The organism is Paenibacillus sp. plas6 (genome assembly GCF_057221655.1).
Window position 1 is genome coordinate 2,122,672 of record NZ_CM170151.1, and the last position, 230,686, is coordinate 2,353,357.

At 39.8% G+C, this 230,686-nt stretch carries 193 protein-coding genes, 17 pseudogenes and 1 riboswitch (2 of these 211 running past the window's edge); of the genes and pseudogenes, 145 read left to right on the forward strand and 65 right to left on the reverse strand.

The window, feature by feature from the left end; all coding sequences use genetic code 11:
• The 15 genes from AC2TDL_RS09580 to AC2TDL_RS09650 all read left to right on the forward strand — a co-directional run.
• Positions 1-1,026, forward strand: the 3' portion of a protein-coding gene (locus tag AC2TDL_RS09580) for a baseplate J/gp47 family protein (protein ID WP_484700706.1). Its footprint begins 54 nt before the window's first position; only the last 1,026 of its 1,080 coding nucleotides appear in the window; its start codon lies beyond the left edge, outside the window; its stop codon occupies positions 1,024-1,026.
• Positions 1,019-1,603, forward strand: a complete 585-nt coding sequence (locus tag AC2TDL_RS09585; RefSeq protein ID WP_484700708.1) for a putative phage tail protein — start codon at positions 1,019-1,021, stop codon at positions 1,601-1,603. The genes AC2TDL_RS09580 and AC2TDL_RS09585 overlap by 8 nt, the downstream gene beginning before the upstream one ends.
• Positions 1,600-1,884 (forward strand): ketopantoate hydroxymethyltransferase, encoded by a 285-nt coding sequence (locus AC2TDL_RS09590; RefSeq protein WP_484700710.1) that lies wholly within the window; start codon positions 1,600-1,602, stop codon positions 1,882-1,884. Before AC2TDL_RS09585 ends, AC2TDL_RS09590 begins: the two co-directional genes overlap by 4 nt.
• A complete protein-coding gene (locus tag AC2TDL_RS09595; protein ID WP_484700712.1) occupies positions 1,885-4,581 on the forward strand; it encodes a pyocin knob domain-containing protein in 2,697 nt (898 codons plus the stop codon).
• A gap of 14 nt (positions 4,582-4,595) precedes the next feature.
• A complete protein-coding gene (locus tag AC2TDL_RS09600) occupies positions 4,596-5,852 on the forward strand; it encodes a hypothetical protein (protein WP_484700715.1) in 1,257 nt (418 codons plus the stop codon).
• 15 nt (positions 5,853-5,867) lie between these two features.
• Entirely contained in the window at positions 5,868-6,485 is a 618-nt protein-coding gene (locus AC2TDL_RS09605; protein ID WP_484700717.1) for a hypothetical protein, read from the forward strand.
• A 44-nt stretch (positions 6,486-6,529) separates the two neighbouring features.
• Entirely contained in the window at positions 6,530-6,778 is a 249-nt protein-coding gene (locus AC2TDL_RS09610; RefSeq protein WP_484700719.1) for a hemolysin XhlA family protein, read from the forward strand.
• A gap of 13 nt (positions 6,779-6,791) precedes the next feature.
• Entirely contained in the window at positions 6,792-6,998 is a 207-nt protein-coding gene (locus tag AC2TDL_RS09615; RefSeq protein ID WP_484700721.1) for a holin, read from the forward strand.
• Entirely contained in the window at positions 6,985-7,722 is a 738-nt protein-coding gene (locus AC2TDL_RS09620; RefSeq protein ID WP_484700723.1) for an N-acetylmuramoyl-L-alanine amidase, read from the forward strand. Before AC2TDL_RS09615 ends, AC2TDL_RS09620 begins: the two co-directional genes overlap by 14 nt.
• A gap of 641 nt (positions 7,723-8,363) precedes the next feature.
• Positions 8,364-9,977 (forward strand): peptidoglycan DD-metalloendopeptidase family protein, encoded by a 1,614-nt coding sequence (locus AC2TDL_RS09625; protein ID WP_484700725.1) that lies wholly within the window; start codon positions 8,364-8,366, stop codon positions 9,975-9,977.
• Positions 9,978-10,134: 157 nt separating this feature from the next.
• The gene (yycF, locus tag AC2TDL_RS09630) at positions 10,135-10,887 is read left to right on the forward strand and encodes a response regulator YycF (RefSeq protein WP_484700727.1); all 753 of its coding nucleotides are present in this window, start codon (positions 10,135-10,137) and stop codon (positions 10,885-10,887) included.
• Positions 10,888-10,892: 5 nt separating this feature from the next.
• Positions 10,893-12,746: a cell wall metabolism sensor histidine kinase WalK gene (walK, locus tag AC2TDL_RS09635; protein WP_484700729.1), complete on the forward strand. Its 1,854-nt coding sequence runs from the start codon at positions 10,893-10,895 to the stop codon at positions 12,744-12,746.
• Positions 12,743-14,074: a YycH family regulatory protein gene (locus AC2TDL_RS09640; protein ID WP_484700731.1), complete on the forward strand. Its 1,332-nt coding sequence runs from the start codon at positions 12,743-12,745 to the stop codon at positions 14,072-14,074. Before walK ends, AC2TDL_RS09640 begins: the two co-directional genes overlap by 4 nt.
• Before the next feature lie 62 nt (positions 14,075-14,136).
• Positions 14,137-14,874: a two-component system regulatory protein YycI gene (yycI, locus tag AC2TDL_RS09645; protein ID WP_484700733.1), complete on the forward strand. Its 738-nt coding sequence runs from the start codon at positions 14,137-14,139 to the stop codon at positions 14,872-14,874.
• Between the two features lie 38 nt (positions 14,875-14,912).
• Complete coding sequence (locus AC2TDL_RS09650) at positions 14,913-15,719, forward strand: MBL fold metallo-hydrolase (protein ID WP_484701120.1); 807 nt, start codon at positions 14,913-14,915, stop codon at positions 15,717-15,719.
• Here the strand turns inward: AC2TDL_RS09650 and AC2TDL_RS09655 are convergent.
• Positions 15,670-15,903 carry a hypothetical protein gene (locus AC2TDL_RS09655; RefSeq protein ID WP_484700735.1) on the reverse strand — a complete coding sequence of 78 codons (234 nt, stop codon included), beginning with the start codon at positions 15,901-15,903 and terminating at the stop codon, positions 15,670-15,672. The genes AC2TDL_RS09650 and AC2TDL_RS09655 overlap by 50 nt on opposite strands.
• Positions 15,904-16,109: 206 nt before the next feature.
• On the opposite strand from AC2TDL_RS09655, the gene AC2TDL_RS09660 reads away from it, so the two are divergent.
• The 3 genes from AC2TDL_RS09660 to AC2TDL_RS09670 all read left to right on the forward strand — a co-directional run bounded on the left by AC2TDL_RS09660 (position 16,110) and on the right by AC2TDL_RS09670 (position 19,099).
• The gene (locus AC2TDL_RS09660; protein ID WP_484700737.1) at positions 16,110-17,381 is read left to right on the forward strand and encodes a S1C family serine protease; all 1,272 of its coding nucleotides are present in this window, start codon (positions 16,110-16,112) and stop codon (positions 17,379-17,381) included.
• A 190-nt stretch (positions 17,382-17,571) separates the two neighbouring features.
• Complete coding sequence (locus AC2TDL_RS09665) at positions 17,572-17,862, forward strand: hypothetical protein (RefSeq protein WP_484700739.1); 291 nt, start codon at positions 17,572-17,574, stop codon at positions 17,860-17,862.
• Positions 17,816-19,099: a serine hydrolase domain-containing protein gene (locus AC2TDL_RS09670; protein ID WP_484700741.1), complete on the forward strand. Its 1,284-nt coding sequence runs from the start codon at positions 17,816-17,818 to the stop codon at positions 19,097-19,099. The genes AC2TDL_RS09665 and AC2TDL_RS09670 overlap by 47 nt, the downstream gene beginning before the upstream one ends.
• A gap of 281 nt (positions 19,100-19,380) precedes the next feature.
• Here the strand turns inward: AC2TDL_RS09670 and nspC are convergent, their stop codons facing one another.
• Both nspC and AC2TDL_RS09680 read right to left on the reverse strand, forming a co-directional pair.
• Positions 19,381-20,508 carry a carboxynorspermidine decarboxylase gene (nspC, locus tag AC2TDL_RS09675; RefSeq protein WP_484700745.1) on the reverse strand — a complete coding sequence of 376 codons (1,128 nt, stop codon included), beginning with the start codon at positions 20,506-20,508 and terminating at the stop codon, positions 19,381-19,383.
• Between the two features lies 1 nt (position 20,509).
• Positions 20,510-21,748 carry a saccharopine dehydrogenase family protein gene (locus AC2TDL_RS09680; RefSeq protein ID WP_484700748.1) on the reverse strand — a complete coding sequence of 413 codons (1,239 nt, stop codon included), beginning with the start codon at positions 21,746-21,748 and terminating at the stop codon, positions 20,510-20,512.
• Between the two features lie 1,132 nt (positions 21,749-22,880).
• Between AC2TDL_RS09680 and AC2TDL_RS09685 the strand changes: the two genes are divergently transcribed.
• Entirely contained in the window at positions 22,881-23,051 is a 171-nt protein-coding gene (locus AC2TDL_RS09685; RefSeq protein ID WP_484700753.1) for a CxxH/CxxC protein, read from the forward strand.
• Positions 23,052-23,531, forward strand: coding sequence for a 23S rRNA (pseudouridine(1915)-N(3))-methyltransferase RlmH (gene rlmH, locus AC2TDL_RS09690; RefSeq protein ID WP_484700755.1), 480 nt, complete (start codon positions 23,052-23,054; stop codon positions 23,529-23,531).
• Between the two features lie 633 nt (positions 23,532-24,164).
• Here rlmH and AC2TDL_RS09695 read toward each other — a convergent pair.
• A pseudogene (locus AC2TDL_RS09695) lies at positions 24,165-25,205 on the reverse strand (recombinase family protein); the annotation flags it as partial.
• Entirely contained in the window at positions 25,195-25,791 is a 597-nt protein-coding gene (locus AC2TDL_RS09700; protein WP_484700757.1) for a helix-turn-helix domain-containing protein, read from the reverse strand. The gene AC2TDL_RS09700 and the pseudogene AC2TDL_RS09695, both read right to left, overlap by 11 nt.
• A 121-nt stretch (positions 25,792-25,912) precedes the next feature.
• Here AC2TDL_RS09700 and AC2TDL_RS09705 point away from each other — a divergent pair, with 121 nt between their 5' ends.
• Positions 25,913-26,152 carry a hypothetical protein gene (locus AC2TDL_RS09705; protein WP_484700761.1) on the forward strand — a complete coding sequence of 80 codons (240 nt, stop codon included), beginning with the start codon at positions 25,913-25,915 and terminating at the stop codon, positions 26,150-26,152.
• Positions 26,153-26,191: 39 nt separating this feature from the next.
• Positions 26,192-27,247 (forward strand): hypothetical protein, encoded by a 1,056-nt coding sequence (locus AC2TDL_RS09710; RefSeq protein ID WP_484700763.1) that lies wholly within the window; start codon positions 26,192-26,194, stop codon positions 27,245-27,247.
• 366 nt (positions 27,248-27,613) lie between these two features.
• Here the strand turns inward: AC2TDL_RS09710 and AC2TDL_RS09715 are convergent, their stop codons facing one another.
• The 6 genes from AC2TDL_RS09715 to AC2TDL_RS09740 all read right to left on the reverse strand — a co-directional run bounded on the left by AC2TDL_RS09715 (position 27,614) and on the right by AC2TDL_RS09740 (position 30,505).
• On the reverse strand, positions 27,614-28,396 hold the full coding sequence (locus tag AC2TDL_RS09715) for a hypothetical protein (RefSeq protein WP_484700766.1): 783 nt from the start codon (positions 28,394-28,396) through the stop codon (positions 27,614-27,616).
• 85 nt (positions 28,397-28,481) lie between these two features.
• Positions 28,482-29,084 carry a RadC family protein gene (gene radC, locus AC2TDL_RS09720; RefSeq protein ID WP_484700769.1) on the reverse strand — a complete coding sequence of 201 codons (603 nt, stop codon included), beginning with the start codon at positions 29,082-29,084 and terminating at the stop codon, positions 28,482-28,484.
• Between the two features lie 115 nt (positions 29,085-29,199).
• Positions 29,200-29,379, reverse strand: coding sequence for a hypothetical protein (locus tag AC2TDL_RS09725; RefSeq protein ID WP_484700771.1), 180 nt, complete (start codon positions 29,377-29,379; stop codon positions 29,200-29,202).
• 66 nt (positions 29,380-29,445) lie between these two features.
• The gene (locus tag AC2TDL_RS09730) at positions 29,446-29,622 is read right to left on the reverse strand and encodes a hypothetical protein (protein WP_484700774.1); all 177 of its coding nucleotides are present in this window, start codon (positions 29,620-29,622) and stop codon (positions 29,446-29,448) included.
• 7 nt (positions 29,623-29,629) lie between these two features.
• A complete protein-coding gene (locus AC2TDL_RS09735) occupies positions 29,630-29,881 on the reverse strand; it encodes a hypothetical protein (RefSeq protein WP_484700778.1) in 252 nt (83 codons plus the stop codon).
• A gap of 264 nt (positions 29,882-30,145) precedes the next feature.
• Positions 30,146-30,505 (reverse strand): helix-turn-helix domain-containing protein, encoded by a 360-nt coding sequence (locus tag AC2TDL_RS09740; protein WP_484700781.1) that lies wholly within the window; start codon positions 30,503-30,505, stop codon positions 30,146-30,148.
• Positions 30,506-30,811: 306 nt separating this feature from the next.
• On the opposite strand from AC2TDL_RS09740, the gene AC2TDL_RS09745 reads away from it, so the two are divergent.
• The 8 genes from AC2TDL_RS09745 (at position 30,812) to AC2TDL_RS09780 (ending at position 42,950) form a co-directional block, all read left to right on the forward strand.
• Positions 30,812-32,626 (forward strand): S-layer homology domain-containing protein, encoded by a 1,815-nt coding sequence (locus AC2TDL_RS09745; RefSeq protein WP_484700784.1) that lies wholly within the window; start codon positions 30,812-30,814, stop codon positions 32,624-32,626.
• Between the two features lie 70 nt (positions 32,627-32,696).
• Positions 32,697-34,019: a hypothetical protein gene (locus tag AC2TDL_RS09750; RefSeq protein WP_484700787.1), complete on the forward strand. Its 1,323-nt coding sequence runs from the start codon at positions 32,697-32,699 to the stop codon at positions 34,017-34,019.
• Complete coding sequence (locus AC2TDL_RS09755; RefSeq protein WP_484700790.1) at positions 34,016-34,549, forward strand: hypothetical protein; 534 nt, start codon at positions 34,016-34,018, stop codon at positions 34,547-34,549. The genes AC2TDL_RS09750 and AC2TDL_RS09755 overlap by 4 nt, the downstream gene beginning before the upstream one ends.
• Positions 34,550-34,644: 95 nt before the next feature.
• Positions 34,645-35,268, forward strand: a complete 624-nt coding sequence (locus tag AC2TDL_RS09760) for an ankyrin repeat domain-containing protein (protein WP_484700793.1) — start codon at positions 34,645-34,647, stop codon at positions 35,266-35,268.
• Positions 35,269-35,611: 343 nt separating this feature from the next.
• On the forward strand, positions 35,612-37,831 hold the full coding sequence (locus AC2TDL_RS09765) for a UvrD-helicase domain-containing protein (protein WP_484701122.1): 2,220 nt from the start codon (positions 35,612-35,614) through the stop codon (positions 37,829-37,831).
• A 45-nt stretch (positions 37,832-37,876) separates the two neighbouring features.
• Positions 37,877-39,169 (forward strand): DUF6602 domain-containing protein, encoded by a 1,293-nt coding sequence (locus AC2TDL_RS09770; RefSeq protein ID WP_484700797.1) that lies wholly within the window; start codon positions 37,877-37,879, stop codon positions 39,167-39,169.
• Between the two features lie 207 nt (positions 39,170-39,376).
• The gene (locus tag AC2TDL_RS09775) at positions 39,377-40,357 is read left to right on the forward strand and encodes an AAA family ATPase (RefSeq protein ID WP_484700801.1); all 981 of its coding nucleotides are present in this window, start codon (positions 39,377-39,379) and stop codon (positions 40,355-40,357) included.
• 7 nt (positions 40,358-40,364) lie between these two features.
• The gene (locus AC2TDL_RS09780) at positions 40,365-42,950 is read left to right on the forward strand and encodes a S8 family peptidase (protein WP_484700805.1); all 2,586 of its coding nucleotides are present in this window, start codon (positions 40,365-40,367) and stop codon (positions 42,948-42,950) included.
• 138 nt (positions 42,951-43,088) lie between these two features.
• Here the strand turns inward: AC2TDL_RS09780 and AC2TDL_RS09785 are convergent.
• A pseudogene (locus AC2TDL_RS09785) lies at positions 43,089-43,319 on the reverse strand (transposase); the annotation flags it as partial.
• Between the two features lie 482 nt (positions 43,320-43,801).
• Positions 43,802-44,683 carry a LysR family transcriptional regulator gene (locus tag AC2TDL_RS09790; protein WP_484700808.1) on the reverse strand — a complete coding sequence of 294 codons (882 nt, stop codon included), beginning with the start codon at positions 44,681-44,683 and terminating at the stop codon, positions 43,802-43,804.
• Positions 44,684-44,800: 117 nt separating this feature from the next.
• Between AC2TDL_RS09790 and AC2TDL_RS09795 the strand changes: the two genes are divergently transcribed.
• From AC2TDL_RS09795 to AC2TDL_RS09835, 9 genes are all read left to right on the forward strand, one after another.
• Positions 44,801-45,541, forward strand: a complete 741-nt coding sequence (locus tag AC2TDL_RS09795) for an SDR family NAD(P)-dependent oxidoreductase (protein WP_484701123.1) — start codon at positions 44,801-44,803, stop codon at positions 45,539-45,541.
• A 17-nt stretch (positions 45,542-45,558) separates the two neighbouring features.
• Positions 45,559-46,473: a DMT family transporter gene (locus AC2TDL_RS09800; protein WP_484700813.1), complete on the forward strand. Its 915-nt coding sequence runs from the start codon at positions 45,559-45,561 to the stop codon at positions 46,471-46,473.
• A gap of 18 nt (positions 46,474-46,491) precedes the next feature.
• The gene (locus AC2TDL_RS09805) at positions 46,492-46,908 is read left to right on the forward strand and encodes a VOC family protein (RefSeq protein ID WP_484700815.1); all 417 of its coding nucleotides are present in this window, start codon (positions 46,492-46,494) and stop codon (positions 46,906-46,908) included.
• Positions 46,909-46,993: 85 nt separating this feature from the next.
• Entirely contained in the window at positions 46,994-47,836 is an 843-nt protein-coding gene (locus tag AC2TDL_RS09810; protein ID WP_484700817.1) for an alpha/beta fold hydrolase, read from the forward strand.
• Entirely contained in the window at positions 47,836-48,021 is a 186-nt protein-coding gene (locus AC2TDL_RS09815) for a hypothetical protein (RefSeq protein ID WP_484700819.1), read from the forward strand. The genes AC2TDL_RS09810 and AC2TDL_RS09815 overlap by 1 nt, the downstream gene beginning before the upstream one ends.
• Before the next feature lie 17 nt (positions 48,022-48,038).
• Positions 48,039-48,914, forward strand: coding sequence for an alpha/beta fold hydrolase (locus AC2TDL_RS09820; RefSeq protein WP_484700821.1), 876 nt, complete (start codon positions 48,039-48,041; stop codon positions 48,912-48,914).
• 67 nt (positions 48,915-48,981) lie between these two features.
• The gene (locus AC2TDL_RS09825) at positions 48,982-49,512 is read left to right on the forward strand and encodes an HXXEE domain-containing protein (protein WP_484700823.1); all 531 of its coding nucleotides are present in this window, start codon (positions 48,982-48,984) and stop codon (positions 49,510-49,512) included.
• 346 nt (positions 49,513-49,858) lie between these two features.
• Positions 49,859-50,818, forward strand: a complete 960-nt coding sequence (locus AC2TDL_RS09830) for an IS30 family transposase (RefSeq protein WP_484700825.1) — start codon at positions 49,859-49,861, stop codon at positions 50,816-50,818.
• A gap of 183 nt (positions 50,819-51,001) precedes the next feature.
• Positions 51,002-51,622: a C40 family peptidase gene (locus tag AC2TDL_RS09835; protein WP_484700827.1), complete on the forward strand. Its 621-nt coding sequence runs from the start codon at positions 51,002-51,004 to the stop codon at positions 51,620-51,622.
• Positions 51,623-52,071: 449 nt separating this feature from the next.
• Here the strand turns inward: AC2TDL_RS09835 and hepT are convergent, their stop codons facing one another.
• The gene (gene hepT / locus AC2TDL_RS09840) at positions 52,072-52,416 is read right to left on the reverse strand and encodes a type VII toxin-antitoxin system HepT family RNase toxin (RefSeq protein ID WP_484700829.1); all 345 of its coding nucleotides are present in this window, start codon (positions 52,414-52,416) and stop codon (positions 52,072-52,074) included.
• 58 nt (positions 52,417-52,474) lie between these two features.
• The gene (mntA, locus tag AC2TDL_RS09845; RefSeq protein WP_484700831.1) at positions 52,475-53,080 is read right to left on the reverse strand and encodes a type VII toxin-antitoxin system MntA family adenylyltransferase antitoxin; all 606 of its coding nucleotides are present in this window, start codon (positions 53,078-53,080) and stop codon (positions 52,475-52,477) included.
• 558 nt (positions 53,081-53,638) lie between these two features.
• On the opposite strand from mntA, the gene AC2TDL_RS09850 reads away from it, so the two are divergent.
• The 7 genes from AC2TDL_RS09850 to AC2TDL_RS09880 all read left to right on the forward strand — a co-directional run bounded on the left by AC2TDL_RS09850 (position 53,639) and on the right by AC2TDL_RS09880 (position 63,249).
• Complete coding sequence (locus AC2TDL_RS09850) at positions 53,639-54,994, forward strand: SLC45 family MFS transporter (protein WP_484700833.1); 1,356 nt, start codon at positions 53,639-53,641, stop codon at positions 54,992-54,994.
• A 150-nt stretch (positions 54,995-55,144) separates the two neighbouring features.
• Entirely contained in the window at positions 55,145-56,137 is a 993-nt protein-coding gene (locus AC2TDL_RS09855) for a LacI family DNA-binding transcriptional regulator (RefSeq protein WP_484700835.1), read from the forward strand.
• A 77-nt stretch (positions 56,138-56,214) separates the two neighbouring features.
• Positions 56,215-57,879 carry a glycoside hydrolase family 13 protein gene (locus AC2TDL_RS09860; protein ID WP_484700837.1) on the forward strand — a complete coding sequence of 555 codons (1,665 nt, stop codon included), beginning with the start codon at positions 56,215-56,217 and terminating at the stop codon, positions 57,877-57,879.
• A gap of 443 nt (positions 57,880-58,322) precedes the next feature.
• Positions 58,323-59,303 (forward strand): hypothetical protein, encoded by a 981-nt coding sequence (locus AC2TDL_RS09865; RefSeq protein WP_484700839.1) that lies wholly within the window; start codon positions 58,323-58,325, stop codon positions 59,301-59,303.
• A 351-nt stretch (positions 59,304-59,654) separates the two neighbouring features.
• Positions 59,655-60,362 carry an SAM-dependent methyltransferase gene (locus tag AC2TDL_RS09870; RefSeq protein ID WP_484700841.1) on the forward strand — a complete coding sequence of 236 codons (708 nt, stop codon included), beginning with the start codon at positions 59,655-59,657 and terminating at the stop codon, positions 60,360-60,362.
• A gap of 186 nt (positions 60,363-60,548) precedes the next feature.
• On the forward strand, positions 60,549-61,964 hold the full coding sequence (locus tag AC2TDL_RS09875) for a tetratricopeptide repeat protein (RefSeq protein ID WP_484700843.1): 1,416 nt from the start codon (positions 60,549-60,551) through the stop codon (positions 61,962-61,964).
• Positions 61,965-62,055: 91 nt separating this feature from the next.
• The gene (locus tag AC2TDL_RS09880) at positions 62,056-63,249 is read left to right on the forward strand and encodes an IS256 family transposase (protein WP_484696305.1); all 1,194 of its coding nucleotides are present in this window, start codon (positions 62,056-62,058) and stop codon (positions 63,247-63,249) included.
• A gap of 335 nt (positions 63,250-63,584) precedes the next feature.
• On the opposite strand, the gene AC2TDL_RS09885 is transcribed toward AC2TDL_RS09880, so the two are convergent.
• The gene (locus AC2TDL_RS09885; protein WP_484700845.1) at positions 63,585-64,352 is read right to left on the reverse strand and encodes a GGDEF domain-containing protein; all 768 of its coding nucleotides are present in this window, start codon (positions 64,350-64,352) and stop codon (positions 63,585-63,587) included.
• A 113-nt stretch (positions 64,353-64,465) separates the two neighbouring features.
• Positions 64,466-64,759 (reverse strand): hypothetical protein, encoded by a 294-nt coding sequence (locus tag AC2TDL_RS09890; RefSeq protein ID WP_484700848.1) that lies wholly within the window; start codon positions 64,757-64,759, stop codon positions 64,466-64,468.
• 273 nt (positions 64,760-65,032) lie between these two features.
• Between AC2TDL_RS09890 and AC2TDL_RS09895 the strand changes: the two genes are divergently transcribed.
• The 4 genes from AC2TDL_RS09895 to AC2TDL_RS09910 all read left to right on the forward strand — a co-directional run bounded on the left by AC2TDL_RS09895 (position 65,033) and on the right by AC2TDL_RS09910 (position 68,902).
• Complete coding sequence (locus AC2TDL_RS09895) at positions 65,033-65,443, forward strand: YjdF family protein (RefSeq protein ID WP_484700850.1); 411 nt, start codon at positions 65,033-65,035, stop codon at positions 65,441-65,443.
• Positions 65,444-65,678: 235 nt separating this feature from the next.
• Positions 65,679-67,019, forward strand: a complete 1,341-nt coding sequence (locus AC2TDL_RS09900; RefSeq protein WP_484701125.1) for an amino acid permease — start codon at positions 65,679-65,681, stop codon at positions 67,017-67,019.
• A 142-nt stretch (positions 67,020-67,161) separates the two neighbouring features.
• Positions 67,162-67,803 carry a TetR/AcrR family transcriptional regulator gene (locus AC2TDL_RS09905; RefSeq protein ID WP_484700853.1) on the forward strand — a complete coding sequence of 214 codons (642 nt, stop codon included), beginning with the start codon at positions 67,162-67,164 and terminating at the stop codon, positions 67,801-67,803.
• Positions 67,804-67,957: 154 nt separating this feature from the next.
• On the forward strand, positions 67,958-68,902 hold the full coding sequence (locus AC2TDL_RS09910; RefSeq protein WP_484700857.1) for an NAD-dependent epimerase/dehydratase family protein: 945 nt from the start codon (positions 67,958-67,960) through the stop codon (positions 68,900-68,902).
• A gap of 167 nt (positions 68,903-69,069) precedes the next feature.
• On the opposite strand, the gene AC2TDL_RS09915 is transcribed toward AC2TDL_RS09910, so the two are convergent.
• Positions 69,070-69,204 (reverse strand): YfhD family protein, encoded by a 135-nt coding sequence (locus AC2TDL_RS09915; RefSeq protein WP_484700860.1) that lies wholly within the window; start codon positions 69,202-69,204, stop codon positions 69,070-69,072.
• 261 nt (positions 69,205-69,465) lie between these two features.
• Positions 69,466-69,960 (reverse strand): substrate-binding domain-containing protein, encoded by a 495-nt coding sequence (locus tag AC2TDL_RS09920; protein ID WP_484701127.1) that lies wholly within the window; start codon positions 69,958-69,960, stop codon positions 69,466-69,468.
• Positions 69,961-70,012: 52 nt separating this feature from the next.
• Between AC2TDL_RS09920 and AC2TDL_RS09925 the strand changes: the two genes are divergently transcribed.
• The 5 genes from AC2TDL_RS09925 (at position 70,013) to AC2TDL_RS09945 (ending at position 74,448) form a co-directional block, all read left to right on the forward strand.
• A complete protein-coding gene (locus tag AC2TDL_RS09925; protein ID WP_484700863.1) occupies positions 70,013-70,357 on the forward strand; it encodes a hypothetical protein in 345 nt (114 codons plus the stop codon).
• A 69-nt stretch (positions 70,358-70,426) separates the two neighbouring features.
• Positions 70,427-71,611, forward strand: a complete 1,185-nt coding sequence (locus AC2TDL_RS09930) for an IS256 family transposase (protein WP_484696077.1) — start codon at positions 70,427-70,429, stop codon at positions 71,609-71,611.
• Between the two features lie 56 nt (positions 71,612-71,667).
• On the forward strand, positions 71,668-72,552 hold the full coding sequence (locus tag AC2TDL_RS09935) for a methyl-accepting chemotaxis protein (RefSeq protein ID WP_484700865.1): 885 nt from the start codon (positions 71,668-71,670) through the stop codon (positions 72,550-72,552).
• A 23-nt stretch (positions 72,553-72,575) separates the two neighbouring features.
• Positions 72,576-72,713: a hypothetical protein gene (locus tag AC2TDL_RS09940; RefSeq protein ID WP_484700867.1), complete on the forward strand. Its 138-nt coding sequence runs from the start codon at positions 72,576-72,578 to the stop codon at positions 72,711-72,713.
• A 172-nt stretch (positions 72,714-72,885) separates the two neighbouring features.
• Complete coding sequence (locus AC2TDL_RS09945; protein WP_484697438.1) at positions 72,886-74,448, forward strand: IS1182 family transposase; 1,563 nt, start codon at positions 72,886-72,888, stop codon at positions 74,446-74,448.
• A 122-nt stretch (positions 74,449-74,570) separates the two neighbouring features.
• Here the strand turns inward: AC2TDL_RS09945 and gnd are convergent, their stop codons facing one another.
• On the reverse strand, positions 74,571-75,980 hold the full coding sequence (gene gnd, locus AC2TDL_RS09950; RefSeq protein ID WP_484700869.1) for a decarboxylating NADP(+)-dependent phosphogluconate dehydrogenase: 1,410 nt from the start codon (positions 75,978-75,980) through the stop codon (positions 74,571-74,573).
• A 361-nt stretch (positions 75,981-76,341) separates the two neighbouring features.
• Positions 76,342-76,659: a hypothetical protein gene (locus AC2TDL_RS09955; protein WP_484700871.1), complete on the reverse strand. Its 318-nt coding sequence runs from the start codon at positions 76,657-76,659 to the stop codon at positions 76,342-76,344.
• A 103-nt stretch (positions 76,660-76,762) separates the two neighbouring features.
• Here AC2TDL_RS09955 and AC2TDL_RS09960 point away from each other — a divergent pair, with 103 nt between their 5' ends.
• The 5 genes from AC2TDL_RS09960 to AC2TDL_RS09980 are packed head-to-tail and all read left to right on the forward strand — an operon-like array spanning position 76,763 to position 81,164.
• Entirely contained in the window at positions 76,763-77,476 is a 714-nt protein-coding gene (locus AC2TDL_RS09960; RefSeq protein ID WP_484700873.1) for a lantibiotic protection ABC transporter ATP-binding protein, read from the forward strand.
• Positions 77,476-78,234, forward strand: coding sequence for a lantibiotic immunity ABC transporter MutE/EpiE family permease subunit (locus AC2TDL_RS09965; RefSeq protein ID WP_484700876.1), 759 nt, complete (start codon positions 77,476-77,478; stop codon positions 78,232-78,234). The genes AC2TDL_RS09960 and AC2TDL_RS09965 overlap by 1 nt, the downstream gene beginning before the upstream one ends.
• Position 78,235: 1 nt before the next feature.
• Positions 78,236-78,973 carry a lantibiotic immunity ABC transporter MutG family permease subunit gene (locus AC2TDL_RS09970; RefSeq protein ID WP_484700879.1) on the forward strand — a complete coding sequence of 246 codons (738 nt, stop codon included), beginning with the start codon at positions 78,236-78,238 and terminating at the stop codon, positions 78,971-78,973.
• 22 nt (positions 78,974-78,995) lie between these two features.
• Entirely contained in the window at positions 78,996-79,688 is a 693-nt protein-coding gene (locus AC2TDL_RS09975) for a response regulator transcription factor (protein ID WP_484700882.1), read from the forward strand.
• Positions 79,689-79,709: 21 nt separating this feature from the next.
• Positions 79,710-81,164: a sensor histidine kinase gene (locus tag AC2TDL_RS09980; protein WP_484700885.1), complete on the forward strand. Its 1,455-nt coding sequence runs from the start codon at positions 79,710-79,712 to the stop codon at positions 81,162-81,164.
• Positions 81,165-81,211: 47 nt separating this feature from the next.
• On the opposite strand, the gene AC2TDL_RS09985 is transcribed toward AC2TDL_RS09980, so the two are convergent.
• The gene (locus AC2TDL_RS09985; protein ID WP_484696043.1) at positions 81,212-82,171 is read right to left on the reverse strand and encodes an IS30 family transposase; all 960 of its coding nucleotides are present in this window, start codon (positions 82,169-82,171) and stop codon (positions 81,212-81,214) included.
• A 335-nt stretch (positions 82,172-82,506) separates the two neighbouring features.
• Positions 82,507-82,596: riboswitch (cyclic di-GMP riboswitch) on the forward strand.
• A gap of 228 nt (positions 82,597-82,824) precedes the next feature.
• Here AC2TDL_RS09985 and AC2TDL_RS09990 point away from each other — a divergent pair.
• Positions 82,825-84,822 (forward strand): methyl-accepting chemotaxis protein, encoded by a 1,998-nt coding sequence (locus AC2TDL_RS09990; protein ID WP_484700887.1) that lies wholly within the window; start codon positions 82,825-82,827, stop codon positions 84,820-84,822.
• A 54-nt stretch (positions 84,823-84,876) separates the two neighbouring features.
• Here the strand turns inward: AC2TDL_RS09990 and AC2TDL_RS09995 are convergent, their stop codons facing one another.
• On the reverse strand, positions 84,877-85,539 hold the full coding sequence (locus tag AC2TDL_RS09995; protein ID WP_484700890.1) for a phosphatase PAP2 family protein: 663 nt from the start codon (positions 85,537-85,539) through the stop codon (positions 84,877-84,879).
• Between the two features lie 252 nt (positions 85,540-85,791).
• On the opposite strand from AC2TDL_RS09995, the gene AC2TDL_RS10000 reads away from it, so the two are divergent.
• The 8 genes and pseudogenes from AC2TDL_RS10000 to AC2TDL_RS10035 all read left to right on the forward strand — a co-directional run bounded on the left by AC2TDL_RS10000 (position 85,792) and on the right by AC2TDL_RS10035 (position 96,919).
• A complete protein-coding gene (locus AC2TDL_RS10000; protein ID WP_484700892.1) occupies positions 85,792-86,517 on the forward strand; it encodes a 3-ketoacyl-ACP reductase in 726 nt (241 codons plus the stop codon).
• Positions 86,518-86,675: 158 nt separating this feature from the next.
• Positions 86,676-88,223 (forward strand): annotated as a pseudogene (locus AC2TDL_RS10005) (IS1182 family transposase); the annotation flags it as partial.
• Between the two features lie 737 nt (positions 88,224-88,960).
• The gene (locus tag AC2TDL_RS10010; protein WP_484700896.1) at positions 88,961-89,749 is read left to right on the forward strand and encodes a PAS domain-containing protein; all 789 of its coding nucleotides are present in this window, start codon (positions 88,961-88,963) and stop codon (positions 89,747-89,749) included.
• A 303-nt stretch (positions 89,750-90,052) separates the two neighbouring features.
• Positions 90,053-91,681, forward strand: a complete 1,629-nt coding sequence (locus AC2TDL_RS10015; protein WP_484700900.1) for a sensor histidine kinase — start codon at positions 90,053-90,055, stop codon at positions 91,679-91,681.
• Entirely contained in the window at positions 91,656-93,260 is a 1,605-nt protein-coding gene (locus tag AC2TDL_RS10020; protein ID WP_484700902.1) for a response regulator transcription factor, read from the forward strand. The genes AC2TDL_RS10015 and AC2TDL_RS10020 overlap by 26 nt, the downstream gene beginning before the upstream one ends.
• Positions 93,261-93,609: 349 nt before the next feature.
• A complete protein-coding gene (locus tag AC2TDL_RS10025) occupies positions 93,610-95,016 on the forward strand; it encodes a sugar ABC transporter substrate-binding protein (protein WP_484700904.1) in 1,407 nt (468 codons plus the stop codon).
• Between the two features lie 71 nt (positions 95,017-95,087).
• Positions 95,088-96,059 carry a carbohydrate ABC transporter permease gene (locus tag AC2TDL_RS10030; protein ID WP_484700906.1) on the forward strand — a complete coding sequence of 324 codons (972 nt, stop codon included), beginning with the start codon at positions 95,088-95,090 and terminating at the stop codon, positions 96,057-96,059.
• On the forward strand, positions 96,056-96,919 hold the full coding sequence (locus AC2TDL_RS10035) for a carbohydrate ABC transporter permease (RefSeq protein ID WP_484700908.1): 864 nt from the start codon (positions 96,056-96,058) through the stop codon (positions 96,917-96,919). The genes AC2TDL_RS10030 and AC2TDL_RS10035 overlap by 4 nt, the downstream gene beginning before the upstream one ends.
• A 135-nt stretch (positions 96,920-97,054) precedes the next feature.
• Here AC2TDL_RS10035 and bglS read toward each other — a convergent pair whose 3' ends face one another.
• Both bglS and AC2TDL_RS10045 read right to left on the reverse strand, forming a co-directional pair.
• Positions 97,055-97,756, reverse strand: a complete 702-nt coding sequence (bglS, locus tag AC2TDL_RS10040; protein ID WP_484701129.1) for a beta-glucanase — start codon at positions 97,754-97,756, stop codon at positions 97,055-97,057.
• Positions 97,757-97,855: 99 nt separating this feature from the next.
• The gene (locus AC2TDL_RS10045) at positions 97,856-99,427 is read right to left on the reverse strand and encodes an extracellular solute-binding protein (RefSeq protein ID WP_484700910.1); all 1,572 of its coding nucleotides are present in this window, start codon (positions 99,425-99,427) and stop codon (positions 97,856-97,858) included.
• 173 nt (positions 99,428-99,600) lie between these two features.
• Between AC2TDL_RS10045 and AC2TDL_RS10050 the strand changes: the two genes are divergently transcribed.
• Positions 99,601-101,040, forward strand: a complete 1,440-nt coding sequence (locus AC2TDL_RS10050; RefSeq protein WP_484696056.1) for an IS6 family transposase — start codon at positions 99,601-99,603, stop codon at positions 101,038-101,040.
• Positions 101,041-101,316: 276 nt separating this feature from the next.
• Positions 101,317-102,699: an NlpC/P60 family protein gene (locus tag AC2TDL_RS10055; protein WP_484700912.1), complete on the forward strand. Its 1,383-nt coding sequence runs from the start codon at positions 101,317-101,319 to the stop codon at positions 102,697-102,699.
• Between the two features lie 459 nt (positions 102,700-103,158).
• On the opposite strand, the pseudogene AC2TDL_RS10060 reads toward AC2TDL_RS10055, so the two are convergent.
• A pseudogene (locus AC2TDL_RS10060) lies at positions 103,159-104,517 on the reverse strand (IS4 family transposase).
• Between the two features lie 394 nt (positions 104,518-104,911).
• Here AC2TDL_RS10060 and AC2TDL_RS10065 point away from each other — a divergent pair.
• The 5 genes and pseudogenes from AC2TDL_RS10065 to map all read left to right on the forward strand — a co-directional run.
• Positions 104,912-105,342: pseudogene (locus AC2TDL_RS10065) on the forward strand (transposase); the annotation flags it as partial.
• Positions 105,343-105,369: 27 nt separating this feature from the next.
• A pseudogene (locus AC2TDL_RS10070) lies at positions 105,370-105,538 on the forward strand (IS5/IS1182 family transposase); the annotation flags it as partial.
• A 17-nt stretch (positions 105,539-105,555) separates the two neighbouring features.
• Positions 105,556-105,678, forward strand: a pseudogene (locus AC2TDL_RS10075) (DJ-1/PfpI family protein); the annotation flags it as partial.
• Positions 105,679-105,866: 188 nt separating this feature from the next.
• On the forward strand, positions 105,867-106,514 hold the full coding sequence (locus AC2TDL_RS10080; RefSeq protein ID WP_484700914.1) for a TetR/AcrR family transcriptional regulator: 648 nt from the start codon (positions 105,867-105,869) through the stop codon (positions 106,512-106,514).
• A gap of 7 nt (positions 106,515-106,521) precedes the next feature.
• Complete coding sequence (map, locus tag AC2TDL_RS10085; RefSeq protein WP_484700916.1) at positions 106,522-107,268, forward strand: type I methionyl aminopeptidase; 747 nt, start codon at positions 106,522-106,524, stop codon at positions 107,266-107,268.
• A gap of 289 nt (positions 107,269-107,557) precedes the next feature.
• Here map and AC2TDL_RS10090 read toward each other — a convergent pair whose 3' ends face one another.
• Positions 107,558-107,959 (reverse strand): hypothetical protein, encoded by a 402-nt coding sequence (locus tag AC2TDL_RS10090; RefSeq protein WP_484700918.1) that lies wholly within the window; start codon positions 107,957-107,959, stop codon positions 107,558-107,560.
• Between the two features lie 480 nt (positions 107,960-108,439).
• Between AC2TDL_RS10090 and AC2TDL_RS10095 the strand changes: the two genes are divergently transcribed.
• A complete protein-coding gene (locus AC2TDL_RS10095; protein WP_484700921.1) occupies positions 108,440-108,613 on the forward strand; it encodes a hypothetical protein in 174 nt (57 codons plus the stop codon).
• 53 nt (positions 108,614-108,666) lie between these two features.
• On the opposite strand, the gene AC2TDL_RS10100 is transcribed toward AC2TDL_RS10095, so the two are convergent.
• From AC2TDL_RS10100 to AC2TDL_RS10110, 3 genes are all read right to left on the reverse strand, one after another.
• Complete coding sequence (locus AC2TDL_RS10100) at positions 108,667-109,479, reverse strand: CPBP family intramembrane glutamic endopeptidase (RefSeq protein ID WP_484700923.1); 813 nt, start codon at positions 109,477-109,479, stop codon at positions 108,667-108,669.
• Positions 109,480-109,809: 330 nt separating this feature from the next.
• Positions 109,810-111,144, reverse strand: coding sequence for a sensor histidine kinase (locus AC2TDL_RS10105; protein ID WP_484700925.1), 1,335 nt, complete (start codon positions 111,142-111,144; stop codon positions 109,810-109,812).
• A gap of 1 nt (position 111,145) precedes the next feature.
• Positions 111,146-111,832 (reverse strand): response regulator transcription factor, encoded by a 687-nt coding sequence (locus AC2TDL_RS10110; RefSeq protein WP_036628261.1) that lies wholly within the window; start codon positions 111,830-111,832, stop codon positions 111,146-111,148.
• Positions 111,833-112,043: 211 nt separating this feature from the next.
• On the opposite strand from AC2TDL_RS10110, the gene AC2TDL_RS10115 reads away from it, so the two are divergent.
• The 12 genes from AC2TDL_RS10115 (at position 112,044) to AC2TDL_RS10170 (ending at position 123,444) form a co-directional block, all read left to right on the forward strand.
• Positions 112,044-112,259, forward strand: coding sequence for an SHOCT domain-containing protein (locus AC2TDL_RS10115; RefSeq protein WP_115311194.1), 216 nt, complete (start codon positions 112,044-112,046; stop codon positions 112,257-112,259).
• Positions 112,260-112,327: 68 nt separating this feature from the next.
• Positions 112,328-113,359, forward strand: a complete 1,032-nt coding sequence (locus tag AC2TDL_RS10120; RefSeq protein ID WP_036623458.1) for a DJ-1/PfpI family protein — start codon at positions 112,328-112,330, stop codon at positions 113,357-113,359.
• A 43-nt stretch (positions 113,360-113,402) separates the two neighbouring features.
• Positions 113,403-114,047 (forward strand): DUF2306 domain-containing protein, encoded by a 645-nt coding sequence (locus AC2TDL_RS10125; protein ID WP_036623456.1) that lies wholly within the window; start codon positions 113,403-113,405, stop codon positions 114,045-114,047.
• Positions 114,044-114,814 carry a DJ-1/PfpI family protein gene (locus AC2TDL_RS10130; RefSeq protein WP_051985478.1) on the forward strand — a complete coding sequence of 257 codons (771 nt, stop codon included), beginning with the start codon at positions 114,044-114,046 and terminating at the stop codon, positions 114,812-114,814. Before AC2TDL_RS10125 ends, AC2TDL_RS10130 begins: the two co-directional genes overlap by 4 nt.
• Positions 114,815-115,159: 345 nt before the next feature.
• Entirely contained in the window at positions 115,160-115,474 is a 315-nt protein-coding gene (gene trxA / locus AC2TDL_RS10135; RefSeq protein WP_036623452.1) for a thioredoxin, read from the forward strand.
• Between the two features lie 24 nt (positions 115,475-115,498).
• Positions 115,499-116,401 carry an NAD(P)/FAD-dependent oxidoreductase gene (locus AC2TDL_RS10140; protein ID WP_036623451.1) on the forward strand — a complete coding sequence of 301 codons (903 nt, stop codon included), beginning with the start codon at positions 115,499-115,501 and terminating at the stop codon, positions 116,399-116,401.
• A 110-nt stretch (positions 116,402-116,511) separates the two neighbouring features.
• Positions 116,512-117,420, forward strand: coding sequence for a methyltransferase domain-containing protein (locus tag AC2TDL_RS10145; protein WP_484701130.1), 909 nt, complete (start codon positions 116,512-116,514; stop codon positions 117,418-117,420).
• Positions 117,421-117,498: 78 nt separating this feature from the next.
• Complete coding sequence (locus AC2TDL_RS10150; RefSeq protein WP_036628256.1) at positions 117,499-118,884, forward strand: DHA2 family efflux MFS transporter permease subunit; 1,386 nt, start codon at positions 117,499-117,501, stop codon at positions 118,882-118,884.
• 122 nt (positions 118,885-119,006) lie between these two features.
• Entirely contained in the window at positions 119,007-119,408 is a 402-nt protein-coding gene (locus AC2TDL_RS10155; RefSeq protein WP_484700932.1) for an Rrf2 family transcriptional regulator, read from the forward strand.
• A 432-nt stretch (positions 119,409-119,840) separates the two neighbouring features.
• Positions 119,841-119,990: a type II toxin-antitoxin system HicA family toxin gene (locus AC2TDL_RS10160; protein WP_227872737.1), complete on the forward strand. Its 150-nt coding sequence runs from the start codon at positions 119,841-119,843 to the stop codon at positions 119,988-119,990.
• 176 nt (positions 119,991-120,166) lie between these two features.
• Positions 120,167-121,606 carry an IS6 family transposase gene (locus tag AC2TDL_RS10165; protein ID WP_484696056.1) on the forward strand — a complete coding sequence of 480 codons (1,440 nt, stop codon included), beginning with the start codon at positions 120,167-120,169 and terminating at the stop codon, positions 121,604-121,606.
• Positions 121,607-122,034: 428 nt separating this feature from the next.
• A complete protein-coding gene (locus AC2TDL_RS10170; protein ID WP_484700935.1) occupies positions 122,035-123,444 on the forward strand; it encodes a glycoside hydrolase family 18 protein in 1,410 nt (469 codons plus the stop codon).
• 133 nt (positions 123,445-123,577) lie between these two features.
• Here AC2TDL_RS10170 and AC2TDL_RS10175 read toward each other — a convergent pair whose 3' ends face one another.
• The 4 genes and pseudogenes from AC2TDL_RS10175 to AC2TDL_RS10190 all read right to left on the reverse strand — a co-directional run bounded on the left by AC2TDL_RS10175 (position 123,578) and on the right by AC2TDL_RS10190 (position 128,129).
• On the reverse strand, positions 123,578-124,444 hold the full coding sequence (locus AC2TDL_RS10175; protein ID WP_484700938.1) for a tetratricopeptide repeat protein: 867 nt from the start codon (positions 124,442-124,444) through the stop codon (positions 123,578-123,580).
• Between the two features lie 14 nt (positions 124,445-124,458).
• Positions 124,459-125,415 (reverse strand): ATP-binding protein, encoded by a 957-nt coding sequence (locus tag AC2TDL_RS10180; RefSeq protein WP_484700940.1) that lies wholly within the window; start codon positions 125,413-125,415, stop codon positions 124,459-124,461.
• A gap of 238 nt (positions 125,416-125,653) precedes the next feature.
• Positions 125,654-126,313 (reverse strand): annotated as a pseudogene (locus AC2TDL_RS10185) (glycosyltransferase).
• Between the two features lie 187 nt (positions 126,314-126,500).
• A complete protein-coding gene (locus tag AC2TDL_RS10190; RefSeq protein ID WP_484700942.1) occupies positions 126,501-128,129 on the reverse strand; it encodes an MFS transporter in 1,629 nt (542 codons plus the stop codon).
• A 281-nt stretch (positions 128,130-128,410) separates the two neighbouring features.
• Between AC2TDL_RS10190 and AC2TDL_RS10195 the strand changes: the two genes are divergently transcribed.
• Entirely contained in the window at positions 128,411-129,709 is a 1,299-nt protein-coding gene (locus AC2TDL_RS10195) for a Na+/H+ antiporter NhaC family protein (RefSeq protein WP_484700944.1), read from the forward strand.
• A gap of 143 nt (positions 129,710-129,852) precedes the next feature.
• Here the strand turns inward: AC2TDL_RS10195 and AC2TDL_RS10200 are convergent, their stop codons facing one another.
• From AC2TDL_RS10200 to AC2TDL_RS10220, 5 genes are all read right to left on the reverse strand, one after another.
• Complete coding sequence (locus AC2TDL_RS10200; RefSeq protein WP_484700946.1) at positions 129,853-131,361, reverse strand: nitrilase-related carbon-nitrogen hydrolase; 1,509 nt, start codon at positions 131,359-131,361, stop codon at positions 129,853-129,855.
• Between the two features lie 209 nt (positions 131,362-131,570).
• Positions 131,571-136,733, reverse strand: a complete 5,163-nt coding sequence (locus AC2TDL_RS10205; protein ID WP_484700948.1) for a rhamnogalacturonan lyase family protein — start codon at positions 136,731-136,733, stop codon at positions 131,571-131,573.
• Between the two features lie 301 nt (positions 136,734-137,034).
• Positions 137,035-138,063, reverse strand: coding sequence for a spore photoproduct lyase (splB, locus tag AC2TDL_RS10210; protein ID WP_484700950.1), 1,029 nt, complete (start codon positions 138,061-138,063; stop codon positions 137,035-137,037).
• Positions 138,056-138,307, reverse strand: coding sequence for a transcriptional regulator SplA domain-containing protein (locus AC2TDL_RS10215; RefSeq protein WP_484700952.1), 252 nt, complete (start codon positions 138,305-138,307; stop codon positions 138,056-138,058). The genes splB and AC2TDL_RS10215 overlap by 8 nt, the downstream gene beginning before the upstream one ends.
• 133 nt (positions 138,308-138,440) lie before the next feature.
• On the reverse strand, positions 138,441-139,970 hold the full coding sequence (locus AC2TDL_RS10220) for a methyl-accepting chemotaxis protein (RefSeq protein WP_484700954.1): 1,530 nt from the start codon (positions 139,968-139,970) through the stop codon (positions 138,441-138,443).
• Positions 139,971-140,555: 585 nt separating this feature from the next.
• On the opposite strand from AC2TDL_RS10220, the gene AC2TDL_RS10225 reads away from it, so the two are divergent.
• Entirely contained in the window at positions 140,556-141,527 is a 972-nt protein-coding gene (locus tag AC2TDL_RS10225; RefSeq protein ID WP_484700956.1) for a cation diffusion facilitator family transporter, read from the forward strand.
• 65 nt (positions 141,528-141,592) lie between these two features.
• On the opposite strand, the pseudogene AC2TDL_RS10230 reads toward AC2TDL_RS10225, so the two are convergent.
• Both AC2TDL_RS10230 and AC2TDL_RS10235 read right to left on the reverse strand, forming a co-directional pair.
• Positions 141,593-141,833, reverse strand: a pseudogene (locus AC2TDL_RS10230) (transcriptional regulator); the annotation flags it as partial.
• A 6-nt stretch (positions 141,834-141,839) separates the two neighbouring features.
• Positions 141,840-143,933 (reverse strand): methyl-accepting chemotaxis protein, encoded by a 2,094-nt coding sequence (locus tag AC2TDL_RS10235; protein ID WP_484700958.1) that lies wholly within the window; start codon positions 143,931-143,933, stop codon positions 141,840-141,842.
• A 136-nt stretch (positions 143,934-144,069) separates the two neighbouring features.
• Here AC2TDL_RS10235 and AC2TDL_RS10240 point away from each other — a divergent pair, with 136 nt between their 5' ends.
• Positions 144,070-145,029, forward strand: a complete 960-nt coding sequence (locus tag AC2TDL_RS10240; protein WP_484696043.1) for an IS30 family transposase — start codon at positions 144,070-144,072, stop codon at positions 145,027-145,029.
• Between the two features lie 210 nt (positions 145,030-145,239).
• On the opposite strand, the gene AC2TDL_RS10245 is transcribed toward AC2TDL_RS10240, so the two are convergent.
• The 7 genes from AC2TDL_RS10245 to AC2TDL_RS10275 form a co-directional block, all read right to left on the reverse strand.
• The gene (locus AC2TDL_RS10245) at positions 145,240-145,947 is read right to left on the reverse strand and encodes an ABC transporter permease (RefSeq protein ID WP_484696044.1); all 708 of its coding nucleotides are present in this window, start codon (positions 145,945-145,947) and stop codon (positions 145,240-145,242) included.
• A complete protein-coding gene (locus AC2TDL_RS10250) occupies positions 145,944-146,657 on the reverse strand; it encodes an ABC transporter ATP-binding protein (RefSeq protein ID WP_484696045.1) in 714 nt (237 codons plus the stop codon). Before AC2TDL_RS10250 ends, AC2TDL_RS10245 begins: the two co-directional genes overlap by 4 nt.
• A 54-nt stretch (positions 146,658-146,711) precedes the next feature.
• A complete protein-coding gene (locus AC2TDL_RS10255) occupies positions 146,712-147,224 on the reverse strand; it encodes a PadR family transcriptional regulator (RefSeq protein ID WP_484696046.1) in 513 nt (170 codons plus the stop codon).
• Between the two features lie 177 nt (positions 147,225-147,401).
• Positions 147,402-148,910, reverse strand: coding sequence for a methyl-accepting chemotaxis protein (locus tag AC2TDL_RS10260; RefSeq protein ID WP_484696047.1), 1,509 nt, complete (start codon positions 148,908-148,910; stop codon positions 147,402-147,404).
• A 206-nt stretch (positions 148,911-149,116) separates the two neighbouring features.
• Positions 149,117-149,965, reverse strand: a complete 849-nt coding sequence (locus tag AC2TDL_RS10265) for a carbohydrate ABC transporter permease (RefSeq protein WP_484696048.1) — start codon at positions 149,963-149,965, stop codon at positions 149,117-149,119.
• Positions 149,966-150,862 (reverse strand): carbohydrate ABC transporter permease, encoded by an 897-nt coding sequence (locus tag AC2TDL_RS10270; protein ID WP_484696049.1) that lies wholly within the window; start codon positions 150,860-150,862, stop codon positions 149,966-149,968. It abuts the gene before it with no gap.
• A gap of 81 nt (positions 150,863-150,943) precedes the next feature.
• Entirely contained in the window at positions 150,944-152,290 is a 1,347-nt protein-coding gene (locus tag AC2TDL_RS10275; protein WP_484696050.1) for an ABC transporter substrate-binding protein, read from the reverse strand.
• 261 nt (positions 152,291-152,551) lie between these two features.
• Between AC2TDL_RS10275 and AC2TDL_RS10280 the strand changes: the two genes are divergently transcribed.
• Positions 152,552-153,619 (forward strand): GntR family transcriptional regulator, encoded by a 1,068-nt coding sequence (locus AC2TDL_RS10280; protein WP_484696051.1) that lies wholly within the window; start codon positions 152,552-152,554, stop codon positions 153,617-153,619.
• Between the two features lie 88 nt (positions 153,620-153,707).
• Here the strand turns inward: AC2TDL_RS10280 and AC2TDL_RS10285 are convergent, their stop codons facing one another.
• Both AC2TDL_RS10285 and AC2TDL_RS10290 read right to left on the reverse strand, forming a co-directional pair.
• Positions 153,708-154,406 (reverse strand): ABC transporter permease, encoded by a 699-nt coding sequence (locus AC2TDL_RS10285; RefSeq protein WP_484696052.1) that lies wholly within the window; start codon positions 154,404-154,406, stop codon positions 153,708-153,710.
• A pseudogene (locus tag AC2TDL_RS10290) lies at positions 154,399-154,968 on the reverse strand (ATP-binding cassette domain-containing protein); the annotation flags it as partial. The pseudogene AC2TDL_RS10290 and the gene AC2TDL_RS10285, both read right to left, overlap by 8 nt.
• A gap of 96 nt (positions 154,969-155,064) precedes the next feature.
• Between AC2TDL_RS10290 and AC2TDL_RS10295 the strand changes: the two are divergent.
• Positions 155,065-156,398, forward strand: a protein-coding gene (locus AC2TDL_RS10295) for an IS3 family transposase (RefSeq protein WP_484696053.1) whose coding sequence is annotated in 2 segments (ribosomal slippage) — positions 155,065-155,449 and positions 155,449-156,398 — 1,335 coding nt in all. Because the reading frame shifts where the segments join, the coding sequence is not laid out codon by codon here.
• Between the two features lie 37 nt (positions 156,399-156,435).
• Here the strand turns inward: AC2TDL_RS10295 and AC2TDL_RS10300 are convergent.
• From AC2TDL_RS10300 to AC2TDL_RS10315, 4 genes and pseudogenes are all read right to left on the reverse strand, one after another.
• A pseudogene (locus AC2TDL_RS10300) lies at positions 156,436-156,792 on the reverse strand (ATP-binding cassette domain-containing protein); the annotation flags it as partial.
• Positions 156,793-156,881: 89 nt separating this feature from the next.
• Positions 156,882-157,814, reverse strand: coding sequence for a sensor histidine kinase (locus AC2TDL_RS10305; RefSeq protein WP_484696054.1), 933 nt, complete (start codon positions 157,812-157,814; stop codon positions 156,882-156,884).
• On the reverse strand, positions 157,729-158,523 hold the full coding sequence (locus AC2TDL_RS10310) for a response regulator transcription factor (RefSeq protein WP_484696055.1): 795 nt from the start codon (positions 158,521-158,523) through the stop codon (positions 157,729-157,731). The genes AC2TDL_RS10305 and AC2TDL_RS10310 overlap by 86 nt, the downstream gene beginning before the upstream one ends.
• A gap of 488 nt (positions 158,524-159,011) precedes the next feature.
• A complete protein-coding gene (locus tag AC2TDL_RS10315; protein WP_484696056.1) occupies positions 159,012-160,451 on the reverse strand; it encodes an IS6 family transposase in 1,440 nt (479 codons plus the stop codon).
• A 174-nt stretch (positions 160,452-160,625) separates the two neighbouring features.
• On the opposite strand from AC2TDL_RS10315, the gene AC2TDL_RS10320 reads away from it, so the two are divergent.
• The 8 genes from AC2TDL_RS10320 (at position 160,626) to AC2TDL_RS10355 (ending at position 170,088) form a co-directional block, all read left to right on the forward strand.
• Complete coding sequence (locus AC2TDL_RS10320) at positions 160,626-161,966, forward strand: ABC transporter substrate-binding protein (protein WP_484696057.1); 1,341 nt, start codon at positions 160,626-160,628, stop codon at positions 161,964-161,966.
• A 79-nt stretch (positions 161,967-162,045) separates the two neighbouring features.
• Positions 162,046-162,918: a carbohydrate ABC transporter permease gene (locus tag AC2TDL_RS10325; RefSeq protein WP_484696058.1), complete on the forward strand. Its 873-nt coding sequence runs from the start codon at positions 162,046-162,048 to the stop codon at positions 162,916-162,918.
• A gap of 7 nt (positions 162,919-162,925) precedes the next feature.
• Positions 162,926-163,753, forward strand: coding sequence for a carbohydrate ABC transporter permease (locus tag AC2TDL_RS10330; RefSeq protein WP_484696059.1), 828 nt, complete (start codon positions 162,926-162,928; stop codon positions 163,751-163,753).
• Between the two features lie 18 nt (positions 163,754-163,771).
• On the forward strand, positions 163,772-165,592 hold the full coding sequence (locus tag AC2TDL_RS10335) for a sensor histidine kinase (RefSeq protein WP_484696060.1): 1,821 nt from the start codon (positions 163,772-163,774) through the stop codon (positions 165,590-165,592).
• Entirely contained in the window at positions 165,564-167,114 is a 1,551-nt protein-coding gene (locus AC2TDL_RS10340; protein ID WP_484696061.1) for a response regulator, read from the forward strand. Before AC2TDL_RS10335 ends, AC2TDL_RS10340 begins: the two co-directional genes overlap by 29 nt.
• Before the next feature lie 6 nt (positions 167,115-167,120).
• The gene (nagZ, locus tag AC2TDL_RS10345; RefSeq protein WP_484696062.1) at positions 167,121-168,707 is read left to right on the forward strand and encodes a beta-N-acetylhexosaminidase; all 1,587 of its coding nucleotides are present in this window, start codon (positions 167,121-167,123) and stop codon (positions 168,705-168,707) included.
• 188 nt (positions 168,708-168,895) lie between these two features.
• A complete protein-coding gene (locus tag AC2TDL_RS10350) occupies positions 168,896-169,468 on the forward strand; it encodes an LOG family protein (RefSeq protein WP_484696063.1) in 573 nt (190 codons plus the stop codon).
• 2 nt (positions 169,469-169,470) lie between these two features.
• Positions 169,471-170,088, forward strand: a complete 618-nt coding sequence (locus AC2TDL_RS10355; protein WP_484696064.1) for an NAD(P)-dependent oxidoreductase — start codon at positions 169,471-169,473, stop codon at positions 170,086-170,088.
• A gap of 71 nt (positions 170,089-170,159) precedes the next feature.
• Here AC2TDL_RS10355 and AC2TDL_RS10360 read toward each other — a convergent pair whose 3' ends face one another.
• On the reverse strand, positions 170,160-170,729 hold the full coding sequence (locus tag AC2TDL_RS10360; protein WP_484696065.1) for an ABC-2 transporter permease: 570 nt from the start codon (positions 170,727-170,729) through the stop codon (positions 170,160-170,162).
• Positions 170,730-170,834: 105 nt separating this feature from the next.
• Positions 170,835-171,308, reverse strand: a complete 474-nt coding sequence (locus AC2TDL_RS10365) for a YhgE/Pip domain-containing protein (protein WP_484696066.1) — start codon at positions 171,306-171,308, stop codon at positions 170,835-170,837.
• Positions 171,309-171,441: 133 nt separating this feature from the next.
• On the opposite strand from AC2TDL_RS10365, the gene AC2TDL_RS10370 reads away from it, so the two are divergent.
• The 6 genes and pseudogenes from AC2TDL_RS10370 to trpB all read left to right on the forward strand — a co-directional run bounded on the left by AC2TDL_RS10370 (position 171,442) and on the right by trpB (position 178,187).
• Positions 171,442-172,032 carry a TetR/AcrR family transcriptional regulator gene (locus AC2TDL_RS10370; protein WP_484696067.1) on the forward strand — a complete coding sequence of 197 codons (591 nt, stop codon included), beginning with the start codon at positions 171,442-171,444 and terminating at the stop codon, positions 172,030-172,032.
• A 159-nt stretch (positions 172,033-172,191) separates the two neighbouring features.
• Positions 172,192-172,770, forward strand: coding sequence for a sigma-70 family RNA polymerase sigma factor (locus AC2TDL_RS10375; RefSeq protein ID WP_484696068.1), 579 nt, complete (start codon positions 172,192-172,194; stop codon positions 172,768-172,770).
• A complete protein-coding gene (locus AC2TDL_RS10380) occupies positions 172,760-173,734 on the forward strand; it encodes a hypothetical protein (RefSeq protein WP_484696069.1) in 975 nt (324 codons plus the stop codon). Before AC2TDL_RS10375 ends, AC2TDL_RS10380 begins: the two co-directional genes overlap by 11 nt.
• Before the next feature lie 151 nt (positions 173,735-173,885).
• Positions 173,886-174,867: pseudogene (locus AC2TDL_RS10385) on the forward strand (Gfo/Idh/MocA family protein).
• Between the two features lie 471 nt (positions 174,868-175,338).
• Positions 175,339-176,856: a malate:quinone oxidoreductase gene (locus AC2TDL_RS10390; protein ID WP_484696070.1), complete on the forward strand. Its 1,518-nt coding sequence runs from the start codon at positions 175,339-175,341 to the stop codon at positions 176,854-176,856.
• 164 nt (positions 176,857-177,020) lie between these two features.
• Positions 177,021-178,187: a tryptophan synthase subunit beta gene (gene trpB / locus AC2TDL_RS10395; RefSeq protein WP_484696071.1), complete on the forward strand. Its 1,167-nt coding sequence runs from the start codon at positions 177,021-177,023 to the stop codon at positions 178,185-178,187.
• A 139-nt stretch (positions 178,188-178,326) separates the two neighbouring features.
• Here the strand turns inward: trpB and AC2TDL_RS10400 are convergent, their stop codons facing one another.
• A complete protein-coding gene (locus AC2TDL_RS10400) occupies positions 178,327-179,958 on the reverse strand; it encodes a rhamnogalacturonan lyase B N-terminal domain-containing protein (RefSeq protein ID WP_484696072.1) in 1,632 nt (543 codons plus the stop codon).
• Between the two features lie 326 nt (positions 179,959-180,284).
• On the opposite strand from AC2TDL_RS10400, the gene AC2TDL_RS10405 reads away from it, so the two are divergent.
• On the forward strand, positions 180,285-180,572 hold the full coding sequence (locus AC2TDL_RS10405; protein WP_484696073.1) for a hypothetical protein: 288 nt from the start codon (positions 180,285-180,287) through the stop codon (positions 180,570-180,572).
• A 110-nt stretch (positions 180,573-180,682) separates the two neighbouring features.
• On the opposite strand, the gene AC2TDL_RS10410 is transcribed toward AC2TDL_RS10405, so the two are convergent.
• The 3 genes from AC2TDL_RS10410 to AC2TDL_RS10420 form a co-directional block, all read right to left on the reverse strand.
• Positions 180,683-181,057, reverse strand: coding sequence for a hypothetical protein (locus AC2TDL_RS10410; RefSeq protein ID WP_484696074.1), 375 nt, complete (start codon positions 181,055-181,057; stop codon positions 180,683-180,685).
• A 20-nt stretch (positions 181,058-181,077) separates the two neighbouring features.
• Complete coding sequence (locus AC2TDL_RS10415; protein WP_484696075.1) at positions 181,078-181,488, reverse strand: hypothetical protein; 411 nt, start codon at positions 181,486-181,488, stop codon at positions 181,078-181,080.
• 123 nt (positions 181,489-181,611) lie between these two features.
• Complete coding sequence (locus AC2TDL_RS10420) at positions 181,612-181,824, reverse strand: MauE/DoxX family redox-associated membrane protein (protein ID WP_484696076.1); 213 nt, start codon at positions 181,822-181,824, stop codon at positions 181,612-181,614.
• Between the two features lie 225 nt (positions 181,825-182,049).
• Here AC2TDL_RS10420 and AC2TDL_RS10425 point away from each other — a divergent pair, with 225 nt between their 5' ends.
• The 4 genes from AC2TDL_RS10425 (at position 182,050) to AC2TDL_RS10440 (ending at position 186,639) form a co-directional block, all read left to right on the forward strand.
• A complete protein-coding gene (locus tag AC2TDL_RS10425; RefSeq protein ID WP_484696077.1) occupies positions 182,050-183,234 on the forward strand; it encodes an IS256 family transposase in 1,185 nt (394 codons plus the stop codon).
• Positions 183,235-183,365: 131 nt separating this feature from the next.
• Positions 183,366-184,325: an IS30 family transposase gene (locus AC2TDL_RS10430; RefSeq protein ID WP_340834498.1), complete on the forward strand. Its 960-nt coding sequence runs from the start codon at positions 183,366-183,368 to the stop codon at positions 184,323-184,325.
• Positions 184,326-184,581: 256 nt separating this feature from the next.
• On the forward strand, positions 184,582-185,211 hold the full coding sequence (locus tag AC2TDL_RS10435; protein WP_484696078.1) for a winged helix-turn-helix domain-containing protein: 630 nt from the start codon (positions 184,582-184,584) through the stop codon (positions 185,209-185,211).
• A gap of 327 nt (positions 185,212-185,538) precedes the next feature.
• Positions 185,539-186,639: an LCP family protein gene (locus AC2TDL_RS10440; RefSeq protein WP_484696079.1), complete on the forward strand. Its 1,101-nt coding sequence runs from the start codon at positions 185,539-185,541 to the stop codon at positions 186,637-186,639.
• A 156-nt stretch (positions 186,640-186,795) separates the two neighbouring features.
• Here the strand turns inward: AC2TDL_RS10440 and AC2TDL_RS10445 are convergent, their stop codons facing one another.
• Positions 186,796-187,401 carry a hypothetical protein gene (locus AC2TDL_RS10445; RefSeq protein ID WP_484696080.1) on the reverse strand — a complete coding sequence of 202 codons (606 nt, stop codon included), beginning with the start codon at positions 187,399-187,401 and terminating at the stop codon, positions 186,796-186,798.
• Between the two features lie 285 nt (positions 187,402-187,686).
• On the opposite strand from AC2TDL_RS10445, the gene AC2TDL_RS10450 reads away from it, so the two are divergent.
• From AC2TDL_RS10450 to AC2TDL_RS10545, 20 genes and pseudogenes are all read left to right on the forward strand, one after another.
• Positions 187,687-188,436, forward strand: coding sequence for a methionine ABC transporter ATP-binding protein (locus AC2TDL_RS10450; RefSeq protein ID WP_484696081.1), 750 nt, complete (start codon positions 187,687-187,689; stop codon positions 188,434-188,436).
• A complete protein-coding gene (locus tag AC2TDL_RS10455) occupies positions 188,429-189,091 on the forward strand; it encodes a methionine ABC transporter permease (RefSeq protein ID WP_484701133.1) in 663 nt (220 codons plus the stop codon). The genes AC2TDL_RS10450 and AC2TDL_RS10455 overlap by 8 nt, the downstream gene beginning before the upstream one ends.
• Before the next feature lie 25 nt (positions 189,092-189,116).
• Positions 189,117-189,956, forward strand: coding sequence for a MetQ/NlpA family ABC transporter substrate-binding protein (locus AC2TDL_RS10460; protein ID WP_484696082.1), 840 nt, complete (start codon positions 189,117-189,119; stop codon positions 189,954-189,956).
• Between the two features lie 188 nt (positions 189,957-190,144).
• Positions 190,145-190,861, forward strand: a pseudogene (locus AC2TDL_RS10465) (SDR family NAD(P)-dependent oxidoreductase); the annotation flags it as partial.
• A 68-nt stretch (positions 190,862-190,929) separates the two neighbouring features.
• The gene (locus AC2TDL_RS10470) at positions 190,930-191,619 is read left to right on the forward strand and encodes a helix-turn-helix domain-containing protein (RefSeq protein ID WP_484696083.1); all 690 of its coding nucleotides are present in this window, start codon (positions 190,930-190,932) and stop codon (positions 191,617-191,619) included.
• 20 nt (positions 191,620-191,639) lie between these two features.
• Positions 191,640-192,509 (forward strand): annotated as a pseudogene (locus AC2TDL_RS10475) (IS3 family transposase); the annotation flags it as partial.
• An 80-nt stretch (positions 192,510-192,589) separates the two neighbouring features.
• Positions 192,590-192,781: pseudogene (locus tag AC2TDL_RS10480) on the forward strand (SDR family oxidoreductase); the annotation flags it as partial.
• A gap of 245 nt (positions 192,782-193,026) precedes the next feature.
• Positions 193,027-194,838 (forward strand): cache domain-containing sensor histidine kinase, encoded by a 1,812-nt coding sequence (locus tag AC2TDL_RS10485; RefSeq protein WP_484696084.1) that lies wholly within the window; start codon positions 193,027-193,029, stop codon positions 194,836-194,838.
• A gap of 3 nt (positions 194,839-194,841) precedes the next feature.
• Positions 194,842-195,612 (forward strand): response regulator, encoded by a 771-nt coding sequence (locus AC2TDL_RS10490; RefSeq protein ID WP_484696085.1) that lies wholly within the window; start codon positions 194,842-194,844, stop codon positions 195,610-195,612.
• Positions 195,613-195,712: 100 nt separating this feature from the next.
• A complete protein-coding gene (locus AC2TDL_RS10495; RefSeq protein ID WP_484696086.1) occupies positions 195,713-197,053 on the forward strand; it encodes an extracellular solute-binding protein in 1,341 nt (446 codons plus the stop codon).
• Between the two features lie 137 nt (positions 197,054-197,190).
• Positions 197,191-198,072, forward strand: coding sequence for a carbohydrate ABC transporter permease (locus tag AC2TDL_RS10500; RefSeq protein WP_484696087.1), 882 nt, complete (start codon positions 197,191-197,193; stop codon positions 198,070-198,072).
• A 13-nt stretch (positions 198,073-198,085) separates the two neighbouring features.
• Complete coding sequence (locus AC2TDL_RS10505; RefSeq protein WP_484696088.1) at positions 198,086-198,937, forward strand: carbohydrate ABC transporter permease; 852 nt, start codon at positions 198,086-198,088, stop codon at positions 198,935-198,937.
• Between the two features lie 246 nt (positions 198,938-199,183).
• The gene (locus AC2TDL_RS10510; RefSeq protein WP_484696089.1) at positions 199,184-201,253 is read left to right on the forward strand and encodes a bifunctional aldolase/short-chain dehydrogenase; all 2,070 of its coding nucleotides are present in this window, start codon (positions 199,184-199,186) and stop codon (positions 201,251-201,253) included.
• A gap of 92 nt (positions 201,254-201,345) precedes the next feature.
• Positions 201,346-202,110, forward strand: a complete 765-nt coding sequence (locus tag AC2TDL_RS10515; protein ID WP_484696090.1) for a DeoR/GlpR family DNA-binding transcription regulator — start codon at positions 201,346-201,348, stop codon at positions 202,108-202,110.
• 36 nt (positions 202,111-202,146) lie between these two features.
• Positions 202,147-202,899 (forward strand): (Fe-S)-binding protein, encoded by a 753-nt coding sequence (locus tag AC2TDL_RS10520; RefSeq protein WP_484696091.1) that lies wholly within the window; start codon positions 202,147-202,149, stop codon positions 202,897-202,899.
• Positions 202,880-204,385: a LutB/LldF family L-lactate oxidation iron-sulfur protein gene (locus tag AC2TDL_RS10525; RefSeq protein WP_484701135.1), complete on the forward strand. Its 1,506-nt coding sequence runs from the start codon at positions 202,880-202,882 to the stop codon at positions 204,383-204,385. Before AC2TDL_RS10520 ends, AC2TDL_RS10525 begins: the two co-directional genes overlap by 20 nt.
• The gene (locus AC2TDL_RS10530; protein ID WP_484696092.1) at positions 204,378-205,115 is read left to right on the forward strand and encodes a LutC/YkgG family protein; all 738 of its coding nucleotides are present in this window, start codon (positions 204,378-204,380) and stop codon (positions 205,113-205,115) included. The genes AC2TDL_RS10525 and AC2TDL_RS10530 overlap by 8 nt, the downstream gene beginning before the upstream one ends.
• Positions 205,116-205,145: 30 nt before the next feature.
• Positions 205,146-206,612, forward strand: a complete 1,467-nt coding sequence (gene rhaB / locus AC2TDL_RS10535) for a rhamnulokinase (protein ID WP_484696093.1) — start codon at positions 205,146-205,148, stop codon at positions 206,610-206,612.
• Positions 206,613-206,745: 133 nt separating this feature from the next.
• Positions 206,746-208,005, forward strand: coding sequence for an L-rhamnose isomerase (gene rhaA, locus AC2TDL_RS10540; protein ID WP_484696094.1), 1,260 nt, complete (start codon positions 206,746-206,748; stop codon positions 208,003-208,005).
• A gap of 221 nt (positions 208,006-208,226) precedes the next feature.
• On the forward strand, positions 208,227-210,569 hold the full coding sequence (locus tag AC2TDL_RS10545; protein WP_484696095.1) for a heavy metal translocating P-type ATPase: 2,343 nt from the start codon (positions 208,227-208,229) through the stop codon (positions 210,567-210,569).
• A gap of 163 nt (positions 210,570-210,732) precedes the next feature.
• Here the strand turns inward: AC2TDL_RS10545 and AC2TDL_RS10550 are convergent, their stop codons facing one another.
• Entirely contained in the window at positions 210,733-211,284 is a 552-nt protein-coding gene (locus AC2TDL_RS10550; protein WP_484696096.1) for a hypothetical protein, read from the reverse strand.
• Between the two features lie 222 nt (positions 211,285-211,506).
• Between AC2TDL_RS10550 and AC2TDL_RS10555 the strand changes: the two genes are divergently transcribed.
• Both AC2TDL_RS10555 and AC2TDL_RS10560 read left to right on the forward strand, forming a co-directional pair.
• Positions 211,507-212,340: a helix-turn-helix transcriptional regulator gene (locus tag AC2TDL_RS10555; RefSeq protein ID WP_484696097.1), complete on the forward strand. Its 834-nt coding sequence runs from the start codon at positions 211,507-211,509 to the stop codon at positions 212,338-212,340.
• A 136-nt stretch (positions 212,341-212,476) separates the two neighbouring features.
• The gene (locus AC2TDL_RS10560) at positions 212,477-213,748 is read left to right on the forward strand and encodes a TraB/GumN family protein (RefSeq protein ID WP_484696098.1); all 1,272 of its coding nucleotides are present in this window, start codon (positions 212,477-212,479) and stop codon (positions 213,746-213,748) included.
• Positions 213,749-213,935: 187 nt separating this feature from the next.
• On the opposite strand, the gene AC2TDL_RS10565 is transcribed toward AC2TDL_RS10560, so the two are convergent.
• Positions 213,936-214,325, reverse strand: a complete 390-nt coding sequence (locus tag AC2TDL_RS10565; RefSeq protein ID WP_484696099.1) for a helix-turn-helix domain-containing protein — start codon at positions 214,323-214,325, stop codon at positions 213,936-213,938.
• A gap of 130 nt (positions 214,326-214,455) precedes the next feature.
• On the opposite strand from AC2TDL_RS10565, the gene AC2TDL_RS10570 reads away from it, so the two are divergent.
• A complete protein-coding gene (locus AC2TDL_RS10570; RefSeq protein WP_484696100.1) occupies positions 214,456-214,728 on the forward strand; it encodes a hypothetical protein in 273 nt (90 codons plus the stop codon).
• A gap of 175 nt (positions 214,729-214,903) precedes the next feature.
• Positions 214,904-215,185, forward strand: coding sequence for an alpha/beta-type small acid-soluble spore protein (locus AC2TDL_RS10575; RefSeq protein WP_484701137.1), 282 nt, complete (start codon positions 214,904-214,906; stop codon positions 215,183-215,185).
• Positions 215,186-215,322: 137 nt separating this feature from the next.
• On the opposite strand, the gene AC2TDL_RS10580 is transcribed toward AC2TDL_RS10575, so the two are convergent.
• The gene (locus AC2TDL_RS10580) at positions 215,323-216,189 is read right to left on the reverse strand and encodes an aldose epimerase family protein (RefSeq protein ID WP_484696101.1); all 867 of its coding nucleotides are present in this window, start codon (positions 216,187-216,189) and stop codon (positions 215,323-215,325) included.
• A gap of 141 nt (positions 216,190-216,330) precedes the next feature.
• Positions 216,331-217,065: a glucose 1-dehydrogenase gene (locus tag AC2TDL_RS10585; RefSeq protein ID WP_484696102.1), complete on the reverse strand. Its 735-nt coding sequence runs from the start codon at positions 217,063-217,065 to the stop codon at positions 216,331-216,333.
• Positions 217,066-217,318: 253 nt separating this feature from the next.
• On the opposite strand from AC2TDL_RS10585, the gene AC2TDL_RS10590 reads away from it, so the two are divergent.
• The 8 genes and pseudogenes from AC2TDL_RS10590 to AC2TDL_RS10625 form a co-directional block, all read left to right on the forward strand.
• Positions 217,319-220,132: a glycoside hydrolase family 3 protein gene (locus AC2TDL_RS10590; RefSeq protein WP_484696103.1), complete on the forward strand. Its 2,814-nt coding sequence runs from the start codon at positions 217,319-217,321 to the stop codon at positions 220,130-220,132.
• Between the two features lie 189 nt (positions 220,133-220,321).
• Positions 220,322-221,149, forward strand: a complete 828-nt coding sequence (locus tag AC2TDL_RS10595; RefSeq protein WP_484696104.1) for an alpha/beta fold hydrolase — start codon at positions 220,322-220,324, stop codon at positions 221,147-221,149.
• Between the two features lie 190 nt (positions 221,150-221,339).
• A complete protein-coding gene (locus AC2TDL_RS10600) occupies positions 221,340-223,499 on the forward strand; it encodes a methyl-accepting chemotaxis protein (protein WP_484696105.1) in 2,160 nt (719 codons plus the stop codon).
• A 145-nt stretch (positions 223,500-223,644) separates the two neighbouring features.
• Complete coding sequence (gene copZ / locus AC2TDL_RS10605; protein WP_484696106.1) at positions 223,645-223,851, forward strand: copper chaperone CopZ; 207 nt, start codon at positions 223,645-223,647, stop codon at positions 223,849-223,851.
• Positions 223,852-224,091: 240 nt separating this feature from the next.
• Positions 224,092-226,287: pseudogene (locus AC2TDL_RS10610) on the forward strand (heavy metal translocating P-type ATPase); the annotation flags it as partial.
• Between the two features lie 121 nt (positions 226,288-226,408).
• Entirely contained in the window at positions 226,409-228,037 is a 1,629-nt protein-coding gene (locus tag AC2TDL_RS10615) for a protein adenylyltransferase SelO (RefSeq protein WP_484696107.1), read from the forward strand.
• Between the two features lie 210 nt (positions 228,038-228,247).
• Positions 228,248-229,795, forward strand: a pseudogene (locus AC2TDL_RS10620) (IS1182 family transposase); the annotation flags it as partial.
• 263 nt (positions 229,796-230,058) lie between these two features.
• Positions 230,059-230,686 carry the 5' portion of a hypothetical protein gene (locus AC2TDL_RS10625; RefSeq protein ID WP_484696108.1) on the forward strand. 137 nt of this gene lie beyond the right edge of the window, so the window shows 628 of its 765 coding nt (coding positions 1-628); its start codon is at positions 230,059-230,061; its stop codon lies off the right edge, out of view.

Below are 230,686 nucleotides of genomic sequence, written 5' to 3' on the forward strand. Positions count from 1 at the left end.
AGCGACTCGCTAGATAAGCGAGAGGGAAGTGTTATTTATGATGCGCTGGCGCCAGCAGCAGCGGAGTTAGCACAAATGTATATTGAGTTAGACATTAACTATAAGCTTTCCTTTGCAGATACGGCTAGCGGGGAGTATTTAACAAGAAAAGCAGCGGAGTTTGGTGTCAATCGTAATTCAGCTACTCCAGCAATTCGTCGAGGACTTTTTTATAACGCCAGTAATGCTTTAATCGATGTTCCAATAGGCAGCCGCTATGCTCTGAATGAATTGACCTATACGGTTAATGAGCGACTAAGCACAGGTGTGTACAGGTTAATATGTGAGCGCACTGGCACAATAGGAAATGAACATTTTGGTTTACTATTGCCTATCGACTATGTAGCTAATTTAGCTAAAGCAGAGCTAACTGACGTGATTGTACCTGGTGAAGAAGAGGAAAGTGACGAAGCACTGCGGCAAAGGTTATATGCAGCGGTTAACGAGCCTGCATTTGGCGGGAACGTTGCTGACTACCGTAAAAAAATTAACACTATCTCAGGAGTAGGAGCAACTAAAGTTTATCCAGCATGGAATGGCGGCGGTACGGTGAAATGCACGATTATTGCTTCTGATTGGTCTGTGCCATCATCCTCCCTTATTAAAGAAGTTCAAACTTTTATTGATCCGACAGAAAATAGCGGCGAGGGAATTGGTGTAGCGCCTATTGGACATGTTGTCACCATTGCAGGTGTAAGCAGCCAGACAATTAATATAGAAACAACTTTGTCGCTTGCTAATGAAGTATCTGCTTCCCAAGTACAAGCCGATGTCGAAGCTGCTATTGAGGCTTACTTGCTTGAATTACGTAAAGATTGGGTAAATCAGCAGCAACTGACTGTCCGCACTGCACAAATTGATGCTAGGTTGTTGACTGTAGCTAATGTTCAGGATGTGGCAAATACTAAAATTAATGGACAAGCAGCAAACCTTACACTTGCAGAAGATGTCATTCCGATTCTGGGGACGGTGATTATTCATGACTAAGCGAATTTTGCCCTATCTTCCTGATTATTATCTGTTGATTGAAGATTTTAAACAGCTAGACCAAACAGAAACGGTTGAGCTCGATCAATTGCAAAATGCAGTTGATCAACTTTTTAAAGATCAATTTGTTATGACATCTAGTCTTCAAGCAATAAAGCGCCGTGAGCAAATGCTCGGCATTCAAGCAGACTCAACAAAAGAAACATTAGATTTTCGTCGACGTCGTATTCTTAATCGTTATCAGACTAAACCGCCATTTACATTACGGTACTTGCAACAGCAACTTGATAAATTAGTCGGTCCTGGAATGACAATTGTTTCAGTTGATCCTCAAAATTTTGTTCTCACAGTCACTGCCAATATCGATAATGCAAGTGTGTTTCGTGAGGTCCATTACACGGTTGAGACAATCAAGCCAGCGAATTTAATTTATCAGCAAAATACTGCTTTAAATAATTCTATTGAAATAGAAGAAAAAATTAGCATGCAGAAAATGAATTGGAATTATAAGCTAGGCAGTTGGCTTTTGGGGAGCAAACCTTTTGTAGTCTATGGACAGGAGGTAATTGTGAAATGATTACACCAACCTTATTAAATGGTATAGCGACTTATGTAAATAGCAGAGTAGCCAAGGTCATACTTAATGGTAGCTATGAGATTACGAATTTTAAGGTGAAAGAAGTTACTGAAAATAAGCTTGCATTAAATTACATCGTACCTGCAACAGGAGTAAGCTTGATCACTAGCATTGAGTTAAAAGATGCTAGTGGCAATACGCTTTCCTCTAATTCGGTTAACATTCCAATTGTGGCCGATCATTTAATGCTGCAAACAATAACAATAAAGGAGGCGGTATAGTTGGCTAAAACGAATTGGCAAATGGATGATACAGTCTTGCCTCAAGATCTGAATGATATTGGGCAGGAAATTAATGATTTAAAAGCAAATGGCTCTGTAACTGATGATCGGATTGGCGACCGTACGATAAATGACACAACAGCCCCAACCTCTAACACAGGTAAGCTTACAGCGTTGTTAGGGTGGTTTGCTTATATGGTAAAGGCGATAACGGGCAAATCTAGCTGGAGCACTCCGCCAGCTACAACACTCGAAGCTGCTAAGTCTCATATGGACAACACAACAGTGCATATTACAGCTGCTGAGCGGACAGCTTGGAATGGAAAGGCATCCACAGCAGTTGCAACTACCAGCTCTAATGGGTTAATGAGTGCTGCTGATAAAACGAAGCTTGATGGCGTTGCTACAGGAGCAAACAATTATGTGCATCCAACAGGCGATGGTAATTTACACGTTCCTGCTACTGGCACGAGCAATAATGGAAAGGTGCTGAAAGCAGGAAGTACAGCAGGGAGTATCTCTTGGGCAACTGTTACTAAGGCAGATGTGGGATTAAATTCTGTAGAAAACTTCGCTGTTGCAACTCAAGCAGAAGCTCAAACTGGTACTGCAAATAATAAATATATGACACCGCTGAGAACTAAAGAGGCAATAGATAAAAATATAACTGATTTTAGAATAGTGCTAGGCGATATTCAACTTAGTACAGATAGTTATATTAAACTTGCAGAATTGAGCCCAACAGCAGCGGTAGGTAATGGAATGTCTTCATTGACATTACTGGTTAGCGGTATAGGTATATTTGGGGCAAATACTTCTGGTACTGCAATTGTTCAGTTCGGTACAAGGGTGAATTCAAATTTAAGAGTAACTTTGCTCGACAATGCTTATAATGGAGAATTCAAATTTGGATATGTTCCAGAATCGTCTAGTTCAAGTGGCAAAGTAGAATTATGGTTAAAGCTTCCGCCGTACAATCATCGTATGTCTATAACTGTTTTGTCTCGTGAAGGCAATGGGACAACATTTTATACAAATCCAACCCAAACAACTACTGTACCAACAGGTATAGTATACACAAGCCCTATTGAGTATGCGGCTAAGAATGGTGTTTTGCAAAATAATTTAAATTCAGAAATGCACAATGGATGGAAAAGATATACCTTAATGGCTGAGTTTGGTGGTCTAGCAACTGATACGTTTCAGGAATTGACTGCAAAAATGGCTAATAATAGCGAATATGTTACAGGTATTAGTACTAATTATGCTTATACACCTGCCAATGCTACCATTGGGATTTTACATGTAATTAAATATGATGCCAATAGAATAATTGGTTATATGTATACAGGAAGAACTGCCTACAAATGTGCAGTATTAAATGGCACATTTACTGATTGGCATCACACATATGATTCTGTACCAATTCCTAATGGTGCAAATTTGAATAACTATACAATACCTGGAATATACCATACAGAAACTAGCGCAGTAGCTGCAACAGTTTTAAATATACCTACTGGTTTAACAGGATCGTTCAACTTAGACATCAAAAGAACAGCTGCTAATTGGATTTTTCAAACGTTAACTGCACTGACAGGTGAAGTATATGTTAGATGGAGAAATGGAGATTTAAATTCCTGGAGTTCTTGGCAAAAATCATTGCCATCTGGTTTAGCAGCTGAAGTTGGTGTTGTAGGCGATACTCTTGTAAAGAGAAGTGCTACAGGGTGGGTTTCAGGTTTAGTATTTCAATCAACAGTTGCAAATGGTACGCCTCCTCTTAATGTAGCAAGTAAAACAATGGTACCAAATCTTAACGCTCAATATCTCAATGGATTAGAATCGGGTTCATTTTTTACAAAAAATAATTTAATTCCTGATAATTCTAATCTAAATGATTATAAAACTGAAGGAAGTTTTTATTGTCCATCTAATGCTTCAGTAGCAACACTTTCAAATTCGCCAACTACAGAAGCTTTTAATTTGCAAGTTTATAGACACGCTGGAAATTTACAAGTACTAACTACATTCCAAACAAGTTCAAGTAATGGATTAAAACAATGGGTAAGAAATTTTTATAATGGCACATGGGGACCATGGATTAGAGTTCCATTAGCTGATGGATATTTATATTCTAATCTTAATGCTGACAAATTAGATGGTTATCATGCAGATATAAATTCTTCTGCAAGTACAATAGCGGTAAGAGATGACAATGAGATATTAAATTCGAGATATATGCGTGCCACTGATGGTCATTTTTATTCTAAAGTTCCTAATTATTCAAGTGCATTAGGTTGGGCACGCGGTTTAGTTTTTGAAGATCACGCTAATTCTTCAACTGTATTAGGTTCATTTGGATTGTTTGGTTCTGGAACTAGTACAACTAGGTTGTATATGGCAGTAGGTTCCCAGCCATATATGAACGAAAATGGTATATATGTTTATAACAACGGCTATATCGGATTAAGAAAAGCTACTCCACAAGTACCAATAGATGCTAATGGGAAAATTAGAACAAACGATCAATTTGAGAGTACAGTTGCCAATGGCACTGCTCCACTTGTTGTTACTAGTAAAACAATGGTCAACAACCTAAACTCCGAACGTGTCAACGGCATCAAAATCTTTAACACACTTACCACACCAGTAGGTGCCCAAGCTGGTGATCTATGGTTCCCGCCAACTTCTTAAGGGAGGGATGTAAATTGAATTACAATCTTACAATACCTATCCCCCTTGATCCAGTTAATTGTCTTAATATGGGGCGATATATCGTATTAGACAATGGTTGGTTTGTCTGTGTATCTCGAATAGCCGCAGGTCAGCATAATATCTATGTATCAAAAGACAACGGTACAACGTGGACAGTGCTATGTGTTTGGAATATATCGGCAGGGGATATTTCTGATTACTCTGTTGTAGTTGACGAACCTGTACATGCAGGAGGTAACAAAGTTTATCTTATGATGAATGGGTACAGTGGGAACAATAACTCGTCGGCAGGACGATTATATACAGTAACCTTTGATGCTACAGCGGTTACACCAACTACAAATCTACAATCTATGGCAAGTAGTCTAACTGGCATAGGTCTATGGAATACATTAAAAGAGGCAATCTATAAAGGCGGATATTATTACACTCTTTTAACTGACCTTACTTATAATGATACGACGCCAACGAGATATTACAGGTTAAAAGTTGATACAACTGGTAATGTTGGTTTAGGAACTAATCTGGCAAATTTTTCAGGCAGTGCAAATGTCCGCGGTAGCTGTACATTTTATGTCCTTGATAGTGGAGAGGCTTGGGTTTTCTATTCAAGTTCTCGAACGTTGTATTTAAGAAGACGAAGCAGTACCGGAACATATCAAACCGCACAAACTATATTTAATCATCCTACGGGAACAAGCCAAGCAACATATCTCGAATTAGAAAAAATACGCGTAGTAAAAAGAGAATCTAAATACTATATTTTTATGTCTTGGTTTAGAAGTGGACAAGCTACAAAGGACTTTGGCTATATTACAACCGAGGACGGCATAACTTTTACATCTTATGTTTCGCTTTACACCTCAACAGATACATTAAACAATCCAATACATTTCGATGTAGCTTTAGTTAGCACTACCTTTGGTATTGCACTATCAATTCCAAAGTCGGGCAATATGGTGTTACATCTAGCTAAATTAAAAAACGATGATACATTCCAGATTTATGAGACTGCAAAACAAGGTATTATCAAAATACTAAATATACGAGCACACAATAAGCTAATAACTATGTTCGTAAAAGATAGTACAGCAGGCTATCATCTAACTTTTAGACTTGGGGTGGATGGGATTAAAAGATTTGACGGAGTTAATTGGGTGAACATTGACCAAGCTTATAGACTTAACTCAGCATGGGACTACAATAACGGCAAAAGACATAATGGCACTACTTGGAAAGATATTATATAGGGAGAGTGAGTTTTAATGGCAATCCAAAAATCAATTACATTACCAAATGGTATTGTTGTTCCAGAAGCTTATACGGTGATTATGCTAGCGCAACGAAATAAAGTTGCTAATCGTATTGAAGCAGAAGTCCATATTTACGCAAATGAGCAGCATCGTTGGAATTGTAATGAGAATAACCCGCCGCTACAACGGTTTTTGCATCTAATTGAGAACAATAAAAAACAAAGAATTGATACCACAATAGGATTTACTTTAACAGGAGAAGGAACATTTGAGATTGCAAATGGCAACAACCCATTAATTGACATTGAGGTTACCGAAGAAACATCAGTTGATGATATTGTACAAGTCATCAATGATTCAGAATTAGGTATCATTGCCACATCAACAGAAGGAGAAATTATTACACTTACTGTTGGAGAAACGTTGCAAGGCTCTGCAGGTGCAGAATTAAAGGTAATAGGTGATAATGTCACTATCCAATATCAAACTGTCGGTCAAGATGAAGTTCCTTCACAATTAGATGCTCTAGAACCTGACGCACTTAAAGCGGCGAATATGAGCCTAGAGCAAGCAATTTACAATCACATAAAAGCGACAAGACCAGATTATGAAGATGCAATTGATGTATAAATAATCGAGGTCTTTTTTATTGTCAAAATTGGGAGGTGTGGGGTATGCAAGGGATTGAAAATGAGGTGTTACAGCGCATAACAAGACTTGAAACAAAAGTAGATGAAATGGACGAGAAGCTTGATCGAGCAATTCGAGCTAATGAAACAGCGGTTAAAGCACATGAATTAGCACGGTCGGCACATCATCGTTTGGATAAAATTGAAGATAACCAAAAATGGCTCTGGCGAACATTCGCTGGAGCTATTATTTTGGCGATTTCTGCTTTTATTATTAGCGGAGGACTAAAATAAGAGGAGGCAATAAATGATGAAATGGCTGAAAGCAGCAACCCTTCGGGCAATTAAAACAGCAGCACAAACTGCAATTGGAGTAATAGGAGCAGCAACAATGTTTAATGAAGTGAATTGGTATATAGTCGGCAGCACAGTTTTGCTTGCAACAATAACCAGCTACTTAACAAGCTTAGCAGGACTGCCAGAGGTTGATGGTGAGCGTTATGACAAAGCCTAAGTACACTTATCGTCAAGACCATATCCCCAAATCAACTGCATATAACCGTCGTCCTGGTTTAACACTTAATGCAACGGCAATTACCATTCATAATACAGGCAATCCTAACAGTACTGCGGCAAATGAACGAGCATGGTTAACAAATCCTGGAAATACTCATACAGCATCGTATCATATTGTTGTAGATGCCAAAGAAGCCATTGAAGTAATCCCTCTAAATGAAGTAGCTTGGCATGCGGGAGATGGCAGTAAGCCCGCAAGCGGTAATCGCACATCAATTAGTATTGAGATCTGTGAGCGGGATATAGATGAGGGGGAATACGAGCAGACGCTTCACAATGCAGCAGCTGTTGTTGCACAGTTACTGTACGAGCGAAACTGGAATATTGATTCATTACGCAGACATTATGACTGGAGCGGGAAAAATTGCCCTAGATTAATGAACAGAGACGGGCAATGGACAGGTTGGGCTAGTTTTCTTAAATTAGTTACTTCTAGCTTACAGCAGCTAAAAACGAATAGCGTTGTTAGTCAGCATTCCAAGCAACAGGATGAAATAGCGACACTAATTGTAAATGGAAAGGAGCTGACTCAAAAAGGTACAATTAAAAACGGAGTCACATACGTTCCTGTTAGAGCGATTGCCGAGGCATTAGGTATCAAGGTAGCTTGGGATAGTAAAGCTCAAGCAGTTTATCTATATACTGCCGATAACCATTCATAATAACATCAAGCATACTAACAATTATTCAAGATCTTATAGCAAGGTTTGCTTTACTTTGAAAGGGATCTTTATCATGTCTTTTTTAATCCATGGAGCTGCCAGCCTAGCAGGTTTAATGAATATCGACTGCTAAGCCTGGCAGCTAATATGTATTTAAGTTTTTTATTATTAAAATTATCTAATTTACATTTCATGAGTGGCAAAGAAATTTGCAGTCCTCAAAAAAAGTACTGTTCAATAAACCTATCCACATTTTTCTATCCCCTAATACAGACACAGAAGCACAATTTCCACTATTTCTATCATCTTTATCTCAATTTACCCTTATGTCAAAATATTATTTTTCAATGATACTTTTTGTGAATTATTTTATTTAATTGCATATTAAATAGAAAGTAATGTATTCTATTAAACTAATATTTTCAGAGAAAAATCATAGAAGCGTTATCAATTCTAAAAAAATATTAATGTGGTATTGTTTGGGTAAAGGTTGCTGTCATTCTTAACATTATGTTAAAGTATAAAACAGGTGAATTGACAATTTAGTAGGTCTTTTTACCTGTTTCGATATGACTATTTTTAAAGAGACTATTATATATCAGTAAAAAATAGAACATGCAAAGTGAGAAAAGGAGATTATCATGACCAGATTCGGAAACCTGAGTCGTGTGAGAGAATACGCTAGTAAACTAGTTAATAGATTTAAGCGTAATCGCTCCTCAGAAGACTCACAGAATGAGCCAATTGAGTCGAATGATACGACTGAAGCGGTAAAATCATCAACTCCACTTTGGCGAAAAAAATCAGTATTAACGATTAGCTGTGCAGTTATTGCTGTAACAACAGCAACAATTATAGGAATCCAACAATACAAGCAATATATTCATAATAATACATTTGAAATTTTTCATGTCTATCAAAACGGTGAGTACATAGGTAGTGTAGATGATGTCGCTGCTGTACAAAACTTAATTGATGAAGAGCAGTTAGAGCTAGCAAATAATAACCCTGGCATCAACATGGAGCTTAATACGGGCGATATTACTTATGAAAGCGAGACTGGCTTTAAAATTGTTGCTAATACGGAAGAGACTTTGAGCAAGTTAGAACAATCATTTACTTCAAATGCGGTTGGGATTGCGATCGTCGTTGATGGTAAAACATTAGGTTATGTGAAAGACGAAGAAGCTGCAGCCAATATTTTAAGCCGTGTTCAGAAGCAATACGCGCCACAGGCTGAAACGCAAGCTGAGACAAGAAAGTTCCAGGCACTATCGTTCAATGCTAATGAGGCTGAAGCTACTGAAGAAGCTGAACAGTCTGCGGAGCAAGAGGTTTTAGAAATTGGTGATTCAGCAACAAGCGTTAAAGAGGTTAAGTTTGTTGAATCTGTAGAGCTTACAGTGAATCAGATTGAGCCTACAGATATTGTTGACGAAGAAGAACTGTATAAAAAGATTATGGATGGCAGTACAAAGCCAACGAAATATATTGTACAAAAAGGCGATTGCATTGGCTGTATTGCTCAAAAGTTTGGAATTTCCGAGCAAGTCATTTATGAGAACAACCCACAAATTGTAGGGGATAGAATTACTGCTGGCGAGGAACTTGATTTAACTGTTCGCATGCCAGAAATTACAGTGAAAACTGTAGAGCAACTTGTGGAAGTAGAAGAAATTGGGATTCCAATCGAATACGTTGAAAATAAAAACATGCGTGAAGGCGAAACGAAGACGATCCAAACAGGTCAAGTGGGAAGTCAACGTTTAACTTATGAAATAACGAAGGAAAATGGCTACATTATTTCCGAGGAGCTAGTTTCTAAGGAAGTGATTAAAGAAGCAGTTCCGACAATTATTGAAAAAGGTACAATGGTTGTTGCTGGGGTTGGTACGGGACAATTTGCATATCCTGTTTCTAACCATCGCGTATCTAGTAAGTACGGCAAACGTTGGGGCCGTATGCATTCAGGTGTAGATTTTACTGGAGATAAAAGTATTAAAGCGGCCGATGGCGGTGTAGTTGAGTTTGTTGGCACTAAAAATGGCTACGGCAAAACGATCATTATTGACCATAATAACGGATACAAAACGCTTTACGGTCATCTGTCCTCCTATAATGTTAGCGAAGGAGACAAAGTGGAAAAAGGTGACAAAATTGGCGTAATGGGTAACACAGGACGTTCAACAGGTACTCATTTGCATTTCGAAATTTGGGAAAATGGTTCGACGGTTAATCCGTTGAAATACTTATAGATTGTGACGAATAAAGCTGAGTTTAAGAGGATGGATTTCTTCTTAAATTCAGCTTTTTTTTATAAATTAATTGCGGTTAAAGTCTACAGTACTAAGGTATAAGAAGCCAAGCTATGGTAAAATAAAAAGTAATGAGAAAAAAAGGCGGTGTTGGCACATGTACGGCAAAGTTTTAGTGGTAGATGATGAGCAGCCGATTGCGGATATATTGAAGTTTAGCTTGGAAAAGGAAGGTTACGAGGTTATATGTGCCTTTGACGGACAAGAGGCAGTATCGTTAGCTTTTTCAGAGCAACCTGATCTAATGCTGCTTGACTTAATGCTGCCTATTAAGGATGGCATGGATGTTTGTCGCGAGGTACGTTCTCGGCTTAATATGCCGATTATAATGCTAACCGCAAAGGATACGGAAATTGATAAGGTGCTTGGATTAGAGCTTGGAGCCGATGATTATGTTACAAAGCCGTTCAGCACAAGAGAACTGCTTGCACGTGTAAAAGCACATTTGCGACGCCAAAAGAAAATTAGTCAAGGTGAGCAAACTGCAAGTGGACAAGAAAGCAACGGCAATAATTTAGAGCAGCAGGAACAACAAGGCCTAAAATTATTTAATCTATTTATAGATACAGATATGTACGTATTGTACAAGGATGGAGAGCCTGTAGAATTAACCCATCGCGAATTTGAACTTGTACATTATATGGCGAAAAATTGCGGGAAAGTTATGACGCGAGAGCATTTGCTGCAAGCTGTATGGGGCTTTGAATATTTTGGAGATGTACGCACAGTTGATGTGACGATTCGTCGGTTAAGAGAAAAGATTGAGGACGATCCGAGCAAGCCAGAATATATTTTGACTCGACGCGGTCTAGGTTATATGATGCGTAATCCTAAATTTGGGAGTATATGATGAAAGTGAAAGCAAAGCTCAAATCGTTTTTTCAAACGGTGCAAGTCAAGCTTGTCATTATCTATGTGTTGCTAATTTTAGTAGCAATGCAGTTGATCGGCGTTTATTTTATAAGCACGGTTAAGGCATCGCTTGTCAATAACTTTACGAATAATCTTAAGGAGCAAGCTGATATTTTAGCAAAATTCGCTGCCCCAAGCTTATCGCCTGCCATTGACAGTAATAGTGATGTAACCGAGAATACAACGGAGGAGCTAAACCTTGTTGTACGTAATTTATTTAGTATAAGTGGGGCAGAGGTGCAGGTGCTTGACAGTAACGGGAAAATTGTAGCTACCTCGTTGCAACTACATCAATCCTATATCGGTCAAAAAAACAAATCATTAGCCGTAAGCCGAGCGTTGCAAAACATATCGGATAATGAAGAGGAGTTTATCGATGAGGATGGTACACGCAAAAAAATGATTGCTGTACCAGTAACAAACAATGAGAAGGTTGTTGGTGCGGTTCATATTGTAGCATCTATGACGGAAGTATATGATACGATGAACCGCGTAAATCAGATTTTTTTCTCAGGTACAATTATTGCTCTATGTTTAACAGGTGTGCTAGGAGTTATATTGGCGCATACGATTACACATCCGATTCAGGGTTTAACTCGACAAGCGGAGCTCGTGGCAGAGGGCTATTTTGATATGAAAGCACCTGTGCTTGGTAATGATGAGATTGGTCGCTTAAGTATGGCTTTCAACGAAATGACGATTCGTCTCAAGGAAGCATTGTCTGCTAATGAGGAGGAGAATGAAAAGCTAAGCTCTGTTCTTTCAAATATGAGTGATGGCGTGCTTGCTGTGGATGAAAATAATAATGTAATTGTTTGGAATAAGCGAGCGCTGGAGATACTTGAGCTTGGTACGCTGCACGATGCGCAGCTTCCTGTTGTGCTTGGGTTAACTGAGGAGCAAATAGCTAATTTAAAGCAGGGGCGCACGCAAAGCTTTATTCTTAGGAAGGATCGTCATGATGAGCAAATTGCAGATGATGAGGAAAGTATTTTGCGAGTAACGCTTTCTCCAATTCATCGCCGAGATCGTGGAATTACAGGAGCAATTGCTGTATTACAGGATGTTACTGATCAAGAGAAGCTAGAGCATTCTCGTCGTCAGTTTGTTGCTAACGTGTCGCATGAGCTGCGTACACCGCTGACAACGATTAAAAGTTATGCAGAGGCGCTAAACGATGGTGCTTTAGAAGAAAGGGAGCTATCTGAGCGCTTTGTTGGAGTTATTCGTAATGAGACGGAGCGAATGATTCGACTTGTAAGTGATCTGCTACATCTATCTAGATTGGACTCTAATCAGGCACCACTGCGTCGTCAGAAGACAAACATTCGTGAAATGCTAGATGAAGTAGCAGATCGCTTTTCCTTTCAGCTCAGAAAAAAATCGATTTCGATTAGTGTAAAAGTGGATCGCAATCTGACCGAGGTATGGCTTGATCGTGATCAAATTGATCAAGTGTTGGACAACTTAGTGTCAAATGCTGTGAAATATACAGGCGATGGCGGGAGCATTTCACTTACTGCAACATCGTCAAAGGATCGGACTTATGTTGAAATAAGTGTGCAAGATACAGGTATTGGGATTCCTGCTAAGGACTTGTCACGAATTTTTGATCGCTTTTATCGTGTAGATAAGGCTCGTTCGAGGAGCATGGGCGGTACAGGATTAGGCTTGTCGATTGCCCGGGAAATAGTAAAGCATCATGGTGGTAAAATTATGCTTGAGTCTGAGCTTAATGTAGGTACGACAGTGACCTTCAGCATACCTTTATTGCAGGAAGGGGGCAAAACCAAATGATCGAGCGAATAAAGACAGCTGTTTTGATCGTTTTGGTAGCATTAAGCCTCATCCAGACGTATTTTCTTGCTTATCGTATGCCTTGGCTGGGAACAACAACATTAACAGACCAGGACTATGTCAATACGGAGCTGCTGGGGCACAGTAGTAACGTTGAGCAGGTAATATTTCCTGAGGAGCTCATTTTGCATTTAGGAAATGACGAACATACGATCATTTATCCCAATACCCAATTTTATGAGATCATTTTGCGACAACGCTTAGCAAACCGAGAATTTAAAGGATTCGAAGTCATCTCTGCTGGCGAAGCAAACTGGGATGAATTGCGTCGTCAGCATAAAGGGATTGAGCTTAGCTTTACGGCAGGGATTTCATTAGAACTGCTCAAAAAGCTGCTTAAGCTAAATGCTGAAGGAATTGAGGATAGTGTACAGTTTACAAGTATATATATTTATTCGTTAGAAGATACCGAAGAAGTACAAGCATACTTTTTTGACCAGAAGGGTGCTATTGTTTATCGGGCATTGCATGTTGATTTAACGGTTAAAGATATTGGTGACTATATTGGGTTTGGTCAGTTTTTACCGAGATATGAGTATATCTCAAATCAGCTCTATGTTGCTAATGAACCAATTCAAGTTACGGAATATTTGTATCGCTACGATATATTTACACCTGAGCAAATGCAACGCAGCTTGTTTTTTGATTCTAGTACAACAAGAGCGATTGTTAATCGTTCGGGTGCACAAATTTATACTGATGGAAAGCGTGGGTTAAAGGTAGAGCAGAATGGGCTATGGATAAACTACACGAACTCCGTTGCATCGCAAACGAATAATGTGCCAGAAAGTGAGAATGTATATTTGGCAGTTGATTTTGTCAACCAGCATGGCGGTTGGGATTCTAAGTATCAGCTTGTCCAAACACCTATTAATGAGCAACGTTATGCTCGTTTTCGTAAATATATTGAGCAATTTCCTGTTATTGACATTAGCCCGTTTAATTACGGTTTTATTCAAGTAGGCATACAACAAGGCTCTGTATTTGAATATGACCGTTCACTAATTAAACTGCCATATATCGCCGAAAGCAAAGAAATACGCTGGTTATACGGTGGTGAGAAATTGCATAATCAAATCGCAGCTTATTCCAAGGTGAATGATATTGTTTCTATTTATCCAGCCCTCAAGGTCGTGCCGCTTTCTGATTCAATGCTGCAATTTAGTCCAATTTGGGCTGTGATGCTGCGTGATGGCAGTGAAGAAATGCTTATGGAGGCAATGCCTAGCGGATTTAATCCAGAAGCATTAGGCAGCAATCCGCAATAAGCTTGCTTTAAGAAGAAGGAAGTTAATGATATTTGTTATATAAAAGAGAGAGGTGAGATTGGTTGGATTGGGGTAGAGCTAAAACGGTTATGATTATATCTTTTCTACTGCTAAATATATTGCTTGGCTACCAGCTGTGGAAGGAGGTCCGCGCTCAGCTCAATGCGAATCCCAATTCAGCCGAGCTTCCTGCCGATAAGCTGCAAATTATGCAGGAGAAAAAAATTACGTTATCGACGAACTTGCCATCTGAAACACCAATGATGGGCGACTTAACATATTTGCTGCAATCTGATGTTATTGACAAGCGAGAACCGACGTTGATTGATCCGCCAGTTGATAGTGCGATCGTCTTTAATGAAAAACAGTTAAATAGCACATTAGGTGAACTTATTCCTAATTTATCGGAATATGGCTATGATGTTCATAGCAGTCGGGATGGGGTGTTTGTTATGCATTATATGGTAGATAGTCGCCCTATGTTCCATACGAAGCTGGAGTTGTATAATAGTAATTTGAAGATAACTGCCTATTTGCAAGACCGAGTTCAAATAACGAGAACAGGGGAAAAGCAACAGGTGTTGGCGGCATCTAAAATTGTTTCAAGCTTAATTGAAACTTATCTTGAACCAAATTCAGTTATTGTCGATATTCGCTTAGGCTATTATGGGCAAATTTTCGACTCGGAGGTTCAGGTAGCAACACCAGCATGGCGCGTAATGCTGGATGATAATAAAATTTATTATGTTGATGCCATTAGTGGTGAGGTATTAACAGACAATATGGAGGACAAGCTGTAGCAGTTCAGTCAGCCATGGGAGAGGATCTGAAGGAAACAATGACGTTACGTTTTACAGTGTTAGCAAGTGGTTCAACAGGAAATGCCACGATTATTCAAGGTAAAGATCGAACCGTTATGATAGATGCAGGGTTAAGTGCGAAAAAGCTTGATGAATTAATGAAGCAGCAAGGAATATCTGGACATCAGATTGATGCTTTGCTGGTAACACATGAACATTCGGATCATATTAAGGGGCTAGGCGCATTTGCACGTAAATACGATCTTCCGATTTATGCGAATGAGCCAACATGGGATGCACTTCAGCGTCATGTCGGCTCAATCAGTCCGGATAAACGGATGGTTTTTCAGAGCGGGGAAGAATTGCGTTTTGGCAGCATGTGTGTGCATAGCTTTCCGATTTCACATGATGCGGCAGAGCCAGTTGGCTACACCTTTGAAGAAAATGGCTATCGCCTAGGTGTAGCAACTGATCTAGGTTATCTTAGTGATAAAGTAAAAGCTAAAATCATTGATTGTGATGTACTTGTGTTAGAATCCAATCATGATACTGAAATGCTGCGCATGGGACGTTATCCTTGGAATATTAAGCGTCGAATATTAAGCGATATTGGTCATTTGTCTAATGTAGCTGCAGGAGAAGCGCTGCTAGAGCTTATGACAGATCGAACGAAGCGAGTTTATCTTGCGCATTTAAGTCTAGATCATAATATGATGGATTTAGCAATGATGACGGTAAATACTATTTTCGAGAATAATGGAATATTTTATAAGCGAGAGGAATTTCCACTCCGTCCTACTTTTGCTGATCGGCCAACGCCTTGGGATGAGATAGCTCGGCAATAAGCTGCTCTAACGTTTGATCAATGCGTTGTATCATTCGAGTAAGTTCACGGTCATTAATAATTCCTTTATTGGTCAAAAGTGCAATAAGCCCATTGAGCGTGAGCAGGGTTTGATAATGCTCTTGCTTAAGATCAGCGAGTTGTGCAGCTAGCTGTACTTGCTCAAAAGCATGGGTCGTAGACATTAATATTCAGCCTCCTAATTTAATAGCGTTTGGATCGTAATTCAGATCATTCTGTCTGTTAGAAAAAAACTTATGATCAAGACGCTATTGATTAATTGCTTGATAAATATCGAAGTGTTTGTACATTATTACTATTGTAGTCTAATCTCACAAAAACATTCCTATTTTTTGTAATTGGTTAGCAAAATCGGAGGGGAGTGCGCAATATGAGCTTGTTTGATGATGATTTTTATTCTTCTAAAGTATCTCGTAAAGCGCTGAGAGATCCTTTTAGACTAAAACAGCGTAGAGGCAGAGGGCTAGGACGTCTAGTAAAGTCTAGAGAAGTAAAACTTGTTTTAACATCAGTTATAGCAACGGTAATTGTTATGGTTACTCTGTATTTTCTCGTTGGCGGTATCTCCCCTTCGTCTAAACAGCTATCTAACTATGACCTTTCTGCACGCGCGGTGCAAGCTAGCGACATGATTCGTCCCGCAGTAGTAAGCATTATTAATGAGCAAAAGTTTTCCTTGGAGCTAAAGGGTGGCGTGCTTGAGCCAGACAGTGAGCAAAGCGGGGTATATCGAGAAGCAGGCGTTGGTTCAGGCGTCATTATACGCAAAGATGGAGATGACGCATATATCGTAACCAATTATCATGTAGTAAATTCTGCACATCGGGTTCAGGCAGTATTAACGACTGGTGAGAAGCGTGAAGCTCAGATTATAGGAATGGACCAAATTACCGATTTAGCAGTACTTAAAATTAACGCAAAAGGGATTGAAGCAGCTGCTCAAATCGGAGACTCCTCTAAGTTAAGAGCGGCAGAGTTTATAATTGCAATGGGAAATCCGCTTGGTATGGGTGAGTCCATTACATTTGGTGTAGTGAGTGTCACACGTGAAACGGTACCTGTGTCGCTGAGTCAGAATGGGGTGCTGGATTGGGAACAAGAAGTAATTCGTGTTGATGCAGCGATTAATCAAGGAAATAGCGGTGGACCTTTAGTCAATTTGAACGGTCAGGTTGTCGGTATTAATAGCATGAAGGTGAGCAACTTTGGTGTAGAAAGCATCGGTTATGCGATTCCGATTAACAATGTAATGCCTGTCGTGGAGGAATTAATCAAAAAAGGTTATGTTTCTCGCGTGTTTCTTGGTGTAGCAGGCCTAGACCTGCAGCAATATTGGAGCCGTCAACAGCTTGAAGCAGATGAGGGATTAAAGAAAGACTCCACATTAGATTTACCTAAGGAAGTTTATGAAGGGATTATGGTGACGGAAACGTCAGGACCAGCCGAGGCAGCAGGCCTAATGAACGATGATGTTATCGTTAAGTTAGATGATACGAAAGTGACAAGCATGCGAGATTTGCGCAAATACTTATATAGTCATAAGCAAATTGGCGATGAAATTGTTGTTCATTTTTATCGCGGTAAGGAGCAAATGAAAACAACTGTAATATTAGGCGAAAATAAGCCTGACGCATTGAAATAGAGCGATCAATTAGGACATTTAAGCCTGCAATAATCAATGATTGTTAATCAAAAAGTAACTTGAAATAAATAAGCAGCTAGTGCAGTTTTACATCTTTAGTGATATTGCTGTACGGGCTGCTTTGTTTATTTACTAGCAATTCCTCAACACATATATGAATTTTTCATTATACTAGAGGGGGGACAAACTATTGTCATATTTTCGACGATTACTCTTTAGTGTACTTACAGTTGTAGTAGCTGCTTTTTCTTATACTAGCTACACTGCAATTGCCGAGTCTGCCTTGCTGCCTGAGGATCAATTCATAGTTAACAAAATCGATCAGTACCTGCAAGCTGAAATGGCAGAATCTAATATTCCAGGTCTAGCCTTTGGAATCGTAAAAAATGATGAAATCATTATGTTAAAAGGTTATGGTATTGCAAATCGAAATAATGAGCCAGTTACTCCACAAATCATTTATTTTAGCTTCCGTAAGTAAGTCTTTTACTGCATTAGCAATATTACAATTAGCAGAGCAAGGATTTATAAATTTAGATGCTCCTATCGCGTCATATCTTCCAACATTTCCTTCAGAGAAAATTAAGCATTCTGAGCTTATCACAGTACGTCATTTATTAAATCAAAGGAGTGGTTTTACAGAAGCGGATGGCATAAAAGATCTTGCCGACAGAACAGACTATTCCCTTGCAGAGCGATTTTTAAATCATAAAAAGCTGCAACTAGCAGCTAAACCTGGAGAACAATTTGCCTATTCTAATTTAAATTATACGTTGCTGGGATGGATAGTAGAAAGTGTCGCGAATCAATCATTAAACGACTATTTTGTGGAAAATATTTTTACACCATTACAAATGACAAATAGTTTTACTAACTATGAGCAAGCAAAGGCACATGGACTTGCAGAAGGGTACCGTTTTTGGTTTGGCAAGGCAATATATACACCAACATTTTACTATGCAAATGATGTTGCAACTGGTTACGTAATATCCTCTGCTGAAGATATGCTAAAGTATTTAAGGGCGCATATAAAAGCGGCTACCTTAACAGATGAAAATTCTGTGGTAACCCAATATGCAGTATCACAGCTATTTAATCCGATTGTTAGTGTGGATAATTCAGAAGCATATGGTATGGGATGGTATATTGATCCGGAAAGAAAGATTAAATATCACCCGGGTGATATTGAGCATTTTCATTCGGAGATGGGCATTGTTAATGCCAACGGTACCGATTGGGGAATCGTTTTATTGACAAATGCTAATAGTGCATTGCTCTACTCACAAGTTGTATATCAAATATTTGATAATATTGTTGAAATGATTCAGAATGAGTCATATGAGCCAATAGTGGCTGGCAGTGAATCCCCGCAAGTCTTGTATAATATAATCATTTTAACTCTTATAGCTGTAGCTATCCTTCAATTTTATGTTGATTATCGTATTCGCAAAACAAGACGTGTTGCTAAGCGTCATTTACTTAAGCTATTGATAATACCAACTATAGTAAAGCTTGGAGTTATCGTCATTTTACTGATTGGCTTACCTTATTTTGTTCAGTCACCATTGTCGGTAATTGTATTATATCAGCCTGATCTTGGCTATTCCTTGATTTTAATCAGTCTATTGACTGTTGTGGCCGTTATTATACACAGTATAGGCTATTATTTAACTTTTTTACGTAGCAGGAATAAGGATGTTTTAAATGCTCAGAGTTAAGTATACAAATTAATACTGTAATAATTGCTGGCTGGGAGATTTCAGTGTGTAATCGCTCGAAAATAGCGGTAATCTTCTCCAGCTTTTGTTTGCCTATATTTCTGAAGCAATGGAGATTCTTCAAGCAAAGATATTTAGAATAAAATAAAGGAAAATATAGAATAAAAGCTAATAAAAAAGACCCTTTCCCAATATAAATATGGGAGAGGGTCTGGCTGCAAGATTACAATACAGCTTTATAGTAAAGCAATCATTAGCTAAATAAATCACTATACGTTAGCTTAAGCGAGTCTCACCTTAAAGTCATCGTAGCCAAATTGACGTACCACTTCGCAATGACCGTCTTTATGTTTAACTGCGATTGCAGGAAGCGGCATGCCGTTAAATGTATTGGTTTTGACCATTGAATAAATCGCCATATCACCAAATACTAATCGATCTCCGCTTTTCAAAGGCTGGTCAAAGGAGTAGTCACCAATGACATCACCAGTAAGGCAAGTTTGCCCGCCAAGGCGATAAGTATATGGTTTCTCTCCTGGTTCTCCTGAACCGAAAAGTGGAGGACGATAAGGCATTTCCAATACATCTGGCATATGACAAGTTGCAGAAGTATCAAGAATTGCGATTTGAACTCCATTTTCATGAATATCAAGCACAGAAGTTACAAGGTAACCAGCATTAAGCGCAACGGCCTCACCTGGTTCAAGATACACTTGCAAACCGTATTTATCTTGCATTCTTTTAATGCAAGCTTCAAGAGTTGCAATATCATAATCCTCGCGCGTAATATGGTGTCCTCCGCCGAAGTTAATCCATTCCATCTGAGGCAACCACTGACCGAATTTTTCTTCAACAGCATTTAATGTTGTAAGCAAATCATCGGAGTTTTGCTGACATAATGTATGGAAGTGTAATCCAGAAACACCTTCTAGTAAATCAGCGCGCATTTGATCAGCCTTAGCACCAAAACGAGAGCCAGGTGAGCATGGATCATAAATTTCATGACCAATTTGCGTAGAGCATTCTGGATTAATGCGCAAACCTACTTTTTTGCCTGCTTGCAGAGCTTTATTCTTAAACTTTTCTAGCTGAGAAAAGGAATTAAAGATAATATGATCGCAAATTGAAATAATTTCATCAATTTCATCTTCACGATATGCAGGGGCAAAGACATGGTTTTCTTTGCCCATTTCCTCATATCCAAGGCGTGCCTCAAACAAGCCGCTAGCAGTTGTACCGTCCAAATATTGACCGATCAATGGATACATAGTCGTCATTGAGAACGCCTTTTGCGCAAGGATAATTTTTGCTCCTGTGCGCTTCATAACACCATTTAAGATCTTAAGATTTTTTTCCAGAAGTTCAACGTCGACTACAAAACATGGAGAAGGCAAATCTTCAAAGCGCATCTTAGCGAACCAACTCCGGTTGTTTTGCTGATTCTTGCTCACTGTCAACTAGAACTGGATTAAAGTCTTCTTTCCATGGTAGTCCCCATTTATTCAATTCTTCCATGAATGGATCTGGATCAAATTCTTCGATATTCCAAACGCCTGGTTTATTCCATTTGCCAGTTAGAATCATAGCTGCACCAATCATCGCAGGAACGCCAGTTGTGTAAGAGATTGCTTGAGAACCAACCTCTTTATAGCACTCTTGATGGTCGCAAACATTGTATAGATAGTATGTTTTAGATTCTCCATTTTTCTTACCTTGGAAAATACAGCCGATATTTGTTTTACCAACAGTACGAGGTCCAAGGGATGCTGGATCTGGCAACACTGCTTTCAAGAATTGAAGTGGAACAATTTGTTTTCCTTCAAATTCAATTGGTTCAATGGATGTCATACCAACGTTTTCAAGCACTTTCAAATGAGTAAGGTAGCTTTGTCCAAAAGTCATGAAGAAGCGAATACGTTTTAGACCAGGAATATTTTTAGCAAGTGATTCAAGTTCCTCATGGTATAGCAAGTACATATCTTTTTCGCCAACCTCTGGGAAGTTGTAAACTCGTTTAATTTCCATTGGTTTTGTTTCGATCCATTGACCATTTTCCCAATATCTACCGTTTGCAGATACTTCACGGATATTAATTTCAGGGTTGAAGTTTGTTGCAAATGGATAGCCATGATCGCCGCCATTGCAATCTAGAATGTCAATATATTCGATTTCATCAAAATGATGTTTTAGGGCATATGCAGAGAATACGCCAGTTACACCAGGGTCAAAGCCGCTTCCTAGAAGCGCAGTAATACCTGCTTTTTCGAAACGCTCACGGTATTCCCATTGCCATTTATATTCAAATTTCGCAGTATCTTCTGGTTCATAGTTAGCTGTGTCTAAGTAATGTGTTTTGGTAGCTAAGCAAGCTTCCATAATCGTAAGATCCTGATAAGGCAGGGCCAGATTCATGACAATATCAGGTTTAACTTCTTCGATTAGAGCAATTAGCTCTTCAACGTTATTAGCATCTACCTGTGCTGTAGTAATTTTTGTTTTACCGCCATCTAGTTTTGCTTTTAAAGCATCACATTTAGATTTTGTACGGCTTGCAATACAAATCTCTTTAAATACTTCACTGTTTTGAACACATTTGTGGATGGCTACTGAAGCTACACCACCGCAACCGATAATTAGCGCTTTGCTCATTGATCTACTCCCACCTTTATTTGATTTATTATAGTAACAAAGAAATCTAAATCTTCCGGATCCGCGTATGGTTCACTTGCCTTAATTGCTTTATCTATTGAGCAAACAAAAAAAGCAAGTGCAAATACGCATTGTCGCGCACCACACTTGCTTTTGATATAATCACTAATTAAAAAGCTCAATCAAACATGCCATTAAAGTAATGGTCTTACTTACGTAAGAAGGCTCTTTAATATTCGGAACATATCATTTTAAGGGATCAGAGTCTATATAGCAAATAATTACTTTTACCACTCTTATTGACCGTTTCACAAGTTGATGTGCGAATGCACTGGTTGTAAAGTAACCAACTTATAAAATTTGAGCTTTTAACTCAATCAATAAGGCAACCAAAAGTTGCCAATCGGCATTTGACCCGGCTGTCCGTATGGCCTTAACATCTTAACGATGTGGTCAAAAATTATCTGCTTCCATGATCCAGATATATTGAATACATATTAGCTTTCTCCATTACCTACCCTCCTATATTAGCATAAACTGCGAAAATGGGAAGAGGTATTTTAAAAATTTTTTAAAAATTTTTTTGGAAAAGTGAGAAAAGTTGTTTCGGCAAGGTTTTAGAACAACGTATCAGCATAAAGTGAACTAATTATATTACCTTTACTAATGCCTAATCGAATATAGTCATTTTACCAATTGAAGAGTATCTATTTCATTGATTCTTTGCTACAATAGCTGACTTTAAAAAGTAACAGATAGAAAAATGAGTTAGCTCTTCTATAAAAATAGACTGTATTCCGTAGTGGTAGTCACGCTTTTTACAAGAAATACGCAGTGTTTTAGTAAGACATACAGCGACTAATAGGAGGTAGTGTTATATGTATGTAGCTAATGAAAAAAGTGTGAAGATTTTAACAATCATTTTTTTGTGAGCTTGAAAATGATAAATGAAGGAAAGACGTGATGAAATGAATAAAGTGATACATACTAAAAGCAATACTAACAATGGTGCAGGAAGTTGGGGTTTATCAGATGGATTATTGGATTAAGTATGAGCTTTCATACAGCATCGGCCTTATAATTATGGTATGCTAACAATAAGACAAGAACTTTGGATAAAGGAAGATAATCTATGTATTGTGTATGTAAAGAATGTATTGAACAAGCGATTGAACGATTTGTTGATGAATTTGAGGATGCACCAGATATGGTGGACTTGAAGGAAACAGAATTTGCTAATTGGGATCCTCCACGTAAATGTGATTTGTGCGAAAAGGCCGCGGCTGAAGTGCTGGTGGTATAGATGCATATTCAGATCATTGCGGTTGGTAAGCTTAAGGAAAAATATCTTACGATGGGGATAGCTGAGTACGCAAAGCGCTTGGCTCCATATATTAAGCTAACGATTACTGAGCTACCAGATGAAAAGGCACCTGAAACGATGAGCGCTGCTGAGGAAGAGCAAGTCAAGGTGCGTGAGGGTGAGAGAATTTTGGCGCAAATTAAGCCGGATGCTCATGTAATTGCGATGGCCATTGACGGCGAGCTTTGGTCGAGCGAGGAGTTAGCTTCGCAGCTGGACAAGCTTACTACCTATGGTAAAAGTCATATTGTGTTTGTAATCGGCGGCAGCAATGGGCTGTCGTCCGAAGTGTTGAAGCGGTCTAACCAAAAGCTCAGCTTTGGCCGCATTACCTTTCCTCACCAATTGATGCGGCTCGTGCTCGTCGAGCAGGTCTATCGAGCGGTGAAGATTAATCGGGGTGAACCGTATCATCGCTAATGGTAAAATATTATGGGAGTTCATCACCTCCCCTAGCATGGTTTTATGAAAATTTGATGGGTTAACATCATCCAGCCAGCGCGGATCGAAGTGGATAAAATCAATATCGTAAATCCTTCTCAACAATTCATAGGAGTCGGACTGGAGAGCATCAATTGTGAAATCAAACAGCAGATTGATCTGAGTCACTCGCCGTCCGACTTTCCTGGGGGCATCTTTTGTAATCTGAATATCTTTGATGATCAACCGGAGAAGCGATTTTTGTTCATCAGGCTCGACGCTCATCAGCACATTGTAGAAGTCTGAAAGCAGTTTTTTCAATGAGTCAAAGTCAACTGGTTCCAATTGCTGGTTGTCGATTTTGATGAGCAATTCCTCACGTTGTTTATAGAGGGCTTTAAGTTCGTCCTGGAGTGCGATCAGATTAGGCTTGAACATATCTAAAAGCTCGGTATCCGTCAGGATTTTCTCCTTGAGGTTATCAAGTTTTTTCTGCGTTTTTGCAATTTTGCTTTCGAGGAAGTTTTTCTCTTCAAGAAGTGGTTTCTCAGCGTGAAGTCTGTCCGAATTGATCTTTTCCACCAGTTTGTGTAGCAAAAAATCATTTGTAACGATTCGGGACAGCTCATCAAAAACCTGTTGCTCAGCTACGTCAGCGCGAATTCCGTGAGGACTGCAAGCGGCTTTTCCTTTGTTGTGGTGTTGTCCGCAATTGTAATAGCGGTAGGTTTGACCAGATGAACCTTTAGAACGGCCCGCAACCATACCATATCCGCATTTAGGGCATCGTAGCAATCCTGCAAGAATAAATGGAGTGTGAGAACGTACAGGCTTATATGAACGCTTCTTCATGATTCGCTGAACATTTTCCCACTGTTCAAGCGAAATAATCGGGTCATGAGTACCATCGGCCAATATATATTCTTCATTTTTCCCTTTTCGCCGCTTCTCCGCCCAATTTTCCAATTGATTGAATCTGATCTTTCCAATGTAAATCGGGTTGGTCAAGATGTTTTTGACGCCAAGGACATTGAACAGATTATTCTTTTTGGTCCGGTAACCCATTTCGTTAATGCGGCGTGTAATCGCCTTTAATCCCATTCCTTGCTCTGCATAATCGAAGATCGTGCGGACAATTTTGGCTTCCTCTTCGTTGATAAAAAGCTCTTTGTTTACGGCATCGTAACCTAAAACGATACCGCCGTTGTACTTTCCCTGTTTTGCGCGCTGGGTCATACCCAGTTTCGCGCGTTCAACAATTGTGTTTCTTTCAAGTTCTGCAAAGGAACACATCATTTGAAACATGGTTCGCCCAGCAGGTGTTGTAGTATCGACATTTTCTCTTAAACTGATAAGTTTGGCGTTATTGTTTTCAAAGGTTTCACTGATCTCCAATGCATCTTTTAACTTTCGAGCCAGACGGTCAATTTTATAGACCATGATGACATCATATTTTTTGTCTCTTACATCTTTGAGCAGTTGTTTCATCTGGGGACGGCCTTCTATGCTTTTGCCGCTGGCTCCTTCGTCAATATATCTGGCTACAATTTCGATATTGTGAAGTTCAGCGTACTTTTCAATTTCGGAGAGTTGAGCCTGAATACTGTACCCTTCCGTTGCCTGCTCTTCCGTGCTCACACGAGCGTATAAGGCCGCTGTCTTTCTAATTGTCATCCTTCTTCCTCCTCGGTTCCTCCAAAATTTCGGTCTTCAATTCGATCAGGAACGGTTCGATTTTTTTCATGGCGGCCTGAGAACCAAAATGTTCAAAATATATGCGGATAAAAACCATAAGTTCCGAAAATAAATCGTACATTTGCCGGTCATAAGCAGTAGAAGAAAGCCAATTCATCAAGTTGATTCGTTCCCGTAATTCAACCGGATCATTTATTAAATGCAGTTGGTTTAATGTTTTTACCGCGAAATCATGAATGGACGTATCGTCCCTGCTCAATGGTTGTAACGGCAAGCTTTTCTTTAACCACTCATCATAATGAATCTTAACTTGATACTTGTGGCATGCAGAAATGAGATCGAGCAAGATTTGCCGGAATTGGGCCTGATAAGTCAGGATAATGATTTGCTCCATGTCAATATCAAGAGCCTTGGCTAATTTCTCTGCATTCTCGAACGAAGGTGCATATTTGCCGTTTTCGATATCGCGGATGTAAGTGTGTGATACACCAGTCATCTCGGAAAGTTCCCGGTAACTTAATTCTTTCTTTTTTCGCATTGACTTGAATAAGTCTGCTATGTTCATAAACTCACCTCATAAATAGTATAATCGTAAAATAAAATATTTACAACAAAAAATATCTGTGGTAAATATAATAATCAAGCAACGTAAATATTTTATTTTACATATGGTAGGGGTGATGACTATGAAACGTACGCCGTTCCAGCTCATTGATAAGGATACAGCGATTGTTCCTGATGAAGTTTATCCGTATGAAATACTACAGGAACAACGACTTGCGGAACGAAACTTTGTATCCAAGCTGTCGAAGATTGTAGACCATTATTTGCACCAAAAAAGAGATAATTCTGGCGAGTTGAAGCGGGAAAATGAGGTTTCTCAAGGAGAGGAAGCAATGAACCTCTCACTAGCAACTAATAGGTGAAAAACTGTTCGGGACTGCGGACAGAAAGGAGCAGAGATCATGATAGATACTGTGAAGTTTGACATTAAGCTCATTCTTACAGAAGAACAAATTGATAATATCTCATGGACGGATATCAGAAAAAGGCTGAAAAACAACATGGTTAGATGCGAGTTATTCAATACACAAGATGACACTCAGCCGCGAATCATCTATTCCTTTAGGGAAGATGATATGAATCGTGCATGGTTGAAAGTAGAGTTGTCTCTGCCGCGCTTTTTGTACGGAAGCAACGTATATGAAGTGAAACAGGTCGATATTAAACCGGCGATGAAGAAACTGAGACGGTATGTAGCAGAGACATTGGCGGTGCCGCTTTCACAAGTGCCGCATTACGATGAGTGGGAGGTAGAAAAACTGCATTTCTGCAAAAACTTCGATGTTGGGCCGCACTTACAGCATTATTTGAGACTGTTGTCTAGCATGAAAAGGCCTGGAAGATATAAAACTATACCCTACACCGCCGCCGACAGCAACAATTTGGAGTCCGTAGTATTTCAGAGTAAGTCGAAAAAAAACAAAAGGGTATGCAAATTCTACGATAAGCAGGCCGAGGTAAAAGAACGGGGAACTGGCCCAAACAAGAACAAGCATTTACAAGAAGCAGAAGGTATTCTGCGCTTTGAAATTGAACTATCCAGCTATGAGATGAGAAAGCAAAACCGTGGAAGGCTGGCTAAAGACCTTCTGACTCCTTCGTTTGCAATTAAAACGCTTCAAGATGAGCTCAGATCATTGGGTCTTTCGACGCCGATCAAGCAATCGTCGATGAAAACAATGATTGATACCATCAACAGTACAAACCATAATGTCAGGACAAAGAGCATGTTGATAGCGTTTCTTACTGAACTGCACCTGAATGGAAAGGAGTATTGTAAACAGAAATATTCTCGAACTTCATATTACGACAACTACAACAAACTGAAGGAAATTCTCGGGATGGATGAAATTCTCTTCTCAGACATTAGTCTTCCGCCGCTCAAAGTTCACAAAAACTCATTCAAAAACAAAAAGAGTCGTTCCACCAGCGGGCACGCAGGTAAAACGACCAAATGAAAAGCCTAATTGGAATTATAGCATTTCAGTCGAATAAAGAATAGAACAAAATCAGAAACGGATAATCGGAAGCCCCGCACTTCGGCTTCAACAAAAGTGAAAAGTAAGCCGTCAAGGCCGAGGCGAAGCCGAGCTTGTTTCAGCCTTGACGAGCGTCTATAATCGCCAACCCTAAAATTAGGCCACAGCGTTAGCTGGGGCTCGCCTCACCGGCGAGGTGAGGGAGTGCAGGGGCGACAGCTCCTGCGGGCCCCCTCAGGGGGCAGTGGGGGTGGTTTGTTAGAATCTATACGGCAACGAGGGCCGCGAGCGGAGCGAGCGGCCCATCTTCCCGTTAAAGGCAGGTACGTTGTATTGCATGCAATCTCAAATTGCATATACGTGAAAGGTCAGTTTCGATACTCTGGGAAGCATGTATGCCAATTGCATCGGCAGAGGAATGATGTATGAATCTGCATCTGATACTACGTTGATTTGGTGCGAATAGCACGGCAATGGTTCGAATGTTTTGTGAAACAGCCGCCACACCGCCGACCGGATGTAGATTTCGTCTCCGGCTGTAGCTACATGCACAGTCATTTCGTCGGAAGACAATGCAACAAACGCCGGAAATCTAAGTCCATTCTCCAGGTCAAGCAACAGGTCAACTGAGGCCGTTTGGCCGATGAACAGTCTTGCCGCACTGCCGGAAGCATAGAAGCTTCCAAAGCCCGGATTTTGGCCGCCAAAGACGCTTTTCAGGTATTCAGCAATATGGCTTGACAGGTTCAGTACATCCTCATGGCTTTGACCAAGCACTTTAACATCGACGAACAGCATTCGCCGCTGATGATCAATGAGAAAACTGCATGATGGCGTGGTTGAGAGTTCTGCAAAGACTGCCGTATTCCAGCCGCATCCCATCTGCACAGCTTGAGCAAAGTACGCAAAGCGAATCTGCTGATCGCGGTTTAATCTCTGCATAAGCCGGATTTGGAAGCGGGCACCGGTCAAGACAGAAGTGCAGACCAACGGTTCATCGCCATATGCCGCCGCGCCAATGCAATCTTCGGGTCTCGATGTATGAACGGCAAGCATCGTCGGCATAAATCCCTGTGACTCTGAATCAACACTGTGATTCGGCGAATATTGCAATGCATGTATGATCATAAGCGATATCCTCCTGTGTATTGATATAAGAGGCGTGGTATCGCCGATTTGCATGGACCGGAAATACCACGCCGCATGGAATGTGTTAGATCAAGCCTTGTTCTTTAAGGCTGTAGAACTGATTGCCGCCGATGACGATGTGATCAAGAACGTCGATTCCGATGATGTTTCCGCTCTCCACAAGCCGCTTTGTAATCTGGATGTCTTCGGAAGACGGGATCGGATTGCCGCTCGGATGATTGTGGGCCACAATGATCGAAGCACTGCTCCGTTTGATGGCCGCTTTGAACACCTCTCTCGGATGGACAATCGAAGCGTTCAAACTGCCGATAGAGAGCGTTTCTTTTGCGATAACACCGTTCTTTGAATTGAGAAATAGCGCGACAAAGTGCTCTACTTGCAAATACCGCATTTCCGGAATCAGCAATTGAGCAACATCGCGGGGTGAGCGGATGATGTACGGCGCTTCAGCAGGCGCATTCAGTTTCTTCGCCAGTTCCAGCGCGGCCAGAATCTGTTTTGCACGCACCTTGCCGATGCCCTTGATCTGCATCAATTCCTGTTCAGTAACCGTCATCAGGTCTGCAATCGACGGGAAGCGGGTGAAAAGTTCCTCCACAATATAGGAATCAGGGCGCTCGGCCAATGTTTGTGCAAACAGGCTTTTGATGGTTTCATAATGATTCATCGTTTCGTACCTCCTGAACATGCAAAAGAGGGAAACCGTGGCCGGCCTCCCTCTTGCGTATTTAGATAGGGTTGAGATAAGATGAGAACAAGATGATTTTTGTTAGTCGCTCCGGTTACCGGGCGGCTTTTTCTTTTTCGATCTGTTCGATCTCCAGTTCAATGAGCACCAGTTTCGTGAGTACGCGGGCATACTGCATGCCTTCCTCTGTATGCATCGGGGCATCCTTGTCCATCGTGCGTTTCACCGACAGCCAGAATTGTTTCTGCTCCTGAAGCTTTTGCAGACGGTCCATGTTCAGGTCACCTCCTTCGCGTGGTAATAAAAAATCCGTCCATCCATCGCCCGTATCGAGCAATGACTAGACGGATACTTTGCACTTCACGCGGTACGTGATCAAAACCTCAACCTTTCCGTTCTTCACGGCAACAACAGCGTATTTGTCGTTGTCGATCCGAACGCTGTACACAAAGCCTTTCAGCTCGCAGAAACCGAGATATTCCTTTTGGCTGTTGCGTTTGAATGCCTGATAATCCATCTCCGACTCACCTCCTTGTTTTGGTCTGGAACCGGCGGTCACTTTGCGCCAGCACGTTTCCGATGCGATTGCAGATGCCGGTTGAAAAATACTTCTCAAAGTACCGCCGCATGAAATAGGCCGCTGTCTCATCGTCCAGCTCCCAACAGCGTCTGAACCATGCGTACAGCAACGTGCCTGCGATTCGCACATTGCCGTTGGCAACCAGCCTCTTCAGCAACGTCTGCAATTCTTCAGGCAATCCCCCGCGTACAACCATTGACGTTCACCTCCTTTCCATGTCTGCTCGACGATCCTGTGATGGGCAAGCCTCTCACCTTGCCGCATGTCCTCGCTGTCGAATGATTGCCGGAAAACAAAAAAAGGACTGCTATCTGCCAGATCAGCAGACAACAGTCCTATGCAACCGGGTGGGGCATGAAACGGCAGGCCCCTCCTTCAATTATGCATGGGGGTACCGCCGGAAAATGTATATCATTTTTTCCTCCATATAGTGCCGGTTATTGCCGTACAAATAATATTTTCAACGGTTCTTCCGGTCGATGGTGTTCAGAAACTCGCGGGCTACTGTCAGAACAAAGTCCACTTCTTCAGTCTGACGCTTGCTCAGCAAAGTGATCAAGTCTTCGATCTTGTGATGTATTTCGCCTTTCCCGGGATGGTCCGTGATTTCATCTATATCCTCAAACAGTTGAGCGGGTTTTACACCCAGTGCATTGATGATCTTGCCTAACGATTCCAGCGATATATTGCGTGCACCGCGCTCAACATCACTTATGTAACTGAAGCTGAGACCGGATTGTTCCGCCAGACGCTCCTGCGTCATCCCTCTTAACTTTCGTACCTTTCGGATTTGTTCACCTACCATTTGCTTGAATTCCATTCTGTATCACCTCTACTTCAGCTTAGTAGAGTGCGAAGGCGACTTTTATCCTAATATAGTGACAGTGATACTACACTTAAAAGTGTAGTTTATTGTATAATTGCCTTAGGCCGATCTGCCAAGATTCAACAATTTCCATCAAGGGGGGATACATTTCAGTCATCGTAAAAATGAATGTGAACCATTCATGAGGGTAAGTCATGCCAATCATGATTATGCCCATCCTGGTCTTTTTTATTTTTCTTTCAGTCCATGGCAACACAGATCATTTGTTAAGAAGATGCATGGCTTTACGGAGGGATGAAAATGGTGCATAAGAGAATCACATCTGCACTGCTGGCAATTCTCATGATATTCGGCTTAACCGGAACCGTATTGGCGGCACCGGTTGAATACGGCGAAGAGCTTCAGAACATGCCGGTGAACACGCCGACAGTTTCATTCAGCGATTTGCCGAGCACCCATTGGGCGTATAAATACATCGCGGACCTGGTGAACAGGAAAGTGTTCGAAGGTTATCCGGATCATAAGTTCCGCCCGGACAGGACGATATCCCGCGCTGAATTTGCAACCATTATCGTCAAAGCGGCTGGACTGCAACCGAAGAAGGTCAACTATTCTTCGTTCAGCGACGTCAAGGTGACGGACTGGAGCTCGCCCTGGATTGAGACCGCCAAAGACTACCTTACCGGATACAGAACGGCAAACGGCGAGTACATCTACAATCCGACAGCACCGGCGCTTCGGGAAGATATTGCCGTCGCCATTGTCAAGCTGAAGGGGTACGATGTCGCGCGTCTGGCCAACCGTTCCATCATTGAAGCGATGTTCACGGATTACGAGGGCATTTCGGAAAGCGCAAAGGACTACGTTGCTATCGCTGTCGAGAACGGCATTGTTTCGGGCTTTCCCGATGAAACGTTCCGCCCGCAAAACAGCATCACCAGGGCCGAAGCCGCCGCAATGCTTTGGCGTGCATTTATGTACGGCAACGACAACAAAGGCGTCGGAGGAGGCGAACAAACCGCGCCAACCACAACAACGCCGGTAACTGAGCCAGATACAACGCCGGTTGACCCGCAATCGCCTGCACAACCACAACAGCCTTCACAAGGGACGAAATTCAGCGTGGATACGCTTGTTGGCGGGACCGGTCAAGGAGATGTGGACGGGCCTGTACATACGGCGAAAATTAACGAAGTGGACAGTCTGGCCGTGGACAAGGACAACAATGTGTATTTTCTCGATGAGGGGGCCCGGAAAGTACGCAAATTCGATATTTCCAACGGCACTGTGAGTACAATCCGGCAAGTGGATGCTTCATTTGACTGGGACTATACGGAAGACGGGAATGTCACCCGTATCAGCCACACACAATTTGTTCCCAAAAAACTGGCTTACAGCTTTGCAAACAACCGACTGTACCTTCTTGGATATGCGCGGGCCGGATACGAACAACCGGAAGAATACTTTACGGAAATTTTTGAGTTGACGCCCGAGGTCAAATTATCGGCTTATGAAAACTACATTGCAGATACTGCAAGCGCGGGGGCAACAAAATATCCCTTCTTCCGGATCAATAATGACAACGAGTTTATCTACGGCAGAGGCGGTGACGATGATTATTACGTTTACAAGAATTCCAACATCTACAAAGCAAAGATGAACGCTCAAGCGGAATTGATCGGCACTTCAAAAGACAATACATCGGTGCCCTTCAGTTATGATCGCTACTCACGCCCGACATTTCCGATGGATGTCATCAGCACGGATGACAGCATTTATGTGTTTGACAGCGGCGTCAGGCATAATTCATTCGACCCCAAAAACCGATTGACCCGGATTCAACTGTTTCCGCGAAAAGTCGAAACCGTGATATCGTTTGACAATATGACCTTTGATTCGGTAACCGTCCAAAACGGCAAGTTTTATCTATCCAGCGGCACCACGATCTACGAACTGACGACGGAAGGCAAACTGACCACCTTTATTGACGGAAAAGACCTGACCTACAATGACGGCAATCCGATCACAAAAATCAGCCATATGGCCTTTGACAGCAACGGAAACGTCATTGTTTTCGACGACGGCAACAAGGCTATCCGGCGGATTAACCTGTAGGTATATACCAGTTTTGGGGGAGCGATCTGCTCCCTTTCTTTTTACAGATGGCGGCGAAGGGGGTTCAGATATGAACAGGAAATACTTTTGCCAACGTTGCCGTGATTTCCACGATGTAGTGAGCGGCATCGGCATCAAACATTTGCCGCACAATCTTTCCAAACGGGATATTGCCAACTTCATCAATGTAGCCACAACCATCCCCACCTATGAAGTTGTCACAGGAGGCATTCCGGGAGTCTTCGAAGGCACGGATGCCTTTGTCCGCGAGGTAAAGATCGCGCAAACTTTGCAAGACAAATTCCCTAACATGGACGCCTACAAATCAGCCGACGGCTTGAAGGACTGGCTTTCCGAACGCATACAGATGAGCAACAACGCAGGCGCTAATGCGCTGAGCCGCATTCAGGGCGATGCCGCCGGGGAAGTGGATTTCATCAGAGAAATGCAGGGTGGCATCCGCAATTTGTTTACCAAAACGGATTTTCCGCGCAATGCGGATGGAAGGATCATCAGCAACAATCCCGGCATCGATGCTGTTGAGATCAACCGGTTCACAGGAGATATCGTCAACGAGTACCAGATCAAGACATTGCGTTCTGCGGACAGCATTGACCAGACGCTGGAGGACTTTCTGAACAACGGCCATTACAATCCGACAACCGTGCTTGTCGGCCCGCAGGAATTGATCGACCGTGCGCATGAGCTTGGCATACCGAATCCGACCAAAGTGATGGGAACGTTGCAGGACAATCTGCAATCCGCACAAGAACTGAGCGACAAGATTTTGAACGGACAACTGGCAGTCGGCATGACTCCGGGGGCGGTTGCCGGAGAATTGATCAGCGGCGCAGGCATCGGCGCGGCCATCTCCGTCACCGTATCCGGGCTGATTACATACTTGCGGTACAAATCCGGCAACATCACGTTCGATGAGATGAAATCGAAATTGGCCAAAGATGGCGTCAAAGGAGCCGTAACAGGCAGTGCGCTGGCGGGATTATCGCTCTTTATTCCCGGAGGGTTGATTGGAGCGGGGATCGGCTACACCGTCGGCTTTGCGCTTCGCCGGTTGCTCGATGAAGCATATGGCGACGGTATGTTCGGCGAAGTCATGAAGCTGACCGGGGCCGTTCACGCCAATGTGCAAATGGTAAACAACGGAGCGGTTTATATCGCGCATATTTCCGAAATGAACAGCCATGCATTGGCCAGAGCGGTCACTGCGGTTGACGAGTTGTACAATGACCGTCTCCAGGCTGACGACATCTATACCCGGTTGGAGCGGGTTCATGACAACGGCATGCGGATCGATTACAGCGAATCGGCGGAAAGCATATTTGCCAGGCTGGATGCGATGCGCAACCTGATGAAAGGGGAGGAATCACCTTGAGCCAATTACCTGCAAATGCAGTGAGCATTCCAAATAAGCGGCAGGTACAGGAGACCATCAAAAACAATCCGCGGCTTGTGGACGAATCACAAGTGCGGTCGATCGTCAATGAATGTCTGTCTCAACTTGCCAGTATTGAATACAGGCTGGACAGGCTGGAGAATCGGGGATTTCTGGGACGCATGTGGGATATCGTCAGCGGCCAAACGCACCGGGAAATGATTTCGCTGATGCGCGACTTGTCCCAGACCCAGCAGACGACAATCAAACTGGTGCTGACGCTGGCGATGTATCATGCGCAAAACGTAAAAGTCATGGACGAAATACTGGATGAACTGGATCGGGCAAAAGGAGTGCATACAAGAACGGCTTCGCATATCGAATTTTTGTACGAGCAGGTGCAGTTGATACGGGACATGAACAGAAAACGCCAGCCGCAGATCAGAAACATCCGCAGATGGGCGTTATCCGCCGCGCTGATCGGTTTCATTGTATTGTTCCTCTTTTTGTGGATTCGATACCTGGCATAAGCTCAAAGAAGGTTTTCACGCATGCGCTGACCATTCGCTTTGAAGATCAAATCAGGAGTTTTGACGGTTCTTAATTATAATGAGGTAATGTCAGCATGAAATGGATAAAAGCTTTGCTATGGATCTCCGCGATTGCCGTCTGTACGGTTCTCGTTTACAGCGAATTCAATCCGAAAGAGACACGATTGGCCGCCGCCGTGGAGAAAGGAGATATCAAAGCGGTGGAACGTATGCTGAAGAAGGGCGCTGACCCGGATGCATACGAAGGCAGATCGCTGACGCCGCTCAACATCGCCTTGATGAACGGCGATATCGAAATGGTGAAGCTTCTGTTGAAGTACGGTGCAGACCCGAATGCATTTGGCGAACTGAGCGAAGCCGAGATGGCTCCTCTCACCCTTGCTGTTGTCTACAGCAAGCGACCGGCTGATGTCCTTCGATTGCTGATCGACGCCGGTGCCGATCCCGCGAAAGATTTTTTTGCGTTGCACTCAGCCATCGAGAAAGGCGATCTGGATGCAGTGAAGTTGCTTGTCAACGGCGGCGGTGATATCAATCAAGGACTGCAAACAGCCGCAGGGACCAATCAGGTAGAGATCGTGAAATATCTGCTGGAAGCTGGCGCCGATCCGAATCAGGGTGTAATGCTTGCAAAAATCACACACAACGAAGAAATACTGCGATTGTTGATTGAAGCGGGTGCAAGTGTTACAGAATAATTCGGAAGATATTTTCATTGAGTTCGTTACAATTTTCGATTTTTTCGGATATATGAATAGTGGATGCAGGGCAGTTGGCGGGATTCGTGCCAACCGCTCTGCTTTTTGTTTAGATTCCCGGCAGATTCAGCGGTTTAGCAAGGAGGAGCGGGAAAGAGGTCGGAATATCGAAGAATCACTCCCAATTCAAAGTTCGGGAAAAAGTCTCAATAAGCTATGGTAAAATTAAGGGTGCCAAATGTGACAGACGAACTACGCCAATTGGATTTAAGGTGATCATTTGAGTAACCCATTTTATAAAACACCGCTCGGAGCGGGAAGCCGCACGATACCGAATGCGGACATGGCCACAACGAAAACAAGCAAGAACTTGATATCCAATGCCGAAAGCGACGCTTCTTTCTTTCGCTCGCTGGAAAAGCGGGGGATATATCTGAATGAACCGCAAATCCAGGTGGTGCGTCATTTCAAAGGTCCTTTGCTGACACTTGCGGGAGCGGGATCAGGGAAAACCTCTGTTTTGGTATGTCGGACAGGCTACCTCGTTGCTGTCCACAATGTCGATCCGAGAAACATTCTGTTGGTGACGTTCTCGAAAAAAGCGGCGGAGGAAATGCGCGAACGAATCGCACGATTGCCCGGCCTGAACGACACCATCGCCGAAACCATCCAGGCACGGACGTTTCACTCGTTCTTTTTGCAAATCATTCGCAAGCATGGCGTGACACAGGATATCTTGAGCGAAACACGCTATCAGCATATCCAGATCAAACGCATTTTGCGAGAGATGGGCCTGCAGGACGAATATCAGCCGGAGTCACTGCTGTCTTTGTTGTCATCGTACAAAATGCAGATGGTCGACGTAGACAGCTTGCCGGAATCGAGTGATGAAGAAAAAGAATTGAAGCAAATATTTACCGAATACGAGAAATGGAAAGCCGATCATGACAAAATCGACTTCGACGATGTGTTGCTGACGGCTTACAAACTACTTCAACAGAAGCCGTCGCTGTTGGCCGCGTTGCAGAAACGATTTCTCTATGTCATGGTCGATGAATTTCAGGACACCAACATGGTGCAGTACGAATTGATCAAGATGATAGTCAATCCGCATTGCAACTTGATGATCGTCGGCGACGATGACCAAACCATCTATTCATTCAATGGCGCTAGGAATGAATTTATTCTGAACTTCGACAAGGTGTTTCCGAACGCCAAGACGATTACGCTGGATATCAACTATCGCTCCACGAGCAGTATTGTCGGACTCGGCAACGAGATTATCAGGCATAACGCGCGGCGGAAAAAGAAAACGCTGAAGGCGACCAGGCAAAGCAAGTCGACTCCGCAATATCTCCGTCCGAAAAATACCGATGATGAGGCGGAAACCATCACGGATTACATCCTGTATCAAACTGGTCAGGGAAAGCGGAAATTCGGCGATTTCGCCGTCCTCTTCCGTTCAACGAGCAACAGCCGGGCAATCATCGAACAGTTTGTCCTGGAAGGCGTTCCGTTTGTCGATTACGGGAGCGAGGAATCATTCTATGATCATTGGATCGTCAAGCCGCTCATTGAACATATTCGTCTTTCCTTAGACCACAAAGATTATGAAGCAGTGGAGGGAATCTTGCCGACGTTGTATATCAACCGTGAACAAGGCATGCAATTCATCCACGAACAGGAGTCAGTGCAGAAGAAGAAGTGGCCGCTCATCCATCTGATGTCATTTCCCGGCCTCAAGGATTTTCAGAAAGAGAAGCTCATGGAACGGCTGAAGCTTATCAAGTCGCTGAAATCTTTGAAACCGCTGGATGCGATTCGACAGATGCGCCGAGAGTTCTACGATCAGTATCTGGAAACGAACAAACGTAGCAAACTGACGCATCACAAGGAAACGTTGCGCGAAACGCTGGATGAGTTGGAATCATCGGCGAAAAGGTTTTCGTCTATTGAAGAATTTGTTGCTTTTATCAGGGAAGTCGCGGAAAAACGGAAAGCGTTGAATCACCGTCACAACGATGCAGATGACGACAAAGTTTCATTGATGACGATCCACAAATCCAAAGGGCTGGAGTTCCCGGTAGTATGCTTGATTGGAGCATCCGAAGGCAACATGCCTCACAGTTCCATTTTTGATGCAGAGCGTATGGACGACGTGTTCACAGCGCACAAAGGCCGCGATAAAGTTATCACTGCGCTGGAAGAGGAGCGTCGATTGGCCTACGTGGCTGTCACCCGCGCCAGGGATGAGTTGATTATCAGCTCGCCGGCATATTATCGAGGGAAGAAGTCGGCGGTATCGAGATTTATACTGGAAGCTTTTCCCCAACGCTCAATGAGCGGCGCAGGAGCACAGCAACAGCAACCAGCGGCAAACAGAACTTCCTCTGTCAAAAGGACAATAACCGAAACCGTCTATGCATGGATTTGTACTAGTGAAACGTGCAACGTATGGAAACGCATCAGAACATATGAGGAAGCGGAATTGCCATCAAAAGAATGCCCTTTGTGCAAATCGCTGATGGAAAAAGGAAGCAAGGAAGTGATTGTGTTGTATTAAAATAATAATATTCAGCATTCCCAAGTTTATTGGAGGTTGATTTTTTTGATAAAGAACGTGGCAGAACTCTTGCATAAGTTAATTGAGAAGGAAAAGGAAAAATTAAAGGAATTTGATTATATTAAGCATGGAACAATTATAGGAAATATGTATGAAGGATTAACAACTTCTATTTTACAAAAGTCATTACCCAAAAATTTAAATATTCAAGTTGTTTCAGGCATAATCGTAAACAGTAAAGGGGAACTCAGTAAACAAATTGATTGCATGATAGTTGAAGGCGAAGGGAGAAAAGTACCGTATTCCAACGATTGTATATATGATTTTTCACAAGTTTTAGCAGTTATTGAGATTAAAAAAAACTTGTATAGAAACGAGCTCATTGACTCATACCAAAAAATGAAGCGAATTTTTGATATCAGTGACGTTACTCCAATAAACATACGTGGGGTAAGGGATGCGTTTAGACTTATTGTCAAAAAGGAACTTCCTGATAAAAAAGAACTCGTGAAGTTGGATTTAACCGAGCAAATGATATACCATACTCTCATTATGGAAGAGGTACTACCTTTAAGGATTGTATTCGGATTTTATGGTTATGCATCCGAATTCAGCCTAAGAGAGGCTTTCTTTGAATATATTATGGAGAATATTACAAGTGATACATCAAACCCCAAAAAAGGTTTTGGCCCTAATAACTTTCCGAATTTAATAGTTTCAAACAACTCGTCGTTAATAAAACTAAATGGAATGCCATATGTTGGGGAATTAGACGAGAAAGGATGCTGGAATTTGTTTGCATCAACGACAATAAATCCTTTGCTATTATTTTTAGAATTATTTTGGACTAGATTAACTTACAAATATAAAATTTCAACAGAGATATTTGGTGAAGATTTAGAATCAGAGATCATGAAAAAATTTATTTCTGCAAAAGCAATAAAAGCAGATGGTCATATAGGGTGGGAATATATTTATCACAATGTAAGTAAAGAGGAGTTAGAGCATACGGATGAATCGTATGAATGGCAACCGGCTGAATTAGATGATCAGGAATATGTAATTATTTGCTGGTTATGTGAAGGAGAAAAACTGAATGTAAAAGAAGATTTCTTTCAAGAATGGCTCGAAAAGGAAGGGCGAAAATTGGAAAATATCATTAGTAGCCTCAAAAATAAAGGCTTAGCTTATCTGAATAATGACGATGAACTAGAATTATTAACTGATGAATGTGCTGTAGTAATAGTGGGTGGGAAAGCATACGCCGCAGAAAATAAAAGTGGAAGACTGACAAGATGGATGTTAAAAGAGACGCAAAAATTGAATAAGAATTCTTAAATCGGTCAGGAACATATGTCCAAAGGCCAAGCCATGATATTGTAGAAGCTCATTATGCTTAACCATAATGTACATATAAAACTGGGCAGGATAAGCGAGTTTACTGTCGAAAAATACTAGGGTTCGCAATAACGCTTTGATTAGGTGTTTAATACATTAGAAATATGACCTTAATATTAATATTCGACCAGAAAGGATGTGATAACAATGGCACGTGCAGATCTGCTTTATAAAATTGTAACAGCCGGGGCTCAAGGCGATATGAAGTTGTTTCATCGTGCTGTAGAAGCTTTAATTGCAGAAGAAAGGAACAAACAGCACCATGTATTAGCTGATCGGCTAACTGAAGGGCTAAGATCGTCTAAATTACTCGCTAAAGATAGCCCAGCACTTTTTAATGATGGGATTAGAAATTTTTTTTATGAAAGTGTACCGAACAGAAGATTACACGAATTGATTATCCCTGAAATTGTACTTGATGCTTGCAAAGAATTAATTGAAGAACAACATAGATATGAATTACTACATTCATATAACCTTGAACCACGAAATCGATTGCTTTTTACCGGCCCACCAGGTAATGGTAAGACGTCCTTAGCTGAGGCAATTGCGACAGAATTAATGGTGCCAATGTATACAGTAAGATACGAAGGGATAATCGGTAGTTATTTAGGTGAAACAGCTTCCAGATTAAAGCGGATGTTTGACTATATTCGTACTCAGAGATGTGTATTATTTTTTGATGAATTTGACGCATTAGGTAAAGAGAGGGGCGATCAGCATGAAACGGGAGAAATCAAGCGAGTAGTAAGCTCGTTGCTTTTACAAATTGATGATTTACCTAGTCATGTTGTCGTAATAACAGCTACAAATCATCCTGAACTTTTAGACCGAGCTGTGTGGCGAAGGTTTCAAATCAGACTTGCACTAAATAAACCAGAACGACCCCAAATTGAGGAATGGTTAAAAAGGTTTCAGAACAAAATTGATCAACCATTAGGGTATACATTAAAAACGCTTAGTGAAAAGCTATATGGTCTCAGTTTTGCCGAAATTGAAGAATTTGGTTTGGATATACAGAGAAGATACGTCTTGTCAATGCCAGCTTCCGATTTGAAAACCATCATCCGAGAACGACTAAAACAATGGGAAGCAAAGTATAAAATTGAGTCGAGTGAATTAGGGTGATGAGTATATGACAGAAAGACCATTAATCATATTTCCGCACGCGAGTAAAGCTAAAAAGGAAACAAGGAATCCGTTTCCACCCAGTAGGCCAATTACTCCTTCTGTACAAAGACAATTTGAACGTTTGAATCCTAAATTTGTTAGATTAGAGCAGGCCTTTGAAGAACATAGAGCAATACTTCAAACTAATTTAGCAGGTGCATTGCCAGAGCAAGCAGTTGTATTTGAAACTGTGGATACAATCGATAATTTTATAAATGCTGTGAAAAAGATTGAAGGACTTGATTGGCTGGCAGAATGGGAAAGAGAAATAATGCCTGATGAAGATTTTTATTTTGAGGAAGAGGGGGAAAGAAAACTAGATAAGCAAATTGGTGGGCGGCTTTTTTTGATCATGTCTGATCAACAAGCAATGAGAGAATTAAAGTCTTTATGGAGAATGTATCAAAACCAAGAGTCTTTTCCGCACGGCAAAAAAAAGTGGAGGAATTTGTTCAGTCTTTTAAAGGATGTTAGACCTTGGAGTGTAAATGACCGATTTGAAAATACAGGGTTTTTAGAGGAATGGAATGAACGAGTCTCCGCGGGGCAAGAAACAATCAAGTTTGAGATTGAACTGTGGTTCAGAAGCAATGAGGAAAAAAGAAGAATTTCTTCACAAAATATAAGAACTTTAATTGAACAAGCACAAGGTAGAATTATAACTGAAGCGATAATACCTGACATAGCTTATCATGCGATTTTAGTAGAAACACCAATTAATGTATTTAGGGACATTTCAGAGAACACTGATGTTCAATTTATTCGTTCGGAAAATGTTATGTTTTTTAGGCCTGTCGGACAAGCTATGATGATAATACCACAAGAAGAACCATCTGTAGAAGATTTGTCTGATAGAATTCAGCCAATTGAAGAAAGATTACTTGATCCAATTGTTGCGTTGTTTGATGGCATGCCACTTGAAAATCATCATTTGTTAAGAAATAGACTAATCGTTGATGACGTTGACAATTTTGCTAGTCAGTATTCACGTACACATGAACGAGTTCATGGAACTGCAATGGCATCACTAATAATTCATGGAGAGTTAGATGAAAAAAATGGACCATTAGATCGCCCGATATATGTTAGGCCTATAATGGTACCTGATGAACGGGATTGGCGTGAAATAAGGGTTGAATGTGTCCCTTTGAATGAATTGCCAATCGACATAATACATAGATCTGTTAGAAGATTGTTCGAGACAGTAAATGGACAATCTCCTGTGGCCCCCACTGTTCGAATAATCAATTTATCAATAGGTGATAGTTCGAGGCCCTTTGATTTTTCTGTTAGTCCATGGGCAAAATTACTAGATTGGTTGTCCTATAAATATAAAGTTTTATTTATCGTTAGTGCTGGTAATTTCACTGATGGAATTACTCTTGATGTACCGCGAGATAGTCTTGAAGACTTGTCGCCAGAGCAGTTATCTAATCACATTATAAAATCTATTTATAGCAATGCTCATAACAGAAGATTACTTACTCCTTCAGAATCTATTAATAGTATTACTGTCGGGAGTTTACATGACGATTCCTCTCAAGTGGTTGCCTTGGGGAATCGAAAGGAATTATTGAATATTAGGCCTATGGTTAGTCCGGCTACCAGAATAGGATTAGGCTATCGTCGATCTATAAAACCAGATATAGTCCTAAAAGGTGGTAGACAATTATACATGGATGATCCATTCGGTCGCGATCACTTTATAATAAGTCCTTCGACACTACCTCCAGGGCAGAAGGTTGCTCATCCTGGTAAACAAGGAGAATTGAATTCAACAATTTATATGCGTGGCACAAGTAACGCAACTGCATTAGCAACGCGATCAGCTTCTTTGATTTATGAAAAAATTGATGAATTACGGCGAACACAAGCTGGTGGAGAGCTTGTAACAGATGAATTAATTACAGTAGTAATTAAAGCCTTATTAGTCCACGGGGCTAGCTGGGGTAATCTCTTTCAATCACTTCAAAGAATCCTGGGTGATGACAACAATAGGTTAAGGGATCGAGTCATACCAAGGTTAATTGGATACGGTTCCATTGATTTAACACGGGTATTAGAATGTAACGCACAAAGAGTTACACTTTTTGGTTGTAATTATCTTTCTAGGGATGAAGCTCATGTATATTCGATTCCATTGCCACCATCTTTAAGTAGTAAGGCTGTATGGAGAAAATTAACTGTGACTCTTGCATGGTTTTCTCCAATAAATGCAAAAAGTCAAAAGTATAGGCAAGCACATTTATGGTTTGATCCACCAAAAGATGAGTTGGGTATTAATAGACTTGAAGCAGACGGAAACTCGGTAAGGAGAGGAACTGTTCAGCATGAAATTCTTGTAGGTGAACAAGCGACACCCTTTATAGATGGTGACATACTTGAAATTAAAGTGAACTGTCGTCAAGATGCGGGTGGCCTCAATTCCGCTGTGCCATATGGAATTGCATTATCATTAGAAGTAGCTGAAGGACTCGACATACAAATATATGATGAAGTCCGTGATCGGATCCGCCAAGCTGTGCCGATACGTTCAAATCCAGAACTTTAAGGAACGAAAGGAGAGGCCATAAGCCCCTCCTTTCGTTTATTCAGTTTACCATATCAAGTGATACGCTGAACCGTACCATAAGTAAAGCGAATAAGACCACTACAACATGTTTATTATGTGTTTGGTGGTCTTAATTTTTTAGGAGATTGTCAAGTTAAGAGTTAAGTGTGACAATTCTTCCATAATTGCCTCGTGCGAAGTTTTACAATTCAGACATCTGCGAGGTCTATGGTTAATTAAATCCAATGCACATGGAAGTTCAGCTTGATCAACGGTGTTTAAGTCGTACTTCTTAGAGAGAAATTCTCGGAGAAGTCCATTTGCATTTTCGTTGCTACATCTTTGCCAAGAGGAATATGGATCAGCAAATACCGTCAAGCCATGCTCTTCTAACAATGCTTGCTATGCATGGTTTAAGCTGATAGTCCTTCTGTGCTTCAGTAGCCTCATATGTTGAGGAAAGACTCGTCATGCGCTTAAGCTCACGAGACACTGTAGAATGATGACAGTTTCATAAAGAATCTAAGGTTCAACTCATTAGTACTACAAAGTTGATTTCTGAACAAAGTTAACGTTTTAAGTTCTTTCTTAATAAATCTGTAATATGACTTTCTGTAGGTTTATCAAACATAATAACTTCATCAAACCTTGTCCATACAGCCTGATTCAGTAATTTCAGATGTTAGTAGAACTGATAAACAACGTTGAACCTTATCAAGTGACGTAAATCTTTATAGAGTCAAAGAGTCGGTTAATAGAATTAATAAGCAAAACATTGATCTACTGATTACTAATAAAGCATAATTTCGTGAACCAACATGCCAAAACAGATGTGGCTTGCTTTTGTATTGTCAAGCAAACGTTTCTTGCAAATATTGATAAAGCTTGCGGCTTGCCAGTTGCAATGGGTATGCCGATTCCTTGCATAAAATTCCAAAAGTCATATGAATGAGACTTCCATTGATCTTTCTAACAGTTACCCCTTTTATATTCGGATCAACTGTAATTTTAGGTACAAGTGCAATTCCTAGCCCGCTCTGAACATAAAATTTCAATGCCGTCATACTTCCGATCTCCATAGTATCAAGTGCTATATTCCCTTTTTCTTGCATGGTCATTTCCAGCTTCCTGCGATAAGGGCAAGTCGATTGTGTAATGAGCAGACGATACCCTTGAAAGTCTTCCGGTTCAATGACCTCTTTTTGCACAAGTGGATGATCTTCTGGCAATAATGTTACGAATTCTTCTTCAAATAATGGCTCAAAATATAAATCCGCTCCCAAGCTTGATGCTGCTGTGCAAATCGCAAAATCGAGTTCCCCTCTAAGTACCTGTTCGCAAAGGTGTGTTGTACTTGAGATGACTACAGAAATATGTATTTTGGGGTACATAGTCATAAACTTCTTCAGAATATCAGGTAAACGGTAACTTGCTGTAGGTTCTGTTACCCCAATTCGTATATGTCCTGCTTCACCAGATTTTAAGTCAGATAAGCTGTCTTGAAGCTGCTCCATATTCCTTACAATTTGCAGACTCTGTTCGTAAAGCAATTTTCCAGCTTCTGTAAGATAAACTTCTTTTCCGCGTTCGATTAGCCGAACACCTAATTCTGATTCAAGTTTTTGGATTTGCATTGTAACTGTCGACTGTACATAGTTCATTTCTTGAGCAGCTCGATTAAAGCTTCCGTGCTTTACTATCATTTGAAACGTTTTTAGCGTTTTAAAGTCCACAGAACATTCTCCTATCCATATTCAAAAAAATTGAATTTACCGTTCATTTAATTCAATTATACAAATTAAATGAATAGAATTACAATGGTTATAAAAAAGCAGGAGAGTGATTTTTATATGAAATTAATGAACAAAGTAGCTCTTGTTACTGGAGGTGGAACTGGAATTGGTAAAGCAACCAGTTTTGAGCTGGCTAAACGAGGAGCAACCGTGATTGTGAACTATTCGCGTTCTGAAGTTGATGCGATCGAAACAGTGCAAAAGATCAACAACGAGGGTGGGCGGGCTGTAGCTATTCAAGCAGATGTATCGAAAGATGAGGAAGTTAGAGCCATGGTCCAAAGCGCCGTGCAGCAATTTGGCACAATAGATCTGCTCGTTAATAATGCTAGTATCACTAGACATATTCAAATGGATGATCTAGAGGCAGTGACGGAGGAGGTATGGGACGAACTGATCAATGTGAATGTAAAGGGGATGTTTAACTGCGCTCGGGCGGTTGCTCCTTATATGAAGAAAATGAGCAGGGGAGCGATCGTCAACTTAGGCAGTATTGCCGGACAGACCGGACTAGGGTCTTCACTTCCTTATGCCGTATCCAAAGCGGCTGTTCACGGTCTGACGAAATCGTTAGCAAAAGCATTGGCTCCCGACGTTCGGGTTAACTGTATCGTTCCAGGAGCTGTTGCTACAAGATGGTGGGAAGGTAGGGAAGATCAAATGAGAAAGCTTGCCCCTCACCTTCTCTTAAAGCGTATTTCGACTCCCGAAGATATAGCAACGATGATCTGTGCAGCCTTAGAGCAGGAAGCGATGACTGGACAAATTATTACAGTCGACAGTGGACAAACCTTGTAACATTACGGGAGGCAAATGTGATAAACAAATTTCAATATATCTTTCTTGTACTCTTAACAACTTTTCTAATGGGAGTTGCCTTTCCGATCGGAAAAATAGGACTGTCATATGCGCCACCTTTTTTTCTGATGGGAATTCGTTACATATTGGCAGGTGGTTTGTTTGCGGTTATAGTTAGAAGAAAGCCATTACCTAGTAGTGGTCGGATGTGGTTGCAAGTATTCATCATTGGGTTACTTCAAACTACCGTTGTCATGAGTTGTGTTTACTATAGCATGAATTGGATTACGTCCAGTGAATCTGCAATTATTACTTTTACAAATCCGCTTTTAGTAATCATTCTAGGAAGCCTTTTTACCAAATCATTGTACCGTGCTCGTGAATGGAGCGGAGTTGCCATAGGTTTTCTAGGAGTGTTTCTAACATTCGGTTCTCACATGGATATTAACCCGGGTACCTTTATTGCTTTTCTAGGTGCGTTCAGCTTTGCAATTGCGACGTTATTAGTTAAACGTTGGGGTCACAATTTTCATATGGAAGTTTTTACCGCTTATCAAATGCTTGCTGGCGGGATCGGACTGCTAATTTTAAGCCTATTCTCAGAGAAACCTTATTTTATTTTTACGATGAGATCAATTGAAATTTTATTGTGTCTTGTTATTTTATGCTCCATCGTTCAGTTCTCGACTTGGTTCTATTTACTTCAGAAAGGAGATCCTGGGAGAACCAGTTCTTTCTTGTTCCTCGCACCATTGTTTGGTGTACTATCCAGTTGGTTATTACTTAGTGAACAGATGGAATGGTATGTCGGTGTTGGTGGGGCATTCATTTGCTTAGGAGTATTTTTAGTAAATTGGAGCGGAAAAGGCGTAAAGAGGCTGATTAAAAGCAATAAGCAAAAAATCGATAGCTGTTATTCTACCAAACCCTAGAAAAGAGGTATTAATACCATGCGTAAACGAATTGCACCGAGCACTAGCATTGTCATCGACCGTCTTGATCATATAGTCCTTACCGTTCATAGTCTGGAAAGAACGATTGAGTTCTACGAGAAAGTATTAGGAATGGAGGTCGTTCAGTTTGGCGGTGGGCGGTACGCGTTGCAGTTTGGCAATCAAAAAATTAATTTGCACGAGTGCGGACATGAATTAGAACCGAAAGCAAATACACCATACCCGGGATCGGCAGATCTGTGTTTTATTACAAATGTATCAATGGACGATGTGATTCGGCATTTAAATCGTTGTGATATAGCGATTGAAGAAGGACCAGTAGATCGCACTGGCGCAATAGGTAAAATCCGTTCTGTCTATGTGCGTGACCCAGATCGGAATCTGATCGAAATTTCAAATTATGTATCGGAGTGAATGCATTGATAAATTTGGTGAGAGGTCAACAAGCGTAAGCGTTATAGGAGAGATTTTCTATTATTAAAAATAAGGGGATATTCACTTGAGATTATTTACAAAATCTGATTTTAAAATCTCGAATCAAGGAATTAGCCGTATTGAACAGGTTACTATCGGAGGCGTTCGTCAAAGTATTCTAATTCAGACGGAAAAACCAGGCAGTCCAGTTCTATTATTTATTCATGGTGGTCCTAGTATGCCTGTTCCTGGTGTGTCGAATAGGGGGACTGATTATGCATTGGTCACCACGACAATGGAGCTAGTTAAGCATTATACGGTTATTTTCTGGGATCAACGTGGTACAGGAAAATCTTTTTCTAAAAATATCCCGCAAGAAACGATGAATCTAAACCAATTTATTAATGATGCTAAGGAGTTAACGGATTATTTAAAGGCTCGTTTCCATCAAAATAAAATACATCTTCTTGCCCATTCTTGGGGAACGATAATTGCTTTAAACCTTGCCAATAAATATCCTGAAAATTATTATTCATACACTGGATTTTCTCAAATAATTAACTGGGTAGAGAATGATAAATTAAGTTACAAGTATTTACTGGAACAAGCTGAAAAATCAAATGATAAAAAAGCTCTGCAAGAACTTTTGAAGTTAGGCGAGCCGCCATATTTACAAGATTTTAAGCAATGGTCTTTGCTGCGAAAATGGCAGTTTAAATACAAGACAATGTTATATGATGCCGGTGATAAAAAATCTGCAACATTATCCTCAAGCCTCAAAGTGATGCTTCACTCACCAGATTATTCTCTAATGGACATTTACAATTCACTTGTACGTGGCTTTAAATTAGCTTACTCAGAAGAAATGCTACAGGATATTAATACGTTTGATTTTTTACAGAGATCCCGAGATTACAAATACCTGTAATGTTTATTCACGGAAGTAAAGAAAAACATATTATGCCAGAACTGATCACACGCTATTTCGAAAACCTTGATGCTCCCCGTGGGAAAACCTTATATTGGTCCGATAAATCCTCTCATGTTTTTCATCTTGATGATGCGAGGGAAAATGAGCAAAGACTGCTTGAGTATTTACAAAAAGCGCAGTAGAAAGGTTGTGGAATGAAATGAACCATCATTTTGTTGAAGTTGCTCAAGGTCACAAGCTGCATTATGTACGGGAAGGATTGGGTGAACCAGTTTTGTTGCTGCATGGTTGGCCTGGATTTTGGTACGACTGGTTTAAGGTGATTCCGTTATTGCATGACAAAGCAGATGTGATCGTGCCGGATTTTCGTGGATTTGGGCTATCTGACAAGCCTAAAATGGATGCTGTCATTGGATATAGTCCAGGGACGTTAGCAGGTGACCTTATTTCTTTACTGGATTACCTTGGCATTAATCAGGTAACCGTCGCTGCTCATGATATTGGTGCAACGGTTGCTCAAACGTTGGCGAAAACATTTCCTTCTCGTGTGAAATCGTTAATCTTATGTAATCCTCCGTATCCTGGCATTGGTGCGAGAAGGTTTGACCCCGCGATTCAACCCGAGTTTTGGTATCAGCATTTTCATAACCTGAAGTTATTCGAACAGCTGTTCAGTAATGAGCCTGAACAGGCACGAAAATATGTTCGTTACTTTTATGAGTATTGGTCTGGTAGTAAAGGAACAAATATTGAAGAAGATGAACTTCAGCCAATTCTGGATATGTATGCTCAGCCGGGTGCATTGGTTAGTAGTATTATGTATTATCAAGCAAGAGCTAGAGATAAAGCGAAACAAGCTAGCGGTAATATTCAAAGTCCACCAGTCATGCAGAGAACCTCAGTTCTTTGGGGGGAAGACGATCCAGTAATGCGGGTAGAATGGTCAGATCGTTTGCCTCAGTTTTTTGATAACTTCACCATAAAACAGTTGCCCGGTATCGGTCACTTTGTTCCAATAGAGGCACCTAAGGAAGTTGCAATGGCAATTCTCGAGCATTTACAGCAATTAGAATAGCAATGTGATAAATAAAGACTAACAATGACCAATTTGAAGTGACTTCAAAGTAAGGAGGTACATCTTCTTGGATGTTTACTTTGAACTATCAAGAGAAACATTAATATGGCTATTTATTGTTGCTTTTCTATTGCATGATTTAGAAGAAATCATTATGGTTGAATTCTGGATAAAGAAAAATAAAGAAAAAATGCTCTGTAAAGTTCCTAAACGATTTCGGACAAAATTAGATAACGTGCTTACCATTACTAGCGGTCAATTTGCAGTTGCAGTACTACTTGAATTTATAATTTTTATTCCTTGTACATATATTGCTGCAGAACAAGGAAAGTATTTTATATTTCTGGCGATTAATACGTTATTTTTTCTACATGTATTTACTCACATAGGACAATCTCTATATTTAAAATCGTATACACCTGGAGTAGTAAGCGCAGTTTTGATTACTCTGCCCTATACATTGTATTTGCTTCATAAGTTGATTACATGGGAACTTGTAACAATGAATCAAATTCTATTAAGTATGCCAGTTGGTTTGCTTGTGATTCCAATAGTGTTGATGGGGCATGAACTGGGAAGAAGAATAGTTCCAACTTAGAGTAGTAAATTGGAAAATTTACCATAGCGCTGCGTTCCAAATAGTCTGAAATACTAACAAATTCGAATATGAAGAAACCACTCCATGGCGAAGTGGTTTTTTTATTTCAGTTCTTAGTTGAATTTAAGCCTCTGCCGAACTATTCCACTATCCAATAATTAAGTGAATCTAAAAACTGTTCTGCTGACAAAGCTAGAAATAATAAATAGTACTATAAATTCTGTAAATTAGATAACTTTAATATTTAAGAAAGATTGTAATATGAAGTGCGACACCTAAAAAAATAACTCATGACGAATTCGTGTAGAATGAAGTTACCAGACACCACCTACAAGGAGAACTCGTCATGAGCTATACACATCTTACCATAAACGAGCGTACAAAAATAGAAACATTATTACATTTAGGATGGAGTGCAAGAGCCATTGCACAGCAGATCAAGCGCCACCATTCTACGGTTTCTCGTGAAATACAACGCATGAATAACCACTCTTCTACTTATGAGGCTAGCGACGCACAAGCCGATTATCAGCACAAGCGGATGCAAAGTAAACCAAAAGGAAAGTGGAACAAAGACAGAGCACATTACCTTACTCAAACTCTGGCTGCAACATGGTCTCCAGAACAAATTGAAGGTCGAATGAAACAAGACGATCCTGAGCACGCGGTATCCTTCAAAACCATTTACCGCTGGATTTACCAAGGTAGGCTAGTCCAAGGGAACACCATCTTCTTACGACAGAAGGGAAAGCGTAGAAAGCCTCGTGAAAGCAGAGGTCGCTTTAATCTCGGGTTATCCATCAGGCAACGTCCAAAAGAAGTGAAGCAACGTGAATCCTTTGGTCATTGGGAGCTTGATACTGTCGTTTCTAGCCGTGGTAAAAGTAAAGGCTGCTTGGCTACTTTTGTTGAGCGAAAAACACGCTATTACCACGCTGTAAAAATGCCAGACCGTTCAGCGGCATCTATGGAGCAAGCGGTTGCTACGGTGCTAGAAGAACTCGCGTTGCCTATGCTCACAGCTACCGTTGACCGTGGAAAGGAATTCGCCTGCCATCAAGCATTGTTAGAAGAACACGGCTTGATGGTTTACTTTGCTGATCCTTATTCATCTTGGCAAAGAGGCAGTAACGAAAATGCCAATGGGCTTCTCAGAGAATTCTTTCCTAAGAAGTTCGACTTAAACACGATAGATCAAGCTGAACTTGAATGTGCTTTAGATTTAATCAACCATAGACCACGTAAATGTCTAGGTTGGAAAACTTCTCACGAAGCGATTATGGACGAGTTGTCGCACTTAGCTTGACAATCTATCTTAAACACAACTAATTGTGGTATGTTTATAATAAATAATTGGTAAATAATCACGATTATTTTAGTAATAATTAATAATCATAAAAGTTATTCATCTTAATTTTTAAGAAAATGTAACATTATTTTTTTACATATGAATCATAGTGCAAATTGATACAGGAGGTTTAATAAAATCATGATTAAATTGGCAAAAACAGTAATGGTTATTACTTTAAGCATGTCCATATTATTTTCAGCAGTGTCTAAGGCATCTGCTGCTACATACACGGTAAAAAGTGGTGATACATTATATAGTATAGCAAAACAATATGGTACCACTTACAAAGATATAATGAACCTAAATGGAATGAAAACTACTTTTATTAAAGTAGGTCAACAAATAAAGATTAATGATATAGCAACTACATCCTTTTCAGCAAAAAATAATACAACAACAGCATTTGGAACAAAAGCTGTAGATGTAGCTAAACAATATGTTGGAGTACCGTATGTATTTGGAGGATCTACTCCTTCTGGGTTTGATTGCTCTGGATTAATCCATTATGTATTTAAAGAAGCTGGAAAATCAATTAGTCGGAAATCTGCTGCCGGCTACTATGAAATGGCTAAAAAGGTAAAAACACCACAGGTAGGTGATTTGGTGTTTTTTAGTAACACCTATAAAGCTGGTGTATCTCATGTAGGAATTTATCTTGGTAATAATAAAATGATTAGTGCTCATGGATCTACAGTAAATATTACAACCATCCAATCAAGCTATTGGAAGTCACATTTCACTGGTTATGGACGTATTTAGATGAAGTGACTGGAAGATGACACAGTTGTCTTATTACGCAATAAAAAAAGTGCTTGGAAATTTGGATGCGGGAGGAGTGGGAAATATGATGTACCACCAACCCTTCGAACATTAATCGAATTAGGGAAAGAACTTGGTGAGCCTGAACATTTTTGTTGCCCCTTTGTCTGCTTATAAAACACATAAGTCTTTTGAAATACACCAAGATACTAAACTTAATTTAGCAGCTTTAAAAGCATATTTTTCTACTGCATCAATCCCACCACAGTATACTACTTTTCGAGATAACAGCTTCATTATGTTCTATCAGATGAGGCGTTGTTAAGAGAAGTTGTATTAGAGGCTATGTTAAATATAGGCCTTATCAATGAAGTGAAAAGATTAGCTTCAATTTAAAAATTCCACCTAACAAAAGTAGTAATTTCTACTTTTGTTAGGTGGAATTTTGTTTACATTTCTATTTGTAAAATGATTTTCGTAAAATCTTTAAAATCATCAATATGCTTTTCTAGGATGGCTTCTAAAATCGCAACTTCTAATGCTTGGTAGTCATGTACAGCAATATTTCGGAATCCAACCATATTCATTAATGTTTTTGCAATTGCTGAATCAATTAATCCAGCTTCCTCTAGAAGCTTAAAGCCGTCACGACTTGCTTTAGGAACACCTAGTTTACGTTCGCTTACAATATGCATTGCTAAATAGATACTTGCCTCGCATGCACGTTGAATATTTAAAATAATACTATCTTGCTTTGTGAAGTCTTTTAAATTTTCAGGATTGCCCTCGTACACTTAATAATGAATTCGATTTACACAGCGTTCAATTGTAGTCGTTTTATTTAAGATTACATCATTCATCGCCCAAAACACTTCCTCTTTCTTTAATACTTTCAATCACACCAGCACGTTGTTCACTTAATGTTGCATACATACTATAGGCGCACATTTTTTGGCGTGTAAATTCATTTTCATCTTGAATATAAATTGGTTTACCTTGAGAAAAAATTTGCATCGTGAATACAGTATCGATTTGTTTAATATCAACTAAATCTACTTCACGACCAGCGATTTCAGCTAATTCATTTGCTAGTAAAAAACGTTCATAAGATGATAAATGCTCATTGCTGAAAAAAGCTAAGTCAACATCGCTATCAAGGCGACTAGTACCTTTTGCGAACGATCCAAATAAAATGATGAAAGCCGGATTTAATTTGTTTTGAATTGTTTCGATTAGCTGCTTTTCGATATTTGTTTCAAGCATGTTATCATCGCCTTTTTCTTTATTATAAACGTTGGCGACAAAAACCGCACTTATACTTATTACAATAAAGAATAAAGGTGCGATTCTGATATAGAAGAGCACCTTTTTAGTTTGAGAAGAAATTATTTTATTACATGTACAAAAATTGCTGCCTTTTGCCCTAAAGTTTAGAGAAAATGAAATGGTGATTTTCAATTTTTAGCGAACAACTTGAACCGATAAGGAATCAAGTGACCGCACTTTATCTATAGACGGCTCTTCTGAAATAGACGCACTTTGTGGATTTAATTGAAAGCACAGTTTAATTGATATAATAAAAGTTATAACAGGAAGCGACTCCATTAGGAGGGGGTTATCTTTACGTAACGTGAATATAAAAGGTGTCATAAAACTGTGCTATAATACATTATTATAGGAAGTGTTGAAATTGATTTCAAAAGATCTTCTTTATCATGCACTCGATATATCATTTTCTAAATTGAAAGTGGATTAGTTCCAATTTCAATTTTTTATTGTGAAATAACATAAAAAGTACTACAATATAAGTTGGTTTTAGGCGTGTTGATGGTATCTGAAACAGTTTGTAAGCGTTATTGCTTATTTACAAGAGTGATGAGATAAGGTGTTGATTGGTTTTTTTTGATTCGTTTGAAATCGATTTCATATGAATCAATACAACATAATAATCCTCCTAAATCGTATCAGTCATTAACAGCTCAGAGAACCAAAAAAATTTAATTTGGAGGATTCAGAATGGTAACACAATCTGAACAAGTCTGTAGTGTAAACGCTAAAAGACACTTACCTAGGCTGCCAATCAGTATGATTTGGATGATTAGCTTTGGCTTTCTAGGTGTTCAAATGGCTTTTTCTTTGCAAAGCTCTAACATGGGGCGTATCTTTCAAACCATTGGTGCTGATCCGCATTCTTTAGGATTTTTCTTTATATTGCCTCCATTAGCGGGCTTGATTGTGCAACCGATTGTAGGTTATCTTTCAGACCGAACTTGGATGCCAAAACTGGGAAGGCGTATTCCTTATTTAATAGTAGGGGCTTTAGTCGCTGTTATCGTTATGTGTTTATTGCCTAACTCAGGCAGTTTTGGGTTTAATACGACAGTTGCATTAGCTTTTGGAGCTATTACGCTCTTGTTTATGGATGTGGCATCTAATGTAGCGATGCAACCTTTTAAGATGATGGTTGGCGATATGGTTAATGAGGAGCAAAAAGGTTTTGCATACTCTATTCAAAGCTTTCTTTCTAACAGCGGTTCAGTGTTAGCGTGTATATTCCCGTATGTGCTTACGTTTTTAGGTGTTGCGAACACAGCACCAGATGGTGTCGTTCCAAAGTCAGTTGTCGTTTCTTTCTATGCTGGCGCCATAATTTTAATTATTTGCAGCTTATTTACAGTGTTAAAGGTAAAAGAATACTCACCTGCTGAATATGCTGCTTACCATGGAATTGAGCTTAAACCAAAGAAAGAAAAGGAAAACATCTTTACTTTGCTTCGTAAAGCTCCAAAAATCTTTTGGACAATTTCAGTAGTTCAACTATTTTGTTGGATGGGCTTTCAATATCTATGGACATACGGTACGGGAGCAATTGCCGATAATGTTTGGCATACAACGAACGCTTCTAGTGCAGACTATCAAACTGCAGGTAACTGGTTTGGTATTCTTTCAGCAGTACAATCGATTGCAGCAGTAATCTGGTCACTTGTATTATCTCGTATTTCTAATCAACGCCATAAAACTTGGTATGCACTAAGTTTGCTTATCGGTGCGGTTGGATTTGCTTCAATATTTTTTATTGAAAGTCAAAATCTATTGCTGGTTTCATTCTTCTGTGTTGGTGTTGCGTGGGCAGGGATGATGATGTTCCCATTCACTATGCTAACCAATGCTTTATCAGGAGATAATATGGGGACGTACCTAGGCTTGTTTAACAGTAGCATTTGTATTCCGCAAATCATTGCGTCCTGTGCAAGCTTTGCAGTATTTCCACTGTTAGGTTCTTCGATGCCAGCTATGTTGTTTGTTTCAGGTATATTACTTCTGCTTGGAGCAATTTCCGTATCCTTTGTGAAACAAACATTTATTGAGTAACAACTATTCCGTATATGGAGTATATTTTCATACATTAAGGTTAATTAGTCGTATGGAAGCGTCAATGTCCTTTATGTTTTGATGCTTCTTTTTACCTTTTGTGTATAACGCTCTATAATTACACTAAAAGAATAGTTTGGAGAGAAGGTTATGCCTAATATTAACGATGTTGTTCGATTATCAGGAGTTTCAAAATCAACAGTATCTAGAGTTATAAATAATTATCCACATATTTCACCTGAAAAACGAGAACGAGTATTACAGGTGATGAAGGAGATTGGTTATACACCAAACGTTTCCGCTCAAAAATTACGTGGAGTTGCTGGGAAAATAATTGGAGTTATTATTCCAAGAATTGTAAACCCATATTTTTCTTACTTAGTGGATTCAATTGAAAAAGAAGGGTATAAACGAGGATATCAGACGGTTATATTTCAAAGTAATGAGAATCGTGAACGTGAAATCGATTTTCTCAATTTATTGCAGCGTAAACAAGTGGATGGTGTGATTATGACTGCCTATGAGAATGATTGGGAAACAATAAAAAAGTATTTAAAGTTTGGTCCCATTGTACTTTGTAATGAATATATGTCTGAACCCTTTGTTCCAACAGTAAAGGTTGATCAATTTACTGCTTCGTACGAAGGAGTAAAACATTTATTAGATCATGGATATCGCAAAATAGCGTATTGCACAGGCGGATTATTTAATGATTCTGGAAAATACAAGGATAGAAATCATGGTTATGAAAAAGCATTAACTGAGGCTGGGATTGAAATCAATCCTAGTTGGCTTTTTATCAAGCGACATACGATTGATGATGGAAGAAAGGTATTGCACCAGATCTATAATATGCAAGATCGGCCCGATGCTATTTTTACAGGCAGTGATGAAGTTGCTGCAGGGATCATTATGGAAGCACGAAAATTAGGCTTGCGTATTCCAGAGGAACTCGCGGTCATTGGTTTTGACGATCAGCCGCTTGCAGAAATGCTTATGCCTGAATTAACTACCATCAAACAACCTGTAAGTGATATCGGATTTATGGCAATGGATTTACTTATTAATCGTCTGGAGGGCAAGGAAGTAGAGAATAAAATCTACACATTGCCGTTTCAATTAGTGGTTCGTAAGTCAACCTAATGTTAATTAGAAATGCGTTTATGTTGTAATAAACTATCTCTTTTAGTGAATTATATAAATGAAATGAGGTCAAGAACATGAAAAAAACGTGGTGGAAAGAAGGAGTAGCATATCAAATTTATCCTCGCAGCTTCGTTGATACTAATGGAGATGGTATCGGTGATCTTCGAGGAATTATTTCAAAACTTGATTATCTTAAGGAACTAGGAATTGATGTTATTTGGATTTGTCCAATTTTTAAGTCGCCGAATGATGATAACGGTTATGATATTTCTGATTATAAAGACATAATGGAAGATTTCGGAACAATGGCGGATTTCGATGAGTTGCTTGAGCAAGTGCATGCACGCGGCATGAAACTGATCCTCGATCTTGTTATTAACCATACATCTGATGATCACCCATGGTTTATTGAGTCGAGAAAAAGCAAGGATAATCCTTATCGTGATTATTATATTTGGAGAGACGGCAAGAACGGCAAAGAACCGAATAATTGGGAAAGTATTTTCCATGGTTCTGCATGGGAATATGATGAATTAACGGATCAGTACTATTTGCATCTTTTCTCTAAGAAACAACCCGATCTTAACTGGGAAAATCCTACGGTTCGTAAAGAGTTGTATGAAACAGTAAACTGGTGGCTTGATAAAGGGATTGATGGTTACCGAGTCGATGCAATTTCACATATTAAGAAAAAACCAGGTTTGCCAGACTTACCAAACCCAGAAGGTTTAGAATATGTATCTTCATTCCCTTACCACTTAAATCAACCAGGCATTCAAACATTTTTAGAAGAGCTGTATCGTGAAACATTTTCTAAGTATGACATTATGACAGTTGGTGAAGCCAATGGCGTAACGACTGCTGATGCTGATGAGTGGGTCGGCGAGAAAAACGGTAAGTTTAATATGATCTTTCAATTCGAAGCTAATGGTCTTTGGGGCCAAGATACTGGCGGGAAATTGGATCTATTAGCGCTAAAAGAAGTATATACTCGCTGGCAAAATGCGCTAGAGGGCATGGGATGGAATGCGTTATTTATTGAAAACCATGACTTGCCTCGTTCTGTATCTGTGTGGGGTGACGACAAAAACTATTGGTTAGAATCAGCAAAAGCGATTGCTACATTATATTTCTTCATGCAAGGTACACCGTTTATTTATCAAGGTCAGGAAATCGGGATGACTAATGCTAAGTTTGATTCAATAGATGATTACGACGATGTATCTGCCAAAAATGCGTATCGCATTGGATTAGCAAACGGTAAGACGCATGAGGAACTAATGGCACCAATTTGGATCAATGGTCGAGATAACTCACGTACTCCTATGCAATGGAATGCTGAGTTGGGTGCAGGTTTTACAACAGGCTCCCCTTGGCTTAAGCTAAATCCGAATTATAAGGAGATTAATGTTGCTGCTCAACAGCAAGATAAGCATTCGATCTTAAACTATTACAAAAAGATGATTCAATTGCGTAAAGCTGATGAGCTGCTTATTTATGGGAAATACGATTTGATTCTGCCAAATGATGAGCAGGTATATGCATATACACGTGAATGGAATGGCGAAAAAGCTGTAATCATTGTCAATATGTTTGGTCGTGAAGCAGAGATTACGTTGCCTGAGCAGTTAAACAGCTATAAGTTCGAATTAGTGTTAAGCAATCTTGATCCGAAAGCTGCCTATACACAGCAAATGACACTCGCGCCGTATGAAGCACGAGTTTATCGTTCAAAATAATGCTTTACGGTGAACTGAATCGCAAATTAAAGCGTTGGTCAAATAAATAGTGAGTTTATGAGTCTGCTCACAACGTGGAAATGATACAAAGAGGGTGGGACAAGACCTAGCCTCTAAAGCAAGCAAACGGTGAAATCTGTGTCTAGATTTCACCGTTTGCTCATTTTAGCTCAGTTTTTGTATTGCTAGGCCTACGTTCGTAGTATATATTTTCCTAAGTTTACTGCCATTAAGGTAAGTCCAATCTCGTGTTCTGCCTTTCGTTTTCCACGAACCCAAAAACCAGTGAAACCCAAATAGCCTTCAAGAATCCAAACACTAGCTCTACGTCAATTTTACGTTGACGGTAGATATCCTTTGTTTTTTTTGTATTAATTACATCGACAACCACCAATTTCCTCAACTCGTTTGGATAACACTCGAATCGTTACATCTGATTGTTTGTGTTTACCAATGATGGGTATGTAAGCTTAACGGATAGTGTATTTGTTGAGCATGTGTATCCTAAATATGAATACTTATTGTTAATTAACGGGATTTTAGCCGGACCTTATGCTAGTGATTTTGAATTGAGTACAATTAAGACAATTAACGCCCCTTATCCCGATTTTTATGAGCAAAGAAATAACAATATTAAACGTTTAGTATCAAACGAATTTTCCAATATGCAATTCACTGAAGCTGAACAGAAATATTGGTTGGAGAAAAATAAAGATGTGGTGACACCAATTGAATATGGATACACGGAAGGTTGGACTGAATTTCTTTTCGCAGAGGAATTTTTAATATTTGTTTTATTAGCTATTATGATTTGCATATCGCCCATTTTTTCATATGAATATCAAACAGGTGCTGACCATATTATTTTTTCATCAAAATTAGGAAGATCACAATCAATTAGAGCTAAAATAGGCTCAGCTTATCTACTTGGTACATTAGTGTTGACATTAAATTATTTAATTATATTAGTTATTATAGCTTTGACTTATGGTCTGGAGGGAGCTTCATTGCCTGTTCAAGCTGTTCATAATACGAATCCTTACTCATGGACTATTGGACAGTTTGTACTCGTTCAAGTGGCTACTGGATATTTATTAATGTTTGGCCTAATTGCTTTAACATTATGGCTATCTGCAAAATTAAAAACAGCCTTTGCAACAATAATTCCTTCAGTTCTAATATTAATGGTACCTATGTTCCTGAAACGTAACGATACTGCTAGTACATGGAATCATATTCATAGTTTATTACCGTTTCCATCATTAGGAAGTTCATTAGGCAACGATGAACTAACTTACACTTCTTTTGCTCTTGGAAATATTGTGGTAGATGTGTTTAGCATGCGTCTATTCGTTTATGCTATGTTAGGTTTTATATTAATTTTCTTATCTAGAAAAGCATTTAGAAATCATCAAATAGCTTGATTGAGAAAAATAATGTACGTTACTTTTGAAAATGTCTCTTACATTCGTTACGAAGAACCGTATCATAAGTAAGCGCGTTTTTTTCTGAAATAGAGAAATAGCATCATCCCTATGGATAGGATGGTGTTATTTTTTTAGATAGACATTTGATATTTTTATATTAATTAAAGTATATTGAAATTGTCTGGGAATTTATTGATTCATTATAAATGAAAAATTACGTAGAACGAGCTACTGCAAACAATTAAGATTTCAAATTGAAAAACATGCAAGCAAAAAGTAGTGTGATTTCATAAAAATGAACATATTTATTTTCCAAGCATTAGACTTTGAAGAAAAGGTTGGAGAAAAATGAACAGTAACAAGTATAAAGATTATTTTACAAAAGACTATTTGATGGGGCCAAATTCGATACGACTTCTCGAGGAGTTCCTAGTTAAAAATCCAGATGCCATAACGGGTGGAACAATTCTTGATCTTGGCTGCGGTAAAGCACTAACATCGGTTTATATTGCCAATGAAACGAATGCAAAGACTGTCTATGCAACAGATTTGTGGATTTCTGCAACAGAAAATTGGAAGACAATACAAGAGTGGAAGCTTGAGGATAAAATGATCCCAATTCATGCGAACGCACTAGACTTACCTTTTGCGAATGATTTTTTTGATGCAATTGTGAGCATTGACTCCTACCATTATTACGGCTGTGAGAAAGAATTTTTTGCAAAAAAAATGCTACCCCTTTTAAAAAATGGTGGATACGCACTAATTTGTGTTCCTGGTTTGAAGTCAGAGCTTGAACAAGTACCAGAAATTATGAATGAGTGGCTTGAAGATGCTGTTGATACATTCCACAGTGCAAGTTGGTGGGGAAAACATATTCAACAAGGCTGTGATGATTTAATCGAGGTGACGGTATATGAATCCGATCAATTCGAAGCGTGTTGGCAGGATTGGATAAATACGGGGCATGAATATGCGTTAAATGATGCGAAATTTTTAAACCGTGGCTTAAATGAGTTATTAAACTTTGTCATGATTGTTGTTCGAAAAAAATAGTAACCGTTCAGCTAAATATAAAAACATAAATGCTCTTAATGACATGCTTTGCAAATTTCTTAATTTAATTTTAAATCGGGTAATATTTTGTAAATCAATGTCCTAATAATAGGGCGAGTTATGGTATAGTTGTCTTATTATGAAATGAATAATGTTTCGCATCTAGAATTTACAGGAGAGTTTATAATGAGCTATTTATCTTATGATTTAAAATCTATTGAAACAGAAATAAGAGACATTTATAGTAAATCGGCATCTGTATCGAAAAATACTGGAAGTATGGCTGCCTCGCTTAAATCTTTACAGTTGATCATAGACAATGGATTTGCAGAAGTGCAGTCTGGTCTAGCTGGAGTTTATCAGCAACTAGATGATTTAATTGATGTTATGATAGATTTTAGAAATATACAATTTATTCAGAATGAACAGAGGAATCAATTTCTGGCAAGTATAGATGCAACGCTAAAAGCACCTAATAAAACGAGCGCCAATGAAAAGTATGAAATTAGCTTAGAGCTTGTTAGTAAAAATAAGCATGAAACAGCAATTAAATTTTTAAAGGAAACTATTGAGTTAAATCCTTTACATTATCGCTCATACATTCAATTAACTTTAACCTTACTAAAAATAAAAAATTATAAAGAAGCAATTTATTATGCAAAGGAAAGCATTAATTTTTCCCCCGATAATAATGAAATATTAGCTTACTCCTATTCTTTAACCGCCCAGGCCTATGAAAAATCAGAAGATTACAAACAAGCTTTACACTATATTAATCAAGCCATAAACTACAGTTATCACTCCAGCTATGGCTATGCAAAAGCAAGATACTTTGCCTTATTAAACGATGTTAATCAAGCAATGACTGAGTTAAAGATAACTATTGAAAACGATCATAAGTATTTCGCAATCTCCTTAGTAGATCAAGCCTTCCATCCATTTCACAAAGAGTGCGAAGAACTTCTTACGGCTATGAAGGAAGAAATAGAGTCTAAATTAAATCAAGGTATAGCCCAAATGGAGGCAATTAAATTTCACGAATTTAGCAACATAAGATTGCCTGATTGTGAGTTGGAATATAACGGATTTAATAATTCGATCATAGATTACAGATACAAGCATTTACATCCTAACTTTAATGAATATAAAGCTATTTATGTTACTGGAGTTGAAGGAGACAGAGTAAAATATAGCTACAATAGTTTATTAGATGAGTTTCATATATATTATGCAAAAATATTTGAATTTTATAGTAAGCAGCTACCATTAATTAAGCAATTAAAGGATTCAAACACTTTCGTTGATTATTATAAATCCTACAATGAATTTCTCTATTTCAAAATGGAGTTCAATCAATTAGTAAATCACATTTTAAAATTTGTGCAACAATTTAAAGAAAAATCTTCAATCGCCGAGACAATATTTAAAGAGAACCTTGAACTTACAAGAGAAATTTCTAGAACAACTAAACAAAGACTGCAAAGTGAGCAGAAGAAAAAACTGTTTAATGTTTTAGGGGTAGTAGGAGCACTTATTCTTCCCCGTAAACTACAACATGACCATACAGCGGAGCGCTGCTTGAAAGAGCTTTATCAGAGATAACGTACAATTAAGTTCGCAAATATAAAAAAGGAAAAGTCATCGGTACCTCCGAATTGGTAAGTGTCGAGCAAACCAGAAGGAGAGATAACCGATGACCTACCCTCATTTTAATGGAAACTTAGAACAAATGCTATTGCAATTTATGTCGGAGCAGGACCCGATGTTATCGATGCTACAATGGCTATGTGAGCAACTCATGGAAGCAGAAGTTACAGCGAAAGTACAAGCTCAAAAATCTGAGCGCACAGATAGCAGAGAGGCTTACCGATCAGGCTACCGTGTGCGTCGTTTTGACACGCGTATGGGTACGATGTATCTCTTTGTTCCGAAGTTGCGGAAAGGAGGCTATGTGCCGTTCTTTGTCACAGAGAAATCACGTTCAGAAACCGCCTTGCTTCAAGTGATTCAGGAAGCCTATATTCAAGGCGTATCCACGCGCAAGATCAAGAAGCTTGCAAGCTCATTAGGCATTGAATCCATTTCAGCTAGTCAAGTCTCTCATATTACCAAAGAGCTCAACGAGCAAGTAGAAGCCTTCCGCAACCGTCAATTAGCCGACACATATCCTGTGCTGTGGGTCGATGCCTTGTATGAGAAAATTCGTGATGGGCATCGTGTCGTAAACATGGCTGTGCAGGTTGTCATCGGCATGGATCTAGAAGGTAAACGTGAGATCTTAGCGATTGAACCGATGCTGGAAGAGTCCGAAGCGACCTACAAAACGCTCTTTGAAGGACTAAAAGCTAGAGGGCTACAAGACGTTTGGCTTGTCGTAAGTGATGCTCACAAGGGGCTCTCTAAAGCCATTCGTGAGTCATTCCTTGGTTGTTCTTGGCAACGTTGTAAAGTTCATATGATGCGCAATGTCTTAGCGCATATTCCAAGTCGTGACAAAGAGAGATTTGCTGCTAGACTAAAACAAATCTGGTTACAACCTGATTACCAAACTGCTTTATCTTACGCTGAGCATCTCATGGATACGGAGGAAAAACAGTATCCTGCTGCGATTCAAACGTTAGAGGAAGGACTTGAGGATACCCTGCAATTCTTCCACTTTGAAGAAATGGACAGTCGTAAAATATCCTCTACCAACCTACTTGAACGCTTAAACAAAGAGATACGAAGACGTACGCGTGTAGTGGGGGTATTCCCCAACCAGGACTCCTACATTCGCTTAGTCACTAGTTATCTGATCGAGTACAGTGAGGAATGGTCTAGTGGACGTTCCTACATTCATCCTAAGATTATTCAACAAATTCAAGAAAAACGACTACTTGCTGCATAAACCGATGTGAGGTACTGATGCTTTTTGCGAACTATATTTGACACTAACTTATCAGAGGGTAAAAAATGTTATGGAGGAAGCAAGGAAGAATGTTGAAAACGAAGGAAAACATACTGCAGCTATCCAACGTTTCTGTGATGAAGTGCTCCTGCATAATGCGTTTCCAAGCACTTTAGTTTAAAGGTGAGTATCTTAGTTTATATTAAATAGAGGTTAATTATTTTATTTGCTTGTGATTGATGTCACCGTGGGTTTTCAAATTACGGTTGTGATTACCCGCGGTGGCATTTAAATTTCAATTTATATTGTAATTTATTGTAGTTGCAAAGCTTTAATTATGAAGATTTCCCTTCTATTTGACTCCGAAAAATACCATTTCGTCCGTTAATTTTAGCCTTGTAAAGGGTCTTGTCACAATTGGTATAGAGCATCTCCAACTTCGTCGTATCGTTGGGAATGATGGTGATAATACCCATACTAATCGTATATGTGACTGGTAAATTAGGGCTAATTTTATTGTTTAGTGATAGTTTTATGCGTTCGACAATTTTATTCGATTCTGCCACATCTTTTCCAGGCATTAGAATTCCAAATTCATCGCCTCCATAACGTCCAAACAAATCTTCTTTGTCTAAATGCTGATTAATTTGCATAGTAAGGTCCTGAAGGACCTGGTCCCCTATATGATGCCCAAAAGTATCATTAATGCTTTTAAAACGGTCTATATCAAAAAGAACGTAGGATATAGACATTCGTTTCTTAGCACAATTAACGAGATTTTGCTTCGCTCTCTCAGTAAATGTTCTACGATTTAAGGTGCCTGTTAAATCATCGTAGCTAGCAAAATGCATTAACTCTTTATCTACTTTTTCCTTCATTAACAGAATAAATCCAATACTTCCTAAATTCGAAAAAATATAAATAGATATCAATGAGATTAATTGGTAAGTTCCAGGAGTATATAAACTTGTAGAAGAAGCGGTTGTGACAAGTGCAACTCCCCCTCTGACCAAAGAAGCTATTACTGCAATAAGGTATACACTACCGATAATTCTCATAAGTGGAGTAAGTGCTTTCCCGAAAACTAGTCGATAAATTGGCATATAAATTGCGGCAGTTACAAAGGAACAATATGCAATTCGAATATTCTCTTTGTTATAAAAAATGAATATTAGTTGAAAACCGACAATACTAAGTAGAGTCAGAATTAGATATACTACTTTTTAGGTTTACTTAATTTTTGCTTTAAGCTCAAGAAAGAGATTGTTTCTAACGTATAGCCAATAAATAGCAGTGGATTAGCAAGAGAGATGGAAAGAAAATTAAACTCCCCTCCTCGAAAAATCATACAAAACCACGCTATTGTTTGAATACATTTTGCTAAAAAGAAGGTATTGGCTATTAAATTCTTTGAATGTTTATGTTCATAAGCAATAATTAAGATTATTGTAAATAAGTAGCCTATTCCAAGCAAGAGAATGATTGCTTTCGTATCTAATAATAAATTCATAATAAGCCACCTATTATAAGTAAGTTGTTAACCCTTATGATTATAACACAAGTATTAAAGGATTTAGTCTAAGTTAATTTCTTTTTAGCTTTTAACATAATTGTTCTAATTGATGGTAATTTTGTAATCCGATATAATAATTTTGAAACGAAAAAACACGGTCTGGTTGGTAGTCCAGACGCATGTAGGTTCATTCTCCTTTGAACCGCATGTCAGTAACCTTCCCCCCTCGGGATGTCCATCGTTTCGATTTTTTTAGAGGGGGATTTTTTTATGAAACTTACAGTTTTTCATGACGGACAATACTGGGTTGGAGTTTTGGAGGAGCAACATCTAGGCAAGCTGCGAGCAGCAAAATATATCTTTGGCAGTGAACCGAAGGACGAAGAGATTTTGAAGTTCGTCTGCCAAGACATGATGCAAATCGTTTGTGGGCTTTCAGAGGAAGTAGCTGTTAAGCATTCAGAAACAAAACGGATTAATCCCAAGCGTCTTGCAAGACGGGTAGCGGAAGAAATGCGAAACAAAGGAGTGTCCTCTTTTGCGCAAGAAGCTATTCGGTTGGAGCTTGAAAAGCGGAAGCGGGAGAGACAAACGATTACCAAACAACAGCTTCTGGCTAAATTAGAACGCAAACGGGAATTAAAAATCTTAAAAGCAAAAGAAAAGCATCGCGGTCGATAACCCCAACCTAATTAAAGGGCACCTCAAAAAAGGGTGCTCTTTAAATTTATGACGTAAAAATGAATATTGGCAAAAATCATTCACACAATAATCAAGGTAAGAATGTTGTCAAAAGCGCTGGGTCATATATAATGATATGTTATGAGCAAAATCATTAGTGAAAGAAGAGAGAAGAGGAAATGACGTGACGAACAACCAAGAATTGAAAAGAGGCCTTAGAGAGCGTCATATTCGTATGATTGCCTTGGGCGGCACAATTGGTGTTGGACTCTTTATGGGCTCTGCAAGCACCATTAAGTGGACAGGACCTTCTGTCATGATTGCCTATGCAATCTCAGGTATTTTTATATTTTTTATTATGCGTGCGATGGGTGAAATGCTATATGTAGAGCCTAGTACAGGATCATTTGCTACATTTGGTCACAAGTATATTCATCCATTGGCAGGTTATATGACGGCTTGGAGTAATTGGTTCCAATGGGTTGTAGTTGGAATGGCAGAAATCGTAGCAATTGGGGAGTACATGAAGTACTGGTTTCCAGAGTTGCCTGGCTGGATTCCAGGGATTATTGCGATGGTTATGCTCGGTGCAGCCAACTTGTTTTCAGTAAAATCATTTGGTGAGTTTGAATATTGGTTTTCATTAATTAAAGTAGCCACCATTGTTCTAATGATTGTTGCCGGCTTCGGTCTTATTTTTTTTGGAATTGGAAATGGTGGTGCAGCTATTGGACTATCTAATCTTTGGAAAAATGATGGGTTTTTTACTGGTGGCTGGACAGGCTTTTTCTTTGCACTTTCTTTAGTGTTAGGTGCTTATCAAGGAGTAGAATTAATAGGGATTACTGCTGGTGAAGCAAAAGATCCTCAAAAGACGATCCCAAAAGCGATTCAAAGTATTATTTGGCGTATTTTAATTTTTTACATTGGCGCAATCTTTGTTATTGTAACGGTATATCCTTGGGATCAGTTAGATACAATTGGCAGTCCATTTGTTGCAACCTTTTCAAAGATTGGCATAACAGCAGCAGCGGGAATTATTAACTTTGTTGTTATAACAGCTGCAATGTCTGGCTGCAATAGCGGAATTTACAGTGCAGGGCGAATGCTATATACATTAGCAGTAAACGGACAAGCACCTAAGTTTTTTATGAAGCTTTCTAAAGGCGGTGTACCATTGCTGGGTACAATTGGTGTATTAATCGGTTTACTAATTGGTGTTATTTTAAGTTATATTGCACCAGAAAATTTATTTGTGTACGTATATAGTGCAAGTGTACTTCCTGGTATGATTCCTTGGTTTGTTATTTTGATTAGCCAAATTAACTTTAGAAAATCGAAGGGGTCTGAATTAGCCAATCATCCATTTAAGATGCCATTTGCTCCAGTATCCAATTACGTAACTATTGTATTTTTAATTATGGTGCTCATTTGTATGTTGTTTAATAACGATACGCGAATCTCACTAATTGTTGGGATTATTTACTTAATCATTATTGTGACTAGCTTTTTCGTATTAAGAATAGGGAAACGCTCATCAAGGGAAGAGGCAGCTAATAACTCCTTAGATAAGTAATATAGGGATAAAAGGTGACTAAATTACGGTCACCTTTTATTTATTTTCATACTAAATCCTACTTGCCTTTCTTTACAGTAATAGTTAACAAACATATACTTATTAACAAAGGTAAATAAATTAACTTGAGAGGTTGATAATAGTGGCCATCACGGATATATCTCTGAGAGAGATTAAAAAAGCTAGATCGAAGTTGGCGCTCTATGAAGCAGGTATTGCACTAATGGAGGACAAGATGTTCCATGAGGTGATGTTAGAGGATATATGTCGCAATGCAGAAGTATCAAAGGTAACTTTTTTTAAGTTTTTTCCGCAAAAAGAAGATTTGCTTATTTATTTTATGCGAGTTTGGTTAACAGAGCGTATCATTGAGATTGAGACACAACAGCTTAAAGGTTTTGCAGTGATTCGTCATTTGTTACATATGGTTGCTAAACAGACTGAGAAAATGTCGGGCATTTTCCCCAGCCTGATTTCCTTTCTGGCTCAGATGAACATGCATCCGCGCATGCAGGAACTAAGTGAGGCGGAAGTACATTTACTCTTTCCAGATCATGTGGAAATTGGCAGACGCACACCGAATATGTATGACTTATTCACGAAAGCTATGAAGGAAGCGGAGGAACAGGGCAAACTGAAGCAAGGTATTTCCGTTGATACTGCAGTAAAGATGTTGTTTACTATTTTTTATGGTTCATTTTTGACAGCACAATTGTATGCATCCAGAGATATTATCGGCTCCTATGAACTGCATTTGCAATTGTTGGAGAATAGTGAAAGATAAACTCTTGAAAAACTATGTTTAAGCCAGTCTCTAACTCTGTTGCTTTATTCCCCAAAAATTAAAAACTTAACTCAAATAAAGTTATTTACTTGAATTAACTATTTGAATATAATTAACATTAGATAATGGAAAAAATTTGAACGAGGGGATGAAGATGCGTAATCGCGGAGAGTTACATGTTGTCATTGGCACCGGTCCGTTAGGGATGGCTGTTATGGAGGAGCTACTTAAGCAGAACAAAACGGTGCGTATGGTCAATCGCAGCGGCAGTGCTAATGTACCTCCCGAAGTAGAGATGATAAGAGCAGATGCAACGGTTAAGGAGAGTATAGAAAAGGCATGTTGCGGTGCATCAGTCGTATATCATTGTGCCAAGGCTCCTTACACGGAGTGGCCAAGCAAATTTCCGCCAATTACAGAAGGGATAATTGAGGCGGCTGCTAAAGCAGGAGCAAGGCTTGTTTATGCTGATAATCTATATATGTATGGTCAGACGAGAGAGGTATTGACGGAGAATTTGGCGGCAAGAGCAGTCAGCCGCAAGGGGATTACACGAGCGTGTATGGCGGATGCGATTATGGAGGCGCACCGCAAAGGGCTGCTGGAAGCTTCAATCGGACGGGGATCTGATTTTTATGGACCAGGAGTGCTTGACTCTGCACTTGGAGAGCGGGTGTTTATAGCAGCACTAAATGGTTATGCAGCTGAGGTGCTAGGCAATATTGATACACCACATACGTATATTTATATTCGTGATTTTGCACGAGGGTTAGTGACACTTGGACAGCGAAATGAAGCTCAAGGTGGTATATGGCATATTCCAAGTGCGGAGCCGATCACGACTCGAGAAATTATTACAATGATATATAGGCTGGTCAATAAGCGGCCGAAGTTTCGAGTTGCGCCTAAACTATTAGTGTCATTAATGGCTATGTTTAACGCAAATATGCGGGAGATTAAGGAAATGCTTTATCTCTATGAGCAACCTTTTATCGTATCTCATAGCAAATATGAGCAGGCTTTTGGGGCTGTTGTCACATCACATGAACAAGCGGTGCGAGAAACGCTGGAATGGTTTAAGAAAAGAATAATGCCATAATATAAAAGACACAAAATCAAGAGCAAGTTATTGTGCGAGTGACAAATAAGAGATTGGAACGAATCGATCTCTCTAAAGCAATCAAACGGTGAAATCCTAACATAGATTAGATTTCGCCGTTTGATTTTTAAGGCTCTGTTTTTCTAGTACTATTCAATTGATGTGAGTTATGAGTAATTATCCTTTTTAATCTCTTGGGCAAATTCTGTTTGAACTTCGTTAGGAGCTATTGTTTGATTTTTTGGTGTCTGCGGTAATGAATTTTTATTTTTACTTTTACCACGGTTATTATTTCTTCCCATCTTCTTCACTCCATTCACTTAGTATGGTTTTAATTTGTATCGAGAGCTGTTTTTTTATTACATAATAGTATTTACAAAATTTTCACTAAGGGGAAAATGAATAGGGAAAAGCATATTAAGGCGTTAACGGTATAAGTTTGAAGCGGGTTATAGCAAACAAAAAATGAGTGGGGCATTCAAAAGCCAGTGACAGCTGACTTCTGAATGCCCCATTTCTGCTTATGAAATTACAATCGCAAATGATAAAGTATTCAACTGCTCCTACTTTCCATACACTTGTTCTTCAGTTAAATAACCTTCAGCAATAATTGTCTCGCGAATATTTTCCTTTGTGACGACTACTGGCTCAAGTAAAATTGCAGGAACATCTATTTTTCCGTTATTAACGGTAGTCTCAGTTCCAATTTCTTCGCCCTTAGCCATCTTGACAGCTAAATCTGCTGCTTGATTAGCGATAATTTCCGCAGATTTGAAAATTGTCATCGTTTGAGTTCCTTTTGCAACTCGACGAACAGCCTCTAAGCCTCCATCTTGTCCACTGACAGGAACAGTTCCATCTAGGTTAACGGACGCTAATGCATTAACCACTCCTGCGGCGATTTCGTCATTTGCAGCAATTACTGCGTCCACTTGATTATTATTTAGCCTTAACGCCTCTTTCATATTTTCATTGGCGATATCTCCTCTCCAATTTTTCGTAAATTGCTCATAAACTAACTTAATATCGCCTTTATCAATCAGTGGTTGAAGTACAATGTGAGATTATATACAACAAGATTAGGCAGCATGAATGGAGGAGAATAATCTCATGGAAAATGGTTATTTTTCATTTAATACCCAACAAGTACATAAACTAAACCTAAAAATTACTTACTTTATGGTCGCTTTAATTATTTTGCCATTAGTTATTACTCATGGAGTAAAAGATTCAACATTATACATTCTAGCTGCTATTAGTGTAATAGGGTGTGCGTTTTTAAATTATTTCTTAAAGACCCCGGATACACTAAAGGCATTAGTCTTCGCGGCATTACCTGGTACAGTAGTTTTTGCTTTATTCTTTTTGGATGGTTATGCATTAAATAAGCATTACTTTATGTTAATGACAGTAGTAATGGCAGGAGAGTATAAAATATTATGTGTAAATGAATAAATGCAAAAGGAAGACCTTTTCTTGTAGAATTGAGTTACCACACAAAATTCACAGAGAGAGGTCTTCCCTATGAATCATTTTACAACAGATTTAGTCCAAGCTCTAGTTACAAAACAAGATGTGACTGAAATTTTTCGTATTCACCTCGAAAGAGCGATGAATCACTTGTTAACAACCGAGTTAACCGCCTTCCTAGATTACGAAAAGTATGATCGTGCAGGCTTCAATACAGGCAATTCTCGTAACGGCAGCTATACACGTACGCTCCATACGGAATACGGCGATCTGCACCTTCAAATCCCTCGTGATCGTAATGGAGCGTTCAAGCAGCAGACCGTAGCACCCTACAAGCGATCCAACGACACGTTAGAATCGTTTGTCATTCATATGTTCCAAAAGGGCGTAACCATGACTGAAATCGCTGATCTGATCGAGAAAATGTATGGGCATCATTACACCCCGCAAACCATTTCTAACATGACGCAAGTGATGGTAGGGCATGTGGATGCCTTCTTGAAACGCTCGTTAGCTACACGCTATGTCTGCGTCTATTTGGATGCAACCTACATTGCTGTAAAGCGTGAGACCGTTTCGAAAGAAGCGGTTTACTTAGCTGTTGGCATTCGCGAAGATGGTTCTAAGGAAGTGTTAAGCTATGCCATTGCTCCAACCGAGTCTGCTTACGTGTGGAAAGAGCTTCTGCAAGACCTTCGAGAAAGAGGCACAGAAGAAGTGCTACTCTTTATTTCTGATGGATTAAAAGGCATGGTTGATGCCATTTTCGAGGTCTTTCCAGGTGCCAAATACCAAACCTGTTGTGTTCATCTTGCTCGCAATCTTGCTCATAAAGTGCGTGTGTCTGATCGTGCTGAGATCTGTGATGATTTCAAGACCGTATACCGTGCAAAAGATGAGCAAGCTGGTCGTGAAGCACTAGAACGTTTCTGTGATAAGTGGAAAACTGCTTATCCTAAAGCAACGAAAGCCTTAGTGGAGAATCCCTATATCTTCACGTTTTACAGCTTTCCACAGTCGATTTGGAGAAGCATTTACTCTACTAATCTTATTGAATCCTTTAACAAGCAGATCAAGAAATATACCAAGCGGAAAGAGCAATTTCCTCATGAAGAAGCACTAGAAAAATTCTTAGTTTCACAGTTCGAAGGCTATAACCAACGCTTTGCTACAAGATGTCATATTGGCTTTGATCAAGCTCGTGCAGAACTACAAGCCATGTTCAAAAGCAACACGTAATTCAATTGCTACAAGTAAAAGTTATTTTTATTTACACAAACTTCTTGACGCTACCAATGGCAGCGATCTATTTTAATCGGAAAATATTAATTATCTATGGTGTTATAGTAGATATTTATATAATATTGCTTTATCTCTTTATACTAGATGAATTTTTAGGAGTAGATAATAGGTTTGTTGTTTTTATCATTTTATTCTTCATGTATAGCGGAATTATTTATATGTTGAATAAGCTGAATCAATGGGGCGGCAAGCTTGTTAACGAGTCACAACAACGTGAGCGGGAATCTGCACAGCATTTAATAGAGGCGAAGCAATTGGTAAACAGTATTGAACAAAGTGCTTCTACATTGGGTGCAGAAACAGATGGTGTAACAGAAATAGCAAACAATTTAGCTGCTGTGAGCAATACCATTTTGAATTCAACTAAGCAAATTTCACAGTCTATTCGAACAGAAGTTGACTCTATCTCAACTATGCAGAATGTGATGCATCAATCTAAATCGGAGCTTTCGCATACTGTTTCTTTATCGCAAGAGGCAATGCAGCGCTCGCAACAAGTAAACAATGAACTAATTTCAAACGTGGAAAACGTGTCACGCGTAACACAGCATATGGATGAATTAAGCGATGCAATGAACTTAACGGTTTCTACGATGGAAGATTTACAAAACAGTTTACAAACAATTAACGAATTACTAAGTGCTATAAAAAATATTTCTGATCAAACTAATTTGCTCGCCCTAAATGCTGCCATTGAAGCAGCACGTGCAGGTGAACATGGTAAAGGCTTTGCTGTCGTAGCAGATGAAGTGCGTAAATTAGCAGAAGAAAGTAAAACGGCTGCTTCAAATATAACGGAAGTAACGACACAGCTTTTTACCAAATCTTCAGCAGCGCAGTCACAGTCTGTACTTGGTCCCAGTTTAGTCATCTGCTAAATGAAATTGACAGAATAACTGAAATGTCCCAGAAAAACAAAGAGGAAACTGAAGAAATCGTATCTTCGATTTACGAAGAGCATAAATTATTAGAAGCAATCGGAAAATCAATTGGCAAACTTCTAACGTTAAACCGTGAGCTAATTGACTTAACTAAATAATCAAATGATAAGAAATTAAAAGAGGCTGGGACAAAATAACCCAGCCTAACTAAAAACGGCGGTGACGTTTACGAAAGTAAAATGTCATCGCCGTTAAATTTTTAAACACAAAAGGAACACCATCTGTTAAAATTTTAGTACTCCTACAAAAACATTAAAGAAGGTGTTCCTTATGTACAAACAGTATAACATGAACCAATTAGTTTTGCCTCTAAATTTAGAAGTTAAATTAAATGAAAAAGATATTGCGTTTGCCATTCATCATTTGGTCGAAAGTATTCCCGATGAAGCGTTTCGTTCGTTTGTTCGTCGTGATGGTTGTCCATCCTATCATCCTCGCATGATGCTCAAGATCATTCTATGTGGCTACACCCAATCTGCCTTTTCTGGTCGTAAAATTGAAGCTCTAACGAAAGACAGTATTCGGATGATGTGGTTGGCACAAGGCTACGAACCTTGCTACCGCACAATCAATCGTTTCCGTGTTCATCCTGAGATGAAGGAATTAATCCGCCAGTGCTTTGTTCAATTTCGCTCGAAGTTAGTAGAAGAAAAGATCATTCACCAAGAAGCGATTTTCATTGATGGTACAAAGATTGAAGCGAATGCCAACAAGTTTACGTTTGTATGGAAAAAAGCCGTGGACAAGCATCATACTCGTCTAATCGAGAAGTCGAATCAATTGTACAACGAGTTATTGGAACAAAAGATTATTCCAGAGCTCGAACATGAGCAGGAACTCTCTACGGAAAACTTGTTGGAGATCGCAGAACACCTCGAACACGTGGTTGAAAGCTATACAGAAAAGATGGAAGCATCCGAAAATACGAGCGAACGAAAGCAATTACGAAGCAAGCGTAAAGTGCCAAAACAAATGCTCAAGCAAGTCCGTGAATGGATTGAACGAAAGAAAAAATACAAGCAGCATCAACAACAGTTTGGAGATCGAAACAGCTATTCGAAAACCGATCCGGATGCGACGTTTATGCGGATGAAAGATGACTATATGAAGAATGGTCAGTTAAAGCCTGGATACAACGTACAAATTGCGACAGAAGGACAATATACACTGGCGTATGGGATCTATCCTAATCCAACAGACACGAAGACGCTCATTCCTTTTCTTAATGAAATTGAAAACCAATACTTCGACTTACCTACCTACATCGTGGCGGACGCAGGCTATGGAAGTGAACAAAACTATGAGGATGTCATCACCAATCGCAAGCGTGTTCCATTGATGAAGTATACGATGTATGAGCGCGAACAAAAGAAGAAGGTAAAGAACGATCCCTTTCAACCGAGAAACTGGCAGTACGATACGGAGGAAGATCGATATACCTGCCCTAATGATCAATATCTCACCTTTCAACGCTATGCTACTCGTAAAGATAAAGGCGGGTTCCAACGTCAGTTTAAGATCTATTCATGTTCGGATTGTACAGGCTGTTCCTTCCGAACAAGCTGCACAAAGGCAGGAGAAGGACGAAATCGACAACTGTTAATAAACGATCGTTGGGAACAACAAAAAATATATGTACAAGAACAGCTTTCAGAAGAAAAAACAGGTGAACTCTACCGTCAACGTAAAATCGACGTAGAGCCAGTTTTTGGATTCTTGAAGGCTAATTTAGGTTTCACTCGTTTTTCAGTTCGTGGAAAACGAAAAGTAGAACATGAGATAGGACTAGCCTTAATGGCAGTAAATTTAAGAAAATATGTGTTACGAACGTAGACGAGTACAGAGAAAATAGAACTTAAAATAGGAAAAAGGTGAAATCCACTTGCGGATTTCACCTTTTTCTTGCTTTAGAGACTAGTTATGTCCCAGCCTCTTGTTTTTGTTTATATTAAATATTAGTTGCTTTGCCATTCTGTGTGGAAGATACCTTCCATATCATTACGTTCGTAAGTGTGTGCACCAAAGTAATCACGTTGTGCTTGCAATAGGCTTGCATTTGAATTACCTGTGCGGTAGCTATCGTAGTAAGTTAGTGATGCACTTAAGCATGGTAATGATAAACCAGAAGTAATACCTTCAGCTACTACTTTTCGCAATCCAGATTGATACTCTTTTACTTTTTCTGCAAAGTAAGGAGCAATCAATAAGTTATCCAGATCTGGTTGAGCTTCATACGCTTCGCTTATAGTGTTTAAGAATTGAGCACGAATAATGCAACCGCCTCGGAAAATTAGAGCAATATCTTTTAAAGGCAAGCCCCATCCAAAAAGCTCGGAAGTCATTTTATATTGTGTAAAGCCTTGTGCATAAGCGCAAATTTTACCCATAAATAACGCTTGTCTAATGTATTCGAACCATTGATCTTTATCAAGGCTTTGTAATTCAGATTGTGGACCAGAAAGAATATTTTCAGCAAAAGTTCTTTCTTCTTTTAAAGAAGAAATGTAGCGGGCAAACAATGACTCTGTAATAATTGATGACGGAACACCAGTATCAATTGCTTGCATGCTTGTCCATTTACCTGTACCTTTTTGCCCTGTTTTATCGAGAATGACATCGACTAGAGGCAAGCCAGTGATTTCATCCTTTTTGCGTAAAATTTCTGCAGTAATTTGGATTAAATAGCTATTTAGTTCGCCTTCATTCCATGTATCAAATATATCAGCAATTTCATCGACAGATAAACCTAATCTATTTCTTAACAATGTATAAGCATCTGCTATTAATTGCATATCGGCATATTCAATACCATTATGCACCATTTTTACAAAGTGTCCTGAACCTTTTGGACCAAGATAAGCACAGCAAGGGTCATTGCCCACTTTAGCCGCAATTTTTGTTAAAATTGGAGCAACTTTATCATAAGCCACTTTATCGCCACCAGGCATAATTGCTGGACCAGTTAATGCTCCTACTTCTCCTCCTGAAATACCTACGCCCAAATATTCGATTCCTTTTGCTTTTAGTTCATCATATCTGCGCTCAGTATCTTTATAGTGCGAATTACCGCCATCCATGATAACATCGCCAGCTTCAAGATATGGGACTAGTGAGTCGATTACAGAGTCTACTGCTTTGCCTGCTGTAACCATCATGAAAATTTTTCTTGGGGTTTCTAAGGATTGCACGAACTCTTGAACTTCATAGTAAGGTTGGATAGATTCACCGTTAAGTTTGGCAACTAATTTATCGGTTAAGTCTCTTGTGTAGTTATATACTGCGACTTTCTCCCCATGATTAGCCATATTTAAAGCGATATTACTTCCCATTACTCCTAAACCAATAACACCAATCGAGTTTAACATATTTTCTAGCTCCTGTTTCTTTGATGAAATGTAGAAAACCCTCACTTATTGACTCAGAAAGCTCCAAGAAAATAAGGAGGATTTTACTGACCAAAAATACATTTATTTTAAACTAAACGAACAAGCTTAGCAAGACATAATTGCTATTCATCTACATAATTAAAAGTTTTAAGCAAAATCTAAGCTGCTAGTGCTTACTTTGTGAAAATCAGAATGTATATTAATACGATTCACAAATTATATTCTTATTATGTCTATAGTTTTGGCTTCCACACCATTAAAATCATTTAAATAATCGTTATAATTGTTGCCAGTATACCAAAAATATTCCATTACTTAGATGCTCGCGCAAACTCTGGCGTCAGTGTTTGCTGCTTCGAAGAACGTTTACCGTGCTTAATCTTCGCAGTTGGCAGCGGCAGTAGCGCCACACCCCAAATGATGCCGCATAACATAAACAATCCGTATGTGTAAACATCGGAATTTGAATAACCAGTGCAACGACTCCATGTAAAGCAGACCATAGCATATCACTATATACATAAGGATCTCCCGGTTTGATTGGTTGCTGGACTTGAGCGTATTTCACCGAGTTAAACAATACTTGAAAGGCAGCCATATGTTGTACTTCTTCCCCTTGTTTTGCCTCGATTAAATATTCTACTCTCCACATAAACATTAGTTGGTAATAAGTTGAGCATTTAAAAGTTTATAGTTTCTTTATTTTTGCTTGTTAGGATGATTTCAGAAAAAGGAACGCAAATAAAGAAAGGATGTTGAATATGCAAGATTATATTTTACAGACCAATGAGGTCAGCAAACGATTTAAAGATCAGATCGTCGTTGACGGTGTATCGTTGAAGGTACGAAGAGGAACGGTTTACGGTTTGCTCGGTCCGAATGGAGCAGGAAAAACCACCTTGCTAAAAATGATTGCAGGCTTGCTGCATCCGAGTGACGGGAACATTCAGTTTGAGGGGGAGCCGTGGAGCCGAAAAAGTCTCGAACAGATTGGAGCTTTAATTGAAGCACCTGCTCTATACGGCAATTTAACGGCTCGTGAAAATTTGAAGGTGCATACGATGATGTTAGGTCTTCCAGAGCAACGAATTCAGGAGGTATTAGAAACAGTAGACCTCGCTAATACAGGAAAGAAGCGAGCATCACAATTTTCACTGGGCATGAAACAACGGCTTGGCATTGCGATAGCCTTGCTGAAACGGCCGCGCCTGCTCATTTTAGATGAGCCAACAAACGGTCTCGATCCGCTTGGAATTCAAGATTTGCGTCATTTGATTCGTACGTTTCCTGAACAAGGAATTACAGTTGTATTATCTAGTCATGCATTAACGGAAGTGGAGCAAATTGTCGATGATATCGGAATTATTAGTGGCGGCAAGCTAAGATATGAAGGCCGTTTAGAGGGGAAAGTAGATTTAGAATCATTGTTTATGAATGTAGTGCTTGAAGCAAATGGAAGGAAGGCGATACGCTAATGAAAAATATGGTCATATCTGAATGGATGAAATATAAACGGAGCTTTGCAAAGAAGCTCGCACTCGTTGCCCCATTATTCTTCGTATTATATGGGGGTATTGTAAGCTTTTATTTGCCAGAAAAAACTAAGCTGCCATGGGAAATGCTGCTTACGATGATCTTTAATTGGTGGCCTGTTATTTTCATTCCGCTTGGAATTTCACTGTTTTGCACTTTGGCGGAACTGCGCGAGAAGAAGGCTGGTAACTATCGCAGCATTCGCTCAAACAACATTAATATTTTCAAACTATGGTTCAGTAAAATAACGGTCATTGGTTATTATATGCTGCTTTCGTCTATTGTTTTGATAATAGCTGCTTTAATTACAGGTTTATGGATAGCAGGTGGAAATATTCCGTTTTCTAAAATGATTGAAGCAAGCTTGCTTATTTGGCTTGTTGCGCTCAGCCTTATTCCGCTTCATCTATTTGTATCAGCCCATTTTGGAGCTTTTGCAGGTTTGATATTAGGAATAGCGGGTATGTTTGTTGGTGTGCTAAGCGCTCCAGAAGCTTATTGGATATACGTTCCATGGAGCTGGCCAACTCGACTAATGGCTCCGTTAATCGGTGTTCATCCAAACGGTGTTACGCTGGAAAGTGGGGATCCATTGCTAGATCCTTCAGTTATTCCAATAGGTCTTACTTTATCAATTGTGTTTCTGGTTGTCACAGCAATTATTAGTGCTTATTTATTTTCAAAAAGAGAGGTGAAGTAGTATGACATCGTTGCGCTTACTGCGGGCGGATTGGCTTAAAATGAAACGGACACCGCACCGCTGGGCGCTCCTTCTTGCGCCTATCGGATTTGCGGTATTAATCGTTTGGTACTTTTCCTCATTTCGCACGACACCAGAGCTTGCTTTCAAAATTTACAGCGCCTTTTTTGAAGGCTGGGCCTCCTTTTTGCCACTTGCTGTAGGAGTTATAACTGGATTAATTTGCTTGCAAGAGGAGCATGCTGGTCGCTTCAGTGCCGTGCTTGGCTCACCAGTATCTAAAACATTTATTTATATTAATAAATTAGTACTCATTGTTGTCCTCCATCTTGGCAGCAATTTAATCTCTGCAACACTTTTACTACTAGGCATGAAGTATGGATTGCATATCGAAATCATCGATGCTAACTTATTTTATAAAGGAGTACTGCTTGTTGTATTGGGATCATTGCCGCTGTTTGTGTTTCACTTATGGTTAAGTTTTGCTGTTGGGCTCGGTGCCAGTATAGGGCTCGGAGGCGCTGGCTTATTAATTGCTGCGATTATAGGGGCTACCAGTGTCGGTGATCAACTTTGGTCGTTTGTGCCGTGGGCTTGGCCTGTGAGACTTGTGTTGAGTCCAAATGATTCACAAGTGATTTTCCAAGGACTGTCTTTAGCGCTATTGCTATTTGTTGCACTTACTATTGTTAGCACGGTATGGTTTCATCAATGGGAAGGACGGAAGCATGAGGAGTAGGAAAATATAGTGGGGTGTTTCGATGAGTTGTATTTTAATTATTGATGATGAAGAAGCTCTAGTTGCACTGCTCAAGGAAGAACTAGAGGACAGAGGGCATACGGTGCTGACTGCATTTGATGGTGCAGAAGGAGTGCGTCAAGCTAAGCAGCTTCCAGATCTAATCATTCTTGATATTATGATGCCGAACATGGACGGTTTTGAAGTATGTCGGGCAATTCGGGATGAAGTGATGTGCCCGATAATTTTTTTGAGTGCGAAGCAGTCGGAAGCCGATCGTATTAAAGGTTTTAATCTCGGCGGAGATGATTATGTGCTTAAACCATTTGGTTTGCGTGAATTACTTGCAAGAATAGAAGCTAATTTGCGGCGAGAACGGCGTGCGCAGTATCTAAATGCGGAACAGAAACGAACAAAGCTATTTTTTGCAACATTAGGTTTGGATTTGAAAGAAAGAGCTATAACGATTGATGGGCATCCTGTTCCGCTTACTCGAAGAGAGTATGATATTATCGAATTACTTGCAGTGCATAGCGGACAAGTGTTTTCTCGAGAACAGATTTACGAAAAAGTATGGGGATACGATGCAGAAGGAGATTCATCTACTGTAGTGGAGCATGTGAAAAAAATTCGCGCAAAAATCGCGGCAATTGATCCAAACACCGAATATATTGCTACGGTTTGGGGGATTGGTTACAAGTGGAATAAAAAATAGAATCCAAAAGGAGTAGGTGTTGTGAAAGGCAAACCACTGAAATCCCAATTCCGGATAACGATTGTACTAATTGTACTTTTTAGTTTATTAGCAACAATCGTGACCTATATTATAGGAATTTTGCTCTTTAATTATTTACTTAGCCATGAAAGATTTTTTCCAGCTAATCATTATGAAACGCAGTTGCCAAACATAGAAAACTATATAAAGCAGCAAAACAGTGCGTTGCTGGAAACAGAGGCGAAAGCGGAACTTGAACAGATCATCCCACTAGAAGGAATAGACTATCAAGTGTTAGATGCCAAAGGAAATTTCTTATACGGTTCAGTAAGGGGTTCGTTTCTTAAGCAGCCAAGTGAGCTGTTTGAAGTGTTAAACACGAGATTTTCAGCCAAAGGAAAATATGTTTTAGCAGTACCTATTATTAGTCAATACGGTGATTTGTCTGGTGCTGTACTGCTTGCCTATACGCTGCAAGTTTCTTCAGAAAACGGCAGTGGACAGCTTTGGTATATGATTTTAATTGGTGCAATGGCGATGGCACCTTTTGCTTATTTTGTATTGGCGATCATTATTTTTTCGAAACGGTTCGTTGCTCGAATTAATCAACCTTTGCAAATGCTAATGGAAGCAGCCAATCAAATTAAGCAGAAAAATCTAGATTTTGAATTAAGCTATCGTTCTAATAATGAGCTGGGACAATTGTGCATTGCCTTCTCTGAGATGAAGGACGAACTGAGACGCTCATTATCTGCACAATGGCGAATGGAAGAAGAACGGAGAGCGATGACGGAGGCTTTGGCGCATGATTTGAAAACCCCGCTTTCGCTTATTTTAGGATACTCAGAGGCTTTACTTGACGATCAGCAACTAGAAAAACGAGATAAACAGTCGAGATATTTAAAAATTATTAAAGAAAATGCGGAACGAAGTTCTGCCCTAGTGCGGCAAATGCTTTATGTTACTGATTTAGAAAACTCAAATAACGATCTTGTCTTAGATACTAAACCAATTGCTCAGTTCATTCAGCAGAAAGCTTCAAATTATGAATTACAAGCCAAGCAACGCGGTGTGAGCATTATAACAAATATTTACGGTGAAGCAGATAAATCTGTTCGGTTCGATATTGATAAGATGGAGCGCATATTAGATAACATTGTGTCAAACAGCTTGGAGTATACGCCGCAAGGCGGTCAGATTCAGATTGATGTTACGGTTCAGACTAAGCGTGCTTCTGTTGTTATTAGTAATACAGGACCTAGTTTTAGTGGAAAAGATTTGGAGCATATGTTTACTAGATTTTATCGAGGGGATGAAGCTCGCGGCGGTAAAGGCAACCATTCTGGACTAGGGCTCTATATTGTAAAGCAGCTTGTTGAAAAAATGGGAGGAACGGTAAAAGCATTTAATTCAGAGTCTGGGAAGGCTTGTATTTCTATTGATTTTGAAATAGATTCTGAGCAGCCTAAAGGTTAAGCAACAGACCTTCAGGTTTGCCCGAATCTTTTTTGCTTGATAGATTGTCAAGCTAAGTGCGACAACTCTTCCATAACTGCCTCATGAGAAGTTTTCCAATTCAGACATTTGCGTGGTCTATGGTTAATTAAATCCAAAGCACATTGAAGTTCAGCTTGATCAACGGTGTTTAAGTCGTACTTCTTAGGAAAGAATTCTCGGAGAAGTCCATTTGCATTTTCGTTACTGCCTCTTTGCCAAGATGAATATGGATCAGCAAAGTATACCGTCAAGCCATGCTCTTCTAACAATGCTTGATGGCAGGCGAATTCCTTTCCACGGTCAACGGTAGCTGTGAGCATAGGCAACGCGAGTTCTTCTAGCACCGTAGCAACCGCTTGCTCCATAGATGCCGCTGAACGGTCTGGCATTTTTACAGCGTGGTAATAGCGTGTTTTTCGCTCAACAAAAGTAGCCAAGCAGCCTTTACTTTTACCACGGCTAGAAACGACAGTATCAAGCTCCCAATGACCAAAGGATTCACGTTGCTTCACTTCTTTTGGACGTTGCCTGATGGATAACCCGAGATTAAAGCGACCTCTGCTTTCACGAGGCTTTCTACGCTTTCCCTTCTGTCGTAAGAAGATGGTGTTCCCTTGGACTAGCCTACCTTGGTAAATCCAGCGGTAAATGGTTTTGAAGGATACCGCTTGCTCAGGATAGTCTTGTTTCATGCGCCCTTCAATTTGTTCTGGGGACCACGTTGCAGCCAAGGTTTGAGTAAGGTAATGTTCTCTTTCTTTCGTCCACTTCCCTTTAGGCTTGCTTTGCATGCGTTTGCGCTGGTAATCTGCTTGCGCATCGCTAGCCTCATAAGCAGAAGACGAGGTATTCAAACGATGAAGCTCACGAGACACCGTAGAATGATGGCGTTTGATCTGCTGTGCAATGGCTCTCGCACTCCAGCCTAAATGAAATAATGTTTCTATTTTTATACGCTCGTTTATGGTAAGATGTGTATAGCTCATGACGAGCCTCCTTGTAGATGGTGTGTGGTAACTTCATTCTACACGAGTTTTCGTCATGGGTTATTTTTTTAGGTGTCGCACTTCATATTACAATCTATCGCTTTTATAAATTCTATTGTTTTTAAGTTCATTCGTTATAAGTTAGTAGAAAATAATTGATAAATCAAAAAACAATCTATTAGAACTATGATAAATTTCGCAGTAATTGTAAAAATATAGTATATAAATAAGAATAATTACCTATATAAAAACAATTAATAACTTGATGTGATGTTTGTTACTCTTTATAATCAGAAAGAAATTTATATTTAATAAATCAACTTGCTTTAATAACTGAATAACAAAGGTACACTCATCGAAAGATGGGGTCACAAAGTTATAGGGGCTAAGGTGGAAAATTTCCGCTACGCCAGCCAATTGCCGAATAACGAAGGGTAGACTTTTCTTTGTTTCGGGAGAAGTCTATTTTTTTTGTTATAAATAATGCTTAAGGAGGCACAAAGTCTACAAAAGAACAACTAGAAGGAGGCTTACGCTAGTAGACAACTATAAAAGTTGAATATTAATTATCTTATATTATCAAGCAATCAAGCAATAAAGTAACAGATATCACGACTAAAGAGGTGTATCGCTATGGGAAAAGCTAGGATTAATTGGATAAAAAGATTAGGCTCAATCAAATTAAGAAGCATCAAATCGAAACTTATTATAGCTTTTATAGTTGTATTATTAGTACCAAGCTTGGTGGTTGGACTAACTGCTATCAAGTAGCAAAGTCAAAGGTAGAGGAAGAAATGGCTCAAGCTGCTCATTCTAATGTAACTCTTTTTAATCGGTACATAAACGATACCATTTCTCAAACTGTACTTGATATGGAATATATAGCTGACAGCATAACACCGGATATGTTAGAAGGTGGAGATCAGGCGCCAATACGTAAAGTGATGGAAAGTTATAAAGCATTGCATCCTGAAGTAGACGCCTTATTTTTAGCAACAAAGGATGGCACGAAATTTTTCCGTGAGCCCAATCAAGTTGCAGAAGGATATGACCCTACAACAAGATCATGGTTTAAAAAAGGTTTTGAAAATGTAGGAAAAGCGATTCTCGATGACCCACATACATCTGCTAACACAGGTACTCAAGGGGTTATTGCTATGAAAACGACGAGTGATGATTCAGCAATATTTGGCTTTCAAATCGACCTTAATCAATTATCGGAAAGTCTTAAGGATATTCAAATAGGCGAGAATGGTTATATTCAAATCACTGACCAGAACAAAATTATGATCGCTTCCTCAAGAGAAATTGCAGTAAAACCTGGGGAAGAATATACTGGTGCAGCTGTTGAAGCATTATATTCATCGGATTCAGGTGAGCTTAGATATAAATCAACTGAAAATTCTAGCGAAGAAATTGCTTATTATGTTACAAATGAATTTACAGGCTGGAAAATAGCAGGGATTGTTAATGCACAAGAGTTCAAAAAGGTAGCCGATGGCATTCTCTTTTCAACCTTAACAATTATGCTTATTATGTTAGCATTTGGCGTAGTGATTATGATTTTTATCATTAGAAGTATTAATAAACCGATGAACCAACTTATTCATCAAGCTAAAGTTATTAGCAGCGGGGATTTAACTCAACCGATCGTTCTAAATACGAAAGATGAGTTCGGAGATATAGGCAGTAATTTTGAGGATATGAGACTGTCGCTGCGTCAGCTTATTAATGAAATTCGAGATGCTTCAAGCCAATTAGCTGCTGCTTCTCAACAACTTAATTCAAGCGCTGAAGAAACGTCGCAAACGACAGCGCACATATCTGATTCAATACAGGATATTGTGGAAGGAGCAGATCAGCAGTTAAACAGCGTAGCCGTCGGTGGTGAAATGATGGGCAATATTTCAGCTAGTGTGCAGGAAATTAGCGCCAACCTATCGTTATTAAGCTCAAATGCCAACGCTACTTTGACAAGATCACAAGAAGGCGGATCATCTGTTATGGCTGTAATCCAACAAATGGAATCAATTACAAGCAATGTTGAGGTTTTGTCAAATGATATTAAAGAGCTAGGTTCTAAGTCAAGCCAGATTGGTGACATTATTAAGCTAATTACAGATATTGCAAATCAAACGAATTTACTTTCATTAAATGCAGCAATTGAGGCTGCAAGAGCAGGGGAGCATGGCAAAGGATTTGCCGTTGTAGCAGCCGAAGTCGGTAAATTGGCGGAAACGACATCCAAATCAGCGAAACAAATCACACAGTTAGTATCTGACACACAAGTAGTGACAAATAAAACAGTTGCTGCTGTCGATGATACTTCAAGAGAAGTAGTGAACGGTCTAGGTTTAGTAAGACATACTGGTCAATTGTTTGAATTGATTCAGAATTCAATATTAGAAGTGAATAATCAGACAATGCAGGTTCAAACGAATTCAGAAGAAATTTCTGAAGCCATTGAAAGTATGGTAAATTCATTTGAATCAATTACACAGATCGCTACTACATCATCGGATAATACCCAATCAATTTCAGCAGCGTCTCAACAACAGCTTGCCTCAATGGAAGAGATAACAGCAAATGCTGAATCTTTATCGAAAATGGCTGAGGAACTGCAATCATTGATTGAGCGGTTCAGAGTGTAGGTTTCGCAATGAACAACGAGGGCTTATTGAAAGCCCTCGTTTTTTTACAGCGACTTAACCATTTAATGTAACACGGTTTTCATTATGACCGGTGACAAGAACTTTTTCTTTTTTATCTAGGACATAGTAAAGAGCTCTATACGTAATCTCTGCTAGGACAATACCGCCAATTACGTCAACTAGCGAATGCTGCTTAATAAACATGGTAGAAGCAATAATTCCCCAAAAAATAATTGAGAAGAAAATTCTTAAGCCAATTGATAGTAGCTTATGACGGTACATTGTAATGAATAGCAAATATGATGTTAAACAATGGATGCTAGGAAAGCAATTAACGGGCTCGTCATTGCTGTAAATAAATTCAACAAGTCTATCAAAGATGTTATGATCCGAAATTATCGGACGAGGCATGTGAGTAGGAAATAAAATGAAAATAATATTGCTCATTGTTACAGCGATATTATAAGTGATAATCGTCCTCCAGTATAAGGCATGATTGGTTATACCAATATAAATGAAGGCTAAGTACAGAATAAGCATCCAGGCTGCATAAAATATAACAAACCATGATAAATAAGGGATGCGATCATCAAGCGAATTGTTTATGGGGGTAGCGCTATGTCTCATGAAAGAAGCTATGAGCATGTAGATTAGCCCTTGCCCGGCAATAGACAGAATCGCAAGCAAATGTCGATATTTTTTTATAAGTAAAATCATGACGTCCTCCTAGTTGCTGGATAACTATCTATATTTTACTTTATGTTTAATATTTGAGTACTAGACTATAGTCTAAATTTGGTGAACTATAGGTATTGAATGGGAATTTAGGGAGTAAGATAAGTTGTGATTGTACATAAATTTGTTATAATGGATGAACATTATTCTAGATGAAATAACCTAAAGTTAATTCATTCTAGATGTAATAAAAATTTTAAGCGAAAACCGTACATATAAAAGGAGAGATAATCATTGGCACAATCAATTAAAGGTAAAGTGGCATTTATTACTGGTGCTGGACGAGGGATCGGTAAAGCAGTTGCGGTTGCATTAGCGAAAGAAGGCGTACATGTCGGCTTGATGGCTAAAACTGAGGATGCATTAAAGGAGGTTGCTCAGGAAATACAGAGCTTAGGGATAAAGGTTTCTTATGCAGCCGTTGATGTTTCTTCCTTAGAACAAGTTGAGCAAGCGATCGCTAAGCTTACTAAAGAAATTGGTACAGCAGATATTTTAATTAATAATGCAGGTATTGGTACATTTGAAAAACTTGCTGACATGGATCCTGTATTATGGAAGCAAATTATTGATGTTAATCTTATGGGTACTTATTATGTTACACGTACTGTTCTTCCGCAACTCATTGAAAAAAATAGCGGAGACATTATCAATATTTCGTCAACTAACGGCTTAAATGGCGCTGCTGGCTCAAGCGCATATAGTGCATCAAAATTTGGTGTAATCGGACTAACTGAATCATTAGCACAAGAAGTTCGTCGCAATAATATTAGAGTGACAGCCTTAGCTCCAAGCACAATTGCCACAGATTTGGCGAAAAGCACATCATTAATTCCAGACGGTAAAGAAGAGCAATATATGCATCCTGAAGATATCGCTGAATATATTGTTGCGCAATTGAAGCTAAGTCAACGTATGTACATCAAAATGGCTAGCATGCTTAATACGAATCCATTCTAAGGGAAAAGAGCCTGGGACAAAACCCAGCTAAATGAAAGAAAACTCCTGGTGCTCTACAAAGTAGAATGCCAGGAGTTCATTTTTTACATACAAAAGGAACACTTTCTGTTAAAATTTAAGTATCTTACCCCAAAAATTTCAAAAGAAAGGTGTTCCTTATGTTTAAAGATTATAACATGAATCAATTAGTTTTGCCTCTAAATTTAGAAGTTAAATTAGATAAACATGATATCGCATTTGCCATTCATCATTTGGTCGAAAGTATTCCAGATGAAGCGTTTCGTTCGTTTGTTCGTCGTGACGGTTGTCCAGCCTATCATCCGCGCATGATGCTCAAGATCATTCTATGCGGCTACACTCAATCTGCCTTTTCTGGTCGTAAAATTGAAGCTCTTACGAAAGACAGTATTCGGATGATGTGGTTAGCTCAAGGCTATGAACCTTGCTACCGTACGATTAATCGTTTCCGTGTTCATCCTGTGATGAAAGACTTACTCCGCCAGTGCTTCGTTCAATTTCGCTCGAAGTTAGTGGAAGAAAAGATCATTACCCAAGAAGCGATGTTCATTGATGGAACCAAAATTGAAGCCAATGCGAATAAGTTCACCTTTGTATGGAAAAAAGCCGTGGACAAACATCATGCTCGGCTCATTGAAAAGTCGAATCAACTGTACAACGAGTTATTGGAACAAAAGATCATTCCAGAGCTTGAACATGAGCAAGAACTCTCTACGGAAAACTTACTGGAGATCGCAGAACACCTTGAGCGAGTGGTTGAAAGCTATACAGAAAAGATCGCAGCATCCGAAGATACGAGTGAACGAAAACAATTACGAAGCAAGCGAAAAGCACCAAAACAACTACTCAAGCAAGTCCGTGATTGGATGGAACGAAAAAACATGTACAAGCTTCATCAACAACGATTCGGAAAGCGCAACAGTTATTCCAAAACCGATCCTGATGCAACCTTCATGCGAATGAAAGATGACTACATGAAGAATGGACAATTGAAGCCTGGATACAATGTACAAATTGCAACCGAAGGACAATACACACTGGCTTATGGTATCTATTCCAATCCAACGGACACCAAGACGCTTATTCCTTTTCTTGATGAAATTGAAACCCATTATTTTGACTTGCCTACCTATATCGTAGCGGATGCCGGATATGGAAGTGAGCAAAACTATGAGGATGTGATCACGAAGCGCAAGCGTGTTCCATTAATAAAGTATACGATGTATGAGCGTGAGCAAAAGAGAAAGTCTAAAACCGATCCATTTCAAACAAGTAACTGGCACTATGATGCCGAAAAGGATCGTTATCTTTGTCCAAATGGACAGGAACTAACGTTTCAACGCTATACCATACGCAAAGATAAAGATGGGTTTGAGCGACAATTCAAGATCTATGCTTGTGCGGATTGTACAGGATGTCCTTTCCGATCCTCATGTACGAAAGCACAAGAAGGAAGACACCGACAACTGATGATCAATGCACGTTGGGAACAACAAAAAACCTATGTAAGAGAGCAGCTTTCAGGAGAAAAAACAGGGGAGATCTACCGTCAACGAAAAATTGACGTAGAACCAGTTTTTGGATTCTTGAAGGCTAATTTAGGTTTCACTCGCTTTTCAGTTCGAGGAAAACGGAAAGTTGAGCATGAGATTGGACTTGCCTTAATGGCAGTAAACTTAAGGAAATATGTGCTACGAACGTAGCATAGCATTAGAAAAACAGAGCCTAAAATGAGCAAACGGTGAAATCTTTGAACAGATTTCACCGTTTGCTTGTTTTAAGAGACAAGTTTTGTCCCAGGCTCTTTATTTTATTATTTAAAATTACTTAGCAGTCACTTTAGGAGGATTTGTTTGATAAATCGGTAGAGACGATATGTAATCGGGAAAAAATGTCGAATTAGTCCTATAAGTTATTATATTGAGTAATACATAAACCGCTTTTTTAGACGAAAGCGGTTTTGGTCAAATATTAACATTAGAATTTATCAGCGCCTTTAAGCTAAATATGGCATCATTTACCTTGTATTCTCCTAAACAATTGATATAATTTAGTAAATCTCGAATTTTGTCGTTTTTTATCGAAAAATGATTTTGAAAACATAGTTTATACCTCAATAGTTCTTCGGCGAAGCTATTGGAATGCAATATACCAAGCTATCGATCTATTTTTAATTGAACTGCTTTGAGGCAGATGTAGTAGTTGCTATGACATTAACTGTGCCCTTCGAGCAAACTTTATATTCCGCTTGTCAAAACTGTATTATAAGAAAACATCTGCATTAAGCTGATCGATACATATAATACAAACTCCCCTTACTCTGAATCTCTTGGAAAAGTACTCAAAAAAGTACTTTACAAGATAATAATATTCTAACTTTACTCATACCACTATAAGAACTGACATAATTAAGGAGCGTAAAATTATGACTTTACTAGATAAACTAAGAGGAAGTTCAACCAGAGAAGGAGCAATACAAGTTAATGAAGGTCATTTTATAAGAACTTTAAAAACATATATAGAATTGGCTGAACGTAATGAAGAAGATGATTTTCCTAAATTTAGAAATAAAGAAATAAACGAAATCATTAATCGTCTTTCCGCTCTAATCCATAGGCGTGAAAACTACTATAAATTGAGATTAAATATGCTTACCGAGGCTGTTAATATCGGCTTGTGGGAGATGGAAGTTATAAATGGAGATCCAATCAATCCAAATAATCAATTTTGGTGGTCAGCACAATTTAAACGAACTCTTGGCTTTAAAGATGAGCATCATTATCCGAATGTTTTAAGCAGTTGGAGCAAGCAATTGCATCCTGATGATCTAGAACCATTATTAGCGGCTTTAACGAATCATCTCAATGATCAATCAGGGCAAACTCCATACAATATAAAATTTCGATTGCGCTCCAAAAATGGAGAATATAGATGGTACCAAGCAGGTGGAGAAACGATACGTGACGAAAATGGAGTACCATTAAGAGTAGCAGGAACAATTCGTGATATAACTCATGAGGTAATGAAGGAAGAAGTCATGCGACAAGTTAATATGCAAATGGAAGGCTTATTAGTTTCGATTAACGAAATTGTACGCGGAATTGTTTCTGTAATGGAACGAGCTCAACATATATCGGAAGTACAAGAGCAATCTCATCAAGCAGTGATGGAAGTGAAAGAAAAAACAGAAGCATCAAAGGAGATTCCTAACTGATGAAAACGGTTGGACGATTGTCTAACCGTTTTGTTATGTTTACAAAGAAGTAAAAGAATAGGCGTATAAAACATACTAATTTTTTAACATCTCTTATATTTTATTAACTATTTTAAGCACCGTTTAATTAATTGTGCAATATTATAGTCAGCTTAATTTTTTTATTATAGTATAAAATAATAATGCCTATAGGGACTGATAGCGTTGAAGAATAAATTCAAGTTTCCCCTATCTTTAAAGTTCTCGATCGTATTATTTGTGTTATTGGGCATTGCAGTTGCACTTAATGGACATTCCTATCGAGTGAGTATCCATGTAATTGAAAGCGATATTCAAAAATCGTATTATGAGCAGCTGCAATTTTTATTATTTCAACTGGACAGTCAGGTAGATAATTTGGCTGCCAGCTTGTTAGAGCTAGAGGAAGATACCACTACTAAGCAATACATCAACACTACCGCCCCCGAGGATTTATATGATCTAAATACGCTGCGCTTTAATATGCATGAACGAGTAAAATTGCATAGTGCTTCTTCAAATTGGCAAATGGAAATTAGCGTTTTTTTGGAGTCAAGGAATGAGGTTATTTCAACAAATCCAGATATTGTTTATGAAGATCTTGCAGCATATGAACTAAATGATACGAGTAGCGGGATATGGAGCTATTATCCAAGCAAGAATAATAATGCAAACTATTTTTCACTGCTTCATTCCTCGTTAGATTATTCTATATTGGCACGGATTCCTGATACGTATATACGCGATATGCTTAAGAACTTTCAGCAGAAGTCAAATCGTCATACGTTAATGTATCATTCGCTTTATGGATTTATTGGCATACCGCCTGAGGAGCTGGAAGGCTGGGAGCAGCATATCAATTGGCAGAAGATGCAGCAGACTGGAAAAGAAATTTTAACGATAAATGGAAAACGTGTATTGCTCAATTATGCACCGGTAGAAAGCTTAAATTGGGTAATGATTGATATGGTTTTGCTAGATCAGGTTGTATTGCCAATCAAGGAAAGCAATCAATTTTTTGTGCTAGGTATAGTAGCCATGCTTGCTATTGGTGTTGTAATTTCGGTTCTTATTTATCGACAAATTCAGTATCCGATAAACGAGCTCGTGCAGAAGCTAAAGGATATTCGTTCAGGAAATTACTCCTCTCGCTTAGAAACGAAGCAGCGAGATGAATTTCAAGAGGTATTTTCAGGGTTTAACAATATGGCTGAACGTATTCAAGAGTTAATTGAAAAGGTATATGAGGAGAAGCTGCGTTTAAAGGAAGCCGAACTTAAGCAACTGCAGGCACAGATAAACCCGCATTTTTTATATAACTGTCTGTTTTATATTAAAAATATGGCAAAAATGGGCGAGGATGAGCAAGTTGTTGCGATGGCGCTTAATCTTGGTGAATATTATCGCTATACGACTCGTTTGGAGAATCCTCTTGCAACAGTACGAGAAGAAGTAAAGTTTTTGCAAAATTATTTAAATATTTTAAGCTTTCGTCGACCAATCCAATATGAAATTGACATTCCGGATAGGTTAATGGAAATGTCAATACCACGGTTGTTTATTCAACCTTTAGTTGAAAATGCTATTCACCATGGTATTCGTAATAGTGAGCAAGAGGGACAGATCCGAATAGAGGGCTCTATGATAGAGGGAGGCTTTATTATTAGCGTGGAAGATTCAGGAGACTGTCTCGATGATAGTACGATTGAACAACTTTATGAAAATGTAAATCGTCCGCTTACCCCAGATATCGGTTTTGGCTTATGGAATACCTGTCAAAGGGTGACCAACCTTTTCTTGCCTGGTTCAGGGCTGGAGTTTGAGAGATCAAGTTTGGGCGGATTAAAAGTATCGATTCGTTGTATTATAGAATCTCAGGAGGATACAAATGCTAAGCTTGCTAATAGTGGATGATGAAATGACGGTTGTTGATACATTGGCGTCTACAATTGATTGGGAGCATCTGGAGATTATGACGGTTTACAAGGCTTATTCTGCTATAGATGCTTTAAACATTTTAGCGGAGCATGCGGTCGATATTGTAATTGCTGATATTAATATGCCACGTATGACGGGGATTGAATTGGTCGCGCAAATTCATAAAAAATTTCGACATGTAAAGGTGGTATTGCTTTCAGGCTATGCGGAGTTTGCCTATGCCAAGCAAGCCATTAATTACGGGGTGTCAGATTATTTGCTAAAGCCAGTATCTGATGAGGATTTAATAGCCGTTATAGCCAAGCTAGTGACACGAATTAAAGAGGAATGGCAGGAGGTTATTTCAAAAAAGCGCTTTGTTCATACGTTAAAGGAAAACCTGCCAATCTTAAAAAATAAGCTGCTCAATGAAATATTAACTGGCAGAACGAAGCTTAATGCCTTATCTGATTTATTGGAGCTTTATGAGATGCCGTTCCGTTTTGGTGATGATATTTGCATTACCGTTATACGCATTGAGGAGGGCTTATCCGATTTTAATGAACAGGACATATATTTGCTGGAATATGCCATTATGAATATAGCTGTTGAAATGTTTGGAGATTTCTATGATCTATGGTCTTGCAAGGACGCAAATGGCTGTTTAGTGCTGCTTGTCCGCAATAAAATGACTAATGACATCGATAGTGCGGAGGAATCTAAAAAATATTATACCTTAGCGATGCAACTGCAACGCAATATTGGTTATTACTTAAAGCGTGTTGTTTCTGTTGTTGTTAGTAAATGGGGCAAATTCCCCAACGACATTAGCGGATTATATAGCCAAATGACAGAATATATTCGTTGCAAGCTTGCGAATGAATCGGGCTATTTTTTATCAGGTGAGCTGGCAGAGGATTTATATGTACAGCAACCGCTGCATCAACTGTACGAGACGCCAACGCTGCATCATTTATTAGAAAATCGCAGATGGGATGAATATGAGAATAAATTAAATAGATTAATACACGATATGAGGCAGGCAGAGAAATTATCAGAAGAGCATGTTCGCGAAGCCTATACAGTTATTGCCGGTTCATTTTATTTTTATGCCCATAAGCATAATCAATTGCTAAGTGAATTGGTTGGAGGTACTGCAATGCTTAATCGTACGATTCATTCTGTTCAGCAGTTAGCAGATTGGGCGAAATTTATGCTGGAAAAGATTAGATGCGGCGATCAAGCAGAGCAGCGAAGCTTGCGAGAAAAGATGACGTTAAAAATAAGGAATTATATTGATCGAAATTTAAGTACAGCATCATTACAGACTATAGCTGATGCGGTTTATCTTCATCCCGTCTATTTATCGAGACTATATAAGGCTGAGACTGGTGAAGGGATAAGTGATTATATTAAAAGGCAGCGAATGCTTAAAGCTGTTGAAATGCTAAAAGATGATTCACTAAAAATATACGAAATTTCAGAGCTGCTAGGCTTTAAAAATGCAGCATATTTTAGCAAACTTTTTCGTGAAGAATATGGCATGACGCCAATTGAGTTTCGAGAACAACTATAAAAGTTAAAAAAAGCTTCTTCATTAGGTCAGCTTAAAGCTGCAAGGTGGAGAAGCTTATTTATTTTTTAGTACAAATCTTATTTTTTTAGTGGAATAGCTGAAAACGCATAACAATAGGCACTAACACCTTTTGAGAGATTAGTCAATAAACCTCTACTAATGTTGAAATCGAGTTATTTAGTCGTTCATAGCTTAACTTTACAATAATGATCGAGCACAGGCTTATCACATAGCGGTGTCTGTTCTGATAGTCAATACTGCAGATTGCTTGGAGAACAGCGCACGGAATGGCTTTCATTCATTATTAGTCTGTCATTTATAAAAATATGGTGTTAATGGGGGATTGAAGATGAGTAAGAAGCGAATTAGTTTTATGTTGCTTTCATTTGCGGTCGTTACAAGTTTAATGTTATCTGCTTGCGGCAACAGCTCTAAAACGAACAGCAATACAAATGTCGCACCGACCAATGCAAATACAAACTCAAGCGACACTAATGCAACTGCTGATGGTGAGGATGTGACACTTACAGCTTGGATTATGCCTAATAGTCCAAAGCCAGACTCTGATTTTATGAATATTATGCAACCATACCTAGATCAACATCCTAATGTGAAATTAGAAGTTACAGTGCTTGACTGGGGTTCTGCTTGGACAAAAATTACTACTGCGGCAACAAGCGGGGAAGGGCCTGATATTTTGCAATTAGGTACAACCTGGGTGCCTGCAATTGCAGCGATGAACGGTATTGAAAATTTAACAGATCGTGTTAATGAAGTAGGGGGAGAAAGCAGCTACTTGCCAGCAAGCTGGAAAACTACAAAAATCGATGGCCAATCTGATGTTTATGGCGTTCCTTGGTTTGTTGATGCTCGTGCTCTATTCTACCGCAAGGATGCACTTGAGAAAGTAGGTTTAGATGCTGAAACAGCATTTAAGGATTGGGATACATTTAGAGAAACGTTGCGCAAGTTAAATGGCGTAGAAATCGAAGGTGAGAAGCTAGTAGCCTTTGGTGTGCCAGGTAAAAATGACTGGAACGTACCGCACAATATTTTCCCATGGATATGGGCAGCTGGCGGTTCAATTTTTAACGAAGATAATACAAAATCAACCTTCAATGATGAAAAAGCACTTCAAGGCGTAATGTATTACACTGGTTTAGCGAATGAAGGTCTTGTAGATAAAGCGTCTCTTGAGAAAAACTCTTCCCAAATCGAAAGCGATTTCTCAGAAGGTAAAAGTGCAGTTATGGTAAGCGGTTCTTGGATGATTAAAAACTTCTCTACGCCTTCAGAAGATGGCGGTGTTGCTGAGAAGACTGCTGCACAAAATTATGGCGTTGCTGCACTTCCAGCGGGACCTGCTGGCCAAGCAACATTTATTGGCGGAAGTCATCTAACGATCTTTAAAGGTTCTACAAATAAAGAAGCTGCTTGGGATGTAATTAAGTATTTATCTGATAATGAAGCTCAGCTTGCTTATGCTCAAGCTTCTGGACAATTGCCTGCTAAACTAGCTGTGATGGAGCAACTAGCTGCATCTGATGAAAATTATAAAGCGATGGTAGAGGCAACAAAATACGGTGTATCTTATCCATCTGTCCCTCAGTGGGGTCCTAGTGAAACAGCGCTTGTTAAATATTTCGGCAACATCTGGGATATTGTAGCGGGTGTAACAGGCACCTACAGTGAAGCAGCAATTCAACAGCAACTTGATGAAGCAGCTAATGAAGTAAATGCGATTCTAAATCAGTAAGAGCAGATAAATAAATGAGTGCTATCAAGTGTTCGCTTGATAGCACTCTTCATTAGAAGGAAGTGATAAATGTGGAAGCGCAAAAAGTTTCCGTTCAACCCAAAACTACACTTAAGACAAGATTTAAGCGAAGCTTTAAGGAACATCGGGTTGCCTATTTGTTTATTTTGCCTACCTTTATTTTTATGCTTATGGTTCATATTTTACCAATGATTCAAGGCATCATTATGTCCTTCTTAAAGCTTAATCAATTCACACTTAATCAATATTTGAAGGCTCCATTTGCAGGATTAGAAAACTATACGAATTTATTGTTTAATGAGTCTAACCCTGTTCGCCAAGGCTTAGGTTATGCTTTACGGAATACAGCAATCTACAGCGTAGTAGTAACGTTTGCTGTTATGGTGATTGGACTGTTAGTCGCTATATTGTTAAATCGTGATTTTCCAGGCAGAGGAATAGCCCGAACTGCCATGCTGCTTCCTTGGGTTGTACCTTCTTATGTTGTAGGGGTACTTTGGGGCTTTATGTGGCAAAAAGAAGGAATTATTAACTACATTTTAGTGGACATTCTGCACTTAATGAGTGAAAAGCCATTCTGGCTCATTGGTCAAAATACAATTTGGGCAATTATTATCCCAACGGTTTGGAGAAGTTGGCCATTTATTATGGTTGTATTTTTAGCTGGTTTGCAAACGATTCCAAATGATTTGTATGAAGCATCAAGAATCGACGGTGCAGGCAGATTAAGACAATTTTTTAGTATTACACTGCCGATGCTGAAGCCAATTATTGCCGTTCAGCTTCTATTCCAAATTATTAACAATGTGTATTCCTATAACATTGTTGCGATGATGTTTGGCAATGGAGCAGGATATCCAGGTAAATGGGGAGACTTGTTAATGACTGCTTTAACAAGACAGACCTTTGGCTATTGGTCTTTCGGTGTGGGAGCAGCAGCATCATTCCTATTAATGGCTTCTATGCTGATCATTGTCGGTATTTGGTATCGAATCTTTAGATCGGAGCTGAGAGCAGAATGAACGTAAAAGTGAAAAGAAAGAGAAGAATCGAGTATCATCTGTTAAATGTGCTCACTTGGTGTATTGTTGCCGTTGTTGTCTTTCCAATTTTTTGGATGGTTAAAGTATCTCTGCACACAAACGGAGAAATTTTACAGGGAATTACGAGCATTACTATTCCAGACCCGCAATGGGAAAACTATAAAAATCTTTGGGAAACTGTTAACTTCGGGCAGTTTTTTCTTAATAGCTTAATTATTTGTACGACAACGATGGTCATCTCGTGCTTCTTGGCAGTTTTAGCGGGGTATGCTCTTGCCAGATATAAGTTTCCTGGCTCAGGATTGTTTGGAATGAGTATTATTGGTACTCAAATGATACCAGGCATTATGTTCCTCTTACCAATTTATTTATTATTTTTAAGTATTAAGGACAACTTTGGCATTCCGATGGTGGATACGTATTGGGGAATGATCTTAGTATATACGGCATTCTATACGCCGATGAGTATTTGGATTATTCGCAGCTTTTTTGTTGCGATACCGAAGGAGTTAGAGGAATCTGCACGTATTGACGGCTGTAATCGCGTACAAGCCTTTTATCGAATTATTCTTCCATTATCCCTGCCAGGCATTGTAGCTATGTGTGTATACATTTTCTTGACTGCTTGGGATGAGTTGTTGTTTGCATGGGTGTTGACGACAACGCAGAACGTACAAACAATTCCGGTCGGTATTCGATTGTTTGTTGGACAGTATACAAACCGATATGACTTATTGATGTCCGCAGCTACAGTTGTTACTCTTCCAGTCATCATTACGTTCTTCTTAACGCAAAAATACTTTATTAGCGGCATGACAGCAGGAGCGGTAAAAGGCTAAAAATGATTAGCTATGTGATAATCTAGCGTACAAAGGAACAGTGAAACAGCATTCTCCAGTTAGGTAGGGAAAAGCTGTTTCTTTTTTTAATTAAAAAAGCACCGAGCTTGTCGCATCGGTGCTTTTAGCATTAGCCTATTCCTCTGTATATGGAGTGTACTTAATCCATTCATATTCTGCTGTCAGCGGTGAGGTTCCGTCATAAGCGCCGAGCCATTCATCGACGCCGATCCCATTCCATAGGTTCATCATAATTTTCCCTGGTGTGACAGGAAGGTTTTCGGTAGCAGTATGAACCAGCTGATCATCGATATACCAGTTAATTGCGTCCTTCGTCCACTCAAAAGCATAATTATGAAACTCCTCTGAAGCATCATAACCAAGATCAATGATTGCTTCATGCTCGCCAATGCCATTAGTAAAATAGTTAAGTTGAACCTTTGTTGTGTCCTTGCCAAGAAATTCAATGTCGATTTCATCCCAAGGTGTGCCAAATGACGGACCAGTATAAATGAAGAAGGAGGAAACGATGCCAATATTTTTAGCGGGTTTCATTCGCACCTCATATTTACCATAATGATAAGTTTCTAGCGTCTTATATTCTGAACAGCTTACGTTGCCAAGATCACTACTTGTTAAAGATAGTTGCATTGTACCGTTGGAGAACTGAATATTGCTGGCATCCCATGCACAATTGAAAGGATTGCCATTAGAATAACCGCTTGAAATTTCCCATTTTTCCGTATCGTGCTCAGATAAGGAATGCGTCCATGTCTCAATATTATCCTTTTGTGAGCAACCAATTAGCGATAAGGCTACAAGCATAACAAGTAACATTTTATATTTCACGTCAACACCACTCCATCCTTTTTTTCTAATAACATTTTAGATAGAAAGGGGAGGGTAATTAAACAATAATAATTCAACATTGTTATGTTATTCTTTACTAGTTTCATTGAGCGAATGATACCATTGATTGACCTCAGCAGTAATTTGATCACCGCCGTTAGCCTTCCAATACTGCACCAGTTTATCAAAGTAAGCCAATGGCTTCTTGCCATAGATGATTTGGACATAGGCTTCATGCAAGGTTTGCTGTAATTGATCTCCTTTTTTCTGCATTGTTGGTGTAGGTGGACCATTAAATTCATTAAGCAAGCGGCTCGGCAGCATTTGCTCAAGTGCGGGTTTTTCAGTTTCAGCAATCATATCGGTCCAGCTAGAGGGAATTCGCGCTCCGTCATAGGTGAGTGTATATGCTGATACATCAACGTAACCTCCGGGAATAAGCGAGCGATCTAAGGTTGGCTCTCCGTTCACTACAGTATAGTCATAATCCTCAGCCATACCGAAAGCATAGTTTCCTTTTCCGATGCCTTGTGTTTCGTAAAGTTCATTCATATAACGGAAAAAGGCTTGCGGATTTTTAATGTTTTTATTGATTAGCACTGCTCCATTTCTAGGCAAAGTGGCACGATGATATGACAAGCCCGTAGGTCCTTGAGGCAAAGCAATTGCGATAAATTTTGCTTCTGGATTTTTTTCTGTCAGCATATTAAGTGGCCAGAAACGCATCCAGTGCGGGCCTACGATGATCCCTGTTTTCTCCTGTGAGAACATTCTCGCAGCAGACACCTCATCCTGCCATGAGGCTTCATTTGGGAAATAGCCTGCTTCCCGCCATTCGATTAGTTTGGCTAGGCCTTGCTTTGCCGCAGGGTGAATCGATCCCAATTGTAGCTCGTTTGAATCTTGAAAAAAATTCCATTGTTCAGGAAGGGTGCCAAACATTCCAAATACCCAGCTTATATCGGCCATCCATGTGTTAATCGTATTACCTAGACTGACAGAAATTCCGTAAGTGTCATCTAGACCATTTTGATCAGGATCTTCATATGTAAAAGCATGAAGCACCTTCTCCAATTCCTCTAACGTTGTAGGTGGCTGCAAACCAACGTTTTCAAGCCAGTCTTCTCTAATCCATAGCAAAGGATCAGAATTATAATCATAGTCAAGGATAGGGATTGCGTAGTGTTTTCCATCACGTTCGTAAGGATACCAAACTGAAGGATTTTCATTCATTGCATTTTTCCAAATGGGTGAAGCATATTTTTCAAATAAGTCATCAACAGCGAGAAATTGTCCCGAATTGATTAACTGATGAACGACATCTGTACGTACGGGAACGATGTCAGGCATTTCTCGATTGTTTAATAACTGAAGCTTTAATTTTGTGGAAAACGTGTTATCCGGTTCAGTCCATAAATACTGAATATCAATACCAAGCTTTTCAGACACTGTGCGAGTGTGAATATTATCCTCGATACTTTCACCGTTCTTAAAGCTAAGGGATGGACGCAAGCTGAACACGGTCGTTAAAACTTCTGGTTGTTGGATGCTTTCAGAACGGTCATTTGCAGAGCGCCATTGCAGTAACGATTTAAAGAAAAATGCTGTTAATATGATAACGAAGGCAAAAATTATAAGGAGTAACCGCATTCTTTTCATAATATCCCCTCCCAAAGCCAGTACGTATTGTAAAAACTTTATATATATAATTGAGGGTTTTCCTTGATATATAAGTCTCGGAAAGCAAAAAACTTGCCACCCCCATAGTTTTAGGTTAAAAGTAAGGTTACCACACCGAACACTTAATCCCAAACAACTAGGAAGTGACAAGTTTGTATCCTCAATTATTAACCTATTTACTTGAATTTATCAAGTACCAAGATCAAATTATTAAAACTTTACTTACTCTTCTTATCGGTAAAAACATGTTTGATAAACCTAAAGAAGAGCCAATCAATAAACCATATCGTAAGCTTCAGGTGGATGATCTTCCGATCAACGAAACTCTTCAGAAGCTTGATTATCGAATCCTTCTAACAGAATACCTAGAGAAAAACGGTAAACATCTAAAGCCTGTTCAAAGGCGTTTGAATGCAAAGACGACTGTACCTAAATCTATGAACTGTCCGAAGTGTGGTGCTCCATCGGATTATCTTTATGCCAATAATGGGGGCAAAGGACAGTATCAATGTAAGGTATGTTCCTGTCTGTTTAATGATAAGAGCCGCTATTTGAAAGAGGCCATTTTAAAGTGTCCTCATTGTTCTAAGACTCTTGAAAAAATCAAAGAGCGAAAAGACTTTAACGTGTTCAAGTGTAAAAATAATGATTGTCCCTATTACCAAAAGAAACTAAATGGTATGTCTTCGAAAGAGAAGAGACAGTTTAAAAAAGATCCTCAATCCTTTAAGTTAAGATACATTTTCCGGCAGTTTCACATCGATTTTCAGCCATTGTCTAAGTCTTCCCCCAAAAAGCCCAAGGTTGATTTATCCAGGCTGTATGCGTCGCCACATACTTTGGGGCTCATTTTAACCTATCATGTCAACTATGGACTTTCGGCCCGTAAAACAGCTGCACTCATGAAAGATGTACATGGGGTAAGCATATCGCATCAAAGTATTTTAAATTATGAGAATGCAGTTGCCCTAATACTTAAGCCTTACGTAGATTATTATCCCTACGAACTTTCTGACCAGTTCTGTGGAGACGAAACCTACATCAAGGTGAATGGGCGTTGGCATTACTTGTTTTTCTTCTTTGATGCGGTAAAAAAGATTATTTTGTCTTACCCAGTATCGCCAAATCGGGATACAGTGTCAGCAATCCGTGCCATTGATGATGTCTTAATGAAACTGAAAGAGATTCCTAAAGATCTTACATTTGTGGTGGATGGCAATCCGATTTATCTCTTAGCTCAGCACTTTTTCGCTCAACACGATATTCAGTTCGACATCAAGCAGGTTATTGGACTTACCAATGAAGATCCTGTGTCAACGGAGTATAGGCATCTCAAACAAGTTATCGAAAGACTAAATCGCACATTTAAAGGCAATTATCGTTCAACACACGGGTTTGGATCCGAACAAGGATCTGTTTCTTTTGTGACCCTGTTTGTAGCTTACTTTAACTTTTTAAGGCCTCATTCTGCATTAGAAGGTAAGGTGCCAGTGCTTAATCCAGAGTTACTGCAGCTCCCGAATATGCCTGCGAGATGGACTAAACTGATCGCTTTAGCACAACAATGGATTAACGAACAACAACCAGCCTAACTTTTTGGTTTAGCAGAGCCCGAAGTAAAAACGAGCAATCGGCGGAGCGAACTCTTGACAAACCGAACTAGCCAATGGTTTAAAATGGAAAAACCAAGGGCTATTTAGCATGCCTTCTTTTTGTCCCCGTCGCCCTTGTTAAAGTAGAGTCAAACCATTGGCGTGTTTGTCAAGAGCGATTGCGTGGCCTTTCCACCCAACAAATGGGAGACGACCCGAACACCTATTGAGTTTTCATAGAACTTTTGACACTACCGTTCTTTCGCTCATAAGCTGGTGAAGCCGCATGCAGGTGTATCCGGGCGTGTCAAAACGGGCGGCAAAGTCATCAAGGTGCTTTCCCATTCAGTAAAACCGATTCATCAGTCTAGCCAAGAAAAAGGACAGGTCCATAATCCGACAGATAGGATGAAACATAAAGCCAGGGAAGCGCAAAAAGCAGCCTTTCGATTGATGACCATGCACCGTTCAAAGCAGCGGCTGCAAGCTGTTGCCAGATGGAACATTCGCATGATTCGTGTAGCGGAGAAAATGACTGCGGTACTCGCCAAAGGCATGATCGCTCTTTTAGGTGTTAGCGGTACGGTGATCATCTTGCTATGCATCATGATGGCTGTTGCTGCGGTTGTATCATCTCCTTTTGGCATCTTTGTCTCCAGTGATAATACGGATAGCGATGTATTGCCGCTTTCTGACATCGTACAAGACATCGACAACGAATTTGCTGTCCGACTGGAGGACATACGTCGGGATGCAGGCTCAGTGGATCGTGTAGAAATCCATTATCTCGGAAGCGCTGATAATACTCGCATCGATAACTGGATGGACGTCATCGCGGTCTTTGCGGTTCGTACCGTAATGGACAGCGAAAACGGCATGGACGTAGCCACACTGGACGCCACTCGGGTGGATGTGATTCGCTCCGTCTTTTGGGACATGAATCAACTGGACTCTTACGTGGAAACGATTGAACACAGGGAAACGATTACGGTGGAACATGAAGATGGGAGCACGAGTAAGGAAACGATAACCTGGTATGAATCGGTATTGCACATTACAGTTGCCAGTCATACTACTGGGCAGCAGGCCGACATCTACGACTTTACAATCGAACAAAGAGAGATCATGCATGAAATGTTGTCGGCGGAGTTCCGCCCGCTCATGTTCGCGCTTCTCGGTAAAGATATGGATGTTGGGTTAACGACTGAGCAGCTTGAAATCGTTTATCACGATCTGCCGAAAGGGGAATGGGGCGGTGAAGCTGTCCGCTTGGCATTGACTCGCTTGGGCGATCCATACAGTCAAGTTTTGGCCGGGCTAGACCGCTATACAGATTGCAGTTATCTTGTTCAATGGGTGTACCGGCAGTTGAGCATTCAGTTGCCGCGGACGGCGGCTGAACAAGCCAGACATTGTGTCGATAACGGGTGGACAATCCGTTTTGAAGATTTGGCTCCGGGCGATTTGGTCTTTTGGAGCTATGCCAGCAATGGTCGGTTTATGGACATTACCCATGTTGGCATCTATGCCGGAAACGGCAAGGTCGTCGATGCTTCATCCACTCGCGGACAAGTGGTTTACCGGAATTTGTTTGACGCCGATCAACAGGTGCTGTATGGGCGGCCGTTTCAAATGAACGTACAAAATGTTTATAGCTAAAAACAAAGTAACCCCGGGGAAAACTCTCCCGAGGTTACTTTGACCGATGCTTTCGGATTATAATTTCATTATAAACGATTATTGTCTCTACCGCTACTATTGTCTATTTCTAATGGTTCAAATAAATAGTTAGTATTTTACTTGGGCCGAGGTGCTAGTTGCGGTTTCTAAAATTCTGTTCCTCTCTTTGATAGTGGCTGTTGTCACCACTCTGTAGGTGTTGCCCGAGGTAACGTAATATTCTTTTTCAAAACTAATGACAATGTTTGTTCTGTAACGGGTATCCAATCCGCAAAAAGCGACTTCATAAGAATCAGAAAAGATAGTAACATAATAATTTTGATCTCTTCTGTTACATATTCTGATTTCAATCGTCATCATATAGTAGACAACATGATATTGCTTCAGTATCTTTTTCTGATAGCTATGAAATTTAATGGGAGGGAAGGGTTATGTAACTCAACTTTCGCAGCATGAAATGGGCAAACAGGCCTTGATGTAGCTGGGTAAAGTTGCAATCCATTGCTGGAGTTGACGTTGAATCAGAGCCGAAAGCTTTTTTCCTGCTTTCGTAGTGATTTCGTTGATCAGGATCGAGCAGTTGCTGCAAGGCGATGGCCCAGTCCAATGTGCCAACTTCGTCGCACAACACATAAAACAGACCGCCGAACGAGCGAGCATCCGTACTTTGCCGATGCTGCCAGGCCAGCAAAATATAGCGGGAGAATACAATCGTCGTATGGCTGATCAGTAAATCATAGGAGCGGCCTTGAAACTCCTTCTGCAAACGAAGCAGCGACTTGGTGCACTTGAAGAAGACCTCGATGCCCCAGCGGATCCCGTAAATACGGATCACGTCCTCCACGGAGAGGGAAAGATCCGTCGTTAGCACCGCGAGCCATTCGTTCTTCTTCGTGCGATGACGGACGAATACCACGTGAACCGGTATGCCGGAGGCAAGCTCGGTTCGAATCGAACGAAGGATGCCTCGTTTCTTGCTTTGCACCGGAGACGCTGCGGTGTATAGTTCTTTGAGCGACAGCTTCCGGCCTTGAACAAGGAAACGCTTATTGTCGTTCTTGACCATGCCGATCACGTCGAGCCCGCGGGAGGCGATCTCGCCAATGAGGGGCGCGTGCGTGAACCAACTGTCCATCAAGACATAGGAGGCCGTGGCTCCGGCGGCAAGCGCGCGATCCAACATCGATACAATCACCTGCGGAGCCGACAGGAGTGCTTCTTGACGTCGCTTATACCCGTTCGTCCGTTTGTCGATCTTCTCGTTCATGCCGTTAATGGCAGATTTGCCGGAACTGAGCAGCGCGAAGTCCAGCGGCAGGAAGGTATGGCCGTCGGACCATCCCATGGTGAGCATACGAAATCCCTTGTAATAAGCGCCGGTGGCATGATCTTTGAACCTGGCCAGCAACTCAACGGCTTTGCTGCGGTTGCGTTCGAACATGGAATCGTCGACGATGAAGACGGTGTCCGATCTGCCGACGTAAGCACGCTGACCTTCTGCACCGTCGCGACGCTGAGCGACGTCAGAAAACGACGCCAGGCAAAGCCTGCATGGTTGAGGAAACGATAGACGGCATCCTTGCCGGGAAAGGAGTCGCCCTTGCTGCTCTCGAGCAGTCGAAACCAATTCTTCTGGTGAAACAGAAGGACAAAGACGAGTTGGAATAGCCGAGCACAGCTAAAGCCAAATCGCTTACGGAATCCGGCTTGTTGAAGATGTTTCATCACTTTCAGTTCTTGAAAAGCAGGCTTTAATTCGTTTGGCAGTTGATTCAGATCGGGCTGATGGTCTATCATGATGGTTCTGTCTGGTAGTGATGGCTTGACACTCTCACTTTACCAAACGAAGTGGTGTTTTTCTATTTTGGCAAGCTGGCTATTCAACAGACCGTAAGACCGTTCTACAACTGGTTTTACATTGATTTTCTAGGTGCAAAAGTTGAGTTATGTAACATAAAAGAAAATCAAGGAACTCCGTTGCCTACTGTAATCGCTTACTCTTTTGTTAAAACAAAAAATGTTAGGAGCTATTCCTGTAATGAATTATATTGATCTTTGAAAAAGAAGAGTACCTCCAGTATTATGGGGTTCGGTCGAGTAAGCATAAGGGATTCGGGATTTGTATGTCGAAATCATATGCAAAGGAATCTTCGGAAAACAGCCCAAAATCCTTGCAGAAGGAGCGATGAAAATGTTCAAGACGACAGCACACCTCGACAATCAATTGATCCTGCCTGGCGATTTCTTTCTTCCCTTCGGCGGAAAACTGGATGAAGGGAATCGCTGGGTTCAGTTGGCTCAGTTGGTGTCGTGGGCGGCGGCTGAACAGAAATACGGTCGTTTCTTCAAAGACACCTTCCGCGGTCAGCAAACGATCAGCCTGCGGATGGGCTCGGCGCGCTGATCATTCAGGAGCGCATGCAGTTGACCGATAGAGAAACCCTGGCGTCGATCAGCGAGAATCCCTATATGCAATACTTCATCGGTTTGCCCGGATTTGTCATGAAGCCGCCGTTCCACCATTCCATGATGACGCATTTCCGCAAACGTCTGACGGACGTGCTGGCCGAGCTGAACGAGATCATCGCCACCGAGGGCGCGAAGGAAATGAGAGACGATGACAACGATCCAAGCAACGTGATCGGCGGCGCCACCGGAAGCGTCCGAACTTGAGACCGATGAGGCCATCGATTCCACCGCGGCGTCGGAAACGCCAGAACAACCGAATCAAGGGACACTGTTGGTGGACGCCACCTGCGCCCCAGCGGATGTGGCGTATCCGACCGATCTGAATTTGCTGAATGAAGCGCGGGATAAAAATCGTTCAGCAAACCCGAATCAGGGCCCCAAATCGCGAATGCTGTAGAACAGTTATTCGAGTACGAGAAAAGAGGCACGGTGTGGCGAGCGGAAGGCATTGCGCCAGTCGACTTTAATATGAGTCCAAAATCGCCCTAATCTGTACAACTTGCTGCCTCGCTTTTATGACACAACGAAAGACAAAATCATCGTTTAAAAAAGCGAGCTCCCTTTCTCTACATGGGGCTCGCTTTTCGAGATTCGCAGCTGAGCAAAGTTCAACTAACGTTATCCGTGAGGAGCTTAATGCTGCTACTGCCGCCTGAATATTTGCATATCCCCGCCCCATGCGTTATTATATTTTCATCGACAAATTTGCAGGTCTATACAAGGAGGTTCACACGCCTATGAGCCCCCGTACCAAAGAACAAAATGAGCTGATACGCATGCAGCGCAGAGAACAGATCCTGGACGCCGCCGCGCACGCCTACTTCCGCACGGGAGGCAGCTTTGATATTCGCGACGTCGCCCGCGAGGCCAAACTCGGTTACGGCACGGTATACCATTATTACCCCAACCGACATTTATTAATCGAAGATGTGCTGGATAGCGGCTTCGAGCGATGCGAGCAAGCCCTGGCAGAATGGGCGAATATCAGAGGCGGAAGCCCGAATGATAGTCAACTGTTGACGTATTGCAAGGCGTTGCTCCGGCTGTGGCAGTCGGATGCCCGCGCATATCTCGTCTACAAAATGGCGGCGGAACATTATGCAGGCTTGCCCGAGAGAGATCGGCACCCCGCCAAGAGACGATTCATGGAACGCTTGTACGTCCCGCTCCAATCGATCGCCCGGCGCGAAGACGACAGCGTCGACCATATGCTTGTCGTGCTGGTCGGCTGCAGCGGGCTACGCTACTATACGGGCGCTTCCGAGTTGGACGTCGATCGAATCGCCCAACTCGCAATGCAAGCTATTACGAAGGAGGAGTCCTGATACGAACATGATTATCCTAAAAAGCAAGCATGAAATTGAGGCCATCCGCAAGGCATGCCAAGTGGTGGCCGAATGCCATCGCACGATCGCCCCGCTCATCAAACCGGGCATCACGACGAACGAGATTGATCGCATATTCGAGGACATTATTTTGAAGCATGGCGCCAAGCCATACGAGAAGGGCTACAAGGGCTATCCATATGCGACGTGCGCCTCCGTCAACGACGTGATCGCGCATGGATTTCCTAGCGATAAGCCACTTGAGGAAGGCGATATCGTGACGATCGACACGGTCGCGGAGCTCGACGGCTGGCTCGGCGATTCGGCCTGGAGCTATGCGGTCGGGAAGATCTCGCCTACGGCCGAGAAGCTGATGCGCGTCACGAAGGAATGCCTTGACCTCGGCATCGCGCAGGCGCAGCCCGGCAATCGGCTCGGTGACGTGACAAGCGCGATCCAGCGGCATGCGGAGTCGCACGGCTTCGGCGTCGTGCGCGACCTTCTCGCCCATGGCATCGGCCGTGACCTGCACGAGGAGCCGACTTATATGCATATCGGCAATCCCGGCAAAGGCCCCCGCATCAAGGAAGGCATGGTGTTTACGATCGAGCCCATGATCACCGAAGGCACCTATTACATGACAATCGATCCGGACGGCTGGACCGCGCGAACGCTGGACCGCAAGCTTGCCGCCCAATACGAGCATACGATCGCCATCACGGCTGAAGGTCCACAAATCCTGACGGCGCAATAGAATAATTAGTAGTCGACCAACGGGATGGTCGGCTGCGGAGGCTGCCACAGCTTTGCCCGCCAATGGATGGGTCGAGGAGGAGATCGAGTTCCATACGCTCGACTCCGCTTGCTCCATTGTGTTCGGTTATGGAAGACAAGCGAAAGCGCTCATGCCCGCCGAGATGACGCGGTCCGGGCGGAAGCGCAAACCATGTGCCCGTTATACGATGAATCGTGCACGTGATTGGAACCCCAGCTGATCTCCCGCCAAGATCCGGCTTCTCCGATCATTTGCAGTTCAATTTGCTTCATTTCATAACCTTTTTAAAGGTTTCCCTTTTTTCTTCAACAGACGAATGAAGGTGCTCCCACTTGTTATCCAAACGTTTTACCTCTTGGTCGATCTCATCCATCTGAAGGGAGAAGTCACGAAAGGCCTTTTTCGTTTGTTCAATTCGCGGTTTTTGCCGATTCAACCGCTCAAGCCACTCTTTGTAGTAAAAACGGGAAAATTCAATAAGATGATGCTCCTCATGAGGCGCCCCCTCCCATGTACGACCAATAAAACGAATCATCTCCTGCGGCAGATAACTCGTGTGCAAGCGCGGTTCGACAGGAAGATCCAACGCTTCGGGCAGCCGGCTGATCGAGTGTGTAGTGTAGACTAAAAGTACCCCGAAAGAGCAAAGTGAAATCCCCGGAAAAAACAAGCAGAAATCCCCCAATAAATCGTGGGGGAATAGACCGCAACAGAAGACTCCTGTACCCTATTCATAGAGAGAAGCGAAAGGTTATGGGGACGGGGAGATGCTCAAGATGGGACAGATCGAGACGATCAAAGATTTATCCGGGTTTTATTTTTATATTCGACTAATTAAAACTGCTTACCAGTATTCGTTCACACCCTGCTCAAGAAATAATGAGCTCTGCGAAATTATCCAAGCGTAAGAAATCGCCCCCGGCTTTCGTCAACGAAAGCGAGCGGCGACAACTCGGCTGACACGAGGTCTGTACAAAGAACTGCTGGTCATGCAGGAGCTTTATCGTCATCATCGCGCTGCTGCACGCAAGACCGTCGTGCACGGCTAAAACGAGATATGTTCAGCAAGCCCTGCTTAAACGATACGCGCCGATCCTCACCTGTCTCATGCCTGTGCCCATGATGTCTGGGTACTCGACCTCGCCATCGATTGTGGCGAATCAGAAATACGCGGGGGGCTGCACCGTTATCGCCAGGAACAACTGCTTATGCGGTCAGGGGTGAAACTGTCGCGTCAGTCGATAGCGAACTGGCTGATCGCAGACACCGAGCAGCGGATAGTGGCTCTCACCACTGTACGGCTAAATGGACGCCGAATGACTGAAACGGGATATCATGCAGTAGTTATCTTGCCAGATTTCCACTATATTGATCTGTTCATTCACTCGTCCTCGGCCAGCCGCCAGTTGTCCATTTTTTCTCCAAGTAACCGACAACTGCCCACGTCATCAGACTGCTCACAATCGTGAACGGTGTTTCCGGGTACAGACTGATCAAAGTAAAACTGACCGTATTGTTCAAAGCATGCAACACCATCACAAGCAGGATGGAGCCTGATCGTTCAAAGATAAAATTGGTGATATAGTTCATGGCGACGATGGACGCTGTAAACCCAATCAAAGAAGGCACAAGAACAGCCAGCCCCGCGTCCACATACAAAATAAAGAGCAGCGGATAGTGCCATAATGCCCAGATGAAGCCCCCCTTCCATGCAGCGTGCCAGAAATCTTGTTCCCTTGTCTTCAAATAAGGATACAGATATCCGCGCCAACCAAACTCCTCGGTTCCGCTTGTCAGCACATTTGAAATGAAATATCCGATTACGGATAACGCAACCGCTTGCCAGGTTGCATCCGCCAAACTGCTGAGCAGGATGCTGAGTACGAACATCGGAATTGCGATCACGATCGGAATAGATAATGCGAAACGGATATCAGCTCGACCGGGACGTCTGAACAGTATAACTCCCTCTCGGGTACGGACCGCAAGGAATCCGAGCAAAGGACCGAACACGCCTAGTGCGAATAACAGTTGAACAATGGAAAAATTTCCGGCAAGATGAAAAATCGTCATATCCGTTCGTAAAAAATGGTCTGTCGATCTGCTCCACCGATAAGCTGAAATCCAACACCCCCATGTCCAACCGAAAGAAATGATCAGATACACAATCAATGCTGATTTCCGAATCATGTTTATTTCTCCTTTTCTGTTCATCTACAATGAAAAGCTCTCAGGATCTTTTCCCAAGAGCTTCATTGCAATGGTCGTTACCGATGGCAGGAAAATCTCAACCTTTCGGAAATGATTTGTGTTGATTAAGTTATCATAACATGAGCGGAAACTGCGTCCAAGACGGAGGCTCCATGGCTAATTGTAATTCTTTTGGTATCATGGCTTTTCAATCAGGGTATTTGAGGTATGCCTTTTATCTGCTGGCGCTATCCCACAAAGCAAAGAACTTCAGGGGATGTTTCCTTATTGTGATCAGGAAAATTGTCCAGTAACGTTCGTTCTTCGATTTTAGCCTGGGTTAGTTACAGGTATCCAACCCGTTAGCAGCGCTCCGCCTTCCGAATGGTTGCCTGCGGAGAGCTCACCTCCGTGAAGCCTTACAATTCGTTGTGAAATGGTCAGCCCTAATCCGCTACCTCCAGTTGAACGATTTCTAGATGCTTCACCACGATATAGAGGTTCAAAAACTCGATGTAGTTCTTCCGAGGAGAAGCCCGGGCCGGTATCACGGATCATAAACTTTATTTTGTTACCTTCTTTATAAGATTGAACAACAATTTCACCATACGAGGGTGTGTGTCTGACGGCATTATCCAACAAATTGTTCATCGCTCGTTCCAATAAATGCACATCACCGTTAATGAAGCAGTCGTCTTCAATATGGGTCGAAATCGAGAGGTTCTTTTGGCGAGCTAGCGGACTTAAACTGTCAATCGATTTCAGGATGATGAATTTAATATCAATCTTCTGATGATGAAGATCCATCTGCACATGCTCCATCTTTGTAAATGTGAACAGGTCCTCTACCAACCGGTCCAATTGCGCCGATTTTTCCTTACAAACGGCCAAATATTTGGTTATTTTATCCGGGGATTGGGCAATGCCTTGTTCCAGACCATCCAAGTAACCTCGTAAAGCGAACAATGGGGTACGCAAATCATGAGCGACAGCTGTAATGACGAATCGGCGCTCTTCTTCCAATTCCGCTTGTTTTTGAAAAGCTTTTTGCATTCCATTCACCATCATTTCGAATGCATCGCGTACCTCAGAGATTTCGGTGATATAGGATCCAGGCAACTCTACGTCCCAATCTCCTGCAGCGACTTTTCTGGCTGCAAAGCTCATCTTTTCGAGAGGCTTAAGAAGAAACCTTCGCATTTCAACACCGACAATAAAAAAAGCTAACAATAGCCCGGTAAATATCGAAATGAACTTAGCCGCATTTGACTTCGGAAGATAAATAATGACCTTTCCGAGCAAATGCCCGTCCTCTATAATGGAGAACCGTTCGGTAGAAGGCAATATGCCATGGCTCTGTGGATTAGAACGGTAAATTTCTTGATCTGATGCAGATAGAATAGCCGCTTCCATTTTCGCTTGTTGCAACTCATGATGCAATTGGTTTTGCCAATTCGGATCCCTCCATTTGTTCGAATTGGTTTCGATCAGCTGTACGATCTTCTCGATCCATTGTCCTTGCAGAATCTCGGCTTGAGCTCCGTTTTTTGCGAAGCTGAGCGTTTTTGTCTCTATGAAGTGTGTTGTCACATAAAAGATCCACGGCACTAACATTAAGAAGAAGAAAAGCAGTATAGTAAACGAACGAATACGAAGTGTTCTCATCTTAACCTCCCTCGAAGCGATACCCTATTCCCCATACGTTGACTAGGTATTGAGGATGGTTCGGATCGGATTCAATTTTCTCGCGAAGTCGACCGATGTGCACCCGAATCGTATGCCTGTCACCTACCCCATTCCAAAATTTCGAAAGTATCTGTTCATATGAAAAAACATGCCTGGGGTGTTCGGCAAATAATCGCAATAATTCATATTCCCTCGGGGTGAGCACTACACTCTTCCCATCCACGAATACTTCTCTTGTGGATAGATTTAGCTTGATGCGGCCAAAATCCAAGATTCTCTCACTCATTTGCAGTTGGGAAACAGAACGTCGTAGTACAGCTTTTATCCTGGCTACAATTTCACCGGGTGAAGCGGTTTTGACAATATAATCATCGCCGCCGAGCGTCAGGCCGCGAATCTTGTCCACATCGTCGCTGCGTGCGCTCAAGAAAAGGATCGGAACGTTACTCTTCTCCCGAATCCGGCGACATAACTCAAACCCGTTTTGACCCGGCATCATGATGTCAAGAACAATACAATGAATGGAATTCTGCTCAAACAATGTCCAAGCTTGAACAGAATCGCAAGCGGTTATAACGCGATAATTTTCATACTCTAAAAAGTCGCTCAATAGTTCAACAATGCTTTGATCATCGTCTACAACCAGTATGGTACTGATTTCACTCATGAATATCCCTCCTTTGAAAACTAGTTTATCATTTAACCCCATGCAACAAACAGAACCACCTAATTTGTGATGATTTGTTTATTGTTTTGTGACCTTTATACAACTTCATTTGAGATACTTGTTTGTTACGATACTTCTTGCCGAGTCGGACAGCAAATATCGCGAGTTAGGGCCCGTTCTACGCAAAAACGGATGAAGGAGGTTGACAAACTTGGAATACGGAAGTTTCTCATTTTTTCCATTCGGTGCTCTATTTTGTCTTACGCTTTTTTCTTTTGTCGCAATTCGAATTTATCTGATTCGTCATCGCTACAGAGATTCCAATCCAAAAGACCGTGACATCGCATTGATTCTAAAAGGTCGGATGGCGAGTGGTGAAATCGACGAGAAGGAATATCACAGGCTGAAGGATCTTCTGACAAAATAACTTTTCCCTGATACGATCCGCAGGTTCGAGGATCAATCTATTGACTTTGAATATGAGGAGGTTTATGGATGTTAACGGTTCAAGTCGTGCTTTTTGATGGCTTTGACCTTCTGGATGCCATTGCACCTTACGAAGTTTTTTGTGCCGCGGCAATGTATGCTGAACACGCGTTAAGCGTAGAATTCGTTACCGCTGAAGGGCCGAGATCCGTCACCAGCGGCATCAACGGGTTAAAAATTGAAGCGAGTGGCAGACTGAACCCGGAACGAACAGGCATCATTCTTGTACCTGGCGCGTCGGGCGACGTCGAAGGAGATGGGCCGAATTCGCCCCCAGCCATTCTGTCGCGGGCACTGAATACCGAATTGGTTGAAATGATTGAGCAAGCACTCGGGCAAAATGACATCATCGTTGCCACGGTTTGCGGCGGTTCCCTGTTACTGGCCATGGGAGGGCTCTTGGAGGGCAGACCAGCGGTAACGCATCATCTGGGCATGGATGTACTTGGAGCAACCGGAGCCATTCCCGTTCCTGCACGCGTAGTGGATAGCGGCAACCTGGTCACTGGTGGCGGCGTTACTTCGGGACTCGATGTAGCGCTGTATCTGGTGGAACGCGAGCTTGGACCGCGCATCGCGCACGCGGTAGAGCAACTGTTCGAATACGAACGGAGAGGAACGGTCTGGCGGGAAGAAGGAAGGGCGCCTGGCTCTCACAAGGCAGAGACCGACGAAGAAACGAACGCGACGAACAATATGGGGATGATTTATGATACCCCGGATATAAAATTACCCGGAGAATCTGACTTCGACGGGGATTGGGATACAACAATTGCTACGCCTGTTGGAAAACTGGAGGTCAAGCTCTCCATTTCCATAAGGAATGGGTTGGTCCAAGGCCAGGCTACACAAGGGGATGAGACGGTCGAGTTTATAAATCCCTTACTTCAGGACAATAAGCTCACCTGGTCGCTGCGCGTCACGAAACCTATGCGGTTAAATCTAAAATTCGAAGTTACCGTGCGTGGAGATGACATGATTGGATTCGCCAGGGCCGGCATACTGCCTGCATCCAAATTAACAGGCAAGCGTGTTACCTAACCCATAAATGCGATTTGGCAATTAAAATGAGGGGATGGATCGCATGAAGGAGTGGAAAATATCATACGGCTTATTGGCCTGCATCAGTATTCTATTTATCCTTTACGCTTTGGTGGCCAATTTTATTATCGATCCCGAAGCAAAGGCGTTTATAAGCCATAAAATCGGCCTGAAGCGCGAACTTAATCTTCCGGTCTGGATCAACGTTATGCACGTTCATGTTGCGTTTGCCTGCATCGCCATGGCGACAGGGTTGCTCAACTTCTCCAACCGCGTCCTTGAAAAAAGCCGCAAGTTCCACCGTATAAACGGCTACGTTTATTTAGTATCCGTCCTTCTTGTCGTGATTACTTCCGGATATATGGCTCCTTATGCTACCGGAGGAAAAATAAGCAGTATGGGGTTCAACGCTCTTAATCTAATATGGCTGTTTATCACCATTACGGCGCTTGTACAAATCAAAAAGAAACGCATCATTCGGCACCGGAACTGGATGATCCGAAGTTACGCCTTTTGTTTTACGAACATGACAATTCATCTCATCACCTCCCTTTTTTATCAGGGATTTGGTCTCAACTACGCTACCAGCTATACAATAGGGGTTTACGGCTCTATTGTGCTGCTGTTGATCATTCCTAACATCATTATCAGAAATATCAATCGATCCAGAAAGGCAGTGGTAGGATGAAAAAAATTATAGGAGTACTCATGTCGTTTGTACTAGTTCTATGTCTAGTTACCTCTGCAGCAAGTGCGAATTCAAAAAAAAATAATGATCCATTCAAAGACAAAAGGATGCATGTTCAAATCGTCTTGTTCGATGGTTTCGATCTGCTGGACGCATTAGCACCATACGAAGTATTTGCTGCTGCGGGAATGTACTCAAACGGAGCAGTTACTGTGGAATTGGTTTCCGCGGAAGGCAAGCGTTCTGTCCCGAGCGGTCTGAACGGGCCGGCTCTCGAAGCGCAAGCTGCATTAGACCCCAAGCGTCCTGGAATCATTTTGGTGCCCGGGGCTTCGGGCAAGCCAGCAGGAAATTCGGAAGATACCATTCCGAATATTTTAAAGAAGGCCATGATGACGGGCTTGTCGGAGAAATTGAAACAAGCTTTTAACAATGAGGAAGTTATTGTAGCTACAGTATGCGGTGGTACACTGCTGCCTGCGATGGGAGGTTTGTTGAAAGATAGACATGCGGTTACCAATCAAATAGGCATGGAAGCGTTAGGAGCTCTCGGTGCAATTCCGATTGAAGCAAGAGTCGTTGAAGATGGTCCTCGCTTCGTAAGCGGGGGAGGCGTGACTTCGGGTCTTGATGTGGCCTTGTATTTGGTTGATCGTGAGTTAGGTCCTCAAATCGCAAATGCTGTAGAACAGTTATTCGAGTACGAGAAAAGAGGCACGGTGTGGCGAGCGGAAGGCATTGCGCCGATCCATTTTGACGAAAACTAATACCGATCCGATAAGAGCAACAGCGGCAGACTAGGATGATGCAAAACACCCTGGCCTGTCCGCTGTTGTTGGCTCGATCACAGGCCAAAAGAATACAACTGGCCTGGGTTTGGCTAAATTTTCTTGGGACTGACTTGCATCTTATCCAAAACAAAGTTATCATAGATACATGAAGTCTTTAATTCGAATGGAGGAGTGCTATGAAAACTCACAAGCCACTGATTATGCGTTTGAGGTGATGTTCCATTTACTGGCAACAACGCCGGACAAGATTACTAGACCCATCTTATGACAAATTAAAGATATTATATATCCATAGTATATTTAATCGAAAGGAAGATCACGATGGCTATTCAACATGCGAAAGATTCTACTTTTAATGAGATGGTGCAAACGGAAGGTATAACAGTAGTGAATTTTTGGGCCGCTTGGTGCGGTCCATGCAGAATGTTTGCACCTGTATTAGAGGAGTTTGAAAGGGAAGCAAATGATTCCATTAAAGTCGTTAAAGTTAATGTAGACGAAAATCCGGTAACCTCTTCACAATTTCAGATTATGAGCATCCCGACAACCATTATATTCAAAGATGGACAGCCTCTATATAAAGAAATAGGCATATTGTCGAAAGGTGAACTGCAGCAGCTTGTTGGCTCCAAATAAATCAACAAAAAAGGGGAGATTCTTTTGATTTATGATTGTGCTATTATCGGCGGAGGCCCGGCAGGACTCAATGCGGCTCTGGTACTTGGGCGGGCCAGACGCAGTGTTGCGTTATTTGATAACAGCCAGCCCCGAAATGCGGTTACACATGCCTCTCATGGATTTATAACAAGAGACGGTGTGACACCCGCCGAGTTTAGGCGTATTGCATATGAGGAGGTTCTGGGGTATCCCTCCGTTGAACTTTTACCTTGGGAGGTAACCGAGATTCACCGGACTGATCACAGGTTCGTCGCCGTGGCGTCAACCGGAAAACGGATTGAAGCACGCAAATTACTGATCACCACTGGACTTAGGGAGATTTTCCCGGATATTCCAGGTTTGCGTGATTGTTATGGAACAAGTTTGTTCAGTTGTCCCTACTGCGATGGTTGGGAGCTTCGAGATCAGCCGCTAATTGTTGTTTCCGAGAACTCTGGAGTGTTTCATATGGCCAAGCTGCTCTATACCTGGAGTAAAGATCTTGTGGTTTGTACAAATGGGCATGCGGTTCTGGACAACGATCAAAAACAACTGTTGAAATCCAGAAACATCGAAGTGGTTGAACAAGCAGTAACGATGTTTATCGGTCATGAGGGGAAATTGCGGCAGGTGGAATTTGCAGATGGCACGCGAATCGAGAGAACGGGAGGATTCATTACACCGGAATGGAAACCGAAGGCGTCTTTTCAGGGTTCGCTTGGTTATGAGGTAAATGAGTTTGGCGGTATCGCCACAAATGAGTGGGGCAAAAGCTCGGTTCCAGGTGTGTATGCCGCCGGGGATGCAGCTTACGTCATGCCTTCCCAGTTGATTTATGCCGCAGCAGGCGGAAGCAAAGCGGCGATTGGCATCAACATGGAGCTGACCGAAGAGGATTTCGTTTAGCTCTAAGTGGACATGTCCTTCTCTTGGGGAAAAGTTTCTTAGAGAGAAGGACTTTTTTCAAAAGTCATAAGTGTAATGACTGCATCAAACAGAAAGGGATGAAGAGGATGATGACGAACGATTTTTTTAATGATGCCGTTTGGGAAGCAGCTTGGAAGAAGGATCCAGATACAGCGATTAGCAAAATGAAAAAAGTTGGAATTGATCCAGCACATACTTTTGACCATAGGGCAAAGTCATTTAACGAGCAGGCGTTTAGCGAAGAAGGCAGGCGAAGAACAAAACGGATAATGAATTGGCTGGAAAGTCAGGGTGTGATATTTAAAGATATCTCCATATTAGACATTGGAGCGGCCTCAGGCGGATTTACAGTGCCGTTTGCGGAGAGAGGGGCTAGTGTTACTTCTGTGGAGCCTAGTCTTCCATTAGTTGAGCTCTTGAAAAGTAATATAACGGGATTAAAGAACGGGAATGTAGAGATTGTGGCTGAGCCTTTTGAAGACATTGATATTCAAGCAAAGGGGTGGGAAAAAGCCTTTGATTTCGTATTTGTCTCCATGTGCCCGGTTATTGCCGACTGGGAGAGTGTGGAGAAAGTGCTGAGCTGCGCACGACAGTATTGCTATATCAGCCTGTCTGTCGGCTCCAGGGAGCACAGTCTGGTAAAAGAGATTTGGCCTTTGGTCACTGATCAGCCCATGAAAACGGAACATTTGGAAATGGCTTATTTGCTCCATTTACTGTATCTCAAAGGGTATTCCTATCAGTCGCTCGTAACCCGGGAAATGAAATCTACAGAGGTACCTAGAGACACGGCGCTCCAGGAGGTGATGGAATGGCTGAGAATCTTCGGTTTGCCTGCGGACGACCAGAACAGGAAAATCATAGCCAATTATTTGGAACGGACCTATCCGACGGATAAGGTTGTCATCCAGCAGGGTGGGCGTTTTGGCAAGGTGCTTATTCAGTTGAAGGATCAGAGCATGTACACCGGTGTCCAAGAATTTTCCCATAAGTAATTTCTTTAACTATATAATGGACAAAAAATATCTGTAATATCTACAAACTGGAGTGTCTGTAGTAAATTGAGGAACGTTATGAAAAGAAAACCTGTAATCATTGTCGCATCTCTAATCGTCGCGAATTTTTTGGCACAACTCATGCAAACCATGCTGAACACGGCTTTGCCACAAATGATGCTTGACCTTGGAATCCAGGTCAATCGGGCGCAATGGCTGATCACCGTCTATCTTCTGGTTTCTGGAATTGTCATCCCTGTGACGGGATTCCTGATCGGAAAATACTCGACGCGAACCCTGTTTTTCGCATCCGCTGGGGCCTTTACGACAGGGACGCTAATTGCCGGCTTCTCCGTCGACTTCACATTGATCCTAAGCGGACGAATTATTCAGGGGATTGGCGCCGGATTGCTGGTACCGGTGTTCCTGAATACGATTATCCTAGTGTTCCCAAAGGAAAAACTCGGGGCAGCGATGGGACTGGCCAGTCTCATTGTGGGACTCGCCCCTGCACTGGGGCCGACGATTTCCGGCTTCGTGATTCAACATCATTCTTGGAGAATCTTATTCTATGGGGTGGCGCCCATAGCGATCGCGAACCTGTTTGTCGCCTATTATTGCTTGGAAAACGTTTGGGATACGCATAAAGCGAAATTGGACTGGAGATCGATTCTTTATTCAAGTTTGGGCTTCGGCAGTCTGTTGTATGGATTTAGTATCCTTAGCGATCAGGGAAAAGGGATTCAGCTTGCGCTGACCTTCCTTATCGTGGGATTCGCACTGTCGTTTCTGTTTGTGAAGCGCCAATTCAAACTGGCCGTCCCTTTGCTTGATTTCAACGTATTTCGTTACCCCAGATTTACTTATGCATCGATTATAGGCGTAGTCCTGTTCATTGTGATGGCCGGGGTGGAACTGCTGCTCCCGATATATGCACAAAATGTCAGGGGACTACTGCCTAGAGAATCGGGGCTAATGCTGCTCCCAGGTGCATTGCTGATGGGGGTGTCCGGAGTGGTATCGGGTAAAATCTACGACCGTTATGGCGGTCGCTATTTGATTCGGATCGGCTTCTTCGGGATAGCCGCCGTAACGGCTCTATTAACGATAGCGCTATCGATTCACGCTCCGTATGGTCTGTTGGTAGGGTTATATGCGTTGCTTATGACCGGGGTCGGTTTTATGATGACCCCAATTACTGCTTTTGCCATGGCGAGCTTGCCGAATTCGATGATGAATTACGCTTCGCCGATGACCACGGCCATACGTACATTGGGCATGTCAATGGGCGGGGCACTGCTCATCACCCTGGTGACAATTACCGCAGATTATAGCTCATTCTCTTTTCCGATCAATATGCATCAAGGAATTCAAGCCGCGTTTTGGTCACTAGCCCTCGTTGCAGCGAGTGGTTTTCTTCTTACTTTCTTTGTTCCATATGGTAAAGGTTCAGTGGAATCGTAGGTCTTGGAGTGTTGCCAGTTACAACGAATAAAGGAGTAATAAGGGAGGCGATATTTGACATAAGCCAATATAAAAAGTTATTATGGGCACATAAAGTCCATAATTGAGGTGAACATCACGTTATGAAATTTTCTAAAGCGACAAACTATGCTCTTCATACGATGCTCTTTCTTGCCGCATTCCCGCCGAACAAACTTATCGGCGTACAGCAATTGGCGGAGAGACAAGACGTTTCTCCAACGTATTTATCCAAAATCCTTACCAAGCTGGTCAAGGCAGGAATGATTGAATCGACTTCAGGAGCCAATGGTGGATATCGCTTAAAACGGAATTGGGAAGAAATCTCGTTTCTCGACGTGATTCATGCCATTGAAGGCTCCGCCTCCTTATTCGACTGTGAAATGAATCATGGATCAGAGTGTTTAGTTCAGAAGGTGATGGTATCGGCTGAAGAGAAAATGGAGGACTTTTTAAAAAACCAAAAATTATCTGAGATTGCTAAGAAAATGACGGTAGTTCTTTGAAGAAAAACTGTTTTTATGAGAATGGTTTATTTTATTAAACCGTTTGGGAAAAGCATGAAAGGAAGATATACAAACGGCATTGAACAAGATTGTGCTGCGTTAGATTGATACCATTGTCCTCTCGACCGCATCGATGTCGCGAAGAAGAGCTCTCGATATACCTTAATGGTGAATCGAGAGCTCTTCTTTTGCATATTCGGAAACTTGTCGAATGCAGGAGCCTGGAGGGTCTGGTTTAATTCGTGAAATGATGGGTCAGGAATCGGGATGATGGACTGAAAAATAAAGTATTAGACGGGAAAGCACTCGTCCCTATTCTTCCTCCGCAGGATAAATTGCCGACGTTCGGACAATATCGTTACTGGTTCAAGACTTGGAAGATACCTTAAAAAGGCGGATTAGTTTGCGTTCTCAATTGACAAATATAATAGTATTTGTTACCGTGGATTTTTCTCGGGAAGTCATCACCAGTTCAAGCACCCAACCCAAAAGGGACGAACAACCGTCAAACATCCTGACAAAGACATTCCCGTTCCTACGCTCAAAAGCATTGAACGGCGGTCGGGGTTAAAGTTTGAATAGCCCCGGCTCCCTCCCGACCATTCAAACGTATTGTAAAAACTTTATATATATAATTGAGGGTTTTCCTTGATATATAAGTCTCGGAAAGCAAAAAACTTGCCACCCCCATAGTTTTAGGTTAAAAGTAAGGTTACCACACCGAACACTTAATCCCAAACAACTAGGAAGTGACAAGTTTGTATCCTCAATTATTAACCTATTTACTTGAATTTATCAAGTACCAAGATCAAATTATTAAAACTTTACTTACTCTTCTTATCGGTAAAAACATGTTTGATAAACCTAAAGAAGAGCCAATCAATAAACCATATCGTAAGCTTCAGGTGGATGATCTTCCGATCAACGAAACTCTTCAGAAGCTTGATTATCGAATCCTTCTAACAGAATACCTAGAGAAAAACGGTAAACATCTAAAGCCTGTTCAAAGGCGTTTGAATGCAAAGACGACTGTACCTAAATCTATGAACTGTCCGAAGTGTGGTGCTCCATCGGATTATCTTTATGCCAATAATGGGGGCAAAGGACAGTATCAATGTAAGGTATGTTCCTGTCTGTTTAATGATAAGAGCCGCTATTTGAAAGAGGCCATTTTAAAGTGTCCTCATTGTTCTAAGACTCTTGAAAAAATCAAAGAGCGAAAAGACTTTAACGTGTTCAAGTGTAAAAATAATGATTGTCCCTATTACCAAAAGAAACTAAATGGTATGTCTTCGAAAGAGAAGAGACAGTTTAAAAAAGATCCTCAATCCTTTAAGTTAAGATACATTTTCCGGCAGTTTCACATCGATTTTCAGCCATTGTCTAAGTCTTCCCCCAAAAAGCCCAAGGTTGATTTATCCAGGCTGTATGCGTCGCCACATACTTTGGGGCTCATTTTAACCTATCATGTCAACTATGGACTTTCGGCCCGTAAAACAGCTGCACTCATGAAAGATGTACATGGGGTAAGCATATCGCATCAAAGTATTTTAAATTATGAGAATGCAGTTGCCCTAATACTTAAGCCTTACGTAGATTATTATCCCTACGAACTTTCTGACCAGTTCTGTGGAGACGAAACCTACATCAAGGTGAATGGGCGTTGGCATTACTTGTTTTTCTTCTTTGATGCGGTAAAAAAGATTATTTTGTCTTACCCAGTATCGCCAAATCGGGATACAGTGTCAGCAATCCGTGCCATTGATGATGTCTTAATGAAACTGAAAGAGATTCCTAAAGATCTTACATTTGTGGTGGATGGCAATCCGATTTATCTCTTAGCTCAGCACTTTTTCGCTCAACACGATATTCAGTTCGACATCAAGCAGGTTATTGGACTTACCAATGAAGATCCTGTGTCAACGGAGTATAGGCATCTCAAACAAGTTATCGAAAGACTAAATCGCACATTTAAAGGCAATTATCGTTCAACACACGGGTTTGGATCCGAACAAGGATCTGTTTCTTTTGTGACCCTGTTTGTAGCTTACTTTAACTTTTTAAGGCCTCATTCTGCATTAGAAGGTAAGGTGCCAGTGCTTAATCCAGAGTTACTGCAGCTCCCGAATATGCCTGCGAGATGGACTAAACTGATCGCTTTAGCACAACAATGGATTAACGAACAACAACCAGCCTAACTTTTTGGTTTAGCAGAGCCCGAAGTAAAAACGAGCAATCGGCGGAGCGAACTCTTGACAAACCGAACTAGCCAATGGTTTAAAATGGAAAAACCAAGGGCTATTTAGCATGCCTTCTTTTTGTCCCCGTCGCCCTTGTTAAAGTAGAGTCAAACCATTGGCGTGTTTGTCAAGAGCGATTGCGTGGCCTTTCCACCCAACAAATGGGAGACGACCCGAACACCTATTGAGTTTTCATAGAACTTTTGACACTACCTTTAGTTAGTTGCTATTCCCTTCACACCTTGATTATATCAGTGGGTTTCTTAGCAGATAAGAATCACATATTTTAGATAGACGGGGTATTTTTTTTTGAAAATAGGCAGACACACACTTTTCTCAGCTCTCGCATATGCTATAGCAAAAAAGATCTCGTAGGAGGAGTTCAATTGCTTATCTATGTCGTACGCGCTGGAGATACGCTGTGGAATATAGCAAACCGCTATCAAGTAAATATGAATGAACTGGTCCGAGTCAATGGATTGCAGTTTCCAAATCAATTATTGATTGGACAGTCACTGGTAATCCCAACGCCAATGACCACTCATATCGTGCAAAATGGAGAAAGCTTATGGTCAATTGCAGGCCAATATGGAATTAATGTACAAGCGATTATTCAAGCCAATGAGCTGACTAATCCGAATGTTGTCTATCCTGGTACTACTTTATTAATTCCTCCAATCATCCATATCGTTCAACCTGGCGAATCATTATATAGCATTGCCTCTCGTTATAAAACAACAGTTCAAGACCTTGCTAAGGCAAACGGCATACAAATCACAGAAATGCTGCTTGCAGGAATGTCGCTTGTTATTCCTAGAGTAAAGCCTTATATTGAAGTAAATGCTTATACGTATCAAGCAGATACGGATGCAGTCAATACGTTAAATGAGATTGGGGCATTGCTTACTTATTTTAGTCCATTTGCTTATATGATTCGAGAGGACGGCACATTGCAGCCATTTGATGACGATGAAATGGTTGCTGCTGCAATCAGTCATAACATTGTGCCAATGCTTAGTATTACAAACTTCACTTCAACTGAGGCAGGATCAAATTTAGCAAATGTGATTCTTTCGAACCCGCAATTACAGGAAATCTTAATTAATAATATTTTGCAGGTTATGAACGAAAAAGGATATCGCGCATTAAACATTGATTTTGAAAATGTATTGCCAGAGGACCGTGAAAATTATAATAACTTTTTACAATTAGCAGTCGATCGACTTCATCCACAAGGATATATTGTTTCTACTGCGCTAGCTCCGAAAATAAGTGAAGAGCAAGGTGGGCTTCTATATGAGGCGCATGATTATGAGGCACACGGCAGAATTGCCGACTTTGTCATTCTTATGACTTATGAATGGGGTTATCGAAAAGGACCGCCACAAGCGATCTCTCCAATTAATCAAATCGAAAAAGTTATTCAATATGCGTTAACTTTAATGCCAGCAGAAAAAATTTATATGGGCTTTCAAATTTATGCGAGAGATTGGTTGCTTCCACATGTTGAGGGGCAAGAAGCAGAAACAATTAGCCCACAGGAAGCAATTAGGAGAGCCGTACAACATGGAGCTGTCATTCAATACAGCGAGCCCGCTGCATCCCCATATTTCCGTTATCTCGATGAGCAAGGAAGATGGCATGAAGTATGGTTTGAAGATGCCCGCAGTGCACAAGCTAAGTTCGATCTGGCGAAAAGATATAATCTTCGCGGCATAAGCTACTGGGCATTAGGCTATCCTTATCCTCAAAACTGGGTCTTATTAGATGATAATTTTCAAATTGAAAAGCTATAACGTAGAAATATAACGACTCCCTCACGCTTTTTAAATCCAGCTGGATTTGGCGATTGATGCTCGAAGCAGCTGGATTTAAAGGCGGAGTACTTCGAGCGTACGGAAAACTTATTTCTAAGTCTAAATGAGAAGGCTAGTTGCCACGTCGCCAGCCAAATACTTTTATATGAACGACTGCCTTACTTATCCAATGGGCAAGAATATATAATACGATAAAAATGAGTACAAATGCCCTGAAAAAGGTCCAAACGACAAACCATATCAAAAAAATCTGCCATGGTTTCAGTCTGCGAATATTTTTAAACGGCCATAAAAAGACACGATAGATCTTATTCTTTTTTTGCAAGGCCTCTAAATATTCATCACGAATTTGTTTATCCTCTGGGTTAATCCGCACGGCACTGCTCATATACGTTTCAGCGAGATCATACTCTCCTCGCTCAGTTGCTGCCCATGCCAAATGCAAAAATACCCAGGAATTTTCAGCTTCATGCTGCAACGCTTGCTGCTCTGCGCTTTTAGATTCTTCTTTATTGCCTAATAATGCTTCAGAGTAACTTAAAAAGGATAAGTACAATGGCGATTCTGGATCAATTTCTAAAGCCAATAAAATTTCTTCTTTAGCTTCCTGAAATTTTCCTTTTTTATTTAAAATTGATCCTCTTAAGTAATAATAATGCTTTTCATAAGGATCAATACTAAGCGCTTCTTGCACAGCCTTCTCAAACTCTTTTTCTTTACCTGTTTCATAGTAATCTAATACGATAACATACCATGCTAACGTATTTTCTGGATCGCGACTGAGAGATTGTTGCGCCCAGTCTAATGCCTTATCATATTGCTCCATTAATAAATGAATCCAACCAATGACCGCATAGACATGAGCATCATCTGGATCTTGCTGAAGCAATTTTTCTGCTGCGGCAAGTGCTTCCTTATATCGTTTCCATTCAATAAGCTGCTGCACCACAGCATAATCGATGTTCCTCTCATTCTGCATCTTGCTTGCTCCTCCTACCTCATGCCAGTTCGCTTCATGTAGTCAAGAACAACCTGATAGTCCTTATTAACATCACTAAAAGTCGCATAATTTTTTGCTGTTGCAAACCAATCTAGTGTTGTTGCTTTTCTAGACTTTAATGCTTTCTTTAAATCATCCTGTGTAATTGGTTGGATCTCTCCAATTTCTATTGTACGTTCAAGCGCTGAATCAACCGCGTCCTTAACGATTTGCTCTAAATCTGCTCCAGAAAAAAACTTCGAATCTGCAGCAATTTTAGCTAAATTAAGAGCACCAGTTGGTTTACCAACTAATTTTAACTGAAGAATTTTTTCCCGCTCTGCTTCTTCTGGCGGCGGTACAAAGATCATATGATTAAATCTTCCTGGTCGTCTAAGAGCAGAATCAAGATACCAAGGTGTATTTGTGGCACCGATAACAAAGACTTGATCATTTTTACCTTGCAGCCCGTCCAGTTCAAGCAATAACTGATTGACTAACATGCGATCATGATGTTGACGCATTTGGTGTCGATTGCCACCCATTGCATCTAGCTCATCAATAAAAATAACACAAGGCTTATGTTGACGAGCCTTTTCAAAAATGTCATGAAGATTATGCTCACTTTGTCCTACATACATAGATAGAATTGCTTGCAGCTCGATATGTAAAAAATTTGCGTCAATTTCGCCTGCTACAGCTCTGGCTAGAAATGTTTTACCACATCCCGGCGGTCCGTATAAAAGCAGACTGCCACTGGCCTCCTTGCCGTATGCAGCAAACAATTCAGGCTGTTTCAGAGGAAGAATGAAGTTCATCCGAATTTTCTTTTTTACTTCATCCAAGCCGCCTACATCCTCAAAGGTTTCCATCGGCTTTTCCGATTCAACAAGCGTTTGATTCTCTGAATCGAACTCTATCAGTTTTAACCTTCTACGACGTCGTTCTGCTAACTCATCAAAATCAGACATAGAATCCCCACCTTTAACATTTCCCTCATTTTAGTATATTAAATAAAAAAATCGCAATACCTCTAAATGCTTGTAAAAATATATTATTATATTAAATAAATGGGCTGGCCTCGGCAATAGAATGAAGCTACGCTCAAATAAAAAAGCTGTTATGCAAATCAGTAAGAACTGACGTGCTAAACAGCTTTACTTTGAATGAGTGTATTTTGTTGGGCTGACTTCATCTCGAAGCGTAACACTAGAATTTATCAGGAAATTGTTTAACGATCCCTTCCGTTAAAATGTTAGCTAAATGGATCATATGGATTTCATTTTTATCTGTAGCTTCAATATCTTTTTTCCAGTCCCCTTTTAAACGACTAACGACAACTTCATTAATTAATTGCAAATGGGTATAAAGCATTTCCTGCAATGTTTTAAAATTCCAGTTCGGATTTGCATCGCTTAAAAATTTGGCAATATCATCTGCATTTTTATGCCAAGCTTCATTGTATTTTTTCACTTCTGCTTCATTATTTGCCTTAGCTGCCGCAACAATTTGACCTGCAATAGAAATATGCTTTTTCAAAAGCTCACTCAATTTATCGCCCGCTTCCGCACCATAATAAGGCTTAATCAGATCCCCAATGTCCTGCTGGTTCTGTAATAATCTTTGTAACACCAATTGCTGATCAGGAAGGTTTGCTAAAGCGCTAACGATATAACTTCTTGTCTAAATCGTATGGTTAATCCATCCCTTTTGCATTGCAGCTTTTAATTCCATCATTTGCGGCGAAATACAAACAATTTCGCTAGTTGAAATATTTTTAGTTGCTGATACAGTACCTCCCAAAAAAACGCACAAACTCAACAGTAGTGAGCATAATAAAGAAAACACAAACTTTCTTTTCACATTCATCTTCTCCTTCAAAAATATACTCCGCTTATTATTGCTCGCTTTTTCCTTTTTATTCAAAACATAGATTAGGTTAATTTTCCAATAAATACAGTTTTTTGTTGCATAAAAATGAGAATATACTGATTAGGCAAGTAAACAAAAAGAGGTGAACGTTCACGTTCACCTCTTTTTTATGTGTACACTATAACTAATTTGCCTGTGCAGCCTTCACTTTACCGCGTAAAGGAATAAGAATAAGCGCTGCAATTATCGCTAATATACCAATAACTGCTGCTGACCAATATAAGCCACCGTAGCCAACTTCCGCAGCCCGCTTTGTAATTTCCGCCACACTATTATAGATGACCTCTTTTAATGCTGGATCTTGGATTGAGTTAACCACTTCAGTCATCATGTTTTCATCAAAAGCACCAGAGCCAGCAGACATTTGCTGACCAATTTGCGCCAGCTCTCCCATTGCAGCTTCTGATAAATTCGCCTGTGCCACATTATCTTGTAGCACTTGTTGAAAATCCGTTTTGAACAGATCTCCCAATTGGCCAAAGCCGCGTGCAATAAAGCCTGCATAAATCGTTGGCGCAATAGTCATCCCTATTTGTCGCAATAAAGATAAGGAAGCAAGTGCTGTACCCTTATTAGCTTGTAATCCTTCGGTTGCCAATATATTTAGCGGCGCTCCTAAAATAATCCCTATACCTACCCCTGCAACCATACTTGCAACGATAAATTGCCAGTTGGTATCTATCCATAGCGGGAATAGGGCAAAACCGATAGCTGTAATTAAACCAGACATTATAACTGAAAATACAGGTCCGCGCTTGGAAACAAGCACTCCACCCATTCCTGCTCCAATTCCTGAAGCTAAAGCAAGAGGAGTCATCCAGTAACCAGATTTTTCAGCAGAGATGCCAAGTACATTTTCCGTAAATGCAGGGATAAAGATCATTCCTGCTAGCATGCCACCCGATAACGCACCAATTAATAGTACCATTAAGAAACGAGGCTGTTTAATAAGATAAATTGGTAAAATAGGGTCGCCTTTTTTCTTCTTCTCAATATAGGATTCATAAGCAATTAATGCAATTAACAGGATAACACCTGCACCGAGATAGCCAAATACATCAAATTGTTGGAAGCTAGCCCAGAAATCCACCTCGATGTTGGTCAAACCGTACATTAAGGACAGTATCGCAAACGATAAAATGATCGTTCCGACAAGATCCAATCGTCCTGGTGCTGGATCTGAGGACTCCTCCAGCTTCATAAAACCTAATATAAATAGGACAATTGCGATCGGCACATTAATTAAAAATAAAATATGCCAATTTCCTGTCATATCAAGCAAGAATGAGCCGACATTTGGCCCTAATATCGCTGCTACACCGTTCATTGCGCCAAGTAAGCCTAAATATTTTGCTTGCTTACTAGGCTCTACCGTGCTTAAAATGTGAGAGTTACCAATAATAAAGATCCCGCCACCACCAAGTGCTTGAATTAAACGAGCAACTAAATAAAATTGAAAGGTTGGACTAAGTGCAACTAATAATGAGCCAATTCCGAATAAGGCTATTTCGACGATAAAGAGCTTTTTTCGTCCGTAGCGATCGGATAATTTACCGACGATCGGCAAACTAATTGATAACCCCAGCGTATAGATAGTAATACCCCAGGCACCCCAGTTATCCGTCACATCAAAGTTGCGATTAATTGTAGTTAGTGCGGCACTAATGATCCCATTATCAAGCTGAGCCATAAAAACACCGATAGCGAACAGCAGTAGCGCCCAAAATTCAGATGACTTTTTAGCCAATAGCATACACCCCTTGTGATGTCGTTATTTTCCATCACATCATACACCTTTAAAATAAGATTTTCAATTTACATTCATTCGCTTATTGTTAACTTTTCTATGCTTTATCTTTTTAAAAAATAACCATTTAAAACATTTAGCCTCTTCTGTCATTCTCTGTTATAATCTAAATCGTCTTGTTAGAAATAGAATGTATGCATCAATGTAAGCCTCTTCTTGTTTTCTAAGAATGTGGCTTTTTAATTTTGGCAATCGTAATATTACGAGGCTTTAGGAGGAATTGATGAATGAATAAAGGTCATGTGGGAGCCTTATTCCCATTTATCGTTTTTTTATGCCTGTTTATCGGCGCAGGAATCATTTTAGAGGACTTTTATGCTTTTCCAGTAATGGTAGCGATCTCGCTCGCATCTGCAGTTGCAATTATGATGAACAGAAAAGAAAAGATTTCTGCTAAAATCGATCGATTTACGAAAGGTGCAGGCAATCCAAGCGTAATGTTAATGGTGCTAATCTTTCTATTAGCAGGCGCCTTTTCCCAAACAGCGAAAAATATGGGCGCAGTCGAGGCAACTGTGAATTTTGCTTTATCTATAGTTCCAGCTAATTTATTAGTGGTTGGTATGTTTGTTATTGCTTGCTTCATTTCTTTAGCAATGGGAACCTCTGTCGGCACAATAGTGGCGCTTGCTCCTATCGGAGTTGGTATCGTTAATCAAACCGATATTGCCATGACGTTAATGATGGGAACGATTATTGGCGGTGCAATGTTTGGAGATAATTTATCTTTTATTTCTGACACAACGATAACTGCGGTACGCTCACAAGGCGCTGAAATGAAGGACAAGTTTAAAGCAAACTTCTTTATCGTTCTCCCAGCGGCAATTGCAACCTGTATCCTTTTAACTTTTATAACTTTAGGAGAAGTTGCGGTTATTGATATCGCCGCATACGACTGGTTTAAAATGATTCCTTATCTTTTTGTCATCATTTTTGCTTTACTCGGCTTTAATGTATTTGTCGTTTTAGCAAGCGGCATTTTATTGACTGGCGTTATCGGATTAATTGACGGAAGTTACTCTCTGCTATCATTTATTCAAGCGATTGGAGAAGGTATGGCAGGAATGTTTGAAATGGCTATGCTCGCTATTTTTATAGCGGGAATGTTTGAAATTATTAAGCATAACGGCGGCATCAATTACTTGCTCCATCTAGCAACTCATCGTATTAAATCGAAAAAGGGTGCTCAATTGGCGATGGCTGCGCTAGTCAGCTTAACTAACTTAGCAACTGCCAACAATACAATTGCTATTCTTATTTCTGGTCCACTAGCAAAAAATATTGCAGAAAAGTACGAGATTGAACCGAGAAAATCAGCGAGTATTTTGGACATCTTTTCGTGTACCATTCAAGGGATTATTCCGTACGGTGCCCAGCTTATTGTCGCTGCTGGCGTAGCTGGAATTTCCCCAATCCTTATTGTGCAATATTGTTATTATCCTGTGTTGATTGCAATCTGTGCGATTATTGCGATTTTAATTGGTTATCCGAAGTCAAAACTGCAAACTGTGCAAAGAGCAGATTAATTAAGAAGCACTGCCTTATTGCTTGTTTCTACGCAATAAAGCAGCGCTTCTTTTTTACACCTCATAACATAGTTATGTAAAACTGCACGTGCTATCGCACCTTTTATGAAGCAAGATGCAATTGTTCTCGGCAGTATCTCTGGTCAAATTTTATAAGGATTACTCAATTTTAACTTACGTTTATTGCGCTCTGAAATAAAGAGCATAATCATAAAACAAGCACTGAATAGATAAGCAATTAGATCACCATATTTACTATAAAAGGTATGCTTATCTACAGTAAAGGTAGCACCAACAATCGCCTGGCGTTCGTTCACTCCGCTCATTGCAGTCATTTCACCATATGGAGTAATCACTTGGGCAATACCTGAAGTGGAGCCAGAACCAATTGCTAAATGATTCTCAACAGCTCTGAAAACTGCATCACTAGCGGCAAAGTAAGGAAATTGTGCATTGCCATTAAAGTCATCATCCGCTGGAATTAGAGCAAGCTGCGCTCCATTTAACGCATAACCTCGCAAGATTGAAGCATCATGCCTATCCCAGCAAACCGCTAGAGCAATTTTGCCATAAGGCGTATCATATACTGGAAAATCTCTTGGTCCAGAAGAAAAACCAAATGCTTCTTCTCCCCATAGCGTAAAAATTTTAGGTGTTCTTCCGACCTCCTCCCCAGCAGGAGACATCAAATACGCGGAATCATACATTGCCTGCTCCGTTTCCCATACGCTATCGACTGCTATGTACGAATTTAGCTCATTCGATAGAGATGCAAGCTGCTTCAACAATTGCTCATCCTTAAGATTAATAAACTCATTTTCGCCCCAAACGATAATATCTACAGGTCCTGCTTGATCAACAAGCTGTGATGAAAGCTCCTTGTTAATCTCAAAAATTTTCTGTTGCATTTCTGGTGTATCTGCAAGATATCCATCACCTGCTTGCTGCTGACTGCCAAGAGCAATCACTTCAGCATCCTGGTTTACAAGATCTACATTAGCGCCAATCGTAATCGGTCTTTCTGTTAGATCCTGCTTATGATGGTTTAATATTATTGCCCCAGAAACAGTATTCATAATCGGAAGCAGCAATATGAGCAACGGAAATGCTATATTTCGGCGCACTTTAAATGAAGCAATTACCTCTGCTAATGCAACATTCGTCAGCATAATAATAAAACTCAAACCGATAAACCCTGTAATAGAAAGCAACTGTAAATTTTCTGGCATGGTCCATTGCGACTTTGCTAATAACTCAATCCACCATGTTTTTGTAAATGGGATAATCGTTTTTACCCACTCCAGTACACTAAATGTAACTGGGATTGCAAATATCCGATACCATCTATGAATACGCAGACTCATATCATAGCCCATTTTTAAGATGGCGCCATAAAATACTCCTCCTGCGATCATAATGAAATAGCCAGACCAGCCAAAAATCGCAGGATACCATAAATGCGTTCCAACTGACCAAATAATGGTACATAAATTAATAAGCAAGTAAGCATGTCCTGAGCTTTTCTCTTTTAATGCAAGGAAAAGTGGAACAAAACCAAACCAAGCGAATATTGGAATATCATAGCCTGGCATACTAAACACCAATAAAAGCCCTGACAAACTAGCAAGAACATAAGAAATTAATAGATTCACAGTGGTTAATTGGCTCCTTTTGTCTGAATTTTACAAGCTAGTTTGATTTTAAGAGTAACAGATTCATTTGTCTAACTGAATTTTTATAAATAAGTTGGACCTCAATAAAAAACTGCACTCCAAGATTAGCTACTTCCTAACCATTGGAGTGCAGTTCGCTAAAGAGTTGGTTCACAGTCAGTTACAGGCGTATCTCGCAAAACCTGCAATTATAGCGTTAGCCCAAGATCTAGGACAATATTTAGCATTCGTACGATGATTGCTGCCGACTGCTCACGAGTTGCAGTTTCGTTTGGCGCAAATCGGTCGGAGCTAACACCGAGCACAATGCCTGCTTGGTTCAAGCGTTTAATAGAACCTTCCGCCCAGTGACCGTTAAGATCAGTAAATTCGGAAGAACCATTGTCAGAACTTAGATTAAGCACCCTTGCTAAAATTGTTGCCATCTCCGCACGAGTAATCTCTTCGTCAGGCTTAAATTGACCATTACCTGTTCCCTGTAAAATGCCCGCGCGCTGTAAAGCTCCAATCATACGATTTGCCCAATGACTTTCGGTATCTATGAAACTAGATGTCTCACTACTTGTGTCGAGGCCTAAAGCACGGACAACCATCACTACAAATTCAGCACGTGTGACATGTTTTGCTCCTTTAAATGTACGATCAGGATAGCCTTCAACGATACCAAGCTGTGCAGCGTATGCTATCGCTTGTGCAGCCCAATCATCGTTGCTTACATCAGCGAAGCTTGCTGGAGTTTTTTCTTGAAGTGCCTGCTGCAATTTCGCTTTTAATTCTTCGGCATTAGTCAAATCATGCTTTAACGTTGGCTTCTCTGAAGCTGGACTGGAAGAAGGACTAGGGCTTGGCGTAGCACTTGGAGTTGGCGATGGGCTAGGACTTAACGTTGGACTAGGTGCGTCCGTATTTTTTGTCGCTAGCGTAATGATCAGTTCTGCTGATTCTCCTGCACTAAATAAGAAGGTTAAAGCAGTATCCTTAGATAATGTTCTGAGGAAGCTGCGTTTTAATATAACCTCTTGCTTGCCGTCTGCAGTTACCGTGCCAACACTATAATGTTCCTCTGAAAGCACTATATCCCCGTACTTAATTGCTGTTAGTGTATTACCATTTAGCGTTATCGTTACTTTAATATCTGCTTGATCATTTCTATAAAATGTAGTTGCTGTTGGCGTAATTGCAGACTTCACCGTATAGTACAAATTTGGTAGCGGAAGCTGCATTGCCTGCACTTTATCTGCAATATCTTCACCTAGATAAAAACCGAGATGAGTTGGCTGATTATACATAGCGTTTTGCGAGTTTACGGATAAACGATATACAGGATCATGCATTAATGTGTAAATGACGTGGTCCGTTGGAATGTCGGTCGTATAAATTCTTAGAGCTTTGTTATCACTTGTACGAACAAGCACCTCTTCACGCCAATCACCAAATATATCTGCAATTAGACCAGGATTCGCTTTTGTTCCGTTATTGGAGAAAGCTCCAGTTAACGTTAAAAGCGTTGCAAGATCGCTTTCTCCAGTTTCAATATTATAATTAAACTTTGTAATCGACGGCGGATCGGTAACGCTTGAATTATCTGCGCCGTCGAAGAATTCACTAAGCAAATCTCCATCCCAATACAAAACAAAATTAACAGGAGCTTTGTTCATAACACCAATGCCACCAACATCAGTCGTTAATACTGCACCACTTACAATATTGTACATTGGGGTATTAATCGCCCATACTTCATATCCCGGCAATGCGGTTACATTGGCAGCTACGCCACGTCCAACATCCCCTACATTGGCTGAATATGTCCATAGAGGTTCACCTGTTGAGCCACGAACTAAGGTTACGTTATTGGGCGGCCCTGCTTCATGTGGTGAGAATACATAGATTTCATCATTGTCAGGAACCATTGCTGCTACATGTAGGGCATCACCATGACCTGCTGCGACTGTTCCTCTAGTTCCGTTTGTACTCCATAAAATGCTGCCATTCTGATCTAACGTAAGTGAGCCTAACACAACCTCGGAATAGCCATCAAAGTCTAAATCAGCGGCAGCCAGGTTATGGTTGCCTTGACTACTTCCTGCGTTCCAATCCGCTAATTTAAAATCCCAAAGCTTTATAATTTTTCCGCCAATAAACTGATACGCTGCTACAAAGTGCGGACCATAATGACCACGTACTTCAATTACTGTTGGATACGGCTCTGCCCCGCTTATACCATTTTTCGGCATATAGGCAACTACCCCATTGAATCGATCACTGCGATTATTATTGTTGTCGCCCCAGTTGCTTGTAATATTGTATGGAGCAAAGTAATCGACAGTATCCATTGGTTCTCCTGTTTCTCCGTTAAATACTGTCCATCTTTCTGGACCAGCGGCAACTCTGCCCGTTGCCCAGTCATTGTACTCTCCAGTAGCTGGATTCTGTACACCGCCAACCCAAACCGCCTCTGGACTCCCTAATACCCAAGCTGGCGTATCGTTCAAATCATCAATCGTGCCATCTTCTTTCGGTAAATAAACTCGAGTGCCATCCGCTGTTTTTATCGCTAGTTCAGCCTTACCGTCTTGATCGAGATCATAGAAGTTAAACGGACTATGATGCGCGCTGGAAGTAATATTGATGCCTAAATTTATTCTCCAAAGAAGTTTACCTTCAAGCGTATATAAATCAAAAATGGTCTCACCTGTATGCCGTGCTGTTAGGCCAGGATCTTGTGCCTGTGATGGATACCATTTAACGAGAATTTCATATTGGCCATCTCCATTAACATCAGCCACTGACATATCGTTGGCTGTATAGGTAATATCCTCTGCACTATCTTCATTAGCTCCATATGCACGGGCAGGATTAGTGCGATCTGCTGGCTTCTGTAATGGAATATCGATATAATTATTTTCCCATGCAGTTGCTGGCTTACTTTTTACACCCGTATTAATCGTTTCCACGACATAAACATCGCCTGGCTTACCTTCAGCGTCAATATAATTTAGCGTTTCAATTGGAGATGAATTAATTTTGCTTTGATTTCTGTATATGTTAAAGGTTAACGCTTTGTTATATTCCGAGGCTAGCAAGCGCCATGTTACAAGAATACCTTCTCCCTCGTTGACAGGAACGGCTACGACTCCTCTATCTAGCCATTCCATTGAGTACGGTGCAGAGGTAATTTTATTTTTGTGGCGGTTTTCAATATACAGCTTTGCTTTAATTCCCATCCGATTGACCGCTACGCCTGGTTCACTGACAAGCGTTCCTGCATAGGCAAATACGCCTTGTTGCTTCGGATCATATTGTAAATCTCCCTCAGTTAATGACCATGGAGTCTCAACTACCTCCCAAATGACGCCGACTGATTGAACAGATCCATTTGCAACTCTAACTTTAATTGTTTCTGGAAGCTCAAGCTCTTCCTCATTAGCAACTTCTCCGATATAGACTGTTTTAAACCAGCTTTGCCAGTAATTTTTATCTGCTGTCGCAGGAACTTCTGGCAAGAAATCATATGGTAATACCTCTGTTATCGTGTCACCTGCAAGCTGCTTTGTAAAAATATACAAATTATCAACTCCATTATCTGCAATATTAATGTTGTTTCCAGCTGCACGTTCACCAGTAAGTACAAATGATTGAATCTGACTTCCTGCAAAAGGCATACTCAACACGGATGGCTCTGCCTCAGCATCATCTCGTGGCACAAGGGAAGCAGTAGCAATCATCGTTTCAAAATCAAGCTCAATATCAACGGTATACCATATATTCACATCGTTATAGGAAAATGCCTTGTAACGTTCACTGCTCCAAAAATTCGTCGGATCAGGTCCTGTCGGTCCAGGAAGTTCTCCTGTAAACGCACCAATTGTCCTTTCTCCGCGATATGTTCCAGTGCGTAAACTAAACAAAACATTGGAGCCATCCTGTAAGCTTACATTAAACGTATTTTGTGCAGTCGAAACTGCTGGAACCTTCCAATCAAAATGAACAAGTATTTTACTTCCCGAAATGGCTTCAGGAAAATTCCCCTGTCCGCCGCGGTTTCCAGAGCCAGAAGCATCAAATCTGAAGTAATTGTTCACTTTCGGTATGTCCTCTCTAGCAAGCGAATGGTACGTTCCTCCCGCAAAAATCGATAGCGGCACCTCCGCATCGCCTGCAAAGTTTGTTCCAAACACCTGAGTATATCCATCAGCTAGCAACTCTGTAAAATCAGGGGTTGGCTCTGAAATTGGCGGGATATAAGCAACATCGATTTGTACACTCGCTTGAACATCCTCTTTCATGTTAGATGTAGCTGTTAATGTTGCAACTCCTTCACCAACTGCTGTTACTGTAACGCTATCATCATTGACTTCTATACTAGCAATACTCTCATCACTAATCGACCATGTAAACGATCTATCATCGGCATTAATTGGCCATACTATTGCATTGAAGGTTGCTGAACGCTTCGTATCAAGTGAACCTTCACCATATTCTAAATTAGCAGACTCAGGCGAGATCGTCACAGCAGTTGGCGCAATTTCTGGCTTCTCTAAACCTGAGGAAGCTGCCTTAATGACAATATTATCGATACGCATTCCATAACTATCTTCATCCCACTCTACGCCGTCAACAGCATTAAATCTTGCCCAGTTAGCTCCATTAGCACGAGTTACGCCAACACTTATACTAGTTAATTGTTCTGCAGAAATCGGCACTGGCTGCGGGGATGTATAAGTTAATTCATTATCATCCGATAAACTAATCATTGCTGTTTTCAGTCTAAGATCGACATTTAACGTTGCTGTTAGCTTAGTCAAGCGAGGTACATTGGTCAATGCAGTAATGACATCTCCTGCCTCTGGTGCATTGCTTCCAGTGGCATTACCAGAATAATAAGAGATTGTCGCTGGCGAGTTAATGGATGTTCCTCCACCAGCACTGCGAAGTGTCAGCACACGATTGTTCCCATCATTTAAGGAAATGTCCATTGTATTATTGCTAGGCCGAGTAATGTCTACCCACCAATCAAAAGTAATTTCAACCAAGTCATTATCAACTAAATTATACTCACCGCTATCCAGTGGCAAAATCCACCGATAACTTGCCCCGCCACTTGATGGCGGCTGAACACGGAGTACTTTAGAATCGAAGTCAGCTACCGTAATGGAGCCCGGTCCTTGAGCAGCAGGAGCATCGATTACTGTTCCTACCAGCTCACCATTTTCAAAATCCAATGTGCTGCCTACCTGTATTAGCTCATCGCTTCCTCCATTCTCTTCACCCAACACAACAGTTGGCATGAGCATAACAAGCAAGGAGGCAATTAGACAGACAGATATGTACTTTTTAAACCTACTCTTCATCCACTTCACTCCTAACTTCGAATTTAATCTCGCCATATAGCCGCATAAGTAAAACGCTTTCAATTGGAACACTTATACAGCAGGTGAAATTGTGTTCATTATAATTTGACACTAAATCCTCAGTAAATTATACGAATTGATTGTCCTTATCAATTTTGATTATGTTGCATGCTTACATTTTTGCCACAGTTCACTTTTTTTGCCCAAGCCGTAATAAATTCTTATTGCTTTAACATTTAAGTGACTTTAAGCGCAAGCAATTAAAAAACACCGGTCTCATTGGACTGGTGTTTTTCATTAACTAGGTAAAATATTCAATAGTAGCCCTTGGGAAATATTCTTGGATATAGCGACCAAGCGTTGCTTTTATATCCTCCTGCTCTTGATCGGTGTAGACATATTTACCAATACCATAACGTCCCCATTTCCATTTACGCTTTGTTTCATCAAGCTCAAGCTTCGTCATTGGGTAGTTTTTTTCAATAACATTTTTGGCAGGCTTCGTAAAGCGGTGCTGAATTAATTCGAATGTTACATTGTCTTTTACGGTCGGAGAAAGTACAGATTCTAGACGTTCGAACATTGTCTTATAGCCCTCCTTCCACCCTTCATGCAAATAAATTGGGGCAATAACAAAACCTAATGGGTAACCCGCTTCCCCTACTTTTCGTGCAGCTTCCATTCGCTCTGCTTGTCGTGATGTGCCTGGTTCAAAATTTTTAATAATATAATCGTCATTCATACTAAAGCGAAAACGCGTCCTTCCATTGTGCTTTGCATCAAGCAAATGATCAATATGCTCAAATTTCGTAACAAAGCGCAATCTTCCTAGCTCGGTTTGACCAATGAATTCAATTGCTTTTTTTAATGAATGCGTTAAATGATCAATCCCTACAATGTCCGAGGTACAGGAGGCTTCAAACCTTGTAATTTCAGGAGCTCGTTGTTTCATATATTGCTCTGCTGCTGCAAAAATGTCCTCTAGATTAACATAGGTGCGAATATATGGCTTACTCCCCATCGTAGTTTGTAAATAGCAATAATGACAATGACCCATGCAGCCCGTTGCTAGCGGAATTGCATACTCCGCAGAAGGCTTGGAGGTGTCAAACTTAAGCGTTTTTCTTACGCCTACAACAAGGGTAGACTTCGCAATCCGATATTTTTGCAGATCATTATCTCCAGGTAAGTTACGAATTTGATTATGTGAAGTCGTCTCCCTAATTTCAATACCCATTTGCTCAAACTTTGCAATTAATTGCTTGCCAAGGGAGTACTCCAATGCTCTTGGTTCAACGTAAACTAATTGAGGAACAAACGGCTTAACCATAGAGTCCCTCCATGTCCTCCTCGTATCCAAACGCTTCTTGATAAGCAGCTTCTGCCTCACTTGCCGTTTGATATACCGCAATTTCCTCGTTTAATGGATAGTAGTTTTCATACATAAACAATGCAAGATTACCAGGCGAATTCGGATCCATTACAACCGCTGCTTCCTGCACATTTGCTACTCCTTGAACATGTGGGTTTCGAACAATGACATATACGACTTGCCCAGGTTGAAATTCCGACACATATACCAACCCTTTTCTCTGTTTTGGTTAGTTTGTACGAAAACACCATAAATATGCTTTCAAGCTTAGAAATGATCTTAAGCAATAAAAAAGATGGCTTTCCACATTTGAAAGCCATCTCGTTATTTTTAAGCTACAGCTTGTGTAAAATGCTTACTAATTCCTCTGACATCGTACTTAACTCTTCTACTGAAGCATTAACCTCTTCTGTTAATGCAGCTTGTGCCTGAGTTAATGTAGACATACTGCCAATAGTCTCAATAATTTCATCAATATTTTGCTTCATTACTTGCATCGTTTTTTCGATGTTAATTGAAGCTCCTCTGCTATGATCAGCAAGTTTTCTTACTTCATTCGCTACAACCGCAAATCCTCTACCTACTTCACCTGCATGCGCTGCTTCGATTGAAGCATTTAATCCAAGCAAATTCGTTTGTTCGGCTACTTCTTTAATAAGAGAAGTTATTGCGGTTGTTTCGTCTGTTTGTGCTTTAACTTTAACTGCAGTTTGATGAGATTGTTCTTGGACGTTTGCAATATCCTGTGCTTGTTCTGTAACAGACACGATACCGCGAACGATATCGTTAATCGCTTCAAATAATCCATTCATCTGAACGTTTACTTGACGAATGACTTCATCTTTAACGACTTGATGTGTAATGTCTCGAATTGTACCTGCTACACGTATTGCATTGCCATGTTCATCACGCTGGGTTGCTCCGCCCGCTTGATACCAGCGATATTCACCAGATTTGGATGCCATGCGATACGTCATTGTATAGCTGAACTTATCTCTTTCATTTAGGATATGATTTTGTAAAATTCCGAGTGCTTGATCCACATCTTCTGGATGCACTTGATTAATCCAGCTGCTCATTTTATTAGGAAAATCATGTTCACCTTCAAAACCAAGTGTTTCTCTAAACTGATCAGACCACCAGAATTCATTGTCAGGGTTTAACGGATCTCCTTCAACAACAACTAAATCCCATGGTGCCTCTGTTAATGCTCGATTGACAAGATCATATCTTGTCATTAGAGCTTCAAGCTTCTCATCGCTAAGTTTTTTATCATGAATATCGTAAAACGCCCCGGCTACAAAGATCGGTGTTCCTTTTTTATCACGAACAGTTGTACCAATAGCTTGATACCATCTATATTCACCAGATTTCGTAAGCAAGCGGTATACTCTATTATATTTCTCCTCGCCAGTTCTATCCAGCATATAGTCACTAAAATATTGCACTTCTCTTTCTTTATCTTCTGGATGCAGGCGATCGGACCAACTGTCCATTTTATTAGGAAATTCTTGCTCAGTTTCAAAGCCAAGCATCCTTCTAAAATCATCAGAGAAGATTAGTTCATTAGCAGGGTTAACAGGATCACCTGCAACGATATTTAGCTCCCATTGCCCAATATTAATGGCATCTTTAATCATATTTAAGCGTAGGGTAGGAAGATTAACGCGTTGTTCCATTACTGTTGAAATTCTTTTTATTAGAGCGTTTAAACGTTCTACATATTGATGCTCTGTGTTTCTTAGTCGAAAATTAGCCTCACTATTGTTTTCTAACTGCTCAACATAACGCTCTAATTCGTTTAAAAATAAAACGTCGTAATTACTTCCATTTTTGTCATTCTTGCTGCCTAATTTGAAGATCATTTGTTGTTCTCCTTATCTATGATGTCTCTCAAATCTTCATTCCTTGCAAATTTGAGTATTCTTAACTTAATAATCGACAATTGTATTATAAAAATAAATAATTACGTCAATAAAATCAAAAAAACTATTCATTATTTTGGACAAAATTATTGTTGATAAAGGATGATTTTCTATTTTGTTACTAAAAATTTATGTATCTATGTAAACTCATCACTAAAAATGCATATTATTTTTGAATTTATTCTAAATGATTAGAGACTAATATACTGTGCTATAAATCACATAATTTTAGTTACAAATGAATATATGACATGTAGCTGAAAAAGCATTTATGGATTAAGACATATGGATTAAATGGAGACAACCCATATTTTAGAGGAGATTAAGGAGTTTGGATATAAATAATCATTATGAAAAATACTATTGGAAAAATAATTTTTTTAAGTATATATTAAAGTTAGAAAGTGGTAATTATAATCACAAAATGCAGGAATCAACGGTATGAACTGTTGTTTGCTAATAGAGGCTTGCAATCAAAAACGATTCATATGATGTGAAACTGCAACAGTTATTTTGGGAGGGTATATGAAAAAAGAAGGACTCTTAAGAAAAGGTAATAAATCTGCACTAATTGCTGCAATTGTAAATTCACTTATTGCACTGCTCAAAGGGGGAGCATTTCTCTTAACAGGAAATGTCGCAATGTTTGCTGAAACGATGCATTCACTCGGTGATGCTGCCAATCAACTATTCGTATACATAGGCAGCGCATTAAGTAAAAAAATGCCCACTGACCGTTATCCGAACGGTTTTGGTCGATTAGTTAACTTAGTTTTGTTAGGTGCAGTACTTATTGTAGGGATAATGAGTTATGAAACGATTAAAGAGGGTTATCATCATATTCTTCACCCTGTTGAATCTGACGGTAAGTCGATTATTATAAATATCGTCGTTTTATTGTTTGGCGCAGGCTTGGAATCATTCGTTCTATTCAAAGCAATGAAGGAAGTTTTACATGAGGTTGGTGTAAAAGCAAACGGGCTATCCATTTTTATTAAGAGCTTTGCCTACTTAGGTAAAGCTAAACCAGCTACGAAACTTGTGTTTATGGAGGACCTAGTTGCAACTTCTGGCGGCATTATTGCAATTATCAGTATTTTACTATCCTACTTTGCAGGCTGGCACGCTGCGGAAGGTGTGGCATCCATTATTATCGGGGTTATGATGTTCTATGTTGTAGGCAAAGTGTTCTTAGACAATGCGAAGGGCGTGCTAAGCGAAGCTGATGACGAAATGGAGAACATCATTGCAGATTACATTTACACTAATCCAGAAATTAGAGATATTCGCGTGCTATATGCCATGAAAGAAGGCGAAGACTATCATCTTGAAATGAAGCTTGAAATCGATACCTCGATAACAGTAGCCGAGGCTATTGCCATTAAAGATCGAATTGAAAAAGAGCTTTTAGCAATGAAAGGTGTCACAGATGTCATTATCGAATTTGTCGAAGATGACGGTGTCAAATCATGGTCAAACCCTATTCCTGCTAAATAATGATATAAATGAAAAGAAGCATAATGGAACCTTCGTTCCTCATGCTTCTTTTTTATTGGCTAAGCTTATTGTTTCTCTGCGCTTTCCTCATCGTCTTCATTAAACTTATCGAGCATCGAAATCGTTTCAATTAAATGATTATTAAAAATTTGACGAGCGATCATTAACAGATCATTAATCATCGGATCTCTTAATGAATATACTTAACTGCTGTGAAACTGCGGAGCCTTCTGAACCAATAAGAGTTTGAAGTTCATATACATTTTTCTCTCCCTCCGCAAGTAACTTGTGCACATTTATGTTTACATTTCACTATATTTCAAACTTCTTCACTAATATCTGTAATGATTCAGCTAATTCAGAAAGAGACGTTGCAGAAGAAGTAATCTCTTCCATAACCGAAAGCTGCTCCTCTGTAGAAATAGCAATCTTACCAGTGACTTCATTAGAATTTTGTACCATCCGAAGAAGATTTTTTATAGATAGCGATACTTGTTCCGCTTGAGCAGAAAACTCAGTCGTCGTTGCAGAAATATCATCCGTTTGCGGATTTAAAGTATTCATGCATTCTAATATATGCCCAAATTTATATGCAGCATCCTCTGTTACTTTAATTCCTGCTTTAACACTATCTTTAACATGATTCATCATCTCTACTGAATCAGTCGTATCTGCTTGAATCGATTGAACGAGTTCGATAATTTGTGAAGCTGATTCACGAGACTGTTCAGCTAATTCACGTACCTCATCTGCTACAACAGCAAAACCTTTACCGTGTTCTCCAGCCCGCGCTGCTTCTATTGCTGCATTTAAAGAAAGCAAGTTTGTTTGCTTAGCAATTTCCGATATCATTTTCACGATTACATTAATTTTAGCTGATTTCTCATGAAGCTCGTTAATTTTATTGCTCGATTGTTCTACAGTTTGTTCTATCGTCATCATTTGCTCTAATGCATTTCCTACCGTAACATGACCTTCTTTAGCAAAGCCTGTTGTTTCAGTTGTTAAACTGGAAATATTTACGCTGTTTTCAGCAATACGTTCAATTCCTAACACCATTTCATTCATTGCCTGCGAACTTTCAGTTAAACTTACGACTTGCTTTTGCATTTCTGATGCAATATGATTCGTATCACCTGTAATTTGCTCGACTGAAGCAGTTGCTTCCTCAGAGCTTGCACTTAATTCTTCACTTGATGATGCAACATGCAATGCACTGTTTGTAATTTGCTCAACCAGCGATTTTAATTGCTTCGTCATCGTATTAAAAGCAATTTCTACATTATTCATTTCATCCTTAGTATGAAGAGCAATAGCTACCTTTAAATTGCCGTTTGCAACCTTTGTTGCTCCTTCTTCCAACTGCTGTATACTTTGACGAATCGATAAGGATAAACTAGTAAATAGATATAGAATAAGAAGAAATACAGCGACTAAAATACTAAATATCATCGTAATATTAAAATTAATCTGCTTAGTCTGCTTATCTATAATAGATTTCAAGGTGTTAAGGCTTGCTTCATAAAAATTGAAATTTTGATCAATTGCTTCTGTAGCTACTTTGTAATAATAAGTAGAGGTAGTTGTTCTATCTGCTACTTCTGGTACTATACTTAAATAATTATTTATACTCAATTCCACTTCTTCTAGTACTGATTGCAAGGAATCTGCTATTACTGGATTATTAAACATTACTTGCGAATTTGAGTGAATTCTTGATAATGAATCCTGTATCGGATAATACATCGTATTTAAATCTTCGAGCTGTTCATTAAACTTATCCCCATCTGTAACATTACTAATGATACTTACACCTAAAGAACGCATATGCCCTAACTTCTCAGTTAATGCAGGTAGTTCAATTGTAGCGTTATAAATTAGATTATACACTTCCTTAGATCTTGATAAGATGAGCTCTGAGTTATTACTTACTTTTGTCATTAAACTTATAATATCCGTATTTAGTTCACCATATGCTGTAATAACTTCCTCGGAGCTTGCCCATGCTGTATCCTTCAGTTCATCCCACTTTTCATGAATGGCATGAAAATCGTTATAGGTATCAAAATCGTACTCTGACTGTGAGTAAAGTTCCTCAATATTTTCAAAATATGTATATAATGTTTCAGTTGTTTCATCTAATGCTTGTTTTACAGATAAATCAGTTAAATAGGATACATTAAGTGCTCGTGACTTCTGAGTAAGATACAATATATTTTTAAATTCTATACTATATTTAGCACCTTCCAGTCTTTTTTCAATCGTTTTCTTCTCATCGTTTAATGTACCTAAATATAATAAACTCACTACAAATAATGGAATTAATAAAACAAGACCAATAATACTAAACTTCTGCGCGTACTTAAAACGATTAAAAAGCTTAATAACAGGATTAAAAATTTTCATAGCTGCCTCCAACAAAGATGTATATATTTTAAACCATGATAGATTGTAATATGAAGTGCGACACCTAAAAAAATAACCCATGACGAAAACTCGTGTAGAATGAAGTTACCACACACCATCTACAAGGAGGCTCGTCATGAGCTATACACATCTTACCATAAACGAGCGTATAAAAATAGAAACATTATTTCATTTAGGCTGGAGTGCGAGAGCCATTGCACAGCAGATCAAACGCCATCATTCTACGGTGTCTCGTGAGCTTCATCGTTTGAATACCTCGTCTTCTGCTTATGAGGCTAGCGATGCGCAAGCAGATTACCAGCGCAAACGCATGCAAAGCAAGCCTAAAGGGAAGTGGACGAAAGAAAGAGAACATTACCTTACTCAAACCTTGGCTGCAACGTGGTCCCCAGAACAAATTGAAGGGCGCATGAAACAAGACTATCCTGAGCAAGCGGTATCCTTCAAAACCATTTACCGCTGGATTTACCAAGGTAGGCTAGTCCAAGGGAACACCATCTTCTTACGACAGAAGGGAAAGCGTAGAAAGCCTCGTGAAAGCAGAGGTCGCTTTAATCTCGGGTTATCCATCAGGCAACGTCCAAAAGAAGTGAAGCAACGTGAATCCTTTGGTCATTGGGAGCTTGATACTGTCGTTTCTAGCCGTGGTAAAAGTAAAGGCTGCTTGGCTACTTTTGTTGAGCGAAAAACACGCTATTACCACGCTGTAAAAATGCCAGACCGTTCAGCGGCATCTATGGAGCAAGCGGTTGCTACGGTGCTAGAAGAACTCGCGTTGCCTATGCTCACAGCTACCGTTGACCGTGGAAAGGAATTCGCCTGCCATCAAGCATTGTTAGAAGAGCATGGCTTGACGGTATACTTTGCTGATCCATATTCATCTTGGCAAAGAGGCAGTAACGAAAATGCAAATGGACTTCTCCGAGAATTCTTTCCTAAGAAGTACGACTTAAACACCGTTGATCAAGCTGAACTTCAATGTGCTTTGGATTTAATTAACCATAGACCACGCAAATGTCTGAATTGGAAAACTTCTCATGAGGCAGTTATGGAAGAGTTGTCGCACTTAGCTTGACAATCTATCCCATAAATACTAGTATATATTAATTACCAACTAAATTGAATAATATGGATAAAGAAAAGTGAAAAATTCATTAAATTAGCAAAAAATTGATTAATAATGTAAAATAAATTTCTTAATTTCTTGTTCTGAGTTCATTTATCCATTACATTCTATTTGATAATTTTGTATTTCTTTGTTGAAGGCTACTCTATTTTTTATATTTTACTCATAGCGAAAGGTTTTTACTGCAACGACACTACATAATATAGCAATAGATACAAGTATTATTAAAGCTTGTGTAGCAACTTCCTCTACGATTGCAGCTCTTCCGATTAATGCGGCATATTCTACAGGATTAAACTTGCTAATAATAGTTATCCAGCGTGGTGCACGCTCTAATGAATAAAATGCAGTGCTTAAGAAGATCATTGGCATAGAAAATAAAGTAGATGACATATTCATCATTCCTTCATTTCTAGCTCGACTAGCAATAATATAACCGATTGAATTGAAACAAAGAACTCCCACTAGCGTTAAGCTAATTAGCAACAACGCACTAATTATTCCTATTTTCAACGCAAAAAGCAGGTTTCCTATTAATATTAGCATCACCGTAATGATTTCAAAGACTAACAGTCGTGCCAGTACAGAATAGAAAACGAATTTCGTAATAGATAGCGAGGATAGCTTAATTAGCTTAAAAACCCCACGTTTACGTTGCATCATTAACCAAAAACCGGATGTATTAATCGTCCCCATAACGAGACTGACAAGAATACTACCCACTAATAAATTTTCTCGATAGCTTTCAGATTGATGATAAATACCTAAACCAATAAACAGCGCTAATGGCAGCAATATCGACCATGCCATCATATAAGAATCTTTATAAATTGATTTCGCAATCAATGAAAACAATACCTTATTCATCGAACATTTCCCCCTTTATTGAACATTAATTCGTATAATTCATCTAAATCCTCCGTTTGATTAGCAAAAAGTAACTCCTCCAACGTCCCTTGTTGACATACTTGCCCATTCATTACAAATACGATGCGATCTGCTAATTTCTTGACTTCACCCATATCATGAGAGGTAAACACAATCGACATATTAGTCCTTGCAAGCTCTGTAATCATCGATTTAATTTCCTTTCTTGCCATCGGATCAAGTGCAGCGGTTGGTTCATCCAAAATAAGCAACTGTGGTTGATGAATTAGTGCAATCGCAATCGCTAATCTTTTCTGCTGTCCGCCAGATAAATAATACGCATCTTTACGTGCAGCATCCGTTAAATGACAATGTCTTAGTACTTCCTCAATTTCTCTGTCTGTTACCGACTTTCCGTTTACTGCTGCAAACAGCTTCAAATTATCCCGCACGTCCAGCCCTGGAAAAAAAGTTGGAGTTTGAAATTGAACCCCTATCTTCCCTCGCAAATCATCCGTCCAGCATGTAATCGTTCCACTGTCTAACTTCTTTATACCTAGCATAGTATCAATCAGAGTTGACTTCCCTGCTCCATTCGGTCCAATAATTGCAAGCACTTCCCCTTCTTTAATATCCAAACTTAATCGATTAAGAACCTTTTTTCCTCTAAGCGAAATTTCTGCATCTTTCACTTGAATAAATGTCCGCATTACAAAACCTCCTAATTTGATTATCCAACGTTGGATATTGTCCTAAAAATAAAATCACAGCATTGCCATGATTTTTTGTAAATATGCTACATCCAACTTTAGTTTCTCAATCCCGTGTTCAAAGCTGCATCTGATTAAAGGACTTTGTTCAGCTTTATATTGCATGCCAGTTTCCCAGTTTTTAATATTGAGCTCGATTTGCTTAATGTTTTGCAGAATTAGATCCTTTGCTTCTTCCTTAGGTATATCCGTAATCCAAGGTAATGCTAAAGCAAAATCTGACTTAGTGCTTCCAGGTGGCGATAACAATGCCTTTTTTAATTCACTGTGAAATTCTTTTTCACCTTCAGCAGTAATTCGATAAACTTTACGAATCCGCGCCCCTGTTCTTTCCTCACGTGCGGTCTCTATTTTTCCTTCTTTCTCTAAATTGTTTAGAGCATGGTATAGTGAACCTGATAACAGGTTAGTCCATAGCTCCATATGACTCATCTGAATTAAATTTTGAATTTCATAGCCATGCATTTCTTTCATTCGAAGCAAGCTTAAGATAACAAATCTAACCATTTTATATATCCATCCTTAAATATCCAACGTTGTATATTTAAAATACATTAGCAGTTAATTATTGTCAATCCTCTCCAAATTATTTTTTTGAAGTGATGTCTCGATAGATAAAAGATAAATAAAAAAGTCATCACTTTACGATACGGTAAAATGATGACTTGTTGTTATTGAGATAAATTATGACTGCTTAGCAAATTCAACAAGGTCTACTGACATTTGATTAATTTCATCGACAGATGCATTCACTTGCTCTGAAAGAGCAGCCTGAGTTTGTGCTAATTCGTTAATGTAATCCATTTGTGAAATAATTGATTCGATTGATTGCTGCATTTTGTTTAGCGTTTTTTCAATATTGCCTGCTGCCTGAGAAACATTGGCTGCCAGCTTTCGCACCTCGCCTGCTACAACGCCAAAACCTCGACCAAATTCGCCTGCATGAGCTGCTTCAATTACAGCATTTAAGCCTAGCAAATTCGTTTGCTCAGCAATTTCTTGAATAAAATTCGATACTACCTTTGTTTCATCCGCAAGTTTTTTAGCATCATTTGCTGATGCAGTAGTCATCTCTTGAGTTCTTGCAAGATTTTGCGCTTGAGTCGTAATTTCCGTAATTCCGCTAACCATCTCAGAAATTGATGTAGAAAGCTCCTCCATACGCGCAGTAGTTTCCGCAACATTTTGATCCTTTAATTTTAAATGGTGAATATCTCGAATCGTACCTGCTGCACGAATCGGTGTGCCATTTTCATCACGACTTGTTAAGCAAGACGCATAATACCAACGATATTCACCTGTTTTACGTTTTAACTGATACTCTATGCCAAAAGGGGTGCGCCCAGTTCTATCATTTAAATGAGCTGTAAATGCAGCGGTAGTCGGTTCTACATCATCCGGATGTAATCGACTTACAAACGCAAAGAAATCATTTGGGAAATCCTCTTCATTTTCAAAGCCTAATGCATCCCTGAACTGTTGAGAAGCCCACCAAGGATTATGCAAATTGTTTGGATCTCCATCCACAAATTCCATATCCCATGGCGCTTCTTCTAATACATCCATAATTAGTTCATAGCGGGATATATAAGCATTCAATTTAGAACGATTTTGCTCTTGCTCATCAATATCAGCAATAACACCAATCATGCGATATGGCGTACCATCCTCGCGACGTTTTGCATTACCAAAGGTACGAACCCAAATGTAATGTCCAGCTTTAAGTCGGATTTGATGTACTAAAGAAAATGGTGTATTGTCTGTAAAATCATTTAGATGATCCTCCATCATCTTAACGATTACTGGCACAGTATCCGGATGAGTAATTTCTACCAAATCGTTTAATCCGCCTGCTAATTCATCGGCTCCGTAACCAAGTAATTGTTTCAACTCTGGCATAATTACAACATGATTTTTAGGGCTATCAAATGGTAACTCTTCTATTGTCAGCTCCCAATAACCCAAGTTGTAGATTTGATTAATTGAATTGATTCTTTGCTCTTGTCTTGATGCAATTTCTTCACGTAGCCCACTTACTTTGTTGAAATTCTCAATGATTTGCTGTATCTGTTCATCCTTTGCGATATAGCTAATCTTCTGACTGAATTCACCGCGTTGTGCAGAGTTCAATTTAAATTGACTCTCTTCTAGCAACCGCATTAAATCAACTGTGTTGTCCTTTTTTCTTAGCAAATTATTCATCATCCCAACTTACATAAATTTAACAACTGTATATGTTTACTATATCTTAGAAATTGAAATGAGAATAGGACATTTATTATTTTGTTCATATTATTTTCACAATTTAACATAACAGTAATACTAAAAGAATATAAATTAATATTATTTTTTTGCATTATATTGTTAATTTTCATATTATTTCATTTTTAAATATTATTCTATCCTTTAACAGCTCCAGCAGTCATACCCTCTATAAAATATCTTTGGAATGCAACAAACAAGATAAAAATTGGAACAATTGAGAAGAACGAACCGACAATTAATAGATCATAATTGTTACCATAAGGCGTTAATAATGTCTTTAAGCCAATAGACAACGTATACTTATCTTGATCCGCCAGCACCATAAATGGCCATAAAAGATTATTCCAGCTGTTCATTCCGTTTAAGATCGCCATTGCTGCAAAGGATGGTTTCATAATTGGCATAATTAATCTGAAATAAATCATATACTCGTTCGCACCATCAACTCTGCCCGACTGAATAATTTCACTAGGAATACCTCTTAAATATTGGCGAAAGAAGAAAATCGTCGCGGCATTGGCGATACCAGGAACGATAATTGCCGAGTAGCTGTTAATCATATTTAAATCATTAATTAATGTATAAAGAGGAAGCAGCAAAATTTCGAAAGGCACCATCATAATAAGCAGCACGCAAATAAACAAGAAGTTTTTCCCTTTAAATTCGTATGCAGCAAACCCATAAGCAACAAAGGCACTAACAAACAGCGTAAGTACCACTTGCGTAATCGTTAAAATCAAACTATTTTTGAACCAAATAAAATAATCATGTTCTCCTGTAAACAGAAATATAAAATTGTCCAAACTCATAATGCTTGGATCAATGCTTAAATTAAGACCGTAGCGAATTAAAGCTTCCCCTGGTTTAAAAGAGGAGAGTGCGATAGCATAGAATGGAATCATAATGATTACGCAAAGAATCGTAAAGAAAATAAACATGGCAATTCTCGCCAATAATTCTCTTCTTTTCTGACTGCCAATCATTTATCTCTCCTCCTTTTTAAACATTCCTGTAATCTTCAGTTGAATTAAATTGATTGTCATTGCCACAACTAATAGAACAATACCAACTGCAGCGGCATAGCCCAGTTTGTTTTGCTCAATTCCTTGACGATATAAGTAGCCGACAATTGTGAGCCCAATATTTTTCGGCGAGTTATTCCCATTAAATAGCATTAAGCTTTCTGTAAACATCGCTAGTCCAGCATAAATACTAATAGTTAACACATAAATCGTTGTTGGCTTTAATAAAGGTACAGAAATGTGCAGAAACTTTTGCCATGCTGATGCTCCATCAATCGAAGCTGCCTCATAATATTCGTTATCAATGCTTTTTAAGCCCGATAAATAGTACAGCATATTTACCCCTGTCCACTTCCAGCAAGCAAGAATTAATAGGGCAGCCATACTCCATTCCTGATCTTTAAGAAACTTAATTGGTCCGATACCAAAAAGACCTAAAAATTGGTTCATTAAAGAGCCATCTACTTCACTAAACATTAAGCGAAAAACTGTACCTGCAACTGCTACTGAGGTTAATGCCGGAAGGAAAAATGAAGATTTAAAAAACTCCCTTCCCACCATCAGCTTACTATTAATGATACAAGCGAATAACATTGGAAAAGGAATTAATAGAACTAACGTGCCAAGCATGTAAATAACACTATTTTTAATTGCCTTTAAAAACACTTTATCTGTTAATAATTTCGTAAAATTCGCGTCACCAACCCACTTTGGCTCTTGTCCTAGCATTCTTTCCTGAAAACTCATAAAGAAAGAACTGAGCAATGGGTAAGTCCAAAATACTAAAAAGATAATGACAAATGGTAATACAAAAACATAAGGTGCAACTTTTTGGGAGTATACAAATTTCTTTATCATAATCCCAGCCTCCCTTTTATGATGACTAAACCTACCGACTACTAATTTAGCCGGCAGGTTTAATAATTTTTATAGTAGGAACTATTTTAATTCCTGCTCAATTAATTCTTGTGCTTCATCCAACGCTTCTTTTACATCCATACCGTCTTCAAAAATTGCATTTAACGTAATCGTACATAAAATGTTGTTAATCGTTGGGGAAGCTTTAACAGATTTAATAGCTCTAATTTCGTTTTTAATTTCATTTAGTGTGTCAAAAGCATTTGTCTTAAAGTATTGAACGTACTCATTATCTGGATTATGAGTTACGCTCTTATCTTGCCAAACCTCCATATTAATTGGGTCAAAGCCTAATGTATTCCAAATTTCTGTTGTTGCTTCTTTTGACAACTTAGCAAATGCTACAAATTCTTTTGCAAGCTGTACATCTTTACTTGTTGTAGTAACAACTGTTCCCGTTCCACCCAAACCAACTGAACGAGGATTTCCTTCTTCAAATACAGGCAATGGAGCAATAGCATATTTACCTTGAAGATCCTTCATCTCATTTACGAATCTTGACATATACCACTCTGGCATCAAAGCACTAGCATAGTTGCCCATATTATATTCGCCTTTTGCTTCCTCTGTATCTGGCTGACCGCCTGGGATCGTGTTAATAACATTGTTTTTCTGTAAATCTACAAGCATTTCAAGCGCTTTTACCATTTCAGGAGAATTTACTTTAGGGTTTCCATTTTCATCTGTTAAATCAGCATTTTGTTGCGCCAGCAGTAAAGAAACTTGCCAAGTAGCTGATGTATCTGCTGTACCTAAATACTTTCCTGTTTTTTCATACACCTTAATGCCAGCTTCTTTATAATCGTTCCAAGTTTTAATTGTTCTGTAATCAACGCCCGCCTCTTCAAGAATTTCTGTGTTATAGAAAGCAAGCGTAGCTCCTACGTGATAATCAAAACCGTAAATTTGATCACCTTTGCTATAAATCTCAACACGTGATGGAACGACAGAATCCTTATATGGAGCAAATACATCATTTAGCGACTCAAGCGGTACATTGTCTCCCTCTAAAAAATTTGGGAATCTGCCTAGCTCAATATCCGCAATATCTGGAGCTCCTTCCCCAGTTTGTACAGCCATTAACAACTTATTATGCATATCATCATAAGGCATAACTGTAACATTTAACTTTATCTGTTTATCTGGGTTTTGTTCATTCCATAACCCAAGCATTTTATCTAAATGCTTACCGTGCAAATCTACAAATGTCCAAAAGGATAACTCTGTGGCATTTTCACCAGCATTCGCTCCTAAAACCTTTGATTCACTATTTGATGAACTCGTGGAAGACTTACTAGAACAAGCGGATAAAGCCATTGATGTAATAAGCATCATAACAACAAATAATAAAAGGCTACGTTTTTTCATCTTAAATCGTTCCTTTCTTTTATAAGTTTGTGGAATAACAAGTGAAAGCAGTAAGAGTTAATGTTGACTTTCAAATTGTCCTCTGCTGCATACACCTCCATTCACCCCATAACCTACTCTGCTATTGACATGACCCTAACCTTTCTTTGATTCAATTTTAGTATTGTAAGCGGTTTCTATAAGTATTATAATATATGTAAAATATAATTTATATAACCAATTGATTATAAAAATGTATTTTTGTTAGGAGTTGTAATTAAGATGAAGAAGCTTGCTTTATATAAGCAAATCCAACAGCATATTCTACAAAAAATCGAATCGGGCCAATTGCGACCAAACGATCGGATTGCCTCTGAGCAAGAGTTAATGGAAGAATTTAAGGTAAGTAAAATAACGGTAAAAAATGCTCTAGCTGCGCTTGCTGACGAAGGCATTATCATTCGAATTCAAGGAAAGGGGTCTTTTGTCGCAGCTGATCTGAACATAAACTCAGTGCCTCAACCTTCAACTATTAATCATCCACCTATAATTGGTTTTATTATTCCAATTCTTAAGACCAATGTTATTCAAAAGCTTGTAAATTATGTTGAATATTATTTAAAAGAGGCAGGCTATCATATGATTCTTCGTATTACTCGAGAATCTTCAGCCGAAGAATCCCAAATCATTAGTGCATTGCTTGAGGCAGGTGTGCGTGGCTTAATTGTTTTTCCAACCGAGGATGAAAAGTATAACGAATCATTGCTTCGCTTATCTATTGATAAATTCCCGTTTGTTTTTATTGATCGATACTTGCGTAATATTGAATCATATACGATTACTGCTGATAATTATGGCGGAGCCTACAACGCTGTAACTCATCTTTTGACACACGGCCATCGCCAAATCGCTCTTATTTCTCCTGAAAACGCCAATACTGCTATTGAGGATCGCACTGCTGGCTTTGAAAAAGCTTGTATCGATAAAGGCATTTCCATAGATAAAAACTTATGGTGCCACGTTCCATTAGAAATTTTACGAAGTGGCAATGCCTTTAACTACATCATTGACTTTCTTAAGGAATATCCAAACGTAACAGCGGCCTTTACATTAACAGAAGAAATTGCAAAGCTAACTGCTCAAGCGTTAAAAAGTTTAAATCGCCAAGAAGATATAGAGCTGTTTACATTTGACGATCCTGGTTTTTCAGGAATTCCATATGTTTTGCAGGATGAACAAGAGATGGCACGCATTGCTGTTGAACTTTTATGCGAGCAGATCGGACAAACCTATTCTCCTCGTCAAGTATTCGTTCCTGTTAGACTTATATTTCCTGAGGAATATTTGTAGTGTTGCGCTAACAAGCGGAAAAATAAAAACCGCTTCACTAGTCTAATTAACAAACTAATGAAACGGTTTTTCTAGGCTTAGTTAGCTATTAAATTAGATCGGTTTTATCGACATTTCGAATGGAAAGAAAAGCAATAATAATTCCAATTACCGCTAATGTCAACGGAATTGCGATAAACGAATACAGTGAAATGTTTTTACTACCAGAGGTAAAATTAGAGCTAACAGCTGCAACAATAATAGTGGAGCTGATAATTGTTGCTGATACTGATTTTTTCCACATACCGAAGGCAAGAGAAATTAAACTTAATCCTGCCGCAGCTACACTATTCAGTAAAATATTCAAAGCATACGTTATAACCGTATTCATTTCTAACGTATCAGGAATATATCCGACTCTATTATTAATAAGCACCATAGCACCTGCAATCGCTACATTGCTAATTACAATTGTCAAAAACGTCCAAACAAAAACAATGCTCAGCTTAGCAGCAATCAATTTTTTACGGTTAATTGGATAAGAAAACATTAACGACATTGTTTTATTTTTATACTCATTAATCACAAACTTTGCAATTAGCACTGAAGCATAAATAATAAATGTGGAGCGTACAAAGGTATCGATTGCAGCAAGTGCATCCTCAAAACTGCGAAATGCCGGCTCATTCGCACCATCGAAATAAATGAGCGAAATTAGTCCTAAAATACATAGATTTGCAATAAGTATCCCTAGCCAGCTACCGTTAAATTTATTTTTTCTTAGTTCTAATTTGACAAGTTTAAGCACTAAGCTCACCTCCGTTTAATAGCCCAATAAAGTAATCTTCAAGTGAATGCTGCTTTTGCGTAATCGACTCTACTGGTACATCAGCCATCGCTAAAGTTTTGATTAGCTGGCTTTGCGGTACAGTCAAATCATACACACGAATCTGCTTCTCATCGACCACTTTCATATTTCTAATACTCAATGAATTAGCTAACACATATGCAGCCTTTTTAACTTCACTGCTCGTAATTTCAATATAATGATGATTTGACTCACGAACACTGTCCATCGAGACTTCCTTAACCATCTTGCCTTGATTAATAACCCCTACGGTATCAGCAATATGCTCGATCTCTCCAAGAATATGGCTAGAGATCAGAATCGTAATGCCATATTGCTTACTAAGCATCGTGAATAAACTGCGCATTTCACGAATTCCAACCGGATCAAGACCATTAATTGGTTCATCAAGCAGCAGCAACTCTGGCTTCGTAACGATAGCTCTTGCAATACCTAATCGTTGCTTCATCCCTAAAGAAAAGTGCTTTACTGGCTTATTATCAACATTAGTCAGGTTAACCATTAAAATGTACCCAATAAGATGGACACTTGAAAAAGGTTATCTTATTGGGTCTTTTTTTGATTATAATGAACAAAACAACAATCGGAGCCGATGAATATGAGCAAACAATTATTTACAAGAAAACAACAGGAACAATTAAGACAAAATCCTTATGTAAAAAGAGTTAGCGAAAAAGCAATTACGTATACGGACGCATTTAAGCAGTTATTTATTCACGAGTATGAGCAAGGGAAACTCCCCTCTCAAATTTTTGAAGAAGCTGGGTTTGATGCAGAAGTGTTAGGGATGACACGTATCTGGAAGGCCTCTAGTCGTTGGCGTGCAGCTTATAAGGATAACGGAGTAGCAGGATTAGAGGATACACGTAAATATAGTTCTGGTCGTCCATTAGAGCGTGAGTTAAGCATCGAAGAGAAATATGCACGTTTAGAGGCGAAGATGAAATTAGTACAAGCAGAGAATGAACTATTAAAAAAGCTCGATCAACTAGAAAGGCAGATGATGAAAAAGAAATCCTATTAAGTACCAGTCAAAAATTTCAACTCATTCATCAGATTATTGAGAAATATCAATTAAAACGACTTGCTAGCTATCTTTGTAAACTCACAGGCGTATCACGTTCAGGTTATTATGGTTATTTCAAAGAAGAGGCAGTACGCAATCGGAGAAAACGTGAGGAAGCCGATATGAAATTGAAAGCGATCATTCTAAAAGCCTATCGTTTCCGCAATCGAAACAAAGGGGCACGTCAAATTAAAATGACGTTAGAAAATCAATATCAGATTATATTTAACTTAAAACGAATTCGTCGTATTATGAAAAAATTTTCAATCATATGTCCGATTCGAAAGGCTAATCCATATCGAAGAATGGCGAAAGCAACAAAGGAACATCGAACATGTCCAAACCTGCTACAACGTCATTTTAAGCAAGGGGTAGCAGGAAAAGTATTATTAACGGACATTACCTATTTAACGTACAAATACGGAAAACGTGCCTATTTGTCTACCATAAAAGATGCTGTAACAAATGAAATTTTAGCCTATGAAGTATCCGATAAAATCACTTTAGATATTGCAATCAACACGCTCCAAAAACTGAAGTTAAAACATCGTCATTTAACCAAAGATGCTTTTATTCATTCCGATCAAGGTATGCACTATACGCATCCTAAATTTCAAAAGTTGGTAAAGAAAATGAAGTTAGGTCAATCGATGTCACGTAGAGGGAATTGTTGGGATAATGCCCCACAAGAATCCTTCTTTGGACATCTCAAAGATGAAACAAGGATTAGTCATTGTGAAACGTTAGACGAGGTTAAACAAGAAATTAAGGACTATATGATCTATTACAATTACTATCGTGGTCAGTGGAATTTAAAAAAGCTGCCGCCTGCAAAATACAGACAGCAGCTAGAACAAGTCGTCTAACCTTTTAATAATTGTCCTTTACAGAGGGTACATTTTACATTTCCATTGCATCAGCAATCGCCTTTTTATTGTAGTAACCCATATATTCACAGTGAAGCTCCATATTTTCCTGTGCAGTAAGCTTTTCATAAAAGATTGGATATTCAATAATGCTGCCTATTCGCTTTAGCGGTTCGATTGAGTCGTGAAACAGCGGTTTTCCGAACAGCATAATCTCACCTACAGTTGGTTTAAGTATGCAGTTTATCATTTTCATTACAGTTGTTTTACCTGCACCATTTGGGCCGAGAAATCCATAAATTTCCCCTTTGTTAATTGTCATATTCACGCCAGATACTAGTTCTTTTCCATTTATAGTTTTACCCAAATGGTAAGTTTTCAAGATCGTGGTCATCTCATTTTCCCCTCTCACGTTTTTGATACTTTAATTATAGGGTTGGGGATTTTCTTTTTTCTTACTCAATTCTTACTTAATTCTTAAGTTTAAGAACCACCAAAATTCATCCTTTTTAATCGTACTGAAAAAATAGTTTGCTCATAAGGTTTACTCGTAACCTTAATTGTGCCATGCATCAATTCAATTAACCGCTTTGTAATCGTTAAACCAAGACCGCTACCTTGATATTTACGATTACGTGAATCTTCAAGTGTATATAAGCGTTCAAAGATATAATCCTGATGCGGCTCTTGAATGCCCTTGCCGCGATCGTACACTTCAACATACACAGCATCATCCTCAGAGCGAAGGGTCAATCCTAACATTAACCCATCTCCACCGTATTGAATTGTATTAGAGATTAAATTATTAAGCACGCGATCAAGCGCTTCCTCATTGGCATAAGCATAAATAGGTTCGTCTGGAATACTAATTTGCACATCAAAGCCGCTATCCACCAAAACATCATAATTTCTGCGGCATACTTCATTGAGTTGAACTCTAGATAAAGATATCTCACGATCACCAGACTCTAATTTAGCAAGATCAAAGAAATTGTTTATCATTGCAATGACTTCCTGTACCTTATCCGTTACTTTACCAAGCAACACTGCTCGTTCCTCAGCGGAAATGTCTGAACGATGTAGCAATATCTCTACATATCCAGAAATAACAGTAAGCGGAGTTCGAAGATCATGAGAAATATTGGACAACATACGGCGCATAGAAATCTCTGTACGCGCATACTCGGCACTAGCTCGTTGCTGCTCTTCCTGTAATAAATTAATACCCTCCAGCAGTTTGCGAAGCTCTTGCATCTCAGTCTGGTGCAAAAGTTTCTGTGTAGATCGCTCCGTAACGATTTCATTTAACTTATCAGCGATATAACGAATATCACTGCGCAGCGTTTGTCGAGCTTGATATTGCAGCGCTATGACAATCAATAAAATGATAATAACTACGGATAATATGATAACCATGCTTAAGAGCCCCTGCTTTATAACCAATCCCCCAAAGCGTCTTAATATACTTTGGCTGAGACGGATTGTCTTCGATTTTTTCCCGCAGTCGACGCATATGGACATTAATGACATTATCATCGCCATAGTAATTGTCATTCCATACTGATTGGTAAATTTGCTCCTTGGTGAATACACGATTAGGATTTGCTGCAAACAGCTTTAGAATATGAAACTCCTTAGCTGTTAATTGAATGAACTCTCCATTTTTGGCTACTGTAAAATTCTCTTGATCGATTATGAGATCGAGAAGTCGTAATTGAAGCGAACTAGCTACTGCTTGCTCTATTACAGCCGAATACTGCTTAGAACGACGCAATGCTGCTTTCACTCTTGCGACCAGCTCAATGATTGAGAACGGCTTTGCAATATAGTCATCAGCACCAAAGCCTAGACCTAACGCCTTGTCTAATTCACTATCTTTGGCTGATAGAATTAGCACTGGCACCACACTGCTACGTCGTATGAACTGCAGCAGATCCATGCCGCTACGTTTCGGAAGCATGAGGTCTAGCAAAATTAAATCATAGTCATCACATTTTGCTAACAGTTTTTCCGCTTCTTCTCCATCAAATGCTTGCGTAACGTTATACCCTTCACTAGTAAGATGTCTATGTACCATCTCGCTAATATCGACATCATCCTCTATAAGTAAGATCGCTTCACTCATCTACTATTTTCCACCTTGTTGATAGATTGATTGCTATTTTTTCAATTTATGTAAGATTCATTATACTATATTCATTTCTTATAGAAACTTCATATTCTAAAACGATGCTCTATACTAAAACAAATTTTTAAATTAGATAACGATTATTTAGCTTTTCTACCCTTACGTTAACTTGTATTTATTTCTGGCTGAGCGTTTAATCATCAGCTATTAGAATCATGATATACTGGCTGGTAGTGTCAAAAGTTCTATGAAAACTCAATAGGTGTTCGGGTCGTCTCCCATTTGTTGGGTGGAAAGGCCACGCAATCGCTCTTGACAAACACGCCAATGGTTTGACTCTACTTTAACAAGGGCGACGGGGACAAAAAGAAGGCATGCTAAATAGCCCTTGGTTTTTCCATTTTAAACCATTGGCTAGTTCGGTTTGTCAAGAGTTCGCTCCGCCGATTGCTCGTTTTTACTTCGGGCTCTGCTAAACCAAAAAGTTAGGCTGGTTGTTGTTCGTTAATCCATTGTTGTGCTAAAGCGATCAGTTTAGTCCATCTCGCAGGCATATTCGGGAGCTGCAGTAACTCTGGATTAAGCACTGGCACCTTACCTTCTAATGCAGAATGAGGCCTTAAAAAGTTAAAGTAAGCTACAAACAGGGTCACAAAAGAAACAGATCCTTGTTCGGATCCAAACCCGTGTGTTGAACGATAATTGCCTTTAAATGTGCGATTTAGTCTTTCGATAACTTGTTTGAGATGCCTATACTCCGTTGACACAGGATCTTCATTGGTAAGTCCAATAACCTGCTTGATGTCGAACTGAATATCGTGTTGAGCGAAAAAGTGCTGAGCTAAGAGATAAATCGGATTGCCATCCACCACAAATGTAAGATCTTTAGGAATCTCTTTCAGTTTCATTAAGACATCATCAATGGCACGGATTGCTGACACTGTATCCCGATTTGGCGATACTGGGTAAGACAAAATAATCTTTTTTACCGCATCAAAGAAGAAAAACAAGTAATGCCAACGCCCATTCACCTTGATGTAGGTTTCGTCTCCACAGAACTGGTCAGAAAGTTCGTAGGGATAATAATCTACGTAAGGCTTAAGTATTAGGGCAACTGCATTCTCATAATTTAAAATACTTTGATGCGATATGCTTACCCCATGTACATCTTTCATGAGTGCAGCTGTTTTACGGGCCGAAAGTCCATAGTTGACATGATAGGTTAAAATGAGCCCCAAAGTATGTGGCGACGCATACAGCCTGGATAAATCAACCTTGGGCTTTTTGGGGGAAGACTTAGACAATGGCTGAAAATCGATGTGAAACTGCCGGAAAATGTATCTTAACTTAAAGGATTGAGGATCTTTTTTAAACTGTCTCTTCTCTTTCGAAGACATACCATTTAGTTTCTTTTGGTAATAGGGACAATCATTATTTTTACACTTGAACACGTTAAAGTCTTTTCGCTCTTTGATTTTTTCAAGAGTCTTAGAACAATGAGGACACTTTAAAATGGCCTCTTTCAAATAGCGGCTCTTATCATTAAACAGACAGGAACATACCTTACATTGATACTGTCCTTTGCCCCCATTATTGGCATAAAGATAATCCGATGGAGCACCACACTTCGGACAGTTCATAGATTTAGGTACAGTCGTCTTTGCATTCAAACGCCTTTGAACAGGCTTTAGATGTTTACCGTTTTTCTCTAGGTATTCTGTTAGAAGGATTCGATAATCAAGCTTCTGAAGAGTTTCGTTGATCGGAAGATCATCCACCTGAAGCTTACGATATGGTTTATTGATTGGCTCTTCTTTAGGTTTATCAAACATGTTTTTACCGATAAGAAGAGTAAGTAAAGTTTTAATAATTTGATCTTGGTACTTGATAAATTCAAGTAAATAGGTTAATAATTGAGGATACAAACTTGTCACTTCCTAGTTGTTTGGGATTAAGTGTTCGGTGTGGTAACCTTACTTTTAACCTAAAACTATGGGGGTGGCAAGTTTTTTGCTTTCCGAGACTTATATATCAAGGAAAACCCTCAATTATATATATAAAGTTTTTACAATACGTAACTAAATTGGGGGGGGAAATCTATGAAAAAGGTTTTGTTAACAGTTTTGATGCTAGTTGTTGCAGCTACTACAGTGCTTACAGCATGTGGCAGCGATAATAACAAAAACACGAATAATGGTAAAAACTCAAGTAACAGCACAGAAGGAGCATTCACTATCTCACTTCGTCATATTCAAATTAGTGATGCTAATAAATATCGCAGAGCGATTCTTGAGGATGCGGTAGCAAAAACGGAAGCAGAAGTGCCTGGACTAACAATTGAGCTTGAAGGAGTCGAGGATGAAGTAAACCGTTTTACTAAGCTTCCTGCTGAAATGGCAGCTGGTAATCCACCAACGATTTTTGACTTGTTTGGTGGTGAAGGCGATGCGCTGAAGTATGGCGCTGCAGGTCGCTTGCTTGATTTAGCACCAATTCTTAAGGAGCTTGGCTTAGAAGGTAAATTCTTAAACCTTGATCAATTTACACAGGATGGAAAAATTTATGGGTTGCCGCTTGGTGGTAATACAGAAGGGTTCTTCTATAACGAGGAATTATTTGAGCAATTAGGTTTATCTGAACCTACAACTTTAGAGGAATTGGAAAATGCGGCTCAAGTGTTGACTGACAACGGCTATACAGCATTTGCAATGGGTTCAAAAGCAGCATGGGTTCCTTTAATGCTAGTAAATACATTAATCGGACGCTATGCAGGGCCTGATGCAATTAATGGGCTAGGTACTGGTGAAGTGAAATGGAATTCACCTGAAGTGGTTGCCGCGTTAACGAAATATAAAGAATGGGAAGACAAAGGATACTTTACCAAAGGCGAACTAGGCTTTGAGTATGCGGATATGCTAAATGAGTTTGTAACTGGTAAAGCAGGAATGATGTTTGACGGAAGCTGGAGATCTGGCGTTTTCAAAGATGAGTCTCAAGCTGGAGCTCTTACCAATAAAGTAGGCTTCTTCCCAATGCCAGCAGTTGATGGGGGAATTGGAGATCAAACCTATGTAAATGGTAACTATTCTAACGGTTATGGCTTCTCTTCTAATTTGAATGAGCAAGAATTAACAGCAGTAAAAGCCTTCATTAAAAATCTGTACAGTGATGAAATGCAGTTAAGAGGTTTACTTGAGGATGGTACTTTGCCTTCAATTAAGCTTTCTGATGATGCTACAGACCAAGTTGAGGATAAAATTGTTAATAAAGTTATTCAAGTTATGGGTGAAGCAGGCGGAGCATTCTCTCATTTCGACTCAACTGTAAATTCTGAGGTATATAAAGAATCCGAGGATGCAATTTTGAAGTTAATCGCAAATCAATTAGATCCACAATCTGCAGCTGACGCAATTCAAGCTATTCAAGATAAGCAACAATAACAGCCAATCGTATTTGCAAGGGAGAGCCGCCAATCTGGTAGCCTCCCTTCATTATTTAATAGAGAAGGAGGAATACAAGATGCATCGCATTCTTCGTAATCCGTGGGTTTATGCCGTTATGATTATACCCACGCTTGTTCTTTACAGTGTATTTTTCATCTATCCAATGCTCACTTCGTCCTATTACGCATTTACCGATTGGAATGGCTTGAATAAGGCGAGCTTTGTAGGCTTTGATAACTTTATTCGAATATTTAGTGATCCGGATTTTATTAAGTCTATTTATAACAATTTATTGTTTATCGGATTTTCAATTTTTATTCAAGTACCGCTAATTATATTTTTTGCCTTGCTCATTTCTAACGTTAAAAAGCTTCAAGGATTCTATAAAACGACGGTTTTTGTACCTTCCATCTTGTCTACATCAGTAATCGGTATATTATGGGGATTTATTCTTCACCCTCAAATTGGGCCGGTAAATAAGTTTTTGTCTCTGTTTGGTATAGACCCAATCTACTGGCTAGCCGAATCAAAATGGGCGATGTTTAGTATTCTTGTTGTTAATGCGTGGCAATGGATGGGCTTTTACGTTGTACTTGTTCTTGCCGCAATAATTGCACTGCCTAAAGAGATAAATGAAGCAGCGGAAATCGATGGAGCTACTGGGTTTCAACGTGCGTGGTATATTACTGTTCCATTAATTAAACCGATTATTTCCGTTGTTGTTATGCTATCCATTTCAGGGGCAATGCGCGTAGTTGACATTGTATTAGTAATGACTGACGGTGGTCCGGTTGGGGCAACAGAGGTTATGGCTTCTTATCTTGTTCATGAAGCGATGGGAGTTAATCCAAGTTACGGTTTAGGTACAGCTATTTCCCTAGTTATATTTGTGTTTGCTCTAGTTTTGACTGGTATTTACCAAGCAACTTTAGGGAAGACGAAGGAGTGATAATGCGATGAAAACAATGAAAAAAATCTTGCCACATATAATCCTTCTAATCTATGTTGCGCTCTTATTATTTCCGTTCGTATTTATTATTTTTTCATCGTTAAAGGAGAGTAATATTGAAATTGCAGAGCATCCCTTTGGCTTTCCAACTAAACTCTATTTTCAAAACTATGTTGATGCTTGGGTAAAAGCAAAAATTAATGTATACTTTTTCAATAGCTTTTATTTGGCAACTGCTTCAGCAATAGCAGCAGTATTGTTTGCTGCAGCTACAGCTTTTGCATTAACTCGCATGAAGTTTATTAAAATGAGCAAAGTTATCTATCAATTTGTATTAATTGGTATGCTTATTCCTGGTAATGTATTGTTTATTGCACAATATATCCTTGTTATGAAACTTGGCATTCTAGGCACGCATTGGTCGCTGTTTTTACCTTATACGGCTGGCGCATTGCCAATTAGCGTACTTCTGATTGCTGCTTTTATGCAATCCATTCCAAATGAGTTGGAAGAAGCAGCGATTATGGACGGAACAGGATTATTTCGCTTATTTTTCAAAATTATATTGCCTTTAACCATACCTGCTTTAGTAACTGTATTTATCGTAAATTTCCTAGGTTCTTGGAACGAATACCTGCTAGCTAACTTCTTTATTAGCAAAGATGAATTAAGAACTTTGCCAACGGGGATGGTCGGCTTTAGAGATACATTCCAAACGAACTATGCATTAATTAGTACAGGTATCGTTTACTGCGTTGTGCCAGTACTGGTCATCTATGCATTTTTACAAGAAAAAATTATCGAGGGTGTTACTGCTGGTAGTGTAAAAGGCTAACAGAGGATGTGGGTCTTCATGTCACTGCAAAAAAAGTTAATCTTGAGCTTTGTATGTTTAATTATCGTCCCATTACTAATATGCGGCAGCTTGTCTTTCAAATATATTTCCAACAAGGCAGAAAAGGATTATGCTGATTCGACGGAGCTGACATTGCGTGCTTTGCTTATTAGTATTGAGCAAGTGTTTCGGGATATGAATAATGTAACTGATGGAGTAATCGCTAGTCGAGCGATACAAGATGCACTTAGTAATTTACAGTCGACGGATATAGACCAAATCAATTATCTTCAATTAAATGAAATTCAGCGTAATTTTCGAGAGTTGCTCGTAAACCATCCTTCTGTAGGATATGCTTTTATGTACACTTTGGAGCGACAGGATGTACATAAGCTATTCTCTAAGTCCAGCTTTACCCCTTTAACGTATGATGAATTTTCTAAATTAGCTATTTATCAAGAAGTCATTGAGCAAGATGGCCTGCCAATATGGTTAGGCCCTTATGAATATACGGAACTGACAAGCAATGAACCTGTTTTTACGGTAATTCGTGTCGTAAAGGATATTGCTACTCTAAAAAACAAAGGGATATTGCTTGTTCAAATCCGGACCTCTGATCTCGAAGCGATCTTTCGTTATTTACGTTATAAACAGGAATATACAAATTATATGATTGTTAATAAAGATGGTCTGATTCTTTATGACAGTAACGGTCAGCTTGCGAGCAGACAGATCGCGGAGCTGATGCCTGATATTGACTTGAGAAAAAGTAATACGAGTCAACGCGTTAGCTTTGAGAATGTTGAGTCTGTCGTGTCCTCGATAAGCTTTGGTAATTATGAGCAATGGAAGTTGGTAGCTGTAACGCCAAGAGAGATTATTTCTGGTGAAATTAAATGGACAGCCATTGCTATCTCATTATTAATCGGTTTATGTATGGTATGTGCATGTATATTTATTACGTATATTGCGGGACGTGTTACACGAGCAATTACGGACTCGGTGAAGGTGATGAGAGAGGTTGAGCTTGGAGATCTCGATGCAAGAGTTAGAATTCGCGGCAACGATGAGATTGGCTTGCTCACCCGTGGCACAAATCGGTTGATTCACCGCCTACAGCAGCTCATTGAAGAACTTAAGGAGCAGCATGAACGTAAGCGAGCGGCAGAGATTGCGGCATTACAGGCGCAAATTAAACCGCATTTTCTATTTAATACTTTGGAATCGATCAATGTATTAGCGATTCAAAACCAAGGTAAAAAAGTAAGCAGAATGGTCACAAAGCTTGGAAATATTTTGCGAATAAGTATGCAGCAAAAGGACTTGATTACGATTGGGCAGGAGCTTATTCATGTGCAGAGTTATTTGGATATCCAAAAATTTAGATTTGAAGAGCTCTTTGAATATGAGCTTGAAGTTGATCCAAGCCTTTTGCAAGAAAAAACACTTAAGCTTTCGCTGCAACCTTTAATTGAAAATTGTATTCAACACGGGTTTGAAGGAATTTCATATATCGGAATTATACGTATTCAAATAATCGACGGACATAATGTCATTTATTTTAGGGTTGAGGATAATGGAATTGGCATGTCTCCTATGCAACTGGAACGTTTTAGTTCTTTTATAGCCAACACATTTGAATTCTTTGATGCGCCTGAACATGGCGAACGCAGAGGTATAGGAGTGCAAAATGTTGCAGAGCGCATTCGCCTTAGCTTCGGTAAGCCATATGGATTAATGATTTGCAGTGCCCCAGGTCAAGGAACGATAATTCAAATGACGATACCCAAAAATAAGGATGGTGGACATAATGAGACTAAAAGCAATTCTAGTCGATGATGAGATCAATATTTTAAGAAATTTGCAGTTTGTGTTGCCATGGGAGGAATATGACGTTGATATTGTAGGTATGGCCCAAAATGGCGCACAAGCTTTAGAACTCGTCAAGCTTTATCAACCACATCTTGTTTTTTGTGATATTCGTATGCCTGTTATGGACGGAATTAATTTTTTAAAGGAACTACGTCAATTCGATCAGACCACGGAAGTCATTATGCTAACTGGTTATCAAGAATTTGAATATGCTCGTACCGTGTTGCGGTATCGTGTCTTAGATTATGTACTTAAGCCAATTGACTACGAAGCGCTAGAGCAGCTTTTCATAGATGCAGTTAATAATATCAAACAAAATTTAACGAAAGCAGTGCAAGATAATCAAACAAAAAATAATTTAACGGATCTAGCCTATGAAAAAATGCTGCACGATATTATTTACGGCCATGCTGATACAAATAAGCTTTCCCAGTGGCATGAACAGTTTGAAATACTAGATAGACAATGTTTATTGTTTGGCATTAGTACTCATAAACAAGCCGTGCCCCAAATTCCTAACGCTTTAATAGAGGGATTAAGTGAGCATTTGGCAGAAAAATCAAAAATTGTGTTGCTTCAAGTCGAGGAACGTTTTTCGATTATCGTTGTTGTTGGACAATTTGAACATATCGAAAGCCAGCAATTGCATGATCGAATAGAGCAGCTCATGATAAAGCTTGAGCCTCTAGCTGCAGCAATGAACATCGTTGCATACAGCCATCCCCTTAGAGTTTCAGAATTGCAAGGAGGCTGGCAACGAATAAGCAAGGAGCTTAGTTTAGGGCAGACTACTTATCGACTATTATCTTATGAGCCTGTTGGTGAGGTGCAACAACAGGAGCAATTTATTTGGCAAGATGTTGATCAATTAATTCAATCCCTGAAACAATTGGATCGTGTAAAAGCGAAAGAGATTGTATCTGTGCTTGAGGAGCGGCTGCGGACATTTTCATCACATTCTTTGCAACAAGTTGAAATGATGATGAATGCTGTTCTTGTTTATTTAATTAAAGAATTACGAAAATATGATTCAATTAGTGCTGCTTTTGAACAGAAAATTTTGCATCAGCTGCACGAACATAAGCAGTTAAAGGAGATACTGTCTATCCTTTGTCAGCTAGTCGAAGAAACATTTACTGAGCGAATAAATAAACGACCACAAGTATCAATTGGTGCGGCTAAGGAATATATTGAAGCTCATTTGTCATCAGACATTGCAGCGGAAGAAGTAGCTGGTTACTTAAACATTAGTATTAGTTATTTCAGCACATTATTTAAGCAGCATTATGGAATGAACTTTATTGATTTTGTGACCGAAGCAAGAATTGAACGAGCTAAGGGACTATTAACATTGTCTAATAGAAGCATATCGGATATAGCCAAAACAGTAGGTTATTTGGATCGAAGATATTTTAATAAAGTATTTTTGAAAAAGGTTGGTATGCTCCCCTCAGTTTATCGTGAACAAAATAAATGCGAAACGGGGTAATGTGAGATGCTAGATAGCTTGTCATTAAGAGAAAAGCTAGGACAACTATTTATGTTTGGTTTCGATGGTTATCAGTTGCCAGCTCATATAGAAGATTTGCTGAAAAACTACGGGCTAGGAAATATTATATTATTTCGACGAAATGTAGATACGAATGAGCAGATTAAAGCACTGAATTCATCCTTGCAAAAGCTTGCTGCACAATATCAAGAGTTGCCCCTTTCTATCGCGGTTGATCAGGAAGGTGGAATGGTTGCTCGCATTGACCGAGATGTGACTGTTATGCCCGGTCAGATGACGATAGGCGCCACAGGTGAAGCTAACTTTGCATATGAAGCGGGAAAAATTTCTGGGATGGAGCTAGCACAGCTTGGGATTACGGTGAACTTTGCACCTGTATTAGATGTAAATAATAACCCATTAAATCCTGTAATCGGTATTCGTTCCTTCGGCGAGGACCAACATAAGGTTGCTGAATTAGGCGCTGCGATGATACGCGGCTATCAGGAGATGGGAATTGCAGCTTGTGCAAAGCATTTTCCTGGTCATGGCGATACGATTGCTGATTCACATGAGGAATTGCCGTCTGTTCCTCATTCTTTAGAACGAATCCATCAGCTTGAATTAGTTCCTTTTAAAAAGGCTATTGCCGAAAATGTTGAAATGATTATGACGGCGCATGTTCAATTTCCAGCACTAGAGCCAAGTGGAGTTCCAGCGACGCTATCTGCTAAAGTGCTGACAGGTTTGCTGCGTGAGCAACTAGGCTATGATGGAGTTATTGTGACGGATTGCTTAGAAATGAATGCAATTGCTGAAGGAATTGGCGTTGCACAGGGAGCAGTCGAGGCATTTTTAGCAGGAGCTGATTTAATTTTAGTTAGTCATCAACTAGAACGCCAGTTGGCGGCTTTTCACGCGCTTGAACAGGCTGTGCATGATGGAATTATTAGTGAGGAAAGAATTAATCAATCCGATGCACGGATTATCCGTATGAAGGAAAGACAACAACTTAAAGTAAAGGCTGCTAAAGCACACTATCGTGATATTTGTGCGGAGCCATCGCTGCTTGCATGTCAGCAAATCATGGAACAGGCGGTCACTTTAGCACAGGATGAACGCAAGTTATTGCCAATCTCGAAATATGAATCTACTCTAGTTATCTGGCCTGAGGTAAGACGATCTACTCAGGTGGATGAAGTTATCGAGCAAGAGCTAACACTAGGGAAGCAGCTTCACATGCTGGGAGTGTCTGCAACAGAAATAATAATAGGTACAGAAGCAACTGCAGATGAACTTCAGCAATTAGCGGCTTTACTAGATAACAATTCTTTTAAGCAGATAATTGTTGGTTTATATAATGCAACTCAATCAAGCTCACAGCAACGCTTGATTCAATTATTAAAAGCTTTAGAGCCGACCATTTCTGTTATCTATGTAAGTTTGCGTAATCCGTATGATCATTCTCTGCTATCTAAAGACGATACATATATATGTGCTTACGAAAATCGTCCAGCGATGCTGCGTGCAGTTGGTCTTGCTTTGACAGGAGCTATTCCGTTTAAAGGAAAGCTTCCAGTGACGTTAAGTTAAGTTAATTAGCTTTAATAAATTTGCAAGGCAGAGATTGTTTTGAGGACAATCACATAAATATTAAATAATATAGTGCCCAAATGAGTAGCTATTATAGTCTTATTCATTTGGGTATTTTTTTGATTCTAGGTTTTGGTATTAAAATCGTTCAAATCATTTATAATTAAGAATCAAAGGAGATGAGTTTATTGAAGATTGCAGTGTACTGTGGAGCGAGTGCAGGAAATAGTCCTTTATTTGTTGAGGCAGCAAAATCGCTGGGAAAGTGGATAGCTAATAATGGACATACGTTAGTTTATGGTGGAGGAAAGGCTGGCTTAATGGGCATCATTGCTGATGAAGTGCTTAGTCATGGTGGAAAGGTTATCGGGGTCATTCCAACATTTTTAGTCGATCGAGAGCTAAGCCATCCTAATTTGACAGAGTTACATGTTGTAAATACGATGTCTGAGCGAAAAAATATGATGGTTGAATTAGCGAATTGCTATATTGCCTTACCAGGAGGCCCTGGAACATTAGAGGAAATTGCTGAAGTAATTTCTTGGGCACGTTTAGGCCAGCATCCAAACCCATGTATTTTATTCAACAGCGGTGGTTATTACGATAAATTAAAGCAATTTTTTGAGCAGATGGTTGCCAACGGATTTTTAACAGAGACGGATTATCGTGCGATTTTATTTACCGATTCATTTGAGGAGATAGAGCAGCATATTGCAAACTATAAGCCAATAGCCGTTCGAACCTATAATAAGGAGGATTAATAATGAAAATTATTGTGTTTGGTGCAACAGGCGGGGTAGGTCAAGCCTTTGTTAAACAAGCGGTTGAGGCAGGCTTGGAAGTAACTGCTTTTGTGAGAACACCAGCAAAGCTACAGACGACAGATGAACGATTAACGGTCGTGCAAGGAGATGCCTTTGATCCTGTAGCAGTCGCTAAAGCGATCGCTGGTCATGATGTTGTCGTATCTTGTCTAGGTTCCAGCCAAGGAATGAAGAAATCTACCGAGTTGCAGGAGATGACAAAGCATATTGTTGATGGCATGAAGAAGCATAATGTCAAACGAATTATCTATACAGCATCAGCAGGCATTGATCAAGAAATTCCCGGTATTAGTGGAAAGCTTGTCATGACTATGTTGAAAAATCCATTAATCGATCACCGAGCAGCAGTTGATTACATTAAAGCGCAAGGATTAACGTATACGATAGTAAGACCCATGGGCTTAACGAATGGTCCATTGACAGCGGCATATCGTGAGTCTGAAACAAGCGTACCGAGCAAAGCGAGCTCTATCTCGCGAGCTGATGTTGCTCATTTCATCTTAAAAGCATTAAAAGATACTCGGTATGAAAACACATCAATCGGTATTGCAAACTAATCGTAAAAACATAAAAAGAGTCGAGACAGCATGTTGAGCTTCTCGACTCTTTCTTTATTTTGCAAAATTAATTATGAGTTAGCGGCAGTTCCTTTTGTACGAACTGGCTTGAAATAAGACAGGGCAAAAATAATAAGACCTACAATACCAATTCCTAAAATTGTATTAAATGATTTGCCTGTATAGAAGCCGCTGCCAAAGTAGAAGATTTCACGTAAGCCGTCACCTGCGAAACGAATTGGAATCCAAGGACGAACGAAGGTAACGAAGAAATCAGGAATCATTTCCTTAGGCATCATAATGACCCCCATACCTAGCAGCATTACAATCATAAACAACGTAATCGCAGGTTTTCCGATCCATGCGGTAACTGCAGAAACAAGTAAGAAGAAACAGAATGCCGCAAATGAAACAAAGATACCGACCAAGAAGTAGCTAGGCATATTCACACCTGCAATTAAGCCTAGAGTTGCTACTGTAAAGCCTGAGAATAGCGCAACAATAATTCCGAATACTATTTGGTTAATCATAAGCTGCAACGTTAATTGGCGGCTTAATTTTTCTCTTTTCAATACATTTGACGTTGCTAAATATAAAATAAATCCTCCGATTAATGCACCAACCCAAGCTGGCATTGCCATTAAGATAGGTGCGCTGCCATTAGCGGTTGAAGCAGTTACAGGGTTATAGATTTGTTCTTGAGCAACAATTGGATTAACAAGTACTGATGCCTGATTTGCGCTTATTTATTGATCACCGATTTGCTGAATAAATGTGCTGGAATATTGTGCACTCAATTCGCTAATCATTGAACTAAGTGCAGTTTTCGCATAAGTTGCACCAGTCATGTTATAACCTTGATTAATTAGAAGTTGTAAACTTGCAGGTTCATTTTTATTTATTGCGTTTTGCAGAGCATCGTTATAACCTTCTGGAATAACGAGTGCGGCATAATATTTTTTGTCCTTGAACAGTGACTCGATTTCGTCTTGTTTAACTGTAGTGAATGCGACAACCGCATCGTCACCGGTGCTAGACATCTGCTCAATCATATTTTCTATTGCCTCAACATGCTCTCCTTCGTCATTTACGATTAGCGCAACAGGGAGATTTTTAACTTGCGGATCCCCTTGTACGAATAGGTTAACTGAAAATAAAGCTATAATGAGTATGACAGCAATGGGGGCAGCCCATGCAAGCTTTTCTTTAAATAATTTCATATGATTTCATTCATCCTTTCTCAATTTTCAACACATTGATGAGTGGTACGTGTATATCTTATAATTTTTGAGAAGATAGAAGCAATAAACAGAAATGATCGGAATGTTGTATTTTCAGGAGGGAAATTACTCGATGCCAACCGGTATTTATGCGGAAAAAAACCGTAAAACAAAGGAGCTTATTCAAAAAGCGTTTATTCAAATATTGCAGGAAAAATCGTTTGAATCGATAACAATTGGCGATATTGCTAAAATTGCGAAAATTAATCGAGGAACGTTTTACTTGCACTATGTAGATAAATTTGATTTGCTGGAGCAGATGGAGCAAAAGCTGTTTACTGATCTAGGAGATCATGTTGATGCACTGCAAGCTAACTATTTACCGACACAAGCTTTTGAGAAGGGTCAAGAGCATTTAGCTGATACACTGTTTAGCTTTATTGAAAAGCATGCCCAGTTATTAAAAATATTATTAAGTGACCATGGCCGAGCGGGTTTTCATATTCGCTTCAAAGATACTTTTTCGCAAAAAGTAAGACTTAATTTGGAGCAGTATCAATCTTTTATTAATCATTTAACTGTACCGCTAGAGTACTTTTTGTCTTTTATTACTTCTGCTTTTTTAGGATTAATTGAGCAATGGATTCAAAATGGTTTAGATAAATCCCCACGAGAAATGACGACAATATATATTGATATTATTTCCTTTATTCGTAAAGAATAGCGAATACATGTTTTAGCAGTCCGACTAAAATCTATTAATAACTCATTACAATAGTGGCTGTCCGTTAGGATAGCCTTTTATTTTTTTTCATAACTTATCGAACTTTTTTTACACTTCGAGCCAATAGTATATGTAACACCTAATAGGAGGCCGGTCCCTATGAAAAAATTGGATTGGAGCCCCTTGCTCATCCGGATGAGTCAAGGGGAGGAGGAAGCTTTTCGAATGGTGTACGAAGCGTCAAAGGACGATGCCTATCGTTTAATTTACTATCTTACTTCTAACAAGAACGATGTTCCTGACATTATGAGTGAGGTGTACATTGAACTGCTTAGAAGTGTGAATAAGTATCGGCATAATCAATCGTTCGAGGCGTGGTTTAACGGTATTATCGTTAGACAAGTACGCAATTGGAAAAGAAAAAACTGGAGATTATTTCGCATTATGGAGAAGCTAAAGCGGACGACAGAAATACCTCATGATAAACAAGCGAATGATCGCTTGCGTTCAATTAATGACAAAATGGATCTGCTGCCTATATTGAATGAGCTTCCCTATAAAGCGAGAGAAGTCATTGTACTTAGGTATTATCAAGATTGCTCGCTAGAAGAAATTGCAACTGTACTAAACATTCCATTAGGAACCGTTAAATCAAGACATCATCATGCCCTCAAGCTATTGCGTCGTCGATTTGAGCAATCAGGCGAAGGAAAGGAGAGAGAAGGTTATGTCTATTGAGCATCAGCTGGCAGAAGCTTTTAAACGCAATAATGAATCATTGAAATGTCCTCCCTCACTGGATGCTTCCATCATGGCGCAATACAGAGTAGAGATGGTGGAGAAAAAGGGGACGTTTGTTATGAAAAGAAAAGTAACATTATGGAAATCAGCGATCGTTGCGTTACTTGTTGTAGTGCTAAGCGGATTTGCCTATGGAGGCACCAAGCTGCTTTATTCAAATTCTGAAGGGAATGTTAAATGGTCTATTCATAGCAGTGAATCCTTGCAGTATACGCAAGAGGAGCTAGATCAGCTAAGAGCCAAAATTAAAGCAGTAGAGAATCAGCTTGCGCCAGGTCAATTAGCTGCTGTTTATTTGCCAGAAGCTTTGAAGCAATTGCCCGGAATAGATCCGTTAATCGGTGTATCAAAGCCTGCATTTATCACTAATTTTCAAGAGTGGAAATCAGTATTAGAGCAAGCGGAAGTGGCAGAATACATTCCTGATCAATTGTTAGACGGAGAATATCAATTTGTAAAGGGCGCTATTAGTAATACGAACATTACATTCGACTCAGTAATAAATGTTGAAGAGTTGAAAGCTGAGTATGAAAATAAGGGAAACACCGAGCCGGTATGGATATTAACAGAGGCAGACCCGTCACTGGACAGCTATACGTCAGTTTATCAGGACAGTCATGGAGAGTTGATTCAGTTAAACGTGAGCCTCTATAAAGATACTTTTAAGCTGGATGGCTATATCTCTTCAACATCAGAATACGATAACTATGAACTAAATGGTCATACTGTTCACTACACTGAAAATACGCAATTTTTGTTTGGCGATAGCAGTTTCTTGCAAACGGTAAGCTGGCAAGAAACGAATGGAGATAGTGCAGTGATTTATTCGCTAAATACGCATTCACCTGATATTACAAAGGAGCAATTGCTAGAAGTAGCGGAAAGCTTGCTTAAGGAGTAAGGTTAGATAAATTAGAACGAAGGGATGTTCTTTCATCGAATTGATGAAAAAGCATCCCATTTTTTATTCATAATAAATATAAAGTCTAAATACAGGAATGTGACGACATCATACAGAACAATAGAAGAAGCAAATCTAAGGAGGAATCGCAATGGAATTAAAGGAAGTTCGTTGGGGAATTATCGGTTGTGGCAACGTTACCGAAGTAAAAAGCGGACCAGCTTTTCAAAAAGTAAAAAATTCAAAGTTAGTTGCTGTTATGCGCCAGAACAGGTCATTTAGCGGAGGATTATGCAAAAAGACACGGTGTTGCTAAATGGTATGATGATGCCGATGCACTGATTAATGACCCAGAAGTCAATGCCATCTATATCGCTACTCCTCCAGGTTCACACAAGGAGTACACCTTGAAAGCGGCGAAGGCAGGCAAGCCTGTTTACGTAGAAAAGCCAATGGCTTTAAATTGGCCGGAATGCCAAGAAATGATTGAGGCTTGTAGAGCAGCAAACGTGCCGTTGTATGTAGCTTATTATCGCCGAGCACAGCCAAGATTTCTAAAGGTAAAAGAGCTTTTGCAAAATAGGGCAATTGGCGAAGTGAGATTTGTTACAACAACCCACTATCGAAAGGCAGGAAAAGATGAGTTGGATTCCACTAATCTTCCATGGCGAGTGCAGCCTCATTTATCAGGCGGCGGATTATTTTTTGATTTAGCAAGTCATACTTTAGATATTTTGGATTATTTATTAGGTCCTATTAAGCAAGCTAAAGGTTTTCACAGTAATCAAGCAGGTCATTACTCGGCTGAAGACATTGTAACGGGTACATATTTGTTTCAATCAGGAGTTCATGGAGTAGGCAGTTGGTGCTTCTCTGCTTTTGAACATGTCGATCGCAATGAAATAATCGGCAGTGACGGAAAAATCTCATTTTCGACCTTTGGTGATGATCCAATTATATTAACAACGGATAAAGGGGAGCAGCAGTGGCATTTTGAACGACCGCAGCATGTTCATCAACCGTTAGTCGAAAAAATTGTCGTTGACTTAACATGCGGTAGTCATTTATGTCCAAGTACAGGAGAAACAGGGGCAAGAACAAACTGGGTTATGGATGAGCTTATGAAACAGTAATATTTGATATGGATAAATTTTATTAGTTAATAACAAAAAATTTAAATATTAAGATAACTTTAAATAAATAGAGGAGAACTAAATGGTTAGATAAGTTTAAATGAGTTGCAAGAGTCGCTAATAACTTTAGCGGCTCTTATTTTTTATAATTCTACATATATAATAGAAAAAATTTGCTCAAAGATAAAAAAGTTCTATCATTTTCAACGCAGGTTATGCTTTAAATGTATGGCTATATAGTTGTAAGATTGGAAATGAAATGTAAATAAGGTCATTGCAATGTAATTATGCGAATTTTTCCGTCTTTTAACTGACAATTAACTATCCTATAATAGATAATAGGCGAATGGATAAATCAAAGTAAAACACTATGATATAAACTGTTGATACTGGAAAAGGTGTGTGACTTGGTCGCACTCTGGGTTTTTACCTAAGCGAGGCCACCTACAGCCTTTCTTCAAATATTACAATATGAGGACGGTTAAGATGAGTAACAAGAACAATCAAACAGATGTTATTTTAATTGGTGCCGGTATAATGAGTGCGACGCTAGGCTCGCTGCTTAAAGAATTAATGCCTAGCTGGGAAATTAAAGTGTTCGAGAAGCTGGACAAAGCAGGGGAAGAAAGTTCAAATGAATGGAATAATGCAGGAACTGGTCATGCTGCATTGTGCGAGCTAAACTACACTTCTGAGAAACCAGATGGCACGCTAGACATTAGCAAGGCGATTAAAGTTAACGAGCAGTTTCAACTATCTAAGCAGTTCTGGGCTTATCTTGTGGACCGCAAAATTATTAAAAACCCGCAAGATTTTATTATGCCTTTGCCTCATATGAGTTTGGTACAAGGCGAAAAAAATGTTGCTTTTCTAAAAAAGCGCTATGAAGCGCTATCAAAAATTCCATTGTTTGATGGCATGGAATTTACTGAAAATCCAGAAAAGTTAAAGCAATGGGTGCCTTTAATTATGGAAGGACGTACTGACAATGAACCGATAGCCGCAACGAAAATTGATTCAGGTACAGATGTCAATTTTGGTGCGCTAACACGTTTGTTGTTTGAGCATTTGAAACAGCAAAAGGTAGAGATTCATTATAAGCATAGCGTAGTAGATATTAAGCGCGCTGGTGACGGTAACTGGGAGCTTAAAGTAAAGAATCTTTCTACTGGTGTAGTTGAGCGTCATAAAGCGAAATTTGTGTTTATTGGCGGCGGCGGTGGAAGCTTACACTTGTTGCAAAAATCAGGTATTCCTGAAGGTAAGCGTATCGGTGGATTCCCTGTTAGCGGCTTGTTTATGGTATGTAAAAATGAAGAAGTTATTGCTAAGCATCACGCTAAAGTATATGGCAAAGCTAAAGTTGGCGCTCCGCCAATGTCCGTACCGCATCTTGATACACGTTATATTAATAACAAGAAGTCATTATTATTTGGACCGTTTGCTGGCTTTTCACCAAAATTCCTTAAGACGGGCTCAAATTTAGACTTATTGACTTCCGTTAAGCCGCATAATGTGTTAACGATGCTGGCTGCTGGTGTGAAGGAAATGGCTCTTACCAAATACTTAATTCAACAGCTTATGCTTTCAAACGAGCAACGTTTGGAGGAGCTGCGTGAATTTATTCCTAATGCTAAACTTGAGGATTGGGATATCGTAATTGCTGGTCAACGCGTACAAGTCATTAAGGATACAGAGACGGGTGGTCGCGGTACGTTGCAGTTTGGTACTGAGGTTGTTAGTGCAGCCGACGGTTCGATTGCAGCGCTGCTTGGAGCTTCTCCAGGTGCCTCTACTGCTGTGCATGTTATGCTTGAGGTTTTAAATAGATGCTTCCCGCAACAGATGAAAGAATGGCAACCTAAGTTGAAGGAAATGATTCCGTCTTATGGTGTATCTTTATTAGATAATGTACAGTTACTAAAACAACTTGATCAATCTACTGCAGCTTCATTGCGCTTAAGAGATAAACAAACTGCTAAAATGTAGGGACAATCAATAAGTTTATATTTTGAACATAGATGAGGTTGCTTTGCTTTTCAATGATGTTGAAAAGCGAAACAACCTCTTTTTTATTATAAATTGATAGCGCTTAAATGGTAAAAGCCGCTATAATTTAGTTGTAGTAATTGATTAATGGAGGTGCTTGTAAGATGAGTGAATTAAAGGAGCAAGCGGGTTATTTTGGTGAGTTTGGAGGCAGTTTTGTTTCACCAGAGCTACAAGAAGTGTTAGATTACTTGTATGAGCAATTTGTCAAGTTTAAAGATGATCCAGATTTTAAGAGAGAATTAAATTACTACTTAAAAGAATATGTAGGGCGTGAAAATCCTTTAACCTTTGCTTCACGAATTACCGAAAAATGGGGAGGAGCAAAAGTATATTTAAAACGTGAAGATCTTAACCATACTGGGGCTCATAAAATTAATAATGTTGTTGGGCAAATATTATTAGCAAAACGGATGGGAGCTAAACGTGTAATCGCTGAAACTGGTGCAGGGCAGCATGGAGTTGCTACTGCTACTGCATGTGCGATGTTCGATATGGAATGTGTTATTTATATGGGGGCAGAGGATACTCGCCGCCAAGCATTAAATGTGTTCCGTATGGAACTGCTGGGCGCAAAAGTCGTGCCTGTATCAAGTGGACAAGGCCGCCTAAAAGATGCTGTTGATGCAGCACTTAATGATTTGGTTGAAAATTATAAGACAACCTTTTATTTATTAGGATCTGCCGTAGGACCGCATCCATTTCCTACAATTGTTAAACATTTCCAATCAATTATTAGCGAGGAGTCTAAACGACAAATTGTTGAGAAGGAAGGTCGCTTGCCTGATGCAGTAATTGCCTGTGCAGGTGGTGGCAGTAATGCAATTGGTGCATTTGCTCATTACATAGATGAGCCAAGTGTGCGTTTAATCGGGGTTGAACCAGAGCTTGCGCCTTCACTTACCCAAGGAGTACCTGGAATGCTACATGGCTTTAAATGCTTAGTATTGCTTGATGAAGAAGGAAATCCGAAGCCAACCTACTCCATTGCAGCCGGCTTAGATTATCCAGGAATCGGACCAGAGCATAGCCAATTAAAGGTAAGCGGTCGTGCAGAATACTATAGCGTAAGTAATGAAGAAGTGCTGGAGGCTTTCCAGGAACTTTCTGCGACAGAAGGCATCATTCCAGCGCTAGAAAGTGCTCATGCTGTTGCTTATGCTAAAAAGCTAGCGCCAACGTTAAGCAAGGATAGTATCATTATCGTTAATTTATCAGGTCGCGGCGATAAAGACGTTGAACAAGTGTTCCATATGCTCAAAGGTGAATAAAAAGAATCCAGTAGGTACATAAAATAACTGTTATAAGGGATGCTCAGAAAGTCAGTAGTTACAGCAAACTGACGAGCTGAGCATCCCTTTTTAGTATGCCTATATATAGGCATAGTTTGAGCGGAAACAGTTACCGTTATTAATTTAGCAAATCAACACAGTCATATACCCACCCAGCACTTAACCAACCGCCGATATCGCTGCTGCCGCTAGCGACTCCGATCGTGATGGTGTTAGAACCGTTATTTAGATAAGAAGCAGGGATGGTCCAACTGTACATATGATTATTTCCGCGGTAAGTTCCGATTGTAAAGCTGCGACTATTTGGTTGGCTAGATGCGCTTTGAATACTTAGTGCATTGCCATTGACAGAAACGCTTGGTCTTCCGCCATATAAGGCAGCCGTAATTCCGATTCTTAATACATGAGAAGATGAAGCTTGCGTAGAGTTAAGATTGAACGTAATTGTAGTAGGTGAGTTCGTTTGGCGAGCTTGAATTGCAGGGAACTTATTTGTTGCACTGCCAACTGCATAAGTTACAGGTCCCCAGCTTGGGTTACGGCTATCAGATGGGTGACGGATGCTAATGGTTTGCCCATTAAGCAGCTCAAGCGGAGTACCATCCCATTTCCCAATTCGCCAAATTGCGGCTGCGGTGCTTGGATCGTTATTTATCGTGCGAGTATTTAGTGTAGTCGTTTGATTCGCATTAATCGTTACACTCTCTGTGTATACTGCCAATTCTCCTTTATATACGGTCATCGTATATGTGCCTGGTATCATACCGTACTTTGTTGCTTGACCGCTAGAGTTTGTCGTTGTCCAGTATTGTGCATTGCTATTGGCAAAGCCAATTGTATACGTATAGCCGCTTTCCATACCATTTAAACCGTTAAGTACAAAATTTCCTCGACTGGAAACCCAGCCCTGTAAGTTTAATCCAGACATCCAGCTAAAATCCGGTACACTTGGGGTAGCGCCATTTGTAAATACTAATGCATAAGGACCATGCAGTCCCATACGGAATGCCTCAGTTTGTGCATGACCTGAATTCATATAGTTGTATACTTCTGTGTCTGTTCCGCTTTGAAACTGAATATCGCGGAAAAAAGGTCCGCCTGAGCTTTTTTCTCGATTACCGTAAGCCATAAATACGCCTACACCGTTTCCAGTTACACCACGGATAGATAAATCTTTCGCTTGGTCGTTTCCATAATATTTTGAGACGGTTTGCCCATTAGAGAAACCGAACACATCCGAGCTTTCTACAGTTACTGTGCTGTTACGTGTTTTAGATTCGGCTGGTACATTGGTTAGCACATCGCCTTTACCGCGGAAGATGTAGCGCAGCTCACCGACAGAAGGCTCTGCTGTTATATAGGTTGCCATATAGATGATGTTTTCGCCACCGCGTGAAGAGTAATAATGGGTGAGTGTTGATGTTTGTACAGTAATTAGAACGGTAGAGCCAGATGGAGACTTATTCCAGGTAACTGTAGCGGAGCCTAACCCAGAACCAATATGTGAGCTTTTACCTGTGGCGATTAATTCAGTGCTATTAAACTTGGCTGAGGTCATACTTCCGGTCGACTTTTGAATTGTGTATTCCAGTCCAGCCCCAGTATTTACAATAATATTTGTGCCTGTATCTGTGACATAAACAGTTGCTGCGTTAACATTTGAAGCGGGGATAAACATCGCGGTAACAACGAGAGTGAAGACGAGGAGCAAACTTACAGACTTGCGTGAAACAGAGAAACTACCTAACATTTAACCAATCCCTTCAATAAAGATTTATCATAAGCAGCCGTACATGTTAGCGCTTATAAAGCATCTTTAAGGGTAGTGCAAATTATTATGTTAAGTACGACTACTGTGATCGGTTACTAGTATAATGAAAAAGCTCTCGAATCAACAGTCAAAAATCAGTGTTTATGCACCTCTAATTTTTAATGGTTGTTGGAATAATGTACATCATTCGGGGAATTAAGCTGCTTACTAGTTGAGGTCGTTCGGCTAAGCTAAGCATAGTTTTTCGTGTTTTTAGCTACAATAAGCATGATACTTTAAGTACTCAAATAGGGAGGATAATGTCGATGGCTAAACATTCTGATATAAGTTGGAAGCAAGATCATCCTGTTAGCTTATCTGGTAATGCAGTTCAACGAGCGAATCGCGCAGTAAAGCAAGCATTGTCACATCCAGAGGAACAAATAATTGAGCAGGCACAAAATTCATTAGCCCATGCTGAACAGGCAGTGTACAATGCAGCTCAATATGAGGAGCATATGGAGCTCGTGCAGCAACATCAGGAGCAATTAGAAACGATGAAGCAGCAATTACAACAGGCAGAGTATATTGTTGAGGATCGTGAATACAGCTAATCATCTTTTGTTATAATGACGAAATTATTATGCTGTTATTGGATTATTGCAGCTAATTGAAAGCCCCATTCTAATGTAGAATGGGGTTATCCATAAATTCAACTTCAACATCATACAATAAAGATAGGCGTTTCAGTGACTACTTGGTCATCACATAAATATCTGATAAAGTATGCTCCCGACTTCGTAATAGGAAATCGTACATCTTCCACAATATCATTTAAATGGCCTAGATCTTTGCCTTCCATATAGAGTAGATGTTCTTTTGACCTAAATATTTGCGATCTTTGATGTGTAACTGCTATGCAAGTTGAATATTGTTGCCCTCCTCTATAAAAAACTTTAATGAGTACGTTCAGCATGATGATTGTTGGATATACATCTACTTTTATACGAGAACGTACATTTTGCATATTGTAGGACAAATCTTCATAATTCGTTTCAATTTTATCGCATATAGTAAGTTGTGCATAAATATCATTCATACGATGCCCTCCCAAATTAATTATGAATATTGTTCTTCTAAGTAAGTCGTAACCTCGGAGATGTAAGAAGTCTGCTCTAATAAAAAAACTTTGCTACGGTGAGAGTTAATTAGTGATTTCTCTGAAATATAATTAGGATCTATTACAGTTCCATACCACTGCTTTTTTTTGGTCTCGAACAACCATGTGGGCGCATCAAAAATGACATAAATAGAGGAGCGCATTTGATTTTTAAGAATTTCATCTAATTTCTTTAATAGAGAGGATGAGTAATGAATATAAAGCACAGGTATTTTGCTATCAAAGACTAGATTGTTATCGTAAAAGTACTGCTGCAAACTTTGCAAAAGTAGCTTTTTTCTGTTGAGATCGACAATGTTAGAGGTAATTATTAACAATATTAGGATACTTAACAAAAGAAAGTTAAACATTTATCCTCCTTATTGCTCTTTTCTTAATAAGAATATCTAGAACTATAATTGAAATCATGACAGTAAGCACTAGACTAATCTGTGGAACCATCTCTGTATTTGGAACTAACAAGTTTATAATGATTAAAACCATAAAAAAATGTTTCGTAGAATAGGGTTTCGATTTAAAAAGTCAAATTGACCGAAGCAAGTACAGGAGTCTAAACTTTTTTTCTTACTGTTGAGTAACAAAAGAAGAGTAAAAGAAAGTAAAAGCAATAAGCCTAAAATATGGGCCCAAAATAAAAAATATTGTAAAGTCAATAAAATTACTAATAACAGCTCAATAAATAGCACAAAAATTGAAGCTTAAGTAACAAGATATTTCGGAATAAGCTTATATGACATAATCGAATATTTAAAATTTTTAAAATCTAACAATTTAAAGTAGAACGATGTAAAGAAAAGAAGGATCAAAATTGAGAGTATAAAATATTATGTGTAAATGAATAAATGCAAAAGGAAGACCTTTTCTTGTAGAATTGAGTTACCACACAAAATTCACAGAGAGAGGTCTTCCCTATGAATCATTTTACAACAGATTTAGTCCAAGCTCTAGTTACAAAACAAGATGTGACTGAAATTTTTCGTATTCACCTCGAAAGAGCGATGAATCACTTGTTAACAACCGAGTTAACCGCCTTCCTAGATTACGAAAAGTATGATCGTGCAGGCTTCAATACAGGCAATTCTCGTAACGGCAGCTATACACGTACGCTCCATACGGAATACGGCGATCTGCACCTTCAAATCCCTCGTGATCGTAATGGAGCGTTCAAGCAGCAGACCGTAGCACCCTACAAGCGATCCAACGACACGTTAGAATCGTTTGTCATTCATATGTTCCAAAAGGGCGTAACCATGACTGAAATCGCTGATCTGATCGAGAAAATGTATGGGCATCATTACACCCCGCAAACCATTTCTAACATGACGCAAGTGATGGTAGGGCATGTGGATGCCTTCTTGAAACGCTCGTTAGCTACACGCTATGTCTGCGTCTATTTGGATGCAACCTACATTGCTGTAAAGCGTGAGACCGTTTCGAAAGAAGCGGTTTACTTAGCTGTTGGCATTCGCGAAGATGGTTCTAAGGAAGTGTTAAGCTATGCCATTGCTCCAACCGAGTCTGCTTACGTGTGGAAAGAGCTTCTGCAAGACCTTCGAGAAAGAGGCACAGAAGAAGTGCTACTCTTTATTTCTGATGGATTAAAAGGCATGGTTGATGCCATTTTCGAGGTCTTTCCAGGTGCCAAATACCAAACCTGTTGTGTTCATCTTGCTCGCAATCTTGCTCATAAAGTGCGTGTGTCTGATCGTGCTGAGATCTGTGATGATTTCAAGACCGTATACCGTGCAAAAGATGAGCAAGCTGGTCGTGAAGCACTAGAACGTTTCTGTGATAAGTGGAAAACTGCTTATCCTAAAGCAACGAAAGCCTTAGTGGAGAATCCCTATATCTTCACGTTTTACAGCTTTCCACAGTCGATTTGGAGAAGCATTTACTCTACTAATCTTATTGAATCCTTTAACAAGCAGATCAAGAAATATACCAAGCGGAAAGAGCAATTTCCTCATGAAGAAGCACTAGAAAAATTCTTAGTTTCACAGTTCGAAGGCTATAACCAACGCTTTGCTACAAGATGTCATATTGGCTTTGATCAAGCTCGTGCAGAACTACAAGCCATGTTCAAAAGCAACACGTAATTCAACTGCTACAAGTAAAAGTTATTTTTATTTGAAAGATTGTAATATGAAGTGCGACACCTAAAAAAATAACTCATGACGAATTCGTGTAGAATGAAGTTACCAGACACCACCTACAAGGAGAACTCGTCATGAGCTATACACATCTTACCATAAACGAGCGTACAAAAATAGAAACATTATTACATTTAGGATGGAGTGCAAGAGCCATTGCACAGCAGATCAAGCGCCACCATTCTACGGTTTCTCGTGAAATACAACGCATGAATAACCACTCTTCTACTTATGAGGCTAGCGACGCACAAGCCGATTATCAGCACAAGCGGATGCAAAGTAAACCAAAAGGAAAGTGGAACAAAGACAGAGCACATTACCTTACTCAAACTCTGGCTGCAACATGGTCTCCAGAACAAATTGAAGGTCGAATGAAACAAGACGATCCTGAGCACGCGGTATCCTTTAAGACCATCTATCGCTGGATTTACCAGGGGAAGCTCGTCCAAGGAAACACCATCTTCTTGCGACACAAGGGAAAGCGTAGAAAGCCTCGTGAAAGCAGAGGTCGCTTTAATCTTGGATTATCCATCAGGCAACGTCCAAAAGAAGTGAAGCAACGTGAAACCTTTGGTCATTGGGAGCTTGATACTGTCGTTTCTAGCCGTGGTAAAAGTAAAGGCTGCTTGGCTACCTTTGTCGAACGAAAAACACGCTATTACTACGCTGTAAAAATGCCTGACCGTTCAGCCTTGTCTATGGAGAAAGCTGTTGCTACGGCTTTAGAAGAACTTGCTTTACCTATGTTTACAGCTACCGTTGACCGTGGGAAGGAATTCGCTTGCCATCAAGCATTGTTAGAAGAACACGGCTTGATGGTTTACTTTGCTGATCCTTATTCATCTTGGCAAAGAGGCAGTAACGAAAATGCCAATGGGCTTCTCAGAGAATTCTTTCCTAAGAAGTTCGACTTAAACACGATAGATCAAGCTGAACTTGAATGTGCTTTAGATTTAATCAACCATAGACCACGTAAATGTCTAGGTTGGAAAACTTCTCACGAAGCGATTATGGACGAGTTGTCGCACTTAGCTTGACAATCTATCATATAAATATGCGTAATCAATCTGGATTGAAATCAAATACCTAGATATGTACTATGTATTTTAAGTAATTACTTGAAATAATAATTAAAAGCTAAATAAAATCAATATTAGATAAGCTGAACATTGAAAATTGAATGGTTTACCTGTCGCCAATCTAGTAACTTCACACAGATGAAAAATGGTATTTTATGCATTATCATTTATCTCTTTAACATAACTAAAGAATAAATATATTTCGGAGGTAGTAATGAATATAATAGTTTACTCGAAGTATAGATTGTTTTCATTACATCTGGAGAACGAAATGCATAGATTGGGCTATTTTATAACAAATATTAGTTCAGAGATACATTTGAATAATTTATTGGTTGAAAATTACGATTACATAATAATATGTACTTTATCAGTTGGTTTTGATGATATTCAGTTCTGTAATCGCATTATAAAGAAATTCAGAATACCCGTTCACATATATTCCAATTTAATAGGGGAAGATAAGCTAGAGATTATAGAAAAACTAGGTATTAAATTAATAACTGATATTGAGCTAGTTAAAGAAATTGAAAACGGTGATCAAAAAATAAGAAAAAAAATAAAAGAAAAAATTGTAACCTTAAGAGGGACAAGAACGATTAATAAAATTGAAATTGATTTTAATAATAGGGTTATCAAAAAAGGGGATTTGGAAATTGAATTAAGTGGACGAGAAATTGATTTACTAAAAATTTCGGTTGAAAATAGAAATTGTATAATTAAGAAGGATGAACTAATAGAAGCGATTTGGAATGGAATTGCTAATGATACAAACGTGTATATTACTATTCAAAAGTTGCGAAAAAAATTGAAGTTAACCCGCAGAAACCTGATTTTATCATAACTAAAAAGGGAGGAGGATATATGTTAAAAACTTGTGATTAAGTTAGTTGATTGTAAGGTATATATCTGTATTCATTAAAGCTTCATTATAATTTAAAAATACACTTTTTAACTTCACTACGCATTTACCCTCATAAATTGATTATAAACCATATCTCAGTCACTCAATAAACCTTCCTAAGTTACATTCAAAGAGCAATGAAATTTAAAGTCTAATTTGATGAAAATAGAATACAGATATAGATTAACGATGAACTATTATTAAATATTTGTGCAATAGTATATAGCTAATTAGGTAGCAGTATCGAACTTTTAATGAGGTGTTATTGTGTTTAAGGATGAAAACCAGCCAACGAATACGATTTCAGATGGGATAAAAGAAAGTAAAAAAAGAATAAATAAGAAAAAATTGATTTTTCGAGTAGCACTAATAAGCACAGGCATTATGATTGCAGCAATTTTATTTATTGCATATCAAGTAAAATTAAGCGTTGATAAAATGGTTGTTCCTACAGTTAACAAAGACATAAGTATTAATTTAGAAGAACAAAAAGATACAGTAACTGAAATTAATCCAGAAAGTCAGGAAGAGTTATATTTTTTAGTGATGGGGTTAGATTATCGAGATGAGCACAATGCTTTACTTACAGATTCTATAATGGTCATTCATATTATTCCCCAAGCATCATCGATTAAGTTGTTGTCTATCCCGAGGGATTTGCTGGTTGAAAATACGAGAGGGTGGACAGCTAAAATAAATTCATTGTTTAGTGAAGGTATTCTTTTAACTAAACAACAAGCGAAAGAAGACCCTTCTATGTTGGTAGGAGATACTGTAAAGCTTGGCTCGGTTGAAATAGATAAAGCCGTACTTAGCGGTGCGATGGCTAACACGAGATCCAAAATTGAAGATTTACTTGATATTAAGATAAATTATACAGCAGTAATTAATTTTTCGACATTGGTAGATCTGGTCGATGAGGTTGGCGGTATAGAAATTGATGTGAAGCGATCAATGAAGTATCGAGTCACTAATCTTTATCTTGAGCCAGGGTTACAAATATTAAATGGGGAAGAAGCGCTTGGCTATGCGCGTTTCAGAAAAGATGATCGAGGATCCCGATACTATGCAAGCGACTTTGAAAGGGGGATGTATCAGCAAGAAGTTGTCAAAGCTTTAGCCGATCGAATTTTTTCCTGGGAGAATAGTATAAAGGCACTTAAGCTGTTAGATATTGTTTCAAGCAATGTACAAACAGATATGGATTTTTCAGCGATGTATTCTATCTTTAAGGATTATTATCAAACTTTTAATAGTGACTCGTTTCATTCTGTACAATTTCCTGAACAATATTCATCGTCCGGTGACGTCATAATATCGGATGAAAAACTTCTTGAATTGCAGCAAACATTTAAAGCTACAGAATAGTGGTAATTAAAAGGCTGTCCATTAATTGAAAATCTCCTTTTAAAAAATAGGCAATATTGTTTACCATTTTGCCGTAATAAGGGGGAATTTCAACTTGAGACAGCCTTTATTCATATTTATTCAATTAGGGATGGTTGAATATTGCCAATTACTCAATTAACGTTTGCATCGTTTACGACGAGAATAGCATAGCAATTGTTTTTTCTTTAAACATTGTTTTTTTCTGCGAGTAGTCTTGCTTTGCTTTAATAATTTATTACTGCTATAGCCAGTGCCGCCTCCGCCAACGGCGTGTTGTTGTTTTGTTCCTTCACTGTCGATAGCAGCGTTAGTACCGGCTGTACTATCTTTACCGCCACCGCTTGCAACTTGTGTTGCGGAAGCTTCGGTACCTTCAGGCAACTCAGCGATTTGATCATTGATGACGATCACTACCTCTTTTTTGTAACGCTTGCTTTGAGATTTTTTCTTTATCCGTTTTTTACGATTTTTAGCGCATGATAATTTCCCAATATTATTTGCTGTTCCTTCTGCTCCTACGCTTTGCTGCTGGAATGTATAAGGCGAAGAAATTGCAGCATTATTGCCTGCTGCACTGCTTTCTCCAGCACCGCTAGCAATTTGTGTAGTATTTGGTGAATTCGTATATTGCCTATTGTATACGACTACTACACGATTTACTCCTCTTAATGGGATGCGAGAATATGTTCTCTCTCCTCCTTTTTGCAGAATAACAAGTAATTTGTCTCTCTGACTTGTCATGCGATCAACCTTTCTCTAAAAAAATGAGTCAAGCTCTATTAATCTATGAATCTAGAAATCGAATGTTGTAGATTAATTACATTGGAAAAAATTTGGATCTCCAAAGAAATTTTGCGAAAGATGAGTTAGAGATGTGAATTTGTCTTATACTGATAAAGGTAGAAGGAGGAATACTATGGATGATAAATGTTGAACAGGCAGGGTTGTTGAAGGAGGAAAAATTCTCAAGGAGCAAATGGACATTGACGCGAAATTATTTTCAGTATATGCAGCGGGTTGAAGAACATGATTAAGCTAACCAATGTTAGTAAAAGCTTTGTACATTATCAGGCACTTAAGTCAGTGAGCTTAACGATTGCTAAAGGGCAGATCTACGGCATAATTGGGGCAAGTGGAGCGGGAAAATCGACACTGCTCAGAATAATGAACTTGTTAGAGCGTCCTGACCAAGGAGAGGTTGAAGTAAATGGAGAACTTCTGACGGCATTAACAAGCAAGGAACTGCGTAAAGCTCGGCAGAAAATTGGAATGATATTTCAGCATTTTAATCTGCTGGCAAATAAAACCGTTTTTGATAATGTGCTTATTCCACTACAGCTTGTCGGAGCAACGCGTCAGGCTCGACGTCAGCGAGTAATGGAATGTTTAGAATTTGTTGGCTTATCGCAATATGCGAGTAAGTATCCAGCTCAATTAAGCGGTGGACAGAAGCAACGTGTGGCAATTGCTAGAGCATTAGCCAATTATCCAGAGCTTTTGCTATGCGATGAACCTACCTCTGCACTTGATGCTGGTACGACTAATGAAATATTAAGTGTATTGGAAAATATTAATAAAACATTGGGTGTAACGATCGTGATTGTTAGCCACGAGTTAGATGTAATTAAGAGCATTTGTAATGGTGTAGCGGTTATGGCTGAGGGAGAAATATACGAGACATTAACGATAAAACGTAATGGTATTAAGCCTGCTGACAAAAGTCCTCAAAGCTTGGTAGACAAGCTCACAGAGGAGGGAGGCGAAGATGATGCCTGATGTATTAATTCAATACAAAGCGGAAATTATTAAAGCAATAGGAGAAACCTTCATCATGGTAGGAATGTCGATTGTTGCTGCGATAATTGTTGGATTGCCAATAGGTACCTTTCTCTATTTGTGCAGAACTGGGAATATTATGGAAAACCGTTGGATCTATTCATCGCTTAATATTGTCGTCAATATCATTCGCTCATTTCCCTTTTTATTGCTTGTTGTATTTCTAATTCCATTTACAAGATGGGTTGTTGGTACAGCTATTGGTACTGTTGCAGCTACTGTACCGTTGTCAATTATTGCGATTGCTCATTACGCACGGTTAGCTGAGCAAGCATTGCTTGATGTGCCAAAAGGCGTACTTGAGGCTGCTGTTGCGATGGGTGCGTCGTTAAAAGACATCATTTTTAAGTTTTTATTCGTTGAAGCTCGTTCAGGTCTTGTATTTGGCCTTACAACGTCAATCGTCAGCTTTATTTCGTATTCGACTATTATGGGAGTAGTTGGCGGCGGAGGTATTGGAGATTTTGCAATTCGATATGGCTATCAGCAATTTAAGACGGATTTAATGTTGTATGTCATAATCATTATGATTATTCTAGTGCAGTTAATTCAATATATCGGCACAACAATAGCAAGAAAAATAGACAGAAGATAATTGGACAGTTGAGAGGAACTTTAATATGAAAAAAATTGGTTTTGTTATGTTAATGCTTGCAGTACTGTTAACTGCTTGTTCTCAATCAAATGAGCAAGGAAACGCAAATACGTCAACTAATAATAACCATCAAGATCACAGTGAACATACTGTATTGAAGGTTGCATCCCTTATTCCACCAATGACGGAAATATTGGAGTTAGTAAAACCGCAATTAGAGGAACAAGGAATTATGCTTGATGTTGTTGTACTTGGCGATAACGTTCAGCCAAACACAGCGCTGGCTGCTAAAGAAGTGGATGCTAACTTTTTTCAGCATGTACCGTATATGGAGGAATTCAATCGTAACAACGATGCGGAGTTAGTTCCAGTCAAAGCAATATATTTCGCTAATTATGGCGTTTATTCAAAAAAATATAGTTCAATGGATGAGATTCCAGAAGGTGCGACTATTGCGATCGCGAACGATGTATCTAATGTCGACCGCTCCTTAAGGCTGCTAGCACAGCATGGAGTTATTACTTTAAAAGAAAAAACAGACAGCTACTATACACAGGCTGATATTATAGATAACCCGAAAAATTACAAACTTGAAGAAATCGATTTGCTGATGTTAGCAAGAATGTATGATGATGCAGATGCTGTTGTAATGACCCCAGCCTATGCTAAACCGCTTGGCTTAACACCGAAGCATGATGCCCTATTAACTGAGGGTGTTGAAAATGACTTTGCCATTACACTTGTTGCACGAAAAGACAATGTTGATTCTGATCCCATTCAAAAGCTAGCTGAAGCAATGACAAGTGAAGAAGTGCGCCAGTTCTTAGAAGAAAATTATGATGAAACTGCTATACCAGCGTTTTAATTAAACGCATATCATCTAATAATAAACGGTAAATAAGCCCAGTAAAGTGGAGAGTTACACCTAGCTGGGCTTATTTTTTATATACATAGAGAATGAATAATAACTAATATTCCTTGAAATGCTATAACACATGAAAAGAATCATGATTTAATTTGGTTTAATTAGACAAAGCGGAAGGAGATTGAAATATGTCAATTCCTCAACCCCCTAATTATGGCTCTGTAATGGATTGTCAGGAAAAGCCACTTACCTTTCCACCGCAGCATCAAGACGAGCAGCCCGGTCTAGAGCATTTAATGAATCCTGCGCCAATTTTTGACAATCCTAACTATATTGGCAGTAACAAGTTAAAAGGTAAAGTTGCCATTATTACTGGCGGGGACAGCGGTATAGGCAGAGCGGTTGCAATCGGATTTGCTAAAGAAGGAGCAAGCATCGTTATTACGTATACGTCTCACGAAAAAACGGATGCGGAAAATACAAAGAAATTAGTGGAGAAATATGGTCAACGGGCTGTCATTATTGAAGGAGATTTAAAGGAGAAGAATTTTTCTGAGGCTGTTGTCAAAGAAACAATAAAACAGTTTAATCGCTTAGATATAGTTGTATTAAACCAAGCGGTGCAATACCCTCAGCAAAGCATTGCAAATATTACGGAAAAGCAGCTCGAAGAAACATATCGCACTAACATCTTCCCATTTTTTTATTTAACTCAGGCTGCATTACCGCATTTGAAGCAAGGCAGTACAATTATTTGTACAGCATCAATCACCGCGTATGAAGGAAATCCTCAGCTTGTTGATTATTCAACGACGAAGGGAGCAATCGTTACCTTTACACGCTCACTTTCCCAGCAGCTTGTTGGTCAAGGGATACGGGTAAATGCAGTAGCACCAGGACCGATTGATATGCTCCCCTCAAAGTAGACACCTGAAATAACAAAAATCAGGACTACTTTTGAGGGGAGTTTTCTATGAGTAGAAAAGGAAAAGGAATTAGCTATGAACTAAAATTAGAGGCAGTAGAAAAATATCTCCGTGGACAAGGAAGTCTACGAAGTATTGCACGTGAATACGGAATCGGGAAAACTACTTTTCGGCAGTGGATCGCGAATTATGAATCCATGGGTCCATCAGGACTTCTCACTACGAATACAAACAAACGATATATTGCAGGGTTGAAAACCGCAGCGGTCCAAGCATATCTTCGTGGAGAAGGAAGTCTGGAGGAGATTTGCAAGAAATTTAAAATCCGTAGTAGAACACAGCTTCGCAACTGGATCACGTTGTATAATAATGGTCATATAGATCGATGGGAAAAAAGCCAAGGGAGAGGGTTCTATATGACCAAGGGACGAGCTACCACATTGGACGAGCGAATCGAAATGGTAAGCTTCTGCTTAGCTAAAGGCAAAGACTATGGCTTAACCATGGAGAAGTACAACGTATCCTATCAACAGATTTATAGCTGGGTACGTAAATACGAAGAACGAGGTGTAGATGGACTCATTGACAGGCGGGGGAAACGTAAAACGCTAGACGAAATGAGTGAAGTCGAACGGTTACAGGCAGAGAATAAAATGCTTAGAGCCGAAATCGAACGAAAGGAAATGGAGAATGCGATCTTAAAAAAGCTTCAGGAAATCGAAAGGAGGCGGTACTAAGCGGAGTACGCCAGGAAAAGCTTTACCTAGTTGTAAAAGAGCTTCATGAACAAGAAGGATATCCGATCGCAAAGATTTGCGAGTTCCTGGACTTAAACAGATCATCCTACTACAAATGGCTACGCCGCGAAAAAAGTGCTCGGGAGCGAGAGAATGAAGACTTGCTCCACAAGCTTGGGGCTATCTACGCAGAAGTTTATGGGATATATGGATATAGGCGACTGACAGATGAACTGAACGCAAGGTACGAGACCCAGTACAACTACAAGCGAATTTACCGCCTGACTCAGCTAGCTGGCATCAAAGCGGTGATCCGGAGAAAGCGTCCACATTACCAGCGTTTCACACCAGAGGTTACGGCAGAAAACATATTGAATCGAGACTTTACGGCTGAGAAACTAAATGAGAAATGGTTAGCTGATGTCACAGAATTCAAGTATGGCAATAACGAAAAATTGTATTTAAGTGCGATTCTCGATCTGAAGGATAACAGCATTATCTCCTTTGCCATGGGCAAGAGCAATAATAACCGACTAGTATTCGACACCTTTGACTTAGCCGTATCCAGATACCCTGATGCACGCCCCATCTTTCATAGCGACAGGGGATTTCAGTATACCAGCAAACAATTTAAAGCCAGATTAGACAAGGCGGGGATGGCGCAGAGCATGTCGCGTGTAGGTCGTTGTATCGATAACGGCCCAATGGAAGGGTTCTGGGGCATCCTCAAATGTGAGATGTACTACCTGAACGGACATTTTGAGAATTACGAAAGCCTTGCTAAGGCAATTGAGGACTACATACACTTTTACAATTACAAGCGTAGACAGAAAAGGTTAAACAAGCTGCCTCCGATGACCTACCGTCAGCAGCTTGAAAATGCAGCATAAAAATGGACCCCGTAATTAACGGAGTCCAGACATTACGATTTTTGTTATTTCTACTGTCTACTTGACAGGGAGCAGTTCAGATTTGGACGCCTTTAATTGTTGCTAGCTTTACCCCGGATAAAGTAAAAAGTTTTGGAGCAGACACACCGATGAAGCGTGCTGGTCAACCATTCGAGCTTGCTCCAGCCTATATTTATTTAGCCTCCGATGATTCCTCCTACGTTACAGGTCAAGTCCTTCATGTGAATGGAGGCACAGTAGTGGGGTCTTAAAAAGCTTAAAGTAATTGAAAAAAGCCGTAAGCAATAATCCGTTAAGCAAGGAAAGCAGAAAGTATTACAAGGTTGAACAGTTTTGTTCAGCCTTTTTTAAGTTTTAATTTAAAGTTCTAATAAATTACTAAATAGCAATTTTAAGACTATTAACATAAGAGATATCCTTTATCTAACTAGAATCGTGATATAATTTTTTCAAACGATTGCGATACCAACACAAGCTATAGTAGAGGAGTAGGAACATGCGAGCTTGGTGGAAGTTAAATACATTGCGAAAGCAAATGTTTGTGCTTTATGCCGGTGTAATGCTTGTTATTTTGCTGACAATAGGCGTTTATATTAATATCCAAGTCAGCCATCTTTTGCATAGCAATGCTGAGCAGTATATGGAGAATACAGCAGTGCAGTCTATTGCTAACGTTGATTTGCTGATGAAGCAAATTGATACTTTCTCTTCCCAGGTTGCGACAAATGCAATGGTTCAATCACTGTTGCAAGATAGCTACAACGGTAAAAAGGTAAGCTTTGAGCGAATGCAGCCGCTTCAGCAGGAAATTCGTAAGCTAGAGGCATATCAGCAAGGGATTAAAGGGATCGAAATTTATAATTTAGAGGGAGTCAGCTATTTGCCAATTGGCAATGATCGTCTGGCTGATCGATACCCTGCAAACTGGATTAAGCAAGCAGATACCGCTGCTGGAAAATTAGTTTGGAACGATTATAACGATGAATTTCAAAGCAGTGTCGTTACGATGCGTAATATTCGACTAATGAATCAGTCGTTTCAGCCTGCTGGTTATCTCGTTGTACACGTAGATTTATCGCTATTTGATTTACAAATGCTGCAAAATAACGAGCAGGGCAATGGTGCTGATTATGTATGGCTTACGGATCAGTTAGGCAACGTTATTTTTACGAATGCCGAAAATTCCTTAACATTGCCTAATTCCAGCGGTGCAATGGATACTGTGGAGATTGAGGGGAATTCATATTTCATCGTAAAGCGAACGATTCCGAATGTTGGTTGGGATATAAGCATTTTAACACCAGTCAGTAAGGCAACAGAGGGATTAGCAATGCTTCGTTCTACGATCTTCATTGCATTTTTAGTAAGCAGCCTACTATTATTAATTTTAAGCTATTTTATTGCAGAACGTATTAGCCGTCCGATATTAAATTTAATTCGTGCAATGCGCGGTGCTCGATTGGGAGGGCTGAGACGAATTGATGCAAGCAGCAATACAATAGAAATTGGAGAACTGAATAATACGTACAACCAAATGATAGATTCTTTGCAAGCGCTTATTCAGGTTGTGTACGAGAAAGAAATTTTACAAAGTAAAACTGAGCTAAAGGCTTTGCAGGCACAGATAAATCCACATTTCCTATTTAATACTTTGGAAGCGTTCTATTGGGAATTAGAGGAAAAGGGTCAAAGTGAGCTTGCGGAAATTATTGTTGCTATGAGCGGCGTGTTTCGTTATGTAATTACGAAGCAAAATAGTGACGAATGGGTTACAGTTGGTGATGAGCTAGAGCATGCCGAGCGATATTTGCGCATTATGAAAATGCGGCTTATGGACAGATTCCAGTGGAGCATTAACTGTCCTGATATATATAAGCGCGTGCCAATTCCGAAACTGATGATTCAGCCTATTATTGAAAATGCGATTGAGCACGGCATTGAGCGAAGCTTAGAACCTGGCGAAATTTCAATTGAAGTAACTTTAGCAGAGGATGAAAAGCAACTTTATATTTGTGTAAAAGATAATGGACCAGGCTTTACCAGTGAAAAGCTTCATAAATTATTGTTTGAGCTGACACAAGAACCGATACATGACACAATTCAGGGAGCCGCACATCAAAATCCGCCTCATTTAGCTAAGGAACATAGAGGAAATGAGCATAACAAGCACACGAGTGTTGGTTTAAAAAATACAAATCAACGGTTGAAGTTATATTTTGGGGCTGGGCACCAAGGATTAAACATTAAAAGCTCCCAACTGGAAACAGAGGTAGGTTTCTATATACCGAAGTCGAAAGGAGAGGAATAAGCGATGATCAAATTTTTAATAGCAGATGATGAGCCTCGAACTAGAGAAGGAATTAAACGAGTGCTTGAAGGCTGGTTAACAGAAAGCTATCAAATTGAACTGGCTAACAATGGGACGATGGCGCAGCAATTACTGGAACGAGAACGATTTGACGTATTAATTACCGATATTCGGATGCCTGGCTTGAGCGGATTGGAGCTTGTCGAGCGTTTGATGCAATTGCAGCAAAAGCCATTTTGCATCTTTATCTCGGGATATCAAGAGTTTGCTTATGCACAAAAAGCAATTCAATTTGAAGCGATCGACTATTTGCTAAAACCGCTTGAAAAATCGGCGATTATTGCAGCAGTTGAACGAGCATTGGAGCGCAGAGAAGAAAGGCTTGAGCAGGAACGAATGAAAAAGGTAGTTGATATTCAGCTAGTTGAACTAAAGCAGGAGTGTAATCATAGCGAAATTAATAAGGCGCTTGAATATGTACACGCGCACATACAAGACTCGATTTCTGTTAAGCAGCTAGCTGCGATGCTGCATATGAACGCTAGTTATTTTAGTCAACTATTCAAGGAGCAGATGGGAATTAGCTTTTCTGATTATTTGACGCGCGAGCGGCTGCAGCTTGCCAAACGTTTATTACTTACAACTACGATGTCAATTCAGGATATTGCGGAGCAGACGGGCTATCAGACGGATCGTTATTTTATTCGTGTTTTTCGTGCTCATGAAGGAGTAAGTCCAGCACAATTTCGCAAGCAGCAACAAGCAATGATCTAATAAAAGTGGAATTTTTCCTATTTGTTGTGTCCTTACTTGGAAATTTGCTCTCGATATAATAGGAAATGTAAACGATTTCTATAAAAAAGGGGAGATCAAAATGAAAGCTAATAAAATGATTCCTATGCTGTTATTAGCTTTAACAGTGCTTGTTGCAGGTTGCGGAAGTAATTCTAGTAATTCAGATTCCAACAGCTCTGCAGATGGAAAAGGAAGCAATGCTAACAACTCAACGGCTTCAACTGAAAACGTAACCATTAATTTTATGCACCTATGGCCAGACGGTGTTTCAACTGCACAAAACAAAGTAGTTAACGATATTATTAAGCAGTATGAAGCAGATCATCCTAATGTAAAAATTAAGCTTGAAGTGCTAGATAACGAACAATATAAAAATAAGTTGAAAGTATTATCAACTTCCAATACTTTGCCTGATGTTGGCGTCACTTGGGCAGCAGGCTTCTTACAGCCTTATGTAGAGGGCGGTTTGTTTGCATCATTGGATGACTTACTAAGCAGCGGGCTTGGTGATCAATTTGTTGCAGGAACAACGGATGCATTCGAAATAGATGGCAGCACTTATGGTTTGCCGCTGGAGTTTAATATTGCTCCAATCTATTACAACAAGGAAATTTTTGCCAAGCACAATTTAGAAGTGCCGACAACATATGATGAGTTTCTTTCTGTTGTGCAAACATTGGTAGACAATGGCGTAACGCCTATTGCCCTTGGCAATAAAGATCGTTGGACTGGATCATTATGGTATATGTATTTAGCTGATCGCATTGCCGGTCAAGAAACGTTCTCTAATGCTTTAGCAGGTAAAGAGTCTTATATTCAAGACAGCTTGCTTCAGGCTGCTACTGAAATTCAAAACCTTGTAAATATGAATGCATTTAATAAAGGCTTTAATGGATTGTCAAATGATGAAGGTAAAGCAGATTTCTATAATGAAACTGCTGCAATGTATTTGATGGGTACATGGGAAGTTCCTAACTTCACATCAAATGAAGATATTCCTCAAGAATTTAAAGATAAAGTTGGTTTCTTTAAGTTCCCTGTTGTAAGCGGTGGCAAAGGAGACAGCAACAGTTGGGTAGGCGGTCCTGGTGTAGGTTTGTTCGTTGCTGAAAACTCAGCTGTTAAAGAAGAAGCAAAAGCTTTTGTCGCTTACTTTGTAGAAAAATGGGGTGAAAAGGCAGTAACTGATGCAGGTGTTATTCCAGCAACTAAAGTGGATACAAATAGTCTTGAACTGCCTGAACTATATGTTGAGCTATTTAATGAAATGAACAAAGCTTCTAGCATTACGCTTTATGCAGACGTGCAACTGGAGGCGGAAGCTGCTGAGGTTCATTTGAATCAAATTCAAGCACTATTCGGCAATGCCGTTACACCAGAGCAATTCTCAGAAGCGCATGAACAGGCAATTAATCAATAGTTAAACCAGATAAAGCTAGCGGATTAATAATAGCTGATTTACGATAGTCAAACTTAAGGAGGCTGTTCTAAATTCCATGATAGCAAAAGCTTTCTGGAGCGTTAGAACAGCCTTCGCGCTGGAAGGGGAGTAGCTTTATGAACAAGATGATGTCAAACAAGCTGTTAATTGCATTATATATGTTGCCTGCCATGCTGTTTTTGGCTTTGATCATTTATATTCCGATCGTGCTGACTGCTTACTATGGTTTAAATGATTGGAATGGCATTCGCGAAATGAAATTTATCGGGTTGGAAAATTATATTGAACTTATTAATGACAAAGCGTTTTGGAGCAGTGCGGGACATTCCTTATTACTGGCTGTCTTTTCATGTGCAAGCCTTGTTATTTACTTAATTATTTCTTTAGTGTTGGCTTCCAGAATTAAAGGTGCGAATATATTGCGAAAAATCTATCTGATTCCGATGCTTCTATCATCGGTGGCAATTGCACAGCTATGGTTAAAGATTTATCATCCGTCAAACGGGATTTTGAATATCTTTTTAGAGTCATTAGGTTTTACGAATACCCCGGAATGGCTGTCTAATCCGAATATTGTGCTATACGCAATCTTTTTACCGATTTTGTGGCAATATGCTGGTTTCTATATTTTAATCTACTACGCTGCCTTAAAAGGAGTGCCAAAAGAAATTGAAGAGGCGGCAACAATTGATGGAGCAACTGCTTGGCAAATTGCTTTCCGCATAAAAGTACCGCTAATTACCGAGGTGCTTAAAGTTACGCTAGTGCTGGCAATGGTCGGCTCGCTAAAATATTTTGATCTCATTTATGTCATGACACAGGGTGGACCTAACGGTGCAAGTGAAGTTATGGCTTCTTATATGTACCGTATTGCATTTAAACAATTTGACTTTGGCTATGCAAGTGCAGTCAGCTTCTTCTTGCTGCTAATTTGCTTAGTTGTAACTTGGCTAATTCGAAAATTAACTGCTTCCAATGAGCAGATTCAATATTCATAAGGAGGGAAGCAAGATGCAACAGAGTATAGTGATACGGTCGGGCAGAACAATAGGCAGATCAGCGCTCTATATCGTTCTAATCGTTATCGCACTTATGCAGCTTTTCCCGATTTATTGGCTGCTAACCTTTTCTCTTAAAAATAATGCGCAAATTTTTAGCTCACATCCGCTTTCCTTCCCGTTGGAACCTAATTGGAGTAACTATGAGAAGGTATGGAATGTAGGTAATATTGGAACGTATTTCTTTAATAGCTTATGGATTACTGTTGTGGCAACATTTTTAACCGTTATTTTTGCCTCCTTTGCTACTTATGCAATTACACGCATGAATTGGAAGGGAAGCAAACTGGCACTTGGCGTAATTATGGTTGCAATGATGATTCCAGTTCACTCTACCTTAATTCCGCTTTACAGTATGTTTAATGATGCGAATTTAATTAATAATCCATTATCGCTTATTATTTCATATATTGCCTTTAACTTGCCGATTACCGTTCTAATTATGTTAGGCTTCTACTACACAATTCCGCGTGAAGTTGAAGAAGCAGCAATTATGGATGGCAGCTCGGTAAACCGCATGGTAATTACGATTATTTTACCGATGACAGGCTCAGTCGTTGCGACGACAGGGATCGTTAATATGATCTATAACTGGAATGAGTTTATTTTCGTTAACACATTTATTAGTTCTAATGAGCTGAAAACATTAACAGTCGGAGTGCAAAACTTTATCGGACAATATGCAACTGATTGGGGTGCAATCGGAGCTACTTTAATGATTAGCATCCTGCCAATCTTGATCGCCTTTATTTTCTTAAGTGATCAAATTGTTGAAGGTCTCGCTGCTGGTTCGGTTAAGGGGTAAGTTATATAGAATAAAAACTACCAAATCATCGCTCACAATATGCTGGCTACATTAGCATGTTGTGGGCGATGATTTTTTATGCAGCTGCTTAATTGTAGAAGAATAACGCGATTGAAAATGTTTGATTTCGCCCGATTTTATTTTGTAAATAAGTATATACAAAAATAAACAGACATGATAAACTACAAACATATAAAAACAAACAAAAACAAATAAAAACAAAGATAATCAAAGGAGGCAATAAAAGTGGTACAACTTTTATGGGATGCAGCTCAAGCGCCAGCGCAAAAGGACGGACTTGAGTCGCTAGTTTATCGCTCCAACTTAATCGGTTCTGATCGACGCGTATGTAATTGGGGTGGTGGCAATACTTCAACAAAAACAAAGATTACAGACTTTCGCGGTCGTGAGATCGAGGTTATGTATGTGAAGGGAAGCGGATCAGATCTTGCAACAATGAAGGCGCAACACTTCACAGGCTTGAAGCTAGAGGATATTGCACCGTTATATGAGCGTGAATCAATGAGTGATGAAGAAATGGTCGCTTATCTAGCGCATTGTATGATAGACAGCAAGCATCCACGTGCTTCTATTGAAACGCTATTACATGCCTTTATTCCACATCCACATGTTGACCATACACATCCAGATGCGATTATTAGTATTTGCTGTGCAGATAATGGCAAAGAAATCGCAAAAGAAATTTTCGGAGATCGCTTCGTATGGGTACCTTATGTTAGACCTGGCTTTACACTATCGAAAATGATTGCTGAAGGTGTGCGTAATAATCCGCAGGCCGAGCTCGTATTAATGGAAAAACACGGTCTTGTAACTTGGGGAAATACTTCTGAAGAATGCTATCGACAAACGATCAAAATTATTAATGAAGCGGAAAGCTATATTGAATCCAAAGTAAATGAAGCCACTTTATTTGGCGGTCAAAAATATGCTCCGCTAGCACCAGAGACACGCAAAAAAATAGCGGCACAAGTTCTTCCGCTTGTACGTGGTCTAGCCAGTGATGAGAAAAAAATGATCGTTACCTTTGATGATGAGGACGATGTATTGCAATTTGTTGGCGGTAAAGATTCCGCTTCTCTTTCACAAATCGGTGCTGCTTGCCCTGACCATCTTGTCCATACAAAAGTTACTCCGCTCTTTATCGATTGGGAGCCGAATGCAGATGATGTTGATGGCTTAAAACAAAAACTGACTGAAGGCTTGCAAAGCTATAAAGAAAACTATAAAGCTTACTTTGAGCGTAATCAAGCAAGTGGCGAAGTAATGTTTGAAGCTGCTCCGCGTGTTATCCTCATTCCAGGTATCGGTATGCTTAATACAGGAAAGTCATGGCAAATGTCTAAAGTAAGTGGAGCTCTTTACCATCGTGCAATTGCGGTTATGCGCGGTGCAACAACATTAGGCAAATTTGTATCACTTAGCGAAAATGAATCATTTAACGTAGAATATTGGCCGCTTGAGCTCTATAAGCTAACGTTGTCTCCGCCAGAGGCTGAGTTTTCAAGACAAGTCGCATTTATTACAGGCGGTGCAGGCGGTATCGGCAGTGCAACGGCGAAACGTCTAGTTGCTGAAGGGGCGCATGTTATACTGGCAGATTTAAACCTAGAGGGAGCGCAAAAGGTAGCTGAAGAAATCAATGCACAATATGGTGAAAGCCGAGCGGTTGCTGTGAAAATGGATGTAACCTCTGAAGAACAAGTTCAAGCTGCCTATGAAGCTGCAATCCTTACCTATGGCGGTGTCGATATTATCGTAAATAACGCTGGTCTAGCAACGTCCAGCCCGTTTGATGAAACATCATTAAAAGAGTGGAATCTCAATATTAACGTGCTAGGTACTGGTTATTTCCTAGTAGCGAGAGAAGCATTCAAAATTATGAAGCAACAGGCCATTGGCGGCAGCATGGTATTTGTAGGATCAAAAAACTCTGTATATGCTGGTAAAAATGCAACAGCATACAGTGCTGCAAAAGCGCTTGAAGCTCATCTTGCCCGCTGTATTGCAGCTGAAGGCGGCGAGTATGGTATTCGCGTCAATACGATTTTACCGGATGCTATTTTGCAAGGCTCTCAAATTTGGAATTCTAGCTGGCGCAATGAGCGTGCCGCAGCATACGGCATCGAGCCAGATCAATTGGAAGAATACTATCGCAAGCGCACAACGCTGCTAGTTAATATTTTTCCGCAAGATATTGCAGAAGGAATTGCATTCTTTGCTTCTTCTAAAGCAAGTAAAACAACAGGCTGCATGCTAACCATTGACGGCGGCGTTCCTGCAGCATTTACAAGATAACAACTCTATCATTCTTTGCTGCTTGTTAGCCTGTACGCTATAATTTGAACTAATATTAAGTTATTAAATACGTAGTGAAAAGAGGATAGCGTATGCTGGTTGCAGAGCGTTATGAATTAATCGTTCAGCTTGTAAATGAACGTGGAAGCATTCGAGTTTCAGAGCTAAGTGAGCTTTGTTCCGTAACGGAGGAAACGATCCGCAGAGATCTTGATAAACTGGAGCAAGCTGGACGTCTTAAACGTTCCCATGGTGGGGCGGTAAGCATAAAAGATAGAGATTCACAGCAGGAAATTCCTTACTTTGAAAGAGAAGTTACTCGTGCTCAAGAAAAAATGCGTATTGCCGAGCAAGCAGTTAAGCTCATTCAACCTCATGATCGCATTTTGCTTGACGCAAGCACTTCCGCTTGGTACATGGCGAAGATTATGCCTGATATTCCAATCACGATATTAACAAATGCGGTCAAGGTCGCAACAGAGCTTAGCACGAAGGAGAAAATTGAGGTTATATCGTTAGGAGGGCGGTTATCGCCGCGCTCCCTTTCATTTGTAGGCCCGATAGCGGAAAAAACGCTAGAAACCTTTCATGTAAACAAGCTTTTTTTCTCCTGCAAGGGTGTACATCTGGAGCGAGGTATCAGTGAATCAGGTGAATTGCAAGCTCGTCTCAAGCAACAAATGATAGAAGCTGCCGATCAAGTAATTTTACTGGCAGATTCAAGCAAATTTGGCATTAAATCGTTTACCCAGGTTTGCAATCTTTCTTCAATTCATACAATTATCAGTGATCGAGAAATGGATGAGGAAATGTATAATGCACTTCAAGCTTTAGGGCTGACCGTAACCTTAGCTTAAAGTCTGATCAATTTAAGGCGAAAGATGGTGTGGCGTATGAAAGTATCATTGTTTATCACTTGTCTTAACGATGTGGTTTATCCCAGAGTTGGCGAAGCAATGATGCGGCTTCTCGCAAAATACGGTATTGTGCTCCAGTTTCCTAATGTGCAAACTTGCTGCGGTCAGCCAGCTTATAATAGCGGCTATTGGCAAGAAGCGAAAGCTGCTGCAAAAACGATTATTACGGCATTTGCTGATAGTGATTTTGTCGTAACGCCGTCTGGTTCCTGTACACATATGGTTCATAACTATGTTGATTTGTTTAAGGATGAGCCAGAATGGCAGGAAAAAGCAAAGCAATTACAAGGAAAAATCTTTGAGTTTACGCAATTTCTTGTCAATGTGCTGGGCATTACGGACATAGGAGCACGGTTTCCTCATAAAATTACGTATCATCCGTCTTGTCACGGCAGCCGCTTGCTTGGTGTGAAAAATGAGCCAATGGAGCTGCTGCGCAATGTGCGTGAGTTGGAGTTTGTTCCATTGCCATTTGCGGAGGATTGCTGCGGCTTCGGAGGTACATTTGCTGTGAAAATGTCGGATATTTCTGGTGCGATGGTAACGGAAAAGGTTGATCATATTATAGAAACGGAAGCAGAAGTGTTAGTAGGACTGGATATGGGCTGCTTAATGAATATTGCTGGACATTTGCGCTATCGAAATAAGCCAGTACGGGTAATGCATCTTATTGAGTTGCTTTACGAGGGGGTGACTGCCAGCAATGAGCATGCAATTAACAGAGCCTAAAGGAACGGTGAAGGAGAGAGCGCAGCTCGCTTTAAACAATGAGTTTTTGCGTAAAGCAGTACGTTTTACAACAGAGAGATTGCGCAGCGGTAAGCAAAAAGCGGCAGAGGAACATGGAAACTGGGATGAGTGGAGAGAGCGTGGACGGCAAATAAGACTTCATACAATTGCTCACTTGGATTATTATCTGGGTGAGTTTGCCAACAACGCTAGAAAAAACGGTGTTCATGTTCATTTTGCTGAAACAGCGAAAGAGGCGATTAACATTGCCCTGCAAATTGCCGCAGCAAAGCAAGCAAAAAGTGCTGTAAAGTCGAAATCGATGGTTACTGAAGAAATTCATCTTAATCACGAGCTGCAGTCGATTGGCTGTGAAGCGATTGAAACCGACCTTGGCGAATATATTATTCAGCTAGCAAATGAAACACCGTCCCATATTATTATTCCTGCGATTCATAAAAATCGCTATCAAATTGCCGAGCTTCTGTCTAAGGATGCGGGTGAGGAGCTTCCGCCAGAAACGTCAATATTGGCAGGCTATGTGCGCAAAAAGTTGCGGGAAAAATTTTTACAAGCCGATATCGGTGTAACTGGCTGTAATTTTGCAATAGCTGAGACGGGCTCAATGGTACTGTTTGAAAATGAAGGTAATGCGCGCATGGTGTCGACAGTGCCGAAAACGCAAATTACCTTTATGGGGATGGAGCGGATTATTCCTTCATGGAGTGATCTAGAAGTAATGGCTACGTTATTGCCGCGTTCAGCAACAGGGCAAAAGCTAACGGTTTATATGTCAGGCATTACTGGTCCGAGGCGTGCCGCCGATGGAGATGGTCCTGAAGAAATGCATATTATTATTCTTGATAACGGACGGTCCTTGCAGCTTGGTGACCCAGAGTTTCAAGAATTGCTAAACTGCATTCGCTGTGGAGCTTGCTTAAATGCATGTCCTGTTTATCGACATATAGGCGGTCACGCTTATGGCGGAACTTATAGCGGTCCAATTGGTGCAGTGCTTACTCCGGCTTTAAAGAAAAACGTTGCAGAATGGGACGATATTGCCAATGCCTCAAGTTTATGCGGCGCTTGTTATGAGGCTTGTCCAGTAAAAATACCGCTGCATAATATGCTTGTTGCGCTTCGCAGACGGAAAGTAGAAGCGGGCAGAGATAATCCAATGGAACGAATAGGAATGAAGGGCTTTGGCACCGTTATGAAGAACTCCAAAGTTTATCATGGTGCGTTGAAGCTTGGCAAAATCGGACAGAAGCCGATTGTGCGAGATGGCGGTATACATGCGAAAATCGGTCCGCTTAAAGGATGGAACGCATATCGGATCGCGCCAAGCATAGCGAATGAGCTTTTCCGTGAGCGTTATGAGCAGATAAAGAATGAGCTTGACGCTCAAGTGAAGGTGGATTCTAGCATTCAAGCAAGACTAGAAGAATGGCGAAGCAAGCAAGCAGGAGGTGCCTCGCATGAGTAAGCCTAATGACGAGTGGCTAAAAAAACTGGATGAGCAGTCACTTGCTAAGCAGGAGCAGTTTCTGAACGGCATTGCAGCTAAGCTTAAACGCTCTAGAGTTATGACTAAGCCGCAGCGTCAGTTTATCGGTGCGCCAAATTTTTGGCAGGAGTTCCAGCTATCGGCTGATGAACGGTTAGACTTGTTCCAGCGTAACTTTGAAGCTGCTGGCGGTCATGTATTGCATGTTAGCTCATTACAGGATGCCAGCACTGTTATTGTAGGTAAGGCAAGTGAATTGCAAGCAATGCATATTTTGCGTCAAGATACAGCAGAGCTGGAACGACTTGGCCTAGAAGAGGCATTGCCTGACATCCATGTGCGTAGTTGGAATAATGATGAAGCGGAGGATTGGAAGGCAAGAGCTGCTGAAGCGGATATTGGTATTGTGTTAGCTGACTATGCTGTTGCTTACACAGGCTCATTAGTATTAATGTCCAGTAAAAGCAAAGGCCGTTCCGTCAGCTTATTGCCAACGTTATTATTTGCGATTATTCCTAAGCAAAAGATTGTAACGAGGCTAGGTGAAGTGCTATCGACTTTTGACGAAATGGGACGTAGCAATTTGCCTGCAGGTATTCATTTTGTATCTGGTCCTAGCCGCTCTGCTGATATTGAAAATGATCTAACAATTGGTGTACACGGTCCAGGCATTGTCTATGCGGTGATCGTTGATGAGATAGAAAGCTAGTGTCCATTTTCTTAATAAGGAGAGGGCGACATGATTGATCATATTGCAGTAGATATCGGCGCTTCAAGTGGTCGATTAGTACATGGGAAGCTGGAGCAAGGAAGGCTTATCTTACAGGAAATTCATCGTTTTCCCAATGGATTTACACGAAAACATGATCACGATTATTGGGATATCGATCGCCTGTTTCAAGAGATTATTATTGGTCTTCAGAAGGCAAAACAAATCGGCATTGCACGCTGCACATTAGGCATTGATACTTGGGCAGTCGATTATGTTTTGCTCGACGCAGAAGGAAAACGCATTCATGATGTGTATGCGTATCGTGATGCTCGGACAAATGGAGCACCGAATGCACTGCATAAAAAGCTAAGTCGTGAAGTTGTGTACAGCAAAACAGGAATTCAGGAGCTGCCATTTAATACACTGTATCAGCTCTATGTACATGATAAAGCACAGTTAAGCAAGGCAAAGCACATCCTTTATATTCCTGACTATTTATACTACCGCTTAACTGGCAAGCTAATGAATGAGTCAACTAATGCATCTACAAGTGCAATGATTAATTTAGCTACTGGTGACTATGATGAGGAGCTGCTCCAGCTTGTAGGAGTGAAGCGTGAGCAGTTTGCTCCATTAACAGAGCCAGGAACATTACTAGGCGAATTATTGCCAAGCTTACATCATGAGTATGATTTGCCAGAATGTCAATGTATTGTTGCTCCAACGCATGATACAGCATCGGCTGTAGTCGGTGTGCCTGTAACGGTAAATGCAGCGGAAGCTCAGAAGTCATGGGCATATATTAGCAGCGGTACATGGTCCTTGCTAGGCATGGAATTACGCGATCCGCTCAATGATAAACGGGCGATGGCGCTTAACTACACCAATGAACGCGGTGCTTATGGTACGTATCGCTTCTTAAAAAATATTATGGGCATGTGGATGATTCAAGAGACACGGCGTTTGCTCAATAACGCATATAGTTTTGCAGAGCTTGTTGAGCTGGCAGCAGCGGAAAAGCCATTTCAGTGGTTAGTTCGCTGTAACGATGCTCGTTTCTTAAATCCAGACAATATGATTGAGGCGATTCAAGGTTATTGTCGTGAGACTGGTCAAGCTGTTCCACAATCCCCTGGTGAAATTGCAAGAACCATTTATGATAGCTTGGCATTAACGTATTACGACTATTTAAACGAGCTAGAGCAACTGACCGGCAAAACAGCAGAGGTACTGCATATTGTTGGCGGCGGTGCAAATAATGGCTTGTTAAATCAACTTACTGCCGATCTTATCCAGCGTGAGATTAAAGCAGGACCTTCGGAATCTACAGCAATTGGTAACCTTGCTGTTCAGTTGATTGCCTGCGGCAAGCTAAAAAATATTACTGAGGCACGCCAGTTAATTGCAAATTCATTTGACATTGTTAGCTATAAACCACAGGAACTAGAAGGTTTAGCGCAAGTACTAGAGCGGTGGCGCAGTCTTGGCAAGTAGGCAGCGGGAGCTAACTTGCTAAATTATAAAGTACACGGTTTTCAGTGAACAGCTTTATAGATATGAACTAGGCAGTTGTTTTGCCGAATGAATTTACCTGCAGGTGCAGGAATTATAGAATGGAGGAAGACCGATGGATCAAAGCATTTTGGAAAGCTATAAGATCGCTAAGGAAATGTATGCAAAGCATGGAATTGACGTAGATAACGTAATAGAGCAACTTGAAAAAATAAAAATTTCAATTCATTGCTGGCAAGGTGATGACGTTAAAGGATTTCTCTTCCAAGATGAAACATTAGGCGGCGGTCTTGCTGTAACGGGCAGCTATCCAGGACGCGCTTCTACGCCAAGCGAGCTTCGTCAAGACCTTGAGCAAGCGCTATCTTTAATTCCTGGCAAGCACAAAATTAATTTACATGCAATCTACGCAGACACCAATGAAAAGGTAGATCTTGACCAGTTAGAGCCAAAGCATTTTACTAATTGGGTAGAGTGGGCGAAGGAACAAGGACTAGGTCTAGACTTTAATCCTACTTGCTTCTCTCATCCGAAGGCAGCTGATGGCTTTACACTTAGTCATGCTGATCCAGAAATTCGTCAGTTTTGGATCGATCACTGTAAAGCATCACGTAAAATTTCCGAGTATTTTGGCAAAGAGCTTGGTCAGCCTAGTGTAATGAACGTTTGGATTCCAGACGGTTATAAAGATCTTCCCGTTGATCGCTTAGCCCCGCGTCAGCGTTTAAAAGAAGCATTAGATGAAGTTTTCGCAGAAAAAATCGATAAGCAATATCATATTGATGCTGTCGAAAGCAAACTGTTTGGCATCGGCTCAGAAAGCTATGTTGTTGGTTCGCATGAATTTTATTTAGGTTATGCGGTCGCTAATCAAACAGCGCTATGCTTAGATGCTGGCCATTTTCACCCAACAGAAGTGATTTCTAATAAGCTGTCCTCTGTGCTAATGTTTGTGGATGACCTATTGCTTCATGTTAGTCGTCCAGTTCGTTGGGATAGTGACCACGTTGTCATTATGGATGATGAGCTGCTTGAAATTGCACGTGAGCTTGTGCGCGGTAATTTGCTTGATAGAACTCATATCGGACTAGATTTCTTTGATGGCAGCATTAATCATATTGCAGCCTGGGTCATCGGTACAAACAATACAATTAAAGCGTTGCTTCGTGCGATGCTTGAGCCAGTTGAAGCGTTACGTGAAGCAGAGCTTAATAAAGACTATACAACTCGTTTAGCCATTACCGAAGAGTTTAAAACATATCCGTACGGTGCAGTTTGGGATTACTATTGTGCGAAACATGGCATTCCAGTTCGTGAAAACTGGCTAAAACAAGTGAAGGCATATGAGCAGGATGTTTTGGCAAAGCGCGGATAACATTTAGTTAAGGTATAGGCAAGATGTCCTTATAATTTAATAAATCATAAAAATGAACCGTCTTTTACATATTGGAGAGCGATTCTCCGTATGAGCAAGACGGTTTTTTTGTTATATGTTATATAAGAACGTTAAATGAAAAATACTATCAAGAGCAGTGTAACAAATTTTACATATGAGCATATATTCATATATAATGGGGAAAGAGGGGAGTGAGAGCAATGAGTAAACCCGAGTCTCACAATAAGCCGAATCAAAACGTAAGTCATGAATGGTTGTTAGAGGGGCTAGATTGTACGAATTGTGCAAATAAAATTGAACAAGGTGTTGCTAAAGTAAAAGGAGTCACATCTAGTTCCGTTAATTTTATAACGAAAACAATAAAGCTAGAGGTTGATGCTGACAAAGAACAACAGATCTTGGCTAATGCTCGTCGTAAAATTAAAGCATTAGAGCCAAAGATTTATATTATAGATAAAAATGGCGATAAACAACCAATTGATAAGCTGCAGCAAAGACACATCCACGTGTCCCAAGAGAGCCATAGTAATCATCAGCATGCTCGTCATGAGGCAACACATCGACAAAGCGAGCATCAAGTTCACAAACATTCTCACAGTCATAGTGACGGACATCATCATCGTCACGCTCACAACCATAGCCATAATAATGAACATAACCATAGTCATGATGATGGACATAGTCACACTCATGGTTTAAATAAGGCGCTATTGTATCGTCTCATTGCAGGAGCAGTAATGTTTATTTTGGCGCTGGTTGCCCCTGCATCAGATACGGCGAAGTTAATCGTCTATATTGCAGCCTATGTAGTTGTAGGTGGAGATATTGTATGGCAAGCAATTAGAAATATGATTGGACGACAATGGTTTGACGAATATTTCTTAATGACAATTGCAACTATCGGGGCATTTGCGATTGGCGAGTACCCAGAGGCAGTTGGGGTTATGCTTTTTTATCAGGTAGGGGAAATGTTCCAAGGACTTGCAGTTAATCGTTCACGTAAGTCGATTAGTGCCTTGCTGGATATAAGACCGGACTATGCGAATTTAGTAATCGGGAATGATGTACGCAAAGTATCTCCGCAGCAGGTTGGGATTGGTCAGCATATTGTTATAAAACCAGGGGAGAAGGTTCCGCTTGATGGTAAGGTTATTGAAGGACGCTCGTCTGTAGATACCTCTGCGCTAACAGGAGAATCAATGCCGCGCGAGATTGGGGAAGGCGAAGAAATTTTAGCGGGCTTTATTAACAAAGGCGGCTTATTAACTGTAAAAGTAACAAAAGGCTTTGGCGAATCAACGGTATCTAAAATTTTGGAGCTTGTGCAAAATGCCAGCAGTAAAAAAGCACCGACAGAAAATTTCATTACGAAATTTGCAAGGATTTACACACCTGTTGTTGTATTTGTTGCTATTGGGCTTGCAGTGATTCCGCCATTGCTGTTTTCATCAGAAGCTTTTTCCGATTGGCTGTATCGTGCATTAATTTTTCTTGTTATTTCATGTCCATGTGCACTAGTTGTTTCTATTCCGCTTGGCTTCTTTGGTGGTATTGGTGCTGCCTCAAAACAAGGAATATTAATTAAAGGCGGTAACTATTTAGAGGCTTTAAATAATGTGAAATATGCTGTATTCGATAAAACGGGCACCTTAACCAAGGGCAGCTTTACAGTAACAGGCATCTATCCAGCAAATAGCATAAGTGAAGCGCAACTGCTAGAATACGCGGCTTATGCAGAACAGCATTCAACACATCCGATTGCGACATCTATTCTAGCTGCTTACGGAAAGCCTGTTAAAGAGAAGCAGCTTGAAAGCTATGAAGAGATTGCAGGCTATGGGATTGCCATTCAATTGCGCGGTCAAAAGGTGCTCGTCGGAAATAGCAAGCTAATGAAGCGGGAAGGGATAGCATGTAACGAAGCGGAAGCAGTTGGCACGCAGGTCCATGTGGCGGTTAACCGACAATATTGCGGCTACCTGCTAATCGCTGATGAGGTTAAGGAGGATGCAAAGGCAGCGATTGCTGAGCTTAAAACACTTGGGGTTAAGAAAACCGTTATGCTGACGGGGGATGCTAAAGCTGTAGGAGAAGCTGTTGGCAAGCAACTTGGTATTGATGAAGTTTTTACCGAACTGCTACCACAGCACAAAGTGAAACATGTTGAAGAAATTGCTGAAACGAAATCGCCAAATGAAAAGCTAGTCTTTATTGGTGATGGAATTAATGATACACCTGTATTAGCTCAAGCTGATATTGGTGTTGCGATGGGCGGACTTGGTTCTGATGCGGCGATTGAAGCGGCAGATATGGTCATTATGACGGATGAGCCTTCCAAGGTGGCTACTGCAATTCAAATAGCCCGCCGAACCAAACGTATTGTTTGGCAAAATATCATTTTTGCTTTAGGCGTTAAAGCTTTGTTTTTACTATTAGGAGCGTTTGGTATTGCAACTATGTGGGAAGCTGTATTTTCCGATGTTGGGGTTACGTTGCTAGCCGTGCTTAATACGATGCGTGTGTTGCGATGGAAAGACAACTAGTTTATTTCTATACAAAGAAAGAAGCACAGCGTATCAGTTAGAGCTTCTAACTGTTATGCTGTGCTTTGTATTTAGTGATCTAATCTAAAATTACAAATCTGCCAGTTAACTTACCTTGCCCATCTCTATGAAATAACAGAGCAGTGTACACATTGTCTGCATTTCAGCTAATGGATATTTTTCGAGTAGAGAATCCAGTTTCCCCTTCTTCAAACACTTGCAGAAGAGGTAGGGTCACTGAATAATCTTTGTAGCTATACGTAATATTCCCCTTATGATCATAACTTACTTCTGCAATAGAATCTTCAATAGTTATACCAACCTCTTCTCCGCGTTGCAGCTTTTCAAGTATTATCTCTAGGCGCATAATCATTTCGTCATGAGTGGTATCTGATGTCGAATTTCCTTTATCTTCAATTTGAGAAGATTGATTTGACTGTAATAGAGTTTGCAAATAAGTCTCTGCTTTAGCGTGATCTGCTTTATTTGGGTCTAGAGGTAGCTCATATAAAACAGCAGCGCCCTCGTAATCATCTTTGATGTAGGTCATTCCTGTTGTTTCATCATAACCGAAGGCTTTGTCACTATAGAAGGCAGTACCGCTGCTAACTGCCAAATAAACGCCGCGATCAGCATTATCTGTCAGTTTATAACAAAATCGATAAATAGAAGTTCCGTGTAGCTGAACGAGCTCGATCAGTTCCTCAATACTCAAGTTCATCCTCCTTTGTACAGTATGGAATAGCTATTCACTTCTATATTGTCACAATGCTTAAAGCGGTTCACGCATTACTAATGTCATAGTTATAAAAGTAAAATATTACACCTATGAAGAATTAAATACAAATTACGACAATTATTACTATTTTGCTAAAATTTAATATACAATTAATAATATTTACTCTATTACTCAAATGAAGATCCAAAGGAGCTGATTATGATTGTGGCCTTAACGTTTGAGTTAGAGACTGGAATGAACAAGCCGCTATGGCAAACGCTATCTTCACTTAATGAAGATTTAATACAAGAATGGGACGAGCATAGACAATCGATGGAGCAGCAACGTTACTTTCAGCAATCGCGTATGAAGGAAAGAATTGCAGGAAAGAAGTTAGAGCAGGAGCTATATCGCAATCAACTTCTACAAGCAGCATCAACGAAGCATTGTGAGCTTGCAATGTCGAGCATGTTTAAATCTGTTGTGTTCATTATCACTTCTGTAAGTGGAGTCGTATTATCAATCGTAGGTCCGCGAGAGATTGTTGATTCGCTTAATCAACAGCATAACGTAGGAGCAGGCTCAATATTTTCTATTAAAAATGCTGGTTTAAATGCGATCAGCATAGCAATTGAACTAAAAAATTGGATTTTTCTAAGCGGAGCAGAGCATGATTTTTATTTGTTTAAAGAATGGAATTGCTTCTGTAGCCCAATACGTCAGAATGGTGAAATTATCGGTTATCTAGATATGTCATTTTCCGTTCGTGACGATTATTTACTTATGGCTAGCTTGTTCTCAACTACATTAAAAGGAATTGAAACAGAATTAGAAGCAGGCAATCAAGATAAATCGCTATGCGTGCGTTTTCAACAATATCGTTTATCACCAAGAGAGAAGCAAATTGGGCATATGTGGTTGAAAAATTATAGTGCATTGCGTATTGCTAGCGAGCTGGGGATAAAAGAAGGAACTGTGAGAAATATAATTAAGAAGATTTACAGAAAAACAGAGGTTTATGATAAAGGGCAATTTATGAGAAAGTTTCTATAGCATCTTACATGTTTTATAGCTTCATACATGATAGAGAATTATATCTAATTTGGGATATAGAATAATCCTAAATGTTATTATATATTCATTTTTAATAGGCTTTGAGGCTGAAAAAATAATTTTAGGGGAGAATCAGATGAAAAAACTGACCTCATTATTGTTTTCGCTTATTTTAGTATTTACACTAGCAACAGGTGTTCATGCACAGCAGCCTAGTACTACGACAAAAGCAGTAACCGTTTCCATTAACGGGGAGCAGATTCAGTTTGGCAATCCAGCTCCATTTGTAGAAAAGGGAACAACCCTTGTTCCTGCTCATCAAATTTTTGATGCTCTACAATACGAAGTATCTTGGGATGAAGAAAATGAAATCATTGTTGCTGAGAAATATGGCGTATCATTAGCGCTAAAAATTGGCGAACCGACTGCTTATATTAATGGTCATGAGGTACCATTAACTGTTGCTCCTCAAGTAAAAAATGATACCGTATTTATTCCGTTGCGCTTTATTAGTGAAGCGATCGGTTTTACAGTGGACTGGAATGGAGCAGCAAATTCTGTTGCATTAGTTAAACTCCCTAGCAAAGGGTATATTTGGAAAGTGGAGAAAGACGGAGTAGAATTATATTTGGCAGGTTCTATTCATTTAGGAGATACTAAAATGTACCCGTTGCGTGATGAAATTGAGCAAGCATTTGAAAACTCTGATAAGCTTGTTGTAGAAGTGAATATTGCGAAAGAGCCTGATCAGCAAACATTAGAATTAATAAACAAGCTGCAAACCTATAGCGATAATACAACTTTGAAGGATCATGTTTCAGCAGAAACATATGCCCGTATCCAAGGGTTCTTAAACGATTTGCAACTTGAACCTACAGCATACGATGCTTATAAGCCGTGGGCGGTTTACGTTGACATGACGAACTATCAAGCGGCAGTAGCTGGTTATCAAGGTGGACTAGGGGTAGACCTATACTTTATAAATAGAGCCCAGCTTGAAAATAAGCCAATTCTTGAATTAGAGTCTTATGCTTCCCAATTTGAAGCGTTTAGTAGCTTTTCTAAGGAGTTACAAGAGGAATTAGTCAATGTAGCACTGGATAGTATTTATGGCATAAACCAAGCTGAAGAATTAACAAATCCACCAATCGAAATTTTGGCTGAATCATGGATTAATGGTGATGATAAAGCTTTAGAGGATTTAGTAGCTGTTATGGAGGAAACTCCCGAATTTTATGAAAAAATGTTGCCAAACCGTCATGTAGGTATGCTCGAAAAAATTGAGGGCTACTTGAATAATGACAAGAATGAAGATTATTTTGTAGTCGTAGGTTATCTACACTTGCTTGGTAAAGATGGTCTAGTTACAAAGCTAAAAGAAAAAGGTTATAACGTAACTAGAATTTAATGGCTAATTAGGCTAAGCTGAGAGAGTGAAGCAAACTCAGCTCAATGCTTGTTCATACTCCCATCGTATCAAATAGAATCAATTGTCTATTTGATATGGATGGGAGTTTTTTGCATTGTTCGATTTTCTATTCTGTTCACACGATAAAAAATTAAACAGCCATCCTTAGATTATGGGATGGCTGTTGCTATTCATCATATTTATATTTCTGCTCAATCGTATTAATAAAATCATTTGTCGTATTTACAATATACTTCACTTCATTAAGCGGACGCTCCATTAACTGCCAGCGATGAGCTTCGATCATGAGCTTTTTACTTTCAAAGTCAGAGCTATTTTGGTACTTTTGAAAGTTAAATAGCTCAAATGGCGTAACGTTCAAGGCATTTAACATTAACTCTAGGGTAGAAAGTGTAATATTTTCTTTGCCTGATTCGATTTTGGAAACACGCGACTTGTTAAAGCCTTCCTTATCATTTTCATTCGCAATGCAATCTGCTACCTGCTGTTGCGTTAATCCTTTTGCTTTACGAATCATTTTTAATTGCTTTCCAATTAGTAAGCTTAACTCAGACATTCCATCACCTCATCCCTAGCGTATTGGATTTTACAGAAAAAAGAGATTCATGTATAATGAAAAAAAACAACAATGTTTCATTATAATTAAACTTCTGAGTAAATGTATATTGAAAATTAGAGGGATGATTATGGAAAAACTAATAACTGTGAATAATACAGTACAAGGAATCGAACGTTATAAAAGGTATGAAATTGCAGGCAGTATCATTTATCAAGATGGAGGTGTTATCGCTTGTTTTGCTGAGCAATTATCTAATGCAGTCATTTTCCACATCGTCAAGCAACAACCTCATACATTAGTTTTATGTAAAGCTGCGCTTTCTAATCCAAAAACAAAGGCAGCGATTGAAAATATTTTTGCAAAATTATCTCCGCAAACCGTAATTGAAATATTGGATTAAGTTTAAGCTTAAAGCGTATTATGCCACAATATAAGTCAGCTTATGATCCGCAAGTATCCTTTCTTAATTTCTTTCCTTTAAGCCTGGCTACACTATCCTTTTGAATTAGTTCGTATGAAAAGAAAGCAAATCGGGAAAGTTACATTCAAATCCTATGTTCAAGGAGTGCATAATGATGGCAAGAAGAAGGCGAAAATATGTAGTTGAGCATGCGGAAAGCGGAATGCAGGTATTTAAGGCGCAAGTGATGAAAAATGAAGGATATGCCGTTGATCCGCAGCGTCCTGATGATGTTAAGTTTGAGGTAGCTAAGGAGCTTGGAGTTAATTTAAGTCGAGAAGGAAATGGCAATCTTACAACAGAGCAGGCGGGTCACATTGGCGGCAAAATTGGCGGAGCGATGGTTAAGGAAATGATACGACTTGCTCAGCAGCAATTAATAAATAATAAGCAGTAATAGCGGTAAGTTTATGTGTAATATAAATTAAAATTAAATTTTATTAAAACAAAAAACGATACGAGAGTTAGTATTATGGGATGCAGTCCAATGTAATTATCGCTCTCGTATCGTTTTTATTTTAAACCAGCATGACTTTATAATAACTTAGCTGTAACTGTAATAACAGAACTATGGGTTTCACCGGCTTGCAGTCGTTGAACCCCTTGATTTACGTTCATACCGTTTACAGGTGCCATCCATGGTTCGATACAAATAAATGGTTTTCCATCTAATGCCCAAAGCACAATATATTGATAAACTTCGTCGAAGTCAATGGAAACTTTTAAGCCTCGTGATTTATCTATCATATGACAGCTATTACCTTGCAACTGATTGTAAATGGCATTTGATTCTTGTTGTTGAAGATTAAACTGCCCATTAATTACACTGTTTGCCAACATATTATTGTAATGTTGGGATGGGATCTCTAGTTGTAATTGGGATTTATCTGCAACATAGAAATATGGATGATAGCCTAAATAAAATGGCATTTCTTTATTATCACAATTTGTAACGTTAGCTTGAACAGTTAAGCCTTCAGCATTAAGCGTATAGATTAATTGCAGCTTGAACGCGAAAGGATAGCGAGTCAACGTTTCTTCATTGTGAACAATTTCAAGTGTAATGGAAGCTGCATGTTCGTCTGCTGTTACGTTAGTTACTTGCGCAGGCAAGTTGCGAGCAAAGCCATGCTGTTTTAGCTGATATTCTTTATCTTGATAGCGATAAGTTTCATTTTCCAAATAGCTGCTAATTGGAAAAAGCACCGGATTACCGCCCCGAATATTTTTGCTTTTATCAACTAATGTTGCTTCATCTAAATAAAATACATCTTGTCCTTGATAGACGTATTTGCTAATAATCGCGCCACGCTCTGGCACTACTTCAAAGAAAGTTTGTTCATTTTCTGTGCTTAAAACATAGGTTTCAAATGCAGCTTGTTTTTTTTGCCACTTAAACATAGTTTCCTCCTAATTCTAGCTCCCGCTATGATGTCAACTTATCGAACTCTTCTTGATCATACCATGATCATAATAAATGCGCATATAAAAAAGAGTCCTTCCCAGCATAATTGCTGTAAAGGACTCGAAATGGTTGAACAATTACATTGCAGTTAAGCCGCCGTCAGCGACAAATTCAGAACCAGTTGAGTAGCTGGATTCGTCAGATGCTAAGAATAATACAAGGTTTGTAATTTCTTCAGGTTGTGCCCAACGTTGAACAGGAATCATTTTTGCAAATTCTTTAATCTGTTCAACAGCATCGCCTTCTGTTACCATAGGAGTTTCGATAACTCCAGGATGTACAGAGTTTACGCGAATGCCATATTTCGCAAATTCTAGTGCGGCTGCTTTCGTAATACCGCGTACAGCGAACTTCGAATCAGTATAGCCAACTGCTCCGCCAACTAGACCATTAATCGAAGAAATATTAACAATCGAACCGCCGCCAGCTTGTTTCATGGAAGGTAATACCGCTTTCATACCAAGAAATACGGAAACCTGATTAATATCAATAATTCTGCGATATTGTTCTTCTGTCATATATTCAATATTGGAAGCAACACTAATGCCTGCATTATTTACAAGCACATTGACATGTCCAAATTTTTTCTCAGTTTCTGCAACTACTTTTTCCCATTCATCGGCTTTTGTTACATCTTGTTTAATAAACAGTGCATTTTCCCCAAGTTCTTGAGCAAGTGCTTGACCAGCTTCTTCAATAATGTCTGTGAGTACGACTTTAGCACCCTCTGCTACGAATCTTCTTGCATGTGCCGCACCCATACCGCGTGCTCCGCCTGTTACAATAGCGACTTTTCCAGCTAATCTTGACATCTACATCTGCTCCTTTTGAAAAAGTTAAGTAAAAAAAGTATTGCTTTTACACTTTAAGTTTAACAAATAGTATTGCTATAGGCTGTGATTTTAATTACACCTGAAAATCAGCAAAATTTAGAGTATTTATCATAAAAATTTGGTGTAGACCGCAATATAAAAGGCTATTTATAATATTACGAAACTACAAGAAATGGCTTACAGTGCGCTGAATGGATTTGAATAAATTAATCGATAAACGGGAGTGATTGATGTGGTTGTAGCTGTTCAAACTTTTGGAATACCATTGCCTGGCTTTGCAGAATTCAGCAGAGTGGTTGCAGCACAAGGGGCAGTATTGATTAAAAATGATAATCAGGCATTGCCACTCCAGTCTGGGGATTATGTTGCAATATTCGGGAGAATTCAAATTAATTACTATCGCAGCGGTACAGGCTCTGGCGGAAGTGTCCATGTCACGCATACAACTAATTTATTAGATGGATTGCGTGCTAAAAAGCAAATTACAGTCAATGAAGATTTGGCACAGGTGTACGAACAATGGATTGAGCAGCATCCATTTGACAATGGCGGAGGCGGATGGGCAGCAGAGCCGTGGCATCAAGCAGAAATGCCGTTAACAGAAGAGCTTGTTGCACAAGCAAGAGCTAAGTCCTCTAAAGCGATTGTCGTGATTGGCAGAACGGCTGGCGAGGACAAAGATAATGAAATCGCTGAGGGCAGCTACCTGTTAACAGAAGATGAAAAAGCAATGCTTAAGCTAGTTACTGCCCAATTTGAGCAAACGATCGTTGTGCTTAATGTATCGAATATTATTGATATGAGCTGGTTGAACGATGAAAGCTATGTTCACCCAATTTCTTCAGTTATTTATGCATGGCATGGCGGTATGGAGGGAGGCAATGCGATTGCTGACGTGCTTGTAGGCGAAGTGACGCCTAGCGGTAAACTGACCGATACAATTGCTTACTCCATTGCAGATTATCCTTCCACCAAAAACTATGGAAACGAAATAGAGAACTACTATGAGGAAGACATTTATGTTGGCTATCGTTATTTTGAAACGTTCTGTCCAGAAAAGGTGCAGTTTGAATTTGGTTATGGGTTATCCTATACCACATTTAAAATTGAACCTCAAGCAGCAAAGCTCGTTACGCTAAATGGTGAGGAGCATATCAAAATTGCAGCAACTGTAACCAATATTGGCGACAAATATAGCGGTAAAGAGGTTGTTCAAGTATATGTATGTGCACCGCAAGGCAAGCTTGGTAAGCCAAGCCGTTCATTAGTAGCCTTTGCCAAAACAGATGAGCTTTTGCCTGGACAGTCGCAACAGCTAACGTTAACTTTCTCTGTTAATTCAATGGCATCCTATGATGATGCAGGTGTAACTGGCTACCGCTCTGCCTATGTGCTAGAAGCGGGAGAATATCAGTTCTACGTTGGCAACAGTGTAAGAAATACAGTAAGAGTTGGTTTCCAATCAGAAGCAGCGGTTAGTAATGGCTACGAAATTAAGGAAACGCTGTTAGTTGAGCAATTAAGTGAAGCGTTAGCACCTACTGTTGACTATAAACGAATGAAACCTGGCGCTCGCAAAGAAGACGGTACATATGAAGTAAGCTATGAGCCTGTACCAAAGCGTACAATTTCATTAGAAGAGCGAATTTTAAATAACCTTCCACCTACAATTCCACAAACAGGAGATCGTGGATATAAGCTTAAAGATGTTAAGGAAAACCGCGTTAGTATGGAGAAATTTATTGCACAGCTCTCTGATGAAGATTTGGCTGCTATCGTGCGTGGAGAAGGAATGAGCAGCCCGCTTGTTACGTCAGGAACGGCATCTGCATTTGGCGGTGTAAGTGATGCGCTGTATAAATTTGGGATACCTGTTGCTTGTACGGCGGATGGTCCATCCGGTATTCGCATGGACAGCGGTTTAAAGGCTACACAAGTATCAATAGGTACACTGCTTGCTGCTACATGGGATGTAAAGCTAGTTGAAGAGCTGTATGTGCTGGAAGGAAAAGAGCTTGTTAGCAATCAAATTGATACGCTATTGGGACCGGGAATGAATATTCGTCGCAGTCCGCTTAACGGAAGAAACTTTGAATACTTCTCAGAAGATCCGTTGGTTACAGGTGCTTTTGGAGCTGCTTGTACGAAAGGAATTAAGCGCGGAGGCTCTACAGCGACGCTCAAACATTTTGCCTGCAATAATCAGGAAAAATATCGTACAAAGGTCAATGCTATTGTTTCAGAGCGTGCCGTACGTGAAATTTACTTAAAAGGCTTTGAAATTGCTGTAAAAGAAGGCGGAGCAAATTCAATTATGACCTCTTATAATCCGATTAATGGTCATTGGTCTGCTTCTAATTACGATCTCAATACGACTATTTTACGTGGGGAATGGGGCTTTGACGGAATTGTTATGACTGACTGGTGGGCAGTAATGAATGATGCTATTCATGGCGGACCAGCAGATGCACGTAACACGAATTCAATGATTAGAGCACAAAACGATCTTTATATGGTCGTTAACAATTACGGTGCAGAAATTAATTCCAATGATGATAATACGATTGCTTCACTTGCAAATGGCAGCTTAACTCGCGGCGAGCTACAGCGCAGTGCAATAAATATATGTAAGTTTATCATGAATGCACTAGTCTTTACACGTGAGCAAAAGTTTGATGACAGCGTAACATTAATTAAGTCACGCCCGCAAGCACATACGGCTCAACCTGAGTCTGTACAAAATCTATCTCTTCAGTCGCAAATTAAAGCTGAGGTTAATCGAACAGTAACTTTCCAAGTAGAAGAAGGCGGAGAATATCGGATCATTGTGCGAATTATGTCTCCTCATACGAATGTAGCACAAAGTGCCACAAATGTACTGCTTAACGATCAGCTAGCGACCACTATTCAAACAAACGGAACTGATGGTAAATGGATTCGACAAAAGCTAGTGAAAATTGAACTGGAGCCTGGATACTATGAAATGAAGCTTGAGTTTATTAAGCCAGGTATGGAAATTGATTGGATTGAGTTAAAAAAGGTTTAATTAATCCATTGTATTGATAAATACTCAAACGTCTAACAGAAATAAATTTACTCTAAAAAGTACGAATTATTTTCGCAGTGTTGCAAGCTGTACAAAAGCGTTAGTATTGGTCTGACGTTTTGTACAGCTTTGTTATTTTTGCAGGAGAACAGTTAATGGTATTGCCCAAGCTTTCAAGGAATATAGTTTATGAAGAAGATGATAGAAAGCGGGCGTGAGGTTATGGGCTTTTTTGTAGAGGTAGAGTCAGGAGTGAAATTATATGTCGTGGATATTAATCCAAGCGGGAAGGAAACGATTATTTTTTTACATGGCTGGCCATTAAGTCATAAGCAATTTGAGTATCAATTCGACATGCTTCCTCATTACGGGGTTAGATGTATTGGGATCGATTGGCGCGGTTTTGGCAAATCAGATAAACCTTTCAATGGCTATACAATTGATAGGCTGGCGGATGATATTCGAGCAGTAGTGGTAGCATTAGGGCTACAAAATATTGTTTTGTTAGGTCATTCTACAGGAGGGGCAATTGCTTTTCATTATGTTGCTCGTCATGGAAGTGCTGGTGTAAAAGGTTTAATTTTGTTGGATGCAGCTGTTCCTGTCGGCTTACCGCCTGCTACAGCTGAGCAATTTATTAATATGACTTTACAGGATCGGCCGCATATGCTGCAGGAGTTAACGGATCAATTTTTCTTTCAATATGCCACAGAGCCGTTTAAGCAGTGGTTTTTTCATTTAGGCTTGGAGGCAGCAGGCTGGTCTACAATTGCAATTATGAACATGCTTAGCCAGCTGGATCTAAATTCAGATATTGCAGCGATCGATGTTCCAACATTGATTCTGCATGGCTTGCAGGATCACATTGTTCCATATGCTCAAGCAGAACAATTAAGCAAACAATTGTCCAATGCGCAGCTCGTCCCATTAGTTAATGGCGGTCACGGTGCGTTTTGGGAGGATAAGCAAACGGTTAACGATACTATTCTCAAATGGCTAGGACTTTCAACCTTATAAATAGAATGCTGCTTTTAGCCTTATGACTCTGTTGAATATGGTACTGCATGAACATGCAGTACCATATTTTTTTATTAATAATTAATATTTATATTTATATTGTATTTATACGAAATAAGTAGTAATATTAAGGATAATAAAAACGTTAATAAATAATATTTTTATTAATCTAATGATGGAGGCTGAACTTATGAGGGCAAATAAGAAGGCACAACAAAATGAATACGCTTACAACCATACTTCAAGCGTAGCAACACCTGCTGACAAGGTTACACTGTTTCGTTCCTTAGGATCCAAGCTGTTTCTGTTTTTCATTGTTAGTATGGTAAGTGCCGTTGTTGCAGTAGGTTTAATCTCGTATTTTGTTTCAAGTCGTGCGATGGAGAATAAAGTATCCGAGGTGGCAACACAAAGTTTGCAGCAAACGTCAGAAAAGCTTGATTATTTATTAAATTTCTATGAAAATATTTCACTTCAAATCGTTATGGATCAAGAATTTATGGGAGATCTATCATATCGATTAAATCTTATACAATCTGGTATTACTGAAAACCGTATGAATGTGGAAAGTAAAATTAGTAATACGTTAAAGCAATATGCAACAACTAATAAAGTATACATACATTTGTTTGATGAGCATATTTATACGCAAATTGATACAGGGCGAGATTTTGTTAATGCACTATATTCCACAGGAAATGGTACATCAGCGATAAGCTTTTATAAGCAGTATTTTGATCGAGTAATTGAAGCGAATGGTAAAGCAGTTTGGCTTGGCTCAATTGTTAAGGGAGAAGGAGAAAATGCAATATCCTATATCTCTATGGGGAAAATGTTAAAAGCTAATAGCGGCAACTACTTGCTGTTTATTGAGTTTAAGGATGAGGTTATTGCCGAGGCACTATCTAATTTGCAATTAAGTGATGGTAAACTGCCTGAGCTTGTTACAGCAGAAGGAGAGCTGGTGTACACTGATACTCCTTACGAGGAACAAGCTGATCAAGCTGCTGCTGAAAATGAGACAGTTAGTCTACAGCGACGAACATATGGAATGTATCAAATACCAGACAATGCCGAGAAGTCAGGTTCCTTTGTCGAGAAAGATAAGCTTATTGTTTTTAGTACTTCAGATCGCACAGGTTGGAGTTTAATTCAAAGCATTCCATTAAAAGAACTTACGCAAGGTATTGATCGGATTGTAACAATTACTTGGGCACTTATTATTGGTGCAATAGCGATTTCGATTTTGCTTGGCATAATCATTACTCGAATGATTAGCACTCCAATACGGGAAATTTCAAGCCTAATGAGTCGAGTGGAGCATGGAGATTTGACTGTTCGTATGCATAGCAATCGTAAAGATGAAATTGGGATATTAGGCAGAAGCTTTAATAAAATGGCGGAAAATGTGGAGTCGCTCATCTATCGCACAAGTGCTGCACTTGATTATGTGCTTGAAACTGCTGAAAAATTGCAGACAGTATCGAAAAAGGTAGATGTATCTGCAAGAGAAATTGCTCATGCTACAGATGAGATTGCCAAAGGTGCAGATGTTCTGGCAACCCAATCTGAGGATGGAAGCATGCATGCAGCTTCTATTTCGCATGAAATGGATAACTTAATGGAGCATAACGGGAATATGCAGCAATATGCCAATCATGTACGAGAAGGCAGTAGAAGTGGAATTGAGCAGATGGGAGCATTGCTTACTAAAAGTAATGAAGGAGAAAAGCTAACCCATGAGACAATGATGCGTGCAGACAAGCTGGTGTCTCGTGCTAAAGAAATTCGAAAAATTCTTGATTTACTGGGCAATATTGCTAAAAATACGAATTTACTTTCACTGAATGCAGCGATAGAAGCATCTCGTGCTGGTGAGCATGGTCGAGGCTTTATGGTCGTAGCAAATGAAGTGCGTCAGCTTGCTGATCAATCACGACAATCCATTGATGTAGTTGGCAACATTATTAACGCTATCGTTGAAGAAATTGAGGCAACTGTACAGGCATTAAAAACAAGCTATCCAATTTATCAGGAGCAAATTGAGATTGCAAATCAAGTAGATTCTATATTCCGCGATGTAGATCAACGTATGGAGCTGTTTATTTCTAATATCGAACAAACATCAGAGTCTGTTACCAAGCTGCATGTAGCGCAAACAACACTATCAGAAATGATGTTGCATGTAAGTGCTACAGCGGAACAGTCAACAGCAATTTCAGAGGAGGTTGCAGCAACGTCAGCGAATCAAATCACAATTAGCTCTCAATTAATTGAAGTATCTCAGCGTTTAAATGACTTATCTCAAGAATTGCGAGCGCTGCTTTCTCAATTTCATGTAAATAAGTGAACGAAAAAAAATTAACAATAGAGAATTGACATACCTAACGGGGGTATAGTACATTTGACATATACCATTGATTTAGTGCAGTTGTTAAAGTGTATGCGTCTTGTTAATAATACAGTCATAGCTGACAATTTGAGGAGGAAAGACAATGGAACAAGTAACCCTTCGTGTACAAGGTATGTCCTGCGGACATTGTGTAAATGCGATTGAAGGAAATGTTGGCGGGTTGAAAGGCGTTCAATCGGTAAAAGTAAATCTTGCTGAAGGCAAGGTAGATGTTGCATTTGATAAATCGATTATCAGCCTAGATCAAATTACAGAAGCTATTGAAGACCAAGGCTACGATATTGTGTAACAGGTTTAGTTTTACTATTGCCAATAAAGATCGTGCTATCTTAGCACGATCTGTTTTTGCACTTACACATACCCCATTGGGGTATGTGTAAGTAGAATTATCTTAGCACGTTACTAAAGTGAAAGTTAATAAGGATATTGCTGCAGTATGTTGTAAAACTTATACGTAAAAACTGTTTAGAGGTGGGTTATGAGTGAGAAAGAGGGCATAGATCAAAATATTGATTTAGAAAAGTTAAAAAAAGCAGAGTTTAGCGTTACGGGCATGACTTGTGCGGCATGCTCTAATCGTATCGAAAAACGTTTGAATAAGCTTGATGGGGTAGAAAAAGCTACTGTTAATCTTGCATTAGAATCCGCGACTGTGCATTATAATGCTGCCCAGCTTACGGTTGAGCAAATGCAAGATACCATAAAAAAGCTAGGTTATTCGCTTGAGCTAAAAAAAGAGGATCGAAGGGAGCTAGAGAATCAGCGCAAGCAAGAAATTTATAAGCAGCAGTTGAAGTTTTGGATTTCTGTGCTGTTTACTTTACCTTTACTTTGGGCGATGGCAAGTCATTTTAAATTTACTTCATTTATATGGCTTCCAGAAATATTAATCAACCCTTGGGTGCAGCTAGCTTTAGCGACTCCTGTACAGTTAGTTATTGGCGCGCAATTTTATATAGGTGCCTATAAGGCGCTTAGCAATAAAAGCGCAAATATGGATGTGCTGGTTGCATTAGGGACATCGGCAGCTTACTTTTATAGTCTGTATTTAACGATAGCTTCAACAGGTTCTGGAGCGCATATGGTAGAGCTTTATTTTGAAACCAGTGCGGTGCTGATTACTTTAATTTTATTAGGTAAACTTTTGGAAGCTAAGGCGAAGGGACGCTCGTCAGAGGCAATAAAAAAACTGATGGGCTTACAGGCAAAAGTAGCAACTGTAATTCGCAATGGAGAGGAGCTTATTATTCCGGCAACAGAGGTACTAGCTGGAGATATTGTCTATATTAAGCCTGGAGCAAAGGTACCGGTTGACGGTATCATTATTGAAGGTCATTCTGCGCTTGATGAGTCAATGCTGACAGGAGAAAGCATTCCTGTTGATAAGGGAGTAGGAGATACGGTTATTGGAGCTACGATTAACCGTCACGGTTTTCTAAAAATTAAGGCAACGAAAGTAGGTACGGAAAGCGCGTTAGCACAAATTATTAAAGTTGTGGAAGAAGCGCAGGGCTCAAAGGCTCCGATTCAACGAATGGCTGATACAATATCAGGAATATTTGTTCCGATTATTGTAGCTATTGCGCTTATTACCTTTATAGTATGGTACTTTTTTATTGAGCCAGGTCAATTTGCCGAAGCGCTTGAAAAATTTATTGCTGTACTTGTCATTGCTTGTCCATGCGCACTTGGTCTTGCAACACCTGTTTCGATTATGGCAGGATCTGGTCGTGCAGCAGAGCTTGGTATTTTATTCAAGGGTGGAGAATTTCTTGAGACAACCCATCATATTGATACGGTGATTGTAGATAAAACTGGTACAGTGACCAATGGTAAGCCTGCGTTAACAGATGTTATTGCAGCAGAGGGCTGGAGTAAGCAACAGCTTCTTGAACTTGTTGGTTCAGCTGAACTAGGCTCGGAACATCCGCTTGCCCAGGCGATAGTATCAGGCATTAAGGAGCAGGGTATTCAGCTTACATTAGCACAGTCAGTAAAAGCTATTGCGGGTTATGGGATAGAAGCAACTGTACAAGGAAAACAAGTGCTAATAGGAACAAGACGTTTAATGACGGAACATCATGTGGCAATCGAAGACCAACTAAAAGTTATGGAAAGCTTGGAGCTGCAAGGTAAGACAGCGATGCTTGTAGCGATTGACGGAAGCTGCGCTGGAATGATTGCTGTAGCAGATACGATTAAGGAAACATCAAAATCAGCGATTACAGCATTATATACTATGGGTTTAAATGTGGTTATGATTACAGGTGATAATGAAAGAACCGCTAAGGCAATTGCCCAGCAAGTTGGGATTAAGCAAGTCATTGCAGAAGTGCTGCCACAAGGAAAAGCGGAAGAAGTAAGACGACTTCAGCAAAAGGGTAAGAAAGTTGCTATGGTCGGCGATGGTATTAATGATGCGCCCGCGCTTGCTACTGCTGATATCGGAATGGCAATTGGAACAGGAACGGATATTGCGATGGAGGCTGCGGATGTTACATTAATGCGCGGCGATTTAAGAAGTATCGCTGATGCAATATGGATAAGCAGAAAAACGATGGTTAATATTAAGCAAAATTTATTTTGGGCGCTTGCCTACAACTGTATTGGAGTACCGATTGCGGCATCTGGTTTCCTAGCTCCTTGGCTAGCTGGGGCAGCGATGGCTTTTAGTTCTGTATCGGTAATCTTAAATGCATTAAGGTTACAGCGGCTTAAATTATAATGATAACTAATTCATAACAGTAACATAATAAAGATTGAATTCCCGTTAATTTGTACCTTGTAGATATAGACCTGATAATATTAGCAGTAGATAAAGCTCATCATTAGAGAGGAAGGTTGCGATGAATTCAGAAACGGAAAAAAGTAAAGTGGATAAGATCGGCTGGCATTGGAGGCATAGTTACGCTGAGTTGCCATCTATACTTTATCACTTGCAGCAACCAACACCAGTTAATGCTCCTAAGCTAGTTGTGCTGAATGAGCCGCTGGCATTGCAGCTTGGTTTAAATGTACAGGGCTTGACAGAGCGAGGGGCAGGCATATTGAGTGGTAATGTGGAAGCTCCAGGTGCCTTGCCGCTTGCGCAAGCTTATGCAGGTCATCAATTTGGTCATTTTACAATGCTTGGCGATGGACGAGCTATATTACTCGGTGAGCATTTGGCACCTGACGGACAGCGATATGATATTCAGCTAAAAGGCTCAGGAAGAACACCTTATTCCCGTGGAGGAGATGGACGAGCTGCACTTGGTCCGATGCTGCGTGAATATATTATTAGTGAGGCGCTATATGGATTAGGTATCCCGACAACACGGAGTCTAGCCGTAGTGAAGACGGGTGAGACTGTGCAGCGGGAAAAGGCATTGCCTGGTGCGATTTTAACACGAGTTGCCGCTAGCCATATCCGAGTAGGGACATTTCAGTATGCTGCTAACTGGGGTGGAGTTGATGTATTGGAGCAACTTGTAGAATATACAGTTGAGCGCCACTATTCTCATTTAGTAGGAAAGGACAATCTAGCATTGAGCTTGCTGCGTGCCGTTATTGATAAGCAGGCAAAACTAATTGCTTCATGGCAGCTTGTTGGTTTTATTCATGGAGTAATGAATACCGATAATATGGCGATTAGCGGACAATCTATTGATTTTGGGCCATGTGCTTTTATGAATCGTTATGATCCGAATACGGTGTTCAGCTCAATAGATACTGCTGGACGCTATGCGTATCGCAATCAACCGCAAATTGCTGCATGGAATTTAGCAAGATTTGCTGAAGCATTATTGCCGATGATTGATAGCGATTCAGGAAGAGCAATTGAGCTTGCAGAAGAAGCAATTATGGAGTTTGGCTCATTATATAAACAGTATTGGTTGAAAGGTTTACATGCCAAGCTTGGCTTAGATCACGATCACGAGCAAGACGAGGAACTCCTGTTTGAGCTGCTGGATATGATGGAGGAGACGAAAGCAGATTATACGAATACGTTCCGTCAGCTTACACTACAGGCACTTGAGCAGGGACAACAACAGACGGATGTTGAGAAGAAACAGGCTTTAGAGAGTCAAGCACAATTAGAAGAGGCTGCACAGGGAGCTTTTCAGCAAGATAAGCAACGTACGGAGTTTTTCCATGAACAGCTAGGGGAGCGACAATGTGATGCTGCTTTAATTGAACGCCATCCGAAATGGACAGCGTGGGTTGAACGTTGGCAACATAGACGTGAAGAGCAATCGCTCACACTAGAGCAGTCAGCACAATTGATGAAACGCAGCAATCCTGCGATTATTGCGCGTAATCATATTGTAGAGCAAGTAATAGCAGCTGCAGTTGAAGAAGCTAACTATGAACCGTTAGAGCAATTTGTTGAAGCTTTGCGACAACCTTATGCTTATTCCTCGTCGCAGCTTGTTTACGTGCAGCCGCCAACTGAGCAGGTAGACTCAGCTTATGTTACGTATTGCGGAACATAGAACTTAATATAATATTTTGTGGCTGAAATTTTCTGCTTGTGGTGAAAATCAAGAATGATGAGCCTGGGACAAAACCCAGCTAAATGAAAGAAAACTCCTGGTGCTCTACAAAGTAGAATGCCAGGAGTTCATTTTTTACATACAAAAGGAACACTTTCTGTTAAAATTTAAGTATCTTACCCCAAAAATTTCAAAAGAAAGGTGTTCCTTATGTTTAAAGATTATAACATGAATCAATTAGTTTTGCCTCTAAATTTAGAAGTTAAATTAGATAAACATGATATCGCATTTGCCATTCATCATTTGGTCGAAAGTATTCCAGATGAAGCGTTTCGTTCGTTTGTTCGTCGTGACGGTTGTCCAGCCTATCATCCGCGCATGATGCTCAAGATCATTCTATGCGGCTACACTCAATCTGCCTTTTCTGGTCGTAAAATTGAAGCTCTTACGAAAGACAGTATTCGGATGATGTGGTTAGCTCAAGGCTATGAACCTTGCTACCGTACGATTAATCGTTTCCGTGTTCATCCTGTGATGAAAGACTTACTCCGCCAGTGCTTCGTTCAATTTCGCTCGAAGTTAGTGGAAGAAAAGATCATTACCCAAGAAGCGATGTTCATTGATGGAACCAAAATTGAAGCCAATGCGAATAAGTTCACCTTTGTATGGAAAAAAGCCGTGGACAAACATCATGCTCGGCTCATTGAAAAGTCGAATCAACTGTACAACGAGTTATTGGAACAAAAGATCATTCCAGAGCTTGAACATGAGCAAGAACTCTCTACGGAAAACTTACTGGAGATCGCAGAACACCTTGAGCGAGTGGTTGAAAGCTATACAGAAAAGATCGCAGCATCCGAAGATACGAGTGAACGAAAACAATTACGAAGCAAGCGAAAAGCACCAAAACAACTACTCAAGCAAGTCCGTGATTGGATGGAACGAAAAAACATGTACAAGCTTCATCAACAACGATTCGGAAAGCGCAACAGTTATTCCAAAACCGATCCTGATGCAACCTTCATGCGAATGAAAGATGACTACATGAAGAATGGACAATTGAAGCCTGGATACAATGTACAAATTGCAACCGAAGGACAATACACACTGGCTTATGGTATCTATTCCAATCCAACGGACACCAAGACGCTTATTCCTTTTCTTGATGAAATTGAAACCCATTATTTTGACTTGCCTACCTATATCGTAGCGGATGCCGGATATGGAAGTGAGCAAAACTATGAGGATGTGATCACGAAGCGCAAGCGTGTTCCATTAATAAAGTATACGATGTATGAGCGTGAGCAAAAGAGAAAGTCTAAAACCGATCCATTTCAAACAAGTAACTGGCACTATGATGCCGAAAAGGATCGTTATCTTTGTCCAAATGGACAGGAACTAACGTTTCAACGCTATACCATACGCAAAGATAAAGATGGGTTTGAGCGACAATTCAAGATCTATGCTTGTGCGGATTGTACAGGATGTCCTTTCCGATCCTCATGTACGAAAGCACAAGAAGGAAGACACCGACAACTGATGATCAATGCACGTTGGGAACAACAAAAAACCTATGTAAGAGAGCAGCTTTCAGGAGAAAAAACAGGGGAGATCTACCGTCAACGAAAAATTGACGTAGAACCAGTTTTTGGATTCTTGAAGGCTAATTTAGGTTTCACTCGCTTTTCAGTTCGAGGAAAACGGAAAGTTGAGCATGAGATTGGACTTGCCTTAATGGCAGTAAACTTAAGGAAATATGTGCTACGAACGTAGCATAGCATTAGAAAAACAGAGCCTAAAATGAGCAAACGGTGAAATCTTTGAACAGATTTCACCGTTTGCTTGTTTTAAGAGACAAGTTTTGTCCCAGGCTCATTTTTTTAACGGAAAATTGGCTAGACCGTTTCCAATTATTTAATGGCATGGAAATATGCCAAGGAGTGAAGATAAACAATATTGTATGGTGAGTCAGAAAACTGTGAGCACAAAAAATTGATTGCTGTGAAAGGAGCAGTTTTATAATGAGTCAACAAATAAGGCTGGCAGACTACCGTCATATAATTAAAAATTTGCCGCCGATAATGACGCTATCTAAGGAGCAATTACTTATTAATGAACTTCATATAACAGATCTTTCATCATTAAAGCTATACTATGCCCCGCATAATGAAGTAGTATATTCTGATGCTAAACTAATGATTGTAAGTTTAACGCCAGGCTTTCAACAAATGCAAATTGCATTAGCGGCAGCTCAAGAAGCCATTTGGGAAGGAGAGGATGATTTTTCTGCTTGTTACCGAGCGAAGCAAAGAGCACGCTTTGCAGGATCAATGCGCAGAAATTTAATTGCTATGCTAGATGGTCTCGGTATTCAGCGTTGGTTAAATCTAGAAAGCTGTACTGGCTTGTTTCATGAATTGACGACTTTGCTTCACTCTACTGCCGTTATTCCTTTTCCTGCCTTTGTTAATGGGCATAATTATAGCGGAACACAACCAGATTTAATTAAAAACGACTCCATAAGACAATATGCACTGGAGCATATGATAAGGCAAATACGCATGTTTACAAATATTCCAATTATCCCGCTAGGACGCAGTGTAGAAAAAATAATGAGTATATTAGTTGCAGAAGGAGCGCTTGCCGAAA

Bases quoted from the DNA above. Each gene is read 5' to 3' on its own strand.
- AC2TDL_RS09585 (WP_484700708.1), top strand. From the start codon at position 1,019: ATGACTAAGCGAATTTTGCCCTATCTTCCTGATTATTATCTGTTGATT.
- AC2TDL_RS09590 (WP_484700710.1), top strand. From the start codon at position 1,600: ATGATTACACCAACCTTATTAAATGGTATAGCGACTTATGTAAATAGC.
- AC2TDL_RS09605 (WP_484700717.1), top strand. From the start codon at position 5,868: ATGGCAATCCAAAAATCAATTACATTACCAAATGGTATTGTTGTTCCA.
- AC2TDL_RS09610 (WP_484700719.1), top strand. From the start codon at position 6,530: ATGCAAGGGATTGAAAATGAGGTGTTACAGCGCATAACAAGACTTGAA.
- AC2TDL_RS09615 (WP_484700721.1), top strand. From the start codon at position 6,792: ATGATGAAATGGCTGAAAGCAGCAACCCTTCGGGCAATTAAAACAGCA.
- AC2TDL_RS09620 (WP_484700723.1), top strand. From the start codon at position 6,985: ATGACAAAGCCTAAGTACACTTATCGTCAAGACCATATCCCCAAATCA.
- AC2TDL_RS09625 (WP_484700725.1), top strand. From the start codon at position 8,364: ATGACCAGATTCGGAAACCTGAGTCGTGTGAGAGAATACGCTAGTAAA.
- yycF (WP_484700727.1), top strand. From the start codon at position 10,135: ATGTACGGCAAAGTTTTAGTGGTAGATGATGAGCAGCCGATTGCGGAT.
- AC2TDL_RS09640 (WP_484700731.1), top strand. From the start codon at position 12,743: ATGATCGAGCGAATAAAGACAGCTGTTTTGATCGTTTTGGTAGCATTA.
- AC2TDL_RS09650 (WP_484701120.1), top strand. From the start codon at position 14,913: ATGACGTTACGTTTTACAGTGTTAGCAAGTGGTTCAACAGGAAATGCC.
- AC2TDL_RS09655 (WP_484700735.1), bottom strand. From the start codon at position 15,903: ATGTCTACGACCCATGCTTTTGAGCAAGTACAGCTAGCTGCACAACTC.
- AC2TDL_RS09660 (WP_484700737.1), top strand. From the start codon at position 16,110: ATGAGCTTGTTTGATGATGATTTTTATTCTTCTAAAGTATCTCGTAAA.
- AC2TDL_RS09670 (WP_484700741.1), top strand. From the start codon at position 17,816: ATGAGCCAGTTACTCCACAAATCATTTATTTTAGCTTCCGTAAGTAAG.
- nspC (WP_484700745.1), bottom strand. From the start codon at position 20,508: ATGCGCTTTGAAGATTTGCCTTCTCCATGTTTTGTAGTCGACGTTGAA.
- AC2TDL_RS09680 (WP_484700748.1), bottom strand. From the start codon at position 21,748: ATGAGCAAAGCGCTAATTATCGGTTGCGGTGGTGTAGCTTCAGTAGCC.
- AC2TDL_RS09685 (WP_484700753.1), top strand. From the start codon at position 22,881: ATGTATTGTGTATGTAAAGAATGTATTGAACAAGCGATTGAACGATTT.
- rlmH (WP_484700755.1), top strand. From the start codon at position 23,052: ATGCATATTCAGATCATTGCGGTTGGTAAGCTTAAGGAAAAATATCTT.
- AC2TDL_RS09700 (WP_484700757.1), bottom strand. From the start codon at position 25,791: ATGAACATAGCAGACTTATTCAAGTCAATGCGAAAAAAGAAAGAATTA.
- AC2TDL_RS09705 (WP_484700761.1), top strand. From the start codon at position 25,913: ATGAAACGTACGCCGTTCCAGCTCATTGATAAGGATACAGCGATTGTT.
- AC2TDL_RS09710 (WP_484700763.1), top strand. From the start codon at position 26,192: ATGATAGATACTGTGAAGTTTGACATTAAGCTCATTCTTACAGAAGAA.
- AC2TDL_RS09715 (WP_484700766.1), bottom strand. From the start codon at position 28,396: ATGATCATACATGCATTGCAATATTCGCCGAATCACAGTGTTGATTCA.
- radC (WP_484700769.1), bottom strand. From the start codon at position 29,084: ATGAATCATTATGAAACCATCAAAAGCCTGTTTGCACAAACATTGGCC.
- AC2TDL_RS09725 (WP_484700771.1), bottom strand. From the start codon at position 29,379: ATGGACCGTCTGCAAAAGCTTCAGGAGCAGAAACAATTCTGGCTGTCG.
- AC2TDL_RS09730 (WP_484700774.1), bottom strand. From the start codon at position 29,622: ATGGATTATCAGGCATTCAAACGCAACAGCCAAAAGGAATATCTCGGT.
- AC2TDL_RS09735 (WP_484700778.1), bottom strand. From the start codon at position 29,881: ATGGTTGTACGCGGGGGATTGCCTGAAGAATTGCAGACGTTGCTGAAG.
- AC2TDL_RS09740 (WP_484700781.1), bottom strand. From the start codon at position 30,505: ATGGAATTCAAGCAAATGGTAGGTGAACAAATCCGAAAGGTACGAAAG.
- AC2TDL_RS09745 (WP_484700784.1), top strand. From the start codon at position 30,812: ATGGTGCATAAGAGAATCACATCTGCACTGCTGGCAATTCTCATGATA.
- AC2TDL_RS09750 (WP_484700787.1), top strand. From the start codon at position 32,697: ATGAACAGGAAATACTTTTGCCAACGTTGCCGTGATTTCCACGATGTA.
- AC2TDL_RS09760 (WP_484700793.1), top strand. From the start codon at position 34,645: ATGAAATGGATAAAAGCTTTGCTATGGATCTCCGCGATTGCCGTCTGT.
- AC2TDL_RS09765 (WP_484701122.1), top strand. From the start codon at position 35,612: ATGGCCACAACGAAAACAAGCAAGAACTTGATATCCAATGCCGAAAGC.
- AC2TDL_RS09775 (WP_484700801.1), top strand. From the start codon at position 39,377: ATGGCACGTGCAGATCTGCTTTATAAAATTGTAACAGCCGGGGCTCAA.
- AC2TDL_RS09780 (WP_484700805.1), top strand. From the start codon at position 40,365: ATGACAGAAAGACCATTAATCATATTTCCGCACGCGAGTAAAGCTAAA.
- AC2TDL_RS09795 (WP_484701123.1), top strand. From the start codon at position 44,801: ATGAAATTAATGAACAAAGTAGCTCTTGTTACTGGAGGTGGAACTGGA.
- AC2TDL_RS09805 (WP_484700815.1), top strand. From the start codon at position 46,492: ATGCGTAAACGAATTGCACCGAGCACTAGCATTGTCATCGACCGTCTT.
- AC2TDL_RS09815 (WP_484700819.1), top strand. From the start codon at position 47,836: ATGTTTATTCACGGAAGTAAAGAAAAACATATTATGCCAGAACTGATC.
- AC2TDL_RS09820 (WP_484700821.1), top strand. From the start codon at position 48,039: ATGAACCATCATTTTGTTGAAGTTGCTCAAGGTCACAAGCTGCATTAT.
- AC2TDL_RS09830 (WP_484700825.1), top strand. From the start codon at position 49,859: ATGAGCTATACACATCTTACCATAAACGAGCGTACAAAAATAGAAACA.
- AC2TDL_RS09835 (WP_484700827.1), top strand. From the start codon at position 51,002: ATGATTAAATTGGCAAAAACAGTAATGGTTATTACTTTAAGCATGTCC.
- AC2TDL_RS09850 (WP_484700833.1), top strand. From the start codon at position 53,639: ATGGTAACACAATCTGAACAAGTCTGTAGTGTAAACGCTAAAAGACAC.
- AC2TDL_RS09855 (WP_484700835.1), top strand. From the start codon at position 55,145: ATGCCTAATATTAACGATGTTGTTCGATTATCAGGAGTTTCAAAATCA.
- AC2TDL_RS09860 (WP_484700837.1), top strand. From the start codon at position 56,215: ATGAAAAAAACGTGGTGGAAAGAAGGAGTAGCATATCAAATTTATCCT.
- AC2TDL_RS09870 (WP_484700841.1), top strand. From the start codon at position 59,655: ATGAACAGTAACAAGTATAAAGATTATTTTACAAAAGACTATTTGATG.
- AC2TDL_RS09875 (WP_484700843.1), top strand. From the start codon at position 60,549: ATGAGCTATTTATCTTATGATTTAAAATCTATTGAAACAGAAATAAGA.
- AC2TDL_RS09880 (WP_484696305.1), top strand. From the start codon at position 62,056: ATGACCTACCCTCATTTTAATGGAAACTTAGAACAAATGCTATTGCAA.
- AC2TDL_RS09885 (WP_484700845.1), bottom strand. From the start codon at position 64,352: ATGCCAATTTATCGACTAGTTTTCGGGAAAGCACTTACTCCACTTATG.
- AC2TDL_RS09890 (WP_484700848.1), bottom strand. From the start codon at position 64,759: ATGAATTTATTATTAGATACGAAAGCAATCATTCTCTTGCTTGGAATA.
- AC2TDL_RS09895 (WP_484700850.1), top strand. From the start codon at position 65,033: ATGAAACTTACAGTTTTTCATGACGGACAATACTGGGTTGGAGTTTTG.
- AC2TDL_RS09900 (WP_484701125.1), top strand. From the start codon at position 65,679: ATGATTGCCTTGGGCGGCACAATTGGTGTTGGACTCTTTATGGGCTCT.
- AC2TDL_RS09910 (WP_484700857.1), top strand. From the start codon at position 67,958: ATGCGTAATCGCGGAGAGTTACATGTTGTCATTGGCACCGGTCCGTTA.
- AC2TDL_RS09915 (WP_484700860.1), bottom strand. From the start codon at position 69,204: ATGGGAAGAAATAATAACCGTGGTAAAAGTAAAAATAAAAATTCATTA.
- AC2TDL_RS09925 (WP_484700863.1), top strand. From the start codon at position 70,013: ATGGAAAATGGTTATTTTTCATTTAATACCCAACAAGTACATAAACTA.
- AC2TDL_RS09930 (WP_484696077.1), top strand. From the start codon at position 70,427: ATGAATCATTTTACAACAGATTTAGTCCAAGCTCTAGTTACAAAACAA.
- AC2TDL_RS09935 (WP_484700865.1), top strand. From the start codon at position 71,668: ATGGCAGCGATCTATTTTAATCGGAAAATATTAATTATCTATGGTGTT.
- AC2TDL_RS09940 (WP_484700867.1), top strand. From the start codon at position 72,576: ATGTCCCAGAAAAACAAAGAGGAAACTGAAGAAATCGTATCTTCGATT.
- AC2TDL_RS09945 (WP_484697438.1), top strand. From the start codon at position 72,886: ATGTACAAACAGTATAACATGAACCAATTAGTTTTGCCTCTAAATTTA.
- gnd (WP_484700869.1), bottom strand. From the start codon at position 75,980: ATGTTAAACTCGATTGGTGTTATTGGTTTAGGAGTAATGGGAAGTAAT.
- AC2TDL_RS09955 (WP_484700871.1), bottom strand. From the start codon at position 76,659: ATGTTTATGTGGAGAGTAGAATATTTAATCGAGGCAAAACAAGGGGAA.
- AC2TDL_RS09960 (WP_484700873.1), top strand. From the start codon at position 76,763: ATGCAAGATTATATTTTACAGACCAATGAGGTCAGCAAACGATTTAAA.
- AC2TDL_RS09965 (WP_484700876.1), top strand. From the start codon at position 77,476: ATGAAAAATATGGTCATATCTGAATGGATGAAATATAAACGGAGCTTT.
- AC2TDL_RS09970 (WP_484700879.1), top strand. From the start codon at position 78,236: ATGACATCGTTGCGCTTACTGCGGGCGGATTGGCTTAAAATGAAACGG.
- AC2TDL_RS09975 (WP_484700882.1), top strand. From the start codon at position 78,996: ATGAGTTGTATTTTAATTATTGATGATGAAGAAGCTCTAGTTGCACTG.
- AC2TDL_RS09985 (WP_484696043.1), bottom strand. From the start codon at position 82,171: ATGAGCTATACACATCTTACCATAAACGAGCGTATAAAAATAGAAACA.
- AC2TDL_RS09995 (WP_484700890.1), bottom strand. From the start codon at position 85,539: ATGATTTTACTTATAAAAAAATATCGACATTTGCTTGCGATTCTGTCT.
- AC2TDL_RS10010 (WP_484700896.1), top strand. From the start codon at position 88,961: ATGACTTTACTAGATAAACTAAGAGGAAGTTCAACCAGAGAAGGAGCA.
- AC2TDL_RS10020 (WP_484700902.1), top strand. From the start codon at position 91,656: ATGCTAAGCTTGCTAATAGTGGATGATGAAATGACGGTTGTTGATACA.
- AC2TDL_RS10025 (WP_484700904.1), top strand. From the start codon at position 93,610: ATGAGTAAGAAGCGAATTAGTTTTATGTTGCTTTCATTTGCGGTCGTT.
- AC2TDL_RS10035 (WP_484700908.1), top strand. From the start codon at position 96,056: ATGAACGTAAAAGTGAAAAGAAAGAGAAGAATCGAGTATCATCTGTTA.
- bglS (WP_484701129.1), bottom strand. From the start codon at position 97,756: ATGTTACTTGTTATGCTTGTAGCCTTATCGCTAATTGGTTGCTCACAA.
- AC2TDL_RS10045 (WP_484700910.1), bottom strand. From the start codon at position 99,427: ATGAAAAGAATGCGGTTACTCCTTATAATTTTTGCCTTCGTTATCATA.
- AC2TDL_RS10080 (WP_484700914.1), top strand. From the start codon at position 105,867: ATGCGTTATTATATTTTCATCGACAAATTTGCAGGTCTATACAAGGAG.
- map (WP_484700916.1), top strand. From the start codon at position 106,522: ATGATTATCCTAAAAAGCAAGCATGAAATTGAGGCCATCCGCAAGGCA.
- AC2TDL_RS10100 (WP_484700923.1), bottom strand. From the start codon at position 109,479: ATGATTCGGAAATCAGCATTGATTGTGTATCTGATCATTTCTTTCGGT.
- AC2TDL_RS10105 (WP_484700925.1), bottom strand. From the start codon at position 111,144: ATGAGAACACTTCGTATTCGTTCGTTTACTATACTGCTTTTCTTCTTC.
- AC2TDL_RS10110 (WP_036628261.1), bottom strand. From the start codon at position 111,832: ATGAGTGAAATCAGTACCATACTGGTTGTAGACGATGATCAAAGCATT.
- AC2TDL_RS10120 (WP_036623458.1), top strand. From the start codon at position 112,328: ATGTTAACGGTTCAAGTCGTGCTTTTTGATGGCTTTGACCTTCTGGAT.
- AC2TDL_RS10125 (WP_036623456.1), top strand. From the start codon at position 113,403: ATGAAGGAGTGGAAAATATCATACGGCTTATTGGCCTGCATCAGTATT.
- AC2TDL_RS10130 (WP_051985478.1), top strand. From the start codon at position 114,044: ATGAAAAAAATTATAGGAGTACTCATGTCGTTTGTACTAGTTCTATGT.
- trxA (WP_036623452.1), top strand. From the start codon at position 115,160: ATGGCTATTCAACATGCGAAAGATTCTACTTTTAATGAGATGGTGCAA.
- AC2TDL_RS10145 (WP_484701130.1), top strand. From the start codon at position 116,512: ATGACGAACGATTTTTTTAATGATGCCGTTTGGGAAGCAGCTTGGAAG.
- AC2TDL_RS10150 (WP_036628256.1), top strand. From the start codon at position 117,499: ATGAAAAGAAAACCTGTAATCATTGTCGCATCTCTAATCGTCGCGAAT.
- AC2TDL_RS10155 (WP_484700932.1), top strand. From the start codon at position 119,007: ATGAAATTTTCTAAAGCGACAAACTATGCTCTTCATACGATGCTCTTT.
- AC2TDL_RS10175 (WP_484700938.1), bottom strand. From the start codon at position 124,444: ATGCAGAATGAGAGGAACATCGATTATGCTGTGGTGCAGCAGCTTATT.
- AC2TDL_RS10180 (WP_484700940.1), bottom strand. From the start codon at position 125,415: ATGTCTGATTTTGATGAGTTAGCAGAACGACGTCGTAGAAGGTTAAAA.
- AC2TDL_RS10190 (WP_484700942.1), bottom strand. From the start codon at position 128,129: ATGCTATTGGCTAAAAAGTCATCTGAATTTTGGGCGCTACTGCTGTTC.
- AC2TDL_RS10195 (WP_484700944.1), top strand. From the start codon at position 128,411: ATGAATAAAGGTCATGTGGGAGCCTTATTCCCATTTATCGTTTTTTTA.
- AC2TDL_RS10205 (WP_484700948.1), bottom strand. From the start codon at position 136,733: ATGAAGAGTAGGTTTAAAAAGTACATATCTGTCTGTCTAATTGCCTCC.
- splB (WP_484700950.1), bottom strand. From the start codon at position 138,063: ATGGTTAAGCCGTTTGTTCCTCAATTAGTTTACGTTGAACCAAGAGCA.
- AC2TDL_RS10220 (WP_484700954.1), bottom strand. From the start codon at position 139,970: ATGATCTTCAAATTAGGCAGCAAGAATGACAAAAATGGAAGTAATTAC.
- AC2TDL_RS10225 (WP_484700956.1), top strand. From the start codon at position 140,556: ATGAAAAAAGAAGGACTCTTAAGAAAAGGTAATAAATCTGCACTAATT.
- AC2TDL_RS10235 (WP_484700958.1), bottom strand. From the start codon at position 143,933: ATGAAAATTTTTAATCCTGTTATTAAGCTTTTTAATCGTTTTAAGTAC.
- AC2TDL_RS10240 (WP_484696043.1), top strand. From the start codon at position 144,070: ATGAGCTATACACATCTTACCATAAACGAGCGTATAAAAATAGAAACA.
- AC2TDL_RS10245 (WP_484696044.1), bottom strand. From the start codon at position 145,947: ATGAATAAGGTATTGTTTTCATTGATTGCGAAATCAATTTATAAAGAT.
- AC2TDL_RS10250 (WP_484696045.1), bottom strand. From the start codon at position 146,657: ATGCGGACATTTATTCAAGTGAAAGATGCAGAAATTTCGCTTAGAGGA.
- AC2TDL_RS10255 (WP_484696046.1), bottom strand. From the start codon at position 147,224: ATGGTTAGATTTGTTATCTTAAGCTTGCTTCGAATGAAAGAAATGCAT.
- AC2TDL_RS10265 (WP_484696048.1), bottom strand. From the start codon at position 149,965: ATGATTGGCAGTCAGAAAAGAAGAGAATTATTGGCGAGAATTGCCATG.
- AC2TDL_RS10270 (WP_484696049.1), bottom strand. From the start codon at position 150,862: ATGATAAAGAAATTTGTATACTCCCAAAAAGTTGCACCTTATGTTTTT.
- AC2TDL_RS10275 (WP_484696050.1), bottom strand. From the start codon at position 152,290: ATGAAAAAACGTAGCCTTTTATTATTTGTTGTTATGATGCTTATTACA.
- AC2TDL_RS10280 (WP_484696051.1), top strand. From the start codon at position 152,552: ATGAAGAAGCTTGCTTTATATAAGCAAATCCAACAGCATATTCTACAA.
- AC2TDL_RS10305 (WP_484696054.1), bottom strand. From the start codon at position 157,814: ATGGTTATCATATTATCCGTAGTTATTATCATTTTATTGATTGTCATA.
- AC2TDL_RS10310 (WP_484696055.1), bottom strand. From the start codon at position 158,523: ATGAGTGAAGCGATCTTACTTATAGAGGATGATGTCGATATTAGCGAG.
- AC2TDL_RS10320 (WP_484696057.1), top strand. From the start codon at position 160,626: ATGAAAAAGGTTTTGTTAACAGTTTTGATGCTAGTTGTTGCAGCTACT.
- AC2TDL_RS10325 (WP_484696058.1), top strand. From the start codon at position 162,046: ATGCATCGCATTCTTCGTAATCCGTGGGTTTATGCCGTTATGATTATA.
- AC2TDL_RS10330 (WP_484696059.1), top strand. From the start codon at position 162,926: ATGAAAACAATGAAAAAAATCTTGCCACATATAATCCTTCTAATCTAT.
- AC2TDL_RS10335 (WP_484696060.1), top strand. From the start codon at position 163,772: ATGTCACTGCAAAAAAAGTTAATCTTGAGCTTTGTATGTTTAATTATC.
- AC2TDL_RS10340 (WP_484696061.1), top strand. From the start codon at position 165,564: ATGAGACTAAAAGCAATTCTAGTCGATGATGAGATCAATATTTTAAGA.
- nagZ (WP_484696062.1), top strand. From the start codon at position 167,121: ATGCTAGATAGCTTGTCATTAAGAGAAAAGCTAGGACAACTATTTATG.
- AC2TDL_RS10355 (WP_484696064.1), top strand. From the start codon at position 169,471: ATGAAAATTATTGTGTTTGGTGCAACAGGCGGGGTAGGTCAAGCCTTT.
- AC2TDL_RS10360 (WP_484696065.1), bottom strand. From the start codon at position 170,729: ATGGCAATGCCAGCTTGGGTTGGTGCATTAATCGGAGGATTTATTTTA.
- AC2TDL_RS10365 (WP_484696066.1), bottom strand. From the start codon at position 171,308: ATGAAATTATTTAAAGAAAAGCTTGCATGGGCTGCCCCCATTGCTGTC.
- AC2TDL_RS10370 (WP_484696067.1), top strand. From the start codon at position 171,442: ATGCCAACCGGTATTTATGCGGAAAAAAACCGTAAAACAAAGGAGCTT.
- AC2TDL_RS10375 (WP_484696068.1), top strand. From the start codon at position 172,192: ATGAAAAAATTGGATTGGAGCCCCTTGCTCATCCGGATGAGTCAAGGG.
- AC2TDL_RS10380 (WP_484696069.1), top strand. From the start codon at position 172,760: ATGTCTATTGAGCATCAGCTGGCAGAAGCTTTTAAACGCAATAATGAA.
- AC2TDL_RS10390 (WP_484696070.1), top strand. From the start codon at position 175,339: ATGAGGACGGTTAAGATGAGTAACAAGAACAATCAAACAGATGTTATT.
- trpB (WP_484696071.1), top strand. From the start codon at position 177,021: ATGAGTGAATTAAAGGAGCAAGCGGGTTATTTTGGTGAGTTTGGAGGC.
- AC2TDL_RS10400 (WP_484696072.1), bottom strand. From the start codon at position 179,958: ATGTTAGGTAGTTTCTCTGTTTCACGCAAGTCTGTAAGTTTGCTCCTC.
- AC2TDL_RS10405 (WP_484696073.1), top strand. From the start codon at position 180,285: ATGGCTAAACATTCTGATATAAGTTGGAAGCAAGATCATCCTGTTAGC.
- AC2TDL_RS10410 (WP_484696074.1), bottom strand. From the start codon at position 181,057: ATGAATGATATTTATGCACAACTTACTATATGCGATAAAATTGAAACG.
- AC2TDL_RS10415 (WP_484696075.1), bottom strand. From the start codon at position 181,488: ATGTTTAACTTTCTTTTGTTAAGTATCCTAATATTGTTAATAATTACC.
- AC2TDL_RS10425 (WP_484696077.1), top strand. From the start codon at position 182,050: ATGAATCATTTTACAACAGATTTAGTCCAAGCTCTAGTTACAAAACAA.
- AC2TDL_RS10430 (WP_340834498.1), top strand. From the start codon at position 183,366: ATGAGCTATACACATCTTACCATAAACGAGCGTACAAAAATAGAAACA.
- AC2TDL_RS10435 (WP_484696078.1), top strand. From the start codon at position 184,582: ATGAATATAATAGTTTACTCGAAGTATAGATTGTTTTCATTACATCTG.
- AC2TDL_RS10445 (WP_484696080.1), bottom strand. From the start codon at position 187,401: ATGACAAGTCAGAGAGACAAATTACTTGTTATTCTGCAAAAAGGAGGA.
- AC2TDL_RS10450 (WP_484696081.1), top strand. From the start codon at position 187,687: ATGATTAAGCTAACCAATGTTAGTAAAAGCTTTGTACATTATCAGGCA.
- AC2TDL_RS10455 (WP_484701133.1), top strand. From the start codon at position 188,429: ATGCCTGATGTATTAATTCAATACAAAGCGGAAATTATTAAAGCAATA.
- AC2TDL_RS10460 (WP_484696082.1), top strand. From the start codon at position 189,117: ATGAAAAAAATTGGTTTTGTTATGTTAATGCTTGCAGTACTGTTAACT.
- AC2TDL_RS10470 (WP_484696083.1), top strand. From the start codon at position 190,930: ATGAGTAGAAAAGGAAAAGGAATTAGCTATGAACTAAAATTAGAGGCA.
- AC2TDL_RS10485 (WP_484696084.1), top strand. From the start codon at position 193,027: ATGCGAGCTTGGTGGAAGTTAAATACATTGCGAAAGCAAATGTTTGTG.
- AC2TDL_RS10490 (WP_484696085.1), top strand. From the start codon at position 194,842: ATGATCAAATTTTTAATAGCAGATGATGAGCCTCGAACTAGAGAAGGA.
- AC2TDL_RS10495 (WP_484696086.1), top strand. From the start codon at position 195,713: ATGAAAGCTAATAAAATGATTCCTATGCTGTTATTAGCTTTAACAGTG.
- AC2TDL_RS10500 (WP_484696087.1), top strand. From the start codon at position 197,191: ATGAACAAGATGATGTCAAACAAGCTGTTAATTGCATTATATATGTTG.
- AC2TDL_RS10505 (WP_484696088.1), top strand. From the start codon at position 198,086: ATGCAACAGAGTATAGTGATACGGTCGGGCAGAACAATAGGCAGATCA.
- AC2TDL_RS10515 (WP_484696090.1), top strand. From the start codon at position 201,346: ATGCTGGTTGCAGAGCGTTATGAATTAATCGTTCAGCTTGTAAATGAA.
- AC2TDL_RS10520 (WP_484696091.1), top strand. From the start codon at position 202,147: ATGAAAGTATCATTGTTTATCACTTGTCTTAACGATGTGGTTTATCCC.
- AC2TDL_RS10525 (WP_484701135.1), top strand. From the start codon at position 202,880: ATGCAATTAACAGAGCCTAAAGGAACGGTGAAGGAGAGAGCGCAGCTC.
- AC2TDL_RS10530 (WP_484696092.1), top strand. From the start codon at position 204,378: ATGAGTAAGCCTAATGACGAGTGGCTAAAAAAACTGGATGAGCAGTCA.
- rhaB (WP_484696093.1), top strand. From the start codon at position 205,146: ATGATTGATCATATTGCAGTAGATATCGGCGCTTCAAGTGGTCGATTA.
- rhaA (WP_484696094.1), top strand. From the start codon at position 206,746: ATGGATCAAAGCATTTTGGAAAGCTATAAGATCGCTAAGGAAATGTAT.
- AC2TDL_RS10545 (WP_484696095.1), top strand. From the start codon at position 208,227: ATGAGTAAACCCGAGTCTCACAATAAGCCGAATCAAAACGTAAGTCAT.
- AC2TDL_RS10555 (WP_484696097.1), top strand. From the start codon at position 211,507: ATGATTGTGGCCTTAACGTTTGAGTTAGAGACTGGAATGAACAAGCCG.
- AC2TDL_RS10560 (WP_484696098.1), top strand. From the start codon at position 212,477: ATGAAAAAACTGACCTCATTATTGTTTTCGCTTATTTTAGTATTTACA.
- AC2TDL_RS10565 (WP_484696099.1), bottom strand. From the start codon at position 214,325: ATGTCTGAGTTAAGCTTACTAATTGGAAAGCAATTAAAAATGATTCGT.
- AC2TDL_RS10570 (WP_484696100.1), top strand. From the start codon at position 214,456: ATGGAAAAACTAATAACTGTGAATAATACAGTACAAGGAATCGAACGT.
- AC2TDL_RS10575 (WP_484701137.1), top strand. From the start codon at position 214,904: ATGGCAAGAAGAAGGCGAAAATATGTAGTTGAGCATGCGGAAAGCGGA.
- AC2TDL_RS10580 (WP_484696101.1), bottom strand. From the start codon at position 216,189: ATGTTTAAGTGGCAAAAAAAACAAGCTGCATTTGAAACCTATGTTTTA.
- AC2TDL_RS10585 (WP_484696102.1), bottom strand. From the start codon at position 217,065: ATGTCAAGATTAGCTGGAAAAGTCGCTATTGTAACAGGCGGAGCACGC.
- AC2TDL_RS10595 (WP_484696104.1), top strand. From the start codon at position 220,322: ATGAAGAAGATGATAGAAAGCGGGCGTGAGGTTATGGGCTTTTTTGTA.
- AC2TDL_RS10600 (WP_484696105.1), top strand. From the start codon at position 221,340: ATGAGGGCAAATAAGAAGGCACAACAAAATGAATACGCTTACAACCAT.
- copZ (WP_484696106.1), top strand. From the start codon at position 223,645: ATGGAACAAGTAACCCTTCGTGTACAAGGTATGTCCTGCGGACATTGT.
- AC2TDL_RS10615 (WP_484696107.1), top strand. From the start codon at position 226,409: ATGAATTCAGAAACGGAAAAAAGTAAAGTGGATAAGATCGGCTGGCAT.